This window comes from Lysobacter enzymogenes (genome assembly GCF_017355525.1).
Lineage (GTDB): Bacteria > Pseudomonadota > Gammaproteobacteria > Xanthomonadales > Xanthomonadaceae > Lysobacter > Lysobacter enzymogenes_C.
The window spans coordinates 2,917,586-3,141,107 of record NZ_CP067395.1; the positions used below are offsets into that span (position 1 = coordinate 2,917,586).

Here is a 223,522-nt window from a genome sequence, read left to right on the forward strand (position 1 = left end):
GCCCTCGCCCGTGTCGGGCAAGGTACTCAAGCTGGCCGGCGCCGCGGGCGACGTGATCGTCACCGGCACCATGCTGGCCGAGTTCGAGATCGATCCGAACCTGCCGCAACGCGCCGACGGCCAGGACACCGGCCACCACCACGGCGGCGGCCACGCCGCGCCGGCGGCGCCCGCGCCTGCGAAGGCGGAAGCAGCGCCGGCCAAGGCCGAAGGCGGCGAACGCGCCGACAGCGGCACCGTGGTCGGCGCGATGCAGTCCTCCGACGCCGTGCGCAGCGAACAGGCGGTCGCGGTCGGCGGGGTCAAGGCGATGCCGGCGGTGCGCGCGCTGGCGCGCAAGCTCGGCGTCGACCTGGGCCGCGTGCGCGCCACCGGCGCCGACGGCACGGTCAGCAGCGACGACGTCAAGCGCGCCGCCGCCGACGGTTCGGCCAAGGCGGGTTCGATCAGAGCCGGCGCCGCGCCGGCCGCCGCGGTCGCGCCGCGCGCGGCTGAGGTCGCACAAGCGCCCGCTCCCGCCGCCGCGCCCGCGCGCAGCACCTTGTCGCAGTCGGGCCGGCCGATGCGCACCCAGCCGCCGGGCGCCGCCGTCACCGGCCAGCCCGAGCAGCTCAAGGGCGTGCGCCGCAACATGGCGCGGGTGATGGCCGACGCGCACAGCAAGGTCGTGCCGACCACGCTCGCCGACGACGCCGACATCCACGCCTGGGCGCCCGGCAACGACATCACCGGCCGCCTCGTGCGCGCGATCGTCGCCGCATGCAAGGCCGTGCCGGCGCTCAACGCCTGGTTCGACGGCGACAAGCTGACCCGCACCCTGCACCCGCACGTCGACATCGGCATCGCCGTGGACACCGACGACGGCCTGTTCGTGCCGGCGCTGCGCAACGCCGACGTGCTCGACACGCGCGGCGTGCGCGAGGCGATCAACCGCCTGCGCGTGCAGGTCGAAGACCGCAGCATTCCGGCCTCGGAACTGACCGGCTACACCATCTCGCTGTCGAACTTCGGCATGTTCGCCGGCCGCTACGCGACCCCGGTGGTGGTGCCGCCGACGGTCGCGATCGTCGCCGCGGGCAAGGGCCGCCACCAGATGACCCCGGTCATGGGCGGGTTCGAATCGCACAAGGTCATTCCGCTGTCGCTGACCTTCGACCACCGCGCCTGCACCGGCGGCGAGGCGGCGCGGTTCCTGAAGGCGATGATCGACGATCTGGCGCGGGCGAACTGAGCCCCGCGTCCGGCCCGCACCGACGCGTGCGGGACGGACGCCGCCGCGGCGATCCGGCCGACCGGATCGCCGCGCGCATTCCCCGCGAAATCGAACGAGCTCGCCGCCCATGCCTGCTTCAACGCCGCCCACGATCGAAGGACAGCCCTCGGTTCTGCTGGCGCAATGGGCGCTTCGCGCGGAAGACGCAACGACGCTGGGCATAACGTCCGCGCGCGAATTTTTCGTCTACGGCGCCAAGGCGCCCGCTCCCGCGTACGGCCCCGACGCCTGGCGCAGCGAATACGCGGTGCGCGAACGCCGCGCCGACGGCGCGACGCTGCAACACCATCTGGCCCAGCGCGAGGGTCATCGCAGCGCGATGTGGATCGCCGCCGATGCCGACAACGCCGACGAGATGGCCGACATGATCGCGCCCTCGGCCATCGCCTGCCTGACCGCGAAGCCGCGCTGGAAACGCGACGCCGGCGCGATCCCGGTGCGCGCCGACGGCGGTCTGTACGTGTTCCTCAAACAGTTCTACGTGCCCGACCGCGCCGACTTCCGCGCGCGGTTCCACGGCGGTTTCTCGCTGTTCCTGTTCGCCACGCCGCGCGACGGCGACGGCCTGGAACTGGCCCTGTTCGAGCAGGACATGAGCGAGCAGACGGCGGAAGACCACTACCGGCTCGAGGAGCGCATCGGCCGCTTCCTCGCGGCGCCGCGCGATCTGGCCAGCGTGGAAGCGCTGATCCGCGCCGGCGACCCGCACTTCCACGCGTTCGTGCTCGAAAGCCCGCACAGCACCCGGCCGGTGCTGGAAGCGCTGCTCGGGCACGCCAAGACCCAGGCGCTGAAGAAGGCCATCCAGAAGCGCATCGCCGGGATGTCGGCCTGACCGCGGTCCGGACGGTTTCCAGTCGGCCCGCGGCGACGGCGAAGAACGACGAACGAGCCTGAGCGCCCGGCGCGGCCCGCCGGCACCGCGCAGCCCCCTTCCCCAAAACGAGCAACCGCGACTGCGATCACGGCGGTTCTTCCTTGCGCGTCTAGGAATAATAAATTCCGCCAGGAACGCGACAGGGAATATCGCTAGCGTGCGCTATGCGACTCCGGCGCGCGCCGGCCGGGCCTCCTGTCAGCCCGGCCGGCGCCGCCCCGGAGCGCTCCGCCCGGTGCGCCGGCGCGGACGCGCAAGCCCATCGACCGCTAGGGGATTCACCATGAACCACCGCTCACGCCGCGCGCTCGCGCTGGCGTCGCTCGCCGGCAGCCTGCTGGCCGCCGGCGCCGCCCAGGCCGCCGCGCCGAACTTCCAGATGCCGTTCGCCTGCAACGACGTCTGGGTCGCCAACACCTGGGACGGCCACAAGCCCGCCAATTCGGTCGACATGAACCGCCCGGCCGGCGGCGGCTCCACCGCCGGCTCCACCGTGGTCGCCTCGGCCGCCGGCACCGTGCAGACCTCGACCTATTCCACCAACACCGGCTACGGCCATTACGTGGTCATCGACCACGGCGGCGGCTGGAAGACCCTGCACGCGCACCTGCAATCGCGCGCGGTCGCGGCCGGCGACAAGGTCAAGCAAGGCCAGAAGATCGGCGCTGTCGGCAACTCCAGCGCGATCTACACCCTCGCCCCGCACCTGCACTACGAACAGATCTACAACGGCGCGGTGCAGAAGGCGAAGTGGAACGGCGTGGCGCTGAAGTACTTCGAGAAGAAGAACTACACCAGCAAGAACAGCTGCGGCAGCGCGCCCGGCGGCGCGCCGGGCACGGTCGGCACCAGCGGTTCGCCGCTCAACGTGCGCTCCGGCCCGGGTACGAGCTACAGCGTCGTCGGCACGCTCGCCAACGGCGCCGCGGTGACGATCCGCTGCCAGAAGACCGGCGAAACCATCAGCGGCACCTACGGCACCAGCAGCCTCTGGAACAACGTCGGCGCGGCCGGAACCAACAAGTACATCCCCGACGCCTACACCCAGACCGGTTCCGACGGCCGGGTCGCGCCGGACTGCTGACCGCCGCGCAGCGGCGCATCGAACAAGACGCGCAGCAACGCGCCGATGCGACCTGCGCAACTTCGCGCGACAGCGCATCACGCAACGCAGCACGCCGCACCCGCCTCGGCACCCACGTAACCGAGGCCTCTGCCCAGCACTCCATCCATGCCAGAGAGGTTTCGACCATGCCGACTTCCCGTATCCATACCCCGCCGCGCCGCCGCGCGCCGCGCACCGCCGCCCTGCTGGCCGTGCTCGGCCTCGGCCTGTGCGCCAGCGCCGCGCACGCCGCGCGCCCGAACTTCCAGATGCCGTTCGCCTGCAACCAGACCTGGTACGGCGACACCTATCCCGGCCACGGCCTGCGCTACGCCGTCGACCTCAACCACAAGCCGCGCCCGCTCAGCGACGCCGACCTCGGCTCGCCCGTGGTCGCTTCCGCCGCCGGCAAGGCGACCACCTACAACCCGCATCCGGGCACCGGCTACGGCAAGCTGGTGGTGATCGACCACGGCGGCGGCTGGACCACCTGGTACGCGCACCTGGACAGCATCGCCGTCGGCAACGGCGCCAACGTCAGCCAGGGCCAGAAGATCGGCACGCTCGGCAAGACCACGCGCCCGGGCAACAGCATCTCCGCGCACCTGCACTACGAACAGCGCCTCAACGGCGACGACCAGAAGATCGTCTGGAACGGTTCGACCATCGTCTACGACCAGTACGAAGTCGCCTACAAGAGCCGCAACAGCTGCGGCACCGCGCCGGGCGGCGTCGCCGGCACCGTGCGCACCGCCGGCAGCCCGCTCAACGTGCGCTCCGGCCCGGGCACGACTTACAGCGTGGTCGGTTCGCTCGCCAACGGCGCCGCGGTGACGATCCGCTGCCAGAAGACCGGCGAAACCATCACCGGCACCTACGGCACCAGCAATATCTGGAACAACGTCGGCGCGGCGGGAACCAACAAGTACATCCCCGACGCCTACACCTTCACCGGTTCCGACGGCCGGGTCGCGCCGGATTGCTGACCGCATCGCCGCAAGCAACGACCCTCGCGGCGGCGCGTCCCGCCGCCGCGAGTCCGCCGCGCGCCGCGCGCGCAGGAGCACACGCATGAACAACCCGCTGCAATTCGCCAGCGCCCTGCTCGCTGCCGCCGTGTTCGGCGGCATCGTCGGCAGCTCGCTGACCCGCGCCTCGGTCGCGCCGAACGCATCGCCGGCGCAAACGCGCGGCGGGGCGGCGAACGCCGCGCCCGCATCGGGCGCGCCGCGCGGCAACGATCTGGCCGCCTACACTTACCCCGCGCGCGGCGCCGACAGCTTCGACCGCAACATCCAGCGCGCGCGCCGCGACCCGGCCTACCTGCGCGAACTGATCGGCAACTACCGCTTCGAAACCGAACTCGACCGCCGCGGCGCTCTGCTCGCGGTGCTGCAAGGCGTGGCCAACCAGGACGTGCTGCGCGCCGGCCGCGAACTGGCCGACAGCGGCGACCCGCGCCAGCGCCAGCTCGGCCTGGACCTGCTCAAGTCGTTCCCGCTCGACGTGACCGAAGTGCGCGAACTGCTGCAACGCCAGCTGCAGGACGAACGCGACCCGGCGATGCTCAAGCAGCTCGTCGACATGCTCGCGCCGACCGTGATCGCCAGCGAAGACGCCGCGCCCGTGCTGAACCGTCTCGACGCCCTGCGCCGCCACCCCGACCCGGCGGTGCGCGCCAGCAGCGTGCTGCAATCGGTGCAGTGGAACAAATCCGGCGACAACGAAGACATCCTGCACCGCGCCATCCTCGACAGCGACGCCGGCGTGCGCCAGGCCGCGATCGCCGGCATCAACGCCAGCGGCGTGCGCTCGGACCGGCTCAAGGACGCCCTGCTCGCGCTCGCCGGCGACCCGCGCAGCGACGGCGAGACCCGCAACGCCGCGGTGTTCGCGCTGCAGAACTTCGCCATGAACCGCAGCGAATACGCGCTGTACCGCCAGGCCGCCGAACGCGCGGTCGACGGCGACGGTCACGAACGCGAGTATCCGATGCGCTGAATGCCGGTCCCGGCACTACCGCCCAGGGCGCGGACGCGGCAGTCTGGCCGCTCCCTGCACCGGAGACAGCCCATGGCGCACCGCAGCCGCTTGGCCGGTTTCATCATCGATTGCGAGACCGGCGACATCGACGCCGCCGCGCGTTTCTGGGGCGGCGCGCTGGGCCTGCCGCCGGGCAAGGCCGAGGACGACGAGGGCGCGCTCTACGTCAGCCTGGACCAGCATCCCGCGCACCTGTACGTCGCGGTGCAGAAGGTCGACCACCCCTCACGCGTGCACCTGGACATCGAGAGCGACGATATCGACGCCGAAGCCGCGCGGCTGGAGAAGCTCGGCGCGAAGAAGCTCAAGTTCGTGAAGCGTTGGTGGGTCATGGAAGCGCCGACCGGGCATCGCTTCTGCGTGGTGAAGATGCACCACCCCGAAAAGGGTCCGGCGCCGAACGTCTGGGAGTGAACCGTTGTGGGACGGCCTTCGGGCCCGGCGTTTTCGTTTCGGGTCGCCGCGAACCGGAACCAAAGCGTCGCGCCCGAAGGCCTTCGTGCAAGCAAGACCGCGCCCTGAACTCAGGCCTCGCCGCGCGTCTTCGCCGCCAACGGCAGCGACACCCGGAAACACGCGCCGCCGCCGTCCGCATCCATCGCCTCCACCGCGCCGCGGTGCAGGCTGACGATGTCGCGCACCAGGTTCAGCCCGACTCCGGCGCCGCGCTCGTGCGGCTGCAGACGGAAGAAGCGTTCGAACACGCGCTCGCGATGCGCCGGCGGAATGCCCGGCCCTTCGTCGCAGACCTCGACCACGCCGTCGCTGCCGCGGCAGCCGACCCGGATCGTCACCGTGCCGCGGTTGCCGCCGTACTCGATCGCGTTCTGGACCAGATTCACCAGCACCCGCTCCAGCGCCAGCGCATCGCCGTTGACCGGCACCGGCGCGGCCTGGGCATCGAACGCGAGTTCGTAGCCGGCGGCGATCGCCAGCGGCGCCAGATCGGCGGCCACGCGCTGGCCCAGCTCGCCCAGGTCCAACGGTTCCAGCTGCGGCTCGGTGCGGTCGAGCCGTTGCAGGTCCAGCAGGTGCTCGGCCAGCACCGACATCCGCGCCACGTCCTGCAGCAGCCGCTCGCGCTCGGGCGAGGCCGGCATCGCTTCCAGGCGCGCGCTGAGGATCGCGATCGGCGTGCGCAACTCGTGCGCGGCGTCGGCGAGAAAGCGCCGGCGCCGTTCGAACCCCTCGTCGTAGCGCGACAGCGCGCCGTTGACCGCGCTGACCAGCGGCCGCACCTCGTCGGGCACGCCGGCCTCGGGCAGGCGCGCGCCGCGCCGCTCCACGTCGAGCGCGCGCGCCTGTTCGATCACCGGCTCCAGGCTGCGCAGCGACCAACGCACCACCTTCGGCGTGGCGATCGCGGTCACCAGCGCCATCACCGCCAGCAGCGGCAGGATCAGGGTCGCGAACAGCGACAGCGTCATCCACATCAGGCGCGAGGCCGACATCACCCGGCCCTTCTCGGTGGTCAGGATCCGCACCGGGCCGAAGCCCGCGTCGACGCGCTTGAGCCGCGCGCCGGCGATGCGGTCGTCGCCGAACAAATAGCCCAGGCGCGCCTGGCTGACCTGATCGAGCGCGCCGCCGATGCCGGCGAACTCGGCCGGCACCGGGCCGTGGCGCAGCTCGCGGCCGCCCTCGTCGCGGATCACGTACCACAGCCGCGGGATCTCCTCGCGCAACTCGCGCAGGTCGGCGGTGTCGCGCAGGCTCAGGCGGCCGGCGGCGTCGCGTTGCAGCGCCGCCTGCAGCACTTCCACCGCATTGTCTTCGTCGACCGCGACGTTGGCCGCGTGCAGGCTCAGCGCCACCAGCACGCCGAACGCGGTCAGCAACAGGCATTGCAGCCCGAGCATGCGCCACAGCAAGCGGCTGCGCAGCGAGCCGGAGGATTTCATGCGCTCTCCCGCAACAGATAGCCGACCCCGCGGATGCCGTGGATCTCCACGCCCGCGCCGGCTTCGGCCAAGCGCCGGCGCAGGCGCGAGACGTGGGCGTCGAGCGTGTTCGACTGGATCTCGTCGTCGTAGCCGTACACCGCCTGTTCGATGGTTTCGCGCAGCACGGTGCGGCCGCACCGGCGCAGCAGCGCTTCCAGCAACAGCAGCTCGCGCCGCGGCAGCTCCAGCGCGCGGCCGTCGACTTCGCCGGTGCGCGCGTCCAGGTCGAACGCGAGCCGGCCGATCCGCACCGTGTCGGTCTCCGCGCGCGGCGGCCGCCGGCGCAGCGCGCGCAAGCGCGCCAGCAGTTCTTCGACCGCGAACGGCTTGACCAGATAATCGTCGGCGCCGGCGTCCAGGCCGACCACGCGGTCGGCCAGATCGCCGCGCGCGGTCAGCACGATCACCGGCGTGTCGAGCCCGCGCGCATGCAGGCGCGGGATCAGCGCCAGCCCGTCGCCGTCCGGCAGTCCGCGGTCGAGCACGATCACATCGTGCGCCTGGCTCGCCGCCGCGGCCTCGCCGTCGGCCAGGCTGGCGGCGTGGTCGGCGACCATGCCGTAGCGCTTGAGCGCGGCGGCCAGGGCCGCGGCCAGCTCGGGTTCGTCTTCGATCAACAGGATGCGCATGCGCCGATCATCGCCCGCCCGGGTCCGGCGCGCACTGCGCCGTCGCCGCGCTCATACCCCCATCGACCGCCAGTCGCGGCGACGGGTGACCCGGTACACCGAGGCCGGCGGCAGGTTCAAGCGCGCCCGGCCCAGACGCTGGACCTTGAAGCCGTAACGCTCCAGCCACGCGCGCGGCAGCGGGAAGCTCAGGCCGTAAGTGAACTGGTAATAGGCGCCGTCCTCGCCGAGCTGGGCGAACGCGCCGAGCAGCACCGCCAGGCGCTGGCGCGGCGGCAGGTTGCGCAGCGGTAGGCCGCTGACCACCGCGCCGGCGCCGGCCTCGCCGAACAGGCGCGCGCGGCGCAGGCGGCGCGCGTCGGCGCACAGCACCCGCGCTTGCGGGAAGCGTTCGCCGAGCAGCTGCGCGAACTCCGGGCCGAACTCGATCAGGGTCAGGTCGCGTTCGGCCACGCCGCGTTCGAGCAAGGCGCGGGTGAACACGCCGGTGCCCGGGCCCAGTTCCAGCACCGGCCCGGTGCCGGCGTCGATCTGCGCGGTGATCAGCCGCGCCAGCGCCGCGCCGGACGGGGCGATCGCGCCGACCCGCCCGGGCGCGCGCGACCACGAACGCAGGAACGACCACAAATCGCCGCGCGCGGGCGCTGGGCGCGGCGCGGCGGCGCGGACGGCGGGGGTCAGGGGCGGGCTGCTCATGCGGGCGTGGCTCCGAAGCGGGTCTGCCTCGATTGTCCGCATCGGCATTGCGTCAACATTGCGTCGCCGCGACCGCGCTCAGCCGTCGTCCGCCACCAGCCGGTCGCGGCCGCCGGCCTTGGCGCGGTACAGAGCCTGATCGGCGCGGTCGAACACGTGATCCGGCGCGTCGCGCCCGGGCTCGCCCGCGGCCACGCCGATCGACACGGTCAGCGCGAACGGCAGCGCCGAGCGCGCGACCCGCGCGCGGATGCGCTCGCCGACCTCGGCCGCGACCGCCAGCCGCGTGCCCGGCAACACCACCAGGAATTCCTCGCCGCCGTAGCGGATCGCCACGTCGCCTTCGCGGATCGAACCGGCCACCGCATCGGCGACCGCGCGCAGCGCGCGATCGCCGAGCAGATGGCCGTAGCGGTCGTTGACCTGCTTGAAGTGGTCCACGTCGATCAACATCATCGTGTACGCGACCCGGCCGAGCTGGCGCATGGTCTCGGGATTGCCCTGCAACTGCGCCAGCGCGGTGCGGTTGAGCAGCCCGGTCAGGGCATCGTGGCTGGCGCTGTGCAGCAGTTCTTCGTTGCGCAGCTGCAGGTCGGCCTGCGCGCGTTCGAGCTGCAGCGCGAACGCCTCGCGCTCGGACAGCAGCCGGCGCTGCTCCATCGCGTAACGGCGCAGTTCGAACAGGTGCTGGATCTGCCGCCCCAGCGCCGCCAGGCCTTCGGCCTGCGCCGCGCGCAGCGCGCGCGGCGCCGCGTCGAGCACGCACACCGTTCCCAGCGGATGGCCGTCGGGCGTCCACAGCGGCGCGCCGGCGTAGAAACGCAGCGGCCGGCCGTCCTCCAGGCTCAGGCCGAGCGCGGCGAAGCGCGGGTCGGCGGCGACGTCGTCGATCACCAGCAAGCGGTCGGGCTGCGAATGCCAGATCAGTTCCGAACAGATCGAATGCGAACGCGGCAGTTCGCTCGGCGCGACCCCGACCCGGGCCTTGAACCAGACCCGCTCGCGGTCGAGCAGGGCGATCGCCGCGGCCGGCGTGTCGCACAGGGTCGCGGCGAGGCGGACGATGTCGTCGTAGGCGCTCTCCGCCACGCTGTCGAGCAGGCCGTACGCGCCCAGCGCCAACAGCCGCGCGGATTCGTCGGCCGGCGGCGACGGCGCGGACGGAACGGGCACGGCGTGCAACGGGCGGGGGCGGGACACGGTCGGCGCGGCAGGCTTAGGCTCGGGGCCCCCGCAGGCTACTGCGGCGGCGATTCAGCATTCGTGACGGCGTCCGCGGCCTGTCCAGCGTGCGGCGCGACCGTCGGCGCACCGGGGGCGGCGGCTCAGCCGGCGCGCGCCAGCCAGACCTCCAGCCCCTGCGCGTTGAGCTCCACGTCGACCGCCAGCGCCTCGCGTACCTGCGCCTCGTCGAGCGGACTGCCGTGTTCGCGCGCGCGGGCCAGGAAGTAATCGGCCAACGCCGCGCTCAGGCGCGCATGCAGATCCTCGCCGCCGGCCTGCGCGGCCGCGCGCGCGATCCGCACCATCGCGTCGATCTGTTCGATCAACTCGGCGCCGAGGCGCTGCACGTCCTCGACCCGGCCGTAATGGGTCAGGTACATCGCCGCCGGGTCGCGCGCCAGCATCGTGCGGATCGATTGTTTCAGCGGTTCGGGTTCGAACTGCACCGGCGAACTGGTCGGCAGCGCGAACGCGCCGCGCGCCGAATCGAACTCGCGATACGACAGACCGAAGGTGTCGCCGGTGAACCAGGCGCGGCTGCGCTGGTCCCACACGCACAGGTGATGGCGGGCATGGCCCGGCGTATCCACGCACAGCAGCGGGCGGCCGGCCAGATCGACCGTGTAGCCGTCGCCGGCGACGACCACGCGCTCGGCCGGCACCGGCAGGATCTCGCCGTAGCTGCGCGCCATCTCCGCCTCGCCGTACACCGCGGTCGCGCCGGCGACCAGGCGCGAGGGATCGATCATGTGCGGCGCGCCGCGCGGATGCACCGCCAGGCGCGCGTTCGGCAAACGCCGCATCAGCGCGCCGGCGCCGCCGGCGTGGTCCAGGTGCACGTGGGTCAGGATCAGCCAATCGACCTGCGCCGGGGTCAGCCCGTGCGCGTCGAGCGCGCCGAGCAGGGCCGGAATCGAATGCTGGGTGCCGCAGTCGACGAAGGCGGCGCGGCCGTTCTCGATCAGCAGATACGCGGCATCGAAATTCGGCCGATGGAAGCCGGTGTCGACGGTGACGATGCCGAGATCGGCGGTGGCGTGGGCTGCGCTCATGACGAAGGCGGGGCGGGGGCCGGCCTTCAGTCTAGGCCGCGGCGCGCGCCGGCCGCGATGCGGCTTTGGTCGGAATGGCCTGCGCTGGGCGCGATAGCCGACGCGACTGCCGTGGCAGGGGCTTCAGCTCCGAGGCTTTCGGCTCGGTTCGCCGGGAACTCCGCAGCAGCGTATCGAAAAGCGTCGGGCCTGAAGGCTCTCCCACAGGCGGGTCCTTCAGTGCGCGTCCACAGCCGCCGGCTCAGTCGCGGTAATCCTTGACCCCGCGCAACCACCGCCAACGCAGCGCCACCGCCACCGCCAGCACCGCCAGGAACACGCCGTAGCCGAGCGAGGTGGCCAGGATCTGCGGCCACATCGTCCCGTACTCGCGCCCGGCGTGCACATGCGCCCAATGCACCGCCAGCACGAACGCGCACGCCGACACCACCAGCGACACCGCATCGAACAGCTTGCGCGCCGAGGTGCGCGGACGCCGCGGATACAGCCAGAACAGCGCGCCGAGGATCGCGAACCACGGCAGGAACAGGATCAAGGCCAGATTGAGCTCGACGAAGCGGCTCACGAGGCGGCGCGTTCCTGCGCGGCGGCGGCCTTGGCCTGGCGTGCGGCTTCGTCGGCCTGGCGGATCGCGGCCAGCGCCTGCGCGACGCGCTCGCGCGCCGCGGCGTCGACCGGTTCGCTCGCCGCCAGCAGCGCGTCGAGCAGTTCGGCCGACGCGTCGGACTTGGCCCGGCCGAGCAACTGCCCGATCTCCTTCGGCGCGGCGAAGCCGCGGCTCTGCAACAGCACTTCGTCCTCGAGCGCGAGCTTGAAGTAGAACTGCCCGTCGGCTTCGCGGTACTGCTTGAACGCCGGCAGCGCCGTCGCCGCGACGATCTCGCCCGCCACGGCATCGGCCGCCGAGCGATCGCCCGCGGTGGACAGATCGCGCAGCCCCACCGCCTCGCGCAGCTCGCGCATCTGCGCGATCACGTAGCGCTCGCGCACCCGGCGCGCGCCGTCGCGCAGCAGCGCCTCGATGTCCTGCGGCCGCGCCATCAGCGCCTCGTACTTCTCGCGCAGCGGCGCGATCTCGCTGTCGATGCGTTCGAACAGCGCCTGCTTGGCCTCGCCCCAGGCGATGCCGTCGGCGAAGGCCTGGCGCATGGCCTGGGTCTCCTCGGCGCTGGCGAAGGCCTGATAGATCTGGAACAGCGCCGAGCCTTCGGTGTCCTTCGCCTCGCCGGGCGCGCGCGAGTCGGTGACGATCGAATAGATCAGCTTCTTGAGCTGCTCGCGCGGCACGAACAGCGGAATCGTGTTGTCGTAGCTCTTGCTCATCTTGCGGCCGTCCAGGCCCGGCAAGGTCGCCACGCTTTCTTCGATCAGCGCTTCGGGCAGGACGAAATGTTCGCCGTACAGATGGTTGAAACGCTGGCCGAAATCGCGCGCCATCTCGATGTGCTGGATCTGGTCGCGGCCGACCGGCACCTTATGCGCGTTGAAGATCAGGATGTCGGCGGCCATCAGCACCGGGTACATGAACAATCCGGCGTTGATGCCGGCGTCTTCGTCCAGGCCTTCTTCGCGGTTCTTGTCCACCGCCGCCTTGTAGGCGTGCGCGCGGTTGAGGATGCCCTTGCCGGCGACGCAGGTCAGGAACCACGACAGCTCGGGGATCTCGACGATTTCGCTCTGCCGGTAGAACCACACCTTGTCCGGTTCCAGGCCGCAGGCCAGCCAGGTCGCGGCGATTTCCAGGGTCGAGCGCTGCACGCGCCCGGGCTGCTGCACCTTGATCAGCGCATGCAGGTCGGCCAGGAAGTAGAAGCTCTCCACGCCGGGGTCGCGGCTGGCGGCCACCGCCGGGCGGATCGCGCCGACGTAGTTGCCGAGGTGGGGAGTGCCGGAGGTGGTGATGCCGGTCAGAACGCGGGTCGTGGTCATGGGGAATCTGTGGTGGAGCCTGATCGGCCAGTGTAGCGGCTCGCGCCGCGCGCAGAGTGCGCACCGGCGCGGATTGGCTAAACCGCAGGCAACGACGCCGCCCCGCCCCGCAGCCGGCCAGCGACCGCGCTAACCCCGTCACCGGCCGGGGCGCGTTAGCAGCCTGCGTACCCGGCCCCGCCGCGCCGCGCGCGGCCCCACAGGAGATCGTCATGTTCCGCTCATTCGCCTTGCTCGCCGCCGCGCTGACCGCCGGCGCCTGCGTCCCGGTCCAGGCCCGCCCGCTGGTCGAACTGGCGGTGATCGACCGCGACAACGGCGACTGGCTGCCGGCCTGGTCCTGGCGCGGCCAGCAGTGGATCGCCGGCGCCCCCGGCCATCGCTATTCGGTGCGCCTGACCAACAACACCGGCCAGCGCGTGCTGGTGGTGCTGTCGGTCGACGGCGTCAACGCGGTCAGCGGCCAGACCGCGAGCCCGTCGCAATCGGGCTATGTGCTCGACGCCTGGCAATCCACCGAGATCAACGGCTGGCGCAAATCGCTCGACGATGTCGCCCAGTTCGTGTTCACCGACCTCGGCGACAGCTACGCCGCGCGCACCGGCCGCCCCGACAACATCGGCGTGATCGGCGCGGCGGTGTTCCAGGAGCGTCAGGTCTACCGACCGGCGCCGCGCCCGTATCCGTCGCCCTACCCGTATCCGCCGTACGCGCGCGCCGAGGACGGCGCGGCCAAGGCCGAAAGCCGCGCCGCCGGCAATGCCGCGCCCGCCGCGCCGGCGGCCGAGCGCGCGCGCGAATCGGTCGCCGCCGACTCCGTCGCCGCGCAAAGCATCGGCACCGGCCACGGCGCGCGCGAATGGTCGCCGGTCTCGCAGACCGAATTCGTGCGCGCCTCGCGTTCGCCGGCGCAGCTGGTCGAACTGCGCTACGACGACTACACCAGCCTGGTCGCGCGCGGCGTGGTTCCGCGCTACCGCGATCCGGTCTATCGCCCCGACACGCCGCGCGCGTTTCCCGACGGCTTCGTCGCCGATCCGCCGCCGCGCCGCTGGTAAGCCTCACTCGCATCAATTCGTGTACTGCCTGCAGGAGCGGCGCAAACCGCGACCGCGCCAACAGAACCACGACGCACGTTTCCTGACCCGGTTGCATCAACGACAACAACGAACGACCGCTGCATTCGCAACGGAACCAGCGGTCGTCGTTGTCGCATTGGCGCGGTCGCGGCTCGCGCCGCTGCTACAAGGGGCACAGGCCGCAACGCGAAAGGCCGGGCATTGCCCGGCCTTTCGCGTCGCTGATGCTCGCTCGCGATCAGTTCAAGGTCTTGCCGAACTCGCGCACTTCCTTCTCCGCGCGATCGCGTTCCCAGCCGTAGCGTTCCTGCAGCTTGCCGGCGAGGTATTCGGCATTGCCTTCGGCGACGTCGAACACATCGTCGGTCAGATCGCCCCACTTGGCCTGGGCCTTGCCTTTGATCTGGGTCCACTTGCCGGCAATGATGTCTTTGTTCATCGTTCCACTCCTTCGTTGGGGGAATGCGTTGCGGCGCTGGCATCGCGACGTCGCGAACGACGCTGCGCATCGCCGCTGTCCGGTCACGCAGGGCCAGCTTCGCATCGGCCGCATTCGCGATCGGTCACGAATGCGTTAGCTGGCGCTTGATCTCGATGAACGCTTTGAACGCTTCAGCTTCGAAGCGCGACCTGGAACGCAACAAAAAGCGAAGGCCGGGTTTCCCCGGCCTTCGCGGCGTATCGCGTGAATGCGGCTCAGGCGCCGACCGGCATCACTTGCCGTCGCGCACTTCCTCGGCCTTCTGCTCGACCTTCTCGCCGGCCTTCTTCACGTCCTTGCCTGCGCCGGCGACGGTGTTGCACGCGGTCAGGGTTCCCAGCGAAAACAGGGCCAGCAGCAACAGGGCGGTCAAACGCTTCATGGGAATCTCCTCGTTTCGTCGTTGCGGGTCGTGGTTGCGGCCGCGCCGTGGGTCGCGTCCTGGGTCGGGATAAAACGCGAGCGAATGTGAAGCCGGCGTGCAGCGGCATCGGCCCGCACTGCGAAACAAGGCCTTACGCGCGCCGCGGCGGCGGCCGGCGTCAGCCGCGATTCATTCGCGGCCGCGCCGCCGCCGCGCCTCAGTCGCGCATCAGGGTCGACTTGCCGAACAGGCTCTCGACCAGATTCACCGCGAGCTTGGCGGTGCGGTTGCGTTTGTCCAGGATCGGATTGAGTTCGACGATGTCGAGCGAGGCCAGCCGGCCGCTGTCGGCGATCATCTCCATCACCAACTGCGCTTCGCGATAGTTCGGGCCGCCCGGCACCGTGGTGCCGACGCCCGGCGCGATGCTCGGGTCGAGGAAATCGACGTCGAAGCTGACGTGCAGATGGGTGTTCTCGTCGAGGCCTTCGAGCGCTTCCTCCATGACCCGGCGCATGCCGATCTCATCGATGTAGCGCATGTCGTACACGTCGAGCCCGTGCTGCTTGATCAACTGCTTCTCGCCCGGATCGACCGAGCGGATGCCGATCTGGCGGATCTCGTCGGCGCGCATCGCCGGCGCGTCGCCGCCGAGCTGGGTCAGCTCGTCCGGGCCGATGCCGCACAGGCACGACACCGGCATGCCGTGGATGTTGCCCGACGGCGTCACCTGGCTGGTGTTGAAGTCGGCGTGCGCGTCGAGCCACAGCACGCGCAATTGCTTGCCCGTGTCGCGGCAATGGCGCGCGACCGCGGTGATCGAACCCAGGCCGAGGCAGTGATCGCCGCCGAGCAGGATCGGTAACCGGCCGACGCGCAGTTCCGCGCCGACCGCGTCCATCACCGCGCGGTTCCACGCCACCACTTCGGCCAGATGGCGATAACCGGCGACCGGCTTTTGCCAGGGATTGCGCGGGCCGTCGAGATTGCCGCGGTCGACCACGTCGACGCCGCGCGCGACCAGCGCCTCGCCGAGACCGGCGATGCGCAACGCTTCCGGCCCCAGCCGCGCGCCGCGATGGCCGGCACCGACGTCGGTGGGCGCGCCGATCAGCGAAACCGGGGGATAAGTGCGACTCATGCGAATGTCCTCATCGCCGCACCGGAAAGCTCCACGGCGCGGCATCGTTAGGTGAACGCGCCAATGCCGGCGGCACCGCGCGATCGCCGCAACAGGGCCGTTGCGGCCGCCGACGATGCGGGCATTTTAGGGCGCCACCGCTAAGGTGGCTATCGGCGCGACAACACGGACCCAGGGCACATCATCCGCCGAACCTCGCGCGGAATCCGACCAGCGGTCGGGCTCCGGCCCGGTTTCCGTTGCCCGCGATCGCCTGAGTTTGCTAATGATGGCGGCACAGCAGGATCCAAGGAGGGCCTTGTGCGGCTTGCCGAATCCCCATCCGCCGTACTGTTCGCCGCGCTGTGCGGCTGCGCCTTGAGCGCCTGCGCGAGCGCCCCATCCCCTTCGACACCGACGCCGGCCAAGGAGAGCGCCGCCATGTCCCAGTCGTCCGCACCGTCCGACCGCATTCCCGACGCCGAACAAATCGGCACGCGCTTCCTGCAACTGCTGGGCGGGCTCCACCGCCGCGACGACCTGAGCCTGGCCCGGCTCGAACAGGCGACCGGCGTCGCCCTCAAGCCGGGCGGCGGCGGCCCGTTCTACACCCGCGACCTGCAAGCGGGTTGGTACTACCTGTTGAACTACGTCGAGGGGTCCGGCGCGGTCAAGCGCGGCGTCGGCCTGGAATTCGGCCATCGCGGCGATGCGCCGGCCGATCCGCGGCCGATCTGTTCGCTGAGCTTCCAGGACTATCACCAGCGCTTGCGCGCGCTGGGCTTCAGCGACGAACCCAACTACGGCGAGATCGGCCAGTTGATCGACTGGCGTTACCGCAAGGGCGATCTGACGGTCGCGGTGGTGCCGTGGCCGCAGGATCCTGCGGACGCGAAGGCGCCGGTCTGCGTGAAATCGATCGCCACGCTCAATTGAGCAAGGAAGCCCGGCCATGCCCATCGAGCCCAACACCGAACTCAACGCGGCGCTGACCAGTTTCGAAAAGCAGCCCGGCGTCACCGCGCAGCAGGTCGCGCAATTGCGCCACGCGCTGGCGTCCGATCCCGGCATGCTGCGCGACCTGAACCAGGAAGCCACCGCGGGGCAGTTGCGCGGCTTCGCGGTGCAGCCGGCCGCGACGACACCGCCCAGCCTGGTCGGCAGCTACGACCTGAGCACCGGCGTCGTCACCTTGCCCGCGGCGAGTTTTCAGGCGACCGGCACCACCTCCAGCGCCGACCTGCGCGCGGTGGTCCAGGTGCAGGAAATGTCGGTGCGTTTCGGCAACAGCCGGTTCCAGGACCCCAATAACGCCGCGGCGACCCTGCCCGTCACCCAGGACATGATCGACAACCTGCAGGGCGCCATCAACGGCTCGCCGGTGCTGGCGCGCGAGGTGAAGAAAGCCGCGACCACGGCCGATCCCGGCGACACCCAAACGCCGCACCGCAACCATCTGGAGAACTTCGGCTTCGTCTCCGGAATGAGCGCCGGCGGCGCCTATTACGGCGGGGACAAGACCATGCGCCTGCCCGCGGCGCGCCTGCAGACGCCGAACTACGATCCGGTGGACATGACCTTCGTGCTCGGGCACGAAATCGAACACGGCTTCAACCATCCGACCACCCGCGCCGCCACCCAGACGCTGCGCACCGGCGCTGCGGCCATCGCCGCGCAACCCGGCGCGACGCACGACTACACCGGCACCATCGGCGCTTATCTGGAATCCAGCCGCAAGGACGAGGCCGAAGCCGAAATCGCGGGTTGGAACGCCGCGCTGAGCCGGCTGCAGCAGACCAATCCGGCCGCCAACCAGACCGACATGCTCAACACCAACAACTCGCGCATGCGCGATTTCGTCCAGCGCGATCCGACCAGCGGCGCGGTGGTTCCGCTGCCCGCGCCGGCCGGAAAGCAGCCGCTGAGTTTCAACGCCGACGGCTCGCTCAACCCCACGCCCGACAATGTCGCGGCAATGGGGCGGCAGTACTTCGACCGTCCGCCGAATCCGGCGCCCGCCGTCGACCGTCCGCTCGGCGTGGGCGAGCGCGGATCCTCGGATTACTCCAACTATTACGGCACGTTCGCCATCGAAACCGCGATCGGCGCCGAGCGCGCGCATGCCCAGACCCATTCGGGCAGCGTGCATCCGGGCGTGACCCATCGCATGACCATCAACATGGGCAGCCTGCGCTTGAACGAAAACCTGCTCGAACGCGAAGGCATCGACATCCGGATCAATCCGGGCACGCCGCAACCGTATTACGACAGCGGCCAAACGCCGCCGGCGCTGCATCATTTCGATCACACCCAAAGCGGCGCCAACGACCACACCCACGTCCCCATCGCCGGCACGCCGCCCGCACCGTCGGCGCTGGAGCGGCTGTCGCCGAACGACCGGGCGATGTTCGAGCGCTTACGCGAGCAGGCGCCGGCGCATCTGCCCGAGGACGTGCTCGGGCGCGCGCTGGCGGCGACCAAGGCGGCCGGCATCGAGCGGCCGGATCAGATCGCCTCGGCACGGCTCAGCGGAGAGCGCCTGTGGGTCGAGGGCACTACACCGGGCTTCCATGCCGCGGTGGAAGTCTCCGGCAATGGCCCGGGGCTGCGGGAGCTCGCGCAAACGCCGCAACCGGCGCAGGCGCAGCAGGAACAGCAGTCCCAGCAGGAACAGGTCAAAGCGACGGCGCCGCGCGCGCATTAGCGCGCTGCGCGTCGGCTGTCGCGGGGCGACAAGGCCGTATCCGGAAACGTGCGGTGCGTGGATCGATCGATACCGAGCGACGACCATGCGCAAGATTGCGGACGACGCCAGGCCGCGTTTCGATGCAGCGGTGGGTCGCAGCGATGCCGGCCTTCTGCGGGCGGGTGAGTTCGTCGATGCGGTGTGCGCGGGGATCGGCGCGGTTGCGGCGGGGGGCCGGAACGAGGGCGGCCTTCGGATGAGGCGGCCGGGCGGTTGCGTTGTCTCGGTTTCACGTGGTGCCGCTTGTCCGAATCGAACGGACGACCGCTCGCTTACAAGGCGAGTGCTCTACCAACTGAGCTAAAGCGGCAACGAAACGCGAGCCGGCACGGCCGGCCGGGGCATTCTATCGCGCCGGCGCGCCCGGCGGACAAGCGCGGCCGGCGCCCGCCTTCAGCGGACCTTGTCGCAGGAAATGCCGCGCCAGCGCTGCGCGCCGGCGGCCACGCGCAGGGCTTCGCCCTTGGCGCCGACGCTGGCGGCGTCCAGCCACACCTGGCCGCTGCTCTCGCCGAGCGCCTCGACCTTGACCGCGAACCCCTTGGCGGCCAGTTCGTCGCCGCGCCGGCGCGCGGACTCCTCGCTGCGGAAACGGCCCAGGGCGATGGCATTGGCTTCGGCGCCGCTCATCACGAACAGATCGCTGAAGCCGGCCGCACGGATGCGCTGCGCGGCGGCCTGCGCGGCCTCGGAGTTCGCGGCCGGCAAGTACACCCGCCAGCCGCGCGAGTTGCCGCCGCCGGCCAGGCTGCGGCTGGAGACTTTCTGCGTCAGCGGCGCCAGCTTCGCCCGCGCCGCGGAGGCGGCCGCGTCATCGGCGAACGGCCCGACGCTGAAACATTGCGGCGGCGTCGCCGGCGCGGGCGGCGGTGTGGCGGCCACGGCGGCGGCCGGTTCGGGCTTGGCTTCGCCGGGCTTGGTTTCGGCAAGCTTGGCGTCGTTGGGCTTGCTGTCGCTGGGCTTGCTGTCGCCGGCTTTGGTTTCGCCGGCCTTCGCTTCATCCGCCTTCGCTTCGAGCGGCTTCGCCTCGGCGGGCTTGAGCGCTTCGACCGGCCGGCTGGCGGCCGCAACCGGCGCGCCGCGCCGGCCTTCGTCGGCCAGTTGCAGCCGCGCCACGCCGAGCGGCAGTGTTTCTTCGGCCGGCGGCGGCGGCGCGGGACGCGCGATCCACCACGCGGCGACGCCGAGGTTCAGAGCGGTCAGCAGGACGATGAGGGCGCGAACGAGCATGCGGGGATTCTAGCCTGCGCGGTCAGGATGAAGTTTCGACCGCCGCCCAGATCGCCAGCCCTTCCAGCACCAGCGACGGCGCGGCCTGCGCCATCGGCAACGCGGCCGCGAGCGCATCGCTGCCGCCGCCGTGCAACAGCAGCCGCGGCGTCGCGCCCAGGCGCTGCGCGGCGCGGGCGAGGCTGCGCTCGATCAGCGCGATCGCCGCGCCGTCGGCGCCGGACGCGAGCGCGTCCTCGGTGTCGGCGGCGAAATCCAGGGCGCGTCCGCCGTGCTCGGGCAGTTGCGGCGCGCGCGCGTGCAGGGCTTCGCGCATCAGCGTCGGCGACGGCGCGATCAGGCCGCCGTGGTGCGATCCGTCGGCGTCGAGCAGGTCGATCGTCAGCGCGGTGCCGACGCCGCAGATCAGGCTCGCGCCGCGCGCCTGCGCATGAGCGCCGAGCAGGCCGAGGAAGCGGTCGACGCCGAACTTGCGCGGTTCGGCATAGGCGATGCGCACTTCGCCGAAACCGGGCGCGCGGAAACGGGTCTGGGTGCGGGCGATGGAAATGCGGCCGCAGCGCGCGCTCAGCGCCTGCAACACCGCCATGCGCTGGGCCGGATGGGCGACGCTGGCCAGATAGGCCACGTCGATGCGCTCGCGCGGCAGGTGTTCGCTCAGCGCGGCGGCGATGTCTTCCTCGCGGTGCGGCAACGCCAGCGCCGCGCCGGGACGGCCGTCGGCACGCAGCGGCGCGCACTTGAGCCGAGTGTTGCCCAGATCGAACAGCCAAGCGTTCATCGCGGCGCTCCGCCGCGGCGCACGCTGACTTCGCCGGCATGGAAGCGGCGCTCCTCGCCGTCGTCCAGGCGCACGCGCAGCGAGCCGTCGTCGGCCAGGCCGAGCGCGGTGCCGCGGTGCTCCGCGTCGTGGCCGAGCACGCCGACCGCTTGTCCGGCCAACGCGTCGAACGCGGCGTAACGATCGCGGAACGGCGCCAGGCCGTGCGCGTCGAATTCGTCCAGCGCCGGCAGCAGCGCGTCGAGCAGCGCGGCGACGACGTCGTTGCGCGCCAGCGGCCGCGCGCCGGCCAGCGCGGCCAGATCGCACCAGGGCTGATCGATCTGCGCCGCGGCCGCGGCCGGCATGCGCACGTTGAGGCCCAGGCCGATCACCGCGCGCGCCGGGCCCGCGTATTCGCCGCCGCCTTCGACCAACAGCCCGCCGAGCTTGCGCAGGCCGTCGCCGTCGAGCGCGACCAGATCGTTCGGCCACTTCAGCCGCACCGAATCGAACCCGAGCGCGTGCAGCGCTTCGGCCGCGGCGATGCCGGCGACCAGACTCAGGCCGCCCAGCCGCGCCAGCCCGCCGCCGAACGCGCGCGCCAGCGACAGATACAGGTGCGCGGCCAGCGGCGACGCCCAGACCCGGCCGCGACGGCCGCGGCCGCCGGTCTGGCGTTCGGCCAGCAGCACCGCGGCGCCGCGCGCCGGCGTGTGGCGGCGCAGCAGCTCGCTGTTGGTCGAATCGATGGTCCAGGCGATGTCGAGCGAATCCAGGCGCGCGCGCGCCGTCGGCGCCAAGGCGGCTTGGATCGTTGCGGCGTCGAGCAAATCGAGCGGTTGCGACAAGGCATAGCCGCGCCCGGGCTTGGCTTCGATCGCCACGCCGGCTTCGCGCAACGCCTCGATGCGTTTCCATACCGCGGCGCGGGTCTGCCCCGCCGCCGCGGCGAGCGCATCGCCGGTGGCCGGGCCCGCGATCAGGCGTTGCAACAGCGCGCGGTCGTCCATCAGCCCTTGCGCCAACGATGCAGCAGGCGCGCGCGGGCGAAGCGCGATTCGGTGCCGGCGCGCAGCCGCGCCAGATTGCCGCGATGGGTGAACGCCACCAGCGCCGCCGCGGCCACGCAGAACCACAGCCGCGGCGCGCCGGCGTCGCTCAGCCAGGCCAGCAACGGCAGGCACAGCGCGGCGACCACGCTGGCCAGGCCGACATAGCCGCTGACGACGAGGGTCGTACCCCACACCAGCAACAACACCGGAATCGCGAACGGCCACAACACCGCGAGCCCGCCGACCACGGTCGCCACGCCCTTGCCGCCGCGGAAGCCGTGCCACAGCGGCCAGACGTGCCCGAGCACCGCCGCGAACGCGGCCAGATAGCCGTGCGCGGTCACCGACAGCCCGTCGCCGAGCGGCGCGTACCGCAGCGCCAGCCATGCGGCCAGCGCGCCCTTGCCGATATCGATGGCGACCACGCCGAGGGCGAAGCGCAGGCCTTGCGTGCGCAGCGCATTGGTGCCGCCGGCGTTGCCGCTGCCTTGAGTGCGGATGTCGACGCCGCGCAGCTTGCCGAGCGTCAGGCTGCCGGACACCGAACCGATCGCGTACGCCGCGGCCAGCAGCGCCAGCGAGCGCGGCTCCGGGACGGCGAGGGACAGGGTCGGCGCGAGGGCGGAAAACGGCATGGCGCGGATTATGCGGGAGGCGGCGGGATTTTCGCTGCGGGCGCGACGCGACTGACTGTTGTGGGAGCGCGCTTTTGTGAGGGCGCCCTATTGTGAGGGCGCCCTATAGCGAGAGCCGGCTTTTGCGAGAGCCGCCTCTTTGTGGGCGGCCGCTTTTGTGGGAGGGTCTTCAGGCCCGACGCTTTCCGGTCGATTCGCCGCGATCCGGCACAACAGCGTCGGGCCTGAAGGCCCTCCCGCAAAAGCCCGGCCACAGCAATGCTCCCTCGAACGCCGCAGCCCGCGACCTCAAACCGCTCCCGGCACCGGCTGCAACGACGCCAGCAGCGCCCCGCGCCCCGCATGCGCGCCCAGCGCCGGCCCGGTTTCGACCAGGAAGGCCTGCTCCAGATCGAGCCGCCGCCGCAACGCCTCCAGCAGCCGCTCGCCGTCCTCGCGCGCGTCGCAGTGGCCGACGATGGCGCGCCAGCGCTGCCCGCGCGGCGTGCGCCGGGCGATGTAGCCGGCGAACGCCTCCGGCGCGCCGGCGCGGGCGAACACCCCGCCGACCACGCCGAGGCGGCCGTCGGCGCGGATCCGCGCGATCGGGGTCAGCCCGGTCCAGCGCACCAGCCGCCCGGCCCACGGCGGGATCCGGCCGCCGCGCACCGCGTGCGAGATGTCGCGCGCCATCGCCCAGGTCGCGGTCAGCGGCTTGAGCCGCTCCAGTTCGGCCAGCACCGCGTCCGCGGCGATCCCGTCGGCGGCCAGTTCGGCCGCGCGCCAGGCCAGCAGCGCCTGGCCGCCGGCGGCGTTGCCGGTGTCGAACACCCGCACCCGCCGCGCATCGCTGCGCGCGGCGGCCTGTTCGCCGGCCTGCAAGGTGCCGGAGACCGCGCGCGACAGGCCCACGTACAGCACCTGTTCGCGATGGCCGAGCAGGAAATCGAAGACCCGGCGGAAATCGCCCGGCGGCGGCTGACTGGTGCGCGGCAGCTCGCCGCCGGCGGCCATGCGCCGGTAGAACTCGGCGGTGCTGAGCCCGGCCTTGTCGAGATAGTCGCGGCCGTCCACCGACACCCGCACCGGCACCAGCGCGATGCGGTAGCGCTCGGCCAGTTCCTCGGGCAGATCGGCGGCGCTGTCGGTGGCCACCGCCAACGCCTGCGCACGCTCGATGCTGCGCTGCTGGGCGAGCATGTCGTCGGCCTTCATGCCTTCGACCGAACCGAACCTTGCGCAGACGTCGAACAGCGCCTGCGGCGCGCCGACGTGGCCGTGCACGCGCATGCGTGTGGCGCCGCCGGCGAGCACCAGCGAATCGGCGCCGATCGCCTCAAGCGCGTCGCGCAGCGCCTCGCGCGGCAAGCCCTCGCCGAGCAGCAGGCATTCGCTGCACCAGCGCTTGAGCGGGTCGACCGCGTCGTGCGCGGCCGGCACCGCCTCGCCGTGGCCGTGTTCGTGTCCGCAGGCCTCGTTGGCCGCGGCCGCCGCCGCGCGCATGCGCAGCGCGCGCGGGCCGCCGTCGACGAATTCGGCGATGCCTTCGAGCAGGTCGACGAAGCCCTGCGCGCCGGCGTCGACCACCCCGGCGCGCTGCAGCACCGCCATCTGCGACGGCGTGCGCGCCAGCGCGCTGCGCGCACGCGCCAGGGCCTGGACGAAGCCCGGGCGCGGGTCGCCGTCGGCGCTGGCGCGCGCGGCCTCGTCGAGGGCGTCGGCGAAGGCGTTGATGACGCTGAGGATGGTGCCCTCGACCGGATGCGCCAGCGCCGCGCGCGCGTTGCCGGCGCCGTGGCGCACCGCCGCGGCCAGGGTCGCCGCGTCCAGCACGGGTTGGGCGCGCGCGTACTCGGCCACGCCGAACAGGAACTGGGCCAGGATCGCCCCGGAATTGCCGCGTGCGCCGTCGATGGCGTCGTCGCCGACCTGCCTGAGCAACTCGCCGATGTGCCGGCTGCGCCGGCTCAGCGCCCCGTTCAGCAGGCTGCCCAGGGTGTAGGCCAGGTTGCTGCCGGTGTCGCCGTCGGCGACCGGGAAGACGTTGATGCGGTTGAGCGCGTCGCGCCCGGCGATGACCCGGCGCGCGCCGGCGATCAAGGCCCGGCGCAGGGCCGGGGCGGTCAACGGCGGGCGGGGCGTCGGCATGAACGGGAGTCTGGCGCAAATGCGTGCCACGGTTTGCTGCGGCGCACAATGGGCGCCGCCGCGAGCCGCCGGATTCGGTACGGTTTTCGCGTTATAGTCGGCAACTGCCACGACCCCCGGGCGGGGTCGCGCCGCTCCCAAGGATTCCGCCATGTTACGGATCTGCCTGTGCCTGCTGTTCCTGTCCGCGAGCCTGGCGGTGACGCATGCGAGCGCGCGCGAGGTCAGCAAGCTCAGCCCGAACGACGCCTGCTCCAGCAGCAACGCGGCGGCCAAGGACGTCCCGGCGCGGGCCCAGTCGCGCGGCGGCAATCCGCCGCAGACCGCGCGCGACACCAAGGCCAAGCCCAGCGTGCATAGCGACAGCGACAGCGGCAACCGGCTGCAGTCGCCGCGCTGGCATAATTTCCTGCCGGGCATGTTCCGCTGACGCGCGACGCTTAGCCCGCCTTTCGCCGGGTCCGCCTTGTTCGAGTTCCTGCGCCGCCTGCGGCGGCCCGCCGTCATCGACGATGCCCTGTGGCGCGACACCGTCGCCGCGGTGCCGTGGGCGCAAGCGCTCGACGCGCCGCGCCGCGAGCGCCTGCGCGAACTGGCCGCGCGCTTCCTGCACGAAAAAACCATCAGCGCGATCGGCGAGTTCGAACTCGCCGACCTGCAACGCGCGCAGTTGGCGACCTTGTGCTGCCTGCCGCTGCTGGAGTTCGGCAGCGAAGGCCTGCGCGGCTGGTCGCAGCTGATCGTCTATCCCGAGGCGTTCCGGGTCGGCCGCACCCACCTCGACGCGGCCGGCGTGCTGCACGAATGGGAAGACGAGTTGATCGGCGAATCCTGGGACGCCGGCCCTTTGATCCTGTCCTGGGCCGACGTCGCCGCCGACTGCGCCGACCCGCGCGCCGGCTTCTGCGTGGCCGCGCACGAGATGGCGCACAAGCTCGACGTGCTCGACGGCGCGCTCGACGGCACCCCGCCGCTGCCGCGGCCGTGGCAACGCGAATGGGCGCGCGATTTCCAGAGCGCGTACGACGCGTTCATCGAGGAGGTCGACAGCGGGCGCGAGACCTTGATCGATCCGTATGCGGGCGAAGCGCCGGAAGAATTCTTCGCCGTCGCCACCGAGTACCACTTCAGCGATCCGCAGTTGCTGCGCGAGGCGATGCCGGAGGTGGCCGAGCATTTGCGGCGGTTGTATGGGGCGTCGCCGTTCGCTTGAGGATGCGGCGGCTGGCGTCGATGCCGCAATAGGCTGGCGGCGTCGTTGACGACGATTCGCGGTCGCGGCTTGCGCCGCTCCTACAGGTAGATCGCGTTTTCCTGTAGGAGCGGCGCAAGCCGCGACCGCGACAACACACCTACATCGAAATCCTCGCGGCGCCCGCGCTCTCCCGCGCCGTGCCCACCCGCTCACAACCCCGGCGGCAACTTCACTTCGAACCGCGTACCGCCGAGTTCTTCGGACGCGATGACATCGAGCGTCCCGCGATACCCGCGCACCAGATCCTGCACGATCGCCAGACCGATGCCGTGGCCCTGCACGCGCTCGTCGCCGCGCACGCCGCGCTGCAGGATCGTGGCGACCTTCTCGGCCGGAATGCCCGGGCCGTCGTCGTCGACCGCGAGCAACAAACCGGGACGCCGGTTGGACGCGGTCTCGCCGGGCTTGACCGTCAGCAGCACCCGCGAATTGGCCCACTTGAACGCGTTTTCCAGCAGGTTGCCGAGCAGTTCCTGCAGATCGCCCGGCTCGCCGTGGAACTGCACGCCGTCGGCCAGATCGAACTCGCACAGGATGCCCTTGGACGCGTACACCTTCTCCAGCCCGCGCACGATTTCCTCGGCGTGCGGCTCGATCGCGATCGGCGCAGCGAACAAGGCGTGGCCGCCGGACGCGGCGCGCGCGAGCTGGTACGACACCAGCTCGTTCATGCGCCGCAGTTGCAGGTTCAAGTCCTCGCGCAGCTCCGGATCCAGCGGCGCGCCGTTGCGGTCGTCCAGGCGCGCGTGCAGCACCGCCAGCGGCGTTTTCAGGCTGTGCGCGAGGTCGGCCAGGGTGTTGCGCTGGCGGTCGAGGTTCTCGCGCTCGCTCTCGATGAAGGCGTTGATGCTCTCGGTCAGCGGCTCCAGCTCGCGCGGATGGCGCTCGCTCATGCGCGAGGCCGCGCCGCGCTGCACGCGCTTGAGCTCCTCGATCACGCGCTGCAACGGACGCAGGCTCCACTGCATGATCAATGCCTGCAACAGCAGCAGGATCACGCCGGCGCCGCCGAGATAGCGCCACAGCGCCTGGCGGAACACGCCGACCTGATGGCGCAGCTCGCTGGTGTCCTCGAGGATGTAAATCGTGTACTGGAACTCGCTCTTGGGATCGCCGTCGACGCTCCAGATCAGGCCGCGCCCGTAGCGGTACGCCTCGCCGGACTTGCCGTTGATCTCGGTCAGCGACAGCGGGCCTTCGAAGGACTCCTCGGCGGCCTTGAGCATGCCGCCGTCGGGCAGCACCGGCCCCTGCGCCGACATCGAATCCCAATGCCCGTTGGGCAGGATCACTTCCGCGTACAGGCCGCTGCCCGGACGGTCGAAACGCGGGTCCGGCGGGTCGTAGGGCGGGATGATTTCGCCGCCGCGGCCGAAGTCGGTGTCGGCGGCGTAGGCCAGCGCATAGCTGGTCAGGCGCTGGCGCAGGTTGTTCTCGGCGGTTTCCAGGAATGCCCGGTCCAGGGCGACGCCGGCCAGGGCCAGGAACGCGAGCAGGCCGAGGCTGGCGGCCAGCAACTGGCGCGCGCGCAGCGAGCGGGGTTGGCCCCAGCTCATGGCGATGCGTGGGCCGTCCGGCCCGCTGCGGTGGAAGACGCGGGCCGCATGGGTCCGAACTGCTCCTGGGACCGAACTGGGAGAAAGTGCTTGCCGCCGCGAATGCGGCGGCCTATTGGATCGCCGCCGTGCGAAACCTGTCAATCGGCGGACGATGGCGCCGCGAGGGGCGCGTCAGCGGACGGACAGCTCAGTCGCCGCTGCGGGGGATGGCGAAACGGTAGCCGCGGCCGCGCACGGTCTCGATCGGCTTGAGCGCGCCGTCCGGATCGAGCTTCTTGCGCAGACGGCCGATGAAGACTTCCAGCACGTTGGAGTCGCGGTCGAAATCCTGCTGGTAGATGTGCTCGGTCAGGTCGGCCTTCGAGACCAGCTCGCCGGCGTGCATCATCAGATATTCCAGCACCTTGTATTCGTAGCTGGTCAGATCGACGTTGCCGCCGTTGACGCTGACCGTCTGCGCGGCCAGGTCGAGCATCACCGGGCCGCATTCCAGGGTCGGCTTGCTCCAGCCGGCGGCGCGGCGGACCAGGGCGTTGAGGCGCGCCAGCAGTTCTTCGACGTGGAAGGGCTTGACCAGATAATCGTCGGCGCCCTGCTTGAGGCCTTCGACCTTGTCCTGCCAGCTCGAACGCGCGGTCAGGATCAGCACCGGGAATTTCTTGCCCTCGTCGCGCAGGGCCTTGATCAGTTCCATGCCCGACATCTTGGGCAGGCCCAGGTCGATGATGCCCAGGTCGAACGGCACTTCGCGGCCCATGTACAGGCCCTCCTCGCCGTCTTGCGCGGCATCGACCGCGAAGCCCTCGCGCTTGAGGCGCGCGGCCAGGGTCTCGCGCAGCGGCGCTTCGTCTTCGACCAGCAGAATTCGCATGGGCACTCCCTTGATAAATTGCGGCCCGACAGGATCGTTTTGCGGACCGTCGGAGCGAAGGTTAGTCGTTATTGTTGTCGTCGCGGCGTGTAGGGCGGTCGTCGTCGCGGCGCCCGCCCCGTTGCTGCGGGTCGTCCATGTATACCCGGACCCGGCCGCTGGAATCGACCACTTTCACCCGATTGACGTCGCGGCCGTCGAAGGGAACGCGCTCGGCGCTCAAGACCTGGCCGCCGCCGCTCTCGCGCTCGAACCGACGTACCGAGTCGGACAGGGAGCTGCGTTCCTCGCGGCGCTCGTGCCCGCGCCAGCGGCCGTCGTCGTGCTGCGCCCAGGCGTTGCCGGCCGCCAGAAAGGCGACGAGCAGCAGCGAAGGAGCACGGGCAGTGCGGAGGCGCATGGCGTTCGTGACGAGTCCCCGGCGGAACGATATGGTGGCGAATAAGCGACGTGCCGGCATTTTCGGAACGCAGCGGTGAATCCGATCTGAACTTTCCCGGGCCTTCCGGGCGGCATTCAGCCCGTGCGGAACCGGGTCACATCGTAGCCGTGCGGACGGTTGCCGGGCCCGCGCGGCGCTCAGAACACCTCGCCGACGCAGCAGCGCAGCGAGCCGCCGGCGGCCTCGATCGCGTCCAGCTCGACCGCGGCCACGGCGAATCCGGCCGCCGCCAGCGCCTGTTGGGTGGCCGGGCGGGCCGCGCGGGCGGCGCCGGCGCTCATCCAGACCGTATACGTCGACAGGGCGATCGCGTTGGCGACGAAACCGGCCTGCTCGGCCGCGTCGAGCACGATCCCGCGCGGGCCGTAGAACCCGGCGATGGCCGCGGCCACCGCCGGATCGGCGAAGCCGGCGGGGCTGACCAGCGCGGCGCGGCCGGCCAGCACCGCCAGCACCACATTGGTGTGGTATTCGCCGGGGGCCAGGTCGAACAACAGGGTCGCGCGCAGGCCGAAGGCCTCGTGCATCAGCGCCGCGCCGCGCTCGTCGCAGCGCTCCGACAGCCCGGCGTAGCCGAGGCCGCGGGCGCGGTCGATCACCAGCGCGCCGGTCAGTTCGCACGGGTGCGGCTGCTGCGACAGGTCGCGTTCTTCGTAGCCCAGCACCTGCTCGAAGAAGCGGCGGATGTCGGCGCGCCCGGCTTCGAGCTGGCGCACCGGATGGCGCATGCGCCCGACCAGGTAGCGCGGGCCGGCGCCGGCCGCGCGCGCGGTGGCGAAGACGTTGTTGGGGAACAACGCGTCGGGGGTGGCGGCGTCGCCGGCGAAGCAGATCGTCGGCAGGGTCTGCGACAAGGCCAGATGCAGATCGCGGTGCTGGGCGCCGGCGCGGACGGGGTCGAAGTCCTCGGCCGCGGCCATGTAGCGGTTGTCGCCGGCCGACTGCTCGGCGCGGGCGAAACCGTCCGGGGCGACCAGGAACGCCGCGCGCGCGGTGGCCGCGCCGAAGTCGGGCGCGAGGCCGCGGGCGTGGTCGAAGAAAGCGGTCGGGTCGCGGGTGATCATCGGTCGGCGCTCATGCGGACAATCGATACGCGGCGGCGCGGCCGCGCCGGCCACGGCAGGAACGGGACGCGCGCTCAGGCGGCATCGCGCCCGGCGAAGGATTCGGTGACCTCCAGGGCGCGCTCGATCAGCGCCCAGTCCGCGCCGGGGCGGTGCGCGCCCTCGCTGAGGATCTGGCGGAACGCGCGCCCGCCGCGCTCGCCGTGGAACAGGCCGAGCAGGTGGCGGGTGATGTGCTTGAGGAACACGCCGCGTTCGAGCTGGCCTTCCACGTAAGGCCGCAGCGCGCGCAGCAGCTCGGCGCGGCTGCGTTCGGCGCCGCCGAACCAGGCCGCGTCCAGCCGGTGCAGCAGGTAGGGGTCGTGATAGGCGGCGCGGCCGAGCATGGCGCCGTCGGCGTGCTCCAGGTGCGCGGTCGCCTCGGCCAGGTCGGCGATGCCGCCGTTGACCACCACTTGCAACTGCGGCCGCTCGCGCTTGAGCTGGTAGGCCCAGTCGTAGCGCAGCGGCGGCACCTCGCGGTTCTCCTTCGGCGACAGGCCCTTGAGCCAGGCGTTGCGGGCATGCACGACGAAACTGCGGCAGCCGGCCGCGGCGACCCGGTCGACGAAGTCGAGGAACACCTCGAAGCGGTGCTCATCGTCGACGCCGAGCCGGCACTTGACCGTCACCGGCACGTCGCAGGCGGCGATCATCGCCGCCACCGACTCGGCGACCAGATCCGGTTCGCGCATCAGGCAGGCGCCGAAGCGGCCGGCCTGGACCCGGTCGGACGGACAGCCGCAGTTGAGATTGATCTCGTCGAAGCCCCACTCGGCGCCGATCCGCGCCGCCTGCGCCAGCAGCGCCGGCTCGCTGCCGCCGAGCTGCAGCGCGACCGGGTGCTCGACCGGGTCCATCGCCAGCAGCCGCGGGCGGTCGCCGTGGATGACCGCGTTGGCGTGGACCATTTCGGTATACAGCCGGGCGTGCGGGGCGATGCTGCGGTGGAAGACGCGGCAGTGGGTGTCGGTCCAGTCCATCATCGGCGCCACCGACAGGCGCACCTGCGGCGCGGCGATGGCGGGAGAGACGGCGGCAGGGGTGGGAACGGCGTTCATCGCGGCCATTGTAAGGCCTCGGGCGCGGGCGCCCCGGACGCGGCCGGTCGGCCCGGTGCGGCCGTCGCGGCTCGGCGCGCCTGCGGGTGCCACACCGCTCCGCCCTGCCTGGAGCGGTGCTGCGGCGAGCCGGCTTGCGCACAACCCCGTCCAGACGGTTCGCCGGGTGTGCCTTGGATCGCCGAAAAACTGCGACTGTCTCTAGGCATTCGGCGCCGGATCTCGTCGGCGCGAGCGATCTTTACGTGTTTTTCATCTGCGAAGGCAGAGCTTCAAGCAGCGCCTGGACGCGCCCAAGGGGGACGTCGGCCTACCGCCGCCATCGCTATGCACCCACTCCATCGACGTTCGCGCAACGCCGCCGCGCGTCTGGCTGCCCCGCTGGCGGCGCTCGCGCTGCTGTGCGCGCCGGCTGCGCAGGCCCAGTTCAAGGTTTCCTCGACCTTCCGCAACAACACCGAGGCTGGCTGGACGATCACCGGCACCAACCCCGGCACCAACCGCAGCGGCATCCTCACCGGCGGCTACGGCGCCATTCCGAACAACGTCAACGATGCCAACGGCAGCGGCTGGCTGCGCCTGACCACCAACCTCAACAACCATCAGGGCCAGGCGCTGTATACCGGCGGCTCGTTTCCCTCGACCCAGGGCGTGACCATCGAGTTCGACTACGTCAACTGGGGCGGCAACGGCGCGGACGGCACGACCTTCTTCCTCTACGACTCCGGCGGCACGATGAACGGCGCGCCCGGCGGCAGCCTCGGCTATTGCGGCGGCAACGGCGCCTATCTCGGCCTTGGCCTGGACGAGTTCGGCAATTTTTCCGGCCAGTTGCCGGGCGTCTCCGGCGGCTGCCCGGCCAACAGCGGCAGCCCTGGCAGCCAGGCCGACCGTCTGGTGCTGCGCGGTCCGGCCAGCGACAACTATCGCTGGCTGGCCAATGCGGCGGTGAGCGGCGGCATCGACTCGCCGAGCGCCACCACCCGCCCGACCAGCAACCACCTGATGGTGGCGTTGATCCCGAACACGCCGCAACCCGGCTACACCGTCACTGTTTCGCAAGGCCCGACCGGCGGCACCCAGGCGACGCTGCTCAACAACGTCAACTTCAACTACACCGCGCCGGCTACGCTGCGCATGGGCTTCGCCGCGTCCACCGGTGGCGTCAACAACATCCACGAGGTGCGCAACGTGCTGGCCTCGGTGCCGGCCGACGTCGGCATCACCAAGACCGTTTCCGCCGCGCGCATCCGCCGAGGCCAGCCGGTGACCTACACTTTGGTCGTCAGCAACAACGACATCAATGCGGTGGTCGCCGGCAATCAGGCGCCGACCATTCCCGGCACCGACGCGGCCGACATCACCGACACCTTCCCCGCCCAGGTGACCGGCGCGAGCTGGACCTGCGCCGCCAGCGCCGGCTCGACCTGCCCGGCCGCCAGCGGCACCGGCAACATCGCCATCACCGGCGGCTATTCGATGCTGCCCGGCGGCACCTTGACCTTCACCGTGACCGGCACGGTCGCCAACAACGCCACCTGCAACGGCAACGTCGCCAACACCGCCACCGTCGCCTTCTCCGACACCGACCGCTTCGGCGACATCAACGCCGCCAACAACAGCGCCAGCGCGAACTTCGCGGTCGACTGCGTGAACCTGTCGGTCGACAAGACCGCGACGCCGGCCAGCTTCACCGCCGGCGGCACCGGCACCTACGCCATCGCCGTCGCCAACGCCGGCAACATCGCCACGGTCGGCCAGCTCACCGTCACCGACGCGCTGCCGGCCGGGCTCAGCGTGCCCGACGGCGCGGTCGCCCTCGGCGGCGCGAACGCGGCCAACTGGGCCTGCACCGCGGCCAGCAACGTCCTCACCTGCCAAAGCAATACCGCCATCGCGGCGGCCGGCAGTTCCAGTTTCTCGTTCGCCGTCAACGTCGCCTTCGCCGCGACCGGGCCGTTGGTCAACACCGCGCGCGTCGCCGGCGGCGGCGATCCCAACTGCACCCTGGCCACGCCTTGCCCCGACTCGACGCCGACCAGCACGCCGGTGGTGCGGCCGTCGGTCAACCTGCGCATCCGCAAGGATGACAGCAGCGCCACCTACACGCCCGGTGGCAGCACCAGCTACGTCCTTACCGCCTGCAACCAGAGCGGGCCGGACGCGGCCAACGGCGCCACCATCACCGACAACCTGCCGGCCGGCGCGACCCTCGCCGCGCCGGGCTGGACCTGCGCCGGCAGCGGCGCCACGCCGGGCACCTGCCCCGCCGGCGGCGGCGCCGCGGGCAACACGTCGATCAGCGTGACCGGCATCGTCCTGCCGGTCGGCGGCTGCGTCAGCGTGACCGTGCCGGTGAACTTCAGTTCCAATCCGGCCAACTACTGACGCGCGCCGCGGGCGCCATGAAAAAGGCCGCGCGGCCTGGCCGCGCGGCCTTTTGGTTTGCGCTGTCGGAGGGCGTCATCACGAGCTCACCGTCACCCGCCAGCAACGCTTGCCCTGCTGGACCCAGTCGATCTCCACCGGCAGGAACTTCTCGATCAGACGCGCATTGCTGGACAGATGATCGCTGACGAAGGCGGTGGTGAACTCGCCGCCACCGGCCAGCGCCATCGGCAACAGCAACTGGTCGGACAGGTATTCGCCGACCGCCGCATCCGAGCTCAGGTACTCGGACACGCGCCGCGCGAGGCCGACGGCGATCTGCTCGGCGCCGACGCCGCGCTCGCCGAGCGCGTCGAACAGCTCGGTGTGCTGGCCTTCGCCGTCGACCCGCAGCATCAGCACGTTGGCCGGGCTCTGCGCAGTCGGCGCGCGGCGCAGCTGCAGCGCGTCGGGGCCCAGCTTCAACTGCTCGGCCAACACCTGCAGCTCGCGCTGGCCGATCGAGTCGGCCAGCGAGGCCAGCAACGCGGTCGCCTGCAGGCGCGGCGCGGGGTCGCGCTCGACGAAACTCGCCTCGCGCAAGGCCGCGCCCGGCGCGATCCGCAACTGCACGCACCCGCCGCCGGCCGGGAAGAAACCGTGCCGCTGCAGCGCGAACGAAGCGTCCACGCCGAAACGGCGCAGCGCCGGCAGATAGCACTCGGCCAGGAAGTCGGCGCTGGGCGCGAGCGGGTTGTGGGTGCCGCCTTCCACGATCAGCTCCGACGCCGCAGCGCAGGACCACAGCGCCGGCAACACCGTCTGCAACACCAGCGTCGCCGAACCGGCGGTGCCGATCGAGAAGCGGTAGCGGCCGGGCTGGACCTGGCCGGGCACGAAGCGCAGCGTGGTAGCGCCGAGCTGGGCGCCGTCGACGTAGGCGCGGCCGATCTGCGCGGCCGCGCCGACCGCGGTGAGGTGCTGGCGCATCAGGCCGGGGCGCTTGCGCTTGGCGCGGATGTGCTGCATCTCGAACGCGGTGCCGGTGCACAGGCTCAGCGCCAGCGCCGTGCGCAGCAGCTGGCCGCCGCCGCTCGCGCCGCTGATTTCGATCATTTCCATTTTCTTGTCCATGGTCTTTCTCGCGCGCGCGGGCTCCGCCGCGCGCTGTCGTTTCCTTTCGTGGTTCGGTGCGGGCGGCTTGCGCAGCCCGCGGTACTGGTTGAATTCGCCGCTCGCATCCATTCGTCGCTCAACCCTTCACGCAGACGACTTGACGCAAGGTGTGCACGATCTCGACCAAATCGCTCTGCGCGGCCATGACCGCGTCAATCGACTTGTAAGCGGCCGGCGATTCGTCGACCACTTCGGCGTCCTTGCGGCATTCCACGTGCGCGGTGGCGCGGGCGTGCTCCTCCAGGCTGATGCGCTTCTTCGCCTCGGTGCGGCTCATCACGCGGCCGGCGCCGTGGCTGCAGCTGTGGAAGCTGTCGGCGTTGCCGAGGCCGCGCACGATGAAGCTCTTGGCGCCCATGCTGCCCGGGATGATGCCGAGCTCGCCCTTGCGCGCGCTGACCGCGCCCTTGCGCGTCACCAGCACGTCCTTGCCGAAGTGATGCTCGCGGTTGACGTAGTTGTGATGGCAGTTGACCGCCTCGGCCTGGGCCTCGAACGGCTTGGCGATGGCCTTGCGCGCCGCCTCGACGACGTGCCGCATCATGATCTCGCGGTTGCTGCGCGCGAACCGCTGCGCCCAATCGACCGCGAACACGTAGTCGTCGTAGTGCTCGCTGCCTTCCGGCAAGTACGCGAGGTCCTGGTCCGGCAGGTTGATCATCCAGCGGCGCATGTCCTGCTTGGCCAGCTCGATGAAGTGGCTGCCGATCGCGTTGCCGACGCCGCGCGAACCCGAGTGCAGCATGAACCACACGCGCTGTTCCTCGTCCAGGCAGACTTCGACGAAGTGGTTGCCGGTGCCCAAGGTGCCCAGGTGGTTCAAGTGGTTGCTGCGCTCGAGCTTGGGATGCTTGGCGACGATGCGGTCGAAACCCTCGTGCAGGTTTTCCCAGGCCTGCAGCGACGCCGCCGGCGGGTTCGCCCACGCGCCTTTGTCGCGCTGGCCTCGGCCGATGGTGCGGCCGTGCGGCACGGCTTTTTCGATCGCCGCGCGCAGCGGGCCGAGCTGATCCGGCAGATCGCTCGCGACCAGGGTGGTGCGCACCGCGATCATGCCGCAGCCGATGTCCACGCCGACCGCCGCCGGCACGATCGCGCCGAGGGTCGGCACCACCGAGCCCACGGTCGCGCCCTTGCCCAGGTGCACGTCGGGCATCACCGCGATCCAGCGGTGCACGAACGGCAGCTTGGCGATGTTGCGCAGCTGCTGGCGCGCTTCGTCTTCGAGCGGTACGCCGCGGGTCCAGTGCTTGATCGGCACCGAGCCCGGGTCGTGGATGACGTCGTAGTTGGCGTTTGCGTTCATGGGTGCAGTTCCTGCTGTTCGGGCTTCGTGCCCGTGGCTCGGTCGAGCCGGTGAGATCGGATTCGTAGACATTCAAGAGCGCGGCCAGCGCATGCGCCGGGCCGCGGATGCGGCTGATACAGAAAACGCTACGCACGGAGACGAGGATGCGGCGGACACGTTCAAACGGTCAGGTTTATGTAGTCCGCCGCGCATTCGCCGCGCGGGGCGTCAAAGGGTGCGGCCGTCCTGCGACCAGGTTTGGCGGAACGTTTTCCCTGTGCTCTCCCACTGAGCTACCGTCGTTACAGTCCGTGACGGGCGGGAGTCGAACCCGCGACCGCAGGGGTACGATGTAGTTCCACCGGCATTCGCCGGACGACCGCGTAAACAAGCAAATCAAAAACCGAAACATCGAGACCGAAGGTGCGGCCGTCCTGCGACCAAGGACGTGGAACGTCTTCCTCGGGCTCTGACGCTGAGCCGCCGTCTTGCGACGTGGTCGGGTTCGAAGCCGACCGCAAGGTTCATGTAGTTCCGACAGCATTCGCAGAACAACCGCATAAACCGAAAACAAAAAACCGACACATCGAGACCAGTGGCGACGGAACGTTTCCTGCTCTAACCAACTGAGCTACCGCCTTGCGGCGGGCGGGACTCGAACCCGCGACCCGGACATTAATGGTGTAGTTCCGCCAAGCATTCGCGATGCGTCGGCCGCCCAACCGGGCCGGCGGGCCCTATCGCCCGCCGGCGTCTTCCCTGCGCCGCCCCGCACCTCCGTGGCGCGTGCGGCCGGCGGGCCGTCCTGGCCCGCCGCGCGGATGCGATCCGTGCATCCACGTCGCGGCGCGTCCTTGCGCCGCTGCGGCGACTTCCGTGTCGCCGCTTGTCGCTGCTCGGCAGCCCAGCCTCACAACGGTATCGATCCGATCCGCTCGGCCCAGCGCGCGCTGTCGCCGCCCTGCGCGGCGAACACCGCGATCAGGTCGAACACCGCGTCGCTGAAACCGCCGACGTGCAACACGTCGGCCGACTCCACGGTCTGCGCGGTCGCCACCGGCTGCAAGTCGATGCAGACCAGCCGCGCCTGCGGGTTGCGCGCCTTGATCTGCGCCCACTCGCGCATGGTCGCGGTCGCGCCGCCGTGGCGGGTGTCGCGCCAGCTTTCGTTGTCGGACACCAGCACCATCAGGTCGACCTTGGCCTTGCTGCGGTTCAACTCCGCGAACGGCGCGCTGACCGAGGTGCCGCCGCCGCACAACGCGGCGAGCTGACCGGCCTGGGTCATGACGCTGTCGCGCGGGTTCAAGCGCAACGGCCGCACTTGGGTGTCGAACGGCAACACCCGCGCGCCCGGGTTGCTGCGCTGGATGCAGGCGGCGATCAACGCCGCCACGTCCACGCAACGCACCTTGCTGGTCGCGCCGGGGCGGTAACCGGTGACCGGCGAGCTCATCGAGCCCGACACGTCGACCGCCACCACCACCGCGCCGTCCAGCGTCGGCACCTGCCGGGTCGCGATCTCCATCGCGTCCTGCAAGGCTTCCAGGATCGGCGCCGGCAAGCCGGCACCGGCGCTGTACGCGCTCATCAGCTGGTACGGGAACACCCGCCCCCGGCCGATCGCTTCGGCGTCGGTCAACCGCGCCGCCACCTCGACCACCATCGCCGGGTCGTCGAACACGCCGTTGCGCTGCAAGGTGTTGAGGTTCATGCGCAGGCTCTGCCACGACATGCTCCGCGCCAACTGCGCCCACTGCGCCGCACTCAGCGGCAGCGAGCTGAAGTGCTGGAACGGCAGCTTCGGCAGCGGCCCGGACGGATCGCGCTTGAACGCCTCGTACGCGCGCACCGGCGCCGGCAACGCCGACTCGTCGCAGGGCTTGCCGATCAGCCAGGCGTACAGCGCGGCGCGCTGCGCGTCGGCCGGCTTCGGCCGGACCATCTTGATCACGTCGGCGAGCGAGGGATCGTTGCCGACCGCCGCGGCCAGCAACTGCTCGACCGAGGCGTTCTGGATCCACTGCCGCACCAGCCGCTTCGGCCGCGAGCCCAGCGAACGGCGGCCGACCCGGCCGCTGCGCAGGATCTGCACGAAGTTGCGCAGCATGCGGCCGTTGTCGATCACCTGGCCGAACGCGCGCTCCATCGACTCGCCGTCGCGCAGGCTCAGGCTGGCCAGCAACAGCGCCGGCATGTCCTTCATGTGGCCGCGCTGGCGGGCGTAGACCGCGGTCTTGGCGACGAACTCGGCATCGACCGCGGCGCTGAGCTGGAGCACGTAATCGAGCTGCTCGCCGGCGCTGGCGTAGAAGGTGCCGTTCAAGCAACCGGTGGCCGCGTACAGCGCCAGCGCCGACTCGGGACGACGGGCGTAGGCCACGCCGCCGGCCTCGTTGCGCACGCGCGCCGCCGGAGCCAGGCGGCTACGGAGGGAAGCGAAGAGCGAAGTGTTGGCCATCGGGGCATTCCTTGGTTCGGGACTTGCCAGGACTAGAGCAATGACCGTGCCAACTTTTCCGGAGCAACACCAACCGATTGATTTAAAAGAAATCAGATGAAATACGACCGTCGGCACTCGTCAGCAGACCCGATCCGTTTCTATACTTGAATATACGAATTTATCTGATCGGATATCCCCATGAAGCGCCAGGTCGTCATCGGCATGCTCGGCACCCAGCTCGACGCCGCCTCCGGCGCCGGGCGCTGGGAGAAGTGGCGTCCGACCGTGTCGCTGGGCATGCACGAGGACTTCCTGCTCGACCGCATGGAGCTGCTCGCCGACGAGCGCCGCTTCGCCAAGCTCGCCGGGCAGGTCGCCGCCGACCTCGTCCAGGTCTCGCCGGAAACGCAGCTGCGCCGCCACGACCTGTACCTCAACGATCCCTGGGACTTCGAGACGGTCTACGGCGCGCTCGACGACTTCGTCCGCGGCTACGAGTTCCGCCCGGACGAGGAGGACTACTACGTCCACATCACCACCGGCACCCACGTCTCGCAGATCTGCTGGTTCCTGCTGGCCGAGAGCCGGCTGTTCCCGGGCCGGCTGTTGCAGACCGTGCCGCCGCGCAAGCAGGACGGCCGCTCGCCGGGCGGTTTCGCGGTCATCGATCTGGACCTGTCGCGCTACGACCGCATCGCGCAGCGTTTCGCCGAACAGCGCCTGCACGATCGCGACCTGCTCAAGAGCGGCATCGCCACGCGCAACCCGGCCTTCAACCGCATGATCGAGCAGATCGAAACCGTGGCCACGCGTTCGAAGTCGCCGCTGCTGCTGATGGGCCCAACCGGCGCCGGCAAGAGCCAGCTGGCGCGGCGCGTGTTCGACCTGAAGAAGCAGAAGCATCAGCTGCCGGGCCGCTTCGTCGAGGTCAACTGCGCGACCCTGCGCGGCGACGGCGCGATGAGCACGCTGTTCGGCCATATCAAGGGCGCCTACACCGGCGCCTCGGCCGACCGCGCCGGCCTGCTGCGCTCGGCCCACCAGGGCCTGCTGTTCCTCGACGAGATCGGCGAACTGGGCCTGGACGAGCAGGCGATGCTGCTGCGCGCACTGGAAGAAAAGCGCTTCCTGCCGGTCGGCGGCGACAAGGAAGTGGAGAGCGATTTCCAGCTCATCGCCGGCACCAACCGCGACTTGCAGGTCAGCGTGCTGGAAGGCCGCTTCCGCGAAGACCTGCTGGCGCGCCTGAATTTGTGGACGTACCGGTTGCCCGGCTTGGCCGAGCGCGCCGAGGACATCGAACCGAACCTGGAGTTCGAACTGGAGCGGCACTCGCGCGAGAACCACCAGCGGGTGACCTTCAACCGCGAGGCGCGCGAGCGCTACCTCGCCTTCGCGCTCAGCGGCGAGGCCAGCTGGAGCGGCAATTTTCGCGATCTCGGCGCCTCGGTGATGCGGCTGGCGACGTTGGCCGAGGGCGGGCGCATCCGCGCCGATCTGGTCGACGAGGAGATCGGCCGGCTGCGCGCGCAATGGCACGGCGCGCGCCCGGCTTCGCTGCTGGACGAAGCGCTCGGCGCGCAGGCCGCGCAGCTCGACCGCTTCGATCGCGTGCAGCTCGACGACGTGCTGAGCGTCTGCCGGCGCAGCAAGAGCCTGTCGCAGGCCGGCCGCGAGCTGTTCGCGGTGTCGCGCGCGAGCAAGGCCAGCAGCAACGACGCCGACCGGCTGCGCAAATACCTCGCGCGCTTCGGCCTGGATTGGGAACGCGTGCGCGGGTCGGGCTGAGCGGCGGCGCCCGCGCGGACCTGGCGCGGCGCTTGCGCCGCCGCGAGACAGTTACAGCACGCCTGCGTTGCGCAGTTCGTTGTTCGCCACCACCGCCGCCGCGTCCTGCGGCAGCCCGGCCGGACCGGTCACGCAGCTGACGAACACGTAGCGGCGGCTGCCGCTGGTCAGCAGGCCGACTTGCCAGCGCACCGCTTCGGCGCCGGCATCGACCGCGCCGGTCTTGATCATCGGCGGCACGCCGCCGCGCATCGCCCCGGCGGCGGCGATCACCCGGCCGCGCGAGGTCATGATCCAGCCCGGCGGCTCCAGGCCTTCGCTCACGGCGGTCGTGGCCTGGCGCGAAACCGGCAGCTGATTGCCGAACAGCTTCTGCAGGAAGCTCATCTGCTCGCTCGGCGAGATCCGCAGCGAACCGCCGTTCCAGTACTCGCCGCCGCTGCGGGTGTCGGCGTTGCCGTAGCCGAAGCGGCTGAGGTATTCGCCCATGCGCACCGAACCCATCTGCTGGTCGATGTCGCGGAAATAGCCGGGGTTCGACGAGGCCAGCGCGGAATCCAGGGTCTGGCCGTTCGACACGCTGTTGGCGCGCACCACCGAGGCGTCGAGCCCCGCGACCGCCGCGGCCAGTTCGAAGGTCGCGGCCGGCGACACCTGGCGGTCGCAGCCGTCGGCCGGCCGCCGGCGCAGTTCGCCGCCGCCGAGTTCGCTGAGCAGGAAGCAGGCGCGCACCGGCGTCGGCTGCGGCGCCTGCGCGGCTTGCGCCTGCGCCCGGTAGCGGTAGTCCTGCGCCGCCAGCGGCGCCGCGGCCGCGGCGCACAACGCGGCGACGACGAGGGGAACGAGACGGCGACGGGTGGCGCGATCGATGGCGTACATGCCTGCGGCTCCTTGCAGCGGCGCGACCGGCCTCACGCCGGCCCGCCCGGGCAGACGCGCGCGAACGCGCGCGGGAGGCCCAGGATGCCATGCCCGGCGCGCGGTTTTCGAGCGCGCCGGCGCCGATCCGGCGAACGCCGCCGGATTGCGCACGATCGCCATTGCGCCAGCGGGATCGATCCCGCCCGACCGATTTCGCCGGTTCGATCCCTCCGTCCCGATCCCGCCCGCTCGACCAACGCCGCGTCCGCACGCAACTCCGCCAGCGCCCGGCTTGACCGCAAGCGCGCTTGAGGTCCTATCCTCGCGTCTTTCCCGCCGCGACCCGACCGCATGAGCGCTGCCCCGCCCCCGCCCGACCCCATCGCCGACGGCGACGCCCAGGAAGGCGCCGCGCCGGTCGCGCGCGCCGAAGGCCGTCGCGGCGAGTGGTCGGTGATCGCCTCGCTGCTGCCTTACCTGCGCCCGTACGCCGGCCGCATCGCCATCGCCCTGCTGATGGTGCTGGCGGCCAAGCTGTTGAACCTGTACGTGCCGATGGCGCTCAAGCAGCTGATCGACCGGCTCAACGTCCCGGTCACGCCGCTGTTGCTGCCGGTCGGGCTGTTGCTGGCCTACGGCGCCTCGCGCGTCGGCGTGACCTTGTTCACCGAACTGCGCCAGGTAGTGTTCGCGCGGGTCATGGCGCGCACCTCGCGCCAGGTCACCCTGCAGGTGTTCCGCCATCTGCACGGCCTGAGCCTGCGCTTCCACCTCGCCCGCCGCACCGGCGGCGTCGCCCGCGACGTCGAGCGCGGCGGCAGCGCGATCGCCGACCTGCTCGACTGGACGCTCTACACCATCGTCCCGGTGCTGATCGAAGTGGCGCTGGTGACCACGATCCTGGTGTGGATCTACGACTGGCGCTTCGCCGCGGTCGCGATCGGCACGCTGCTGCTCTACGGCCTGTGGACGGTCGCGGTGACCGAATGGCGCACCCGCTACTACCGCGCCTCGGTCGAAGCCGACACCCGCGCCAACGAGCGCGCGGTGGATTCGCTGCTGAACTACGAAACGGTCAAATACTTCAACAACGAGGAGCACGAAGCGCGCCGCTACGACGACAACCTGCGCCAGCTCGAAAACGCCCAGGTGATGTCGATCAAGACCCTGGCCGTGCTCAACCTCGGCCAGAGCCTGACCGTGGCCTTGGGCGTGACCGCGATGATGTGGCTGGCCGCGCAAGGCGTGGTCGAAGGCCGCATGACGGTCGGCGACCTGGTGCTGGTCAACGCGTATCTGCTGCAACTGTCCGCGCCGTTGTTCATGCTCGGCATGATGTACCGCGAGGTGAAGCAGGCGCTGACCAATATGGAACGCCTGTTCGGCCTGCTCGACGAGCGCCAGGACGTGCGCGACGGCGACGCCGCCGCGGCGCTGGCCTCGACCCGGCCGGCGGTGCGTTTCCGCGACGTGCGCTTCGGCTACGACCCGCGCCGCGAAATCCTGCGCGGCGTGGATTTCGAAATCCCCGCCGGCGCCACCGTCGCCGTGGTCGGCCACTCCGGCTCGGGCAAATCGACCCTGGCGCGCCTGCTGTACCGCTTCTACGACGTCGACGCCGGCGCGATCGAGATCGACGGCATCGACCTGCGCGCGCTGGCCCAGTCCTCGCTGCGCGGCGCGATCGGCATCGTTCCGCAGGACACGGTGCTGTTCAACGACACCATCGGCTACAACATCCGCTACGGCCGGCCCGAAGCCGATACCGCCGAAGTCGAAGCGGCCGCGCGCGCGGCGCACATCCACGACTTCATCGCCGGCCTGCCCGACGGCTACGACACGCCGGTCGGCGAGCGCGGCCTGAAGCTGTCGGGCGGCGAGAAGCAACGCGTGGCGATCGCCCGCGCGCTGCTCAAGAACCCGTCGATCCTGATCTTCGACGAAGCCACCTCGGCCCTGGATTCCAAGTCCGAACGCGCGATCCAGTCCGAACTGGACCGGCTGGCGGTGGGCCGCACCACCCTGGTGATCGCGCACCGCCTGTCGACGGTGATGGACGCCGACCAGATTCTGGTCATGGACGCCGGGCGCATCCTCGAACGCGGCACGCATGCGCAGTTGCTGGCGATGGACGGGGTGTATGCGCAGATGTGGGATCTGCAATTGCGGCAGGGCGAAGAAACCCCGGCTTGAGCCGTCGCCGCGATCGCTCCCTGCAGGAGCGGCGCGAGCCGCGACCGCGCAGCTTCGAGCCCGCGTCGCGAGCCAGGATTCGCGCATTCGCAGCTTCAGGCTTGCGCCGCAAGCCGGGATTCGCGGTCGCGGCTTGCGCCGCTCCTACAGGCAGGCCAGCGGGCAGCGCGGTTATTCGGCGCTTTCGGGTTGCCAGATCATGTAGACGTCGGCGCGCTGGTAGTGCGAGCCGGGCCGCGGCGCCGGGTGGTGGCGGAAGCCGACGCTCTCGTACAGCTTCAGCGCCGGGGCGAGCTTGGTGCTCGATTCCAGGAACAGTTCGCGCCCGCCCATCTGCTGGAACGCGGCGATCACCCCGCGCATCAGCTGGCGCCCGATGCCGGCGCCGCGCAGTTCCGGCGCCACCGCCATCTTGGTCAGCTCCACGCTGCCGTCCGGATGCGGCAGCAACGCCACCGTGCCCAGCGCGCGGTCGTCCGCGTCGACCGCGAACAGGATGCGGCCGCCGCCGGCGAGCAAGTGGGTTTCCGGATCGCCGAGCACTTCGCGGTCGATCGGTTCGACCGCGAACCAGCGCTCCAGCCATTCGATGTTGAGGCGGGCGAAATCGGCGCGCCAGCGCGGGTGGTAGTCGACGATGCGGACCGATGCGGCGGGTGAAGAATCGTTCATGCCGCGATCATAGCCGCGCCCGGGCGCAGCGCGCTGCGGCGAGGCGATGGGATGATCCGTATACGACGGCCAACCGCCGCCGCGACGCTCAGCCCTTGCCCTGCCCCTTGCCGGACTTGTCCTTGGTCGACGCCTTGCCCGCGGGCTGCGGCTTGCCGGACTTGCCCTTGTCGCCCGGCTTGCTCTTGCCGCCGCCGGCCTTGGCGTCGTTGGCCTTCGCCGGCGCCGGCGTTTCCACATCGCGGAACGGCCGGTTCGGAAAGTCGCGGCGCAGTTCGCTGTCGATCAGGATCGGCCGGCCCCAACGGTCGTACGTCGGCACGAAGCCGCGCTTGAGTTTGTGGAAATCGCCCGAACCCGGCTTGATCCCCAGACGCTGCGCGACCGCGCCCCAGCCTTCGGCGTGGTCGCGGTCCCACTCGTCGACCACGTAGCGGCACGGCCGGCCGAGCACCTGGGCGATGGCGCAGGCGTAATAGACATCGCCCGGGGTCCAATGGCGGCGGTCGAGCAATTCGCCGACCAGTTCGCGCGGCGCGCCGTAGTAGCGCACCATCTCGTCCACGAACGGCTCGCGATAGCGCGCGCCGTAGCGGTTGATGTCGCCGAGCCACACATCGACCCAACCGTCGCCGCTGCGCGGCTGCCAGCCCGCCGGCAAGTCCTGGGCGTGCAGCGGCGTGCCCAGCAACGCGGCCAGCGAGGCGGTCAGGGCGAAGAATTTTCGTTTCAGCGGATGCGGCATGGCGGGTTCCTCGCGTCGTCGTCGCGTCGGCAGCGTCGCTGGAGCCGCAGGGCGCAAACCTCTGCTCTGGACTCCCGGGTCGAACGTGCGGGCCGGGTCGCGCCCGAATCGCTCGTGCCCGGACTAGATCGGGCTGAGCGCGCGCGGATCAACGCGCGCCGTTTTCCCGATTCAGCCGGCAGCCACCGCACGTTAGCGATCCAGTCAGCGCGGTGGCGTCAGCGCGAAATCGTGAACTTGCCGAACGCCACGCCGAGATCCCAGCCGCGGCCGGTACCGGCCAGCGCCAGCGAGACCTCGCCCTTGGTCATCACCTGGGCCTTGCTCGAACGCGCCGCGCCGGCGTGGGCTTCGGCGGTGGCGTAGCTGCCGAGCACGTCGGAGATGCTGTGCACGCCGGCGAATTCGCCGGTGCCGTGATCGATCCGCGACTTGCCGACGGTCAGGCCGCCGCCCTTGGCGCTGATCTTGACCCCGAAACTCTGGCCGTTGCTGCAACTGACCGTGCCCGAGCCCGACGAGGTCTTGTAGAACACCGACCAGCCCGACATCGAGAAGCGCAGCTTGCAGGTCAGCGTGTCGCGCGCCGCGGCGGTGCCCGGCAGCGCCAGCGCGGCCAGCAGCGCGATGGCGAGCGCGACGCCGCGCAGGCGGCGGGGTCCGGAAGCGGAGACGGAAACGTGGGGCATGACGGGCCTCGTGCGGACGGAGCGCGGTCGCCGGCGGCGGCCGCGGGAGGGCAGGCTATCACTCCCGGCTTGCGCTCGCTGTCGCAACGGACGCGCACCGCGACGTTCTGGATCGGCGGCCAGCGCGCGCCGGCCGCAAACAGCGACGGCGCCCGAGGGGCGCCGTCGTGGCAGGACTGGCGTGGCGCCGGCCTACGAAGCCGATGCGCCGCGGCGAGCCCGGATCAATCGTCGTCGCGGCCGCGCCAGTGGCCGTTGTGGCGGCCGCGGTCGTAATAGCGGTTGTCCCAGCGATGGTCGTTGCGGCGGTCGTAGCGCGCATCGTAATAGCTGCTGCGGCACTTGCCGTGGTGGTTGCAATCGCGGTCGTAGTAGCGATTGTTGTAGTAGCGGTCGTTGGCGTAATAGCGCGGCGGCGGCGCCGGGCGATAGCGGTAATCGACGTAGCGCGGGGCGTTGCGGTAGTAGGTCGGGCGGCCCCAACGGTCGCGCACCACGATCAGGCGGTCGTTGTAGCCGTAGTTGCCGTAACGCCAGTACGGGGTGTTGTTGCGCACGATCACGTCGGCGATATCGACGATGACCCGGGTCAGATCGTCGGCACGGGCCGGCGCGGGCAGCGCGACGGCCGCCGCGCCGAGACCGGCGGCGAGGGCGACGGGGGCGAGCCAACGGGTAAAAGCGGTCATGGCGGTCTCCTGGGGGATGCCCGCATCGTCGGCGGGCAGTGCGACTGTGCGGCCGCCAGGGTGAACCGGTTTTTAACCGTTCGCGTCGCCTTCACGGCCGCTCAGTCGCGGTTGTCGCGCGCCGCCGCGCCGTTGCGGACCGATAACGTTTTCAGTCGGCGTCCGCCGCGCGCGCCAGTTCGCGCACCGCCTGCGGCAGCTCGGCGGCCGCGGCCACGCGGCGCAGGCGCGGCGCGTCGGCGGCGACCTCGGCCTCGTTCTCGTGCGCCCAGGTGGTGTGGTACGGGACGTGGATGCCCCAGCCGCCGAGTTCCAGCACCGGCGCGATGTCCGAGCGCAGCGAATTGCCGATCATCGCGAACTGCGCGGCCGGCAGGCCGAACTCGCGCAGCAGGCGGGCGTAGGTGCCGGCGTCCTTCTCGCTGACGATCTCGATGCGCCGGAACAGGTCGGCCAGGCCGCATTGCTTGACCTTGGCTTCCTGGTGGAACAGGTCGCCCTTGGTGATCAGCACGATCTCGAAATCGGCGGCGATCGCCGCGACCGCTTCGGGAATGCCCGGCAGCATTTCGACCGGATGCCGCAGCAGGTCCTTGCCGAGCTCGACGATGCGGTGCAGATCGGCGGCGCCGATGCGCTGATCGGTGATCGCCACCGCCGCCTCGATCATCGACAAGGTCATGCCTTTGACGCCGTAGCCGAACACGCCGATGTTGTTCTTTTCGATCTCGTACAGGCGCTCGTGCAGACGCGCGTCGCCGAGGTCGACGTACTGGCCGACGATGCGCTCGAAATCGAGCTGGGCCTGGTCGAAATAATCCTGGCTGCGCCAGAGAGTGTCGTCGGCGTCGAAGCCGACCATGCGGAGAGGTGCGCTCATGCGCGGATTATCGCCGATTTGTACGGCGCCGATTTGCCCGGCGCCGACGGCCGTTACCGGCGCGGCGGCGGTTCCGCCAGCGCGCGCACATTCGCGCCGACGACGGGCCGCGACCTAGGTCGCAAAACCGCGAGCTATCGGTGGCGGCCGCACCAGACCGCCGCAGGTCCGCACCCACCGCCCTGGCCCGGCACGAAAAAAAGGGCGACCCCAACGGGCCGCCCTCGCACAACGCAGGAAGTTCCTGCACCCCAAGGGAGCGGCCGGGCACGCCCGGCCGCCCTGACTTGCGCTTACTTGCCGCCGCTGTTGCCGCTGGCGGCGCCGCCGCCCGACTGGGCCTTGGCCACGTAATTCTTGTATTCGTCCGGCGTCAGCTGGCCGTTGGCGTCGCTGTCGGCCTGTTCGAACACCTGGCTCAGCGCCGGCACGGCCGCCGCTTCGCCCTTGCTGAGGTTGCCGCTCTTGTCGGTGTCGACGTCGGCCCAGCTCTTCTTCTGCGCGCTCGGCGCCGGCGCGGCGGTGGCGGCGGCCGGATCCTGGGCGGCGGTAGCGGCGGCGTCACCGCCCGGGGGCGCCTGTTCGGTCGCGGATTGAGCGAAGGCCATCGGCGTGGCGAGCGCGGCGGTCAGGGCCAGAGCGGCGATCAGCGGCTTGCGGGACTTGATGTTCATCCGTCGGTACTCCTCGATAGTGGGCCGTGGTGCGCGATCGCCGCCTCTGCCGGCGGATCGCGGGGTGTGTGGTGCTGCTAAGCACGGGGCCAACCTTGCCGATGCGGTTCTGAACCGATCGCTGCGCGAGAGAGTTAAAGCTACGTTCGTTTAACCACAGCGCGCAGCGCAGACGTTAGGCACGACGCGAATCGAGGCGACGCGGCACGGCAAAACGTGACTCTCGGCGGCAAATCGTTAGCGCTTCGTTCGACGCTTCTGGCTGAATGCAACACAACGTTTACGAACGCGCGTGGCGACGCGCGCGCCGTGTGTTGCGTTCGCGGAAGGTTGGCGACAAGCGACGCCCGTCGCCGCGACGAAACGCTGCGCGAACGAGAAAACGATTTCGATTGCGTGCGTTGGGCGCCGGATTGCAACGCACGCGCCCTGCCCGCCGGCTACGCCGGCTTGTGCACGCGCGCGAAGCGCACCTCGTGCTTTCCGCGATCCGCCGCGGCCACGCGCAGGCAATCGGCGGCCTGCGCTTCCAAGGCGGCGCGCTCGGCCGCGGCCAGGCGCCGGAACGGCGATATCGTCAGCGTCGCCGAACGCGCGTCGCGTTGCAGCGTCCACACGCCGGCGACGAAGCCGTCGAGCAACACCGTGGCGGCGACCAGGCCGTTGCGGGTGTACACCGCCGCGCGCACGGAATCGTCGAGGATGCGTTCGCGCCGCGCATGCGCGAGCACGACGTTGTCGAACTCCGGCAGCAGCCGCGGCGGCGCCGGCAGGTCCGCCGGCGGCAGCGGCGCGTCGGGCAGATCGAACAGCTCCGTGCCGTGTTCGTCGCGGAAGACGCGCAGTTGCGGCCGCAGCCGCTGCAAGCGCTCGGCCGGCGCGGACAGGCCCGACCACGCGCCGAGGTCGCGCGCGCTGGCCGGGCCGAACGCGCCGAGGTAGCGCAGCACCATCGCATCCACCGCCGCCTCGTCCGGCGCGTCGGCGACGGCGGCGCCGAGCCAGTCCAGCGCGGTGGCGAAGGCCGCCGGCTTGTGCCAGTCCCATTCGCCGGCCGGCGGCACGTGCACCAGCGGCTCGGCGCTGCGCACCAGCGCCGCGAGTTGCGCGCAATCGCGATCCGGCCAGTGCGCGCGCAACGCTTCGGCCAGCGCGGCGGCGTTCAGCGGCTGCGCGCGCAAGGCCTCGAAGCCGGCGCGCCGCAGCGGTTCCAGTTCCAGCCCGCGCAGCGCCTTGGCGTGGCCGCTGGCCAGGCTCAGGCGCCGCAGCGCCGGCTGCAACACCGGGCGCAGCGCGCGGTAATCGTCGGCGCTGACCAGATGCAAGGTGCCGCGCATCATCGTCGCGCGGACGATGCGGCGTTCGCGCAGGGCCGCGCTCAGATCGTCCAGCGCGAACCGCTGCAGGCGCGTCCACAAGCCCAGGTACGGCGGATTCGGCGCCTGCGCCTGCAAGCCGATCAGACGCTCGGCCATCGCCACGACCGATTCGTCGCTGCGCTCCAGCAGGCTCTGCCGCGCCAGCAAGGCGCGATTGAGCGCGCGCGCCGACAGGGTCGCCGGCGCGGCTCCGCGCGCGTTCGCCGCCATCGCGCCGGGCCTCAGCGCGGCCGCGGGCAGCGCGGCGGCCAGTTCGGATCGCCCTTGCCGTCGCGCCACAGGAACAGTTCGCCGGAACGCTCGCCCTTGAGATCGCGGGCGAACAGCATCGAATGCCCGTCCGGCGACAGCAGCGCGCCGATCTCGCTGCCGTTGGCGTCGATGCGCGGGCCGAGCTTGGTTCGCTTCGACCAGCCATGCGCGCCGCGCAGGCTTTGGTACAGGCCGTCGGCCGCCATCAGCACCATGCGTTTTCCGTCGGCCGACACCAAGGGTTCGTACTCGTCGTCGGGCGTGTTGAGGTTGGGGCCGAGGTTCTCTACCGTCCACGCGCCGTCGCCGCCCTGGCGCGCGCGCCACAGGTCGGTCTTGCCGAGGCCGCCGGGGCGGCCCGTCGAGCCGAAGTACAGCCAGCCGTCCGCGGCCAGACGCGGAAACCACTCGGCGCCGGGCGAATTGACCGGCTCGGGCAGGCGCTGCGGCCGGCCCCATTGCCCATGCGCGTCGCGCTCGACCCGCCACAGATCGAGGTCCTTGCGTTTGGCGCCGGCCGGCGGCGGCGCGCCGTCGGGGCTGCGCGAGGAAATGAAGTACAGCGTGCGGCCATCGGGCGTGAACCAGGGATCGGCTTCGACCCCGTCGCCGGCGAACGCGGGTTCGACCGGCTCGCTCCAGCCGTCGTTGCCGCAATGGCTGGTGAGGATGCGCCAACCGGTGAAGTCCGGCGCGCTGCGCACGAAATACAGATCGCCGGTCAGCGGATCGAACGCCGGGTGCGATTCGAAACGGTCGCTGGCGATGCGCGCCGGCGCCCACGGCTCCACGCTTTCGCCGCGCGCGCCGAAGCCCGGCACCGCTGCGGCCGCCGCGCCCGCGCTCAGCCACAGCGCCGCGATCGCCAGCGCGCGCCTCACGCGTCGTTCTCCGCGTACACGGACACTTCCGCCGCGCCGTCTTCGTCGATGTTGACCGCGACCACGATCGGGCGGCAGCAGACCTGGCAGTCCTCGATATAGCGCTGATCGCCGGCCGATTCGTCGACCAGCAATTCGATCGGCTCGCCGCAATAAGGGCAGTGCACTTCCACGCTGGGCAGCATGCGCGACTCCGGAAGGTTCGGGACGGAAGCAGACGAGGCGGCGGCAGGATGCGCGGCCCGGGCCGTGCGCGTCCAGTGACGTTCCTCACCCCCGGCGGCGAACCGTCGGCGGCGGGCTCACCGCGGCTTAACCCGGCCCGGCGGACGCTGGCGGCACACGGTCCGGCGGGCACGCCGCCGTGCCGGACCGGTGCCTGCGGCGACGCTCGCGCGAACGCCGCGACGGCGGCGCGCGGAGGGCGTCATGAAAACCCGCCATGTGTTCAGCACTCCGGACCTGATCGTCGCGCAGACCGCGATGGACGCCGCGCGCGAAGCCGGCGTGCGCGACGACGACATCCTGTTGATCGCGCGCTCGGACATCGAGCTCGAATCGATCCCCAACGAACGCAAGGAAGCCGACACCGACCTGATGCCGGCGGCCTTGCGCGGCGCCGGCTACGGCGGCGCGGCCGGTCTGCTGGCCGGCTTGCTCGCGGTGGTGGTCACGCCGATCGGCCTGACCGTGGCCGGCACCGCCGCCGCGCTGGCCGCCGGCGCGATGGTCGGTTGCTGGGCCTCGGCGCTGATGGGATCGGCCCTGCCCGATCCGATCCGGCGCAAGTTCGACGCGCATATCCGCGCCGGCCGCATCCTGGTGGTCATCGACGGCGACCGCGAGCTGCTCGGCCGCGCCGAAGCCTTCGTGCTGGCGCGCGCGCCCGGCGTGGAAATCCTGCCGTTCGATGCGCCGAAGGCCTTGGCCTGAAAGATCGGTGCGCGGCGCCGGCGTGCCGGCGCGAGCGAACGCGCGTTCGCAACATGCGCCGCATCCGCGCGCGGCGCGCGCACGCGCAGCAATCGCGTGACGCCGGTACGGCGCCGAGGCGCACGCACGCTTCGCGGCATCTCGCGCGCTTACGATTTCCTAGCGCGCAAGCCTCATTGCCCGCGTGATCGCGGTTGAAGATCGCTCGCGGTGGCCGCGCGCGCGCGGGGAACTGCCGAGGCGGTCGCAAGATCGCGCGCGCGGCGGGTGGCACTCTCGGCCGGCCTTCCCCACGCACCACGCCGGAGAACCGCCATGAAGCCCAACACCCTCAGCCTGCTGTGCGCCGCCGCGCTGGCGCTGCCCGCGAGCGCAGCGCTCGCCCATGACGCGCCTGCCGCGCTCGCTCACCAGGCGCGCAGCGAAGCCGCCGACACCGCGACCGCCGCCAAGGCCAATCCGTTCACCGCCACCGAAGTGGCGCGCTTCAACGAACCGTGGGCGATGACGTTCCTGCCGAACGGCCGCCTGCTCGTCACCGAAAAACGCGGCGTGCTCAAGGTGCTGACCATTGGCGGCACCGCGCAGACGATCACCGGCGTGCCGGCCGTGGCCTACGGCGGCCAGGGCGGATTCGGCGACGTGATCCTGCATCCGCAGTTCGCGACCAATAATCTGGTCTACATCAGCTACGCCGAAAAAGGCACGACCAGCGGCACCGCCGGCGCCACCGTCGCGCGCGCCAAGCTGACCCTGACCAGCAGCGGCGGTTCGTTGAGCAATCTGCAGGTGCTGTGGCGCCAGCCCAAGGTCACCGGCAGCAACCATTACGGCCACCGCCTCGCGTTCGGGCCGGACCGCAAGCTGTGGATCACTTCCAGCGAACGGCAGAAGTTCGATCCGGCGCAGGACCTCAATTCGCCGCTGGGCAAGGTGATCCGGCTCAACGACGACGGCAGCGTGCCGACCGACAATCCCTTCTACAGCCGCGGCGGCGTCGCCGCGACGGTGTGGTCGTACGGCCACCGCAACCTGCTCGGCATCGCTTTCGATGCGCAGAACAAGCTGTGGATCCACGAGATGGGGCCGATGGGCGGCGACGAGCTCAACCTGATCGAGCGCGGCTCCAACTACGGTTGGCCGCTGGTATCGCAGGGCGACCATTACGACGGCACGCCGATCCCGCGCCACAACACCCGCCCCGACCTCAACGCGCCGGAAGCGTGGTGGAACCCGGTGATCGCGCCGGCCGGTTTCGTGATCTATTCGGGCACGCGCTTCCCGAACTGGGCCGGCAGCGGGCTGATCGGCGGCCTGGCTTCGCAGGCGCTGGTGCGGGTCAAGTTCAACGGCAACACCGCGGCGGAAGCCGAGCGCTATCCGATGGGCAAGCGCATTCGCGAGGTCGAGCAAGGGCCCAACGGCGATGTGTGGTTGCTGGAGGATGGGACGAATGCGCGGTTGCTGCGTTTGACGCCGATCTGAGCCGTAGCGGTGTAATCCGATACGCGAGAGAGCGGGCTTCGGCCCGCTCTTTTCGTCAGGAGCGTCGGATGCGTTGCGTCGCGATCCTGCGATGCCGTGTTCGCACCGGGGCTGAAAGCTGTCGCGGCATCGCGCTGAAGTCTCTGGATCCCCGCGTTCGCGGGGATGACGGTCGGGGAGAGACGCCGCGAAAGCGATAACGGCGCGGAAGAAACGCAACGAAAGCGATAACGGCGTAGAAAAGGCCCACCAAGTACCGACCGACGCAACCTACCTGTCGTCATGCCCGCGAACGCGGGCATCCAGGGCTTCATCGCGACGCGACTACGCGATGCCTTACTGCGCCGCGCGCAGCGCCGGCTTGCGCGTCCCCAACGCCAATTGATAACGCTGCACCAAAGCCTCGACCTTGGCGATGTACTCCTGGGTCTCGCGGTACGGCGGCACGCCGCGGTAGCGCGTCACCGTGCCGATGCCGGCGTTGTACGCGGCCGTGGCCAAGGTCACGTCGTTGTTGTAGCGCCGCAGCAGCGACTTGAGGTGGCGCGCGCCGGCCTTGATCGATTCGTCCGAGGAGAACGGATCGCTGACCCCGTATTCCTTCGCGGTCTCCGGCATCAGCTGCATCACGCCTTGCGCGCCCTTGCTCGACACCGCCTTGGCGTCGAAGCCGCTTTCGGCGTGGGCGATCGCGCGCAGCCAGGCGTCGTCCAGGCCGTTGGCCTTGGCCGCGCTGCGGAACTGCACGGCGAACTTGTCCAGTTGCGGCTTGCCGACCTTGCCCAGGCCCGGATGCGCCGGTTCACCCGGCGGCGTTTCCACGCTGAAGCCCATCACCCGGACCGAGCCCGGCAGGTTGCGCGTGCTGTAGACGGTCTTGCCGTCCTGCTGGCGTTCGTAGAGGTTGCCGTTGATGACGCCGAGTTCGCCCCACAGGTTCGGCAGCTTCACTGCGTTGTCGTCGAACTGCTTGGGCTCGCAGCGCGAGCCGGGTTCGGGCGCGGTGGCGAGGCTGACGGTGCCGTCGCGCACGCAGCGGTACACGGTGCGCGCCTGCGCGGCGGTGCTGGCCAGCGCCAGCAGCGCCACGGCGGCGGCCAGGCGCAGGGCGGCGGTGCGGGCGGGCGCGGCGACGGTCATGGGGCGCGATTCTAGGCCCGCGCGGGCGGCGGCACAGCGCCGGAAGTCAGGGGTCGGGGGCGACGTTCATTCAGGTAAAGAGACTGTGCATTCGCCGGTGCCGCGCAGCGGCTGCGGGGTTTGCAGGCCGATGGGGCCATGGGTGCGACGATCCGGAGCGAAGGCGTCGGGGCTCAAGCCCCTGCCGCAACGGTGCCCGATGCCAGCGGCGCCTGGTAGTGGAAGCCTCTCTGGGACGGCCTTCAGGGCCGGCGCGTTCCTGTCCGCCGCAGCGGCGATCGCCGAGACGACGCCGACTGTCCGACAAAAAGCGGGCGCAACGCGATCGACTCGCCCAACCGCGCCGCGCCCGAGTAAACCCGTTCCGGGCTTGGCGATCCGACCGGTGCGTCCCGGCCGGTGTTGTCTGAGCGACGCCGCCGGATCCGCACGGCGGCGGCGTTCTCAGAGCGGATTCAGCGCCGGGTCCGCCGCATCGCGCGCGGACCCGGCAGCGGCGGCCGGATTCACCGGCCGCCGCGTCGATCAACCGCCGCCGTTGGCCGGCGGCGGCGCGGTGGCCGCGTCGGCCGGCGCGCTCGACGGTGTGGTCGACGCCGCCGGCGCGTCCGGCGTGGTTTCGCCCTTGCTCTTGCACGCGGCGAGCGACAACGCGCCGAGCACGATGGACGCATAGGCGGCAGTACGCAGATCGATCTTCATGGAAGCATGCACCTCGGGTTGGTTCGGCCGGCCTCGGGGTCGCGGCGCGGCCGATGTGTGGCCACGGCCGCGGCTGCGGCGCGGTGCGGGGGAACACCGGGGGACCGCCGCAGCCGCGGCCGGCTGCTCGTGCCGCAGGGGAAGTGGACGGCACGGGCTGCACACTGCCGTCATCGCGATGAACGAAAGCGGTGCCGCGCCGGCCATGGCTACGTTTGTTTAACCAACCCGCGTTGGCGCTGCGTTAGGCCGCGACCGGATCGTCGCGAAAAGCGTGATCGCTTAGTCGCTAATCGCGCGGCCGCGCGTCGCTGCGCGGCTGAACGCAACAAAACGTTTACGAACCGGGCTGATTCGGCGGTCATCGCCAAGGTCTGCGGCGGCCGCAGCGCGCTCATGCCCCTCGCAGCGGCGCACATGCCGCAGTGCGCATTGCAGTCGGCGCCGCGCTGGCACTAAGGTGGCCCGACTGCGGCCGCCCGCGCGCGCCGCCCGCCACGAGCGAGGGGAACCACGTTTTGAGCCAGCCGTCGAGCGAGCCGACCTCCGTCGGCGCATCCGCCGTACCCGTCGCTTCTTCCTCCGGCTCCGAGCCCGGCCCCGACCACACCGTCCGCGCGGTCAGCCGCTGGCAGATCGTCGGCCTGTCGATCAACGACGTCATCGGCAGCGGCATCTACCTGCTGCCGGCCACCGCCGCCGCCCTGCTCGGCCCGGCCAGCCTGTGGGCGGTGCTGCTGGCCGGCTTCGCCGTCGCCTTGCTGGTGCTGTGCTACGCGCAGGCGGCGAGCTACTTCGACCAGCCCGGCGGCGGTTACCTGTATGCGCGCGAAGCCTTCGGCCCGTTCGCCGGTTTCGAAGTCGGCTGGATGCTGCTGGTCACGCGCATCTCCACCGCCGCCTCGCTCAGCAACGGCCTGGCCGAGGCGGTGGCGCTGTTCTGGCCGGCGGCGAAGGCCGGGCCGGCGCGGGTGTTCATCGTCGCCGGTTCGCTCGGGCTGCTGGTGCTGATCAACGTGCTCGGCGTGCGTACCGCCGCGCGCGCCGGCGTCGCGCTGGCGATCGGCAAGCTGGTGCCGCTGGTGCTGTTCGTGGCGATCGGCGCGTTCTACTTCGATCCTTCGCTGCTGCGCAGCGGCGCGCCGCTGCCGATGGATCATCTCGGCGAAGCCGCGCTGTTGCTGCTGTTCGCCTACGCCGGTTTCGAAAACCTGCCGGCGGCGGCGGGCGAATACCGCAATCCGCGTCGCGACGTGCCGTTCGCGCTGCTGACGATGATCGTGATCGTCACGGTCGTGTACTTCACCGTGCAGCTCGTCGCGCTGGGGACGCTGCCTGGAATCGCCGCATCGTCCAGTCCGTTGGCCGAAGCCGCCGCGCATTTCAGCGGCACCGGCCTGGCGCTGGTGCTGACGGTCGGCGCGGCGATCTCGATCCTGGGCACCAACAGCAACACGGTGATGATGGGGCCGCGCTATCTGCTGGCGCTGTCGCGCGACGGTTACGGGCCGCGCGCGCTGGGCGCGATCCATCCGCGCTTCCACACCCCGGCGCGGGCGGTGCTGTTCCTCGGCGCGATCGCGCTGGTGCTGGCGCTGACCGGTTCTTTCCAGCAGTTGGCGCTGCTGTCGGTGGTCGCGCGCCTGTGCACCTACATCGGCACCGCGGTGTCGGTGCTGGTGCTGCAGAAGCGCCACCACGGCCGCGAAGGCGCGCTGCACCTGCCCGGCGGGCCGCTGATTCCGCTCGCCGCGATCGTGCTGTCGCTGGGGCTGCTGGCCAGCGCCAGCGCGCAGAACCTGATCGCCGCGGCGATCGCACTGGTGGTCGGCGCGGCGATCTACAAGCTGCGGCGCAAGCCTGAAGCCGAGGCGGCGGGTTGAGCGCGTCGATGCGGCGATAGCCCGCTGTAGGAGCGGCGCAAGCCGCGACCGCGAAACCGCGCTTGTGTCGTAGCCGCGATGCCGCGGTCGCGGCTTGCGCCGCTCCTACAGGGGGCTGCGGCCGGCTTGACCTCAACTTTAGTTAAGGTCTTAGCCTGCCGGCTTTCCCAGCAGGATTGCGCTCATGGCTTCCCCTCTACGCCTCGCGCTGATCTACGGCAGCGCGCGCGAAGGCCGCTTCTGCGATGTGGTCGGCGCCTGGGCGCAGCGCCGCGTCGCCCGCCACGGCGGCTTCGATACCGATCTGATCGATCCGCTCGACTGGCCGCTGTCGGGCCGCCCCAGCCGCGCCGACGAGGCGCAGCTGCAATCGCTGCGCCAGCGCCTGGATGCGGCCGATGCGTTCCTGATCGTCACGCCCGAGTACAACCACGGCTATCCGGCGCCGCTGAAGGCGCTGATCGATGCGTGCTACGAGCCGTGGCGGGCCAAGCCGGTGGCGTTCGTCAGTTACGGCGCCAGTTCCGGCGGGCTGCGCGCGATCGAGCAGTTGCGCCAGGTGTTCGGCGAACTGCATGCGGCGACCTTGCGCGACTGCGTGTGCCTGGCGCACGCCTGGCGCCAGTTCGGTCCGGACGGCGAACTGCGCGAGCCGCAGGCGGCGCATCAAGCGATGGAAGCGACGCTGGCGCGGTTGCGCTGGTGGGCGCTGGCCTTGCGCGATGCGCGCGAGGCGATGCCGTATGAGGCGGCGGCTTGAGGCGGCGCAGCGGAGCTTCGATGCGGCGGATCGAAAGGCCCTCCCACAGCGGCGCAACCGGGTTTCGTTACAGCGGAGCGGAAAGCGTCGGGCCTGAAGGGCCCTCCCACAGCGGCGCCGCGAGGTTTCGCTACGACAGAACGGAAAGCCTCGGGCTTGAAGCCCCTCCCACCATCGCAACCGCTCAGCGCAGCGGCGGCGCCGGCAGCGGTTTCGGCGCGCCTTCAGGCAGCGCCAGCATCTGCTGTTGCAGGTCGTACAGCGCTTCGGCGTCGCCCGGCTGCCACTCGCGCGCTTCGTTGCCGCGGAAGCGGCGGTGGAATGCGGCCAGCGCGGCGCCGGGATCGCGCAGGTCGTAGCCGATCAGGCGCAGCGCCACCCACGGATCGAATCCCGGCGGCGGCGGCGCGAGCGAGGCGCGCGGCCACAACCCGAAGCCGGCGTCGGCGAGGCGCTGCCACGGGAACTGCACGCTGGGGTCGGTCTTGCGGCCCGGCGCGAGGTCGCCGTGGGCGAGGATCGCCTGGCGCGGCAATCCCAGTCGTTTGGTCAGGTCTTCGAGCAAGCGCAGCAGGCTCTGGATCTGCGCCTCGGCGAACGGCTCGCTGCCGTCGTTGTCGAGCTCGATGCCGATCGACGCCGAATTCAGATCCGACACATCGCCCCAACTGCCGGCGCCGGCGTGCCAGGCGCGCCGCTCCTCGGCCACCAGCTGATAGATGCGGCCGTCCTCGCCGATCAGGTAATGCGCGCTGACCTTGCCCTGCGAATTCGCCGTCTGCAGCGTGCGCAGGGCTTCGCCGACGCTGTCCATCTGGGTGTGGTGCAGCACGATCAGCTGCGCGCGGCGTTCGTTGAAGTTCGGCGAGCCGCGCCATTGCGCGAGCGGATTGTGCGGCGGCGCGCTGGCGCAACCGGCGACGAGCAGCGCCAGCGCGATCGCGCACAGCGAAGGAAGGCGGCGAAGGTCCATGCGCTAGCCAACGGCGGAAAACCGCAGTGTAGGCCAAGCGCGCCGGCGCCGTTGCGCGCGGCCCGGCGCGCTTACAACTGTCACCCCGGCCGCGTTCGGTGACGCAGTCGGCGCCGGCGGCGCGGACGCGCGCCTACAGTGCCGGCGACGCGGGCGGTGCCCGCGTCGTCCGCCACTTCGGGAGGATCGCGCATGAAACGCAAATCGTATGGCTGGCTCGCCGCGTTCGCGCTGGCCGCGTTCGGCTTCGGCTTCGGCGTCCAGGCCGCTTCGTCGGCGCCGCCGGACAAAGCGCTGTGCAGCATCAAAGTCTGTCAGGACCGCTGCGGCGGCCTGCCGGGCTGGAGCCCCGGCAACGGCCAGCCGTGCCGTTGTTGCGACTGAGCCGGCCGGCTCAAGCGGCCAACGCCGCGCGGGCGAAACCGCGCGGCGCTGCCGCGAAGACCGACCGAACGTCCGCGCGTCGCGCGGATACCGCGTTCAGCGGATACCGGGACGATCGAGCTGCGGTTCGACCCGGTTCTTCTGATCTTCGCGCCGCTGCGAGACGCTCTTACACACCTTTTCGGTGCGGTTGGAACCGATCGTACGCACGCGCTGGCAGACGACTTTTTCTTCGGGCTCGGCCGCAGCGGCGACGGTGCCGCCGGCCTGCGCGATCCAGGCCAAGTCTTGATGCGCCTGCTCGCGTTCCGACGCGCTGAGCTGATCGTAGCTGCGGCCTTGCAGCAGCTGGCCCAGACGGTCCTGGCGCGAGCGAAGCTCGTCGCGCTTGGCCGGCTCGAGCTTGGCGTAGTCGCCGCGGCCGGCGTCGACGTCGCTGCGGATTTGCTTCTGCTGCTCCAGCACATGCGCGCTGTCGAACGGCTTGGGCTCGCCGGAGGCGGACGCCACCGCGCACACGCCGGCCAGAATCAGGCCGACCAAGGCCTTGTTGAACGCATTGCTGCCGTTGGACAACGGCTTCGATTCGATCTTGCGCATGGCTCCCTGTGCCTCGTCGATGGCGGCCGCGAACGCCGCAGGATGGGGCCGCAGCGGCCCGTTCGCCTTCCATTGGGTGGTGCCGGAACCGCGTGGGGACAGGCTTGCGGCGCGCTCCCCAACGCGACCGACACACCGATCCTAGAGAGACGGCGGGCACAACTCCATAGACTTTCGACCTAGGCGACCTGTCAAAACTTTGCCGACTCGGGTGCTTGACAGGCGCGGGAACGGCCGGCCCGCGCAGCGCGGGCCGGCCGTGCGTCCTGGCTCAGGGCTTGAGCCAGTTGTTCGACACCGCGATCATCGACAGCAGCTTGACGCTGTCGCCGTAGTAATCGCTGGTGCCGCCGTTGGCCATGTAGGTCCACAGCTTGTCGAGCCAGGCCTGGTCGGTATCGACCGTGGCGGCGACCGCGAACGGCGCGGTGAAGAAGGTGCTGTTGTAGTTCTCGGTCACCGTGCCGTCGAGCTTGTACCCGCTGCGGATGTTGTTGGCGTTGTTGCCGGCCTTGCCCTTGATCCACTGGCTGAGCTTGCGCGCGGCGTTGCGCGAACGGCTGTCGCCGCTGACCGCCGCGTCGATGCCGATGCGCCACGGCACCCGCCCGGCGTTCCACGAATACGCGCCGTCGTATTCGGATTCCAGGAAGTTCGCCGGCGCCGGCTTGGCGGTGGTGTTGGTGTTGACGATGAAGTCCGGCAGCAGGCCGGTATTGGGCGCGTAGCTGCTCTGCATCTTGCCGATCAGGGTCTGGTGGGCGTCGAGCACGCCGGTCCAGTAGCTGTCGCCGAGCTTGCTGGCGAAGCCGCGGAAATGGCCGAGCATCCAGTCCGAGCTGCGGGTGGAGTTGTAGTAGTTCGGCTCGCTGCTGCTGACCCAGTCGCCGAGGGTGACCAGCTTGGTGTTGGCATTGACGTTGCTGCTGCGGATCGCGGCGATGACCTTGCGCGCTTCGGACAGGTAATTGATCGAGCCGGCCGAGCCCCATTGCAGGTCGGCGAGCAGCAGCGCATAGGCGATGTCGAGGTCGCCGTCGGTGGCCGAATCGGGGCCGGCGACGTTCTTGCAGTTGGCGTCCTGCGCCCACGCCAGCAACGCCGGGTTGCCGCTGCTGGGATGGCCGCGGTTGTAGCGGTGCAGGCCGTCGAACAACGCCTGCGCGTCGGGATCGCTGCCGGCCATCATCACCGTGATCAGCATGCCGTAGCCCTGCCCTTCCGACACCACGTACGCGGTGTCGGTGCTGGCCTTGACCCGGTATTCGCCGGCCTTGCAGCCGGCGACCAGATAGCGCTGCTTCCAGGCGCGATAGAACGACGCGGTGGATTGGTCGGCGGCGGCGCGGCCGACGCTGGGGCTCAGGGTGCCGCTGACGTAGCTCTGGCGATGGCTGCCGAAGGGATAGTTCGGCGCGGCCTGCGCGGCGAGCGAAGCGCCGAGCGCGGCGGCGGTGGCCAATACCAGGGCCAGGGTGTGCAAGCCGCGGCGCGGCCGGGCTGAAGCGTTGTGCATGGGATATCTCCGCTAAAGAGGGTCGGTGGGCGACCGCGCAGGCGGCGGCGCGCACGGGCGCGCAGCGCCCGCGCCGCGGCAGCGGCGGGAGGAGGGGAACGCAGGCAGCGGATGCATCGCGGCGCGCGCGGTCGTGGTCGACCGCGACGACGCGCATGCTTCGGCGCCGCGGGCGCAAGCAGGCTAGCGCGCGCGGCCACGCCAAAGCGCGACCGCCGTCAACCCACGCGCGAACATGCCTGCGCGGGTTCGCAGATCGACTTTGGTCGTACCGCGGCGCTTGCGCGGCGTCGCGGTATACGGGTGTCGGCGGCGACGGTTCGCACGCGCCGCTGCGCGCGGGCGTCGCCTCGGGACGCGAATCGCGAGCGGCGAGCGCGTCGCCGCGCCTCGAATTCGCAGCCGCGCCTACAAATAGCTCAGCCAGCGATCGCGCCGGCGCCGCTTGACCCCGGCGAACCAGCGCGACAGCGGATACAGCAGCGCCAGCACCAGCAGCCAGACCGCATACACCGCGCCGAGGCTTACGCCCCAGCCGGCTTCGGTCAAACGCTGCGGGCGGTCGAGGAAGCCGATGAAGGCGGCCGCCGGCACGCCGCTGGCCACGCCCGCGATCAAGGCCAGACCGTGCACGACGTAGATGTGCAGCAGATAGGTGAACAACGGCGTGCGGCCGTACGCCAGCAACACCGCGCGCAACGGTCCGCGCAAACGTTCCAGCGCCAGTCCCAGCAGCAGCGCCGCGCCCAGCGTGACCAACGCGTACTGCAACGAAGGCGGGTACTTGGTCACGTTGAAGAACGACGCCGCATCGAGCCAGGGATCGGCCATGCGCCGCCACGCGCGCGGGTCGCCGAGGCCGGACAGGCGCAGGCCGACGTACGCCGCCAACGCGAACATCGCGAGCGCGGCGAGCGCGCGCCGGCGCCGCGCCGGCGGCCACGCGAACACCGGCCCGAGGCCGTAGCCGAGCAGCATCAGGCCGATCCACGGCACCGCCGGGTAAGCGACGAATCCGGGCACGCCGGCGATGACGCCGGGACGCAGCAAGACGGTCCACAGCGGCGCCCACAGCGACGTCGCCGGCGGCGCGAAACCCGCCAACGCGGCGTGCCCCACTACGATGGCCGCGCCCAGCAGCAACACCGCCGAACGCGGCAGCCACACCAGCGCCGCCAGCGCGACCATGCCCAGGCCGATCGCCCAGATCACTTGCAGGAACAGGAACGGCCACTGGAAGTTGAAGCCGAACACGATCACCGTCAGTTCCAGCGCGATCAGCCACAGGCCGCGGGTCAGCGCCAGCCGCGCGACGCGCGCGCGGGCGACGCCGGAGGCCAGTTGCAGATGGATCGAGACCCCGGCCAGGAACACGAAGGTCGGCGCGCACAGATGGGTGATCCAGCGCGTGGCGAACAGCAGCGGCGTGGTCCGGTCGAGGTCGAGCGGATTGAACGCGAACGCGTCGCTGTGGAAATAGTCGCGGACGTGATCGAGCACCATCAGCGCGATCACCCAGCCGCGCAACACGTCGATCAGCTCCAGGCGCATCGCGCCCGAGCGGGTCAGGCCGGCGTCGGCCGCCGCGGGCGCGAAGGCCGCGCCAACGGATGCGGCTTCGGCAGCATCTACTTCGGCAGGATCGGCTGCCGCGTTGCCCCCAGGCTGCGCCATGCTCGGTTCCCGAAACGGCGCCGGCAGCGGCGCGCGCCGAGTATAGCGCGCGCCGCCGCGGCCTCGCGGCCGCGGGTTTCCGCTCGAATAACGCCGCTTATTCCTTGCCGCTTATTCCTTGCGCACCGCGTGCCCGCCGAACTCGTTGCGCATCGCCGCGAGCAGCTTGTCGGCGAAGGAATCCTTCTCGCGCGAACGCAGGCGTTCCATCAGCGAGGCGGTGATCACCGGCGCCGATACGTCCAGATCGATGGCTTCGGCCACGGTCCAGCGGCCTTCGCCGGAATCCTCCACGTACGGCGCGATGCCCTGCAGCGTCGGATTCTTGGCCAGCGCGTCGGCGCTGAGGTCGAGCAGCCACGAACGCACCACGCTGCCGTGGCGCCAGATCTGCGCGATCTGCTCCAGGTCCAGGCCGAACTCGGCCTTGCGCCCGAGGATCGCGAAGCCCTCGGCGTAGGCCTGCATCATTCCGTACTCGATGCCGTTGTGGATCATCTTGGTGAAATGGCCCGCGCCGCTCGGCCCGACCCGGCCCCAGCCGCGGTCGGCCGCCGGCGCCAGGGTTTCGAAGATCGGCCGCAGGCGTTCGACCGCGGCCTCGTCGCCGCCGATCATCAGGCTGTAGCCCTCCTGCAAGCCCCACACGCCGCCGCTGGTGCCCGAATCGACGTAGTGCAGGCCGTGCGCGCGCAGTTCTTCGGCGCGCCGCACGGTGTCCTTGTAGTTGGAATTGCCGCCGTCGATCACCGTGTCGCCCGGCGCCAGCAGCGGCCGCAGTTCGACCAGGGTCGCGTCGACCGCGCCGGCCGGCACCATCAGCCACACCGCGCGCGGCGCGGGCAAGGCCGCGACCAACTCCGCCAGCGTCGCCGCCGCGCCGATGCCGCGCGCCGCGGCCTGCTCGCGCGCCGCGGCGCCGGGGTCGACGCCCGTGACCTTGTGGCCGCCGCGCACCAAGCGCTCGGCCATATTCGCGCCCATGCGGCCGAGGCCGACCATGCCCAGTTCCATACCGTCTCCCGATGTCGTGTTCGATGACCGCCGCGCCGGTGCCGGCGCGCGGGACAGGCGATCTTGGTGCCCGTCTCGGTAAGGAAGTGTGAGCGATCGCGGCGAAATAAAGGCGGCGGATCGACCGACTTTGGCCGCATGGATCGCGGCGCTTGGCCGAAAGCTTTCGTGGGATGGCTTTCAGGCCCCAGGCTTGCGTTTCCGCTACGACGCCGCCATCGCAGCGGGCAGCGTCGGGCCCGACGGTCCTGCCACAACAGGCCGTCGCCCACAGAACCTTCGCGCGACCGCCTCAGCGCCCGATCTGCTTGCGCATCTCCATCGCCTCGAACACCGCGATCGCCGCGGCCGCCGGCTGGTCGTTGGGGATGTCGTGCGAACTGTCGGCGATGGTCACCCGCTTGGCGTAGCGCGAGGTGCCGATCAAGGCCATGTGGGTCTGCTCGCGCGCGGCCAGCAAGGCCTTGAGGTCGTCGGCCGGCGCGCCGGCGTAGGGCTGCTCGGCGCTGAGCACGATCACCGGCTTGCCGTCGTGGCGCTCGCTCTTGGCCACCGCGCTGCCGTACATCGACAGGCGGTCCTGCGAGCCGGAAATCACCGTCTCCCAGAACGCCGGCTTGGAACGCCAGGCGCGGATCGAGGCGTTGAGTTTGTCGCTGTAGTTCGGGTTCGGCGGACGCAGGCAGTTCTTCAGGTCCGACGGCGGCCGCGCCGCCGCCAGGCGGCCGTCGCGCGCGCCCTGCTCGCAGCCGCGGTACATCGCCAGCATGCGCGGCGCCATCTCGGCTTCGGTCTTGGCGTAGGAGGCGGAGAATTCGCCGACGTTCTGCTCCGGCGGGTCGACCAGCACCAGCGCCGCGACCTGCTTGGGATAGAGCTCGTCGTAACGGCGCACCAGTTGGCTGCCGTAGGAATGGCCGACCAGGATCAGCGGGGTGTCAAGGTCGGCCGCGTCGATCAATGCGCGCAGGTCGGCGACGTCGGCCTTGAGGTCGCGCGGCAGCGGGCCGCCGTCGCTGAAGCCCAGGCCGGCGCGGTCGTAGGCGCAGACCCGGTTGCGCTGGGCGATCTGCGGCTGGGCCTTGGCCCAGGCCAGCGAGTCGGAGCCGAAGCCGGATTCCAGCAGCACCGTCGGCGAGCCTTCGCCGCTGCAGCGCAGGTTGAGCTTGCGCCCGCCGCCGATGTCGATGCGCTCGCCGGGTTCGGCGTAGACGTCCAGGCTGGTGTCCGCCGGCGGCCGCGGCTTGGCCCGCGCCGCGGGCTTGGCCGGCGCGCCGACGGCGCCGGCCGCGACCGCCATCAAGGCCGCCGCCATCGCCGCGCTGGTGGTATGCCTTAGTGTTCCGCGTGCCGCGTCCATCGCCGCCCCGCCCGATCAATGAAGCGGCGATGGTAAGCAAGACCGGAGCGGTTGCCGGCGCCCCCCGGCACGCGCAAGACAGACTCGATTCAGTTCCGCTGCACCGCGGCAAGGCCGTTCGCAAGCCGATGGCAAACGCCGTGTCGATTTCGGCCGCCGTGGTTCGTCGCCATGACAGAAGCGGCCGAAACGGGGTCGCTTCCCCTCAAACCGAACGACTTCTCAGGAGAACCGCCATGCGCTTCATGATGCTGATGATCCCCCAGGGCTACGAATCCGCCGCGCCGGGCACCCTGCCCAGCGCCGAGCAGGTGGTGGCGATGATGGCCTACAACCATTCCCTGCAGGCGGCCGGCGTGCTGCGCGCGCTCGACGGCCTGCACCCGCCGTCGATGGGCGCGCGGGTCAGCTTCCGCGGCGGCCGGCCGAGCGTGACCGACGGCCCGTTCCCGGAGGCCAAGGAAGTGCTCGGCGGCTACTGGGTCATCGAGGTCGCCTCGCGCGAGGAAGCGGTCGAATGGGCCAAGCGTTGCCCGGGCGCGGACAACGAGACCATCGAGGTGCGGCAGATGATGGACGTCGAGGATTTCCCGGAAGACGTGAAGAAGGCGGTCGAAGGGTTCGAGGCGCCGCAGCAGGCCTGAGGGCTTCCTGTAGGAGCGGCGCGAGCCGCGACTGCGACAACGCAACCATTGCGCGAGTTTCGCGGTAGTTGCGTTGTCGCAGTCGCGGCTCGCGCCGCTCCTACAGGGAGGATCGCGCAGTTACGCGATTTCGCGGCCGGCGCTGGCCTGCCACACCTCGTACCAGTCCTGCGCCGACAACCGGATCGCCAACGCGTCGACCGCGTCGCGCAGGCCTTGTTCGCGGCCGCTGCCGGTGATCGGCCACGGCTGCGACGGGTGCCGCAGCAGCCAGGCGTAGGCCATCGTCGCCACCGATGCGCCGCCGTGGCGGCGGCCGAGGTCTTCCAGCACCGCGCGCACGCGCTGCGCGCGTTCGTCGCCGCCGCCGAACAAACGGCCGCCGGCCAGCGGCGACCACAGCATCGGCCGCATCCGCAGCGCCTGGCATTGCTCCAGGGTGCCGTCGTCCAGCGGCGGCAGGTGCAGCGGCGAGAGTTCGACCTGATGGGTCGCCAGCGGATGCCGCGCCTGCAGCAGCGCCAGCTGCGCCGGGGTGTGGTTGGACACGCCCGCGTGCAGCAGCTTGCCGGCGGCCTTGAGCTCGGCGAAGGTCGCGGCGAGTTCGTCGGCGTCCATCAGCAAGTCGGGGCGGTGGATCAGCAGCACATCGAGATAATCGGTGCGCAGCGCGCGCAGGGAGTTGTCGACGCTGGCGAGCACGTGCGCGCGCGAGGTGTCGTAGGACTTGATCGCATGCGCGGGCCGTTGCGCCGAGGTCAGCTTGATCCCGCACTTGCTGATGAGGCGGATGCGCTGGCGCAGCGCCGGCTGCAAGGCCAGGGCTTCGCCGAACAGACCTTCGACCGAATAGTCGCCGTAGATGTCGGCGTGATCGAAGCTGTCGATGCCCAGGTCCAGCGCCTGGCCGATCCAGCGCAGGCGCTGGCCGGGATCGAGGTTCCATTCGGCCATGCGCCAGCAACCGGCGACGATGGGGGACAGGTTCAGCGGTTCGGCAGCGCTCATGCGGGGCGAGGACGGCGAGGAGGACCGCCAGTCTAGCCGCGCCGCGGCGGCGATGGGTTCGCCGCAGCCGCGACGGCGGCCGCAAACCACGACGGTCCTGCCGTGGGTCAAGCGCTGTCGGTCAACTCGTCGATGCGCGCGTACAAGGCGTCGAAATGCGCCTCCAGCAGCGGATGCGCGCCGCGCACGCCGGCGATCACCTGCGCGGTCCAGTCGAAATAATCGCGCTTGCGCTGGCGCGGCCACGCCGGCGGCGCGTCGAGCAGGTCGCTCAGATTGCAGATCTTGTCGGCCAGCTTGACCAGCTTGGCTTCGGCCGAGATGTGCGGCGCACGCTCGATCTGCAGGCGCTTGCGCTCGGCCTTGGGCAGGGCCTTGTCGTCGGTGACCTCGCGCACCACCGCGGCGATGCGCGCGCCGAACGCCAGTTCGATCTCCTCGAACGTGGTCGCGGTGTCCTCGACGGTGTCGTGCAGCAAGGCCGCGCACAGCACCACCGGGTCGGCGATGCCGCCGAGGTTGGCCAGGGTGTCGGCCAGCGCCAGCGGGTGGTTGATGTAGGGGCTGCGCTCGGCGTCGAGCCGGCGCTGGCGGCGGTGACGTTGCGCGGCGAAGGCCGCGGCGCGAAGGACGAGTCCGTGTTCGGTGTGCATGCGTGCTCCTGCGTGGTCGCCCAGCCGCCGGCGCCGCGCAGCTGGGGGCTGGGCGACGCGATGGACTTGGGGAGTGTGCGGCGATGCGCCGCGGGACGCGGCCGTTGCGGCCGCGTCGCCATTGTAGCGCGGGCTCAGGCCGACAGCGCGGCCATCGCCTCGATTTCGAACAGCATGCCGTCGAGCGCCAGCCGCGGCACCGGAATCAGGGTGCAGGTCGGCCGGTGACCGGCGCCGAACGCGGCGGCGAGTTCTTCGCCGAACACCGCCAGCCGCGCGTGGCTGTGGTCGACCACCAGCACGGTCAGCTTGACCACGTCGCGCGGCCCGGCGCCGGCCGCGGCCAACGCGGTGCCGAGGTTGGCGAAGGCCTGCCGCACCTGCGCGCGGAAGTCCGCGGCCAGCGCGCCGTCGGCGGTTTCGCCGCCCTGCCCGGCCACCAGCACCCAGCGCGCGCCGGCGGCGACGCGGGCGAGGTGCGAGTAGCCGTTGGGCGCGGGGTCGTAGAGGCCGACGGGGTTGTCCAGGGTGAAGACGGAAGCGTTCATCGCGAATCCTGTGCGGGGGAGTTATCGGGACGACGATGCACCCTCCGCGGTTGTGACGTCGATGGGCTCAGGCCGCGTCGGCCTGCCCGTGCGCGAGCGCGAAGCCCTCGTCGAGCCAGCCGGTCACGCCGCCGGCCATCAGCTTCACCGGCCGCTCCAGCTCGGCCAGCCGCACCGCCGCGCGCGCTGCGCCGTTGCAGTGCGGGCCGGCGCAATACACCACGAACAAGGTCTGCGGCGGATACGCCGCCAGCCGCGAGGCGATCAGCTTGCGGTGCGGGATATTGACCGCGCCGGGCACGTGGCCGGCGGCGAACTGCTCCGGGCCGCGCGCATCGACCAGGACGAAGCCGGGCTCGCCCGCGGCCAGCGCGGCGTGCACGTCCCAGCAATCGGTTTCGAAGCCGAACTGGGCGCTGAAGTGGGCCAACGCCTGGGCGGACGCGGCGGCGGGGATTTCGGTGACGGCGTTGCGCATGGTCGAGCTCCGGGTGGGGACGCGGCCATTGTCGGCCGCAGCCGCTTGCGCGAGGATTGGCGCAATCGCCAAGCATCGATCAGATCCCGCCAATGTCGCCCCGCCCTGCCCCGCTGCGCCGCGCCGGCCCGTCCAATCCACGGGTCGCGGTGTTGGTCTACGACGGCCTGTGCGCGTTCGAGTTCGGCTGCGCGGCCGAAGTGTTCGGCCTGCCGCGCCCGGAACTGCAGGCCGAGCTGCGCGGCCGCGCCTGGTACGGCTTCGAAACCTGCGCCGCGCAGCGCCGCCCGCTGCGCGGCCAGTACGGGCTGAGCCTGCGCGCCGACGCCGGTCTGGACCGCCTGGCCGAGGCCGGCACGGTGATCGTGCCGGGCTGGCGCGGCTGCGACGAACCGGTGCCGGCCGACATCGCCGCGGCCGTACGCGCAGCGCATGCGCGCGGCGCGCGGGTGCTGTCGATCTGCTCGGGCGCGTTCGTGCTGGCCGCCGCCGGATTGCTCGACGGCCGTCGCGCGACCACCCATTGGCGCTACGCCGAAACCTTGCGCGCGCGCTATCCGCGCATCGACGTCGACGCCGATGCGATCTACGTCGACGAAGGCCGCCTGCTGACCTCGGCCGGCAGCGCCGCCGGCCTGGACCTGTGCCTGCATCTGGTGCGGCGCGACTGGGGCGCGCGCATCGCCAACCACGTGGCGCGGCGGCTGGTGATCGCGCCGCATCGCGAAGGCGGCCAGGCGCAATACATCGAACGGCCGGTGCAGCGCAGCGAGCGCGGCGCGCTGGCGCCGTTGCTCGAACGCGTGCGCAAGCGCCTGGGCGAGCCGTGGAGCGTGACCGAACTGGCGCGGCTGGCGGCGATGAGCGAGCGCAGCTTCCTGCGCCGGTTCAAGCAGGCCACCGGCGCCAGCCCGGCCGACTGGCTGATCCAGGCGCGGGTCGAACGCGCGCGCGAACTGCTGGAAACCACCGACGCGCCGCTGGAACGCATCGCCGGCGACGCCGGTTTCGGCAGCGCGGTGACGATGCGCCACCACTTCCGCCGCAAGCTCGGGGTCGGGCCGCGCGATTATCGCGAGCGCTTCGCGCGCGGATCGCGCTGAAGCGGTTCGCGTCGCAAGCCGCGGCCGGCCGAACGCGACAGCGGCTGCGTTACCATCGCGCTGCGTACCGACGCGCTTCGTCGCAAGGATCGGGACCCGCATGGCCCAGCCGCCGCCCACCCTCTCGCTGACCGCACGCTGCATCGTCGAAATCGACGGCCAGGACGACGTGATCGCGTTCGCCATCGGCCCCGAGCGCGCGGTCTACGTCTTGCAGGCGTTAGGCCCGCACGGGCGCGGACAGCCGCCGCCGGCGTACCCCGTGCGCGCGTGGCTCGACGGCCAGTGCACGCTCGACCTGCGCTTCGAAAGCCCGACCTGCCTGCTCTACGCCTTGCAGCCGCTCGGCGCCGACCTGTTGTTCCTGGGCGTTCCGCTCGGCCCCGACCGCCGCAGCGCCGGCAACGGCCGGGTGTATTCGCGCGAAGGCCGGCCGCTGCGCGAGCTGCATCTGGGCGACGGCATCGAACATGTCCAGACCACGCTCAAGGGCGCGATCTGGACCGCGTATTTCGACGAGGGCGTGTTCGGCGACGACCCGGTCTCGCAACACGGGCTCGCCGCCTGGGACGCGGACGGCGAGTGCGTCTACCGCTTCCACCCCGATCTGGCCGGGCTCGACCACATCTGCGACTGCTACGCGCTCAACGTCGCCGACGACCGCGAAACCTGGCTGTACTACTACACCGCTTTTCCGCTGGTGTTGCTGCGCGGACGCCGGGTGGCGCGCTACTGGAACGTGCCGGTCGCAGGCGCGCATGCCTTCGCCGCGCGCGGCGAGCACGCGCTGTTCACCGGCGGCTACCGCGAGCACGACCGCTTGACGTTGCTGCGGCTCGACGACGCCGCGCAATGCGCGATCCTCGCCCGCTTCCAGGCCTGCGACGACGACGGCGCGCCGCTGCCCGCCGAGCGTTTCCACGGCCGCGCCGATACGCTGTATTTCCTGTCCGAACGCCGCATCTGGGCGATCGATCTGGATCAGGCGCTCGCCGCGCTGCGCTGAGCGCGCCGGCTCACTTCGCCGCGGCGGCCTTGCGCTGCTCGATCTGCCGCTGCAAGCCGCGTTCGAACGCGGCGCCCTGCGCGAGCTGGCGGTCGATCTCGCCGATCGACAGCCAGCGCCCCTGCGCGAACACGCCGGCGACCTTGCCGGTGTTGTGGATGTCGGCGAGCGGATCGGCGTCGAGCAACACCAGATTGGCGCGCTCGCCCTCGCGCGCCGCGCCGCTGCCGGCCTGCGGGTCGAACAGGCGGTGGGCGTTGAGCGAGGCCGCGCGCAGCACCTCCAGCGGCTTCAGGCCGATCTCGCGCAGCTCGATCATTTCCTGCTGCACCGACACCCCGAACGCCAGCCCCGGCAATGCCGCGTCGGTGCCGACGGTCAGCGGCACCTTGCGCTTCCACAGCGCGCGGGTCAGCACGCGGGCGAAGTCGTAGCCGGCGGAGAAGGTGTCGGCGCCTTCCTGGTCGCGGAAGGCCTGGCTCAGGTAACGGTTGCCCGGCGCCGCCCAGTCGCGCCGGGTCACCGGATCGACCGTATCGTCCCAGCCGTGCGGCACCGCCGGCACTTCGCGCTGCGCGTACATGGTCACGATGGTCTTCAGCGTGACCAGGGTCGGCGTCACCGACATGCCGCTGTCGGCGACCGCCTGCGCCAGCGCCTCGATGTCGGTCGGCGCCAGATCGCTGCCGATGCGGCCGTAGCGCGCCAGTTCCTCGCTGTGGGCGATGTTGTTCATCGGATGGGCGAAGGCGAACGCGCGGTCGGCGCAGCTGGCGCAGCCCAGTTCCGGCAGATGGCCGGTGGTGATGTAGCCCTGGCGCTTGGCTTCCTCGACGATGGCGAGGTAGGTCTCGCGGTTGAGGAACTGGTAGGGCTTGATGAAGTCGTAACCGCGCTGCCTGGCGCGCTGCACCGCGGCGATGCCGTCGGCGGCGGTGGTCGGCGCCTCGGGCTTCGACGCCGGCACCGGCTGGCCGTCGGGCTTTACCGCCACCGCGGCGAGCGGGCCGTTGATGAGCTTGCCGACATAGAGCTTGGGACCGACCTCGCGGCCGGCGTCGATCTCGTCGCGCTGGCGCAGCAGGTCGTCGTCGCTGCCGACGCTGCCGCCGAGGTTGGCCGCGCCGGTCACGCCGGCCTTGAGCAGGCTCAGCATCACGTGGCGGTCGAACCGATGCTCCGCGCCGAGGTCCAGGCCGCTGATCGTCGGGTCCTTGCTGGCGCGGATCCCGCCTTCGGTGGCCAGGTGCACGTGCGCGTCGACGAAGCCCGGCAGCAGGTACTTGCCGCGTCCGTCCACCACTGTCGCATCGCCGACCCGCAGCTTGCCGCTGGCGGCGGCGATGCGGCGGATCCGACCGCTTTCGATCAGCACGTCGCGATGGGTCAGCACCTCGTCGGTGTCGAGCGGAATCACCGCGACGTCGCGCACCCAGTAACGCGGCGGCGCCTGCGCGGCGGCCTGCGCGCAAGCCGGCGCGGCGATGCTCAGGGCCAGGCCCAGGACGAGGAAGCGGACGTTCATGCGGTTCTCCTGCCAGTGGTTGCGATCATAACGGCGCGCGGCCTTCGCCGGCCTCCGATCGCAGACCGACGGCATGGGCAGATGCGCCATGCCGCGCTATGGTTGAAACGCGCCCCGCACGGGCGCTTTTTTCGCTACATGGACGGCACAAGGATGAAACGCAAGATCGTGATTTTCACCGGCGCCGGAGTCAGCGCCGAAAGCGGGCTCAAGACCTTCCGCGACATGGGCGGGCTGTGGCACGAGCACCGGCTCGAAGACGTGGCCTCGCCCGACGGCTGGCGCCGCGACCCGGCCACCGTGCTGCGCTTCTACAACGAGCGCCGCATCGGCGTGCTCGCGGCCAGCCCCAACGCCGCGCACGAGGCCATCGCCCGGCTCGAAGACAAGTACGAGGTGACCATCGTCACCCAGAACATCGACGACCTGCACGAGCGCGCCGGTTCGACCCGGGTGCTGCACGTGCACGGCGAAATCCTCAAGGCGCGCAGCACCGCCGACGAGTCGCGCATCTACCCGATGCGCAGCCCGCTGATCGAATTGGGCGACCTGTGCGAGCTCGGCAGCCAGCTGCGCCCGGACGTGGTCTGGTTCGGCGAGAACGTGCGCCACCTGAGCGAATCGGCGCAGCACTTCGCCGAAGCCGACAAGGTGCTGGCGATCGGCACCTCGCTGACCGTGTGGCCGGCGGCGGGACTGGTCGACTACGCCCCGGCCGAGGCCGAGCGCGTGTTCGTCTCGCCGGACCTGCAGGACGTGCCGGACGATTACCGCTTCCTGCGCGGAACCGCGGTGGAGACGGTGCCGGGGTTGGTCGAGGAGTGGTTGGCGCAGGCTTGAAACCGGCCGGCCACGGGCGCGGCGGCGCGGTCGCCGCCGCGCTTTCCTGAGCGGCCGGATCGCGCCGCGCTGCGAACGCAGCGCCCGGGCTTGAGGCATCGCCCACGAAACATACGCAAGCGTGTGGACAGCCCTCCGGCCCGCTCCTAGACTCGCCCCATGCGCCTGTCCCTCACCGCCGAACGCCGCATCGACGCGCCGCCCGAGGCGGTGTTCGCCTTGGCCCTGGACAGCGAGCGCTTCCCGGCCCTGTTCCCCGGCTACGGCCCGATTCCCGCGCTCAAGCGCATCACCGCGCTGGCGCCGCCGGCGGTCGGCGCGCTGCGGTCGCTGGAGAACAGCGACGGCTCCAAGCTGATGGAGCGCATCACCGAACTGGACGCGCCGCGCCTGCACGCCTACACCCTCAGCGGCCTGCGCCCGCCGCTGGCGTGGCTGGCGCGCGAGGGCCACGCGCGCTGGGACTTCACGGCCGACCGCGACGACGGCGCCGACGCCACCCGGGTGCGCTGGCGCTACGAATTCGAACTGACCTCGCCGTTGGCGTGGCCGCTGGCCGCGCCGTTGCTGCGCGGCTGCATGCGCGCGGCGATGGCGCGTTGCCTGGAACGCATGGCGCAGGCGCTGGAAGGCGCCTGGCGCACGGAGCGGCGCTGATGGAAGAATGGATCCTGCTGGCGCTGGCGCCGGTGTTCCTGGCCCTGATCGGTTGGGAGGCGTGGTATTGGCGCAAGCGCCGGCCCGGCCAGTACAGCCTGCGCGACACCTTGTCGAACGCGGCGCTGGCGCTGATGCATCAGGCCAGCGACGCGATCGCGTGGCTGATCGTCATCGGCCTGTATTACGCGGTCTATGCCCACCGACTGTTCGACCTGCCGGCCTCGGTCTGGACCATCGCCGCCTTGTTCGTCGCGCAGGATTTCTTCTACTACTGGTTCCACCGCGCCAGCCACCGCATCCGCTGGCTGTGGGCCTCGCACGTCACCCACCATTCCTCCGAGCGCCTGAACCTATCGACCGCTTTCCGCCAGAGCCTGACGTACCCGATCTCGGGCATGTGGGTGTTCTGGCTGCCGCTGGCCTGGATCGGCTTCGAGCCCAAGCACATCGTCGCGGTGGTGGCGATCAATCTCGCGTTCCAGTTCTTCGTCCACACCGAGGCGGTCGGCAAGCTCGGCTGGCTGGAGAAGGTGTTCAACACGCCCTCGCACCACCGCGTGCACCACGCGCGCAATCCGCAGTACATCGACCGCAACTACGCCGGCGTGCTGATCGTCTGGGACAAGCTGTTCGGCACCTATGTCGAAGAAGACGCGGCCACGCCGTGCGAGTACGGCATCGTCGGCCAGATCCGCAGCCACAATCCGATCAAGCTGACCTTCCACGAATGGATCGCGATGTTCGCCGACGCCTGGCGCGCGCGCGGCCTGCGCGGCGCGTTCGGGCAGTTGTTCGGGCCGCCGGAGCGTTCGCTGGCGCATCTGCGCCGCGGCGGCGGCGAAGACGCGGCCGCGCGCTGAGCGCGGCGCACCGCTATTTGGGTTGCAGTCCGAAGTAAGCGTACGCCGCCGACACCGCCAGCCCCAGCCACGCCTGCCCGTGCGTGGTCAGCACCGGCAGCGCCGCCGGGTGGTACAGGCCGACCAGGAACGCGGTCAGGCCGGTGCCGATCCAGACCAGGACGAAGAACACCGACACGATCGTCAGCGTGCGCACCGCGCCGGTCGAGGCGTCGCTGTCGAGCACGCGCGCGCCCGGCGCTTCGCCGGGCTTGGACAGGGCCAGTTCGGCGATCACCAGCGCCGACACCAGCCCGCCGATCACCGACAAGGCCTGGGCCATGCCGTCGTTGAAGTGGCTGGCCGCGTACTCGGTGCAACCGGTCTTGCCCACGCACAGCGCCACCCGCACGGCGAGGCTGATCAGGTGCACGTAGATCCCGAGCAGGATCACCGAGATCACTCCGCCGAAAACCTTTTTCATCGTCCACCTCGCAGTCGTGGCGGCGGCCGGCGCGGCGCGCGGCTGCGCGCGCGGCGGAGCGTCCGCCCCCGCACGCGCTCCACCTGCCTATGCGAACGAAGCGCCGCGGCCGTGCAGGACACGCCCGCCGCAGCGGCTTGAAGAAGACGACTTCGAACGGCCCGCTCCGATCGGACGGCTCCGGCGCGCCGCTCAGTCCTGGGTTTCGCCCGACAGCGGCGTGGCCTGCATCGACGCGCGGCGCGCGAATCCGTCGAACCAGGCGCTCAGCCGCGGGCGGCCCGCGCGGAAGTCGGGCAACTCGCGGAACTCCAGCCAGCCCAGCGCGGTGGCGACCGCGATATGGCCCAGGTGCACGGGCGAATCGACGTCCAGTTCGCGTTCCAGCCAGTCGTAGCTTTCCAGCAGCTTCTGCGTATAGCCCTCGCGCAGCGCCTCGTAGCGCAGCGCCTCCGGGCGGCGCACGGTTTCCCAGCGCACCTTGATTCCGCTGTCGGCGAGACCCTGCGCCACCGCCTGCAGGCGCAGCACGTGCCAGCGCGCTTCGCCGTGCGCGGGGATCAGCGGGTCACGCTCGTGCAAGGTGTCGAGGTAGGCGCAGATGATGTCGGAGTCGAACAGCGGCGGCAGGCCCGGACGCAGCAGCACCGGCACCTTGCCGAGCGGGTTTTCGGCGTAGACGGCTTCGTTGCGCAGGGTCGGGCTGGTCTCGTGGTGGATCACTTCGATGCGTTCGCCCAGGCCCGCTTCCAGGGCGAACACCAGGGCTTTGCGGGCGAACGGCGAGTGGGTCTGGTACAGCAGGCGCATGGGGGGCGTCCTTCGGGGTCGGGGCGGCTTGAGTGCAGGCGCACAGGCTAACGGCGCGGCCGCGCGTTTTCGCCGCATCCGCGCCGGAGCCCACGCGGTTTTCCGGCGTGCGCGCGCCGCATCGCGCCCGCCGGCGGCCGCGCACGCGGCGGCTAAGATGGCGGCCATGAAACTCGATCGCTTCGACCGCCAATTGCTCAATCGGGTCCAGGACGACGCCGACCAGACCGCCGAACGCTTGGCCGAACAGGTCGCGCTGTCGCCGTCGGCGATCCAGCGCCGGCTGCGGCGGCTGCGCGAGGCCGGGGTGATCCAGCGCCACGCCGCGGTGCTCGATCCCAAGCGGGTCGGCAAACCGACGTTCTTCGTGGTCTCGCTGCAGGTCGAACGCGAGCGGCCGGAACTGCTGACCCAGCTGCGCCACTGGCTGGCCGCGTGCGCGCAGGTGCAGCAGGCGTTCTACGTCACCGGCGAGGCCGATTTCGTGCTGGTGGTGACTGCGCCGGACACCGAAGCCTTCGACGCGCTGATGCTGCGGCTGGTGGCGGAGAATCCGAACGTGCGCCGCTTCGGCACCAATGTCGCGTTGAGCCTGGTCAAGCGCGGGCTGGCGATTCCGGTGGACGAGGACGACGGCGCCGATTGAGGTTGCGCACAGGCGGGCTACTGCGCTGCGCGCTCGTGCGCCAAACACCCGACCAGAAACTCCACCGTCGCGCGCACGCCCGGCAACTGCCCGCGCCGATGCGGCATCACCAGCGTCGTGGTCACCGAGCCCGCATTCCACGACGGCAACACCCGCCGCAAGCGCCCGTCGCCGAGCTCGGCCGCGCACAACCGCTCGGGCAACACCGCGATCCCCAGCCCCGCGACCGCAGCCGCGGCCAGCACCCGGCTTTCGTTGGCGACCATGCGCGGCCGCGGCGTCGCCGCGACGCTGGCGGCGCCGTCCGCGCGCAGCGTCCACACGCCGTTGTTCGGCCCGGTCAGCAAGCCGTCGTGCGCGCTCAGTTCCAGCGGCGCCTGCGGCAGGCCGCGCTCGTCCAGGTACGCCGGCGCCGCCACCAGCACGATCGCCTCGACCGCGGCCTGCCGCTGGATCAGCCCCGAATCCGGCAACGGCGCGAAGTGGCTGCGCACGCCGATGTCGTAACCCTCCTGGACCAGATCGACGAAGCGGTCGCTGACGTCGACTTCGACCTGCAGGCGCGGATACGCGCGCGCCAGCGCCGGCAAGTGCGGCGCCAGATATTCCTGCGCGGTCGGCACGCCGCAGGTGATGCGGACCCGCCCACTGGGTTCGGCGACGCGGCTGCGCACCGCGTTCTCGGCCGCCTCGGTTTCGATCAGCGCCGCGCGCGCGTGCTCGTGGAAATCGCGGCCGGTGTCGGTCAGCACGAAGCTGCGCGAGGTGCGGTGGATCAGGCGCACGCCCAGTTCGTCCTCGAGCGCGGCCACGCGCTTGCTGATGGTCGACTTCGGCACGCCGAGCCGGCGCGAGGCCGCGGCGAAGCCGCCGCTGTCGACGGCGGTCGCGAACAGGACCAGATCGTTGAGGTTCAACATGCGCGAAAAGTACACATATGTGGACTTTGAGTCCACTTTTTGCCGACTACACGGCCAAAGTCCACGAACCTACAGTTCTCGCACCCGCCGCGAACGACGCGGCTCACACGAACCCAAGGAACCCACCATGTCCCCGATCCTCTACTACGGCGTCCCCTCCGGCTGCTCGTTCGGCTCCATCGTCGCCCTGGAATGGTCCGGCCAGCCGTACCGGCTGGCGCGGGTCAACATGCCCGAAGACATGCAGACCGAGCTGTTCGCCGCGATCAACCCGGTGCGCGAGACGCCGGCGCTGACCACCGCGCGCGGCGATTTCCTCGCCGAGAGCCTGGCCATCCTCAACCACATCGGCGCGCTGCCGGGCGCGCTGGACGCCGGCATCTCGTTCAAGCAAGGCACGCCGGAGTTCGACGAGCTCAACCGCATGCTGGCGTTCCTCAACACCACCTTCTTCGGCTCGTTCTCGTCGCTGTGGTGGCTGCTGGAACACGAATCCGACGACGAGACCAAGCGCGTGCTGACCGAGTACGGCCGCATGCGCGTGGTGCGCGCGCATCAGGAGCTGGAGCGTATGCTCGGCGACAAGCGCTGGCTGCTCGGCGAACAGCGCACCCTCGCCGACGCTTACTTCATCGGCATCGCGCGCTGGACCAAGTACCACAGCGTGGTCGACCGCCGCGATTACCCGAACCTGCAACGCCTGTTCGATCAGCTGGAGGCCGATCCGGCGGTGGCGTTCGCCCACGCCATCGAGCAGCAGCGCCCGGCCGTCAGCACCGGCCGCTTCGAGGGCGAAGTCGGCATCGCCGAGTCGGTCGCGTTCCGGCGCGCGGCCTGACATAGGCCCCGAAACGACGAATCCCCCGGAGCCGCGAGGCGCCGGGGGATTCGCGAAGGGTCTTGCCGATGGCGCTGCGCGCTTAGCCTTGCGCTTCCATCGCCACCTCGGCCCGCACCAGCGGCCGGCGCTTGCGCGGGCGGCTCGGGAAGGCGTGGCGGACGATCCGCCAGCTGACCTCGGCGAACTGCCGCGGCAGCGAGCCGGTGTCGTAATGCTGGCCGTAGCGCTCGCAGATCTCGCGCACTTCCACCGCCATCGCCGCATAACGCCACGCCGGGATGTCGGGATAGAAGTGGTGCTCGATCTGATGGCTGAGGTTGCCGGTCATCAGGTTCATCGGCTTGCCGCCGGTCAGGTTGGCCGAGCCGCGCAGCTGGCGCAGATACCAATGCCCGCGCGATTCGTTGCGCACCGACTCCTTCGGGAACACTTCCACGTCGTGGGTGAAGTGGCCGCAGAAGATCACCACGTAGGTCCACACGTTGCGGATGCCGTTGGCGACCAGGTTGCCGAGCAGCACCGGCAGGAAGAACGGGCCGGCCAAGGCCGGGAACAGCACGTAGTCCTTGAACAGCTGCTTGCCCATCTTGCGCCCGACCGGCGCGAACTTGCGCCACATCTGGCGGTGCGTGGTCTTGCCGGCCAGCCAGCGGCCGACGCGCAGTTCCTGGATCGCCACGCCCCACTGGAACAGCAGCGCGAACACCACCGCGATCGGCGGCTGCAGCAGATAGAACGGGCGCCAGCGCTGCTCCGGGAAGATCCGCAGCAGGCCGTAGCCGATGTCGTCGTCCATGCCGCGCACGTTGGTCCAGGTGTGGTGCTGGTAGTTGTGCGTCTTGCGCCAGTTGTCGCCGGTGGCGACGATGTCCCATTCGTAGCTGCGGCCGTCCAGGTGCGGATCGCGCATCCAGTCGTACTGGCCGTGCATGACGTTGTGGCCGACTTCCATGTTCTCCATGATCTTCGACGCCGCCAGCAGCAGCGCGCCGAGCACGCAGGCCGGCCACAGCAGCCACGACACGAACGCGCCGCCGATCGCGCCGACGTACAGCAGCAGGCGCCCGGCCAGTCCGGTCCAGCGCACCGCCGCGACCACCCGGCGGATGTAGACGGCGTCGACCTCGCCCACCTGCGCCAGCGTGCGCGCGCGCAGAGCGTCGAGTTCTTCGCCGAAGCGGTCGAGTTCCAGCGCGCTCAGCGCGCGGTTGCGTTGCTTGCTCATGCGAGGGGCTTCAAGGAGGAAAGAGGGAACGTCAAAGGTCGAGGACGAGATCGCCGGCCGGCGCGCTGACGCACAGCCGCAGCGCCGACGCCGGTTCGGCGTGCAGCTCGCCGGTATGCAGATGGCGAGTGGCGCCGGCGGACTTGCCGCAGGCGCAGGTGTTGCACAGGCCCATGCGGCAGCCCGACGGCAGCTTCAGGCCCTGCGCTTCCAGCGCGGTCAGCAGCGATTCGCCGCGCGGCAACTGGAAACTGCGGCCGCTGCGCGCGAGCACGACTTCGGCATGGCCCTCGTCGCCGGCCGCGCGCGGCGGCGGGGTGAAGGCTTCGCTGGCGAACGCGCGCGCGCCGGTTTCGGCCAGCGCGCGCGCGCTGTCGACGAAACCGCCGGGGCCGCAGGCGAACACGGCGCATTCGCGCAGATCGCCGGCATGGCGCGCGAGCAGATCGGCGTCGATGCGGCCGGCGTCTTCGTCGCCGGCGCGCGGCTCCTGCCGGGTCAGCAGGAAGCGCACGCGGAAATTCGGATGTTGCGCGGCCAGCTCGCGCAGTTCGTCGGCGAAGCACAGCTCCTCGCGGCGGCGCGCCCAGTACAGCAGGGTCAGCGGCGCCGGCATGGCCAGCGCGGCTTGCGCGCGCACCATCGCCATCAGCGGGGTGATGCCGCTGCCGGCGGCGAGGAACACGCGCGCCCCGTCGGCGCGTTCGGGCAAGGTCATCTCGCCGAACGCAGGGCCGAGCTCGAGCACGTCGCCGATGCGCGCGCGGCTGTGCAGATAGCCGCTGAGCTTGCCGCCTTCGATCGCCTTGACCGTGATCTCGATGCGGCCGTCGGCGCGCGGGGCGTCCGACAGGCTGTAGCTGCGCGTCACCAGGGCGCCGTCGATGCGCGCGCCGATGAGCAGATGCTGGCCGGCGACGGCACCGGCCCAGTGCCGGTTCGGCGCCAGCAGCAGCGTCACCGCGTCGGCCGAGGCCTCGCTGCAGCCGACGATGCGCGCCAGCGGGCGCTCCCACGACCAGGTCGGATGGAGCCGGGAAGCCCAAAAATCAAAGACTTGCGGCGAAACAAACGGCGAAACCAGGCGGCGCAGGCGACTGCGCGGACGGGCGGCGGCGGGGCGGACGGCAGCGTTCATGGGGGGCACTATACAGATATCCGCACAGTTGTGTGCACAACCGTATATTAATTCAGCAACGGGAGTATCATGTCCGCTGCCCGTCCACGCGCCGCCGCCCCGTGAGCCAACGCCTTATCACCGACATCGACGTCGACAGCCACCCGGGCCGCAAGGCGACGATTTCGCGCGAGGACATCATTTACGCCGCGCTGAAGCTGGTCGGCCCGCACCGCAGCGTGTCCTCGCTGAGCCTGCGCGAAGTCGCGCGCGAAGCCGGCATCGCGCCGAACAGCTTCTACCGCCAGTTCCGCGACACCGACGAACTGGCGGTGGCGCTGATCGACCTGGCCGGACAATCGCTGCGCAAGATCGTCGGCGAGGCCCGCCACCGGCTGACCACGCGGCGCAGCATCGTGCGCAGTTCCATCGAGGCTTTCATGGAACAGTTGCGCGCCGATGACCGCCTGCTGCACGTGCTGCTGCGCGAAGGCACGGTCGGCTCGGACGCGTTCAAGCGCGCGGTCGACCGCGAACTGTCGTTCTTCGAGGAAGAACTGCGCGTCGACCTGATCCGATTGGCCGCGTTCGACAACGTCGAACTGTACGAACCGGCGCTGGTGGCGCGTTCGATCACCCGCCTGGTGTTCGCGATGGGCGCCACCGCGATGGACATGCCGCGCGAGAAGGATCCGGAGCTGATCGAACAGATGAGCGCGATGGTGCGGATGATCCTGGCCGGGTCGCGGGCGATGGCGGAGCGGGGCAAGGCGGCGCGGGCGCGGGCGGCGAAGATGCGCTGAATTCCGGCTGCGGAGGCGGTTCGCGACACTGCCTGCCAGTTCGTCATCCCGAGTCGAAGCCCATCGGGCCGACGGCCACTTCGCCGATCAGTTATCCCATCCGCATACGCCCTCGGCACCGACCGGCCGCAGCGTCGGCAGGCCCAACCGCGCCGCTATCGCTTTATAGGCTTCCCGATGCATCGGCTCGCCCAGGGCCTGTGCAGGCGGCTCGCCCGGCGCGCGCGCCTGCTTCGCGTAGATCACATACATCGGCCGCAGGGTCGATTGCGGCGGCCGTTGCTCGATGGCGATGTAGGCGGCGTTTTCGGCAACCGCAGATACGCAGGGATCGGAAACTCCCATTGTGGTCGCGGGCCCTACCCGATAGGCCAGATGCGCATCGTCGGGGCCATCGATCCACAAGATCACATAGTTTCCCGACGACCATAGTTCCCTGGAATCCAGCACCCCGCACCCGGACAAAGCGACGGCCAACGCGAGCGCGATACACAGCGCCTTCATGGCCTATCGCCTTCAGGCGCGCTTTCGCGCTTCCTCTCGGCCGTCGCCGCAGCCAGTACCGCATCCCAGATCGCCCGCGGCGGCGCCGCCGCATAACCCGACTCCTGCGCGTCGTTGCATTCGATCACGATCCAGCGACCATCCGCAGTTTTGGCGATGTCGACCACCAGGAACGGCACCTGCAACCGCCGTGCCGCTTCACCGGCGATGGTCAGCCCCGCTTCGATGTCGTCGCAAGCGTAGGCGGCGGCTTGATACCAGTAGCGTCCCCAACCCACGCAGGTTCCGCGCCACCAGAAGCTGCGGAATTCCAACGATGCGGGCACCTTGCCGGCGATACCGCCCGCCACCGGCGCCAACGGCACGAATTCGCGAACCGCCGGCCGCTGCCAGTGCAATACCGGATCGCGCTGGTACTGCTCCACCGCCCATGCGTAATGCTCGCGGTCTCCGATCACCGACAGCTTGGCGTTGTGCTTGCTGGTCTGACGCGAGCCCTTGAGAAAGATCGGCCAGGCGAACTCGGCCTCGATGCGTTCGGCCGGCGGCAAGCGCTCGAATATCCGTGTTCGAGGGGTCAGGTCGTGCAGCAGTGGGTACCAATGATCCAGTTCGCTGGCGCGCTCGTGCTCGGATGGCGAGTTGACCGGCCGCAGCCCCAGTTCCGCCAATTCGGCATAGCGCGCGGGGTAATCCTCGACCGCGCCGACGCGCAGAACGCAGGGCGTATCGGGCGCGAAGAACGGCGGATGCCGGCAGTCGTAGTACAAAGCGAAGTCGAAATCATAGACGGACACGCCGACAGGCTGGGCGACTACCGCCAGCGTGTTTTCCAACAGGGCGATTTCCATTCGCGGCTCCTCGTGCATTTTTGGTCGGCCCGGTCCGGCCGAAACCGTGAGCTCGCCGAGGTTACGACACCCAAAGCTTTTCCAGTACTTCCACGCCGCCAGCGCTCACCCGCACCCGCCAGCCGTCGCCATCCAAAGGGCCGCGGAAATTGTCCACGAAATAGAACGGCGCCTGCGGAAATGGCGCGAAACTCGACCAGCCGATCGGATGCGGCTCCTGCGCGCGCCCCACCGTCAGATAGTCGCAAAACACCTTGAACGACTGCGGCGGACGCGGCTGAATCGAGTCCCAGTCGACCCACCACGCGCGCTGCAGCGGCTGCGCCATCGGGTCGGCCCGCTCCGAACCAAGCTCGCAGACGATGGCCTCGTGCGACGACACCCATACGCCCCGGCGCAGTTGCGCCGGCGAATAGCGGCGCCATTCGTCCTGCAGGAACGCCAGCAGTCGCGTTTCGTCTTCATGCGAATCTTGCATGTTCATCCCCTGCCCGGCTCGTACATCGCCGAATACTTGAGTATCAGCGCCAGCATCGCGTGCGGGTCCACCGCCAGGCCCGACAGATTCACGTTGATCGTAGCGAAGCCCGCATGCTCGTGAAGCCCGAACAGTGGCTGCAGATGCGGCGGCAACTCGCTGCGCCAGCGTTCGGGGTCGCGCAACCGCAAGCAGACGAAATGGCCGTTCCCCACCGAGAGCAACTGCGCATCGGCGATATCGCGCCACACGATGACACCGATGCCGAGAGTGCCGTCGTACAAACCGTCGTCGTCGATCGACAGCCGCGGCCTGCGATCGATCAGCTGGAACGCGCAGACCACCGCGCACGCGCCGAAGAACACGATCGCGGCGCCGCCGACCAGGAACGCGGCCAGGCCCGACTCGCACAGCACGATGAACGCGCCGGCGGCGACGAACGACAAGGCGCCGAGCAGCGCCAGCACCGACTTCCAACGCGGGTTCGCGACCACGAGCTTCATCGAATCCCAGCCTCCGCCGCGCCTGCGGGCGCGCGAGCCCTACACCGATCCGCTGTGCCCTCGTCCCTGCGCATCGCCGCTCCCTGGGCGCCGGAACCCCGCGGCGCTGTCTTGTGTCCGCCGACTCTAGCCGGTCCGCCGCGGCGCCGGCCAATACTTAGCCGGCCAGGAAACAGTCGTTGCAATCGTCCGGGAGCCGTGGCAATACTTAGCCACGAAGGAAACCTTACCCCGACCCGTGAGCCCGCCATGTCCTTGCACCTGTATTCGCACCCCTTGGCCTCGTTCTGCCACAAGGTGCTGATCGCGCTGTACGAGAACGACACCCCGTTCCAGGCGCATCTGGTCGATCTCGGCAATCCCGACAGCAAGGCCGATTTCCTCGACTTGTGGCCGGTCGGCAAGATGCCGGTGCTGCGCGACGAAGCGCGCGGGCGCACGGTGCCGGAGACCTCGATCATCGTCGAGTACCTGCAACAGCACTATCCCGGCCCGCGCGCGCTGCTGCCGGCGGATGCGGACGCGCGCCTGGAGGTGCGCCTGTGGGACCGCTTCTTCGATCTGTACGTGCAGACGCCGATGCAGCGCCTCGTCGCCGAGGAAATGCGCGGCGTCGACGAAAAAGACCCGCGCGGCGCCGCCGACGCGCGCGCGACGCTGGCGGTCGCCTACGCGATGATCGAGCGCCAGGCCGAGCGCGACTGGATCTGCGGCGACGCGTTCACCCTCGCCGACTGCGCGGCCGCGCCGGCCTTGTTCTACGCCGCCATCGTCGCGCCGTCCGCGCCGGAACAGACGCGCTTGCGCGATTACTACGACCGCTTGATGGACCGCGCCTCGGTGCGCCGCACGCTGGCCGAAGCGCGGCCGTACTTCCCGCTGTTCCCGTTGCGCGACCGCATTCCCGCGCGCTTCCTCGAAGACTGACGCCATGCCGAACCGCACCGCCCGCCGCGGCGAGGATCCCGAACGCCTGGACCGTTTGTTCCAGGCCCTGGCCGACGCCAGCCGCCGCAGCATGATCGACCGCCTCAGCGCCGGCCCGGCCTCGGTGTCGGAACTGGCGCAGCCGCTGGCGATGGCGCTGCCGTCGGTGGTCAAGCATCTGGCCGTGCTCGAATCCGGCGGAATCGTACTGTCGGAAAAACGCGGCCGCGTGCGCACCTACCGCATCGCGCCCGACGCGCTGGCCGCGGTGGAAACCTGGCTGGCGCAGCGCAAGGCCCGCTACCAGGTGCAGTTCGACGCGCTCGAACGCTATCTGGCCAGCCAACCCGACGACGAGGACGAGACATGAGCGAGCGCAGCGTGCAGCACGGCGAATTCACCATCGAACGCCGGTTCGCGGCCAGCCCGCGCAAGCTGTTCCGCGCCTGGGCCGACCCGCAGGCCAAGCGCGCCTGGAGCACCTGCGAGAACGGCATGGAGGTCGTCGAGCACCGCATGGAGTTCCGCCGCGGCGGCGAAGAAGTCATCGTCAATCGCGGGCCCGATGGCCTGATCCACCGCTTTCATGGGCATTACTTCGGCATCGTCGAAAACCAGCGCATCGTCTACGGCTTCTCGATGGACGTCGGCGACGACCGCCTGACCGCATCGCTGGCGACGGTGCAGTTCATCGCCGACGGCGACGGGGCGCGGATGGTGTTCACCGAGCAACTTGCGTTCTTCGACGGCTTGCAGACGCTCGAAGACAGGCGCGAGGGTACGCAGGTGTTGTTCGAGAACATCGCGCTGTACCTGCTCGAAGCGCCGCCGCACTGACCTGCGCCGCCTCGATTCCGACTGTAGGAGCTGCGCTAGCTGCGACCGCGGGGTAGCCGGTTGCGCCGTAAGCGCGCTATCGCGGTCGCAGCTTGCGCAGCTCCTACAGTCGGACTTCGAACAAAACCGCACCGCGAGCCGCCGCCGTTCACAGGGAGAACGGCGGCGGCCGCAGTGCGGCGGTGACTCGGGTCGATGCTCGGCGATCCAGCTATTGGCCTGTCTTTCCACACGCCGCGGCGTGGGGTGCCCGCCTCACCCACGCTAGGCAAATACCTGCGCGTTGGCGAGGAATATTGCGGGAACGAATCGGGCCGAAACAGGCACCGCCCGCTCACGCGCGCAAGCGAACTGCGAAGACCATCGCGAAGCGCGCCGCACGCCCGTGCGCCCGCGCATGGCGCGCGCAAGCACGATGCCGGTCGCGCTTTTGCGATGCGCTTCCCAGTCAGTCACGCGACTGCAACGAAGCCGCCGGACAGTGGCCGCTCCCCCGAACCACCGACGAGCCACGTCCCATGCGCACTCCGCATCGCACCGCCCTGCCCGCTTGCACCGTCCTGGGCGCCGCCCTGTGCACCGTCCTGATCGCCCTGCCCGCGCTGGCCGCGCCGAAGCAGGCCGCGTCCAAGGCGCCGCCGCGCGAAGAAAGCGCGCAGCGCTGGTTCGAGGAAGGCGCGGAAACCGCGCGCAAGGGCGCCAACCTGCGCCCGCTGCCGTTCAAGGCCAAGAACGTGATCCTGTTCGTCGGCGACGGCATGGGCATCTCCACCATCGCCGCCGCGCGCATCCGCGAAGGCCAGCTCAAGGGCGGCAGCGGCGAGGAGAATTCGCTGTCGTTCGAGAAGCTGCCGTACGTGAGCCTGTCCAAGACCTATTCGGTCGACGGCCAGACCCCGGACTCGGCGCCGACCATGACCGCGATGGTCACCGGCATCAAGACCAACCAGGGCGTGCTCAGCGTCACCCAGAAGGCCAAGTACGGCAACTGCGCGTCCGCGCGCGGCCAGGGCGTGGTCACCATGCTGGAACTGTCCGAGGCGCTGGGCCTGGCGACCGGCATCGTCAGCACCGCGCGCATCACCCACGCCACGCCGGCGGCGACGTATGCGCACACGCCCAACCGCGACTGGGAAAGCGACGCCGAACTCAGCGCCGAGGCCAAGGCCAACGGCTGCAAGGACATCGCCCGCCAGCTGATCGAATTCCCCTACGGCGACGGCCTGGAAGTCGCGCTCGGCGGCGGCCGCAGCTACTTCCTGCCGGCCACCGTCAGCGATCCGGAAGACGCCGGCGCGTCCGGCCGGCGCAAGGACGGACGCAACCTGCCGCAGGAATGGGCCGCGCGCCCGGGTTCGAACTACGTCTGGAACAAGGCCCAGTTCGACGCCATCGACCCGCGCCGCACCCGTCACCTGCTCGGCCTGTTCGAACGCTCGCACATGGAATACGAACAGGACCGCCCGAACGACACCGGCAAGGAGCCGAGCCTGGCCGAGATGACCAGCAAGGCCATCGACGTGCTCAGCAACAACAGCCGCAAGGGCTATTTCCTGATGGTCGAAGGCGGCCGCGTCGACCACGCCCACCACGCCGGCAACGCCAGCCGCGCGCTGACCGACGCGATCGCCCTGTCCGACGCGGTGCGCGCCGCGCTGAAGAAGACCGACGAGCGCGAGACGCTGATCATCGTCACCGCCGACCACAGCCACACCTTCACCGTCGCCGGCTATCCCGACCGCGGCAACGACATCCTCGGCAAGGTCGTCACCAACGGCCAGCTGGCGCTGGACAAGAACGGCAAGCCCTACACCACGCTCGGCTACGTCAACGGCCCCGGCTACCGCGGCCCGAACGCGCGTCCGGACCTGAGCAACGTCGACACCGCGCATCCGGATTACCTGCAGGAAGCGACCGTGCCGCTCGGCGACGAAACCCACGCCGCCGAAGACGTCGCCATCTACGCCCGCGGCCCCGGCGCGCACGCGTTCCAGGGCGTAGTCGAGCAGAACACGATCTTCCACGTGATGGCGCAGTCGCAGCGCAGCACCAGCACGTTCCTGTGCGCCCTGTTCGGCTACTGCGGCAACGGCGGCTGGAGCCACGGCCGCGGCGCGCTGTCGGTGCCGCTGATGGAAGAAGACCTGCGCGCCGGCATGGCGCGCAATCAGGCCAAGCTGTGATGCATCGGGCTTCGAAGCGACCCGCCGCCAGCGCGCGGCGGGTCGCGGCGGGACGCGTCGCCGCGCTCGCGCTCGCGTTCGTTCTCGCCGGCCCCGCGTGGGCCGGCGAGGCGGCGTCTGCGAACGCCGCGCCGTCCGCCGTCGAAACCGTCGCCGCGCCGGTCGCGGCGCCCGACGCGGAGGCCTTGCTCGCCCAGTACGTGCTGCGCGACGCGCGCGGCGAACGCAGCCTGGTCCTGGTGCGCAGCGCCGACCGCATCGAGTACCGTCAGCAAGGCGAACCGGTCGAACTGTGGCGGCAGACGCCGGACGGCATCAGCCGGCTGGAACTGTTCGCCGCGGAACAACGCAGCGTGGCCTGGGCGCCCGGCGACCTGCGCACCGCCGGCCGCATGCCGCAATGGGAACAGCTCGCCAGCCCGATCAACGCGCAGCTGCGCGACAAGCTCAAGCGCGACGGCAACGCCAAGGCGCTGGGACTGAGCGCGCAGCGCTATCGCGGCGAGAGCGCCGAAGGCCGGCCGATCGCGCTGGAATGGCTGGCCGATGCAGGCCTGCCGGCTTACTACCGCACCGGCCCGGCGAAGCCGAAAGCCGGCGATGCCGGATTCTACGAACTCAGGCTGGTCAAGCTCGAACGCGTCGACGCGGCGAGCGCGTTCACCGCCACCGCGGGGTATCGCGAGATCGACTACACCGACCTGGGCGACATGGAACTCGATCCGTTCGCGGTGGCTTACCTCAAGCGCAACGGGCACGGTCACGAGCACTGAGGCGGGAGGGACTTCGGTCCCGACGCTCCTGTATCAGCTCACCCAACACCCCATCGCGCCTCAAGCCGCGGCGGTTTCCTGCGCCGCCGCGCTGCGCGCCCGCGCCAGCAAAGCCATCCCGCGCCGCCCCGGCGCCATCACCATGCCGGTGGTCACCAGCAAGAAGCGCTCCAGCTCCAGCGCGACGCAGCTGACCACGCAGAACGCATCGCCTTCGCGGTGGTTGATCGCATGCCGCACCTGGATGCCGCGCTCGCCGAGCCGCGCCAGCAATTCGCGTAGCAACACCGCCGGCGCCTGCCGCTCGCGCGGCGCGTGGTCCCAGCGCCGGCGCGGCAGACGTTCGAAATCCACCTGGAAATACGCGCAGTCGCGCAGTTTCGGATACTCGGCCAACGCCTCCAGCGTCTGCCGGCTGTACGCGCTCACCGTCTCCAGCCGCCGGCCGATCAACACCGCCTGCACCAGCTCGGTCAGCGCGCGGATCGCGGCGTGCCCGGCGTACAGCGACGCGCCGTAGCCGCCGGGAAACACCGCCTCGCCCGCGGCGATGCGGTCGGTGGTGGCGATGAACACCGGAACGCCGAGGTCGCTGGTGGCCTCGATCAACCGCACCTCGCGGCCGAGCTGGCGCTGCGCCGCCGCGTGCACGCGCGCGACTTCCTCCGGCAACGACCCGGGCTCGATCCAGGCGCCGAACGAGGCCGGATCGCCGAGAAAATGCGCGGCCAGGAACAGCGACCACGAGTCGCGTTCGACCAGCTCGCCGATCGCGTGCACCGCCGCTTCCTCGACGCTGGCGCCGATCGCCACGCCGCTGTTGGAGCCGTAGCGGATCACGCTGGAATAATCGAAATCGTCGCCGGGCAGCAGCGCCTCGGTCGCCGACGGGCGCACCAGGAACAACGGCACCGCCAGCGCATCGCGCTCGTCGTCGGCGAAGAACGGCAGGTAGCGCCGGCAACTCAGCTGCCGTTCGCCCTGACGGCCGAGCTCGGCCGCGAACGGCAGCGCGGCGTAACGCGGGTCGTCGGCCAGCGCCTGCGCCGGCAGCAGCTCGATGCGCTCGTGCGGCGACTGCGCATTGGCGTAGACGTGCTCGACCGCCTCGTACAGCGCGCCGATGCGCGCGGCCTCGCGCTCGCCCTTGCCGTAACCGTTGGCGAAGGCCTCGCCGTCGCCGTCGTGCAGCCAGCAGATCGCCGCCTGCAGGCGTTCGCCGCAATCCTCGATGCGCGCGCGCCAGCCGGCGCGCGCCAGAAACGACTCGATGGCCCGCCCGGCCTGCGCCAGCGTGCGTTCGCGTTCCAACGGAATCATGCCGCGCTCCTTGCGCGTAGTCCCCATGCGAAGCGGCGCGGCCGAGGCCGCGCCGCCCGATGTCGCGCAACCGGCTTACTTCGCCAGTTGCTCCAAGATCGCCTTCTCTTCCGGCGTCGGCGCCGGGGCCTGGCTCTGGCCCACCTCCTGCTGCGCGGCCGGAATCAGATAGATGGGGTTCTTGAACACGCTGGTGCCAATCGGCTTCTTCATGACGTCCTCTTGTCGTGATGATGGAACGGCAGAACTTCTGCGCAGCGACGCCGGACGGAACCAGGGGTTCCGCGCAGTTCCGACGGCCTGCCCGCCAGCTATACGGCCGCGCCGGAACCGGTTCAATCCGGGCGCGGCGCTACGTCCGCTAAATACGCGAACGTCCTCGCAAATATGCGCCCTGTAATGTTGAACGCGGCCGCGCAAACGCAACGGGCCGCCGGCGCGATGCACCGGCGGCCCGTCGTTTGCGATGCGACGAAGCGCTTACGCCAGCATCGTGCGCGGCGCGCGCTCCTGCGCCTGCGAGTCCGGCGCCTGCTGCAGTTGCGGCTGCGGCACGTCCTGACGCATCTGCTGGCTGGTCTGCTCCACGCTCTGGCTCGTCGCCTGCTGGCGATCCACGTGCACGCGATGGTGGCTGGGATCGTTCAAGCCGCCCTGCACCGCGAACAGGCCGGTGCCGTTGGCGTTCGGCACGACATGGTCGATCTGCTTCAGGCCGCTGACGCCGGCTTCGTACGCCAGCGTCGCCGCGGCGCGTTCCATCTGGTCGCGATTGCCGAAGCCGCCGTTCGGGCCGAGCTTCTCCAACCCGGTCATCGCCTGCTGGTACAGCGGGTGATTGGGGTTGTGCGGATTCGACAGCGGCGCCGGGCCGAGCGGCTGGCGCTCGCCGTTGGCCGGCTGCTGCGGATCGGCCGCCGGCTGGCGCGCGTCGGGCGTCTGCGCGCCCGGCTGTTGCGGCGTCTGCCCCGGCTGCGCGGTGCGCAGCGCTTCGAGCGTGTTGCGCCCGGCCTTGCCGTCGTCGGTGAGGTTGTGCTCGCGCTGGAAGCGTTCGACCACTTCCTTGGTGCGCTCGCCGTAATGGCCGTCGGGCTTGAGCGGGTTGCCGTCGGCGTCCTTGTAGCCCAGCGCGCTCAGGCGCTCCTGCAAGGCGGTGACCGCCGGGCCGCGCTCGTTGAGCGTCAGCATGCCGTCGGCCATCGCATCGCGGCTGGCGCCGCCCTGGTTGCGGCCGGGCTGGGTGATCGAGGCCGGCAGGGTGCGGTTGGGATCGTCGCCGATGGTCGCGCGCCAGGCCTGCTCGGGCGTCTTGCCGGCGTCGATCGCCGCGCGGTATTCGGTGCGCATCTGATTGAGCGCATCGCCCGATTGCTGCAAGGTGATGCTGGCGTGGTTGGCGCCGCCGTAATGGCTCGCGCCGCCCTTGTTCGGATCGCCGAAGCTCGCCCATTCCAGCGACAGCGCGTGCTGCGCCTGGGCCAGGCTGGTGCCGGGCTGGCCGGTGATGTAGTTGCGGATGTCCGGACGCTTGTCGGCGATCAGGTACTCGGAGAACACCCGGTCCTGCAACTCCGGCGTGAACTGCTGGTTGCGGTCGATGCCCAGCTCCGCGACCGCGCCGCGCATGGTCTGCGGAATGATCTGGTACTTGCCGACCGCGAACACGCGGTTGGGATCGCCGTTGGGCAGCGCCTGCGCGTCGAGCAGCTGGCCGACCGTCATCTGCGAGAAGTCGATGCGGCGGTCGGCGCCGCGGATGTGCTCGCGGCCGTCGTCGCCGACGTAGGTGCCGCGGTTGTACGCGTTGTAGCCGGCCGCGCCGGACTCGCCGCGGTGCATCAGTTCCAGCAAAGGATTGTGGGTCATGCGGATCTCCTTATTTTCCCGATTCCTGCCTAGTCGTGTCGATCCGCCCCGCGGCGCACGCGCCGCTGTGGTCCCCTGCGGATCGGATGGGGGCCGCGTCTAGGGCCGCGGCCGGTGTCCGGTGTTCGGTCGTGCGGATCAAGCGGCGCGAAGGGCGCCGCTCAGTTGGCCTTGGCGGCGCCGAATTCCCAATCGGTCACCTGGAAGCCCGAATCCTTGCCGGTCGCGCTCCAGTACTGCGCTTCGCCGTAACCGGTGGCCTGCAAGGTCGCGCCCTGGGGATGCTTGAACCGCACCAGGCAATGCGCGTCGCCGCTGCACGCTTCCAGTTCCGGCAGATCGTCGCAGACCTTGCACAGGCCCGGATCGGCCTTGCAGACCTTCTCGTAGTTGGCGCCGACCACATTGGCCTTGCACTGCGGTTCCGGCACCGGCTCCCAGCCCTGCGCCAGCACGGCCTTGCGGAAGTCGCCGTAGGCCATGCCCTTCTTGAGCTGGGCTTCGGTGGTCTCGACCGCATCGCCGGTGCTGGCCGGCGCGGCGGACGCGGTGGTTTCGGGCGCGGCAGCGGGCGCGGTGGGCGTGGGGGCGGCTACGGGCGCCGGCGCGGCGGCGGCATCGGCCGGAGCCTTGGCCGCATCGGCGGCCGGAGCGGACGACGAAGCGCCGGAGTTGCAGGCCGCCAGGGCCGCGCACAGCGCCATCGCGCTCAGGGTCTGAACCAGTCTCACGCTACCTCCGATCTCATCCTAAGGGGGGCCGACATTGTGTCGCGGTGCGGTCTGCGGCGATACCTCGCCCGCCGCAGTCTAGGGCGGGTGGACGGAGTTTGCGCTCAAAACCGGTGCCTTGGGGATTCAAGCCGGATGAACAGGCGGCGGCCGGGTCGGATCGGTCCGCTCCTGGCGCCGTCGACGGCCAGTCCGGCCGTCGTGCCACCTCAAAGCAGGTGACGCCGCCCCGCCGAATCGAGATCAAGGAACGCCTCGCCCACCGCCCCGCGCTCCCAGCGCCACATGTCCGCCCGCGCCTTGATCGCCTTGCGCGCGCTATCGGCGGAAAACCCGGGCAAGTGCGCCGACATCGCCGCGAGCAGGCGCGAGCGCACCCAAAACTCCGTGTCCGCATCGACCGTGAACCCGCCCTGGTCGAGACCGAAACAGCATTCGTAATCGCCGCCCTCGCGCAGCAGCGCCACGTAACGCACGTCGGCCCACTTCAGCGAACCGGCGCAGTCTTCCAGCGTCGAGTCGATGCCGTGTTCGGAGACTTTGAAATACAGGCGCGACCGCAGCAGCCACCAGCAAATCAACAGCGGGACAAAGCTGTAGCTCGACAGCACCGCCAGCCAGCCGATCCATCTCCATGCCGTTTCCCAGGACATCGCGCCTCCGTCAACCGCGGGCCACGCCGCGCGGCAACACGAACTCTACCGGCACCCGCGCCACCGCTTCCACCGCCTCGCCGCCGCGCGTCTGCGGCTGGAAACGCCAATGCCGCAGCACTGTAGAAACAATCGAACTCAGCTAAAGCCACGCAGTTGGAAACGAGGCCCAGCTTTTCTGGGGCGCAGCTATGATTACTTAGTTGGCATGTTGAAATATTTCCATTGCCGCCTGCATGCGAGTCAGTCCCTCCACCTTTACAGTCTCCGCACCGTGCCTTAGAAAAACCATGTCTCCCACACTGGAAAGCTTCTTTTGAGAGGGGACCCAAATACACAACACGGACATCCCTCGATAAGTAATGCAATCCACATTCGAGAGAACTGAGGTCTTAAGGGGCTCACTCATATTTGAAGCTCTAACGTGCTGGACAAACCTCCTCTTGTACACATCGAGATCCTCTCCAAGGAGTCGAGCTTCCCTATCTACTCCTACCACGAAGCGCTCCCCTACTTTCAAAGACTCCAATCCATCTAACGCCGCGATGCGGTTAGCGTCCTTTAAATTATCGGCCACGCCCACGAAAATAGCCCCTTCGGAAGAAGGGCCTACATTTGCAATACCGCATATTGTCTCAAGCAATCGATCCAATAAAGATAAATTTATCTCACGAGAGCCATTCAGAGACAAAAAACCCTGCTTACATTCAAATGCAGCTGTTTCAACCTTTGACCGCCTCAAAGAATTTTCGAAGCGAATCATGAGGCCAGCCCCCTGCACAGATGCGGGCGGACTACGCTCATCAAAAAGTGACGAAATCACTCCTTTCGCAACATTTATGTTCTGCCGACGAGAATCACTGCCTATCTGACCTGCCGCGATCGAAAGCCTCGGTTGAATATTCGCCAAAGCCCTCATGACAAGCGCAGAATCACGAGGCGACTTCTCCTCACGAATGCACAACTCGTAAAAGGCCATTGCGATAGCGTAAAAGGCCGTTTTTATTGGGTTGCTACCTGCAGTCGGATGGACAATTCGACGCATTGCATTTGGAGATGAGTCCACATCCTCCACCACTCCACGGAGAATAGAAATGGTTGTCAGCAGGTCGTGCTTAAGTGCGTCAACCCCGTACTGCCTAAGAGCATCGCTCACCCGTTGCGACTCAATGGAGTCCTCGTCATAGACTTCGTCGAGAGCGGCGCCGCTAAAGGCGAATGGCTCTTCCAGCAATATCGATATTGCCAAATCAGCCAGAAGCTGCTCATCTTCCCCCTCGCGGAGTTGATTCTTTCGCAGAACTCCTTGCTTGCACCAGAACGTATCATCTGCGCGAATACCGAGGCCAGGATCATCAGCATTAACATCCACACTGATCTCTGGCATATCAGCGAGGTCAAGGGAAATTCGTGAAACATCACCTCTGATTTCAGCGGCAACCTCTCGAATGGCATTAGCGAAAGGCGTTAGCACACCCGCTTGACGACGCTCCTGGGGACTAAGCTGGCGTCCGTATGAATTAATTCTACTGAAGACCTCATTTACAGCATCGCCATCCACTGCGGGAAATTCGGTTACAGCAAGCGTGTAATCCAAGAAATCCGCGCACAAGTCCGGAGCTAATACGTCACTTTCTTGCGCTTTGAATACCCCCTCATCCGCAAGTTGTTTTGCCCGCGAAAGTTGTTGCACATCAAAGTAGTGCCCGTCTATTGAAAACTTATTCTCGATGAATGAAAAAACCGCGTTGAGCCGCTGCATTCCATCAAGAATTTCAAATTCTCGCGATCCATCTTGCAGCGGCCGGACGGCTAGAAGAATCAAAGGGATCGGGTAACCGCGAAGAAGACTATCTATTAGCTTTTGCTTTTCCTGAAGCGTCCAAACCAACTTTCTCTGATACTGCCTATTCACTCTAAAGGCGCCGTCCCGAAAGGATCGATATGCCTCCTGAACACTCATGCCGCGCGGCGTCACACTCATCGTATGAAATCCTTTTTCTACAACTCAGTCATCAATATTTAAAATTCGCGAGGAGCACCCGCTCGGCAACTTAGGGGCCGTAGTACGTATTTACTTACCGGTTCGCTCTGCGCTCGACTCATCCCGAGTCGCCCTAAACTCCGAATCCTCCGCCCAATTCGGCCACCGATTCGAATTCGCCAGATCGCTGCCCAAGGTGTAGATGATCTGCAAATCCCGCGCCATCCCAGCGAACGTCCAGGTCGGTTCCCACTGGTCCGCCGGCTGGTGGTAACGGTCCTTCACGTACGCTTCGGCCTCGGCCTTGCCCGCGGCTTCGCCGCCGTCGACCTTGTCTTCGCCCGAGCCGAACGACACCGCAGGGACGCCGCGCTTGGCGAACGGGAAGTGGTCGGAGCGGAAGAAGTGGCCGGCTTCGGGCTTGGGGTCGGGCGCGTAGGTCACGTTCCACTTCTGCGCGGTGGCGATCAGGTCGTCCAGCAGTTCCTGCTTGGCGCTGCCGGAGGTGGTGAAGTCGCGCGAGAGGCCGCCCGGGTCGAGGGCGTCGGTGTTGATGACGGCGACGGTCTTGGCCAGCGGGTACAGCGGCTTGGCGCTGTAGTACTCCGAGCCGAGCAGGCCCTTTTCTTCCGCGGTCACGGCCAGGAACACGACCGAGCGCTGCGGCTTCTTGGCCTTGGCGAAGCTGCGGCCCATTTCGATCAGCGCGGCGGTGCCGGTGGCGTTGTCGACGGCGCCGTTGTAGATGGTGTCGCCCTTGGCGTCCGGCTGGCCGACGCCGAGGTGGTCCCAGTGCGCGGAGTAGATGACGGTTTCGTCGGGACGCTTGCTGCCTTCGATGCGGCCGACGACGTTCTGCGAGGTGATCACTTCGCTGTCGACGTTGTAGTTGGCCGAGAAGGTGACGTTCTTCAGCAGCACCGGCTTGAACTCGCGCGTCTGCGCCTGCTTCTTGAGCTTGTCGAAGTCCAGGCCGGCGCTCTTGAACAGGCTCACCGCGGTGTCGCGCTGGATCCAGCCTTCCAGCGCGGGGTGGCTGGCGCGCGGGTTGTCGCGGACCACGTCGAACATGGTGTTGGTGTTGGAGTTCTTGACCGTGGCCCAGCCGTAGGACGCCGGGTCGGTCTCGTGCACGATCAGCAGGCCGGCGGCGCCGCGGCGCGCGGCTTCTTCGTACTTGTAGGTCCAGCGGCCGTAGTAGGTCATGGCCTTGCCGCCGAACGCGCCGTTGCCGGTTTCGAAATCGGGGTCGTTGATCAGCACGACCGCGATCTTGCCCTTGAGGTCGACGCCCTTGAAGTCGTCCCACTGGCGCTCGGGGGCGCTGACGCCGTAGCCGGCGAACACCAGCGGCGCGTTCTTGATGCTGACCGCCTTGGAGCCGTCGAGCGCGGCGCGCACGGCGATTTCGTTGCCCTGGGTCAGCGCGCGGGCCTTCTTCTTGACCGCGACCGACAGCGTCGGCGTGCCGCTGATCTGCGCGCGCAGCAGCGGCACCGGCTGGGTCCACGTGCGCTTGCCGTCCTTGAGTTCGCCGCCGGGCTGGACGCCGGCCGCCTTGAACTGGGCGATCAGGTAGTCGACGGTCTTGGTCTCGCCCTCGGTGGCCGGGCCGCGGCCCTGGAACTCGTCGGAGGACAGGGTTTTGACTTCGTCGGACAGGCGCTTGGTGTCGAAGGTCGGCGCCTTGGGCGCTTTCGGCGCCTTGGCCGGCTTGGCGGCGTAGGCGGGCATCGACAGGATCGCGGCGCAAAGCACCGCCAGCGGAGTGGCGCTCAGTTTCATAGGTGGGGCCCCAGGGGTGGTCGGGCGATACTAACCGAAGCGGTGTACGCAAGCGCTCAAGCCGAAGCCCGCGGAATCGGCGTGTTCGGGGCATCGGGCCGCAGCGGCCGAACGGCGCTTCGGACGGGGGTTTTGGGCGGCCGCGGCCGGCGCTGTCGGAGGCGTGGCGGGCGGAATGCGCCGGTCCGGGACCGTGACTTGGGCGTGATGTCGCGCACAGGCTGCTTGCGCTGGGCGGCGTGGGGGCGCGGTCGCGACTCGCGTCGCTCCTACAGGGGGATACGTGGCAGCGATCGGGCCCTGTAGGAGCGACGCGAGTCGCGACCGCGACAACACGAACACCGGCGCCGCTTTCCAGCAAGCGCCCCGTTTGGGCTCAGGCGCTGCGCAAGGTCCGCGCCGGCAGCGGCGCGGTCTCGGGCAATTCCTCGATCATCCGCCCGAACGCAGCCACCGCCGGCGTGCACGCGCCCGGCCGCCGCAACAGCACGAACTCGGCCGGCGGCAGCTTCGGCAGCCCGTAATGGCCGTCGACAATGCGCATGCCGGGCTCGACGTCGTCTTCGACCATCACCGTGATGCCCAGGCCCGCGGCGACCGCGGCCAGCAAACCTTGCTGGCTCGGCGAGGTGAACACCACATGCCAATCCACGCCGGTGCCGTCGAGCGCGGAGACACCGATGTGGCGGTTGACGCACGGCGACGGGAAGAACGCGAACGGCAGCGAGCGGCCGGCGGCGATGTCGAAATGCTCGGCGGCGACCCAGACGAAGCGTGTGCGCCGCAGCACCTGTTCGCCGCTGCGTTCGGGCAGGCCGATGACCACGGCGAGGTCGAGTTCGTCGTTGTCGACCATCTGCCGCAGATCCATGCTCATGCTGACGTTGACGTCCATGCGCACGTTCGGGAACGCGCAGGCGAACTGGCGCAGCAGGCCGGGCAGGCGGTCGCCGATGAAGTTCTCGGGCACGCCGAAGCGCACGCTGCCGGCGATCGGCGAAGGCTGGAAGCGGCGCGACAGCGCTTCCAGCGAATGCAGGATCTGTTGCGCGTGGCGCAGGAAGTCTTCGCCGTCTTCGGTCAGGGTCAGCCGGCGCGTGGTGCGGTGGAGCAAGGCGCGGCCGACCTGGTCTTCGAGGCGGCGGATCTGGTGGCTGATCGCCGATTGGGTCAGGTGCAGACGCTCGCCGGCGCGGGTGAAGCCGCCGGTTTCGACGACGGCGACGAAGGTGCGCAGCAGGGTCGGGTCGAAGTCCACGGACGCGCCTCGCGATTGATGATGACCGTTGATGGATTCTACAAAATCAAATCATTTCCCTCATGAGTAGCCGGGGAACACAATGGCTACGCCGCCGGGATGATGCGCCTCGCGCCCCGGCGGCCGGCGGTTCGCCGCAACGGCCGGTTCGCGCGAACCGGCTTGACCGCCGCCACCACGCTGGCAGCAGCCCTGCGCGAGGCTGTGCCGCCGGCGCGCCCGTGCCCCGCCCTGCCCCACACGCGAAGCCCGCGGGCCCGCGGCGCGTCCGTTCGCCCGCGCTTCGCCGACGATTCCTTGGAAACCGCCCCATGACCTTGTCCGTCGCGACACGAAACGCGCTCGCCCTCGGCGCGATCAGCCTGGCCGCCTTGATGTTCGGCCTGGAGATATCCAGCGTGCCGGTGATCCTGCCGACCCTGGAAAAGCAGCTGCACGGCAGCCTGCGCGACCTGCAGTGGGTGATGAACGCCTACACCCTGGCCTGCACCACGGTGCTGATGGCCGCCGGCACCTTCGCCGACCGCTACGGCCGCCGGCGCGTGTTCGTCATCAGCACGATCGCGTTCGGGCTGACCTCGCTGCTGTGCGGGCTGGCGCCGAACATGCCGGTGCTGATCGGCGGGCGTTTCCTGCAAGGACTGGCCGGCGGCGCGATGCTGACCAGCCAGTTCGCGATCCTCTCGCACCAGTTCCGCGAAGGGCGCGAGCGCAGCCGCGCGTTCGCGGTGTTCGGCATCGTGTTCGGCTTCGGCCTGGGCTTCGGGCCGATCATCGGCGGCGGCATCGTCGCGCTGTCGAGCTGGCCGTGGGTGTTCCTGGTGCACGCGCCGCTGGCGGCGCTGACCTGGGCGATGGTGAGCGCCGGCGCGCAGGAATCGCGCGAGGCGCAGAGCCATCCGCTCGATGTCGCCGGCCTGGCGACGCTGTCGCTGGCGGTGCTGGGGCTGACGTTCTACATCACCCAGGCGCCGGAAGCCGGCTATGGCGATGCGTGGTTGCTCGGCGTGTTGGCGGTCGCAGTGGCCGGGCTGATCGCGTTCGTGCGCGTCGAACGGCGCCACGCGCACCCGATGTTCGACTTCGGCGTGTTCCGCATCCGCGCGTTCTCCGGCGCGATCATGGGCTCGATCGGGATGAACTTCAGTTTCTGGCCGCTGATGATCTACCTGCCGATCTATTTCCAGAGCGCGCTCGGCTACGACGCGGTCCGCGCGGGCACGGCGCTGCTGGCCTACACCGTGCCGACCCTGGCGATGCCGCCGCTGGCCGAGCGCTGGGCGCAGCGTTACGGCGCCGGGCGGGTGATTCCGCTGGGGCTGGCGATGATCGGCGTCGGCTTCCTGGCGATGTATGCGGGCAGCCTGCCCGAAGCGGCGAGCTGGAAGACCCTGCTGCCGGGCGCGGTGTTGTCGGGCGTAGGCCTGGGCCTGACCAACACCTTGGTCAGCAACACCACCACCGGCTCGGTGCCGGCGTCGCGCGCGGGCATGGCGTCGGGCATCGATATGAGCGCGCGGCTGATTACGCTGGCGATCAACATCGCGCTGATGGGCCTGATCCTGATCGCGGGCATCGCCTCGCACCTGCGCGGCGCGGTCGGCGCGGCGCTCGACGGCGATGCGTTGCGCGCGTTGGCGGCGCGGATCGCGGTCGGCGACCTCGGCGCGGCGCAGTCGTTGGGTTTGGGATCCGGGGCGGGCGCCGTGGCGCACAGCGCGCTGGTGCATGGGTTCGCCTGGCTGTGGTGGTACGGCGGCTTCGGCGTGCTGGTGCTGGCGGCGCTGAGCTGGCGGCTGTTTGCGGCGCAGCGCCGGGCGCATGCGCGCGGCGACGCGCCGCAGGCGGCTTCCGAACTGCGCGCGTATCACTGACCGCGCAAGCCGCGTATCCCCCTGTAGGAGCGGCGCGAGCCGCGACCGCGGAGCTTCCGCTCGCGGCGAAAGTTTCGCCGTAAGCGCAGTGTCGCGGTCGCGGCTCGCGCCGCTCCTACAGGGGCTTCGGGTCAGAGCGCGAAATCCAGGCCGCGGCCCAACGCGCACTGGAAACTCAACGCGGGCGACACCGGTTGATAGGTCACGGGCGACAGGAAATTCGTCTTCACCGTCGCGCTGCCATCGGGCAACAACCGGTACTGCGCCAGTTCGAGCACCGCGGTCCCGTCGGGCCGCAAGGTGATGTGTTGGTTGGAGAACGACAGGTTGCTGCCGGCGACCTCGATGAAATCGCGAACCGCGAAGCCGCCTTTGACCGGCGGCGTGCCGGGCGGCGCGCTGGCGCAGTCGCCCGGAGTGAACACCGCGGTCAGCGGTACGCCGGCGAACAGCAGGGCGCGCACGCCCGGATAGCTGCGCAGGCTCCCGGCCTCGACGGCATCGCCCGCGAACGCAGGCGCTGCGCCGGCCGACAGCGTGGCGGCAAGGATGAGAACCGATGGATTCAGCTTGAACATGACGACACCTGCGGCGGGGGAAGAAGCCGCCACCGTAGCGATGCCGCTGCCGGCGAACCTGCGCGCGGTCACATCCGCACGCTCGGTTACCTGCATCTGACGACCGTCAGGCCAACCGACCGCTTGGGCAAACTGTGTCACCCATGACGGCCGCTGCAAGGATTTCTTTTGCCAGCCGCGAGAATTGCTTGTTTGCGGCGCCGCGCTGCGCTGCGAATAATCGGGATTCGCCCCGATGGAGTCCCCCATGCAACGACGCGCGTTCCTCCAATGCACCGGCACCTTGCTGCTCGCCGGCGGCGCCGCCGCCAGTTTCGGCGCCGCGGCGCTGAGCCCGAACAAGCCCGCGCCCGCCGACGCGGCGCTGCGCGCGCGTCTGGCCGAACTGGAGCAGCGCAGCGGCGGCCGTCTCGGCGTGTCGGCGCTGGACACCGGCGACGGCCGCCGCTTCGACGTGCGCGGCGACGAGCGTTTCGCCATGTGCAGCACGTTCAAGTTCCTGCTCGCCGCCGCGGTGCTGCGCAAGGCCGACCGCGGCGAGCTGGACCTGCAACACCGCATCGCCGTGCCGACCTCGGCGCTGATCGCGCATTCGCCGATCACCCAGCCGATCGCCGAAGCCGGCGGCGACGCCAGCCTCGCCCAGTTGTGCGAAGCGGCCATGATCATCAGCGACAACGCCGCCGCCAATCTGCTGCTGGCGCGGGTCGGCAATCCGGCCGGGCTGACGAAGTTCCTGCGCGGCGTCGGCGACAAGGTCACCCGCCTGGACCGCAACGAACCCGAACTCAACACCGCGATCCCGGGCGATCCGCGCGACACCACCTCGCCGAACGCGATGCTGGCGACGATGCGCACGCTGCTGCTCGGCGATGCGCTGAGCGCGGGCTCGCGGCGCCAGCTCACCGATTGGCTGATCGCCAACCAGACCGGCGACAAGCGCCTGCGCGCGGGCCTGCCGAAAGACTGGCGCATCGGCGACAAGACCGGCAGCGGCAACGGCACCACCAACGACATCGCGATTATCTGGCCGAGCGGGCGCAAGCCGGTGTTCGTTACGACCTACCTGACCCAGGCCAAAGGCGAAGACGAACAGCGCAGTGCGATTCTCGCCGACGCCGCGCGCGTGTTGGCCGCGCATTGGATCGCGCCGGCCTGAGCGCGCGTCCCGGCGCGAGAATTTCTTGTGCCCGGGACGAGAATTCTTCGTTTGTAGTCGCCTCGCCCGCTTCGAATACTGCAGGTCCCCAACCGACAAGGAGCACGACCATGCAACGACGCGATTTTCTGGGCAATGCGATGACGCTGATGTTGGTCGCCGGCGCGGGCGCCAGCTTCGGCGCCCACGCGCTGACGGCGGCCGCGCCTGCGGCCGACGACGACCTGCGCGAACGCCTGCGCAAGCTGGAACAACGCAGCGGCGGCCGCCTCGGCGTGGCGGTGCTGGACACCGGCGACGGACGCCGCTGGGCGATGCGCGGCGACGAGCGCTTTTCGATGTGCAGCACGTTCAAGCTGCCGCTGGCGGCCGCGGTGCTGCGCGAGGCCGAACTCGGCCGGGTCGACCTGAATGCGAAGCTCGCGGTGCCGTCGGCGGCGCTGGTGCCGTATTCGCCGGTCACCGAGCCGATCGCCCGCGCCGGCGGCGATGCCAGCGTGGCGCAGCTGTGCGAGGCGATCGTGGTCGCCAGCGACAACACCGCGGCCAATCTGCTGCTGCCGCTGGTCGGCGATCCGTCCGGCTTCAACCGCTACCTGCGCGGACTCGGCGACACGGTCACCGCGCTGCACCGCCCCGAAGGCGTGCCGCTGCGCGCCGGCGATCCCGACGATGTCACCTCGCCCAACGCCATGCTCGGCACGATGCGCAGCGTGCTGCTCGGCGACGCCTTGAACGACGCCTCGCGCCGCCGCCTGACCGGCTGGCTGATCGCCAGCACGACCGGCCCGACCCGCCTGCGCGCGGGCTTGCCGAAAGACTGGCGCATCGGCCACAAGACCGGCAGCGGCGACGGCACCGCCAACGATGTCGCCATCGTCTGGCCCGGGCGGCGCAAGCCGGTGTTGATCGCCAGCTATCTGACCCAAGCCTGGGGCGACGACGAGCTGCGCAACTCGGTGCTGGCCGATGTGGCGCGCACGTTGACGGCGCATTGGATCCAGGCCGCTTGAATGCCTCCGCGCGTGCGCGGTTGCGCGCGCACGGCCGGTCGCCAGCGATGCGCGGCAAGGCGGACCGGCGAGCCGGACAAACCCGCAGCAGGCGGGTTTAGAATCGGGATCCAAGCACGCCGCGCGCCGCCCGCGCGGCGCGCGCCACAAGGAACCGCATGTCCCGCAAGCCCTGGATTCTGCTCGTCGCCGCCGTCACCGGTGTCGCCCTCGCCGCGACCTTCCTGCTTCCGTCCAAGCCCGGCGCGCTGCTCGCGCTCAAGCCCGCACAGCCGCCGCCGACCCAGTACGACTGGAGCGCGCAGGTGGAATGGATCGCCGGCGACGGCGTGCGCGGTTTGCGCAACGGCACGGCGAAACAGGCGCGGCTCGACGATCCCTACGGCCTGGTGCGCACCAACGACGGCACGCTGTACTTCAGCGATGCCGGCGACAACAACCGCATCCGCCTGCTGACGCCCGACGGGCGCGTGGCGACGGTGGCCGGTTCGAAGGAAGGCTTCGCCGACGGCATCGGTCTGGCGGCGGCGTTCAATACGCCGTCGGGGCTGGCCCTGGACGGCGACGGCAACCTGTATGTCGCCGACACCGGCAACCACGCCATCCGCAAGATTTCCAGACAAGGCGCGGTGACCACGCTGGCCGGCGACGGCACGCCCGGCTATCGCGACGGCGCCGGCGCGCAGGCGCAGTTCGACGGGCCGATGGGCGTGGCGGTGAGCCGGCGCGGGCGCGTGTTCGTCGCCGATACGTACAACGACCGCATCCGCGTGATCGAACCCGACGGCACCGTCAGCACGCTGGCCGGCAACGGCCGGCCGGGTTTGGCCGACGGCGCCGCGGCGATCGCCCAATTCGATACGCCGACCGCGCTGGCTTTAGACGCGCAAGGGCTGCTGTGGGTCGCCGACACGCGCAACAAGGCGCTGCGCCGGGTCGAACCCGACGGCGACGTGTCGACGCTGAATTTAGTGCCGAGCACGAGCGGCGCAGGTCCGCTGGCGCGCCCGGCAGCGCTGGCGATCACCCACGACGGCCTGTTGTATGTCGCCGATCAGGCGATGGGCATGACCTTCCAGATCCGTCGCGACGGCAATTGGGTGGTGCTCAGCGGCGACACCCAGGACCAGCGTTTGTCGCGCCCGGCCGGCCTCGCGCTCAGCGACGACGGTTCGCTGTACGTCACCGATGCGACCAGCCATCGCCTGCACCGCATCGCGCCCGCCGCGCCGGCGGTGGCGCCGCTGGCCAACGGTCCGGTCGGGCCGGCCGACGACGATCCGCTGCCCGACACCGCCGGCCGTTGGCCGCTGAAACCGCAGGACGGCTGGCACGAAGTCGTCGGCACGCTCGGCGAAGTGCGCGGCGACGGCGGCGGCGAAGCGCGCCATCACTTGCACGGCGGGCTCGACATCCGCGGCGACATCGGCCAAGCGGTGCTGGCCATCGCCGACGCCAAGGTGTCCGCGCCGGTGGCCTCGTGGGGCTTCGGCAACCTCGGCGAAGGCGCCGAGCTCGGGCGCCTGTCCTACATCCACATGCGCGTGGGCCGCAGCGCGCGCGGCGAACTGTTCGACACCGAACGCTTCAAGCCGGTCTACGGCGACGACGGCGAACTCGCGCGCCTGCGCCTGCGCCGCGGCGCGCGCTTCGTCGTCGGCGACACCCTCGGCACGATCAACCCGATGGCGCACGTGCACCTGAGCCTGGGCCCGAGCGGCTACGAGCGCAACGCGATCGCGCTGAATTTCGTCGGTTACGCCGATCACGTGCCGCCGCGGCTGGAACGCATCGAACTGATCGACGCGCTCGGCCAGCCGCTGAAGGACAAGCGCGACGGCCGCCTGCTGGTGTCGCGCGCGCTGTCGGGCCTGCAGATCGTCGCCGAAGGCTGGGACCAAGTCGACGACAACCTTCCGCGTCGCCGCCTTGGCCTGTACACGCTGGGTTATCAATGGCTCGACGCCGCGGGCCAGCCGCTGCCGGGCTACGAAACCCCGCGCATGAACATCGAATTCGACAAGCTGCCGCCGGACGACGCCACCCAGACGATCTACGCGCCGGGCAGCGGCATCACCGTGCACGGCAGCGCGATCACCCGCTTCCGCTACGTGCTCAGCAACCGCGTGCGCGGCGGGCGGGTCGAGCAAGGCCTGTGGCTGCCGAGCGAGTTGGCGGCCGGCGACTACCTGCTGCGGGTCAGCGCGCGCGACTACAGCGGCAACGAAGCCGGCGGGCGGCGCGAGCTGGCGGTGCGGGTGCAGTGACGCCCGCGCCGCGCGCGCTCACTCGAACGGGTTGGGATCCTGCGGGCCGGTGCCGGCGAGTTCCGGCGCGGACGGCGACAGCTTGAACGAGGCGCTGTCGAAGCGTTGCGCATCGACCCGGTTCAGGCGCTGACGCTTGACCTTGTCGACCTTCGCGGTCACGCCTTCGACGTAGTAGGTCTGGCCGGGCTCGGCCAACAGGCGCAGCGGCTCGCCGTCGCCTTCGGCCAGCGCGAAGGCGTGTTCGCCCGGCGTCACGCTGATCGCCGCGTACTGGCCGAAGCGCAGGCTGGCTAGGCTGGCGTCGCCGTCGCGCACTTCGAAGATCTGGCGGTTGCCCCAGAACGGCACGTCCCGGTAGAACACCACCAGCGCCTGGCCTGGTTCCGGCGCGGCGAGCTTGAGCGGGCCGTGGCGCTGGCCGGCGACGGTCGCGGAAATCGCGTCGTTGATGACCATCTGCATCTGCGCCTGGGCGCCGCCGGCGACGAGCAGGGCCGCCGCGAGCGCGGCGGCGCGGAGTGGATTCTTCATGCGGTGTTCCCCCTGAATGCGCATCCGCGACGCGGACGCGCCGGCAGTCTAGCCCAGCGCGAGGCGCTTGCCGACACGCCGCGCGCGATCCCGCCGCGCGCAATGTTGCAAGGCGATGACACGGAATATCGGGAGTCGCCCTAGCTATCGGCGGCGCTGCGCGCTTGCTGTAATCGCGCTCTCCCCACAGCTCCCACGGCGACCATGGGCTTCCCGACTCTCGACGGCGTCCCGGCTTATCTGCGTTTCCCGCAACAGGCGCCCGCGCCGCCCCCGCCTCCGCCGCCGCAACCTCAGGAACAAGTGCACGAGGTGACGCACGGCGAAAGCCTGTCGTCGATCGCCAAGAAGTACAGCACGCCCGAGGCGCCGGTCAGCGCCGAGCAGATCGCGCAACGCAACGGCATCGAAGTCGGCGAGCTCAAGCCCGGCCAGCAGCTGATCGTGCCGACGATCAAGCAGCACGCCGAGCCCAGGCCCGCGGCCAACGCCACGCCGCAGCAAGACGCGACCAACGCGGCGATGGACCAGCATCTCACCGCCGGCGACAACCTGTCGGCGTTCACTTCGCATTACCAAGGCCCGCGCAACGACGAGGGTTACCAGAGCACGCGCGGCGGTTACCAGAATCTGGTGACCCGTAGCGGCGAGGACCTGAACACCGCCGTCGCAGCCGAAGTGCGCGCGGCGTACGACGCGCAGCCGCATCCGCCGGGCCAGAGCTTCGACGCCGCCGCGGCGAAGCAGTACGGCGCCGACGTGGTCAAGCGCTTCGACAACGATCCGGCGGCCAAGGCTGCGGCGCAGGGCGCGGTCGACAAGTTCGTCATCGCCACCGAAGTCGACGGCGCGCTGAGCGCGGCCAACCGCGCGCCCGACGCCAAGGGCGCGGTCGCCGCGCTCAACGATCAGCTGCCCAAGCTCAGCGCCGAAGCGCGCAGCGAGCTGTTGTCGAGCCCCGGCTTCGATACGTTGCTGAAGAACAAGATCGGCCCCGAATTCACCGGCCCGCTGCAGGGCGAGCCGTGGCGCGACGGCCGCATGGGGCCCAGCGCCAAGCCGATGGAGAGCCTGCAGAAGCTTGAGAAGCTGGTCGAGAACGCCGACCCGGCGCTGGCGCAGAAGCTCGCCGAACACGGCAGCGACGCGCTGACCGATTTCTTCGCCCGCGCCGAGAACGACGGCTACAGCATCCGCCTCGGCATCGAAGGCACGCGTTCGTTGGTGCACATCGCCGGCAAGCTCGGCGGCCCGGCGGAAGCCGGTTCCACCTTGAGCAAACTGGCGCAGCTGCCGATCGACGCGAGCCAGTTGCACATGGCCGTCGCCGAAGGCGCGCGCCCGGACCTGCTGCTCGCCATCGCCCAGGCCGGCGGCGGCAGCCGGGTCATGGATTCGGCGACCCAGGGCGTGCAGATGTACGCCGGCTCGGTCAAGGGCGATGTCGACGCGCTGGCCAAGGAAACCGACGAGCTGACCTGGCTCATCAGCAACCACGGCGGTTCGATGACGCCGGCCCAGCTCGACCAGGCGATCAAGGACTACACCAAAGCCAAGGGCCCGGACTGGGAAAAGAAGGTCGCCGACCTGGAAAACAAGGTCGCCGGCGAAGGCCGCACCCTGCTCGACCAGATCGATGCGCTGCGCAGCGCCGGTTCCGGCCAGTCGGGCGAGGCGCAGAAGGCCATCGACGCGATCATGGCCGACCCCAAGTCGTCGTACGCGATCAGCCTGGCGCTGAAGAAGCATCCCGACTACATCGACACCACCGCCGGCAAGCGCCTGATGCAGAGCCTGGCCTACGACGCCAAGCTCGGCGAGCAAGGCATCAAGCTCGGCAAGGAACTGGTCAACGCCTACATCCGCACCGACGTGCTCGACGCCGCGCACGGCTACGACCCGGCCAACGCCGCCAGCATCCGCCAGGCCGAGCAGGCGATCGACAAGCTCAAGAATCCGGCGCTGATCAAGCTGCTCGGCATGGACACCGAGGGCAGCAAGTATCAGAACTACATCAAGCTGGTCGACCAGCTGAAGACCACGCTGCCCGCGGCCGGCGACGGCACCGAGCAGATCGTGGCCAAGCTCAAGACCCACGCCGATGCGATGAACAACATCGACGACCGCCTCACCGCCGAGGGCTACAAGCCGACCTTCGAGAAGAACCAGCCTGCGGGGCAGTTGCTGCGCATGGTCGGCATCGGCTTCGCCACCGTCGGCTTCGTCAATTCGGCGAGCAAGGCGCAGGACGGGCAGATCAACAAGAACGATCTGAAAGCCATCGTCGATGCCGCTGGCCTCGGCCAGAAGGGCACCGAGCTCGCGGTCGGCCTGGGACTGGTGGTGGAAGATTCCACACTCGGCCGCTTCGGCGCGGGCAACAAGCTCAACGGCCAGAGCATCGACCCGGGTCGCCTCGGCCGCGCCGACCGCGTGTTCGGCTATCTCTCGGCCGGCTTCGATTACTACAACGCCGGCGAGCAGTTCCTGTCCAAGAACGGCGACCCGGTCAAGGGCGGGCTGTACCTCGCCAGCGGCGTCGGCGGCACGATGGCGGCGCTGTCGGGCACCAGCTTCGCCGCATCGCTCGGCGCGGGCAGCTGGGCCGGACCGGTCGGCATCGCCTTGGTCGCGATCGCGACGATCGGTTTAGGCATCAAGGACCGCGTCGACCAGTCGAACATCCATATGAACGACACCTCGGCCGCGTTCCTCAAGCATTCGGACTTCAACGAAGCCGCGTCGAAGGCACTGGTCGATCAAAGCGGCGAAGGCTGGAGCCCGGTGCCGCTGCTGGTGCGTTACGCCGAAGCCAAGGGCTACAAGCTCGACGACGCCGGCCAGCGGCAGAAGTTCGTCGACTGGGTCAACGGCATGCCGGCCGACAAGCTCGACAAGCTGCGCGATCAGCTGCACTACACGCTCGACGATTTCGACGGCGATGTGTCGAAGCTCGGTACCGATGCCACGGTGTATCGCCCGGAGACTTACATCAACTCGGGCGGGTTCCCGGCCAAGGTGTACGCGAACGCGAGCACGGTCGGGCATCTGGATGCGATCGTGCGCGATTTCGGCATCGCGGATTTGCCGCACGCTTGATCCGCAAGCGGCCTTGAGGCGACGCCGGACGGCGGCGCCTCAAGCCGTGGTCCACCATTTAAACCACAGATACTGGTGATCGAGCGCTGCGATGATTTCTACGTGGTTCCAGTCGCGATGAAGGCACAAGCCGTCCTTCCAGCCGTCGAGATCGCGGATATAGGCTGGCAGATCCCTTCTCAGCGAACCGCTGTACTCCGCCACGACACGCGCGAATTCTTCGCGCGAAATCCGTTCGCACACTGCGGACTCGATGCCGATGCCCTCTGCATCGGGCAGCTCCGTCGGCGATATGGGCTGGAGATAAATGGAGGTGGCGCAGTAGGCGGACATCCAAAAATGCAACGGGCTTAGAAAGTCCTCTCGCGAGCCGTATCCCAACTCGAGTTGCTGCTCGCTGCCACTGGGGAAGTCGCGGCAGTCGAATTCGTGAATATGCAGCGTTTCGGGCGCCGCCGGCGGCTGCGAGCGCCAGTTGGCCAGCAGATGAGCGTGGTCGAACATCGCTTCAGAATTCCTCGCGGCCGCGGCGGGCGGCATGATCGCACGCCTGCGAGTTCAACGCCCGGCCACGCCGATCGCTGCCGGCGCGCCGTTTTCGAACACCACCGGCGCGCCGGCCGGCTTCAGGGTGTCGCCTTCGATCCGCAGCACATGCAGCGCGCGGTCGTCGATGCTCTGCGCCAGCACGGTCGCGTTGTCGTCGCCGAACGCCACGCCTTCGGCCCAGGCGCCGATCGGCGCGGCGGCGACGCGGCGCAAGCGGCGGTCTTCGATCTTCAGCAGCACCACCAGACTGTGCGGCGAATGCCAGGGATGGCTGGCCGGGCGGTTGCTCATGTTCTGCACCGCGGCCGCAGCAAAGCGGCCGTCGGGCGAGCAGGCCACGTCCTCGGGCGCGGAGCCGACCGCGACGGTATCGATCACGCGCGGCCTGGCGCCGGCCAGATCGATCAGGCTGACCGTATCGATGTCGCCGTTGCCGTTGTCGGGAATGCCGAAGTTGCCGACCACGGCCAGATCGGCGCCGCAGTAGGCGACGGTGAACGGGGTGACGCCCGCGACCATGTCGCGCACCGCCGGCTGCACGATGCGGCCGTCGCGCCAGTCGTACAGCGACACGCGCTGGGCGTCGGGCTGGGCGACCAGCAGACGCTTGCCGTCGGGTGCGAACGCGCTCGACAGCGGGCCGGTGTTCGGCGCCAGGGTCAGTTTTCCGGCGATGGCGGCGCGGCGCTTGTCGATCGACAGATAGACGAAGCCGTTGTCGGGATTCGACGACACCAGCGCGGTCGTGCCGCTGCGGTCGAACTTGACCGACGAGGGCCGCACGCCGAGCGCGAGGGTTTGCACGAGCTTCGGCGTCTTGCCCGACAGGTCCACGACCGAGAGCCGGTCGTCGGCGGCGTAACGCTTGGGATCGGCCGGATCGAGCCTCGTCGACGCTGCCACCAGCGCCAGATCGCCGCGCGGCGACACCGCGATGGAGGTCGGCGGGCCGAGATAGCTGGTCGGCACGGCGACTTCGCCGAGCTTGCGCAACTGCCCGTGTTCGAGCCGGAAGAACGCGGCCGAGTCGGCGGCGGGCTGGTCCGGAATCGCGCCTTCGCCGTTGCGCAGGATCACTTTGGCGTCGACCGCCACGCCGATGGTTTGCGCGCCGGCGCACAGCGGCGACAAGGCCAGGGCGAGCGCGAACGCTAACGGTTTGCACGGCATGGGCGATTCTCCGGAGGGATCGCCCGATGATCGGCACGGCGGCGGGGCGGTTCCTACTGTCGAAGGTCATCTTTGTGCGGTGATGCACGGTCGGGAGGCCATCGTTGCCGGCGATGGGCAGTTCGCAAGCGGTCTTCGCGCGCGAAAAGCCCGCTCCGCCGCTCCATGACGAAGCAGCAGGAATCCGCGCCCTCGCCTACCGTCATCCCCGCGAAAGCGGGGATCCAGAGACTTCAGAGCCATGCCGCGATGAAGCCCTGGATCCCCGCTTTCGCGGGGATGACGGGGGTGTGGGTTTCGGCGACGGTCGGGCGTTCGCCGCATGGGACGCTGCATGCGGCCCCGCCCCCTGTCGCCGCGGCCGCATCGGCCTTACTGTCGACACCGCCCCGCCATCTGTTCCCTGGAGTCCGCATGAGCACCGCCACCGTTCCCACCGTGCACGCCCACAGCGAGCCCGCGCCTTACCTGGTCACCTTCGTCGACGACGGCCAGCACCGCTGGCACGCCGACGAACCGGCCGAACTCGGCGGCGGCGACAGCGGTCCCTCGCCCGAGCGCCTGCTGCTGTCGAGCCTGGGCGCCTGCACCGCGATCACCGTGCGCATGTACGCGCAACGCAAACAGTGGCCGCTGGCGCAGGTCGAAGTAGCGCTGCGCTTCAATCCCGACGGCAAGCCGGCGGCCGGCACCGACATCGAACGCCGCATCGTGTTGCGCGGCGAACTCAGCGACGAGCAGCGCGAGCGTCTGTTGCAGATCGCCAACGCCTGCCCGATCCACAAGGTGCTGACCGGCGAGGTGCGCATCGCCACGGCGCTGGCCGAAGCCGGCTGAAAGCCGGCGCGAACGCTCGGCCCGATGCGTTCGCTTGGTCAGCGGCAGCGGAACTCGTCGGCCCGATACTCGCTTTCGATCGCCTGCTCGCCCGCGCCGGCGTCCGCGTCCGGATTCGCGCGCCGGACGATGCTGTAGCCCACCGCGTAGGCGCCCGCGGCGCACGGCCGCGGCAGGTCGCGCGCGGGTTCGAAGTATTCGCCGGCCGCGACGCCGCGGCCGTCGATGGCGTAACCGGTGGCGCGGCAGGCGCCGGGATAGCCGGGCACGCAGGCGGCGGCGGCTTCGTCGGCGTCCGCGGCGGCCATCGAGGCGGTGAAGTTGACGGCCCAGCCGCTGGCCGGATCGGCGCGGCAGTCGCCCGAGGGCAAGGGCACGGCCTGATCCTGGCAACCGTTGGCGCCCTGCCCGCCCAGCGCGGTTTCGCTGAAGTATTGGTAGCGGCCGCTGAGCGTCCAATCGGCCGCCGCGGCCGGCAGCGCCGCGCTGGCGAACATCGCCGCATACACGGCCGCGAACATCGCGGCCCGACCCGACTTGCCCCTGTTCATCCTTGTCGCTCCTGGACCGCAATGCACTCGCCGGTGGCGGCGAGCGGCGCGAGGATAGCGCAGGCATGCGTAAGCGAGATTGCAGTTTCGGGCCGTGCGCTCATGTTCCGATCAGGTTCGCGCCGCGGCTCCGACGCGGCGCACACTCGGCGTGCGCGCGCCGGCAAAACCCGCGCGGCGGCCGTGCCGCGCTCAATTTTGCCGTTCGTGTCCTCGTCGTTCAGTCCTCGTCTTTGAGGCGCTCGCCCGGCAGCAACGGCAGGCGCGCGCCGTCGGGCGTGCCGCGGCTGAAGCGGCCGCGTTCGATCAGCAGGATTTCGCCGCTTTCGCCGTTCTTGATGCCGCTGTCCACGCCGATCACCCGGCCGTCGAAGTAGCTGGCGATGTGGTGGTGGGTGGTGTGGCCGACGACGATGCGGGCGACGCCGAGCTTGCCGGCGATGGCGTCGACCTGGGCCTGGTCCAGCGCCGGATCGGTGAAATAGCCGCGATACCAGATCGGGCTGGTCTTGCCGTTGTACAGCGGCAGCAAGCGCGCATCGTTCTGCCATACCGCCTTGGGCGTGCCCAGCGAATCGCGATAGCCGGCGTTGCTGCGCTGCGTGTCGAAGTCGCCGGCGACGTAGTCGGGCGCGATGCCGCCGTGCACGAACAGGCTGTCGCCGACCCGGGCGATGGTCTGGCGCGTGCGCAGCCATTGGCCGAGCACGGTCTGCGGGCCGTACAGCTGCGGATAGCTCTCGCCCAGCGCGGCGGCGCTGCGCGCGTAACCGGCGTTGACGTAGCGCAGGTCGCCGCCCAAGGCCATCGTCTCGTGGTTGCCGATCAGGTAATGCACCGCGCCGCCGGCCTCGCGCGCCTGCTGCTCCAGCGCGTACAGCAGCCACAGCGCCTGATTGACCTTGGGGCCGCGATCGAACACGTCGCCGACCACGACCAGATGGCCGCGGCCGTAACGCCAGCGCAGATCGCGGCCGACGACGCCGTTGTTCTGCAGCAGCCGAACCAGCAAGTCGTATTGGCCGTGCACGTCCGACAACACCGCGATGCGTTCGACCGCGCCGGCCGGCGCGTCGCTGCGCGCCTGCGCCGGCGCGCGCACCAGGATCGGGCGGTCCACGCCGCAACGCGGCGGCACCCGCACCGGCCAGCGCTTGGACGGATAGCGGCGTTCGAAGGTTTGCCCGGCGCAGACCCAGCGCACGACGATTTCGCCTTCGCCGTAGCGGATGTAGGGGCCGTCGTCGAACGCGGTTTCGGCCGCGGGCGACGCTGCGGCAGCGGCCGGCGTTTCGGCCGAGGCGCTGCCCAGGCAGGCGGCGTACAGGGCCAGGCCCAGGCTCCAGGGACGAAGGGCGGACGCGTTCAAGGCGGCTCTCGTAGGTTGGACGGATGGATTGCGAGCTTGGCGCCTGCGGCGGGGGGCGGCAAGCGGTGGGGTTTGCGGGGGCGGGCGGTATTCGAAAGCGGCTCCCCTGCAGTTCTTTCGAAATCCTGCATCTCGACATGGCCGGTGCGGCGAAAGCTGCAAGCCATTCTGCTGTTGCTTTCGCTCTTTGCTCCCCCGCCGCTACGAACTCGCCACAGACAAAAGCAGACCCGAAGGGCGCGCGCATGGATGCGCGCGTGCGGGACCGGGCCAGGATGGCCCTTGTCCCGCATCCCTGCGCAGGCAACGAACCTTAGTGGCTCTTGATTCGAAAAACAGGGAGGCGCCTTTCTTTGGTTACTTTCTTTGGCAAGACAAAGAAAGTGACCCGGCCGCTTGCGGACGGAAGCCTTTGATCCTGGCTTGTCGTCACGCGTTGCAACGAGATCCGCTAAAGGTTCGTACCCGACTGTAGGAGCGACGCAAGTCGCGACCGCGAAACCGCAGCCATTGCGCAGGTTTCGTCGTAGTTGTGTTTTCGCGGTCGCGACTTGCGTCGCTCCTACAGGGAGCGTTCCGCGGTTGGCTTCGTCGTTGTCTTCATGGCGGGTGAGGACAAGCGACAATCCAAAGCTTTCGTCCGCAAGCGGCCGAGTTACTTTCTTTGTCTTGCCAAAGAAAGTAACCAAAGAAAGGCGCTTTCCTTGTTTTCGAATCAAGAGCCACTATGGTTCGGAGCTTGCGCAGGGATGCGGGACAAGGGCCATCCTGGCCCGGTCCCGCACGCGCGCATCCATGCGCGCGCCCTTCGGGTCTCTGTTTGCCTGTATAGCAACGGCAAAAAAATGCAGCGCTCGCAGGAACGCACTCCAACTTCGACCTTGTTCCCAGTCTCCGTCGAACCATCCCCCCGCCCAACAAAAACGGGGCTCCAAAGAGCCCCGTCCGGGTCGCACTCAACGCCTCAGCCGGCGATCACGGCCAGTTGAGGTTCACCGAAACGCCGACCACGCGCGGCTCGTTGTACACCGCCGCCATGTAGTTCTCGATCACGCCCTTGAGGTTCTTCTCGTTGGTGATGTTGCGCGCGAACAGCGCGACCTCGTAAGCGCCGTAGCCGCCGGTGTAGCCCAGGCGCAGACCGCCTTCGAAGTTGCCGCTGGAGGTGAACTCCTTCGAGTCGTACAGCACGAAGCTGGTGTAGCCCTGCTTGTTCCAGTCGGTGGCGACGAAGAACGCGCCGGCGTCGCTGACCGGGATGTCGTAACGCGCGCCGAGGCTCAGGTTGTACTTGGGCGCGTTCGGCAGCGGGTTGCCGTCGATCTGGGCGAACACGTTCGAGCCGATCTTGATGGTCGGGTCGTTGACCGTGCACACCACCTGGCCGTTGAGGCCGCAGACCTGGGCGTAGACGCGCTTGTCCTGGATTTCGCTGTGCAGCCAGCTGGCGCCGGCGGTGATCGACAGGTTTGGGATCGGACGCCAGTCCAGGTCGGCTTCCAGGCCGTAGGCGCGGGCCTTGTCGGCGTTGAACAGCACGCCGTTGCCGTTGGAGTCGTTGCCGTTGAGCTGGATGTCGTCGACGGTGTAGGTGAACGCCGCGGCGTTCAGGCGCAGGCGGTTGTCGAACAGGCTCGACTTCACGCCCGCTTCCCACGACAGGATGGTTTCCGAATCGGCGGTGGTGAAGTCGGCGTTGAACACCGCCGAACGGCCCTGGATGGTCGGGCCGCGGAAACCGCGGGCGACGCGGCCGTACACGCTGACCTGCGGGCTGATCTCGTACATCGCGCTCAGGTCCCAGCTGGGCGTGGTGTCGGACATCTCGACGTCGCGGCGGCCCTTGTAGGTCGACACGCCGGCGACAGTGTCGGCGGTCTTGAGCAGGCGCGTGCGCTTGCTGTCGCGAGTTTCGCGCACACCGGCGGTGACGGTGAACTTATCGGTGAACTTGTAGCTCAGCTGGCCGAACGCCGCCCACGAGGTGTTGCTGTTGCGCAGGCGCACCCAGTTGTTCGGGTTGCGCGCGGCGCCCTTGAGGAACCAGGCGCGCTGATAGAAATCGGTGGTGTCGCTGCCGTCGAAGTAGAACGCGCCGACCTGCCATTGCAGCGGATTGTCGCTTTCGCTGGCGAGGCGGATTTCCTGGGTGTACTGGTCCAGGTCGCGGACCTGGCCCATCGACTGGCCGTAGCCGTTGGGCACGCCGCCCACCGGATAGTTCGCCGCCGCGCCGCCGTCGGTGTCGCCGCGGCTGTAGCCCGAGGTGGTTTCGTACGCGGTGATCGAGGTCAGCGACATCTCGTTGAAGCGCCAGGTGGCCTTCAGCGAACCGCCGTAGGTCTTGTACGCCTGCGGGTTGTCGCCGGCTTCGTCGTAGGCGACCTGGTCGCGCGGCACGCGCACTTCGTTGGAACCCTTGGTCAGCGCGTTGCGCAGGAACAGGGTCGAGGTGCCGTCGTAGTCGCGGGCGTGGGCCGAGGCCAGCAGCGAGAAGTTCTCGCTCGGCTGGAGCAGGAACTGCGCGCGCAGGTTGCGGTCGTTGTAGCCGCCCATCGCGTCCTTCTTCGGCGACACGGTGCCGTCGGCGCTGGGTCCGGCGTAGGTGTTGTCGACCCAGTCGTCGCGGTGCTGGTACAGCGCCGAGACGCGGAACGACAGCACGTCGTTGATCGGGCCGCCGATGCCGCCGTCGAGCGAGACGGTGTTGTAGCTGCCGTAGCTGGCGGCCAGGCGGCCGGACCAGTCCTGGCTCGGCTTGATGCTGTCGAACTTGACGATGCCGGCGGTGGTGTTGCGGCCGAACAGCGAGCCCTGCGGGCCGCGCAGCACTTCGACCTGATCGACGTCGAACACCGGGTTGGACTTGAGTACGACGTGCTCGAGCACGACGTCGTCCTGGATGATCGAGACCGGCTGCGAGGCGCCGAGGTAGAAGTCGATGTTGCCCAGGCCGCGGATGTAGAAGCGCGGGAAGATGCGGCCGGTGGTGGTTTCGGCGTAGAAGCTCGGAACCTTGCCCGACAGCGCCAGCAGGGTGTCGTCGCCGCCGGCGGTGAAGGCGCGCATCGCATCGCCCTGGACCACGCCGACCGAGACCGGCACGTCCTGCAGATTGCGCTCGCGGCGGTCGGCGGTGACGGTGATCGAATCGAGCGAAGTGGCCTTGGCTTCCGCGGCGCGCTCGGCTTGCGCCTGCGTCGCCGGCGCGTCCTGGGCCGCGGCCGGCAGCGCGGCGGCGAGCAGCAGCAGGCTGGCGCAGGCGCTGGCCAGCGCGGTTTTCGCCGGCGGACGGCGGTTCGCGCCGGTGGACGGGCGGTGGGCGACGCGGCTGCGCTGCGGCAGGCGTGCGGCGGAAACAACGGACATGGGGGTGGGATCCTTTCGTGGCGCCGAGGCTGCGAATGCGGCCGGCCGACGCTGGGCCGGCCGCGGGGGGCGGTATTGTCCGCGCCGCGGCAAGGTATGTCACCTGTGTTTCACATCCGTTGCAGGCGCTGTGCCGAGCCCGGCGGGCTCGCCTGGCCGGCAAGAAAAGCCGAAAACCGCGGCCTGCGCGGGTGCCGCCATCGGCGCGCGCGATACCGCGTGGCCGTCGGAACAGGCCGACGCCCGGTTCACGCCCACGAACACGCGGCGGCGCGCCGCGACTCCCGCACCGCGCCGCCGCGGCCCCTGCTCAGCTCTGATGGATCTCGATGCTGCCGTCGAACCCGTTGGCCTGCGCCGCAGGGAACCCCGGCGGCAACCCGCCCAGCACCGCGCCGCCGGCGACGTTGCCGGCGGCCGGCAGCACCTGGGTGCCGTTCATCACCGCCGGCAACTGCGGCACCACGAAGCCTTGCGGGAACGCCGGCACCGCGTTGAACGCGTAGTTGTTGATGTTGGCCGCGGCGTTGGCGGGCATGACGTTGACCGGCTTGACGATGCTCACCGCGCGCCAGGTCACCAGGATGAATTCCGGCGCGTACGAGTACAGGTTCTGCGCGTTGGTCATGTTCGGAGCCGAGAACGGACTCACCGAGGACTGCACGCTGTAGTACACGCCGTACCACGACTGGCGCTGGCCGCCGGTTTCGTACTGGTAGCACGCGTTGATGAAGGCGTCGATGTAACCCTCCACCGTGGCGTGGTTGGCGTTGCCCACGCCGGTCAGCGGCACCAGGTTCTGCCAGTTGTTGCCCGGCCCGCCCCAGCGGCCGTTGATCAGATGGCCGCGGATCCACGGGTAGTTCAGATCCTGGGTGAAGGCCAGCGGCGGGCCGCCGATCAGCAGCTGATTCCACGGCGCGCCGACCGCGGTGGGCACGTTGTTGCCCTGCTGTCCGGGCATCATCAGGTCGGGGCCGAGCAGCGCGGAGGCGGAACTGGCGCCGAAGTTGGCGATCTGGCGCACCGCGAGCGGGCCCAGTTGCTCGCGCGCGATCGTGAACATCGGCTGGTTGGTGCTCCAGTGCGGATTGTTGGGCGCACCGTTGTAAATGATTCGGCTCATAGGTCACCTGTCGGGATCGGGGATTCGGCGGTCGAAGCCGACAGGCGCGCAGGGCCACGCCCGCGGGCGCGACGGTCGGAAGCCGGCAGGCGCGCTGCGGACGATGCGTCGCCTAGGACGTTCGTCCGCAGCCGGCACAGGCGCGGCTCAGCGTTGAAGAACGCGATACGAACGCGGCCGTGAATACGGTCGCGGTTCTAAATGGCGCCGATCCCGATGGCGCGGCATTGTCGATGCGCGCGCGGCGGTGGCGCACGCAGAAGCGGTGCGCGCGTGAGTTCGACAGCCGATCAGGTTCGCGTCAGCCGCGAACTGCGTAACGAAACGGTTGCGCTGCCCGCGCGGCGCGGCCGCGCGCGGCGGCGCTCAGTCCCCCGGCTTCCAGCCGCTCTCGGCGAGGAACGCCTTGGGATCGGGCATCAGCAGAATCTCCGCCAGCGCCGCGCGCTTGTCGCCGGCGCGCCGGTAATACGCCTTGGCGACGCGGTAACCGATCCAGTAACCCTGGTCGTAAGGCCCGTCGGAGTCCTTGCGGTAGTTGTACATCCACTGGCTGTAGTCGGTGTTGTCCTGCTCGCGCAGGAACGCTTCGCCGATCTCCTTCTCGCGTCCGCGCACGCGCACGGCCAGCCCGGGATTGGCCACGCCGCCGGCGATCAGTTCGGCGACGAACTCGGCGGCGCCCTCGGTCAGCGACATCAGCCGCACGTTCGCGCGCGGATCGCCCTGCGGCAGTTCCTCGGCGGCCGCCGGCTGCTGGATGTGCGCGTACTCGTGCGCGATGACCCGCACGAAGCGGTCTTCCGGATCGGGATTCATGAAGTCCGCCGCGCACAGCGCCTCCAGGCCGACGGTGACGCCGGAAGGATTGGTGATGCCGACCGGCTTGCCGCGGCCGACCACGATCGCCACCGGCGGGAACTTCGCCTGCGGATACAGCTCGCCGAGCGTGCGCAGCGCGGCCGCGACGCGGCGCTTGACCTTCGGCAGCAACGCCAGGCATTTGCGCGCGTCGCGATACACCGCCGGATCGGCCGCCATCTGCGCGGCGATGCGCTCGCCGGTGACGCGGCGCAGTTGCGCGAACTCCTTGAGGCTGGGGCTGCCCTGGGCCAGATACCCGTCGAGTTGGGCCACGCTCGGCTTGCCGTCGGTGGCGTTGTACAGCGCGTAGAAACGCTCGACGTCGTCGATGCGGATTTCCGGTTCGGCGGCGCCGGCGGCGGATGCGATCGCGAACGAGGCGGCCAGCAGCGCCGCGCGCAGGCGACGGCCGGTGGCGGGCAGGACAAGCGACGGCTTCGGCATCTGCGGCGGATCCGGTCGTAGGCGGGAGTGGCCCGGGCGGCGCCGAGTCTGCGCCGCGGCGCCGGGTTTTCTCACTGCCACAAGTCATGAGAATTCATGACTCCAAACACTGCGCGGCCGGACGCTGCGCCGGCCGCGCCGCCTCACTGCGCGCGGAACGCCTGCATCGGATCGCTGCGCGCCGCGCGCAGCGCCGGCCACACCGTAGCCAAGGCGGCGGCCGCCGCCAGCGCGCCGATCACCAAGGCGATCGCCAGCGGATCGGCGGTGCTGATGCCGAACACGAAGCGCCGGATCAGGCGCGAGGCGGCCAGCGCCGCGCCGATGCCGAGCGCGAGCCCGAGCGCGACCTGCGCGCCGCTGTCGCGCAGCACCAGCCGCACCAGCCGCGCCGGCGACGCGCCCATCGCCGCGCGCACGCCGTACTCGTGGCGGCGGGACGCGACCGCGATCGACAGCACCGCGTACAGGCCGATGCCGGCCAACAGCAAGGTCATCGCCGAGAACAGGCCGACCAGCAGCAACTGCATGGCGCTGCGTTGCAGGCCCGCCTCGACCACGGCGCGCATCCGCCGCACCTCGCCGATCGGCTGCTGCGGCGCCGCCTCGGCGACCGCGCGGCGCACCCGCACCTCGAAATCGGCGCCCGCGCCGCGCGCGCCGATCGCGTAGTTCAGCGGCCCGTATCCGCGGATCTTGGTCCACAGCTTGGGCGGCAGTTGCCGGAACGGGAGGTACAGGATCGGCGGCGCCGGCTGGTCCGGTCCGAACTGGCGCACGTCGCCGACCACGCCGACGATGCGCATCGCCGGCAAGGTCTCGCTGTCGGCGCCGCGGCCCATGCGCAGGGTCTGCCCGATCGGATCGCCGCGCAGGTGCTTGTCGACGAACGAGCGGCTGACCACGCACACCGGCTCGGCGCCGGCGTCGTCGCGGGCGTCGAACACGCGGCCGCGCACGGACGCGATGGCGAAGGTCGCGAAGAACTCGCCGTCGACCGGCCGGAACTGCGGTTGCACGGCGCTGCCGTCGGCGAGCGTCGCGGGCATGTTCAACTGCGAGCCGATCGGCAGGTTGGTCGACATCGCGACCCGCTCGACGCCGGGCACCGCGCGCAGGCGCTGCATGATCGCCCGGCTTTGCGCCGCGACCGCCGCCGCGTCGGGGTACAGCGGCTCGACCGGCGACAACGCGAACACCTGCACCGAGGCGCCGTCGAAGCCGAGCGGCACCGCGTTGAGTTCGTACAGGCTGCGCATGAACAGACTGGACACGACCAGCAACAGCGCCGCCAGCGCGACCTGCGCCACTACCATCGCGCGCGCCAGCCGGCCGGCGCCGCGGCTCAAGCCCGAGCGGCCGCCGCCGACGAGTTCGCCGGTCAGCGACCCGACCCGCGCGCGCCACGCGCCGACCGCCGACGCCAGCAATGCCAACAGCAGCCCGACCGCGAGCGCGAACGCCCAGCTCGCATCGATCAAGGCGATGTCGCCGTTGGGCAGCCACTGCGCCGGCGCCATGCGCTTGAGCAGGCGCAGGCAGGCCCAGGCCAGCGCCAGACCCGCGGCCGCGCCGACCGCGCCGATCAACAAGCCTTCGCCCAACGCCGGCATCGCCAGCCGCAGCGCCGGCGCGCCGAGCGCGGCGCGCACCGCGCTGTCGTGCGAGCGCAGCGCCGAGCGCTGCATCACCAGATTGGCGAGGTTGATCGCTGCGACCGCCAGCACGCACAAGGCCGCGGCGAAGAACAGCCACAGCGCCGAACCGCTGCCGCCGGTGTAGAAGTCGCGCAGCGGCATCGCCTTGTAGCGGTTGCGCGCGAGGTAGTCGTAGTTGTCCGCCGGCAGGGTCGCGCGCCGCGCCTCGACCAGGGCGTGCATGCGCGCGTCGATGCGCGCGTCGCGGCCGGCGCCGGCGTCGTCGAAGCGCGCGATCACGTAATGGTTGGCGTCCATGTCCTGCGGCCCGCTCTGCAGGCGGATCGGGACGAGCAGGTCGAACGCCTGCGGCCAGGCGAAGCTTTCGGGCAGCACGCCGACCACGCTCGCGGGCCGTCCGTCCATGACGATGCTGGCGCCGAGCGCGTCGCTGCGGCCGCCGAAGCGGCGCATCCAGAAATCGTGGCTCAGCACCACCGCATCGGCGCCGCCGACCCGGTCTTCCTCGGCGCTGAAGTTGCGGCCCAGCGCCATCTTCACGCCCAGCGTGGCGAGAAAGCCGTGGTCGGCGGCCAGCACCGGGCCGACCAGCAAGGCGTCGCCGCGCACGATGTTGACGTTGCGCAGATAGGCGGACGCGATCCCCGCCGAGGCGGTCCCGGGCATCGCGCGCACGCTGTCGAGCATGGCCGGCGCGGACACCACGGTGTCGCCGTAATCCATGCCGACCGCGGCCAGCCGTCCGGCGTCCGGGAACGGCAACGGCCGCAGCAGTCCTTGGTAGAACAGCGAGAACACGGCCACGACCGCGGCGATGCCCAGGGCCAGGGTCAGGCTGGCGATGGCCAGATAGCCCGGCCGGCGCAACAGCGCGCGCCAGGCCTGGCGCCATTCGGCCAGGATCGCCGCCATGTTCACGGCGACCGCGCTCATCGCGGCTGCGCCGCGCCGGCGTCGATGCGGCCGTCGAGCATGCGCACGCTGCGATGCGCGCGCGCGGCGAAATCCGGATCGTGGCTGACCATGCACAGGCTCGAGCCGCTCTCGTGCAGGCTTTCGAGCAAGCGCATGACCAGCTCGCCGTTGTGCCGGTCGAGGTTGCCGGTCGGCTCGTCGGCGAGCAGGATCGCCGGCCGGGTGACCAGCGCGCGCGCGACCGACACGCGCTGCTGCTGGCCGCCGGACAGCTGCCCGGGGTAATGCCGGCGCCGGTGCGCCATGTCGACGCGTTCCAGCGCTTCCTCGACCCGGCGCTTGCGCTCGGCCTTGCCGATGTCGTCGCGGTAGGTCAGCGGCAGCTCGACGTTTTCGCCGACGCTGAGGTCGGCAATCAGATTGAACGCCTGGAAGATGAAGCCGACCGCGCGATTGCGCAGGCGGGTGCGCGCGGCCGCGCCGAGGCCGGCGACCGCGGTGCCGTCCAGCCAGTATTCGCCCGAGCTAGGCGTGTCCAACAAGCCCATGATCGACAGCAAGGTCGACTTGCCGCAGCCCGACGGGCCGGTGATGGCGACGAACTCGCCGGCGCGGATCTCCAGCGACACGTCCGCCAGCGCGTGGGTTTCCACCTCGTCGGCGTCGAACACCTTGCCCAGGCCGCGCAGGCGGATCAGCGGCCGGTCGAGCGCGGCGGGCGTCGCGGGCGCGGTGTCGTCGAGGGGCACAATGCCGGTTTGCAGATTCATCGCCGTTGCGTCCTTGGGTTGAAGATCGCCGCGCGCTCAGCGCACGCGCAGCGCCGGGTACTTGCTCCATTGCGCGGTGTCCGACAGGACCACGCGGTCGCCCGGGCGCAGGCCGGACTTCACCTCGATGCGGTCGCTGGAGGTCCGCCCGTAGACCACCGGCGTGCGTTGCGCGATCTCGCCGTCGCCGCGCAGCACGAACAGGCTCGAGGCGCCGCCCGGCGTCGCCGAGGAAGCGCGGCCGACGCTGACGACATCGCGCAGGCGCGCCACCACGATGTTGCCGTCGACCGACAGGTCCGGCCGCGCGCCGGCCGGCAGCGGCTGGGCGAAATCGATGTCGACGCTGACCCGGCCCTCGTGCACGGCCGGGTCGATCCGGGCGATGCGGCCCTCGGCCACGCCGTTGCGGGTGTCGACCCGCACCGGCAGATCCAGCACCAGATCCTTGGCCAGCGCCTCCGGCACCAGCAGGCGCGCGATCAGTTCGTCCTGCCGCGCCACCCGCGCCAGGCTCGCGCCGATCGCCACCTGCTGGCCGGGCTCGACCCCGACCTGCTGCAGGATGCCGTCGATGCCGGCGCGCACCTGCAACTCGTCGACGCTGCGTTCGGCCAGGCGCAGCGCGCTGGCCAGTTCGTCGCGGCGCGCGCGCTCGGCCTGCATCTGCGCGGCGAAATTGCTGCGCGCCGCGCCGACCCGCTGCTTCTCGATCGCGACCATGCTCTGGTCCTGGGCCATGCCGACTTCGCTCTGCATCAGCTCGAGCTTGGAGATCACCCCGGCGGCCAGGGCGCGGCGCAAGGCGTCGGTCTTGGCCGCGCTGATCTTGAGCTGCGACTCGGCTTTGGTCAGCACCGCTTCCTGGTCCAGGCGCTGCGAGTCGAGTTCGGTGCGCTTGGCCGCGATCGCCGCATCGGCGCCGGCCAGCGCGGCGCGCGCCTTCTCCAGCGTGGCCAGCGCCAGCGGGTTGCTGAGCCGCAGGATGACCGTGTCGGCGCCGACCCGCGCGCCGGGCTGGACCAGGATTTCCTGCACCGCGCCCTCGCCGCCGGCGGCGAGCCAGCGCACGTGCTTCGGCACCAGGGTGCCGGTGGCGCGGATTTCCTGGACCATGTCGCCGCGCTGGACCTCGTCGATCCACAGCTCCGAACGCGGCGCGCTCGGCATCGCCTCGTCCAGGCCCATGATCGCGAACGCCGCGGCGGCCAGCGCGGCCAGCGCCGCGGCCGAGACGAGCCGGCGTCGGGACAGCAGGCCGCGGGCCTTTTTCTGCTTGGGAATGTCCATCGGTATGGCAGTCATGCGCCGCGCTCCAATGCAACGCGCGCCAAGGCGGCGCGCTCCACCGCCACGCGTACGCCGGCCTCGTCCGCCGCCGGCGCCGCGCCCGGGCGCTGCGCCGGCGCCGCCTCGCCGGCGCTGCCGGCGATGAATTCCTCGTAGCCGGGGCGCTGCACGATGCGGCCGCCGGCCATGACCAGGATCTGGTGGGCGTTGCGCACCGTCGCCAGCCGGTGGGCGATGACGAAGGTCGTGCGTCGCGCCTTGAGCCGGTCGATCGCCGACTGGATCAGCGCTTCGGATTCGTTGTCGATCGCCGAGGTCGCCTCGTCGAGCAGCAGGATCGGCGCGTCCTTGAGCAAGGCGCGGGCGATCGACAGGCGCTGGCGCTGGCCGCCGCTGAGCTGCAGGCCGCGTTCGCCGACCTGGGTGTCGTAGCCCTCGCTCATGCGCACGATGAACTCGTGCGCGTTGGCCGCGCGCGCCGCGGCTTCCACTTCTTCGTCGCTGGCGTCGAGGCGGCCGTAGCGGATGTTGTCGCGCACGCTGGCGCCGAACAGGAACACGTCCTGCGACACCACCGAGATCGCCTGGCGCAGCGAGTCCACCGTGTATTCGCGGATGTCGCGCCCGTCGATCTCGATCGCGCCGGCGCCGACCTCGTACAGGCGCGGAATCAGTTTGACCAGGGTCGACTTGCCCGCGCCGCTGTGGCCGACCAGGGCCACGGTCTCGCCGGGGCGCGCTTCCAGGTCGATATCGGTCAACACCGGCGCGTCCGGCCGATAGCCGAAGCCGACGCCGGCGAAGCGCACCGTGGCGCGCTCGCAGGCCAGCGCGAGCGCGCCCGGCCGGTCGACGATGTCCGGCTGCACGTCCAGCAGCTCGAACACCCGCCGCGAAGCGCCGGCGGCCTGCTTGTACGCGGAGTAATGCTGCGACAGCGAGGCCACGCTCTGGGTGATGTTGAGCGAATACAGCAGGAACGCCACCAGGCTGCCGGCGCTGAGCGCGCCGGCGACGACCTGCAGGCCGCCGTACCAGAACACCACGATGGTCGCCAGGGTGGTCACGAACACCATCAGCGCGCTGTAGAGCGCGTCGGTGCGGCGCATCCCCAGCACCACCTCCAGATAGCGCTGCACGCCGCCGCGGTAGCGCTGCGCCTCGTACGGCGCGCGCGCGTAGGTCTTGACCACCTCGATGCCGCTCAGCGATTCCTGGGCGATGGTGGTCGAACGCGCGAGTTCGTCCTGGATCCGGGTCGACAGGCGCTCGAACTTCGGCCCGTAGAACCGGCTCAGCACCGTCGCCATTGGCGCCATCGTCAGCACCACCAGGCCCAGCCGCCAGTTCATCGACAGCATCACCGCGGTCGCGCCGATGCACTGGAAGCTGTTGATCGCCACGAACACCGGCAGGTTGGCGACGATGTGGCGCACCGAGCCGACGTCGTTGCTGAGCCGCGACAGCAGGTCGCCGATGCGCTGGCGGTGGTGGTAGTCGAGCCCGAGCGTGTGCAGGTGCTCGAACAGGCGCGTGCGCAGGTCGGCGATGATGATGTCGCCGATCGCCTGCAGGCGGAACTGGCCGAGGTAGCTGAGCACCGAGCGCACGATCAGGATCCCCAGCAGCCCCAGCGCCAGCAGGTGGATCGTGCCGATCTCGCGCCCGACCAGGGCGCGGTCGAACAACTGCTGGATGCCCATCGGCATCAGCAGCTGGATCGCGGTGGCGGCCATAACCAACGCCAGGCAGTACAGGATGCCGCCGAGGTGCGGCCGGCTCAGCGCGGCGATGCGGCGCAGTTGCACGCCGCCTTGCGCGTTGCCTCGGGCAGCCTCGCTCGCGCGCGCACTGTCGTTCATCGCGCGCCGCACCGCGCCGCTGCGCGCCGACGCCGCGAAAACCGGCGAAGCCCGCGCGTGCCGACGGCGGCGCTCATCCGAGCGCCGCCTGCAGCGATTCCGGCCGATCCTGCGCCGACCAGTCCGGCAGCAGTTCGTCGAGCATGAACGACGCGCCGCCGCGGGTGCGGTAGCGATGCATCATCAAGGCCACGCCGGCGCCGCCGGTGCCGTAGTCGCAGCTGATGCGGTTGAGCGACTCGCCCGGGAACGCCAGCGCATTGCCGCGCCGCACCGGGAACAGCATGCAGCCGGCCAGCAGCTTGCGCGAGCTGGCCATGGCCCGGTCTTCCCAGTCCGGGAAGCGCGCCAGATCCAGGTAGAAGTCGACGATGCCGGCCAGGCCGAGGAAATAGCCGGGGAAGATCGCGTACTTGCGGTCGCAGTCGACATGGATGTCGGCGACCGCCTCGGCGTAAAGCGGATCGCCGGTGACGTGCCAGTAGCGCAGGAAGGTCCGGCCGATGCCCGAGCTGCCCCAGCGCCAGTACGGCATCAGGCTCGGCGTGCGGTCGCGCGCGATCCAGCTCATGCCGCCTTCCTCGCGCCGGCGCACGGCCTTGTCCAGGATCCAGTTCAGTCCCTGCCGCCCGACCGCCAGATACGAATCGTCGCCGGTCGCCCGATGCAGGTACAGCAGGAACAAGGCGACGCCTGCGGTGCCGTGCCCGAGGCTCGCGGAAATGCCTTCGGGCGAGCTCCAGAAACAGCCGTCGTGCAGCTCCGGCTCGACCTCGCGGCTCTCGACCAGGAAGCGTCCGGCCTTTCTGGCTTCTTCCAGATAGGCGCCGTCGCCGGTGGCGAGGAAGAAACGCAGTTGCGCCATGCCCCAGCCGGCCGCGCCGTTGAACAGGTTCGGGGAACTCCACAGCAAGCGGTGATCCTTGGCGTGGCCGAGCATCGTCACCGCTTCGTCGCGCAAGCCCATCTCCAGCATCGACCAGGCGATGCCGGACAGGCCGATGTAGAGCCCCGGCGCATAGTTGACGCCGTCGACCGGATGCGAGCGGATCCACTCCAGCACGCGCGGATCGACATGCCCGCGGATGCGGTGCATGGCATAGGCGACGCCGCAGGCGCCGTGGCCCAGGCTCAGCGGATTGGTCTCGAACACGGTCGGATCGGCCGGGAACAGCCGGTCGCGGCGTTCGAAATCGGCGGCTTCGTCGCAATGCTCGAGCACCCGCGCGATGGTGTCTTCCAGGTCGGTGGCGTCGACCTCGTGGGTGCCCACATGCGGCGCGCGCGGCTCGTGCCCGACCGACAGGATGCGCAGGATCTCGTCGATGTCCGGCCGCTGCCCGGCATCGCGCGACAGCAGGCGGCGGATCAGGTCGGCCAGGTGCGGCGGGAAATCGAAGTCGCGCTGGAACGCTTCGAGATAGCGCTCGTGCGCGTCGCGGTCGAGCACCAGCAGCGGGTTCATCGGGAACAGGCCGACCATCATCAGGCTGCCCAGGGCGTAGTAGTCGTCCTGGCGCGTGGCCATGCCGCGGTCCATCGCTTCCTGCGGCGAAAAACCCGGCGTCATCAGATGGGTCGGCAGGTCGATGCCTTCCTCGTAGGCGCCCTCGAAGTCGATCAGCTTGAGTTCCGGGTCCTCGCCTTCGCGTTCGATCACCAGCACGTTGGTCATCGACAAGTCGCTGAACACGATGTTGCGTTCGTGCAGCGCCTTGAGCATGTTCGCCAGTTGGGTGAACAAGGTGCGGTAGAGGCGGTAGTACTCGCGGCTCTCGTCGGGACCGGCGCGCGTGCGCATGGTCAGGCTGATGTTGGCGAAGTAGTTGCGCAGGGTGTTGCCGCCTTCCAGGTAGCTTTCGACCAGGTAGGCGTGCTCCCAGTCGATGAAGAAATCCAGCGGCTTGGCCGAGATGTTCAAGTCCTCGACCAGGCGCAGCAGCCGGTGTTCCTTCTTGGTCAGCTGCACCGCGTCGAGCCCGCGCACCGACACGTTGGTGTAGGGCCGCCCTTCCTTGATGACGACCTTGCGCCCCTCGTGCCGGTCCAGCGCGAGGTACACGCCGCCGGAATTGCTGACCGCGAGCGCGGCCTCGATCTCGTAGCGGCCGTGCTTGAGCGTGCCCGGCTCGGCATCGTCGACGGCCGCGGTGCTGAGCTTGAGGAACGGGTCCTCGACCTCGGGCGGCAGATGGAAGAACGGCGTGCGCTTGTCGTCGACGTAGTTGCCGTCCTTGTCCTGGATCACGTGCACGGCGGTGCCGCTGACGTCCAGGCGCTTGACCGGCAACAGGCCGCCGTAGCGGTAATGCAGGATGCGGTTGTCGCGATAACGGCGGTCGGACAGGATGTACGGCCCCCAGTAGCCGATGGTCGCCTCGTACAGCGATTCCAGCAGTTGCGCGCAGTGCTCGGTGTCGGTCGGGTAGACGGTGATGAACTTGCCCGACGCGCCGCGGCTCCAGCCCTTGCCGTTCGACAACCACAGCATGGTGCGGTCGGTCAGGAACTTGAAGGTCACTTTCTGTTCCGCCAGCAGCCGCACCACCGTCATCAGGATCGCCGGCGCATGCGCGGGCGTGGCGGACAAGTGGATTTTCCAGCCTTGCGCGGGAATCTCGGCGCCCTTGTAGGTGCAGCCGTACCAGACGTTGTGCTGCTGGATGTCCCACTCCTCGGGCAACAGGCGCCGCACCGGGTCGTAGAAGTGTTCGCGCGCAGGGCGGTAGCGCGATACCGGCTCGTAGTAGTCGCCGCGGACCAACGAATACAGCACCTTGTCCCCAACCAGCATCTCCGCCATGTCCCTCTCCCTGCCGATGTCGCGGCTGCGTCCCGCATTGGATCGCGTGTGGTACTTCCCCATGAGTTGCCGTCGGCGTCGCTGCGCGATCCGCATCGCGGACGCGCGCAGGCCCGCAAGAGAGAGGGAGCGCGCGCTCCCTCTCGACCCGCCGAGGCAGGCGATAACCGAACGGCCGGCTTACACCGCGGTCGGAATCGTCTCGCAAACGCAGGCGTTGCAGCTCGACGTCGAACCCGACGTCGCGGTGCTGTCGCCCGGCTGCTGCTGGTCGTTGTAGGTCGGCAGTTCTTGCAGCTTGAGGATGCGGTCCATTGAAAACTCCTTGTCGATTGATGAAAGGAACATCATTCCTGGCACCTCGAAACCTCCTTCCTGAAGGCTCCTCGGACACGCCCGGACGCGGCTGGCGCCGGGATCCGGTCTCGCTTCGCATCAAGCCCTGCAGTGCTTGACCGCTCCGCCGGCCTCCGTTCCGGCGAAATCCCAAAGGCGATGAGGCACAGCCTCGGACGTGGAGGCGCGCACAGGGAGCGGTCGTTCGGGGGAGGGGCCGCGCACTTCCTAGTGGCGGCAACGCAAGCTCTTTCCTGAGTGCAGAGTCACGACATCCAGCAGCCGTCCTTTGCTCGTCGGGACGCATCGTGCTCATCGGAAAATCGATAAAACAGTGACCGTATCGGCGAATCGAAGTTTCTCGCCGGCGGTACGCGGCGAAGCTGCGGCTCGCGCAAGTCGAATCGACGCATTGGGAACGCGCTTGTTTTGCGAAACCGCAACTCGCCTGAGCGGTTTGGTCTGTCGCGAATTCCCGCAAAATCCAGGAAAAACAGCTTGTATCGCATCGCGATGGATCCCGCGCGTTCAGCGCGTTTCGGATTCGCCCGCGCGATCGCCGATCGCTACGGCGAGCGCGGTGCCGACGCAATCACATTTCGTCGCGATGCGGCGTTTCATGCTGCACTCGCAGCACCGCGGCGCGAACCGGCCCGCGTTGCGCGGACGAGCGCGGCGCTCGCGCCGCCGGCGATTACGGAACCGAGCGGCCGATGCGGCCGGTGTCGAATCCGTCGTCGAAGTTCAGCCAGATCAGGAACGCGCGTCCGACCAGATTGCTTTCCGGCAGATAGCCCCAGTAGCGGCTGTCGTCGCTGTTGTCGCGGTTGTCGCCCATAACGAAGTACTGCCCGGCCGGCACGGTCCACTCGCCCTCGGCCTGCTCCAGGCGGCGCATTTCCGCGCGCAGCAGGATGCGGTGGCGATGGCGGCCGAGCGTCTCCTCCAACTCCTGCGCGCCGGTCATCTCCGCGCCGCTGCGCACGCCGGCGTAGGCGCCGATGGGCCGCAAGGGCACCGCTTCGCCGTTGATCGTCAGCCGTCCGTCGCGGTACTCGACCCGGTCGCCCGGCAACCCGACCACGCGCTTGACCAGGTTGACGTCGGACTGCTGCACCGAATGGAACACCACCACATCGCCGCGCTCCGGCTCGCCCAGGGCCAGCAGCTTGTGGTTGCTGATCGGCAGGCGCAGTCCGTAGACGAACTTGTTGACCAGGATGAAATCGCCGGTCAGCAGCGTCGGCATCATCGAGTTCGACGGAATCCGGAACGGCTCGGCGAGGAAGGTGCGCAGCAACAGCACCAGCAGCAGCACCGGGAAGTACGATTTGGAGTAGTCGACGATCCACGGCTCCTGGCCGTCGTCGAGCAATCCCGCCCGCGCCAGCCGGCGCTTGGCGAGCACGTGCTTGTCGAGCAACCAGACCAGACCGCTGAAGGCGGTCAGCGAGACCAGCGCGATTTCGAACCAGCGCATCGTGCACTCCTTGTCGAAGCGTCCCTGATCCGGCCGATTTTGCCGATGCGCGGCGCAGCGGCGTCTGCCATAAGTCATGACGGCCGGCACGGCGGCGCAAGCGCGTGCGCAGCGCTCAGCGCGCCAGCGACTTCAACGTTTCCAGCGCGTCGGCCTCGGCCGCGGGCTTGTCGCGACGCCAGCGCAGGATGCGCGGGAAGCGCACGGCGATCCCCGATTTGTGCCGGCTCGACCGATTGACCGCCCCGAAGCCCAGTTCGAACACGTGCGTCGGCGTCACCGCGCGCACCGGCCCGAACCGTTCCAGCGTGTTGGCGCGGATCCAGCGATCGAGTTCGAGGATCTCGGCGTCGTCGAGCCCCGAATACGCCTTGGCGACCGGAACCAGTTCGCCTTCGTGCCACAGGCCGAAGGTGTAGTCGGTGTACAGCGAACTGCGGCGGCCGTGGCCGGCCTGGGCGTAGATCAGCACCGCGTCGATGTTCAGCGGGTCGATCTTCCACTTCCACCAATCGCCGCGCCGGCGCCCGACCCGGTACGGCGAATCGATGCGCTTGAGCATCAGGCCTTCCACGCCGCGCTCGCGCGAACCTTCGCGCTGCGCGGCGGCTTCGTCCCAATCGGCCGCCTGCAGCTGCGGCGACAGCGCGATGCGCGGATCGGAAAGTTCGCCGACTACAGCGGCGAGCGCGGCGCGGCGTTCGTGCAAGGGCCGCTCGCGCCAGTCCTCGCCGTCGAGTTCGAGCAGGTCGTAAGCGAGCATGCGCGCCGGCGCTTCGGCCAGCGTCTTGGGGCCGGGCTTGCGGCGCTGGATCCGGGTCTGCAGCGCGGCGAACGGCAGCGGCGCCGGCTCGCCGTCGCGCCAGGCGAGCAGTTCGCCGTCGAGCACGCAATCGCGCGCAAGCCGTTGCGCGGCGGCTTCGATCTCGGGAAAGCGGCCGTCCAGGCGCTCCTCGCCGCGCGACCACAGCGCGATGTCGCCGCGGCGCCGGATCAGTTGCAGGCGGATGCCGTCCCACTTCCACTCCAGCAGCCACTGCGCGGGCTCGCCGAGCGCTTCGGGCGGCTGCTCCAGCGGCGAAGCCAGGAAGAACGGATACGGTTGCTCGCGGTCGCCGCGTTGCGGCTGCGCCGACACCAGCCCGGCCACGAAACTCGGCGACGGCGCCCACGCGCCGAGCATGCGCTGCGCGATCAGGGCGATGTCCACGCCCGACCATTGCGCCAACGCCTGCTGCACCAGCCGTTGCGAAACGCCCACTCGCAGCGCGCCGGTCAGCAACTTGTTGAACACGAAGCGCTGCTCCGGCGGCAGCTCGCGCCAGCCGCTCAGCACCGCTTCGCGACGCCGTTCGGGCTCGCTGCCGGCGACCGGCGCCAGCGTCTGCTCGATCCATGCGTGCAGCGGCCGCTCCGGCGCGGGCGCGGCAGGGTCGTTCAACAACAGGTTCAGGGTTTCGGCGAGGTCGCCGACCTGTTCGTAGCATTCCTCGACCAGCCACGCCGGCACCGCGGACTCCTCGGCGATCCAGTCGCGCAACTCGCGTTGATTGGCGATGCGCGCCAGCTTGCCGCCGGACAACAGCCACAGCGCCCAGGCCAGATCGGCCGGCGCCGCGCGGCCGAAGTACTCGATCAGCGCCGCGCGCTTGTGCGAGGTCGCGGTGGTGCGGTCGAGATCGCGGTACAGGGCGGCGAACGCCTTCATGCGCCCTCGCCTTCGAAGCCTGTCGCCAGCGCCGCAGCGTCGATGCCGTCCTCGCGCAGCACCCGCACCAGCGCGTCGGCGCGGCCGTGCGTGGCGAGCACGCGCTGCGCGCCGGTGGCGCGGATGCTGTCGAGCAAGGCGGGCCAGTCGGCGTGGTCGGAAATCACGAAGCCGCGGTCGACGTTGCGCCGGCGCCGGTTGCCGCGTACGCGCATCCAGCCCGAGGCGAACCCGGTCTGGGCGTCGCGGAAGCGGCGCATCCACGCCGAGCCGAGCGCCGACGGCGGCGCCAGCACCAGTTCGCCGGCGAACGCGTCGCGCGCGGCCGCGGCGGACGATCGCCCCGGCGCAGGCAATTCGGCCACAGGCCGGGTTTCCACCATCGCCACGCCGGCCTCGCGGTAGACCTGCACGCCGGCCTCGATCGCGCCGTGGGTCCACACCGGCCGGTCGTCCAACCCGCGCAGTTCGGCCAGCACGCGCTGCGCCTTGCCCAGCGCGTAGCAGCACAGCACCGCGGCTTCGCCGCGCTCGGCGCAACGCTCGCGCCATTGCGCGATCTGCGCGATCTCGTCGCGGGTATCGGGCCAGCGGTAGATCGGCAGGGCGAACGTCGCCTCGGTCACGAAGGTGTCGCAGGCGACCGGCTCGAACGCCGCGCAGGTCGGATCGCTCTGGCGCTTGTAGTCGCCCGAGACCACCCACACCCGGCCGCGCGCTTCGATCCGGACCTGGGCCGAGCCGAGCACGTGCCCGGCCGGGTGCAACGACACCCAGGCTTCGCCTATCTGGAACGGCGCGCCGTACTGGTGGGCGCGATAACGCCGCTCGCCGAGCCGCCAGCGCAGGATCGGCAGGCCCGCCGCGCTGGTGTGGTACTCGCCCATGTCGGGCCGGGCGTGATCGCCGTGGCCGTGGGTCACCACCGCGCGCGCGACCGGCCGCCACGGGTCGATGTAGAAGTCGCCGGACGGGCAGTACAGGCCTTCGGGACGCACCACCACCAGATCGTCCGGGCGTTCGTTCGCGCTCATAGCCGCCACTATATGGCGCAGCGATCGTTCGTTCGGCGTGGCGACGGCCCTGCCCCGTCCTTCGCGGCTCGCTAACCTGCCGGGTTACACCGTAAGCGCTGAATCGGGCTGCCCTTGAGGCGTTTATGATCGAACGACGCGTCTATCGCGCTGAAAACATCCAGGCCGCACGCGAAGCGGTCGTCGTGCTGCGCGAACAAGGTCTCGGCGAGGAAGCCGTTTCCCTGGTCGCGCGTTCGGACGTCGAACTCGAAGCGATTTCCGACCGGCACCACGACGCCGACGTCGATTTCGTCGACGCGGCCTCGCGCGGGGCCGGCGTCGGCGCCGTCACCGGCCTGCTGGCCGGGCTGGCGGCCACGGCGTTCCCGCCGCTCGGCATCACCCTGGCCGGCGCGGCCGTGCTCGGCGCGGTCGGCGCGGCGGTCGGGTCGTGGGCGTCGGCGCTGAGCGGCGAAACCCTGCCCGAATCGGTGCGCCGGCAGTTCGAGGAGGAAATCCAAGCAGGAAGGATTCTGTTGCTGGTCGACGCGCCTGCGGAAGACCAGGCACGGCTGCGCGCATCGCTCGAATCGGCCGGCCTGCGCGCGCTGGATCGGGTTGCGCCGTCAGCGGCGATCTGAGGACGGCCTGCGGGGCCGCCGTCTTCTGCGGCGCGGCAGAATCCAGTCCGCACTCGTGCGCGCGAGCCTCGCGCACCGCGCGCGCCTAGGCCCCGGTCTGACGATGCGGCGCGCGCACCGGCTTGGATTCGGGCGACTTGTCCTCGCGCAGCACGATCGACAGCACCACGATCGACAGCACCGCCAGGAACTCGCTCTGCCAGTTCTGGAACGATTCGAACCAGAACGTCGAACCGCCGACGTGTTCGACCAAGGTTTCCGGCGCGCGCCCTTGCAGCCGGCGCTCGTCGTTCTCGTGGCGCCAACTGCCGTAGGCGTGCAGCGCGAACGATGCGAGGAACAGGCCCATGAACGCCGCGGTCAGCGAATGCGAATACAGCGTGCGACACCATCCGCCCTTGCGCACCGGCCACGGCGCCGGACCCGGCTCGATCTTCTCGGGCTCCTCGTCGAACCCACGCGACTCCGCCGAACCGCGTTGCCGCAGCCACACCGTCAGCAGCACATACATGCTCATCTGCAGGAATTCGCTTTCCCAGTTCTCGAAGGTCGCGGAAATGAAGTGCCCGCTGTCGAAGTAAGCCCACAGGCCCAGCGGCGCCTGGCCCTCGCGCAGCAATTCTTCGTTCCAGGCGGCGCGGCCGGTCAGGATCTGGCCGAGCAGGAAGACCATGAAGATCGCGGCCAGCACCAGGCTGAGGCCGTTGCGCCGAAAGAAAGACGGTTCGCGTCGCATCGCCGGTTGCGCTCCGAACGCAGTGGAGTCGCAATCACGATCCGCCGGTCGGCGTTAGCGCGATGTTCACGCGAACGTTCACCAGCGCTGAATTTGTCGGGCCTTACGTTGCCTACACGCCAGCAACCCACCCGGAGACACCGATGGCCAGCAAGCGACACGACCGCGCGCAATTGAACGAACTGCTTTACCAGGCGCTGGAAACCGAAAGCGGCGGCATCAAGATCTACGAGACGGCGATCGAATGCGCCGTCAATGCCGACCTGCGCGAGGAATGGCAGGGTTACCTCGACGAAACCCGTCGCCACCACGAAATCCTGACCGCGGTGCTGACCGAATTGGGGCTCGACCCGAAGGCGCGCACGCCGGGCCGCGAGATCGTCGCCCACATCGGCGCGTCGCTGGTCAAGGCGATGCGCATGGCGATGGCCGCCGGCGACCCGCAGGCCGCCGAACTGGTCGCGGCCGAGTGCGTGGTGCTGGCCGAAACCAAGGACCACCAGAACTGGGAACTGATCGGCCACGTCGCCAAGAACAGCAGCGGCAAGGAAGCGGCGACGCTGATGGACGCCTATGAGCAGGTCGAAAAAGAAGAAGACCACCACCTCTACCACACCAAGGGCTGGGGCCGGGAACTGTGGATCGGCAGCCTCGGCTTCAAGGCGGTGCTGCCGCCGCCGGAGGAGGTCAAGCACGTGGAGACCGCGATCGGCGCTTCGCGCGCGGAGCAGGCGCGCGAGCGGATGTTGAAGAAGAACTGAGAGCGATCTCGCGCGAACCCCGCCGGCATCGGCGGCGAGTCGGCGCCGACGCCGCGAAAAGAAAAGGGGCTCCGCAGAGCCCCTTTTCGCCGTCTGGTTTTTTGCGACGCGTCCCGGCGCAGGACCGGCGACTTATGCGCTCACCCGCACTTCGAATACCCGCAGTTCAAGCACGTCGCGCACCCGTCCATGATGACCACGGCCTTGGCGCTGCACTTGTGGCACATCGTCGCGCTGGGCGGGAAGCTGGCGCCTTCGCCGGTCACGGTCACGTCTTCGTTGCGCGGGGCGACTACGGTGATCGAGCCGCCGGCGTCAGCGTTTTTTTTTGAGCGTTCCTCGTAGGCGCGGCGCTTCTCGGCGATGAGCTCGCGCTGCGAATCGCTCATTTCCGGGTCGTGGATCATGCCGATCGACTTGAGGTGGTCTTCGACTATCGCGCCGAGTTCGGCCACCAGCGAGGGCATGTACACGCCGCCGGCCTTGAAGTAGCCGCCGCGCGGATCGAACACGGCCTTCATCTCGTCGACCAGGAAGGTCACGTCGCCGCCCTTGCGGAACACCGCCGACATGATGCGCGTCAGCGCCACGATCCACTGGAAGTGGTCCATGTTCTTGGAGTTGATGAAGATCTCGAACGGACGGCGCGATTCGTGTTCGGTGCCGGCGTTGAGCACGATGTCGTTGATGGTCACGTACAGCGCGTGCTCGAACAGCGGCGATTTGATCTTGTAGGTCGAGCCGATCAGGATCTCGGGGCGTTCGATGCGTTCGTGCATCTGGATCACGTCGGCGGTCGGCAGCTCGGCCGGCGCGGCGGGCGCGCTCGCGGCGGCGGCCTTGGCGGCGGCGTCCTTCGCCTTGTCTTCCGGCGTGACCACGCTGTAGCCCTTGATTTTCTTTTCGATCTTGACGGCCATGGGCCCGACTCCTGCGTTGCTGCGCTGCGATTGCTGATGGGGGAACTCGTTGCCGGGCGGGGACGCCGCCCTGCCCTCTCCCGTCGCGGGACGGGAGAGGGGCTTCAGGGAACTCAGCGCTTGGCGGCCTTCTTGGCGGCTTTCTTGGCCGGCGCCTTCTTGGCCGCGGCCTTCTTCACCGCCTTCTTCGCGGCTTTCTTGGCGGGCGCTTTCTTCGCCGCCTTCTTGGCGGTCTTCTTGGCCGCGGCCTTCTTCGCCGGAGCCTTCTTCGCCGCGGCCTTCTTGACCGCCTTGACCGCCTTCTTCACCGCTTTCTTGGCCGCGGCCTTCTTGGTCGCGGCCTTCTTGGCGACCTTCTTCGCAGCCTTCTTCGCCGCCTTCTTCTTGCCGGTGGCCTTGGCCTTGAGCGCGTTCACTTCCTTCTTGGCCTCGGCGCTGGCCTTGGCCAGTTTCTTCTTGGCGGTGCCGACCGCTTTCTTGGCGGCCTTGCGCGCCCGGGTCGCGGTCTTCTTGACCGAGGCCACGGCTTCTTCGGCGCGGCTGGCGATGGCGGTGCCGAGATTCGACGCGGTTTCCTTCACGTTCTCGGCCGCCTGGGTCAGGGTCGCCGTCACTCCATTACCGTTGCTCATTGTGCCCTCCTCGTGGGCGGTTTCCGTCTGGGCGCGCATTCTGGCGAACGCGCTGGGCGATACGCTTGCGGTTGCAGCAATCGGGGTGTTGCCGGAGTGATGCTATACCCGCGGCGCGCTGTAAAAACAGAGGGCGCGCCGCACTGCGACCAACGGCGGAAAATCCGCGCGGCGCGAGGGATCGGAAAACCGGTCGGGCGCCGCGCTCCGCCCGCCGCCTGAACGGGAACGCCCGCCTGGCGCAGTCCGGCCCGCAGGCCGGCCGCGCGCGGCGGGCGCGCCGTCAGAACTTGCCGTAATAGCCTTCTTTCAGCGCGTCGAACAGGTTCGCGGCGGTGTGCATCTCGCCGTCGTATTCGATCTGCTCGTTGCCCTTGACCTCGAGCACGCTGCCGTCTTCGAGCTCGAAGCGGTAGGTGGTGTTCTCCAGGTCCGCTTCCTTGACCAGCACGCCCTGGAACGCGGCCGGGTTGAAGCGGAAGGTGGTGCAGCCCTTGAGGCCCTGCTGGTGGGCGTAGCGGTAGATGTCCTTGAACTGCTCGTACGGGTAGTCCGTGGGCACGTTCGCGGTCTTGGAAATCGAGGAATCCACCCACTTCTGCGCGGCGGCCTGGACGTCGACGTGCTCCTTCGGCGAGATGTCGTCGGCGGCGATGAAGTAGTCCGGCAGCCGGGCCTCGGCCTCGTCGCTGAACGGCATCGCCTTGGCGTTGATGAGCTCGCGATAGGCCAGCAGCTCGAACGAGTAGACGTCGACCTTTTCCTTGGACTTCTTGCCTTCGCGGATCACGTTGCGGCTGTAGTGATGGGCGAACGAGGGCTCGATGCCGTTGGAGGCGTTGTTGGCCAGCGACAGCGAGATGGTCCCGGTCGGGGCGATCGAGCTGTGGTGGGTGAAGCGCGAGCCGACCTCGGCCAGCTCGTCGACCAGCTCCGGCGCCACCTCGGCGACCCGCTGCATGTAGCGCGAGTACTTGGCGTGCAGGACCTTGCCGGGGATCTCCTGGCCCACGCTCCAGCCGTCGCGCTGCATTTCCGGACGCTTGCGCAGCATCTCGGCGGTGACGGCGAAGATCTCCTCCATGATCGGCGCGGCGCCCTTCTCCTTGGCCAGCGCCAGGCCCATCTCCCAGCCGGCCACGGCCATTTCGCGGGCGATGCGCTCGGTGAACTCGCAGGATTCGGCCGAACCGTACTTCATCTTCAGCATCGTGACCGTGCTGCCGAGGCCGAGGAAGCCCATGCCGTGGCGGCGCTTGCGCATGATCTCGTTGCGCTGCTGCTCCAGCGGCAGGCCGTTGACCTCGACCACGTTGTCGAGCATGCGGGTGAACACGCGCACGACTTCCTTGTATTCCTCCCAGTCGAACTCGGCGCGCTCGGTGAAGGCGTTGCGCACGAACTTGGTCAGGTTGACCGAACCCAGCAGGCAGGCGCCGTACGGCGGCAGCGGCTGCTCGCCGCAGGGGTTGGTGGCGCGGATGCTCTCGCACCACCAGTTGTTGTTCATCTCGTTGACGCGGTCGATCAGGATGAAGCCCGGCTCGGCGTAGTCGTACGTCGAGACCATGATCATGTCCCACAGGTGGCGCGCGCGGATGTGGCCGTAGATCTTGCACGCCACCAGGCCGTCGTCGCGGACCACGTAGTTGCGGTGGCTCGGCCAGTCGCGCCAGACCACCTGGTCGGCGTCGTCGAGGTCCAGGTCGCCGCGCTCCTTGATGTTGACCGGGAACACCAGCGGCCAGTCGGCGTCCTGGTCGACCGCCTGCATGAAGCCGTCGGTGATCAGCAGCGACAGGTTGAACTGGCGCAGGCGGCCGTCTTCGCGCTTGGCGCGGATGAAGTCCTTCACGTCGGGATGGCTGACGTCGAAGGTGCCCATCTGCGCGCCGCGGCGGCCGCCGGCGGAGGACACGGTGAAACACATCTTGTCGTAGATGTCCATGAAGGACATCGGACCCGAGGTATAGGCGCCGGCGCCGGCGACGAACGCGCCGCGCGGCCGCAGGGTCGAGAATTCGTAGCCGATGCCGCAGCCGGCCTTGAGGGTCAGGCCCGCTTCGTGGACCTTTTCCAGGATCCCGTCCATCGAATCCTCGATGGTGCCCGAGACCGTGCAATTGATGGTCGAGGTGGCCGGCTTGTGTTCCAGCGCGCCGGCGTTGGAGGTGATGCGGCCGGCGGGGATGGCGCCGCGGCGCAGCGCCCAGACGAAACGCTCGTACCAGTACTGCTGCTTGTCGCTGTTGGGCTCGGCGTCGGCCAGGGCCCGCGCCACGCGCTGGTAGGTTCCGTCGATGTCGGCATCGACCGCTTCCCCCGACTTGGTCTTGAGCCGGTACTTCTTGTCCCAGATGTCCTGGGACGCGGGCTGCAGCGCGATGTCCTGCTCTGCCGCCGGGTGCTTGACCGCCTCGAGGCGCACGGTGCTCATGCCTGTTTCATCTCCTTCAATGGCGGCGGGCCGTTGGGTTGCGCCCGCCGCCGGTGGTTTCTTTGTACGAAGTGCGGGGTGTGCTGAGTCACAGCACGGGTGGTGCCACAGCTACATCGGCGCAGCAGGTCGAACGGTCATCGGGACTTTCTTCTTTGTGCCCCGAAACGGAATGCCTGACTCACGTGTTGTGTATCGATTCACGTGTGTAGGAACCGTCGCGGGTGTCGCATCCGGGCGGGCGATGGCACCCAAATCCGGATTGTTCGCGGCGCGCCGCCGGCCCCCCGCCGACGACGATGCGCGCGGCGCGTTGGGCTACGCGTCGCGTGCGGCCATTGGTGTCTTTGCGAGGTTCGTATCCGCTCTCGTCATGAGCATGTCCTGCCTCAAGGAGACGTGAAGACCTTCCCAAGCCGAACCCCTACGCTTAGGCTCCCTCCGCGGGGCCGACCACTAGATGTTGTGGCCTCGCAGGGGTTCAACGCTACGCCCGGCGTTCCCGGAAGTCAACGGCTTGTTGATGACTATCACGCTTCGGCTGTCATCGCCGCGACTTGCATCGCAACCGTCTGCGCGCGCCGCAGCGCTTGCATGCGCGCCTGCGCCGCGCGCCGCGACGGCGGCGACTTCATCGGGTATTTATTGCCGCTCTCCAACACTCGGGGCGCGGCGTTGGAACGAGTCGCGGCCGGCGCGGTCCAAGCCCGGGCGCGGCGGCGCTTGAAGCCGCGGGCCGCCGCCACGATTGCTTGTCATGGCGATCGCTTGTGGGGACCATCCGCGCCACGTTCCTATGCATTGCCCTGCCGCCCGCCTTCCTTTCCACGCACCTTCGGAACCGCGACACGATGCGCCCCTTGCCGACCCTGCTGACCCTTGCCTTGGCCGCCGCATTCGGCGGTTTCGCCGCCACCGCCATCCGCGAAGGCCTGGAAGCGCCGGCGCAGGCCGCGCCGCCGCCGGCCGTGCCGACCCTGGCGGTGCCCGCCACCGCCGCATTGCCGGCCTCGGTCGCCGGCCAGCAGCTGCCGTCGCTGGCGCCGATGCTGCAGAAGGTCACCCCGGCGGTCGTCAGCGTGCACACCAAGCAGACCGTGCGCATCCGCAACCCGTTCGCCAACGATCCGATCTTCCGCCGCATGTTCCCCAACATCCCGCAGGAACGGATCAACGAATCGCTCGGTTCGGGCGTCATCATCGACGCCAAGAACGGCTACGTGCTGACCAACCACCACGTCATCGAGGGCGCCGACGAGGTCTCGGTGACGCTGGCCGACGGGCGCACGGTCAAGGCCGACTTCATCGGCTCGGACCCCGACACCGACGTGGCGCTGATGCGCATTCCGGCGCAGAACCTCAGCGCGATTTCGCTGGCCGACTCCGACGCGCTGCGGGTCGGCGACTTCGTGGTCGCGGTCGGCAACCCGTTCGGCATCGGCCAGACCGTCACCTCCGGCATCGTCTCGGCGGTCGGCCGCAGCGGCCTGCGCGGGCTCGGCTACCAGAACTTCATCCAGACCGACGCCTCGATCAATCCGGGCAATTCCGGCGGCGCGCTGGTCAATCTCAACGGCGAACTGGTCGGCATCAACACCGCCAGCTTCAATCCGCAGGGCAGCATGGCCGGCAACATCGGCCTGGGCTTCGCGATTCCGGTGAACCTGGCGCGCAACATCAAGGACCAGTTGATCGCCAACAACGGCGTCGTGCGCCGCGGCACCCTGGGGCTGGAGTCGCAGGACGTGACGCCGCAGTTGGCCGCTGCGCTCAAGCTCGCCGAACCGCGCGGCGCGCTGGTGTCGCGGGTGTTCGCCGGCAGCGCCGCGGCCGCGGCGGGGCTGCGCGCCGGCGACGTGATCCTGGCCGCCAACGGCCAGCGCGTGGACGGGCGCGATGCGCTGCGCAATTTCGAAGGCCTGCAGTCGATCGGCAGCAAGATCGCGCTGGACGTGCGCCGCGAAGGCCAATCGCTGCAACTCAACGCCAGCCTGCGCGAGCAGCCGCGTTCGCTGACCGGCGCCGACCTGGATCCGCGCCTGACCGGCGCCACCTTCGGCGAACTGCCCGAGCGCCTGCGCCAGTCCGGCCTGTCCGGCGTGGTGGTCGAAAGCGTGACCCGCGGCAGCCGCGCCGAGGCCAACGATTTGCGCAAGGACGACATCGTTCTTGCAGCCAGCAGCGGCAATTTCGACGATCTGCCGGGCTTCCGCGCGAGCTTCACGCGCACGCCGGCACAGTTGCTGCTGCGCGTGCAGCGCGGCAACAGCGTCGGCAATCTGGCGATCCGCTGAGCGCGCCGGCATGCGCGCCCGCACGCAGCGATGCGTGCGGGACCGGTGCGCGCGGGGACGCGCGGAGCGATGCACGCGGCGCGTTAACATCGTCCCGCTAAGATCGGACCGCAACCCTGGGGCGGTTGAGTAAGATCGCCCACGCGCATTCATCCGGCCGCCGCGGCGGCCGCCACCCGCGACACCCGTTCATCGCCGTCGAGGGCCGCTTCATTGCCCGGCCCGACCACGGCCCGCGAACCCGGGACACGTTCCGCGGTTCATTCCCGCAGCAACACGGAGGAAACCACGATGTCCCCCACCTCGACCGACAACGTCAAGAGCAACCTCGGCCAGGCCGGCAGCCACCTCAAGCAGGCCGCCAGCGACGCCGGCGACGCGATCCGCAGCGCCACCAGCGTGGCGGGCGAAGAACTGAAGATCGGCAAGGCCAACGTCAAGTCCGACCTCGCCGACAGCGCGCTGGCCGGCATCGCCGCGGCCGAGCACGCCGGCGGCGCCGCGCGCGAGCAGGTCGACGCGCTGATGGACAAGGGCCGCGATCTGATCGAAAGCGCCGCCGAGCTGGTGCGCGAGCGTCCGCTGGCTTCGTTCGGCGTGGCCTTCGCCGCCGGCTTCATCATCGCCAAGCTCGCCCGCAGCGGCGACAAGTAAGTGAGCGCAGGCGACGCGCCCCATAGCGACGACGCGCGCGCGCCCGGCAGCAGCGGCGAGCCCCGCCAGGGGCCGCTGCCGCTGGAGGACGCGGTCCGCGAAATCGGCGACGCCGGCCGCGAAGGCCTGTCCGCCGCGCTCGACACCGGCCGCGCCCTGCGCGGCCTGTTGATCGCCGACCTCGCCCTGGCCCGCAGCGCGCTGGGCCGGGCGCTGATGTGGGTGGCGGTGGCGATCGTGTTCGGCGCGTCTTCGTGGCTGTTGCTGATGGCGGCGCTGATCGCGTTGCTGCAGGGCGTGCTGGGCTGGTCGTGGCTGGCGTCGATGTCGGCCGCGGCCGGGCTCAGCCTGGTGGTGACCGCGCTCGGCGTGTGGCAGGCGCTGCGTTATTTCGAACACACGCGGCTGTCGGCGACGCGGCGGCAGTTGCGGCGCATGGGCCTGGGCCACGACGACGACGACGATCGCGAGATCGAGAAGCAGGAGGCGCGATGAGCCGGTTCGACCGTCTGCAGCGGCGCGTGGACAAGCGCGAGCGTTTGCTCGAGGGCCGCTACGAGCAGGTGCAGGAACGCAAGCAGGTGCTGGTGAAGTCGTGGCGCGAGGCGTGGACGCCGGGGCGGATCGTCGTCGCCGGTCTGGCCGCGGGCTTTTTCATGGGCCGCGCCGAGCCGGTCAAGATCGCGGTCAAGAGCGGCAATCTGATGCAGATCATCAGCTTGGTGTCGGGCTTGTTCGCCGGTGCCGGCGCGCAGGAAGCGGCGGATCAGGCCGGGCAGGCGGCGGGTCAAGCCGGGCATGCGGCGCGCGCGGCCGATCAGGCGGCCGGCAGTGCGCGTGCTGCGGAACGCAGCGCGGCTTGATCGCGGGGGCGAGACTTCGCAACTCCGGGCCTTGGGCCGGGGGAAGTTCCCCGTTCGCTAGGGCCTGCGGCAAACGCTTACGGGGAACTTCCCCCGGCCCAAGGCCCTGCACCGCGGCGGGTGGTTCGTTTGCGTTCGATGCTCGTCGCGTACGCCTCTGAAGCCGGCCCCACGAAAATCCGGAGCATCGGGCCTGCCGAAGTTCCCCGCAGGCGTTTGCCGCAGGCCCTAGCCGGCGGAGGAACCTCGGCAGGCCCGATGCGCCCCGCGTCCCCGCACATCGTGCTGGCGCGTACACGCGCAAGAGCGCACAGTTTGCGCCGGTTCCACCGCACGATGCCGCCTTGATCCCGCCCACTGCGTCCGACTCCGATTCCATCCCGCCGCCTGCCGACCCGGCGCCCGCAGGCGACGACGCCACGACGCCCGCGTCCGCGCGCCCGCGCGCGCCGGTGTCGCTGCTGATCCTGGCCACGCTGGCCTTCGGCTACACCTTGTGGGCGGCGCAGGAACTGTTGCTGCCGATCCTGCTGGCCGCGTTCTTCGCCCTGGTCGGCAATCCGATCCTGCGCCTGCTCGGCAAGCTGCGCCTGCCGCGCCTGCTGGGCGCGCTGATCGTGATGGTCGGCGGCCTCGCCGTCGCCGGCGCGCTGACCCTGCAGCTGGCCGAGCCGGCCGGCGAATGGGTGCGGCAGGTGCCGAAGGAACTCAAACAGGTCGGGCCCAAGCTGCGGCAGATGACCAAACCGTTCCAGGACGCCAACCGCGCCGCGCAGAACTTCGCCCGCGCCGCCGGCGGCGAGAACACCGCCAAGCCGGTGCAGGTGGTCAAGACCGAACTCGACGATCCCTACCGCGCGCTGACCTCCACGCCCAAGCGCGTCGCCCAGGTGCTGGCGGTGGTGCTGCTGACCTTCTTCTTCATGGTGTTCGGCGAGTCCTTGCAGCGCAACGCCATCGCCCTGCTGCCGAGCCAGCAGCAGAAGAAGCTGACCATCGACATCCTGCATTCGATCGAACGCGAGATCTCGCGTTACGTGCTGACCATCAGCCTCATCAACACCGGCCTGGGCTTGGCCCTGGCCGGCGCGCTGTACGCGCTGGGCACGCCGCTGCAGGAAGCGCTGCTATGGGGAACGATGGCGGCGATCCTCAACTTCGCGCCCTTCGTCGGCCCGCTGATCGGCGTCGGCGTGATGCTGGTGATGGGGCTGGTGGCGTTCGACGAACTGTGGCCGTCGCTGCTGCCGGCCGGGCTGTACCTGGGCCTGCACACGATCGAATCGCAGCTGGTGACGCCGCTGGTGCTGGGCCGGCGCATGCGCCTGTCGCCGCTGGTGCTGATGCTGGCGCTGATGTTCTTCGGCTGGCTGTGGGGCATCGTCGGCCTGCTGCTGGCGGTGCCGATGCTGGTGTGCGTGAAGCTGGTGCTGGCGCGGATCCAGGGCATGGAAGGCTGGGCGCGGCTGCTGGAATGATCCTCGCCGCCGACGTGCATTACTTCGATGCCGGCGCGCGCGCGGCCGGCGTGCTGTTCGGCGACTGGGGCGACGAGGCCGCGGCCGCCGAACTGAGCTTGGACATCGATAACGTCGCCGCGTACGAACCCGGCGCGTTCTACCGCCGCGAGCTGCCGTGCCTGACCGCGTTGCTGGCGACGCTCGACGCGGCGCCGGCGTGCATCGTCGTCGACGGCCACGTCTGGCTCGACGGCGCCGGCCGGCCCGGGCTCGGCGCGCATCTGTGGGAGGCGCTGCAACGGCGCGTGGCGGTGGTCGGCGTGGCCAAGACCCGTTTCGTCGACACCCCGGCCGCGGCCGAAGTGCTGCGCGGCGGCGGCACCCAGCCGCTGTACGTGACCGCGGCCGGCCTCGACCCGGCGCTGGCGCGCGCCGCGGTGGCGCGCATGCACGGCGAGCATCGCCTGCCGGAGTTGCTGAAGCGGGCCGACCGGCTGGCGCGCGGCGGCTGAACGCGGCGCGGCGCGCGCACAGCGACGCGCGTCGTCCATCGGCCGCGGCGCGGCAGGCTAAACTGGCCGGCATGAGCTTTCCCGTCCGCGCCATCACCCTGGACCTCGACGACACCATCTGGCCGATCGCGCCGGTGATGGTGCGCGCCGAGGCGGTCCTCGACGCCTGGCTGCGCACCCATGCGCCGCGCACCGCCGCGCTGTACCCGATCGACGCGGTGCGCGCGCTGCGCGACCGCATCGCCGGCGAGCGCCCGGACCTGGCCCACGACTACACCACCCAGCGCCGCCTGACCCTGCAGCAGATGCTGCGCGAAGGCGGCGACGACCTCGCCCTGGCCGAGCCGGCGTTCGACGCCTTCTTCGCCGCGCGCTGCGAAGTCGAGCATTACGCCGACAGCGAGGCCGCGCTGGCGCGGCTGGCCGCGCGGGTGCCGCTGGCGGCGCTGAGCAACGGCAACGCCGACCTCAAGCGGATCGGCCTGATGCCGCTGTTCCGCTTCCAGCTCGGCGCGCGCGAGCACGGCCGGGCCAAGCCCGACGCCAGCATCTTCCACGCCGCCTGCGCGCGCCTGGAGATGGATCCGGCGCAGGTGCTGCACGTCGGCGACGACATCGAACTCGACGTCGTCGGCGGCCGTCTGGCCGGGCTGCGCACCTGCTGGATCAACCGCGAAGCGCGCCAATGGCCGGCGCACCACCCGCGCCCGGACCTGGAATTCGCCACCCTCACCGATCTGGCCGACTGGCTGGAACGCAGCCCTTACGACCGCACGCCCCGCACGGACACCGCCGCCGCATGACTCTGCCCCTGGGTTTCACTTCTTCCGACGCCGGCGCGCTGCCGCTGGACCTCGTCGGTCGCGCCGACTTCGCCGCCTGGCGCGACGCGCTGCCCGCGCCGACCGCCGCCTGGGTGCAGGCGCAAGGCTTCGACGGCTCCCCCGCCAGCGCGACTCTCTTGCCCGGCCCCGACGGCCAGCTGATGGGCGCGGCGATCGGCGTCGGCGACGCGCTCGATCCGTATTCCTACGGCCACGCGCCGTTCGCCCTGCCGGCGCGCGCGTGGCGCACCAGCGAACGGCTCGAACCCGGCGTGCGCGATGCGCTGCGCCTGGGCTGGGGCCTGGGCGCGTACCGCTTCGACCGCTACAAGGCGCCGCCGCGCGCGCCGGCGCAGCTGCTGGTCGACGGCGCCGACGACGAAGTCTTCGCCGTGCTCGCCGCCAGCGTGCGCGTGCGCGATCTGGTCAACACGCCGACCGAGCACATGGGCCCGGACGAACTCGAACGGATCGCGCGCGAGATCGCCCAGCGCCACGGCGCCAAGTTCGAAGCCATCGTCGGCGACGAACTGCTGGCGCAGAACTTCCCCGCCATCCACGCCGTCGGCCGCGCCTCGCACCGCGCGCCGCGGCTGATCGCGCTGGAATGGGGCGACGCCGCGCATCCGCACGTGGCCCTGGTCGGCAAGGGCGTGTGCTTCGACACCGGCGGCCTCGACCTCAAGCCGGCCGACGGCATGCGCTGGATGAAGAAGGACATGGGCGGCGCGGCGCACGCGATCGCGCTGGCCGAACTGATCATGGCGCGCAAGCTGCCGCTGCGGATCACCCTGCTGGTGCCGGCGGTGGAAAACGCGGTCGGCCCGGACGCGTTCCGCCCGGGCGAGGTCATCGCCACCCGCCAGGGCATCAGCGTGGAGATCGACAACACCGACGCCGAGGGCCGGGTGATCCTGTGCGACGCGCTGACCTACGCCGGCGAGCGCAAGCCGGCGCTGCTGCTCGACTTCGCCACCCTGACCGGCGCGGCGCGCATCGCGCTGGGCCCGGATCTGCCGGCGCTGTACTCGAATCAGGACACGCTGGCGCAGGACTGGCTCGACGCCGGCATCGTCCAGCGCGACCCGGTCTGGCGCATGCCGCTGTGGCGCCCGTACCTGCGCTACCTCACCAGCCACATCGCCGACCTCGCCAACGGCGGCCCGTCGAAGATGGCCGGCTCGGTCACCGCGGCGCTGTACCTGGAGCGCTTCGTTCCGGCCGATCAGGCCTGGGCGCACCTCGACGTCTACAGCTGGAACGACGCCGACCGCCCCGGCCGCCCGGCCGGCGGCGAGGCCCAGGGCTTGCGTGCGGTGTACGCGATGCTCAAGGCGCGCGCGGCCGGCTGAGGCCGGCGGCGCGGGAGAACGGCCGATGAGGTACCGATCGATAGGCATGGCGCTGGCGTTGGCCGCTGCGGCCGCGCTCGCGGCCGGTTGCGCGGGCGCCGGGACGAAACGGGAGACGGCGGGCATGGCGAACATGGACGAGACGGCGCGGAGCGATTCGGGACAGGCCGCTGCGGGCCCGGGCCGGGCCGGCGCGCAACGGATCGCCTCGAACCCGGCCGAGGCGGCGCGGCCGGCGGACTCGGAACTGGTGCGCTCGCCGCAGCCGGTGCCGGCCGACGACCGGCTCAAGGTGTTCCTGGCCGGCAGCATCGACATGGGCGGCAGCGCCGACTGGCAGGCGCAGTTCGCGCGCGAGCTGGCCGACGAGGGCGTGGTGCTGCTCAACCCGCGCCGCGAGGACTGGAACCCGGCGTGGAAGCCGGTCGCCGAGGAGCCCGAATTCCGCCGCCAGGTCGAGTGGGAACTCGCCGCCCTGCAACGCGCCGACGTGATCGCGATGTACCTGGCGCCGGGCTCGCAGGCGCCGGTCAGCCTGCTCGAACTGGGCCTGCACGCGGGCTCGGGCAAGGTCCTGCTGGCCTGCCCCGACGGCTTCTGGCGCAAGGGCAACGTCGACATCGTCGCCGAGCGCTACGGCATCCCGCACTACGACTCGCTGCCGGCGCTGGCGCAGGCGGTGCGCGCGCGGCTGGCGGAACTGCGGCAGGCGCGGGCGCGCTGAATCCTGCGTTCGACGGCGCTTTACCGGCGGGGACGCTTTGCGGCCCGCTGCGACTCCTTCAAGAACGTCATCCTCGCGAACGCGGGGATCCAGAGACTTCAGAGTCATGCCTGGATAGAGCCCTGGATGCCCGCCTTCGCGGGCATGACGGTCGGGGAAGTCGCGCAGCCACTGTTGTGGACGACAACGCTTTACCAGCGGCGATGCTTTGCGGCCCGCTGCGACTCCTTCAAGAACGTCATCCTCGCGAACGCGGGGATCCAGAGACTTCAGAGCCATGCCTGGATAAAGCCCTGGATGCCCGCCTTCGCGGGCATGACGGTCGGGGAAGTCGCGCAGCCACTGTTGTGGACGACAAGGCTTTACCAGCGGCGATGCTTTGCGGCCCGCTGCGACTCCTTCAAGAACGTCATCCCCGCGAACGCGGGGATCCAGAGACTTCAGCGCCCTGCCGCGATAAAGCCCTGGATGCCCGCCTTCGCGGGCATGACGGTCGGGGAGGTCGCGCAGCCACTGTTGCGGACGACGAGGCTTTACCAGCGGCGACGCTTTGCGGCGCGCTGCGACTCCTTCAAGAACGTCATCCCCGCGAACGCGGGGATCCAGAGACTTCAGCGCCCTGTCGCGATAAAGCCCTGGATGCCCGCCTTCGCGGGCACGACGAATGGGCGCGGCTCACAGCGACCCCCACAAAACCGGCAGGCCGGCCCCGCCCCGCGCGCACCGGCTGTCCTGTCCCCGCCCCGTATCGCGTTGATTCCTTTCGCTTCAGGGGCGTCCAGGGGACTGGCGCCGCGCTTCAGCTACAGGCAAAATGTGATTTGTGGCACATTAATTCAGTGCTATGCATCACCGTAGTCCGACCCGGGCCTGCGTCCGGGTCTCAGGGCCGCCAGGCAGCCTCAGCGCCCGAACCTTCGCAGTAAGGCTCGAAACAGGGGAATTCATGAATCGCTCGACCCAACTCGGCCGCAAGGCCGGCGCGCTGCTGTGCGCGTTCGCGCTGGCGTTCGCCGGCACCGTCCTGGCCAGCGGCGCCACCAGCCAGCGCGTGGCCAACGCCACCGGCGGCGTGCAGACCAACGGCTCCGACGGCCTGCGCGTCACCTGGGGCAGCAACAGCCAGTTCCAGGTGCGGCTGGGCAACGCCGATCAGGTCTACAACACCGGCGCCACGCCGACCAACGGCACGATGTTCAACAGCGTCTACCTGCGGGTCGAGCGCAGCAACGGCGTGCGCGTCTACAACAACGCCAACAACGCCGCGACCGCGCAGTTCCTGCAGTTCACCCAGGTCTCGCAAGACCCGCTCAGCGGCGACGGCAGCGTGGCCACGCCGTTCACCACCCGCACGGTGCTGCGCCCGAACAACACCAACGACAGCGGCATCACCCTGACCGTCATCGACAGCTACATCCGGCCGCAGGCGTGGTTCACCCGCCGGCTCGAGCTGAGCGGGATGCCGGCCACCGGCGCGACGATCAAGGTCTACCAGAACGTCGACACCTATCTGCAAGGCGACGACAACGGCCCCGGCTTCAGCCGCACCACCCCCGGCAACACCAGCGGCCGGCCGAACCTGGTCGGCGTGGCCAAGGGCGACGTGTTCGAAGCGCTGTGGTGGGAGCCCTCGTCGGGCACGCCGAACTGGGACCGTTACTTCAGCGGCGAGTACACCTTCCCGCAGTGGCAGATCTGCAACGGCACCAACACCCAGAACAACTGCAACGCCAGCGGCGGCAACCTCAGCAACACCATCAACGCCGCCAGCGTCGACAACGGCATGGCCGCGCAGTGGAACGTGCCGTCCGGCGCGGCCACCTTCGCCGCCGAATACCGCATCACCTTCGCGCTGAGCTCGGTCGACCTGATCAAGCGCTTCGCGCCGACGACGATCAACGCCGGCGGCGTGTCCACGCTGACCTTCGACCTCAGCAACAAGAGCGTCAACGGCGCCAACAGCGTCGCCTTCACCGACACCCTGCCGGCCAACGTGGTGGTCGCGCCGACCCCCAACGTGCGCACCAGCTGCCCCAACGGCGGCGCGCTCGGCACCGCGCTGAACGGCATGACCGTGACCGCGACCGCCGGCAGCGGGACGATCTCGGTCGCCGCCGCCAGCGTCAACGGCGCGACCGGCAACGGCACCGCGCGCACCTGCCAGATCGCGGTCGACGTCACCTCCAACGTGGTCGGCGTCTACCACAACACCAATGCCAGCATCAGCAACACCGCCAACCTGGTGAACCTGGTCGGCGACGAAGTGCTGACCGTGGTGCGGCCGCAGCTGACCGCGAGCAAGTCGGTGTCCGGCGCGCTCGCCGCCGGCCAGAACGGCATCGCCACCGACGGCTACTTCAACATCGGCATCCAGAACAGCGGCAGCGGCGCGACCAGCGGCGCGATCACCATCGCCGACACCCTGCCCGCCGGCTTCAGCCTGGTGTCGGCGTCGAGCGCGCAGGGTCCGGTCAGCTGCGGCACGCTGCCGGCGACCGGCACGGTCACTTGCACCTTCACCCCGACCGCCCCGATCGCCGCCGGCGACAGCGCCACGGTGCGCCTCAACGTCGCCATCCCGGCCACCGCGACCGGTTCGCCGATCAACCACGTCGCCCTCGCCGGCGGCGGCGATCCGGATCCGCTGCCGGCCTGCCCGGCCGCCGGCAACCCGCAGTGCGCGCAGACGCCGGCGCCGATCGCGGTCAACGTCGGCCTGAGCCTGGTCAAGAGCGAACTGACGCCGTCGACCACCTACACCCCGGGCCGCCCGACCACCTACACCCTGCAGGCCTGCAACCCGAACGGGCCGGCGGTGGCCAACGGCGCCACCATCAACGACCCGCTGCCGGCCGGCACCCGCCTGTCGGCGAGCTGGCAGTGCACCGGCACCGGCGGCGGCACCTGCCCGGCCAGCGGCGGCGCGATCAACGACGCCAGCGTCGCCATCGCCGGCGTGGTGCTGCCGGTCGGCGCCTGCATCAACGTGCAGGTGCCGGTGCTCTACAACCCGAGCCCGACGGCTTACTGAGCCCCGCCCGCTCGCCCCGCAACGGCCGCCGCCGGATGTCCGGCTGGCGGCCGTTTTTGCGTTCGCCCGGCCCGCACGGCCGTTTTTGCGTTCGCCCGCGGCGGGCGGCTTCGGCGTGCCGGTCCGGCGAAACGCGCAATCCGCGCATACCCCGGCGCGGCACAATGGCCCGGCGCGAACATCCTCGGAGCCTGACAACTGTCAGGCCGAACCGACGACAGCGGCGCTGACAAAAACTGACTTTAAGCAGGTTGGATCGGACCGGTGCCGCGGTCACACTACCCGACGTCACGCGTCCTGGCTGGGAACATGAGCGCATCCGCCGATCTGTTGAAGGAACTCCGCATCGACCGCAACCGCCCGCCGGCGCCCTCGGGCCCGGGCCGCGGCCTGATCGTGGGCGCGGCGGTGCTGCTGGCGGTGCTGGCGGCGGGCGGCTGGTACCTGTTCGGCCGCAGCGCCGGCGCCCAGGTGCGCACCGCCAGCGTCACTGCGATCGGCGCCGGCAACGGCGGCGCCGGCGCCTCGGTGCTCGACGCCACCGGCTACATCGTCGCCCGCCGCATCGCCACGGTGTCGGCCAAGATCACCGGCAAGGTGCGCGAGGTGATGATCGAAGAAGGCCAGCGCGTCGAGCAGGGCCAGATCATGGCCACGCTCGATCCGATCGACGCCAACGCCCAGCGCGAACTCAGCGCCGGCCAGCTCGCCGCCGCGCAGAGCGAAGTCGCGCGGGTGCAGGCTTCGCTGAAGGAAGCCGAGGCCAATGCGGCGCGCTTGTCGTCGCTGACGAAGCAACAGTTGGTGTCGCGCTCGCAGTTCGACCAGGCCGTCGCCCAGCGCGACTCGCTGCGCGCACAGCTGCTGACCGCGCAGCGCAACGTCAAGGTGTCCGGCGACAGCCTGCGCATCTCCGACATCGGCGTCGACAACACCATCGTGCGCGCGCCGTTCTCCGGCGTGGTCACCGCCAAGGCCGCTCAGCCCGGCGAGATCGTCTCGCCGCTGTCGGCCGGCGGCGGCTTCACCCGCACCGGCATCGGCACCATCGTCGACATGGATTCGCTGGAAATCGAAGTCGACGTCGGCGAGTCCTTCATCGGCCGGGTCAAGCCGAAGATGCCGGTGGAGGCGACCCTCAACGCGTATCCGGACTGGAAGATTCCGGCCGAGGTCATCGCCATCATCCCGACCGCCGACCGCGGCAAGGCCACGGTCAAGGTGCGCATCGCGATCAAGAGCCGCGACGCGCGCATCGTCCCCGACATGGGCGTGCGGGTCAGCTTCCTCGAACAGGCCGCGGCCAAGCCCGCCGGCGCCGCGCCGGCCAAGCCCAGCGCGATGCTGCCGAACGCGGCGCTGGCCCAGCGCGACGGCAAGGACGTGGCGTTCGTGGTCGAGGACGGCAAGGTCCGCCGCGCCGACCTGACCCTGGGCCGCAAGCTCGGCGACGACCGCGAAGTGACCGCCGGCCTCAGCGGCGGCGAGAACGTGGTGCTCGACCCGCCGGATTCGCTGCAAGACGGCGCCAAGGTGCGTGTCGAAAACGCCGGCGCCGATTCGTCGGACTAATATGGACGCGACGACGCGCATGCGTTGATGCGTCCGCCCCGGCGCGCGAGCGTCGGGCGCCGATCCGGCGGCCGCGGCCCCACGCCGCCCGGCCGCCGCCGCAATCCCGCGCGGCAGCGCCACGCCGCGCGCGCTCCACCGGTCCGCGACCGGCGCGCCCGCGCGCGCCTCGCTCCGGCTCCGCACAGGTTCCGCTCTGGTTCCGCCCCGCCTCTGCTCCCGCAGCCGCTCCGCACCCGCACACCGCCCGAGGACGTCGAAGATGGACACCCTGGTTTCGATCAACCACCTCACCAAAACCTATCAGCGCGGCCCGGAAAAGGTCGAAGTGCTGCACGGCATCAACCTGGACATCGCCAAGGGCGATTTCGTCGCGCTCATGGGCCCCTCGGGCTCGGGCAAGAGCACCCTGCTGAACCTGATCGGCGGCCTCGACAATCCCACCAGCGGCGAGATCACCATCGAAGGCGAGCGCATCGACCGCCTCAGCGCCGGCCAGCTGTCGCAGTGGCGCAGCCGCCACGTCGGCTTCGTGTTCCAGTTCTACAACCTGATGCCGGCGCTGACCGCGCAGCGCAACGTCGAACTGCCGCTGCTGCTGTCGCCGCTCGGCGGCGCCCAGCGCAAGCGAAACGCCGAAATCGCGCTGACCCTGGTCGGCCTGCAGGACCGCCTCAGCCACCGCCCGAACGAGCTCTCCGGCGGCCAGCAGCAGCGCGTGGCGATCGCGCGCGCGATCGTGTCCGACCCGACCCTGCTGATCTGCGACGAACCCACCGGCGACCTGGACCGCCAGGCGGCCGAGGAAATCCTCAACCTGCTGCGCCTGCTCAACCGCGAACACGGCAAGACCATCGTCATGGTCACCCACGACCCGAAGGCCGCCGAGTACGCCACCCACACCCTGCACCTCGACAAGGGCACCCTGGTCGAGCAGCAGCCCGGCGCGCACTGAGCGGGAGACCGGCCATGAAATATTTCCACCTCATCTGGGCGGAGCTGATGCGGCGCAAGACCCGCACCACCCTGACCCTGCTGTCGATCGTCGCCGCGTTCCTGCTGTTCGGCCTGCTCGACGGCGTGCGCGAAAGCTTCGACCAGGCCGGCAACAGCGCCAACGGGGTCAAGCGCCTGCAGACCGGTTCGCGCCTGTCCTTCATCCAGCCGCTGCCGATGTCGCTCAACGACCGCATCGGCCAGGTGCCCGGCGTGAAGCAGGTGTCGTACGCCAACTGGTTCGGCGGCGCCTACCAGGACCCGCACAACCAGATCTTCAGCTTCGCGGTCGCGCCGAACTACCTCGACCTGTATCCGGAAATCTCCGTCGACCCGGCCCAGCGCAAGGCCTTCGCCGCGACCCGCACCGGCGTGCTGGTCGGCGCGCAGCTGATGCAGCGCTTCGGCTGGAAGGTCGGGCAGAAGCTGCCGCTGCAATCGACGATCTTCCCCAACAGCGACGGCACCAAGAACTGGAGCTTCGACATCGTCGGCGTGCTCTCGGCCGCCGACAAGAAGACCGGCGGCTGGTACGACCAGATGATCCTGATGCACTGGAAGTACTTCGACGATTCCAATCCCTACAACCGCGGCCAGGTCGGCTGGTACGTCACCGAAGTCAGCGACGTGAACCAGGCCGACCGCGTGGCCAAGGCCATCGACGCGATCTCGGCCAACTCCGACCACGAGAGCAAGACCCAAACCGAAGCCGCCTCGGCCGCCAACTGGATGAAGCAGATGGCCGACATCGGCCTGATCGTCGGCTCGATCATGGGCGCGGTGTTCTTCACCCTGGTGCTGCTGACCGGCAACACCATGGCCCAGGCGGTGCGCGAACGCACCTCGGAACTGGCGGTGCTCAAGACGATCGGCTTCCCCGACCGCAGCGTGCTGATGCTGGTGCTGGCCGAATCGGTGTTGCTGCTGCTGATCGGCGGCGTCGTCGGCGTGGCCCTGGCCGGCGTGCTCGGCCCGATCGTCAGCGCCGGCAGCCGCGGCGCGATCAACGTGCCGCCGATCGGCGCCAGCAGCTGGCTGCTCGCGCTCGGGTTGATGGTCGCCATCGGCCTGGTGGTCGGCGCGCTGCCGGCGATCCGGGCGATGCGCCTCAACATCGTCGACGCCCTGTCCGGACGCTAACGGAGACCGCTCATGAACAAGCTCCTCAAACTGGGCCGCGGCCTCCTCATCGCGATCGGCCTGATCGCCGGCCTGGCGCTGTGGGCGATGGCGCCGTGGCCGGTGCTGCTGGCCCTGGCCGCGGCGATGGCGCTGTGGATGGCGCTGACCCGCAGCGGCCAGCAGGCCGCCTCGGTCGCCGGCGTCGGCATCAGCACGCTGCGGCAGCGGCTGGGTTCCTCGTCGGTGGTGGTGATCGGCATCGCCGGCGTGGTCGCGGTGCTGGTGGCGATGCTGTCGATGGCCGAAGGCTACCGCCAGACCCTCGCCCGCACCGGCAGCGACGACAGCGTGATCGTGCTGCGCGGCGCGTCGGCGGCGGAAGTGATGTCGACCCTCGACCTGGCCAGCATCAACGTGATCGAACAGGCGCCCGGCATCGCCCGCGCGCCCGACGGCCGGCCGCTGGCCTCGCCGGAAACGGTGGTCGCGGCGAACCTGCCGATCAAGGGCGGCGCGCCCGACCAGGACGGCAGCGTGCAGCTGCGCGGCGTCGGCGACCGCGCCTGGCTGGTGCGGCCGCAGGTCAAGATCGTGCAGGGCCGCAAGTTCGAGACCGGCAAGCGCGAAGTGGTGGTCGGCAGCGGCGCCCAGCGCCAGTTCGCCGGCCTCGACGTCGGCAAGCAGATCCGCCTGGGCAGCGAGCAGTGGACCGTGGTCGGCGTGTTCAAGTCCGGCGACGCGATGGACTCGGAAGTGTGGTCCGACGCCGAGATGGTCGCCGCGACCTACCGCCGCGGCGCCTCGCGCAACGCGGTGGTGGCCAAGCTGACCTCGGCCAAGCAGTTCAAGCCGTTCAAGGCCGCGCTGGCCGGCGACCCGCGCCTGCAGGTCGACGCGACCACCACCGCCGACTACTTCGCCAAGCAGTCCGAGACCATGACCACGGTGATCCGCGTGATCGGCATCGTGGTCGGCTCGATCATGGCGATCGGCGCGGTGTTCGGCGCGCTCAACACCATGTTCGCCACCGTCGCCACCCGCGCGCGCGAGATCGCGACCCTGCGCGCGATCGGCTTCCGCGGCCTGCCGGTGGTGGTCGCGGTGATGCTGGAAACCATGCTGCTGGCGCTGGTCGGCGGCCTGATCGGCGGCTTGCTGGCCTGGGTCATCTTCAACGGCTACACCGCATCGACCATCGCCGGCGGCGTCGGCCAGCTGACCTTCGACTTCCGCGTCACCGGCGCCTTGCTGTGGAGCGGCTTGAAGTGGGCGCTGGCGATCGGCTTCGTCGGCGGCCTGTTCCCGGCGCTGCGCGCGGCGACGCTGCCGGTGACTGCGGCGTTGCGGGCCTTGTAAGCCGCGCCGCTTCCACGCAGATCCGAAAGCCCCCTTCATCGAAGGGGGCTTTTTTGCATCCGCCGTGCACACGATTCACTACGAGACGCACGCCGCGTGCACGCGCCGCGCGGCTGCGCAAAAACGGCGCTGGCTGCCGATGCGCGATGCGCGCTAGGCTGCGGCAACGCCATCGCGTCCGGGGATCGAATGAGCGCCAGCGTCCGCAAGCGCCTCTACCGCATCGCTGCCGTCGTCCTGGGCATGCTCACCATGATGTTCGCGCTGGAAGGCGTGCGGCCCGGCGCTCATTCGCCCTGGCTCGGCCTGCTGCCCCTGCTGATCGGCCTGGCCGCCGCCAGCGCTTGCGCGATCGCGGCCTGGCGTATCGACCTCGACGCGCCGGCTCGGCGTCGCGCACAGGTGCGCAAGGCCTTGCGCGACGGCGGCGTGCGCGCGTTCGCCGCCGATCCCGCATGGAAACTCGGCGCGCTGACCGCGTTCGCGCTGCTATGCGGGTGGCTGGCCTGGTCCGAGGCGGCACGCGGCCGCATCGCCCTGGCGCTGGTGCCTGGCGCGCTCGCCGCGGTGTGCGCGATCGGCGCGCTGTGGCGCTGGCGCGCGCGCGCGGCGCGGCGCGAGTTGCGCATCGACGCGGCCGGCGTGCATTCGCCCGACTTCGGCCTGATCGCCTGGGCCGATGTGGTCGGTTTGCGCCGCTATCGCATGCGGGTGCTGGAAACCGACAGCGAAGGGCTGCAATTGCTGGTGCGCGATCCCGACCGCTACATCGCGCGCCTGCCGGCCTGGCGACGCCGCTATTGCGGCCTGCCCCTCGCCGGCGCACGCTTCGCGCCGCTGCTGTTGCCGCTGGATCTCTACGGTATCGCGGTCGAACCGGCCTACGTCGCCGCGGTGACCTTGCGCCGGCGCGTCGGCGCGCCGTTCGTGGACGGATGGCAGCCGCAGATGGAGGAAACCGAAGTCGACGAGTTGCTGGCCGCGTCCGCGCCACGCGCCGCGTTGCCGGCGAACGGCGACGCGAATGCGCGCTTCGACGCCGCGCACGCGCATCCTGCCGCGCTGCGGCGCCAGTTGCGCTACCGCGCCCGCCAGCGGCGCTGGCGCGAAACCGCGCCGGTGCGCGCAGCGATCCTGCTGACGGCGACGCTCGGCTACATCGCGTTGCGGGCCTGGAGCGAAGGTTTGTTCGGCTGACTCAGGCCGCGCTCGCCGCCGCCAACCTGCGCGACCGCAACACGCCCTCGCTGGCGAACACGACCAGCCCGACCCAGATCAGCGCGAAGCCGACCGCGCGCTTGGCGTCGAAGGCCTCGCGCAGCACCAGCCAGCCGATCAGGAACTGCAGCGTCGGCGCCACGTACTGCAGCAGCCCGATCGCGGTCAGCGACACCCGCCGCACCGCGTAGGCGAAGCCGATCAGCGGCAGCGCGGTCAGCGCGCCGGCGATCACCAGCAAGGCGTCGAGGCCCAGGCCCCATTGGCCGAAGAAGCCGCCCATGCCCTGGGTTTCGCCCCAGACCATCAGCCCCAGCGCGGCCGGGAACAGGTAGACGTTCTCCACCCCCAGGCCGGTCACCGCTTCCACCGCGACCAGCTTGCGCACCAGGCCGTACACCGCGAACGAGATCGCCAGCCCCAGCGCGATCAGCGGCGGCCGGCCGTACTGCAAGGTCAGCCACACCACGCCGGCGAAGGCCAGCGCCACCGACACCCACTGCACCGCGCGCAGGCGCTCGCCGAGGAACAGCACGCCGAGCATCACGCTGACCAGCGGGCCGATGAAATAGCCCAGGCTGGTCTCGATCACGTGGCCGGCGTTGACCGCCCAGATGTACAGGCCCCAGTTGAACGCGATCAGGCAGCCGCTGATCGCCAGCATGCCGGCCTTGCGCGGGTCGCGCATCGCGTCGCGGAACCAGTGCCGCCCGTTCTTCCAGCTCAGCCACGCGGTGACCAGCAAGGTGCTCCAGACGATGCGGTGGGCCACGATCATCAGCGACGGGACCGCGTTGAGCAGATGCCAGTACAGCGGCATCAGCCCCCACAGCACGAAGGACGCGACCGCGATCCACAAGCCGCGGCGGTCGGTGCCGGTATTCATGTCTGCTTCTCCAGTTCGCCCGCGGCGACGGCGACCGGCGCGGGCGCGGCCGCGGCGGCCGCGGTCTTGGCCGCGCGCGCTTTGGCCAGGGTGATGATGACCACGCCGACCAGGATCACCGCCATCGCGCCCAGGTCGTGGGAGGTGAAACGTTCGCCCGCCAGCAGCGCGCCGAACAGTACCGCGATTGGCGGATTGACGTAGGCGTAGCTGGTCGCCAGCGCCGGACGCACGTGATGCAGCAGCCAGATGTAGGCGGTGAAGCCGAAGATCGAGCCGGCCACCACCAGGTACAGCACCGCCGCGGTCGCGCCGAACGTCGGCCAATGGTCCATGCGTTCGCCGGTGGCCAGCGCCGCGCCGAGCATCCACGCGCTGCCGGTCAGCATCTGCGCGCTGGCGGCCATGAACGGCGCCGGCAGGTCGAGGTCGCGGCTCCAGATCGACCCCCAGGCCCAGGCGATCGGCGCGACGATCAGGCACACCAGCCCGAGCGTCGACGCCGACAGCTTGCCGCCGGCGTTGAGCCAGACCACGCCGGCGAAACCGATCGCCAGCCCGACCCATTCGATCTTCGACGGATGCCGCCCGCGCATCATCGCGAACACCCCGGCGAACAGCGGCATCGACGCCACCGCGATCGCCGCCAGGCCCGAATCGACCTGGGTCTCGGCCAGGTTCACCAGGCCGTTGGACAGCAGCACCATGAAGATCGACAGCACCCACAGCGTGCGCCACTGCTTGCGCGTCGGCGCCGGCACGCCGCGCCGGCGCAGCACCACGTACATGATCGCGCCGGCCAGGAACATGCGCACCGCGCCGAGCAGGAACGGCGGATAGCTTTCCAGGGCGAAGCGGATGCCGAGGTAGGTGGAACCCCACAACACATACACCGAGGCCAGGGCCAGGCCGACGGCCAGCGGGCCGGGAGCGCGAGAGTCGGAAGAAGCGGCGGCGCTCATGAAGGCGGTACTCGCGAAAAAAGCGATGGGAAAAAGCGGCGAAGAAAAACGCGATAGCTTGACGCGCCCGCGGGCCGCGCGGGAGCGAGAAAAACTTGAGTCAGCCTGCAACCCTGCTTGAGTCCGCGCGGTCCTCGCGCGCCTGCGTCCGTGCGCGGCGCTCCTGCGCAGCGCTCGCGAGCGCGCGGCGACGCGCACCGCCACGGCCCGATCGCGACGGATCGGCTCCAGCCGGTCCGCTGCCGCGATGCCGTTCCACCCCACCCGCCAGCCCGCACGCCGCGGCGGTCCCGTCGCGGCCGCCGCGGCGCAGCGCCGTGCGGCCGGCCCGGCTCACTCCCGGGCGAGGAAGCGCGACACGCTGGTGCGGCCGCTGCCGACCACGCGCCGGCGCGGGTCGTCGTACACGTCGATGACCTCGAAGCCGGCCTTGCGCATCATCCCCGCCGAGCCTTCGTTGTCCTCGTGGCGCTCGATGTAGATCTCGCGCAGCCCCATCGCGCGCATCCGTTCCACCGCCTCGCACAGCAGCCGCGAACCCAGGCCCTGGGCGCGGTGGTCGCGATGCACGACGGCCTCGCCGACGTGGCCCTGCCAGGCGATCTCGCGTCCGCTGGGCTGGTAGCGGTGGAAAGCGTCGCTCGGCTCGAACGTGACCACCGCCACGATTTCGCCGTCGGCCTGCGCGACCAGCGCCTGCGTGCGGCCGCGGCGGATCCCCGCCAGATGCGTCGCCAGCTCGCGCTCGGGCAGGTAGTTCCAGGGATTGGGCCCGTGTTCGCGGATCAGCGTCAGGATCTCGCCGATCTGCTCGGGTACAGCGGCTTGCGTCACGTACCGGGACATCCCGGGGGCGTCCGTTCTAGTAGGGTCGGGGGAGTGTGCCGGCAACATAAAAATTCTTCATGACCCCGGCGTTGGAATAGCGTATCGATGTCAGTCAAATTGCGGTTGAATATTTGTCCGCGCAGACGCAAAAATCTTGCATGAACGTTGCCCCCCTGGTCCTGGACGAGTTCGACCACAAGCTGCTCGAACTGCTGCAACACGACGCCTCCGCCACCTTGAGCGAACTCGGCGACGCGGTCGGCCTGTCGCCGAGCGCGGTGCAAAGGCGCATGACCCGCTACCGCCAGGACGGCCTGATGCGCCAGGTCGCGGTGCTCGACCCGCTGGCGCTCGGCAGCACCCTGGCCGCGGTCTGGGTGACGATGGAGCGCGAATCGGCCGAAGGCAACGCCGCCTTCCACGCGCGCGTGCGCGCCGCGCCGGAGGTCCAGCAGTGTTACACGCTGGCCGGCGAATGGGATTACCTGGTGATCCTGGCGACCACCGGCGTCGCCCACTGCCGGCAGGTGGTGGACCGCTTGTTCCTCGACGAGGGCAACGTGAAGCGCTACGACACCCATCTGGTGTTCGACGTGGTCAAGCACGGGCTGGAACTGCCGACCCGCGACGCGCCGCGCGCGGCGCGCAAGCGGCGCGGCGGATAAAGGGCGGATTCGACCTCGCCCCCTGTAGGAGCGGCGCAAGCCGCGACCGCGAAACGTCAATCTCGCGGCGCAAGCCGGAGGCCGCGGTCGCGGCTCGCGCCGCTCCTGCAGTCGCTGCGGCCGACTGCGCACTGCGCCGCTAGCCGTCCGCTCGCTCCGCAGCAGCCTCTTCTTCGGCGGCAAACCCCGGCGATACGAGACACTTCAATCTCGCGCCGCAAGCCGGAGGTCGCGGTCGCGGCTCGCGCCGCTCCTACAGTCGCTAGGTCCGACGACGCGGCGGGCTCAAGCCGCCCGCTCGCGCTGCAACAGCTTCTCCTTGAGCGGCAAGCCCCAGCGATACCCGCCCAGCGAGCCATCGCCGCGCACCACGCGATGGCACGGCACCACCACCGCCACCTTGTTGTTGGCGCAGGCCTGAGCCACCGCGCGCGCGCCGCGCGGCGAGCCGATCTGCCGCGCCACTTCTTCGTAGCTGCGGGTCTGTCCCGGCGGAATCTTCATCAGCGCGTCCCAGACTTTCTTCTGGAACACCGTGCCGATCAGGTCGATCGCGACCTCGCGCTCGCCGCCGCCGAGGGTGTCGGCTACGGCCTGCACGCGCGGGGCCAGGAACTCGTCGCGGCCGGCGTCGACGCGTTCCAGCGCCGCGCGCGGGAACTCCTCGCGCAGCCGCGCCTCCAGCGCCGCCGCGTCGTCGCCGAGCTCGACCATGCAGATGCCGCGCGCGGTGGTCGCCACCAGCGCCAGACCGAGCGCGGTGCGGGTCACGCTCCAGCGGATCTGCTCGCCGGCGCCGCCGGCGCGGTAGCGCGCCGGGGTCATGCCCAGGCGCGCCGCGCCCGCCTCGTACACGCGCGAGGGCGAGCCGTAGCCGGCGTCGTACAGCGCCGCGCTGACGTCGTTGCCCTCGCGCAGCGCGCTGCGCAGGCTGCCGAGCTTGCGCTGGGCCAGGTACTCGGCCGGGCTCAGCCCGAAGCGCGCGCTGAAGCGGCGCTGCAGGTGCGACGGGCTCAGGCCGACCGCGGCGGACAGCTCGGTCAGCGACAGTTCGCCGCCTTCGAGCAACTGGCGCGCGCGTTCGAGCTTGTCGGCCGCGGGCGCGGTGGACGAAACGCCGGCCACCGCCTGATCGGCGGCACCGGGACCGGACTTGCGGGTGGGGGATTTGGCGTTCATGGGGCAAGACTAGGCCGGTGCGCGCGGGGTCGCTATCCGCATCTTGCGTGGGTGGGGGGTTGTTGCGGGTGGCGTGGGTCGGCTGGGGCGTTCGGCGCGAAGCCGTTGCCGTGCGGTCGCGGCGCGGGCCCCTCCCACAGGGAATCACGCCTGCTGCGAAGCTACGGCTGCCCCCTGTAGGAGCGGCGCGAGCCGCGACCGCGATGCCTCAATCCCGCGCCGCAAACCGGATGTCGCGGTCGCGACTCGCGTCGCTCCTACAGGGGTGCTGCGCAGCCTTCGCCGGCGCCAAAAAGAAAGCGCGCCGTTCGGCGCGCTTTCGGTGCTGCATGAAACCCGGCAGGCTCAGTCGGCCCAATGCCCCGGCCGCGTCGCGGTCGGCAGCACCTGCGCCGACAGCTGACGGTCGTTGTTGAGCAGGCGCACCGCGTCGGCCAGGATCGAGGCCGATTCGCGCAGCAGCGGGTCCGGACGCTTGTCGGCCAGCTTCTCGCGCGCTGCGTCCTTGACGATGTCGCGTTCCGACGAGGCCAGGCCGTCGTCGTTGGCGTCGTCGGCCAGCGGGTCCAGGGCCAGGCCGAGGGTCTTGCGTTCTTCCTGGCGCTGCTTGCGCTTGCCGTCCTCGCGGTCGCGCTCGGCGCGGCGGTCGGCCTCGTTGAGCGAGATCCACTTCTTGGCGCGCTCCTCGCGGAACTGCGCCACGTCCTGCGACCACCACTGGAATTCCTTGTCGCCGGCGATGCGCGAGCTGTGCAGCGTCTCCAGCTTCGGCAGCAGCGGCGCGAAGTTGCCGTAGCTGGTGTGCTGCACGGCGGCGATCTTGGTCCACGGCAGCGCGTTGTCGTAGGTGCTCTCGCCGTACTCGGTCGCGTCGACCGACACCGGGAAGGCCAGATCCGGCACCACGCCCTTGTTCTGGGTCGAGCCGCCGCTGACGCGGAAGAACTGGGCGATGGTCAGCTTGACCTGGCCGAAGCGCGCGCTTTCGTTGGCCGGCCAGCGGTCCAGGTCGACCAGGTTCTGCACCGTGCCCTTGCCGAAGCTGGTCTCGCCGATGACCAGGCCGCGGCCGTAGTCCTGGATCGCGCCGGCGAAGATTTCCGAAGCCGAGGCCGAACCGCGGTTGATCAGCACCGCCAGCGGACCTTCCCAGGCGATGCCGTTGTCGCTGTCGCCTTCGACGCTGACCCGGCCGCCGGATTCGCGCACCTGCACCACCGGGCCGCGGTCGATGAACAGACCGGTCAGCTCGATCGCTTCGTTGAGCGAACCGCCGCCGTTGTTGCGCAGGTCCAACACCACGCCGTCGACCTTGTCGGCGCGCAGCTTGACCAGCAGCTTGGCCACGTCGCGGGTCGCCGAGGCGTAGTCGTTGGCGTTCTTGCGGCGGCCTTCGAAGTCCTGATAGAAGCCCGGCAGCTTGATCACGCCGATGCGCTTGGCCGGGCCGTCGCTGGCCGCGGGAATGTCGATGATTTCCGACTTGGCCGCCTGTTCTTCCAGGCGCACCTTGTCGCGCACCAGCACAATGCGGTTGGGCTTGCTGTCCTGGCCGGCTTCGGCCGGGATCACGTCCAGGCGCACCTTGGTGCCCTTGGGCCCGCGGATCTTGGCGACGACGTCGTCGATGCGCCAGCCGATCACGTCCTCCATCTGCCCGCTGTCGCCCTGGCCGACGCCGACGATGCGGTCGCCGGGCTTGACCAGATGGCTGCGCGCGGCCGGGCCGCCGGGGATGATCTCGCGGATCGCGACCACGTCGTCCTGCTTCTGCAGCTGCGCGCCGATGCCGTCGAGCGACAGCGACATGGTCATGTTGAAGTTGTCGGCCGACTTCGGGGTGAGGTAGTCGGTGTGCGGATCGATCGCGTTGGCGTAGCTGTTGACGAAGGTCTGGAACACGTCCTCGCCCTTGAGCTCGCCGATGCTCTTGGCCATGTTGGCGTAACGCTTGTCGAGCGTCTTGGCGATGTCGTCGGGCTTCTTGCCGGCCAGCTTCAGGCGCAGCCAGTCGTTGCGCACCGACTGCTTCCACAGCGCGTCGACCGCGGCGGTGTCGGCGGCCCAGGGCGCTTCCTTGCGGTCGTATTCGTAGCGCTCGCTGCCGGTGAACTCGAAGTTGCCGGTCTGCTTGAGCAGGCTGCGCGCGTAGGCGACGCGCTCGTCGACGCGCTGGCGATAGGTCGAGAAGATCGTGTACGCCGGAGTCAGGTCGCCGCTCTTGATCGCGTCGTCGAGCTTGGTCTTGAACGCGTCGAAGCGGCCGATGTCGGCGGCGCTGAAGAACTGCTTGTTCGGGTCCAGCGCTTCGAGATAACGCTTGTACATGTCGGCCGACAGCGCGTCGTCGAGCGCGCGCGGCCGGTAGGCGTAGCGGCTGTCGGAGAGCAGGCCGTAGACCAGCTTGGCCGCCGTGGTTTGATCCGCGGTCGGCGCGCTGGGCAGGGTCGAAACGGAATTCGAGGAGGCCGCGCCGTCGGGCCGCGCCAGCAACGCCAGCGGGGCGGTCAGCAGCAGGCCTGCGAACAGGGTCAGGGCACGCGTGTTCTTGGAGGTCATCGCGGAGTCTTCCCGGCCGGGGGTGCCGGACTTAGGCGGTTGCAGCAGGAGGATGGTGCGGTTTGGGACAAGGCCACAGTGCCGAAAGTTGCAGGCCCTGTCACCCGCGTCGGCGCAAATGCGTGTTGCGGGCACGAAACCGGTTCAGTTTGGCCCGCTGGCGCAAACCGCGCCGCCCTGCGGACCGTCGCGGCGCTGGCGGCCGGCGCGGCGATGGGGCCGGTTTGCGCGGGGATTTGCGCTGCGGCGGCCTGTGGACGGCGCGCAGCGCCGGTGAGCGGCGGTGAGCCGCGAGCGGTGCCGCAACGGCGACGGAAGGCGGCTGGCCGGACATCGCGGCCGGAACGACCCGGCGAACCGGCTGCGCAACGACCGCCGCAAAAACGCACGGCCCCGAACGCCGGGGCCGTGCGATGAAGCCTGCGCGCAATCGCGCCTGGATCGGATCGCGCCTGCCTTGAGTCGAACCTGCCTTGAGTCGCGCCTGCCTTGAATCAGGCCACCGCGAACCCGGCGTCGATCGCCTGGCGGTCGGCGTGGTACGACGAGCGCACCAGCGGGCCGGACGCGACGTGGGTGAAGCCCAGCGACATGCCGTAGACCTCGAGTTCCTTGAACTCGTCCGGCGTCCAGTAGCGCAGCACCGGATGGTGGTGCGGGGTCGGCTGCAGATACTGGCCGATCGTAATCATGTCGACGTCGTGCGCGCGCAGGTCGCGCAGGGTCGCCTGCACCTGCTCCATCGTCTCGCCGAGGCCGAGCATGATGCCGGACTTGGTCGCCACGTTCGGATGCTGGGCCTTGAACTTCTGCAGCAGGGTCAGCGACCACTGGTAGTCGGCGCCCGGACGCACGTTGGCGTACAGGTCCGGCACCGTCTCGACGTTGTGGTTGAACACGTCCGGCGGGTTGTTCGCCAGGATCTCCAGCGCGCGTTCCATGCGGCCCTTGCCGCGGAAATCGGGGGTCAGCACTTCGATCTTGGTGCGCGGGCTCTGCGCTCGGATCGCGGCGATGCAGTCGACGAAATGCTGGGCGCCGCCGTCGCGCAGGTCGTCGCGGTCGACGCTGGTGACCACCACGTACTTCAGGCCCATGTCGGCGACGGTGTTGGCCAGGTTGACCGGCTCCTGCGGATCCGGCGGCTTGGGCCGGCCGTGGGCGACGTCGCAGAACGAGCAGCGGCGGGTGCAGACCTCGCCGAGGATCATGAAGGTCGCGGTGCCGTGGCCGAAGCACTCGTGGATGTTCGGGCAACTGGCTTCCTCGCACACGGTCACCAGGCGGTTCTCGCGCAGCTTGGCCTTGAGCTGGGCGACCGAATTGCCCGAGGGGATGCGCACGCGGATCCACGAGGGCTTGCGCAGCACCGGCGCGTCGGCGAACTGCACCGGCGAGCGGTTGATCTTGTCGCCGCCGATCTGCTTGGCGCCCGGGGTCATGGTCGTGGACTGCAGCACCGCCGGGGCCACGACCGGATCGGCCGCGCCGACGACGGTGAGCGGGATGATCTTGGACGCGGTGTCGCTCATGTGTGCATCGACTCTGAAGATTGAGCTCCCTCTCCCGCTTACGGGAGAGGGCCGGGGTGAGGGCAGCGGCGCTGGGCGTCAGCGCGGCGCTTGGCGGAATGGCGTGCCCTCATCCGCCCTTCGGGCACCTTCTCCCGCAAGCGGGAGAAGGGAAATCGTCAGCGGAAATCCAGCGGCGCCGCATCCTCGACGCTCAAACCGAACTGGCGCGCGATCTGCGCCACCAGCACCGGCTTGACCGGGTCCATGCCCGAGGGGCCGCCCAAGTCTAGCACCGAGGTCACTTGCAGCCCCTGGTAACCGCAGGGATTGATGCGCTGGTACGGCGAGAGATCCATCGCGATATTGAACGCCAGCCCGTGGAACGTGCAGCCGCGGCGCACGCGGATCCCCAGCGCCATGACCTTGGCCCCCGCCACGTACACGCCGGGCGCGCCGTCGCGGCGCGCGCCTTCGATGTTCCATTCGGCCAGGGTGTCGATCACGGCCTGTTCGATCCGGTCCACGTACTCGCGCACGCCGACCTTGAGCCGGCGCAGGTCCAGCAGCGGGTACAGCACGATCTGGCCGGGCCCGTGATAGGTCACCTGGCCGCCGCGGTCGACGTGGATCACCGGGATGTCGCCCGGCATCAGCACGTGCTCGTCCTTGCCGGCCTGGCCGAGGGTGAACACCGGGTCGTGCTCGACCAGCCACAGCTCGTCGGGCGTGTCGGCGTCGCGCGCGTCGGTGAAGGCCTGCATCGCCCGCCATACCGGTTCGTAGGGCTGGCGGCCGAGATCGCGCAACTGCGCGCGCGGCGGCGCGGACGGGCCGCCGAAGATCCCGGCGACGGCGTCGATTACAGCGTCCACTTCACTTCCGGGTGATCGCGCAGCACCTGATGGGCGAGGTCGTACTGGGCGCGGTCGGCGGCGCGGAAGGTCAGCCGGATCGACACGTACTTGCCGGTCGAGGAGTGCTTCCACTGGATGGTTTCGGTTTCCACGTCGATCCCGGCCTCGAGCAGGCGCTTGGGCAGCTCGCGCTCCAGGCCGGCCTCGGCGGCGCCCATCGCGCTGAGCTCGAAGGTGCCGGGGAACTGGAAGCCGTGATCGGGGTTGTCGGAATGAATGTCCATGCCCGCCATTATGGGTCCGCGGCCAGGGCAACCCAAGCGCGGCGGCGGGACGCCGGCATTGCGCTCGTGGAACGCAGGCGCGCAGAACACGGACACGGCGAAAACGCCGTCAAACGCCAGATTCGGCATGAACGCGACAGCGCGGCCGCGCCCGGGGCGGCCTGCCGCAACGGCGCGACAAACGTTAACGTGGTCAACCCTTCCCGCACACAGGCCACGATGGGCCCGCGCGACCGCCAGTTTTCGATCCGCCTCAACGCTCCCGGCCTGCTGGTCCTGCTGCTGTTCGCGGCCGCGCTGGCGGTGGCGGTGCCGGCCCTGCGCCGGCCCGAGCGCGCCGGCTGGCTGGCGCTGCCGCCGCAGTCGATGGAAGCCACCGACCCGGACGTGCGCGAACTGCTGCACAAGTCGGCGCGGATCGCCCCGGCCGGCCAGCCCGCCCTGGCCGACCGCTGCGGCGCCGACGACGTCGAGCCCGAGCGCCTGCCGCCGGACTTCGCCCGTCCGCCGGCCGCGCCGGAGGACGACGCAGCGCCGCTGGAGGAGCACTACACCCTGCTGCTCGGCGGCCCCGACCGCGCCGCGTGGCGGCTCGACATCGACGTCAGCGGCGACCGCGCCCGCCTGCGCGCGGCCGCCCCCGGCGCGGCCGCGACCGAACGCGAAACGACCCTGACCGCGCTGGCGCCGCTGCGCGCGGCCCTGGCCGAGCCGGAGCTGTGGTCGGCGCCGCAGCGCAGCTCGGTGTTCTGCGCCGACCGCCACCGCCTGCGCCAGGCCTTCTTCGAAGCCTGCATCGACGGCCGCTACTTCGCCCGCGACCGCGCCTGCGACCGCCTCGCCGCACCGCTGCTGGACGCGCTGTGGCAGCAAGCGCGCGCGGCCGCACCGCCCGCCGCGGGCGCCGCCCCATGAGCCGCGACCGCCCCGCGCCGCCGAGCGGCGACCGCCTGACCCTGATGCTCGACCTCGACGAGACCCTGGTCTACGCCAGCGACGTCGAACTCGGCCGCCCGGCCGACTTCCACGCCCTGGGCTACCACGTCTACCGCCGCCCGCACCTGCAAACCTTCCTCGACCACGTGCTGGCGCGCTACGACGTCGGCGTGTGGACGTCCTCGGGCCGCAGTTACGCCGAAGCCGTCTGCGCCGCGTTGTTCCCGCCGCAGACATTGCGCTTCCTGTGGTCGAGCGAGCGCTGCTCGATCAGCCGCGACTGGACCACCGGCGACTACCTCAACCGCAAGCGCCTGCAGAAGCTCAAGACCCACGGCTACCGCCTGGAACGCCTGATCGCGGTCGACGACACGCCGAGCAAGCACGCGCAGAACTACGGCAACCTGGTGTGCGTCAGCGAATACCTCGGCGAGGATCCGCACGACGACGAGTTGCTGCACCTGATCGAATATCTCGATGCGCTGGCCGACGCGGCCAACGTGCGCAAGATCGAGAAGCGGCGCTGGCGCGAGCGCGTCGCCGGCGCGCAGGCCGCGGCGAGGACTCAGGCGTGAAGAAATTGCGCGAATACTCCTGTTTCATGTACTTCCAGGTTGCCTCGCCCGAGTTGGCCACTGAGGTGCTCGCGTTGGGCTCGCGCTACCATTTCAGCCATCTGCTGACCCCGCCGCGCGGATCCGCCCCGTCGCACGCAGGCACGTGGTGGCTGGAGTTCGACTTCTCCGGCAGCGACAGCGAACGCCACCGCGTCCGCTTCCTGCTCGAACTGGCCGCGCTGATCGGCGAGGCCGACGGCGAAATGCGCTGCGGCTGGTACGACGACGAAGCCGACGGCAACGGCGACGAACGCTTCGAGTTCTACCGCATCGCCGGCGGCCGGTTGATCTATCAGTCGGGCCGGATCGAACGCGGCGCCGAGCGGGCCGTAACGTTCGACCCCTACTGGTGTCCGGAAGCCGAATTCCCCGACTAGCCCCCTGTAGGAGCGGCGCAAGCCGCGACCGCGACATCGCGCCTGCGACCCAAGCGAGGTTTCGCGGTCGCGGCTCGCGCCGCTCCTACAGGGGGCTGCATCGCGACCGGGCCGTCTCAATTTGCGCGTATAACCCGGGATAGGTTGACCTCTGTCCACAGACCCGGAGCCCCGGCCATGCCCGCCAGCCAATCCGTCGCCCTGCCCTTGCGCGGCCAGTTCCGCGCGCTGTACCAGCAGCTCAAGCGCGCCGGCCTGCTGGCGCGCACGCCGGTGGTGTTCTGCGAAGGCGATTCGTGGTTCTCCACGCCCTTGGCGATGAACCTGCTCGATTGGATCGTCTCACCCGCGCCCGAGGACGAAGCGCGCGGCGTGCCGCTGCTCGGCCACGGCGGGCTGTTCTTCCGCGCCGAACACAGCGGCGACTGCGCCGCGCGCAACCCCGACGCGCCCAAGCGCTCGATGTTCGTGCGCGACAACATCGACGACCTGATGGGCTGGTACGCGAATTTCGAATTCGACCTGATCCTGCTCAGCGCCGGCGGCAACGACTTCGTCGACGGCTTCCTGCGCCGCGCGCTCGGCAACCGCACCGGGATGAGCGCGCAGCAAGCGTTCCAGCGCGTACTCGACAGCGGTCAGTACGAGACCGTGCGCAAGGCCTACGCGCTGTTCCTGCAGGCGGCGATCGCCGCGCGCCCGGGCGTGCCGGTACTGGCGCACTCCTACGACTACCCGCAACTGATCGGCCGTCCCGGCGCGCTGACGCCGGGCAACATCGGCGTGGCGGCGCTGCTGAAGAAAAGCGTCGGGCCGTGGATCGGGCCGAACATCCTCGGCATCGTCGAAGCCGAGCGGGTCGCGTTCGTGCGCCTGCTGATCGACGGCTTCGAAAGCAACGTGCTGCGCGCGCTCAAGAACGACGCGCGTTTCGCCGCGACGTTCGATTACGTCGACCTGCGCGGCACGCTGAGCCAGCCAGAACAGTGGTTCGACGAGATGCATCCCACCGAAGCCGGATTCCACGCGCTGGCGACGAAGTTCCGCGGCGCGATGCTCGCCAAGCTGCCGGCGCCCAAACGCTGAAAGCCGTCGCGCGAGCGCCTGCGTCGACAACGAAAAAGGCCGGCGAATGCCGGCCTTTTTCGTCTTGGCTGCGAGCGGAACTTACTCCGACTCCCACCACATCCAGAACTCGTCCCACAGGCGCTTGAAGAACCCGCCTTCCTCGACCGCGGCCAGCGCCACCAGCGGACGCTGCGACACCACCTTGCCGTCGAGCATGACCTTGACCGAACCGATCGCCTGGCCCTTCTTGATCGGCGCGACCAAGGTCTTGGGCACGTCCATGCTCGGCTTGAGCTGCGGGTACTTGCCGCGCTGCACGGTCACCAGCAGCGGTTCGGCGACGCCGAGCTGCACTTCGGCGGCCTGGCCCTTCCACACCTTCTGCTTGGCGATGGCCTTGCCGGCGTCGTAGAGCTTGTGGGTCTCGAAGAAGCGGAAGCCCCAGTTCAACAGCGCCTGGCTGTCGCTGGCGCGCTGCGCTTCGGAGGTCGACCCCATGACCACCGAGATCAGGCGCTGGTCGCCGCGCTGGGCCGAGGCCATCAGGCAGTAGCCGGCCTTGGAGTGGTGGCCGGTCTTGATGCCGTCGACCGACGAATCGCGCCACAGCAGCAGGTTGCGGTTGGGCTGGGTGATCGGCCCGACCTTCAGTTCCTTGATCTTGTTGTACGAGTACGCGGTCGGGAAATCGTGGATCAGCGCGCGGCCGAGCAGGGCCAGGTCGTGCGCGGTGGAGTAGTGGTTCTCCTGCGACAGCCCGTGCGGGTTCATGAAGTGGCTGTTCTTCAGGCCGATGCGCGCGGCGTACTGGTTCATCAGCGCGGCGAAGGCGTCTTCGCTGCCGGCGACGTGCTCGGCCAGGGCGATCGCGGCGTCGTTGCCGGACTGCACCACCATGCCCTTTTCCATCTCCACCAGCGGCGCGGTCTGGTTGACCGCGAAGCCGGAGTAGCTGCCGTCGGTGGCCGCGCCGCCCTTGCGCCAGGCGTTCTCGGTCATCATCACCTGATCGGTGTCCTTGACCTTGCCGCCGGCCATCTCGGCGGCGATCACGTAGCTGGTCATGACCTTGGTGATGCTGGCCGGCTCGACCCGCAGGTCGGGGTTGTTGCTGGCCAGGATGTTGCCGCTGGCGGCGTCCATCAGCACCCACGCGGTGCCGGCGATCTGCGGCGGCGGCGGAACCGGCAGCGAGTCGCTGGCCGGCGGCTGCGCGGCGGCCGGAGCGGTCGCGGCGGCGGCCGGCTTGGCGGCGGGGGCCTGGGCCGAAGCCAGGCCGGCGACGGCGGTGACGAGGAAGGCCGAGGTCAGCGCGGCGAAGGCGGCCGCGCGCGGGACCATGCTCTTAAAGCGGGAACTCATTGTTGAACTGTCTCCGGGACCGGTACCGTGCCGGCCGCAAGGCTTGGAGGTCGGCGCCGCCGTCCTGGCGGCCACCGTCGAAAGTGGCGGGACCGTGCCTTCCTGCTGCGGTCCGCGAGCCGTGCATCGTGCCTGAGATGGGCAGCGCTTGCAGCCGCCGGCCGATTCGGCCGGCGGCGGGGGTTCAGTCGCGCACGCGTTGCGGCTGGCCGAAACCCAGACCGACGATGCGGGCGGCAAGTTCCGGCGCGGCCTCGGCCTGCAAGGGGCCGACCCGCAGGCGCCAGATCTTCTGGCCGTTGGCGGCGTTGCCGTCGAGCAGCCGCGCCGCGCCGATGCCGGCGCCGCGCAGCATGCCCAGGGCGCGGTCGGCGTTGCTGCGGGCGGAGAAGCTGGCGACCTGCAAGGTCACATCGCCCACGGACGGCGTATTGGCGGCGACCACCGCGGCGGCCTTGGCCGGGCTCGGCGGCGGCGGCGCGGCCGGCGGCGCCGGCAGCGCGGTCGCGGCGGCGACCGTCGGCGCAGCGCTGCCGGCCTTCTTCGCGGCCTTTTCGGCCTCGGCCAGAGCGCGCTGCTGGTCCTTTTGCTGCTGCGCCAGCAGCTTCTGCTGCTCGCGCTGCTGCTTCTCCAGGGCGCGCTTCTCGGCCTTGGTCAGGGCCTTGGCCGGCGGCGGCGCGACCGGTTGGCCGGTCGCCACGCGCACCTGGCGCGACTTCATCCAGGCGTCGAACTCGTCGGCCGTCATCGACTTGCCGTTCTGCATCATGTCGAAGCGGTAATCGTGCGGACCGGGCTTGCCGGCCGCGACCGTCGGCGCGGCGCTGGCGACGGCGGCCTTGACCGGCGCCGGCTGCCCGGTCGCCACCGTGGTCTTGACCGGCTCGGCCACGACGGGCGCGGGCTTGCCGGTCGCGACGGTCGTCTTGACCGGCGCGGCGGCCGCCGGCATCGGCGTCGGCTTGCCGGTGGCGATGCGCACGCCCGGCGGCAGTTCGCCGGCGTTGGCGCTGGCGATCGGCATCGCCGCGACCAGGCGGTCCATCGCGCTCGGCGTCTTGACCGGCGCGGGCGCCGGCGGCGGATTGTTGGCGGCGCTGGCGTACACCGGCGGCGGCGCCTCGCCCGGATGCAGCGCGCGCACCTCGACCCGGCCGGTGCCGCGCTGGGTGATGCCGAGCTTGACCGCGGCCGCGTAGCTCAGATCGATGACCCGGTCGTCGTGGAACGGGCCGCGGTCGTTGACCCGCACCGTCACCGACTTGCCGTTGTCCAGGTTGGTGACCCGGGCGAAGCTCGGCAGCGGCAGCGACTTGTGCGCGGCGGTGAAGGCGTACATGTCGTACACCTCCAGGTTGGAGGTGCGGCGGCCGTGGAATTTCTGGCCGTAGTACGAAGCGGTGCCGGTCTCGACGTAATCGTCGTGCGAATCGAGCACCTTGTAGGTCTTGCCGAGCACCACGTACGGCGAGCGGTTGCCGAACTGCGAGCGCGCCTCGGCGACCACGTCCGGCTCGGGGATGGAATCGACGTCGGGAATGTAATCCGGCGTGCTGTCCTTGACCCCCGGCGCGTACAGCCCGCCGGCCTTGTAGTTGCCGCGCTTGCTGAGGTCTTCCTGGGCCGCCGCGTACGGCGACTTCTTGCGCCCGCCGTGGGCCAGGGCCGAGCTGTGGACGCGGTCGCGGTCGGGCAGCGCCAACGCTTCGGAACTGGATTTCTTCGGGGAACTGGCGCAGGCGGCGAGCGCCAGCGGCAGCGCGGCGACGGCGAGCCGCCCGATCAGCTCGATCGGCGGCCGCTTCGCGCCGGCGCTCATGGGCGCGGCGCCTGCGGTTTGGCGGCGGACGCCGGCGCGGCGGCGGGTGCAAGCGGTGCGGTCGCAGTGGCCAAGGGATTCTCCCGTCCGGCGATCGCTTCCGCCAACTGATACACCGCCATGCCGTAATGCTTGGAGATGTTGTAGCGGGTGATCGCGTAGAAGTTGCGGAAACCGAGCCAATATTCGGGACCGTTCACACCATCGAGATTCAGCAGCGTCGCGGTCTCGTTCGGCGCCACCGGGGTCAGCGGACGGTAGCCGCGCGCGGCCAGATCCGTCAGCGAGTACACCGGGTCCATGCTCTCCGGTGCGAAGTCCTGCGCATTGCCGTCGCGGTTGGCGCGCGCGACCACCGGGCCGCCGCGCACCCAGCCGCCCTTCTTGACGAAGTAGTTGGCGACCGAGGCGAACACGTCGTCGAGATCGGTGAACAGGTTGCGCTTGCCGTCGTTGTCGCCGTCCACCGCGAACTCGCGATAGCTCGACGGCATGAACTGGCCCCAGCCCATCGCGCCGGCGTAGCTGCCGGTGAGAGTGGTGATGTCGATGCCTTCTTCCTTGCCGAGCGCGAACAGCTGGCCGAGCTCGCCGCGGAAGAACGCCTCGCGGCGGTTCTCGCGATCGAGCTTGGCCGGGTCGCCGCTGCGCGGGTAGGCGAAGGCCAGCGTGTACAGCGCATCGACCACGTTGTACTTGCCGGTGTTCTTGCCGAAGCTGGTTTCGACGCCGACGATGGCGACGATGATCTCGGCCGGCACGCCGGTCTGCGCCTGCACCCGCTCCAACTGCGCGCGATGCTCGGCGAGGAAGGCCTTGCCGCCGTCGATGCGCGCCTGGGTGATGAAGATCGGACGGTAATCGCGCCACGGCTTGCCTTCGGCCGGCCGCGACATCGCCGCGACGATGGCGTCCTTGATCTGCGCCTTGGCCAGCACCGACTCGATGTAGGCCGGGTCGATCCCGTATTGCCGCGCGGTGTCGCGCACGAACTGGGCGCGGGCCTGCTCCAGCGGCATCTGCACCACCGGCGCGGGCAGCGCGGGCGTGCCGACCACCGGGGTCGCCGGCTTGACCGGCGCGGGCGCCGGAGCGGCCGGCGGGGCGGCCTGGGCGGAAGCGATGGGCGCGATCGGCGCCTGCGTAGCGCAGGCGGCCAACGCGATCGTGAGCGCGCCGTACAGGGCGCAACGGGCGGTGTGGCGTCGGGTCATCGGCGCGAGAGTAGCACGCGAATGCGAGGCAAAAAACCTTGGCATTGCGGGACTTAACCGATTTTATTCATGTAGGGTTTGCGGAGTGGAGGCGCGCCGCGAGCGCCAGAAAGATGAACAGCCGGCACCCGGCGCGGGCTGCGCTCGGCCGGTTCGGCGCCGGTCGCGCCCGGCAGCGACGGGACGGACTTCGGCCTCCGCGCGCTCGTACCTGCCGCAGCGATCCGGCCGCAAAGCCTCGCGACCCGAGCCCCTCCACCCTCGCCGGAACTCCGCGCCCTCAGGCGAAAAACGCAACGGCCCGGAAACGCTCGCCGCGCGTCCGGGCCGCCGTGTCGCTGCCGTCGCCCGGCCTCAGCCGAACATCCGGTCCAGGATCGCGAACCGCTCCGGCATCAGCGCGCGCATCTGCGCCTCGTCCGGCGTGCCTTTGACCAAGTGATAAGTCATGTACGCCTCGGCGAAATCCTCGCCCGGGTCGATCCCCAGATCGCGGTCGACCGCCGTGCCGCCGTCGGGCACGTAGCGATCGTCGGCGTAATGCGTCGAGAACAGCTGATCCTTCTGCACCGCCAGGTTCCACTCCAGCGGCAGGCCGAACGGCCCGCTCGGCTGCTCGACCAGGTGCGCGGTCTCGTGCATGAAGGTGAAATCGAAATCCTTCTGCGCACGCGGATTGTCGGCGCCGTGCGGATTGACGTAGAACGCGCCGCCGCTGGCGTACATGTCGGCGCCGCTGTCGACCACGTTGCCGTGTTCATCGGTTTCCTTCGGCGTGTGCGGGTTCACCACCACCTTGTCGGTGGCCGCGATCGACGGCGACGGCTGCGCCGCCAGGCCCTTGGCGATCTGGTCGACGCTCGGATACGACTTGCCGTCCTCGCGCGCGTCGCCGGCCGGCACGATCACCTCGATCTCGCGCCCGTCGACGTGCACGGTGTACTTCAGCGCCGGCTCCTTGACGCTCTTGTCCGGCTCGGTGCCCGACGGAAACTCGTAGTCGACGCTGTCCGGCCCGCTGATCTCGTACGGCTTGCGCCGGCTGTCGGCCACGCCCGAATCCGGCGCCGCGTCGCGCCACAGGTCGGTCGGCCGCGCCTCGGTCAACAGGAATTTGCGCAGCGCGCCGCTGTCGCCCAGGTCGATGCCGTCGAGCTTGCCGCGCGCGGCCTGCGACACCGCGGTGTCGTAGCCGAACAAGGCCAGGGCCTGCTTCTGCTGGTCTTCGTTCAAGCCGCGGAACGCCGGCGAATCGGTCAGCGTGCCGAGCTGGTCCAGCGCCTGCGCATCGCCGGCGTTGCGGTGCATCGCCAGCGCCGCCTGCACCTGGGTCTGCGCCGGCAGGTCGTCGGGCAAGCGGCCGAGCGCGTCCTTGAGCGTCTGCGGAATCGCGATGTCCTGGCGCGCGGCGGCGATGTCCTCGCGGCCGACCGCGCCGTCGGCGCCGCCGAGCCCGGCGGCCGTGTCGAGCAGGCGCTGGTCGAGTTCGCCCGACTGCACGCTGGTCCATGCGCCGTCCGCATCCTCGCGCGAAATCGTACCGTCGACGTCGCCGCGCCCCGCGCCGACATCGAGCAGGCTGCGCGCGGCCTTGCTGTCGAGCAGGAACTGCGCGGCCTGCGCTTCGTCCTGCGAGAACTTGCCTTCGGCGTTGGCCGCGACCACGCGCAGGTCGTCCAGGCCGACCCGGCCGTCGGGCAGCGGCAACCAGCCCGGCTGGGCGGTGTCGAAGTCGGCGAAGTGGTCGCGCACGATCTGGATGGCGCGGGCGGCGTCGATGCCGCGGGGATCGATGCTCATGGTCGGTCCTGAATGATGAATGCGCTGTCCGCGCGCGGGCCATACGCCGCACAGCTTGCCGCCGCGCAGCCTGCGGCGGCATTAGGACTGGCCCTAGGTCGCGCGGGCGATTCAGGCCTCGCCGCGACCGCACCGCTGTTCAGTCGCCGCGATTCGCGTTGCCGATGGTCAGATGCAGCGGCGGCTGCGGCTCGCGCGGCAGGCCGAGTTCCTCGCGCAGCGCCAGCAATCGCCCGCAGCGCACCGGGCACCACACGAAGCCCTCGGTCTCGCGCACCGCCGGGTCGTACTCGAACTCGACCGTTTCGCCGTCGCAGCGCTTCCACAACGCCTCGTGCGGCGGCCGCTCGCCGCGGATCGCCGAGATGTGCGCGCCCCACAACGGGGACTGCAACGCGCGCGTGCGGCGATGCCCGAGCAGGAACTGATGGCGCAGGTAACGGCCGAGTTCGGGATCGCAGTCCACGATCAGCCACCACTGCGTGCTGCCGCCGTCGCGGCGGGTGTGGCCGGTTTTGCCGAGAGCGGGGCTGTAGCGCAGGGTGCCGGTGGCGGTCAGGAAGGTGTCGCTCATCAGGATTTCATCGCCGCAGCGCACGCTCCATCGCATTTTCGCCGCCGCTCCGTGCGCCGTCTACGCATCGCCGAACCAGCGGCGGTGCATCGCCTTCAGGAATTCGGGTTCTATCGGTAAACCCGAAGCAGAGCCGATCACCGAATCGATGCCGCAGGCCGGGCACAGCGCCGTAGTTCCGATCTCGTCGGCAGCATCCGGCGCTACATCGATCCATTCGTGCACGGCCTGCGGCGGGAAGATCCGCAGGCAATAAAAACAGCCGCAGCGTTCGCTGGCCAGCAATTCATCGCGATGATTGACGCTGCGGGCGTGGGCCAGTTGCAAGTCTGGGCTAATGACGCGTCCATGCCAGGGCTTACGGAAACACCCGAATCATCGCCGCCGCCCTCGCCCTGTGCAATCGCTGCCGAGCGCTGTAAACCGATTCCGCCTTGCCCGTATCCAGGACTACCGTCGCCCGTCCTACGCCCGGAGCCCGCATGAACGCCCTAGCCCGCAGTCTGGTCCTCGCCGCCGCCCTGGCCGCCAACGTCGCCTACGCCGACGCGCCGGCGCCGAAACCGGTCAAACCGAGCAACCGCGCCGAAGCCGTCGCCATCGTCGCGCAAGCGCGGCAGATCGCGACCCCGAACGGGATCGACCGCAGCGAAAAAGTCCGCATCGGCGGCATCGAGCAATGGATCTCGATCCGCGGCAACGACCGCCGCAACCCGGTGCTGCTGGTCGTGCACGGCGGCCCCGGCTACGTGTCGATGCCGATGAGCTGGTGGAACGGCCGCGGCTGGGAGGAGTACTTCACCGTCGTCCACTGGGACCAGCGCGCGTCCGGCAAGACCCACCTGCTGACGCCGGAAGACCGGATACGTCCCACGCTCACGGCCGAGCGCATGATCGACGACGTCGGCGAGATGGTCGCCTGGGTACGCAAGGACCTGGGCAAGGACAAGATCTTCCTGCTCGGCCATTCCTTCGGCAGCTACGTCGGCCTGGAGACCGCGCGCCGGCACCCGCAGTGGCTGCACGCCTACATCGGTGTCGGCCAGGCGACCGACTCGCCGGAGAGCGAGCGTCGCGGCTGGCGCTTCGCGCTGGACGCCGCCCAGCGCGACGGCAACGCCCAGGCCGTGCGCGAACTCCAAGCGCTGGCGCCTTACTCCGCGCCGGGCCATCCGCCGACCATCGAGCAGATCTACGCCCAACGCAAATGGGTGGCGCACTACGGCGGCGTGATGGCGTATCGCCGCGACAACCGATCCGACAGCGATCTGGCCAAGCTGTCGCCGGACTACAGCGACGAGCAGTTGCGCGCGCTGTGGCAGGGCAACGAGTTCGCCACGCCGATCCTGCTGCCGCCGCTGCTCGCGCACGACATCGGCGCGAACAAGACCCTGGACTGCCCGCTGATCCTGCTGCTCGGCCGCCACGACACCAACGTCAGTTCCGAGGTCGCCGCCGAGTGGTTCGCCCAGGTGCGCGCGCCGGGCAAGGACCTGGTCTGGTTCGAGCATTCCGCGCACATGCCGATGACCGAGGAACCGGGCAAGTTCCTGCTGGCGCTGGTGGACAAGGCGCGGCCGTATGCGCAGAAGGCCGGCGACGCGGCGCCGTAAGCGCCGTGCGTGCTCAGCGCCGCGGCGGCTTGCCGCGCGCGCCCTTGGAACGACGCAAGGTCAGCGCCTTGCGCAGCGGCGTATCGCCCTGCTTGCGCCAACCGTGGCGGCGCGTCGCCGCCACCGTCGATTCGACCGCCTCGGCATCGGCGGGCTCGCTGCCCGACAAGGCCGACAGTTCCTGATGTACCGCCTTGCGATAGGACTGATTGACCCAGCGCTTGCGCCGCGCGATCGCGGCGCGCGCGCCCCACGGGCTCTCGGCGACCGTGTTGCGGCAGTCGCGGTCCAGGCTGAGTTCCTTTTTCTCGCGCGGCGTGCGGCGTCGCTTCTTCATCGGTCGGCTCCGGCGTCCAAGAGCAAGCGCATCTGCGCATTCGGCACTTCGACCCCGCGCACCACCGGCCGCCGCTGCGCCACCGTTTCGAAGCCGTAGCGGGCGAAGAACGGCTGCGCGGTGCGGCTGACGTGCGAATGCAGGCTGCGCAGCCCGCGCTCGCGCGCCTGCGCGAGCACGTGGCCCATCAAGGCGGCGCCGACGCCGCGGCGGGCGTAATCGGGCGAGACGTAGAAGTGGTCGATCAGGCCGTCGTCCTGCAGATCGGCGTAGCCGGCGATGGCGCCGTCGAGCTCGGCCACGAACGGATGCAGCGCGCGCACGCGTTCGATCCACTGCTCGGCCTGCGCCGGCGTCCAGTGCGCCGGCGACCACGCCTCGATCTGTTCGGCGCGGTAGTCGCCGGCCGCGGTGACGCGCACGGCGGCGCGGAAGATCGCCAGCAAGGCCGGCGCCTCGCCGGCGCGGCAGGCGCGCACGCGCATCAGCGCCGGCCGGCGCCGGCGCCGTGGGCCTGCGCCAGCGCCATCAGCGCGGCCTCCTGCGCCGCCGACAACGCGCGCAGCGGAATCGTGTGGGCCTGCCTCGGCCCGAAGAACAGCAACAAGAACCCGCCGACCCGCCTGATCCGCACGATCTGCGGCCACGCGTGGGAGTGCTGGAACGCGCTGGTCCACACATGCACGCCGGCGGGATCGAAGGCGTAGTTGAACGGCTCGCGCATCGGCCGCGCCACGGCCAGCGCGCCGAAGCCGCTGATCGCCATCAGCACCGGCATGAACGCGAAACAGAACGCCACCAGCCGCCACATCGGCGCGCCGGCCGGCAAACCGGAGACCAGCGCGAACAGCGCCAGCACCACCCCGATCACCGGCCACGCCAGCCCGAACACCAGGAACAAGGTGCGCTGGAACATCATCAGCGCGGCCAGGCGCATCTGGTCCCAAGTGCTGAGCGAAAACGAAAGACGAAGATCCTGGGGCTGTTCCATAGCGACGGGGGAATGAGTGGAAACGCGGCGGGACGCGGGGCGCGCGATCCTGCGCGCCTTCGCGGCAACGCCGGGGCGGCGCCGGGGCCGGGCGCGGGCCCGGCCTCCCGTGTGGGCGGCCAGTGTACGTGGCCGCGGGCCCGCGGTCGAAATCGCCGGCGGCCGCGGCCGGGCCGCCCGCTCCGGCGCGAGGCGGCCTTACTTCGAAGTGTTCAACGCCACCGCCGCGCGGATCAGCGCCTGCAAGGCCTTGCCGTCGAGCGTGTCGCCTTCGTGGATATCGATGGCGCGGCGGGTGTTGCCGTCGAGGCTGGCGTTGAACAAACCCTTCGGGTCCGGCAACGACGCGCCCTTGGCGAAAGTCAGCTTGACCGCGGCCTTGTAGGTCTCGCCGGTGCACAGGATGCCGGCGTGCGACCACGTCGGCACGCCGCGCCACTTCCACTCCTCCACCACCTGCGGGTCGGCCTCGTGGATCAGCTTGCGCACCTTTGCCAAGGTTTCGCCGCGCCAGTCGGCGAGTTCCTGGATGCGTTCGTCGATCAACTGCGAGGCGGCGACATCGGCTGCGGGCGCCTTCGCGCCGGTGGTCTTCTTCATGGACGGCTCCCCTATTCGTGATGGGACGGTTCGCGCGCGGCGCCCCCACGCCGCGCGCGGCTCACATGCGTTCGCCGGGCAAACGGCTGGCCTGCGCGATCCAGCCGGCGAGCAAGTCCTCGTCGAACGGATCGTGCTCGTGGATAGGGTGATAGCGCACGTGCTCGATCTTCGACGGCTGCGCCGGCACCGGGTCCAGCGCCGCGCCGCGGAAGAACGTGATCTTGAGGTAACGGTCGAAGCAATGCATGGCGAGGAACCAACTGCCTTCCTCCACCCCATACAGCGGCGTGTTCCACTTGACCGCCTTGCGCACGCCGGGAACCGTGCGCTCGACCAGCGCGTCCAGGCGGCGGCCGAGTTCGCGCTTCCAGCCGGGCATCGCGGCGATGTAGGCCTGCACCGGCGCGTCGCCGAAACCCTTGGGTATCTGCGGATTGCCGCCGGAGAGCAGCTTGGGTTTCGCCGCGCCGGCAGACGCGGGTTCCGCCGCGGCCTTCTTGGCCGCCGCTTTCTTGACCGCGGCTTTTGCAGCGACCTTTTTCGCTGGTTTTGCAGAGGGCTTGGAAGTCTTGCCGGTCATCGTGCGAGCTCCAACCAAGAGACTTGCAGGGACGGAAGATACTCCATTTCCCCAGGGCGCGAAGTCGCGTTACTCGTCCATCCGGCGCACGTCGGCTGCGGTCATGGCGACGCCCCAGGGAACTCGCCCACCCGCACTTCCGTACGCACAGTCAACACCAGCTTGCCCTCGTGATTCTCCGCCAGCTGATAACCGCGCATATCGTCGGCGCCGCCCGCCATCTTCGACAGCATGCTGCGCGCCATCGGGTACTGCGGCTCGCCGCCGTCGTTGGGCTCGGACCACTGCTGGGTCAGGCTGTGCACCGAGCGCAGATCCAGCCCGGCCGCCGCGGCGATCAGCTTCGCCTGCCGCATCGATTCGGCCACCGCCTCGCGCAGCAGCGCGTCGCGCTCGGCGCTCATCGCGCCGTACTCGCGCCGCAATCCCTTGAGCGTGATGCCCTTGAGCGCGGCCAGCCCGCCCAGCGCCTCGGGCAAGGACTGCGGCGGTACGTCGCGGATGTCCAGATCGATCTCGACGGACGAACCGGAAAACCAACGCTCGCCCGCAGCGAAGGTCAGCGAGTCTATGCGGATCTTGTCCTCGGCCACGCCGAGGCCGCGCATAAGCTCCTGGATCGCGATCAGTTCCTTGCTCTTGCGCACCGCGGCCATCGAGCCGACCGAGGCGGTGCCGATCACATGCACTTGCAACGCGATGCCGATGGGCTTGACCCAGGTTTCGCGGGTGACTTGGGTTTCGATGCGGTCGGGAAACTGCTGCATAAATCGTCCATTGATCGGCAAGGGAAACAGAGGCGTGGGCGGATCGCTGTCTGCACGCTACGGCAAACGGCGCGCAGACATCGCGCTCAGGCGGATGGCTCGTCCGCGTCCATCCAGATGTTGCGCAACGAACGCAGATACAGATCGGGCTCGTCCTCGAACAGCAGCGTGCGCTCGCCTTCGGCCAGAATCCCGTTGGCGATCAGCGCATCCACCACCGCGTCGGTGACTTCGGCATACGCGTCCAGATCCGCGAACGAACCCGACGCGAACGGCCAATCGGCCGAGTCGTCGCCGACGAAGGCGACCGCATCGCCGGGGTGCTCCATCAGATACCACGCCACCAGCGCCGCGGCCGCCGGGTGGCCGGCGATTTCGCGCTTGCTCGACACCGGCAAGCGGGCGAACAAAATCCGCTCCTTGCGGGTGACGTTGACCAGGGTGTAGCGGGCTGGCATGCGGCGGTGCTCAGGTTTCATTGGCGCGACGCCAACAGGGTTGTTCGGGCTTCACGGGAAACCCTGGTTTCGATGCGGCCGGCAATCGCAATCGCGAAGTCTGCGGCGGCAGAAGCAAAGCGGATGCTACCGCCGAAACCCGAAACGTCGCCAATGACGGATCACGGACCGGCCTTCAAACCCGGAAGCCGGCACCATTCCACCAACTGCTCATAGGTCAGGCCGCGATCGGCGAAGAACGCCGCCTCCTCCCGCAGCAATTTCTCGGCCTCGTCCCATCGCCCCATCGCATACGCGTAAATCGCCGGGAACCGCCAAGGCATCGCCGGGACCCAACCGGTGGCTTCGAAGTCGCTCAGCGTTTCGACACGGTCGAGCCGGGACAACACGCCGTCGACGACGAAGCCGCAGAGTTTCTCCGACATCTCGACGATATCGACGCGCTCATCGACCTGCCAGGTCGGCGGGGAACCCTCGACCAGCCCTCTCAAGTCGGAGAAGAATTCGCAATTGCCGGGACCCGGCAACCTCGGCGGCTCTTGCCCCCGGATCCGCTTGATGGCGTCGAACATGACCGCGACCGATACGCCGAACATCCCTCGGTCGTCCGAGTTCCACGAGGAAAGATCAAGGCGTATCACTTGCCCGGTTTCGCCATGACGGCGCGTGAAAACGAAACCCTTCTTGCGGAATCCGCGCGTCTTGAGCTCGCCCGCCAGACGATGATCGACTATGGCGGCGATGATGTCCCTGGCTTTCGGCGCTTTTCGCGGGACGCCGCCGGCGTTGGGCCTGGAGCGCTGATCGTCTTCGTTCACTATGCAATCCCTTGCCAAATCAGGCCGAACGGCCATTCATCAACCTACCGCAATCCCAAGTCAGTATTTCGACTTTTCCGCATCGGCGACCCGCATCCGCTCCGCGAACTGGCGCAGAAACGGCCGGTTGTCCTGCAAGGCCTGCGTCAACAGTTCCTCGAACCGCGCCGACCCCAACTCGCGCAAACACTCCAACGCCGACATCCGCGCCCATTCCTGATCGTCGTCGTCGCGATGCCACGCCGCCCAGGCCAGCTCCTCGGCCGCGCGCACGCCCAGGCCGGCCAGCGAGCGGATCGCGCGGCGGCGCACGTACTCGCTGCGGTCGCCGGCCAGCGCGAACAACAGCGCCTGCGCTTCTTCGTCGCCGCTCAGATGGCCCAGCTCCACCGCCAATTGCCAACGCGCGTCGCTCTCGCCGTGGGCGAGCGCGGCGCGCGCGAGAAAGCGCAGCGTGCCGGGACGGCGCTTGCGGATTTCGCGGACCAGATATTGCGCGTCGTTGTCGCGCGCGATGGCGTACAGCACATGGCCGGTCTCGGCCTCGGACCAGCCGCGCGGATGGCGGCCGACGACCCAGTCCAGCACCGCGCGGTGCCACGCCGGCCACTGGCTGTAGTCGCACTCCCACTGGCCCTCGCGCGGGCCGAGCCCGCCGCCGGCCCATTCGCGGAAACGGGTGGTTTCGATGGTCAGATCGGTCATGGCGGCGCGACGGCTCCGTGCTGGCGCTGGCCGCCAGCTTAGCGAAAACCCGGCGCCGTCGTTGCCGCCGTCCGCGTCCCGCCTCACCGCCCCTCACGCTGCCAAACCAATCACATCGGCCGCCCGCGCCGCGCCCCTACCATCGCCCACGGCGGCCCATCGCGCCGCCATGCACAGCCAGGCCAGTCCCTCGCGCGCAAGCGCCGTCGCCTACGGGCCGCACTCGCGGCGCGCGCCGTCCGTCGTCCCCCACCGGAGAAGACCATGAGCCGCAGCCTTCCGATGTTGTGCGTTGTCGTCCTGCTCGTCGCCGCGTTCGCCGGCGATGCCCTCGGCAAGAAGAACGTCGTGCGCCAGCTCGGCGGCGCCTGCGGCGAAGACTCCGACATCGTCGCCACCTGCGATGCCGGTTTGCATTGCAGCAACGGCAATTGCGCGATGAACAGCTTCCTCTCCGACGCCTCGCGCAGCTGCCGCGACATCATGATCAAGGCCGGCGTGATCGGCTCGCGCGACACCGTCGCCGTGCACGACGGCTTTTGCTACAAGAGCTGCGACGGCATGTACGAACTGGCGATGGACGCCACCCCGGTCACCGAGCGGCTGATGCGTCAGGCCCAGGTCGGCTCGCAGGCGTTCGCCGACGAATTCGCCAAGCTGTCGGCCGGCGACAAGGCCAAGTTCAAGGCGGCCGAAGACAAGTGCAACTCGTGCGGCAAGCAATGCACGATCGGCGCCAGCTTCCTCGGCCGCGGCGGCTACTGAGCGTCGCCGCACAACGCAACGACGGCTACGGCAGGCCGGCCAGCGCGCCGGCCACGAACGCGCCGTGCACGGCGGCCGCCGACGCGGGCAACGCGTCGGCGGCGCCGTGCGCGCACTGGCCGGTGTAGACCCGGAACCCCTCGCGCAACGGCGCCGCGTGGCGCGCGGCCAGCGCCACCGGATGCTCGACCCGCACGCCCGTCCACGAACGCTGCGCCCGCTCGACCCAGTGCAGCGCCGCCGGCATGCGCGCCTGCGCCTGCCGCGCATCCTCCGGCGCGAACCGCAGCGCCGCCCCCGTCGAGGCCATGGCCAACGCATAGACCATGAAAGCCGGCCGCACGGCCTGGATGAAATCGCTCGACGTCAGCATGGGGGTGGCCTCGATGGGGGTGCCATCGCACGCTATCGCCGGGCCCGGGCGGGCGCGGGGATTAAATGTCGAGTGGGGGAATCGGGGGGCGAACGGCCGTGAGGGCGGGCGAGCGGCGCGGCGGTTCGGGGGCTGGCGCGAGGCTATACGCCGGACCTTGAGCCCATCCGCTCAGAAGTTCAGCCACACCCACAGCGCCAGCGCACAGCAGGCCAAACCCGCCAGCGCCGCGATTCCGATATCGCGCAGCAACGGCCGCGACACCCCGTCCGCGCCCGCGCCGGGGCCGCGCGTCGCCGCCCGTGCGAGGTGGCGCGACCGCACCCAGCCTTCGGCGAAGCACGGCGCGGTCATCAGGATCAGCCCGGTCGCGATCGCCAGCGGCGGTTTGCCCTCGCTCAGCAGCAACGGGCCGACGAGCAGCCAGAACATAGCGACGGTTGCGATGTGACCGAGTCGGTTCATGGGACCGATCCTAACCCACCGCTCCCCGGCTCCGCCGCCAGCGAACGCAGGTAATGCGTAGGCGCCACACCGACGAACCGGGTGAACGCGGCACTCAACGCATTCGCCGACCCGTAGCCCACCCGTTCGGCGATAGCCGTCAGCCCGTCCTGCCCTTGGCGCAGAAAATTCTTCGCCAACGCCATCCGCCACGACAGCAGATACTCCATCGGCGCCACGCCCATCGCCCGGTTGAAGCGCTCGTAAAACGCCGACCGCGACAACGCGGCCTCCTGCGCCATCGAAGCCACCGTCCAACTGCGCGCCGGCTGCTCGTGCAAACGCCGCACCGCTGCCGCCAGCCGCGCATCGGCCAGACAGCGCAGCAAGCCCGGCGACGCGGCGGTGCCGGACGACGAACGCAGCGCTTCGATCAGCATCACTTCCAGCAGCCGCGCCAGCACGACCTCGCGCGCCGGGCGCTGATGGCGCGCTTCTTCGCTGACCAAACGCACGATGGCGCCCAGGCGCGGATCGCCGCGCACATGGATCAGCTGCGGCAACAGCGACCGCAGCAGCGCGGCGTCCGGCGAGCCGAAGCTCAGGTGGCCGACCAGCGCGCTCAGGTTCGGCGGCGCGTCGGGATCGCCGTGCCGGACTTCGCCGTCGCGCACGCTCGCCGCATCCGGATCGGGGCCGTCGTCGCCGGCCGGCCCGCCGCCGGACAGCACAAAGCCCGACAGCGCCGGGACCAGCACGAAATCGTCCGGCGCCAGCTCGACCGCGGCCCCGCCCTCCACCTGCAGCGAGGCCGCCCCCTCCAGCACCACGCAATAGAAAGGCCGCTCGCCCCCCGGCCGGCGCACGCGCCAGGCGCCGCCGCCGCTGACCACCTTGGACAGCGCCGCCTTGGGTTGCAGCAGCGAGACGACTTCGGCGAGGGGATCGGTCAAGACCGGACGATCCATGGTGTTTTACGGATATTCGACTATGTAGCGTCCGGCAGCGGCTGTCTACAGTGGCGACTCCCGCCCCGCCCTTCGCCTTCGGGGAAGCGGCGTGGCCCTCATCCCCAGGAGCCGCCCCATGAGCGAACCGACGATCAAACCCGACCGCGCCCCGGTCCCCGCCGCCACCCCGACCCTGTCGTTCAACCCGGTCCGCTTCGACGTGCCCGGCCGCCTCGCCCCGCTGGAACTGCGCGTCACCGCCCCGGCCAGCGGCGACGCGCTGCCGATCGTGCTGCTGTCGCACGGCCACGGCAGCTCCAACTACCTGTCCTCCACCCGCGGCTACGCCCCGCTGGTCGACTTCTACGCCGCGCACGGCTTCGTGGTGATCCAGCCGACCCACCAGGACTCCAAGACCCTCGCGCTCGACCCGACCGGCCCCGAAGGCCCGCTGTTCTGGCGCTCGCGCGTGCAGGACCTGCGCGACATCCTCGACCGCCTGGACGCCCTCGAAGCCGCCGTGCCGTTCCTGGCCGGGCGCCTCGACACCACCCGCATCGCCGCCGTCGGCCATTCGCTCGGCGGCCACACCGTCTGCATGCTCGCGGGCATGCGCATGACCGCAGCCAACGGCGAAACCGTCGACCTGATCGAACCGCGCCTCAAGGCCACCGTGGTGTTCGGCGGCCCCGGCGACGGCGCGGATCTGGCCGCGTGGGCGTCGGAAAACTACCCCGAACTCAAGGGCAACGACTTCGCCCCCATGACCCTGCCGATGCTGGTCGTCGCCGGCGACAGGGACTTCCACCCGTTCTTTTCCGAACGCCAGGACTGGCGCGCGGACCCGTATCGGCTGAGCCCGGCGCCGAAGACGCTGTTGACCGTGTTCGGCGCCGAGCATCTGTATGGCGGCATCAGCGGGTACGACGCGAAGGAGACCACCGACGAGGATCCGCAGCGGTTGGCGGATATGCAGCGGTTGAGCTGGGCGTACTTGCGGTCGGCGTTGTATCCGCAGGATTCGGCTTGGCCGGCGGTGGTGGAGGAGTTGGCGAAGGCCGACAAGCCGGTGGCTGCGGTGCAAAGCAAGTAAGGCGGGTTGCGGGTTGCGGCGGTGGCGAGTGCCGGCTACCCAGGCGCAAGCCGCGCCGCCTTGGCCGCAAGCCATCGCGGCTTGCGCGCGACGCGCCGATACCCGCCCGCAAGCCCGCGCAGGTTGCGCGCGACGTATTTGGCTTGCGCGCAACGTCCGAAGCGTTGCGCCCGCAAGCCAAAACGGCTTGCGCGCAAGCCGTTTCGCACCAAGCGCAAGCCGCCGCGCCTCAAGCGCAGGCCAAACGGCTTGCGCGCAACGCTCGACGCCTTGCGAACGCAACACGTGAACCGTCGCGCGCAAGCCTCCGCAGCTTGCGCGCGAAGCGAATCGCCTTGCGGCCGGGATGCGCGGGCTTGCGGCCGGGGCGGCGCGGCTTGCGGGCGAGCCAAAACCGTCCGACCGCGACCCAAAAAGCCTTGCGCGCGACGCCTTCCGGCTCGCGCGCAAGGCTTTTTGGCTTGCGATCGGCGCGGCCCGGGCCGACGCCCTGTCTCGCCGCAGCAACGGCGAGACAGGGCGAGCCGCAACCGCCCCGCCCGCTACCGGCGCAAGGCCCCCACGCGTCAGTGCAGACGCCGCGACGGCGCCGGCCCCGCCCCCTCGTCCCCGACGGGCGACCACACACAGGCATCCATCACCGGATCCAGCCGCCGCGCCAGCGCCTGGAACACCTCCCGCAGCAAGCGATGGTCCTGCCCGGCGGGATAACCGATTTCGACCAACACCTCCGGCTGCAAAGTCCGCACGATCCCGTGCAACTCCTGCTGGAAAGCGGAAAGCGCTTTGAACGCGTCAACGGGCATCACCACCCCTTCGTGCGGGGGCGTGGAGTCGGATTTACGGGGCATACGCGGCACTCCTGTCCTTGAGCGGAAAACCCGCGCGGCGCGGCGTGCGGCCGGCGGGGTGTCGGGAGGCTCTAACCGCTCGAAGCCGGCGGGCGTATTCCCCTTGCGGGTCTTGTATTAGCCGCCCTCCCGACGCAGGAAGCCGCATCGGCATGTCTAAACGTCAGACATGAAAAACCCACCGTTTACGTAAGGTGGGTACCGCTTCGAGCGGAGATTAGAGGCTCCGTGATCGGGACTTTGCGGAGCCATCCAACGACCGTCAATCAGACACGTCCGAATTTATCCGTCAAATACGTATCACTACAGAGGACATTCCGGAAGCTTTAGTCTGGTGACGACAATCTCCGCTCTCGACCCAAAGCGGACGCATTTGGCTCTGATGCTACCGGGAAAGCGGGGATAACCTCTCCGCAGAGGGCAAGCCCGCCAGGAGAGTGGATTTTGACGATCCTCAACATCTTCGTGCGACCCGATCGAGCGTTGATCGGAATGGACACCACCGTTGTCAACAGTCAAGGGGGCAAGAGCTTCGAAGCGAACAAGTTCGGAGTGTTGCCGGAGTCGGGGCTCTTCATGGGCTGGCGTGGAGATACCGCGGCGGGCGCCATTCTCTTCGCGGAGTGCCTTGCCGCTCAGTGTTACATCGATTTCGATGTGATAGAGCCCGAGATGCCCCGCCTCATCGTGGAAACTCTCAAGATTCGCCACCAGCAACGAATTGATCAAGGCGCCCCTCCGGAAGTGCTGTCGTCTCCCCACTGTCACAATATTCAAGTCGGCCTAGTCGGTTGGTCGAAAAGTGCAGGACGAATGCGAGGTATTCTGTTCACCAAGCAAGGCGAAGCCGGCGACGTCGGCGCTGAGCCAATCTCGGCTACCGGAATAATTGCACCTGGTGACATCATCGCCCCATCCCTGCGCAAGCCGGTTTCTAGCGTTGCTGCGATGGAGCGCGTAGCGCGTGCACAGTACAACGCCGCCAAGGCGAAGGGTGACTCGCTTGGTGGCGGATTTGGTGGGGCGCTTCTGCTGATTGAACTCGAGCGGGATCAGGTCCGGATCCGGCGTCGACGCATATTCGAGAAGCCGGTAGGTTGATGGCTAGTCGTCGATCTGCATTAGCGACCAAATCCCGCCCATAACTCTACTGACCTCGGCGTAATAGCTCACCAGCCAACCATATCGATGATCGCCATTTGTAGAGTGGCTGCGCTTGGCGGAGCAGTGGGGCAACCTCTTGGGTGAGCCAACCTGAAACCCGTAACGAAGGGCTGGAATTCGATGGAGGTTAGGGCAGGGCAGCTTTCGACCCAAAGCGGACATCCGCCGAAGCGCACGCTCCGCACCCTGCTGGGTCCGGCTATACGTCGGCTTGATGGCCGGACCCAGCGGACCTAAGATCGAGCGGTATCAAGGGGATAGCCCACCATACGGTGCGCTGTGATAAGTCGTATAACCGGACCCCGGGATCCGGCCACTAGGTAGTTAGGCCCCATGGCGACAACTAAACCGCTCACAGAAGAAGAGCTAGTCGCGCACAGGCGCGGCAAGTGGTCTGTAGCCGGAGTACCGCATCTCGGCTGGGCTTGCGTAGATATTGAGGATCTTGGAGAACCGCAGATCGATTGTGAGATGTGCGAGTCGCAGACTATTCGCTACGTCCATCACATGGAGCACCCAGATTACCCGGACGTTCTTGAGGTTGGGTGTGTATGTGCCGGTCACATGGAGGGCGACGTAGCGGCCTCACGAGCCCGTGAAGCATCTATGAAAAGCCGCGCAGCAAAGCGCAAGCGTTGGACTTCGCGTGCTTGGAAAGTTTCGGCAAAAGGCAATCCACATATCACTTCGGATGGATTCCGTATTACCGTTTACCCGCGCGGCGACGGTTGGGCCTACACCCTGGCGGCACTAGATAATTCAACTGTCTTACACGCTCGTCGCAACTACAAGTCTCCAGCCGAGGCCAAACTTGCTGCCTTCGACCACATCACCCGTCTGCAATCCAAAGATGGGGCATAACAATTCATTCAAGCCGAACCCGCTTCGCGGGTCGGCTTAATTCAGGCGTTAGAAGGCGCTCAAGATGGACCTATCTCGCGCTCAATTAGACGCATTTCGAGGGCTCCACTACTTCCATGAAAACTTGAATATTCACATCAAGTCCTCCACTGCCGGGATCATATTGCTTGCCGACGCCGCCAGCACAAACATCGATCCTCGCCACCTGGGTGAACTGATAAGAAGATCTCATCCGGCGTGGAATTCCCCACCTGTGCATCAACTCGATCTTGATATCTACAAAAGAATCTACTGCTCTGTAGGCGCGTATGCCATCGTGGCTATCTTCTCTGCACTTGATGACTTCCTGACCGGCTTGGAAGCAGATATTTCTCGATTTGAAGCAAAGGGAAATCCTGTAGCGAGACAACCGAAAGTCGCTGACAATGACCAAGCCGAGCCGATTGAGACCCTTTACAACCGCTACTCTTGGCCTACGACCGGAATCACATCCATACTCCCTGCACTAAAATACTTTCGACTGATTCGCAACTGCCTCGCCCATAGATCCTCACGTGCTTCTCTCGCACTTTCTGACCACTCGAAAGATCAAGCTTTTCAAGCTGGCATGAAGGGGCTACTTGAGCGCACCACCCCCTCAGCTCCAACTTACGAGCGAAACGAAGAAATATTCGTTGATCCTACTCTAGCGATTTGCTGCTCTGACGTAATCAGAACCATCGCTGCAGACTGCAATCAAAAGTGTTTGAAGCTTCTCGGGATAGATGGATTTCTACGTCTAGTGTGTCAGAACCTAGACAACCCACAAAAATGCTCCACTGCCGCCTACAAATCGCCAGAGGCGGTTCTTAATCTAGCCTTGATTGAGCGATACAGAGTCGGTGTCACAGACAAATACGAAGCACCTAAAGAAGTGCAGCGCCTAGGATTGTGGAAAGATTTCTACAAATCCTTTCAAACCAATTACAAGACATGAGTGCTCTCTGACAGTTCATGCGAGCCGATTCTGTTTGCGGCTCGGCTTAATTCAAGCATTAGACCACTCTAATGGAGATTGTGTGTACTCGTACGATCAGAAGCCGAACACCCAGTTTTCCGACGCCGCCCAGACGAGCATTCAGGCAATTCGCGAGTCGGAGTATTCGGTACTCGTTGGCCGCAACAATTGCGGCAAATCGTTTTTTCTCAAGACTCTGGCTCAGCAGTGGGGAGTCAAGGCATCGTATATAGGCCCGGCCCGCTACCAGAATTTCAATGTGCTCGGAAGCTATACGCCTAACCGAAATCGGTTAAGCGAGCGATACAGCCAGTTCTTGAGCATGTTCACGCAACAACAGCAAAACACGGACAACTCGCCGATAAACCTTCAGCAAGCGGTTGCCGAGCTGTCCGATGTGCAACGCGCCAAGCTCATAGAGATTATCGACCTGTTGCTTGGGGCAAAGTTAGAGATCTTGCATACCGTCGCTGGCAACTCGATGTCCCAGCTGTACATCTCGTGCAATGGCCACAATCTTTCTTACACAAGCTCTGGCTTTCGACTTATCGCTACTCTACTCACGAGTCTTCTTGACACAGAATACGACACGTTTCTCATTGACGAACCGGAACTTGGCATTAGCCCAGAAGCACAGGGAGTACTAGCCGACTTCCTGTTTGATCGCCAGCACCGCGAACGCTTCTTCTCGCACATCCGTACGATTGTCTTTGCCACCCATTCTACCGTCTTCCTAGACCGTCGAAACGTGAGCAATAACTACATGGTCTCAAAGCTTGGCGACATCATTAACGCTGAGCGAGTCGCGACACAAGCAGAACTAAACAAGATTCACTTCTTTTTGCTCGGCAACCGATTTGAGACCCTGTATCTGCCTTCGGCGATCGTTCTCGTCGAGGGAAAGACTGACCACAAGTTCATTGAAAGAACTGCGACCTTAAAGTTTCCTGCTGCACAAATCAGCGTAATTCAGGCGAATTCAGATTCGCGAATTAAGGAAGTGCTTAACATCGCGAAAGGAATTTTCGGAGACCTGCAGAAGAGCCCATACAAGGATCGCGTCTTCGTGGTTCTTGACGCAGTTCATGCGGCCGGACTCCCCGAGCAACTACAGCAAATGGGGATTGAGCGTGCCAACGTCGTTACGTGGCCCCTCAACGGCATTGAGTACTACTACCCGCCATCTATCATCGAGTCCGTGTACGGCATGGGTGGCGAACTACAGATTGCTGGCGATGTCATTTCCAAGAACGGCATCTCGTACACGAAGAACGAGTTGGCAGACAAGGTCTGTGCACTACTCACACCAGCCACGACGCATCATCCAGACTTCGAGAGTCTGCTCCTTGAGCCCCTCAACGCAAGAGTGGTCTAACAATTCGTCCAAACCGACTCCGCGCCGCGGCGCGACTTAGCTCAGGCGTTGCTTGATGTCCGCTTCTGGCCGAAAGCGGACATCTGGCCTCTGGCTCCGCTCCCATCGCTGATATCGGTTGGGCGTTCTCGCCGCTAGTTTGCTGACCCCCTTCACGAATCCTCGCGTCGCTCCCCTACGGCTACAATCCCCGCAGTGACAACCCAGGCGACACCCAGGTAAATGGAGCTCTTCAGCCTCGCCATCGCCGGCTTCTCAATCGTCGTCGCCGCGCTGCTCTGGCTGACGTACGTAGCCTTCCTCAAGATCCCAGGCAAGTCGGCGTACTCGATCCTGTCGTGCACCGTCCTGTTGGGCGCGCTGGTCGCACTGCAGCTCGGACACTTGCTCTATTTCACCGGCGGGCCGGCACCGCTGGACACCCTCGCCTACCGGATCGCGCTGTTCGTGGCGCCGCCGTCGTTCTTTTTCTTCGGGCGCTGGGCGCTGCTGCCGGACGAGCCGTTCCGGCCGGCGTTGCTGCTGGCCTTGTTGCCGATCGCGCTGCTGCTGATCCCGCGGCTGGACGTGTCGCTGCCGATGCTGTTCGCGGTCGGCGCGGGCTTCGCGCTGTGGCTGGGCCGCCTGGTCTATGGCCTGCGCGCCCAGCGCAAGCAGTTCCGCTTCGAGTTCTTCTGGTTCGGGGTCATGTCCGCCTTCGCGGTCGGCGTGCTCGCGCTCGGCTTCGCGCTGCCCTACATCGACCCCGTTTGGTTCTATCGCTTCTACTGCTACGCGATCGGCGCGGCGTTCGCGATCATGGTCGTCGCGCTGATCGCCCATCCCGACCTCATCGCCGACCTCACCGAGGCGGCGCAGTTGCGCTACGGCAAGTCCACGCTGCGGGACGCGGACGTCGACGGCCTGCTGGCCCGGCTGGCCGCGCTGATGGCCGATCCGAAGGTCTACCGGAACGAGGCGCTCACCCTGAGCACGCTGGCCGCGGATCTCGGCGTCACCGGGCACCAGCTGTCGGAACTGGTCAACACGCGGTTGGGCATGGGCTTCCCGCGCTATGTGCGCGAGCGCCGGGTGGCGGCGGCCAAGGCGATGCTGGTGGCGGAGCCGAACGCGTCGATCCTCGCCGTCGGCATGGACACGGGCTTCAAGTCGCAGTCGACGTTCTATGCCGCCTTCAAGGAAGTGACCGGGCAGTCGCCCGGCGACTACCGCAAGGCGAACGCGAAGGGCTCCTGACGGCGCCTGCCGCGGCGCGAGCGCGCGGGGAAAAACGGCTCCGGACTCCGGGATGATCTTCCAGGAGTCCCGCAAGTCGTTGACGGCAAAGGGCATGGGAACAATGCGATCCGGACTGATCAGTCCGGAAGCGCGGCCTCGCCGGGGTCCGTCAACCTCGCTCCATCGAACCCGCCGATGGAGCTTCTGGTGTCCTTTCCTGCCCCCTACGCCGCCAGCGACGGCATCAAGGCCTACACCCAACTGGGCCTGCGCCTGTACGACCCGCTGATCGTCGGCCTGTTGGCCCGCCATGTGTGGGAGTGTCCGGCCGAGACCTTCGTCGCCGCCTACCGCAGGCACCTGCGGGCCAATCACGCCGATGTGGGCGTCGGCACCGGCTACTGCCTGGACCGGTGCGGCTTCGACGTGCCGGCCCCGCGTCTGGCGCTGATCGACCTGCAGCCGAACTGCCTGGGGTTCACCGCCCGGCGGCTGTCCCGCTACCGCCCCGAGACCTATCTGCGCGATGCCCGCCAGCCCCTGCGCGGCATCCCCGCGTTCGACTCGGTGGCGCTCGGCGGCCTGCTGCATTGCCTGCCCGGCGACATGCGCGAGAAGGCGGCGGTGTTCGATGCCTTGCGGCCGATCTGCAACCCCGGCGCGACGGTCTTCGGCTTCACCCTGGTCAACGACGCGGTCGCCGCCACGCGCAGCCGCCGGCTCGCCTGGCGCGCCCTGAACGACCTGCGCGTCGTCAATTGCCGCGACGACACGGCCGATGGCCTGCGCCACGAACTCGCCGCGCGCTTCGACGACTGCACGGTCGAGACGATCGGCTGCTTCGCCTTCTTCAGCGCCCGCGTCCACTGATTCCCACCTGTCCCAGGAAACCCACCCATGACCGCATCGCCCGGCATTGCCGAAACCACCCAGCGCATCGCCTGCCGCGCCGAAGACGCGTGGAACGCGGTGTGCTTCTACGAGCACATCCAGCGCAAACCGTCGCTGTTCCTGCGCAGCGTGCTGCCGGTGCCGATGCGCACGACCGGCTGCGCCGGCAAGGTCGGCGATACGTCGCGGTGCATGTACAGCGATGGCGGCTATCTCGCCAAGCGGATCACCGAGGTGGTCCCGGGGGAACGCGTCGAGTTCGAGGTGATCGAGCACAGCATCCGTTACTGCCGCAGCATCGCGCTCAGGGGCGGCAGCATTAGCGTCGTCGCCGATGGCGACGGGGCTTGCTCGGTGCATATGCTTACCCGCTACGAACTGCAGTCGCGTTGGCTTCGGCTGTTGCGCCCCTTCATCGAGTTCACGATTTCGGCGATGCATCGGATCGTGATGCGCGACATGCAGGAGCGGCTTGAGGCGCAGGCTGCGAACTGGCTCTGCACGAGCGACCCATCGGCCTGAGACTGCGCATCCGGGGCGTGGAAGGTTCTCGATTCGATGGAAGGCGTTCTTCGATCTGAGCCGAAGGGCGGCTGATCCACCGCGAAGGGGCGACGACTTCACCGACCGGCGTTCCCCGCCGGATGTCCGGTCGGCGCGAATGCCCGCGTTTTATCCAGTGACATTCTGCGCATTCGCCCCGCGCCTCTGATCGCACTACGCGCCGCTCGGATCGGTCTTGCGCACGCCAGTGCGCGGGCGTCCGACGCTGCGTCGCGTTCGGCAAAAAGGACTTTGCCATGCCGCCCCGTGTCCTCGATCAACTAGCCACCGGCCTGCACCGCGCATGGCAGGAATCCTTCGTCGACCGCTATCGCCTGTGGTCGGCGCGGGTGAGCGGCATCGAAGTCACCCAAGCCATCCAGTACCACCGCGCGAACGAGCATCTGACCGATGCGGCCGACCGCGGCGCCGACAATTCGGTGCAGCTGATCGCGTTCAAAGCCGCATGGGTGCGCGTGTACGTGCGCGCGGGCCTGCTGGGCATCGTCGCCGACGTCACCGGGACGCTGGAAGTCTCGCGTCGGAATCGCTTGCGCGAGTACGAGCCGGTCGACACCTACGCGCCGCAAGGCGGCCCGGTCAGCGCCGTGCAGTTCCCCGACTATCGCGACGAGCGCGGCGACCTGGGCCGCAGCCTCAACTTCGTGATACCGGCCAGCGAGTTTTACGGCACGTTGCGCCTGACCGCGCGCCTGACCGGGCACGACGGCAGCGAGAAGTCGGTGGGCGTCAGCGCGCATCTGGTGCAGACGCTGCGCGTGCGCGGCATCCTGGTGGCCTACGACGGCGACAGCACGTCGGCGCGGGCGACGCCGGGCGCGCCGGTGACGCGATTGGTCTTGCCGGCGCCGACGCTGGCGGATCTGCAAACCACCGCGGCGACCGCGCTGGCGGCGATGCCGGTGCAGGCCACCGGCTCGTTCGCGGTGTGCTCGAACCTGGATTGGTCGACGCCGCTGGACGATGCGCGCGTCGCGCCGGGCAAGTGCTCGGACAACTGGAACGATCTGCTCGACGCGATGTCGCTGCTGCGCGACAACGACGGCAATCGCGACGACGTGGTGTACTACGGCCTGTTGCCGAGCGGCATTCCGCTGGGTGTGCCCGGCTGCGGCGACGACGGGCTGGGCGCGGCGGCGGTCGGCAACGACCAGACGTTCCTGCACGAGACCGGGCACGGCTACGGTTTCCAGCACACGCCGTGCGGCGCGGCCGGCACCACCGATCCCAACTATCCGACCTATGAGCCGTACATGTCGGCGTCGATCGGCGAGTTCGGCCTGGACATCCGCGACGGCACGATTCACGACCCGCAGCTCGTCGCCGACTACATGAGCTATTGCCGGCCGCGCTGGATGTCGCTGTACCAGCATCGGCGCTTGCTCGCGCATCCGCGACTGGCGCCGGAGTGGTTGGGGCCGGATTTCCCGATCCGGCCGCCGTTGGAGCGGCCGTTCTACCTCGAACACCTGTGGTGGCCCGATCCGCCGTGGCGCTATCAAGGCCCGGAGTGGCGGATGACGCCGGTGATTTCCTTGCAAGGGCGGGTGCTGGAGAACGGGCGCATCGAGGTCGAATCGGTTGCGCGTATTGAGGTGGCGGCGCCTGCGTTGGGAATCCCGACGCAGTGGAGCGCGCAGCTGCTGGATGAGCAAGGCGGAGTTCTGTCGCGAGCGGTGTTGATGCGGCGCGAACCGCAAGGCGGCGGTTGCTGCTGTGGCGGCGGCCATGCGCGTCGCGACGATGATGCGCCGCCGTTTGCGTTCCGCGCGTACCTGCGCAATGTCGCGCCGGGTGCGTCGCTGCGGATCGATGGGCCGGACAAGCAGAGCTGGAGTCGCAAGGCTGGCGCGCAGCCGCCGCGGTTTACGCACGTGGCGGCTGCAGTGAGCGGCGAGCGAGAACTCGCGCTGGAATGGAAGCTAGATGCTGCGGACGTCAAGGATGTCTGGGCGCAATGGCGTCGCGACGAGAAAGACGCTTGGCATGGCTTGGCCATCGGGTTGCGCGGCAACCAGGCGAGGTTGTCGCTGCAAGGGCTGCCGCCGCATCGCATACAAGTCCGGCTGATCGCGCACGACGGGTTCCATTCCAGCGAATCCGAACCGGTCGACGTTGAACTGCCGGAGCGCGAGCCGGTGCTGGCCCTCATCAGCCCGTCTGCCGGCAAGACCTTCCGTGTCGGCCGTCCGATGCAGTTGCAAGGCAACCTCACCGATAGTTCCGGTCAGCCGCTGCCCGAGGATCGGCTGACGTGGTGGCTCGATGGGGTGCAGATCGGTCACGGTCGCGAGCGCTGGCTTAGCGCGCCCGCTGCGGGGGATCACGAGTTGGTGGTGCAGACCGAGTGGAGCGGAGGGGTTGCGAAGCGGGCGGTGAAGTTCACGACGGAACGCGGGCCTGGGCGTAGCGGATAAAGCGCCGGCTTCGCACGGTGGTTGCGCAGGAGTTAGCGAATGCGCAGACGCTCGGCGTCAAAGTCGGGCGCACGGGCTACGGCAGCCCGAGGATGGACCCGACGGAGGCCTTGAGCAGATCGACCAGCTCCGGGTCCATGTACTGATACTCGTCCGGGATGTCGAGCACGTGCACCGGCTTGTTGGCGATGACGCGGCCGAACTCGGCCATCAGCCGGGACCGATGCTTGTTCTCCATGACGAAGATGGAGTGCGCCCAGCGGATGTCGTCTGCGGACACGTGCCGGCGCGCATTGGGGCTGGTGCCGGCGGACCTTGCCCGTAGGTCGGGGTGGTTGCGCCACACAGCCTCGGCCGTGGGGCTGCGCCATTGGTTTCGGCTACAGATGAAGAGGACGTTGAGGGGTTCGTTGTCCTCGATCTCGTGCTTGTTCGAGGGGTGCGGGTAGTCGATGCCGAGCTGCTTGGCGCGGGCGAGTTTTTCCGACCGGAGGTAGAGGAGCTTCCAGTTCTTCTCGCGCTTTTCTTTCGCTTTGATTTGATCTTTTTTCAAGTGACCTAGAGCTGCATCAGGCCGAACTGGAGAGCGGCCCACAAAAAAGGGAAAGCCGATGGTAGCCGGCCACCGGCAGGAAGAAGCAACCTTTTAGCGGGAGCCAGCGGTGCCTGCAACGAGGCGAGGCGAAATGCCGGCGCGCGTCAGAAACCTGAAAACGCCCACCAAGTCATGCGTGCACACCGGCCTCGCTTGCGGCTAACTCAGACTCGGCCTGCGCCAAGGCTTCAGCTCTAAATGGTGTTGCAGGAAGTAGTGGTACGGCAGTACCGCCAGTTGGCCCAGGATCAGCAGCGGACACAAAACGACCGCGAACTTGTAGGGAAAGTACGTAATTTTCCACAGAACCACCATCCAGCTGATCGGCAGCAAGAAGCTGGACAGCCAGACCTGCCAATGGCTCCAGACCTCCTTGTGCACCGAGTACTTGGCGGATTGTCGCTCCATGAAGGACAGGCCCTTCAGCGCGGGGATCGAGCGTTGGGTCCAATAGATCTTGGTCATGGTTCTGTAGCCCTGGGTGGACGTTCGGCAATTTAGCGCAGGGTGGCGGTGGCTGTCGCGCGCCAGGGCTTCCGCCAAACAGAGGCCCCTGTTTGACACCCCTGTTTGACGCTCGCAACGGCTCGCGCGAAAGCCTTTTTGCAACAAACGCAAGCGTAGGCATCGCGCTCGTCTTCTTCGTCCGCCACCATCACTTTCGAACGAGCGAGATGTAGCTGCCGCAGACATAGATCGTATCTCCGCTGGCAAGGGGGTAGAACTCTTCCTTCGGCCCGATCTGAGTCAGGCGTACGGTAGTCAGCCACGCATCTCTCGTCGCCGTCATCCTAACGACGCCATCTACAATCGCGGTTTCAACGTCCGGAGCGCCCGAAACCGTGAACTCCCTTCCGTAGAGGATCTTGCTGCCATGTCCAGCAGCTATGATCGGCCCATCGGAGCTCCCATCCGCGGAAACCAACGGATTGTCCGTAGGCGGCACCGTTTCCATGTTCGGAATCAGCGCGATCTCTCCTTGAAAGTACACCTTCAACCCTTCGGGAATCTCGCGCGCGTACTTCCTAATCTCGCCGAGCCCGGACAGTTGATCGTGCCAGAGCGCCGCGCCGGCGTTCGCCGTCATCGTCAACGGCGGCCCGGGCGTTATGGTCCATGCGCGATTGAAGTTCAGTCCGTGACTCGAAACGGCTAGGTGACCGATTTGCTGCATGGCGATCATGTCGTTCTCTCCTTTTCGCGCCTGGCAAAACTCGATCCAGCGGTGCCTGGCCATTTGCACGCCAGAACCTCAGCGCTTCATCGCCGCGCGGCCGATGACGCACGCGACTTGCTCGATGTCGCCCTGGGGGCGCTGGATCATCCCCTTCCTACAGAACAGCAACGTGGTTTGATCGAGCGAGCGGACGACGAACTGGCATCGGCCCAACGCTGGAGCGAACTGGCCGCGAATGCTCGGTTCTGTCGGGAGCATCCCGAATTGGCGTTGCAATTGGCGGGCGATCCGTCGTCAGAGGATGAGGCGTTCGACAGAGCCGCAATAACGACCAGTGAGCCAACGCCAAGGCGCGCAAAGCGAGGAGTAAGAAAACCCGACTGAAGTTCTGGCGTGCGAGCGGCGGCTATCGTCGGAATCAGATTTCGCGGGACGGCGTAGTTCGCGGTCGCGGCTTGCGCCGCTCCTACAGCCAGATGACGCCCTTCTCCGACTGCCGATTCAGCTCGCTACGAACTCGCCGCCTGAGTGCAGGCGCCGAATGACGAGCGCGGCCAGCATCCCGTAGACGGCTTCCGGCGGGCAGTCGTTGTCGATAAAGCGGGCTCGGTCGATGGCGTATGCGGTGCCCAACTCGGCGTTTGCGTGGGCGATGCCGGTCATGACGGCGTCGAGCACGGCTTGGTCGGACAAAGGGCCGTGTACGCAGGTGCCTATGGCGGGCATGCGCTCGACCCGCGGTTCTGCGCCCGGGTCTTGCGTGAGCCGCAGTTGCAGCAAGTTGTGCCTCGGGCCGGTGATGCGGCTGACGGTCAGGTATTCGCCCTGGCGGCTGTAGAACATGGGTGGCGGTCGCGGCGTTGTTGCGGGTTCGCGGTCGCGGCTTGCGCCGCTCCTACAGGTAGGCCATGCGGGTTAGCGCCCGCCGTGTACCGGCTTGTGGGCCCGCACTGCCATCACTACACCCAGGCCGGCGAGCAGCGAGACGGCCGAGGTGCCGCCATAGCTCAACAACGGCATCGGCACGCCGACCACCGGCAGCAAGCCGGAAATCATGCCGCCGTTGACGATGACGTAGACGAAGAACGCCAACCCCAACGCGCCGGCGATCAAGCGCGAGTAGCCATCGCGCGCGCCCGCGGCGATCCACAGACAGCGACCGACGACGAACAGGTACAACGCCAGCACCGTGATGACCCCGAACCAACCGAACTCCTCACTCAACACCGCGAAGATGAAGTCGGTGGTGTGTTCGGGCAGGTAGTTCAGATGCGACTGCGAACCTTGCAGCCAGCCCTTGCCGGTCATGCCGCCAGCACCGATGGCGATCTTCGACTGGATGATGTTCCAGCCGGTGCCCAGCGGATCGGTCTCAGGATTCAAGAACGTCAGGATCCGGTCTTTCTGGTACTGCCGCAGCAGGAAGAACCACGCCGCGGGCGCGATCGCGGACACCGCGCCGAACGCGGCGACGAACCACCACCACGACAAGCCGGCGAGATACAGCGCGAACGCGCCGCTGATGCCGACCAGCATCGCGGTGCCGAAGTCGGGTTGCAGCAGGATCAACACGGTCGGCGCGCCGATCAGCACGCCGGCGACCAACACGGTCAGGAACTTCGGCGGCAGCTGCTGGCGGTTGAGATACCACGCCACCATCATCGGCAGGCTCAGCTTCAACAGCTCGGCCGGCTGGAAGTAGAACACCTTCAGGTCGATCCAGTGGCGGCCGTGCTTGCCGGTGCCGATGACCAGCACCGCGAGCAGCGGAATCATCGACACGGCGTAGATCACCGGCGTCCAGTTGCGCAGCTGCGTGATCGACATGCGCGACAAGCCCCACATCGCGGCCAAGCCAACGGCGAAGCGCGAGCCCTGGGCGAACACCATGCGGGTGGAGTGTTCGCCGGCGCTGTAGAGCACGGCCAAGCCGATGACCATCAGCGCCAGCAAGGCCGCCAGCATCATCAGGTCCAACGTGCGGGTGAACCGCAGCCCCAGGTCCCACACGTAGCGCAGGATCACTCTCACCGTTGCGGCTCCACGGTCGGGCTCACGTCGTCGTCTTCGGGGTCCAGGTTGGGTTCGATCAGGGCGTCGTCGCTGCGCGCGGGCGCGGTGGCGCCGTCTGCGGGCGGCGCGACGTAACCCGGCAGGTTCGGGCGCAGGCCGGCGGCGTTGCCGCCTTCGGCCTGCGGCACGTGGCCGGGTTGGGCGGCGACGCGCGCGTTGGCTTGGGCGACGGCCTTGGCCCAGGCGCCGTTGACCGGCACGGCCACGACTTTGAGTTCGGCCGGCACGGCGGCGCCTTCGCCGATGCCCTGGCCCGGGGTCACGGTCGGCGCCGAGCCGGGCGCCATCGCCAGCGGGGCGACGGTGGGCGCGGTCTTGCCGTCCTTGTCGGGCGCCGGGTCGGGCATCTTGCCGAGCAGCCAGGCGTCGAAGATCTTGCGCGCGATCGGCGCGGCGGTGCTGCCGCCGTAGCCGCCGTGTTCGACCACCACCGCGACGGCGATGGTCGGGTTTTCGGCCGGCGCGTAGCCGACGAACAGCGCCTGGTGGCGCAGGTGGTACGGCAGCGAATGCGGGTTGAGGCTGACGTTGCCCTTGCGGCTGACCTTCTGCGCGGTGCCGGTCTTGCCGGCCATGCGGTACGGCGCGCCGCGCGCCATCACCCGCGCGGTGCCGCGGCTGCCGTGGATGGTCGATTCCATGCCTTCGTGCACGGCTTGCAGGTGCGCGGGGTTGTCGGTGATGCGGGTGGGTTCGTCGAGTTCCTTCGGCAGCCACGGCGATTCGTAGCCGGTGCGGATCTCGCGCACGAGGTGCAGTTGGCGCAAGGTGCCGTTGTTGGCGATGGCCGCGGTGCCGCGCGCGAGTTGCAGCGCGGTCACCACCCAATAGCCCTGGCCGATGCCGGCGATGACGGTTTCGCCCGGGTACCAGCCTTCCTTCTTGTTGCGCTTGGCCTTCCACTCCGGCGACGGCAGGATGCCGACGTTTTCGCCGAGCAGGTCGATGCCGGTCTTCTGGCCGAAGCCGTAGCGCAGCATGTACTGGTCGACCTTCTGGATGCCCATGTCGAGGGCGAGCTTGTAGTAGTAGGTGTTGACCGACTGGGCGATGGATTCGCGCAGGTCGATCCAGCCGTGGCCGCCGCCGTGCGAGTCGCGGTAGCCGCGCTTCTGGCCCGGAATGTGGAACTCGCCGGTCGACAGGATCTTGTCTTCGGGCCGGCGCGCGCCGCTGTCGAGGCCGGCCAGGGCCATGAACGGCTTCATCGTCGAACCCGGCGGGCCGCCGCCGAGCACGTTGCGGTTGAACTGCGGGCGCGAGGGGTCGTCGTTGAGCGCCTTGTAGTTGGCGCTGGAAATGCCGTTGACGAACAGGTTGCTGTCGTAGCTCGGCAGGCTGACCATCGCCAGCACTTCGCCGGTGCGCGGGTCGACGGCGACGGCCGAGCCGTCCATTTCGCCGAACGCGGTGACCATCGCGCGTTGCAGGTCGAGGTCGATGCTCAGGCGCAGGTCGGCGCCGGGTTTGGCGGGGACGTGGCCGACCTGACGGATCGGGCGGCCGTCGACGTTGGTTTCGATCTGTTCGTAGCCGACCTGGCCGCGCAGTTGTTGTTCGTAGGAACGCTCCAGCCCGGTCTTGCCGATGTGGGTCAGCACGCCGGCATTCACGCCGAGCGCTTCCTGGTCCTTGGTGTCGATGCGGCCGACGTAGCCGATGACGTGCGCGAACAGCTCGCCGTACGGGTAGCGGCGGTTGAGATACGAGACGAGTTCGACGCCGGGGAAGCGCCAGCGGTCGACCGCGAACGCCGACACTTCCTCGTCGCTGACCCGCATCTTCAGCACGATCGGCTTGAAGCCGCGGGTGGCCTTGCGTTCGGCTTCGAAGCGCGAGATGTCGTCGGGCGTCAGCGCGATCACGCGCGCGAGCTGCGGCAGCCACTTGTCGCTGTCGCCGGCTTCCGACGGGGTCACTTCGATGCGGAACGCGGGGACGTTGTCGGCGAGGATGCGGCCGCGGCGGTCGTAGATCAGGCCGCGGCCCGGAACGACCGGGCGCAGCTTGACCCGGTTCTGCTCCGAGCGCATCGCGTAGTCGTCGTGCTGCCAGACCTGCAGGCGGAAGTACCAGAAGCCCAGGCCGACCACGCCGATGAGGACGAAGAAGAACGCGACCGCGGCGCGCAGGCGGAACTGGTCGGCTTCGGCCGCGGTGTTCTTGAGCACGCGCGGACGGCGGTTCAGCAGGCGGCGGCGCGGGCCCATGTCAGCGCCGGCGCCAGGTGCCCAGACGCAGCGCGTCGAGCAGCAGGAAGATCATCGGCCACAGCGCCATGCCGATCAGCGGGCCGAGCCAGTAGGTGGTCGGCAGCGACGGCTCGCGCAGCACCATATGGACCACGGCGGTGACGATGCGGTCGTTGAGCATCAGGCCGCCGATCGCCAGCGCCTGTTGCGACAGCGGGAAGAACCGCAGGCGGGCGCGGAAGCGTTGCAGGATGAAGGCCATCACCACCAGCCGCAGCGCTTGTTCGCCGAGCAGGCCGTCGGAGACGAGGTCGCCGCACAGGCCGACGATGAAGGCGAAGCCGAGGCCGACGCGGTCTGGGTCTTCGATCACCCAGTACGCCAGCACCAGGCCGAGCCAGTACGGGCGCAGCGGCGCGATCAGTTGCGGCAGCGGCAGCAGGCTCAGCGCGAGCGCGGCGACGAGGCTGACCGGCAGCACCCAGTGGTGGCGGGCGCGGGTCATCGCTGCGGCTCCTGTGGGGCGTTGCTGGGTTGCGTGCGCGCGGGCGGTTGCGCGGCGGGCGCGGCCGATTGCGAACGCGGCGCCTGCGGGCGCGCGGCGGGCGTCTGCGCGGCGCTGCGTGCGGGCGACGCGGTCGCGTTCGCAGCCGCGTCGGCCGGCGGCGCGGGTTCGATCTCGGACTTCAATTCTTCCGGCGAAGTCGCGCTGCGCCCCTTGGGCTTGCGCTGCTTGAGCTCGCTGAGCCGCTGCGCGGCGGCCTGTTCGGCCGCGGCCTGCGCCTCGGGCGAGGACGCCGAGGCGGTCTCGGGCATCGCCGGCTGGGTGTCGAAGCCGCCGGCATCGACCGGCGGCGGTGGCAGCGACAGCAGCACCAGCACTTCGCGGCCGCGGTCGAGCTGGGCCGCCGGCTTCACTTCGCCGAGCAGGAAGGCGCGGCTGTCGTCGGGCTTGAGCGCGGTGATGGTGCCGACCGGGAAGCCCGGCGGGAAGCGCCCGCCGAGGCCCGAGGTGACCAGCACGTCGCCGACGCGCACGTCGCTCGACAGCGGCACGCTGCGCAAGGTGAGGTGGTCGCTGCGGCCTTCGCCGTACACGATCAGGCGCACGCCGTTGCGCGCGACCGCGACCGGCACCGCGTGCGAGGGGTCGGTGATCAGCAGCACGCTGGCGTGCATCGGGGTGATGCCGGTGATCTGGCCGAGCAGGCCGCCGGCGTCGATCACGGTCTGGCCGACGCGCACGCGCTCGCGGCTGCCGGCGTCGAGGATCAGGCGCTGGCGCGAGGGGTCCAGGTCGATGTCGAGGATCGGCGCCAGGACCACGTCGAGGTTACCGCGCTCGGCCGCTTCCAGCAGCCCGCGCAGGCGCAGGTTGTCGGCGGCGACCGATTGCAGGCGCGCCATGCGCGCCTGGTTCAACAGCGCCTCGTTGCGCAGGCGGCGGTTTTCTTCGGTGAGCTGGCTCAGCGTGCCCGCGTCGTCGCTGACGCGTTCGACCAAGCGGCCGGGCCAGCCGGCTACGGCCCACAGCGGCGCGACCGCGATCGCGACCTGCTTGCGCGCCTGGCTGAGCCAGCCGCCGCGGTGGTCGAGCACGATCAGCGCCAGGGCCAGCGCCAGATAAGCCATCAGCCGCAGGGTGTCGGCGACTTCGCCGCTGCGGGCTGCGGTAGGTGGGCCGGCGTAAGGGGGCATTAGTGCCGGGATTCGCGATTCGGGATTCGGGATTGGTAAAAACACGAACGCAGCGAATGGGTCGCTGCGCGCGTAACGAAACCACAGATTGAAAATCTATCGCACAACAGCGCGATCGAGAATTTGCGAGCGCGAGAGGCTTTTGCCAATCCCGAATCACGAATCCCCAATCCCGGCTTCACTCGGGCGCGAAGAACTCGTTGCCGTGCATGTCGACCAGTTCCAGCGCGCGGCCGCCGCCGCGGGCGACGCAGGTCAGCGGGTCGTCGGCCACCTGCACGTGCAGGCCGGTTTCCTCGCTGATCAGGCGGTCCAGGTCGCGCAGCAGGGCGCCGCCGCCGGTCAGCACGATGCCGCGCTCGGCGACGTCGGCGCACAGTTCCGGCGGGGTCTGCTCGAGCGCCAGCTTGATCGCCGAGACGATGCCCGACAGCGGCTCGCGCAGCGCTTCGAGCACTTCGTTGGAATTGATGGTGACCATCTTCGGCACGCCTTCGGCGAGGTTGCGGCCGGAGATCTCGACGGTGCTGGCGCGTTCCTGCGGGTAGGCGCAGCCGATTTCGAGCTTGATGCGCTCGGCGGTGGCTTCGCCGATCAGGGTGCCGTAGGTGCGGCGCACGTAGTTGATGATGGCTTCGTCGAAGCGGTCGCCGCCGATGCGGACCGAGGCTGAGTAGACGATGCCGTTCAGCGCGATCACCGCGACTTCGGTGGTGCCGCCGCCGACGTCGACGACCATCGAGCCGCGCGCTTCGGTCACCGGCATGCCGGCGCCGATCGCCGCGGCCATCGGTTCTTCGATCAGGTAGACCTCGCGCGCGCCGGCCTCCTCGGCCGATTCCTTGATCGCGCGGCGCTCGACCTGGGTCGAGCCGCACGGCACGCACACCAGCACGCGCGGGCTCGGGCGCAGGAAGCGCGACTTGTGCACCTTGCGGATGAAATGCTTGAGCATTTCCTCGGTGTAGGTGAAGTCGGCGATGACGCCGTCCTTCATCGGCCGGATGGTGGTGATGTGGCCCGGGGTGCGGCCGAGCATCTGCTTGGCCTCCCCGCCGACCGCCGCGACCGTGCGGTTGCCGCCGATCATGCGGTCCTGGCGCACCGCGACCACGGACGGCTCGTTCAGCACGATGCCCTGGCCGCGGACATAAATGAGGGTATTCGCCGTGCCCAGGTCGATGGACAGGTCGTTGGAGAACATGCCGCGAAACTTCTTGAACATCGGGGGATTGGGCCGTCAAAAATGGGGGCGGAGCGGGGGCGTTAGCCTAGCAATCGCCCCCCCTGCGAGCAAGGAAAATCAACGGTTTCGGGGTCGGCCGGCTATTCAGCCAAGGGCCGCCGGGGTGGGTCCGGGACCCTGGGGATAACCCTAGGTCCGGGGGCTGCCGGGGCGACCCGGCGGGCGGGTCCGGGGCGAAGGCGGTCGCGGCTCGGGTGGATCACGACGGGGTGAGAAACGCGGCGGTCAGGGCGACCGGTCGGGACCCTCGGGACGAGGGTTCGAGCAGGCCCGTTGCCGCCCCGCGCCGGCCCCGCGGCGCAAAAAACTGGCCGCGCCCGCGCGCAACGGCTACCCTACCGCCGCCGGGCGGCCACACACCGCCCGTTCTTGCATTCGCGGATTGGATTCCGCGACGACGACGCTTCCAAAAACCATCTCGGGGTGAACCTACATGTCTGCGCTGATCTGCGGCTCGCTGGCCTACGACACCATCATGGTGTTTCCGGACCAGTTCAAGAACCACATCCTGCCGGACAAGGTCCACATCTTGAACGTGTCGTTCCTGGTGCCGCGCATGCGCCGCGAGTTCGGCGGCTGCGCCGGCAACATCGCCTACAACCTCAAGCTGCTCGGCGGCGATCCGATTCCGATGGCCACCGTCGGCCAGGATTTCGGCCCGTACCGCACGCATCTTGAAGCCTGCGGCATCCGCCTGGATTGCGTGCGCGTGTTCGAAGAACAGTTCACTCCGCAGTGCTTCATCACCACCGACCTGGACAACAACCAGATCACCGCGTTCCATCCCGGCGCGATGTCGAACTCGCACAGCAACCATGTGCGCGACGTCGAAGGCGTGACCTTCGGCATCGTCGCGCCGGACGGCCGCGACGGCATGCTGCAGAACTCGAAGGAATTCGCCGAACTCGGCATTCCCTTCATCTTCGATCCGGGCCAGGCGATGCCGCTGTTCAACGGCGAGGAACTGCGCGCGTTCATCGAGCAGGCCGATTACGTGGTGGTCAACGACTACGAGTCGAACCTGCTGCAGACGCGCACCGGCTGGGACGAGAAGCAGATCGTGTCGCGGGTGAAGGCCTACATCACCACGCTCGGCCCGCGCGGCGCGATCATCCACACGCCGCAAGAGACCTACACCATTCCGCCGGCGTACGAGCGCCGCGTGACCGATCCGACCGGCTGCGGCGACGCGTTCCGCGCCGGCCTGATCTTCGGCATCGAGAAGGGCTACGACTGGCTGACCATCGGCCGCATGGGCAATCTGATGGGCGCGCTGAAGGTCGAACACCCGGGCACGCAGAACCAGCGTTTCGATTACGCCGAGTTCGCCGAACAGTTCCGTCAGCAGTTCGGTTACGCGCTGTAAGCGCGGCGGCGTTCGCGATGCCCGAAAAATCCCGGCTCCGGCCGGGATTTTTTTTGGCGATGCCCGCCTCCTGTAGGAGCGGCGCGAGCCGCGGCCGCGAATCCGCAGCCACGACGCAACCGTTTCGGCGCGGGGAACGTCCGGCGCGATCTGCCGCCCCGCGGTCGCGGCTCGCGCCGCTCCTACAGGGAGGCCATGCAGGCATAGAATCGGTGCGACCTCCCGCCAGGATCCGCCCCATGCCGCGCCGCATCACGCTCCGCCTGCTGCCGCTGCTCATCGCCCTCGCCGCCGGCGCGGCCCACGCCGACGGCGTCGGCCTGGGCACGCTGGAAACCCGCGAATCGGTCACCGGCACGAAAGTGCCCGTGGCGATCCTCTACCCCAGCGCCGAGGCCAAGCCGGACGCGGTCACCGAGGTCGGCCCCTACCCCGTCGAGGCCCAGCGCGACGCCGCGCCGAAAGCCGGCACGTTCCCGCTGATCGTGCTCTCGCACGGCCACCGCGGCAGCATGTACGGCCACTACGACCTCGCCGCGGAACTGGCCCGCCACGGCTACATCGTCGCCGCGCCGCAGCACACCGGCGACAGCTACGACGACGTCAGCGGCGCCGGCACCGACCGCGCGCTGCTCGGCCGCGCGTGGCAGGCCAGCGCGGCGATCGACGCGGTGCTGGCCGACAAGCGCATCGGCGCCCACGTCGACGCCGCGCGGATCGGCGCCGCCGGGTTCTCTGCGGGCGGCTACACCACGCTGCTGTTGCTCGGCGCGAAGCCCGATTTCGATTTGTTCCCGAAGTATTGCGCCGAGCATCCGGGCATGCCGGAGCTGTGCGACCGGCCGCTGCCCGAGAAGATGCGCACCATCGCGAATCCGCCGGCGACCGTCGACGCGCGCGTACGCGCCGGCTTCGCGATGGCGCCCTTCAGCATCCTGTTCGACGCCGACAGCTTCCGCGCGATGACGCGTCCGGTGTTCCTGTACATCGCGCAGAAGGATCAGGTGCTGGCGCCGGCCGACAACGGCCTGCGCATCCGTCCGCTGCTGCCGACCCTGGCCGGTTTCGCCGAGGTGCCCGGCGCCGGGCATTACGTGTTCCTGCCGCCGTGCAGCGCGGGGTTCGCCAAGGAGGTGCCGGCGATCTGCACCGACGCGCCGGGCGTGGATCGCGCGAAGGCGCATCGCGACATCAACGCTGCGGCGGTGAAGTTCTTCGACGCGCAGTTCAAGGGCGAGCTGGCTGCACGGGCGGCGCCCGCCGCAGGTCAGGCGAAGTCCGAGCTGTAACGCCAGGCTCCCTGTAGGAGCGGCGCGAGCCGCGACCGCGGATCCGCAACTACGGCGAAACTTTCGTCGCGACCGGCGAGTCCGCGGTCGCGGCTTGCGCCGCTCCTACAGGGGGATCGCGGCGTTGCGCGGCGTTGTTGCGCCAACGCGCGAACGCAGCGGCATTGCCTTCGAACACGTTGAGATCGACCGGCCCCTCGATGCCCTCGACCCGCGCGCGGTTGTGGTACTGCCACAGCGTCCAGGCCGCGCGCGAATCCGGTACGTGCAGGATCGAACGCCGCCACAGCGGCCGCGGCGGCAGCGCCTCGCGGTAGGCGTCGAAGAATTCCGGGGTCACGTACAGCAGCGCCGGCTTGGCGTAGGCGGCCTCCACCGGCGCCAGGAAGGCGTCGAGTTCGGCGCGCATCGCCGCCGCATCGGGCCGCCGGCCGCAGTTGCCGCCGAATTCCAGATCCACCGCGGGCGGCAAGGCCTCGGCGCTGGCGGGCGCGGCGGCAAGGAAGTTCGTCGCTTGTTCCGCGCCGGTGCGGCAGAAGGTGAAGAAGTGATACGCGCCGACCGCAACGCCGGCGGCGCGCGCTTCGAGTTCGTTGACCGCGTAGCGGCGATCGCGATGGTCGCCGCCTTCGCTGGCTTTGAGGTACGCGAAGGCGACGTCGTCGCGCGCGACCGCGTTCCAGTCGATCGCGCCCTGGTGATGCGACACGTCGATGCCGCGCAGCGGGTAGCGCGCGCGGTCGGGTTGCCAGTGCAGGAACCACCCGCGCGCGGCGAGGCTCAGCGCGAGCGCCGCCGCGGCGACGGCCAAGGTGCGCCACACGATGCGGCGCCAGCGGATACGGTCGAATCGGTCGGGCATGCGGATTTCCAGTCGCGGACGATGGCGCGGCCGCGGCGCTATTCTTCCGCGTAAACCGGGATCTTCGCCAGCGCGATGCCGGCCCGGCGCAGGATCGCGTTCAGCGCCTGCCTGTCGCCCATCGAAGCCGCTTGCCCGCTGGCTTGTTCGCCGTTTTCGACCACCAGTACCTGACCGCACTGGTAGCACAGCAGCACTTCGAAACGCCGGCCGCCGCTGACGAACGACACCGCGTGGCGATACTCGGGCGCGCACAGGCTGACGTAGTCGGGCACCCGGCCGAGCGCTTCGTTGAGCGCGGTCCGCACCACCGCTGCGTCGGCGCGGCCGATGCGGGTGCGGCCGAGCACGCGGTTGCGGTGGAAGCAGGCTTCGCGCTTGCACCATCGGCTCTCGCTGCGCGCGACCAGGGCTTCCTCGCGTTGCGAGCGCTGCGGCTCCGGAAGGTCGTCCCACGCGGCCGGGATCCTCGGGTATTCCCAGGGTTGCAGCGAATACAAGGTCAGCTCCTGCGCGCCGGCCAGCGCGTCCAGCGCCCGCGTGCGCAGGCTGCCGGGTTCGGGCGGCGCGATGTCCGGCTGCGGCTGTGGTCGCGGCTGCGCAGGCACGGGCGCTTGTGCGCGCGGCGCGGCCGTCAACGCGTTTTCGGCCTCGTCCGCATCGGCAGCCGCCGCAGCAGCAGCGGCTTCCGGCGGCGCGGCTACAGCCACGCACGACAACATCGACAAGAACAGCAGCGCCGCGGCGATCGACCTGCGAAACGAATCCATTCGTCCTCCAGCGGTGGCGCGCGCGAACGCCGGCGCGCTCGGCGTTCGGCTTACTTCCAGCCCGGCATCTTCTCCGGCTTCAACCCGCCGACCTCGAACGTCGCGGTGCGGGTGCCGCCGGCCTTGACCGGAAACTCGATGCTCAATTCCTTGACGCCGCCGATCAGCCGCCACAGCGCGCGCTCGTCCTCGACGAACATCGCGATGGCTTCGTCGGTCTTCGGCCGGCTGCCGGCCATCGTCTTGGTCTTGCCGTCCACGGTGACCTTGAGCTTGCAGCCGCCGTAGCAATTGAAGTCGCCGACCTGCAGCACGAGGTAGCTGCTGCGGCCCCAGTCGGGATGGTCGCGGAAGATCAGCTGGACCGGACGCGGGGTGCGGCCGTCGGTCTCGACGTTCGCCTTGGCGTAGATCGACGCCGACAGCTGGATGCCGCTCTTGCCCTTGGCCAGCTTGACCGGCGTGCTCATGTACGACCACAGCGATTCGACCCGGCGCTGTTCGCGCGCGGCCTTGGCCTTGGCCTGCGCTTCTTCGTACTGGGCGCGGATGCGTTCGGCGGTCGGCGTGCCGGCGTATTTGGACGTCACCATTTCGCCGTAGGCCGCGGCCATGTCCCATTTCTGTTCGGCGTAGGCGGCGTCGAAGTTCTTGGCTTCGGCGGCGGCGGCCTGTTCCTTCTGCGCGGCCTGCGCGGCTTCGGCGATCTTGGGGTCGGGCTTGTCGCAGCCGGCCAGGATCATCGCGGCGGCGAGCAGGGCGGTGGCGTGGCGGACGTTCATCGCGGGCGGGCCTCGGTTATCAGTCGGTTCACCGCGTCGGCGGCTTGTTGCGGGCGTTCGACGATCGACATGTGGCCGCAGCCGTCGAGCAGCACGCGCTGCGCCTGCGGCAGTTGCGCGGCGTACAAATCCAGCGCGCTGGGGTCGATCACCACGTCCTGCGCGCACCATAGCAGCAAGGACGGTTGGCGGATGCCGGCGGCTTCGGTGCCGGGCAGGAAGCGTTCGTCGCCGCGGCCGATCTTGTCGAGCACGGATTGCTCGAACGCGGCGTCGCGGCGGCGCTTGTCGATGTAGAAGCGGCTGGCCGGCCACGGAATCACCGGTTTGGCCGCATCGTCGTAGAACACGATGTCGATGTAGCGTTGCAGCGAGGCCGGGTCTGCGACCGCGAACGGATTCTTGCCGCGCAGCACCGCCAAGCCGAACGCGTTGTCGTTGAAGCGCACGCCGGCCGCGTCGAACAGGCCCATGCGGTCGACCTCGCGCGGATGCCGCGCGGTCGTCAGCGCGACGATGCCGCCGCCCATCGAATGGCCGAGCAGCACCACTTCGCTGCCGGGCTTGCGCGCCACCTGTTCGATGAAGCGGGCCACGCGCGCGCTTTGCGCGACGAAGCCGTAATCGCCGCCGGCCTTGCGTTCGCTTTCGCCCCAGCCCGGCAGGTCCGGCACGAACAGGCGGTAGCGGCCGCGCAGGCGCTGCGCCAGCGGATACCAGTTTTCCTTGCTGCCGGTGAAGCCGTGGATCATCACCACGGTCGGCGCGTTCGCCGGCGCTTCGTCGTTGTAGGCGTAGACCCAGCGGTGGTCGTCGATCTTGGCCGCGTTGCGGGTCAGCCCGGCCAGCCAGCGCTGGCGCGCGTAGTCGGCGAGCACCGCGCGATAGGGGTCGGGCCATAGCCACACGACCATTGCGCACAGCAAAACGGCCGCCACGAGGGCGGCCGCTTTGAGCAGGGGGCGACGCTTGCGCATGCGCCCGCCGGCCTTACTGCCCCGCCGCCGCGGCCGGTGCGGCCTTGGCCTTGGCGATGGTGGCTTCGACCGAGCCGGTGGTGATCGGGTGATAGCCCGGCTTGGCCTTGGCGAAGGTGTCTTCGGCCAGCTTCAGGCCTTCGGGGGTTTTCACCAGTTCCTCGTAGGTCGGCATGATCAGCTTGCGCCGGCCGATCTTCTGCAGGAACGCGGCGATCGCGCTGTCGGCGGCGTGGTAGCCGCTGCGCACCGCGAGCGGATACCAGCGCTGGGCGATTTCGCCGTTCGGCGTGCCGGTGAACTTGTACGCGGCGTCGAGCGCCTTGAGCTGGTCGACGCTGAGCTTCTCGGGCATGCCTTCGATGAAGTGCACCCACTCCTGCGTGCTCCACTTCGCGGTGGCCGCGGCGTCGGGCAGCTTGCCGCCTTCGACCCAGCCCTTGCGCGCGGCGTCGACGGCGTCGAAGCGCGGCGACACGGTCGCCGGCGCCGACTTCGGCACGCCCGGGCCGTAGATCCACTCGTCCAGCTCGGCCTCGCTGACCTTGCCCGGATGCTTGGCCAGCAGGTTGGCCTTGGCGTATTCGACGAACTTCTCGGTCGGGATCGACTGGAACGCGAAGTGGTCGAAGTAGCCGCGCAGGAACGGATCGAACACCTCGCGGCCGTAGCGCTGCTCGAGGAACTGCAGGAACCACGCGCCCTTGGTGTAGACGGTGGCGCTGGAGGCCTCGTCCGGATCCTTCAGCGTGCCCGGCTTCAGCGCCAGCGCCTGCAGCTTGGGATCGATGGTCTTGAACTCGGCGGCCAGCTCGTTGCGGCCGATCACGTTCTCCATGTCGGCGCGCTCCTTGCCGTACAGCGCTTCGACGATGCGGTTCTCGACGTAGCTGGTGAAGCCTTCGTTGAGCCAGGCGTCCTTGCTGCTGCTGAAGGTGACCAGGTTGCCCGACCAGCTGTGCGCCAACTCATGCGCGACCAGCGACACCAGCGACTTGTCGCCGACGATCACGGTCGGGGTGGCGAAGGTCAGGCGCGGGTTCTCCATGCCGCCGTACGGGAACGACGGCGGCAGCACCAGGATGTCGTAGCGCTCCCAGCGATAGGGACCGTAGAGCTGCTCGGTGGTCTCCATCATCTTTTCGGTGTCGGCGAACTCGCTCGCGGCCTTCTTGACCATCGCCGGCTCGGCCCACACGCCGCTGCGGTTGGAGATCGGCTGGAAGGTCAGGTCGCCGGCGGCGATGGCGAGCAGGTACGACGGAATCTTCTGCGGCATCTTGAAGCTGTAGTCGCCGTCGCGCGCCGCCTTCGGATCGTTGTCGGCGCTCATCAGCACCATCGCGTCGTGCGGCGCGGTGACGTGCGCGGTGTAGGTGAAGCGCACGCTCGGCGTATCCTGCAGCGGCACCCACGAACGCGCGTGGATCTGCTGCGACTGGCTGAACATGAAGGGCTGCTTCTTGCCCTCGGTCATCGACGGCTCCAGCCACTGCAGGCCGGACGCGCCCGGCGAGGTCGCATAGGCCACGCGGATGCGCTTGTTGCGCTGCGGCGCGTCGATGGTGAGCTTGCTGCCGAGGGTCTTGTCGGCGTCGGCCAGGGCGTACTTGAGTTCGCTCCACTTGCCGTCGGCGGATTCGCCGAACACTTGCTCGATCTTCAGGTCGCGGCTGTCGAGCACCAGCTGGTTGGCCTTGGGATCGGTCCAGTCCAGGGTGTAGGTGGCGCTGCCGGACAGGGTCTTGGCGGCGAAGTCGACCTTCAGTTCCAGCGCGAGGTCGTCGATGCGGACCAGATCGGGCTGGGCGTAGGAATGTTCGTCGCGGTCGGCCGCGGCAACGGCGGTGTCGCTCACTTTGGCCTCCGGGGTCGCGGCGGGCTTGGACGAGTCCGCGGCCGGCGCGGATTCGCGCGAGCAGCCGGCGGCGGCGGTGAGGGCTGCGACGAGGCAGACGGTGAGGATCGAGGTGCGCATCGATGGATCACTGAAGACGGACGAAGGGCCGAGTGTAGCGCCTCGCCCCGCGGCGGGGCTTGTGCATCTTGGCAGTCGACACGGACCGCGGCGGCGATGCTTGGATCGGCGGCGATCAGGGGCGGCGACGGCGCAGGCGGGGTTGCGGCGGCCGTCGCCGGCGCGCGCGGGCCGGCAGCCACTCCGGCGATACGCATCGTCCCGGCCGCGCGCACTGGCGCAACGTCCGCGGTGCGGCTAGCATTGTCCCATTCTTCCATTATTCGGAACTTTAGACATGAGCCTCCCCCTCGCAGGAAAAGTCGCCCTCGTCACCGGCGCCAGCCGCGGCATCGGCGCCGCCATCGCCCGCCGCCTCGCCGCCGACGGCGCGGATGTGGCGATCACCTATGTCAGCTCGGCGCAGCGCGCCGAAGACCTCGCCGCGCAGATCCGCCAAGGCGGCCGCCGCGCCGTCGCCATCGCCGCCGACAGCGCCGACGCGCAGGCGGTGACCGCGGCGGTGGAGCGCACCGTGGCCGAGCTCGGCCGCATCGACATCCTGGTCAACAACGCCGGGGTCTGGACTTACGGGCCGTTCGAAGACGAATCGCTGGAGAATTACGAGCGGATCATGGCGATCCACGTGCGCGCGCCGTTCGTGGCCGCGCAGGCGGCGTCCAAGCATCTGACCCGCGGCGGCCGCATCATCACCATCGGCAGTTGCCTGGGCGAGCGCGTGGGCGCGCCGGGCATGGCGCTGTATTCGTTGAGCAAGGCCGCAGTGGTGGGCCTGAGCAAGGGTCTGGCGCAGGACCTGGGCAAGCGCGGCATCACCGTCAACACGGTGCAACCGGGGCCGATCGATACCGACATGAATCCGGCCGACGGCGAAGGCGCCGATCATCAGCGCGGCGGTTTGCCGCTGGGCGAGTTCGGCACTGCGGACGACATCGCCGCGACGGTGGCGCATCTGGCCGGGCCGGGCGGCGCGTTCATCACCGGTACGCAGATTTCGGTGGATGGCGGGTTTTCGGCTTGAGTGCGGTGGGGCGGAGGTTTCGGTGCGGGTCCGCGGCGAGGTGAGCGGAAGGCGTCGGGGCTGAGGCCCCTCCCCCAGGTTTCGTCGCGATGAAGCCCTGGATGCCCGCGTTCGCGGGCATGACGGTAGGTGGGTTGCGCGGTGTGCGAAATGCGCGACGCTTCGAGAACTGCGCGATGCTTCGAGAAGTGCGCGACGCTCCGATACGCGACGACTCTACAAGCCGTCATCCCCGCGAACGCGGGGATCCAGAGACTTCAGCGCCATCCGTCGAAACGAAAAAACGCCGGGCGAACCCGGCGTTTTTTGTGCGCGAACCGCGACGCCTCAGGCCTTGTAACCGGTATGCACCGCGCAAATCCCCGCCGACAGATTCTTGTAATCCACCCGCGCGAACCCCGCCTCGACCATCATCCGCTTGAGTTCGTCCTGCGGCGGATGCTGGCGGATGCTCTCGGCCAGATAGCGGTAGCTGTCGCTGTCGCCGGCGAACAGACGGCCCAGCTTCGGCAGCACGTTGAACGAGTGGAAGTCGTAGATCGGCTTGAACCACTCGGCCTTCACTTCCGAGAACTCCAGCACCCGCGCCTGGCCGCCGACCTTGAGCACGCGCAGCATCTCGCGCAGCGCGGCGTCCTTGTCGGTGACGTTGCGCAGGCCGAACGCGATGGTGACCAGGTCGAAGCTGGCGTCGGGGAACGGCAGCGCTTCGGCGTTGCACTGCACGTACTCGAAGCCGGACACGCGGCCGCGGTCGGTCATGCGGTCGCGGCCGACTTTCAGCATGTCGTAGTTGATGTCGCCGAGCACGATGCTGCCGCTGTCGCCGACCCGGTCGCGCAAGAGCGCGGCGATGTCGCCGGTGCCGCCGGCCAGATCGAGCACGCGGTCGCCGCGGCGGACCTGGGCGGTCGCGGTGAAGTAACGCTTCCAGACCCGATGGATGCCCAGGCTCATCAGGTCGTTCATCAGGTCGTAGTTGCCGGCGACCGAGGAGAACACTTCGCCGACCAGCTTGCGCTTCTGCGCGCGCGGCACCTCGCGGTAGCCGAAGTGGGTGGTGTCGTCGGGCTGGGGCTTGGATTCGTTCATGGGCGCGATTATCGCATGCCCGTCCGGCCTGGGCCCTGCCTTGGAGGCCCCTCCCGCAAGCGTCCCCCAAAAGGATTAGCCCCGCCCCCGCACCGCCGGCCGCCCGCTTTGGCATGATGCGGCCATGACCGCCTCCGTGAGCTGGCAAGCCAAGCGTTACGCCGACCTGAGCCTGGACGAGCTCTACGAGCTGCTGCGCCTGCGCTCGCAGGTGTTCGTGATCGAGCAGAACTGCGTCTACCTCGACCCCGACGACAAGGACCGCCACCCCGAGGCGGTGCACCTGATGGGCCGTGCCGGCGACGGCCGGCTGGCCGCGTACCTGCGCATCCTGCCGGCCGGGCTCAGCTATCCCCAGGTCAGCTTCGGCCGGGTGCTGACCGCGGCCGAGTTCCGCGGCCAGCGGCTCGGCGGGCCGCTGCTGGAGGCCGCGCTGATCGAGATCGAGCGGCGCTGGCCCGGCGCCGACATCCAGATCGGCGCGCAATCGCATCTGCAGGCCTATTACGGCCGCTACGGCTTCGAGCCCGCGTCCGAGCCGTATGTCGAAGACGGCATCCCGCACATCGACCTGCTACGCCGCGGACGCGGCGCCGGCTGAGCCGGTGCGGCGTTCGGCCGCAGCGCCCGCGCACAGCAGCGCGACCGCGCCGAGCAGCAGCAACAGGTCCTTGAGCAGGAACTGCGCGGTGCCGCCGACGAACGGGAAGCCGTAACCCGGCTGCCAGCCCGGCAGGCTCAGCAGGAAGGTGTTGGTCAGCAGATACGTGAAGACGGCCGCGAGCAGCCCCCAGCGCGCCAGCCGCGGCCGCCACGGCCACGCCGCGATCAGCGCCGCCGTCGCCAGTTCGACCGCGCCGATCAGGTCGGACGCGCCCTGCACGTCCAGCGGCCCGTACAGCCAGGAAAACAGCGGGCTGCTGCGCATCAGCCCGGCCACGCCCTCGGCCTCGACGTGGGTGAACTTCATCAGCCCGATCCACACCAGCACCAGCAACTGGCCCGCCCACAGCGTCCACAGCGCGCGTTCGCGGCCGCGCGCGCAGCCGCGTTCGTGCGCGAACACGCCCAGGGCGAGGCCGGCGATGCCGAGGTGCTTGAGCAGGGTCTGGCCCGAGCCGATCACCGGGAAGCCGCCGTAGGGCGGCTCGTGGATCCACGCCGCCGGGCTCAGCAGGCCGAGCAGGCCGGCGCCCCAGAACGCCATCGCCGCCAGCGCCGCGCCGCGGCGCCAACGGCCCGAGGGCGCGAGCAGCAGCACCGCGCCGATCGCGCACTCCAGCGCGCCCAGCGCCGGGCTCAGCCAGGCCGCATCGACGGCGAACGCCGGCAGGCCGGCGCCGGCGATCGTCTTGGCCAGCGCTTCGACTTCGAACGCGAACCCGCGCATCGCGCCGAACCAGACCATCAGCAAGCCCAGGATCCGGGCCGAGAGTTCCCACACGCGCGCCAGCGGCGCGCGTTCCATCGCACCATGCATCGTTGCCACTCCAGTATCCGTCGCGCCATCCGCGCCGACCCCCATAAGAGGCCGCGCCGGCGCAAAAGGATTCGCCGCCCCTCGACCCGGGCGCGCGGGCACGCCAGACTGCAGGCGCAAACGCACAGGAGTTATGCATGATCGCCACCCCCGACTACCGCGCCCTGCTCGCCACCGCCGTCGCCGAGGCCCGCCAGGGCATCGCCGAGGGCGGCATTCCGATCGGCGCGGCGCTGTACCACAACGACGGCCGCCTGCTCGGCTGCGGCCACAACCGCCGCATCCAGGAAAACGACCCGTCGGTGCACGGCGAAACCGACGCCTTCCGCAAGGCCGGCCGCCAGCGCCGTTACCGCGACACCATCATGGTCACCACCCTGGCGCCGTGCTGGTACTGCAGCGGGCTGGTGCGCCAGTTCAACATCGGCACGGTGGTGGTCGGCGAATCGGTCAACTTCCGCGGCGGCATCGACTGGCTGCGCGAGAGCGGGGTCGAGGTGATCGATCTGGCCGACCAGGAATGCATCGAGATGCTCGGCGGCTACATCGCCGCCAATCCGGACGTGTGGAACGAAGACATCGGCGAAGACTGAGCCTGCGCCGCCGCCCCGGAAAAGGAGTTTCCATGCACGCCCCCGCCGTTCTCGCCGCGCTGTCGCTGGCGCTCGCCGCGCCCGCGGCGTTCGCGCAACCGCCGCCGGTGTGCGGCGCCACCGCCGAGGTCGCGCTGATCTGCCGCCAGGGCGAGAACGGCCGCAAGGCCAGCCTGGTGCGCACCGACCTGCCCGCGCGCGGCGGCTGCGGGCAACCGCTGCTGGAAACCTTCACCGCCAGCGATCGCGACCGCCCGCGCAGCCTGGCCCTGGCCGTGGGCCAGAGCGGCGAATGCCGCTTCGCCGACGGCGGCAGCTTGCGCGTGCAGGTGCAGGCCGGGCCGTCGCCGCCGGCCGGCCCGTGCAGCGGGCAGCCGACGGCGACGTTTTCGCTGTGGCTCGACGACCGCCGCGTGGCCGACGCGCGCGAAGTGCGCAGCCGCTGCGAAAACGCGCCGACGCCGTGGACGTATCGCGTCGACGGCGACGCGGTGTACGACTGCAGCAACGGCGATTGCGGCCCGCTGCTGGCGCCGGATCAGGCGCTGTCGACGCTGCCGGTGGATGCCGCCGAGTTCCCCGCGGCCGCGGCGGCCGCGTCCGACGGCTTGCAGCGCCTGCTCGACCGCGGCCCGGTCTGCGCCGAACTCGAGCGCCAGCTCGCGCTGAGCTGGGACGCGCTGGATCCGTTCCGCCGCGGCGACGACGCCGGCGCGCCGCTGCACCGCGTCGTCGCCAGCCAGGCGCCGCCCGGCGCCGCGATGCCGGACGCGCTCGAGTTCGTGCGCGGCGAGTCGCGCGCGTTCGATTTCGATTTCGACAACGACGGCCTGATCGACCGCGTGTACCTCGGCGACCTGCGCGACGAAGGCGAGTGGTACGCCTCGCCGCTGCTGGTGGTCGCCGGCGCGGCGGCGCAGGGATTCCAGGCGCATGCGGGCGCTGCGGCGGCGAACGCGGTGCCGTGCCAATGGGACGGCGCGCGGCCGCCGTTGTCGCATTGCGACGACCTGCGCAGCCCGGCCTGGAGCCGGCGCGAACCGCTGCGGCAGGCGGTGCCGGCGCCGTTGCCGGGGATCGCCGGCGGCGACGATTTCTTCCAGACCCGCACCACCACCGCGCTGCCGTTGCGTTTCGACGACACCACCTACGTCGCCTTGTGGAGCGCCAGCGGCCCGGCGCGCGACTACGTCGCCCTGTACCGGCCGCGGCCAGGCGGCCGGCGCGAAGCGGTGTGCCTGATCCAGCGCAAGCCGGGCGCGCGCTGAGGCCGCTCGCGAGCGCTTACGGTCGTCACTGGGCAAGCGCCGGCGGCCGGCGCAGAATCGCCCGCACATGCCCGCCGCCCCTGTCCCGCCGTCGATCCGCGCCTACCAGCTCAGCGACTGGCCGCGGCTGTGCGACATCCACGACCGCGCGCGCCTGGACGAGCTGCGGCGCAGCGCCGGCGTCGAGGCGTTCCGCTCGCTCGCGCGCACGGCGCACAGCGAAGGCCTGTTCGACGGGCGGTTGGATGTGGCCGAAGTCGACGGCGTGGTGCGCGGCTTCGTCGCGTTCCAGCGCGGCTCGCTCAATTGGCTGTATGTGGATCCGGACAGCTATCGCCAGGGCGTGGGGCGGGCGTTGTTGCGCCACGCCGTCGCGTTGTCTGGACCGGTGGTGTCGACGCAGGCGCTGGAGGGGAACGAACCGGCGATCGGCTTGTATCGGTCGGAGGGGTTCGTGGAGATCGAGCGGCGGCGCGGGCGGTTGGCGGGGTGCGATGAGTTCGCGGCGGTGGGGGTGATTCTGCAGTGGCGGCGGTGAGGTCGGGCCGCGGCGGCGGTTCGGCTCTCACGGCGTCGTTGCTGCGATAGCGGCTTGTGCAGCCGCATCGCGGTGAAGCCCTGGATGCCCGCGTTCGCGGGCATGACGGCTTGGGGGGATTTTCGGCTTGGAGTGTTTCGGCGGAGCTACGCGGCTCCGGTTGGCTTCAACACCATCAACCAGAAAATCCCGACAACGCTCAGAAACGCCGGCCAGCCCAACCAGAACCACCAGAACATCGTGCGGTGATAGCTCGCCGGCAACGCTGAACCTGTGGCCGCCGCCTGCGCGGCGAGCCGGCGCGCGCGCGCCTGCAGCCACAGCACCGGCAACCAGCACGCGCCGACCACGAAGAACAGGATCAGCGCGGTCTTGAGCCAGAACACCGACCACGGAATGCCGAGCTGCAACGCCAGCCACACGCCGGTGCCGAACTGGACCAGCACCGCCGGCGCGGTGAAGCAGGCATCGGCGATGACCACGGTGCGTGCGGTTTCGGCGATGACCTTGGCGTCGCCGCGCTTGTGCGCGATCCAGAAGAAGAACGCGATGCCCAGGCCCGTGCCGAACAGCAGGGTCGAGGACAGGATGTGAATCCACTTCACCCACAGATACAGCATCGTCTTATCTCCGGTCCGCCAGCACCCACGCCACCGCCAGCGCCGGCAGCACTACCAGGTTTTTCGCCAATCCGCCGAGCGGGTCGAGCCACTGCGCCGGCAACAACACGCCGAACGCGAGCGTGTAGGCGAGCACGCTGAGGCCCATCAAGCCCAGCATCAGCCGCGGCCGCCAATTGCACAGCAACGCGAGCGCCAGCACCGCGTCCAGACCGCCGGTGACGCGCGCCAGCGCGACCGGCTGCCACGCCGCCAGCGGCGATCCGGCGGCCAGCGCCTCGATCGTCGTCGCCGGGGTTAGCCAACCGGCTGCGGCCGAGATCAGCCACAGCGCGACGATCGCCACGCGCAAGCTCGGGGCGAGGAAATACAGCTGCGCCTGCCAGCGGTCCTGCACCTGGCTCGGCGTCGCCGCCAGCGCAGCGGCGAGGTCGGCCGGGGCGTGGCCGAAGTCGGCCTGCACGCGCGCATGCGCATCCGGCCGGGTCACGTTGCCGCGGCGGAGCATGCGCCACATGGTTTCGCCGACCGGGCCGCGGCCGAGGCGTTCGCCGATGGCGACTTGCAGGCTCACCAGCGATTCGGGAAAGAACACCGCGCGCTCGCCGTCGATGCGCAGCCAGCGCCGCCACGTGGTTTGGTACTCGCGCAGGCTCAGCGGACGCGGCCCGCCGATTTCGTACACGCCGCGCTGCGCGCCGGCGGCGGCGCGCGCGGCGATTTCGCCGAGGTCTTCGGCCGCGACCGGTTGCAACGGCCAGCGTCCGTCGCCGGGCAACAGCTGCCGCCCCGGAAACGCGGCCAGCGCGCGCAGCAGCGAGGTGCCGCCGTAGGAACCGGACGCGGCGTAGACCACCGACGGCCGCAGCGCCACCGCGCTGAGCGGCAACCTCAGCAACTCCTCGTCGAAGCGGTGCTTGGAGGCGATGAATCCGCCGTCGGCCGGTTCGCCGAGCGCGGACAGCTGGACGAAGCGCGGCACGCCGGCTTCGACGCAGGCGCGCGCCAGCGCGAGCGGGCCGTCGACGTGGATCGTCTGGAAGGTTTGCGCGCCGCTCTCGCGCAGGATGCCGGCGGCGTTGACCACCGCGTCGACGCCTTGCAGCGCGTCGCGCCAGTCGTGCGGCGAGGTCATGCGCGCGAGGTCCGCGCGGCGTTCGTCGTCGCGCAGCGCGCGGCCGGTGTCGCGGATGCCGCGCACGACGCGCCAGCCGTGGCGGCGCAGGGCGGCGATGAGGTAGCCGGCGAGGAAGCCGTTGGCGCCGACGACGAGTGCCGTCTTTGGCGCGGGTGCATCGGTCCGTGGCGCGGGTGCGGGGTCGTCCATGCGCGACACGGTAGCAGAGGGGTGCGGCGGTGGGGACTGTCAGTAACAGCGCCTATGGCGCTGCCCTCACCCTAGCCCTCTCCCGCAAGCGGGAGAGGGAACAGTTGCGTCGCTACTGCATGCCTCGCAGTCAAAGCCCCTCTCCCGCTCGCAGGAGAGGGGTTGGGGTGAGGGCCGCCTTCGGGCCGCCCTATCCGATCAAAGAATGTACCGACTCAAATCCGGATCCTGCACCAACTCGCCCAAGTGCTGATCCACATACGCCTTGTCGATCGTCACAGCCTGCCCGTCCCGATCCGGCGCCTCATAGCTCAACGTATCGAGCAAGCGCTCCAGCACCGTATGCAGACGCCGCGCGCCGATGTTCTCCTGGCGCTCGTTGACCTGCGCGGCGATCTCGGCGAGCCGGTCCACCGCATCGGTGGTGAAGTCGAGCTTCACCCCTTCGGTGCGCAACAGCTCGACGTACTGCGTGGTCAGCGCCGCCTTCGGTTCGGTCAGGATGCGGACGAAATCGTCCTTGCTCAGCGCGCCGAGCTCGACCCGGATCGGGAACCGGCCCTGCAACTCCGGAATCAGGTCGCTGGGCTTGGCCAGATGGAACGCGCCGGAGGCGATGAACAGGATGTGGTCGGTCTTGACCGCGCCGTACTTGGTGCTGACGGTCGAGCCTTCCACCAGCGGCAACAGATCGCGCTGCACGCCTTCGCGGCTGACGTCGCCGCCGCTGACGCCGGCTTCGCTGCGTTTGGCGACCTTGTCGATCTCGTCGATGAAGACGATGCCGTGCTGCTCGCAGGCCTCGATCGCGGCCTGGCGCACATCGTCCTCGTTGACCAGCTTGGCCGCTTCCTCCTCGATCAGCTGCGGACGCGCGGCCTTGATCGACAGGTGCTTCTTGTGGGTCTTGCCGCCGGACACCTGCGAGAACATCTGCCGCAGCTGCTGGCCCATCTCCTCCATGCCGGGCGGGGCCATGATGTCGACGCCGCCGAGATTGACCGCGGTTTCGATCTCGATCTCGCGCTCGTCGAGCTCGCCGCTGCGCAGTTGCTTGCGCAGCTTGGCGCGGGTGTCGCTGTCGGGCGCGCTGTGGTCGGCGGCCGGGGTTTCCGAGCCGAAGCCGAAACCGCCGGGCACGCGCTTGGGCAGCAGCGCGTCGAGGATGCGGTCTTCGGCGCGTTCCTCGGCCTGGGTGCGCACGCGGGTCTTGGCCTGCTCGCGATACAGCTTGACCGCGGTATCGGCCAGATCGCGCACGATCTGCTCGACGTCCTTGCCGACGTAACCGACTTCGGTGAAGCGGGTGGCTTCGACCTTCACGAACGGCGCGTTGGCCAGCGTGGCCAGGCGCCGCGCGATCTCGGTCTTGCCGACGCCGGTGGGGCCGATCATCAGGATGTTCTTGGGCATCACCTCGTTGCGCAGCTCGGCGGGCAACTGCATGCGGCGCCAGCGGTTGCGCAAGGCGATGGCGACCGCGCGCTTGGCCGAATGCTGGCCGACGATGTGGCGGTCCAGTTCCTGCACGATTTCGCGCGGGGTCATGGTGGCGTGGCTGTTGTCGGGTTTCATAGGGGGATAGAAAGAGCGGGAATGGGGGTTGGATGTTGGGGAACTGCAAGAACGCGGACGAAGGCCAAGTCGAGGACGCTCAACAGTTCCCCGACATCCAACCCCCATCCCCGCTTTTACAGCTCCTCCACCACCACGTTGCGATTCGTATAGATGCACACATCGCCGGCGATGTTGATCGCCTCGGTCGCGATGCCGCGCGCGTCGAGCGTGCTGTGCGCCATCAGCGCGCGCGCGGCGGACAGCGCGTACATGCCGCCGGAGCCGATCGCGACGATGCCGTCTTCCGGTTCGATCACGTCGCCCGTGCCGCTGATGACCAGCGAGGTTTCCTTGTCGGCGACGGCGAGCAGCGCTTCGAGCTTGCCCAGGCGGCGCTCGGTGCGCCAATCCTTGGCCAGCTCGACCGCGGCGCGGGTCAGTTGCCCGTGCTTTTCGAGCTTGGCTTCGAACAGTTCGAACAAGGTGAACGCGTCGGCGGCGGCGCCGGCGAAACCGGCCAGGACCTGGCCGTCGCGGCCCAGTCGCCGGACCTTGCGCGCGTTGGATTTCATCACCGTGTGGCCGAGCGTGACCTGGCCGTCGCCGGCGATGGCGACGCGGCCGTCGCGGCGGACCGAGACGATGGTGGTGGCGTGGAAAACGTTGGGATTCTGACTCGGGTCCATAGCGACCTCCGGGGGATAGCCCTTGGATGGGGGCTGGGCCGGGCGAGTCAAGGGGCGGCCATGCGGCGGCGGCGGGCGCGCCGGCATGGCCGGCGTTCATCCGCAACGCGACGGCCGGAAGCGCCGGCGATGCCGCCGCCCTGCCCGCGCGTCGTTCCGGCGAACGCGGAAGTCGGTTTCGATTCGGCTTCGCACGAGCGTGCGCGCCGCTCGCGACAACGATGGCCAACTCGATGGCGGCGCCCGCAGGAACGCCGGCCCGTTGCTACTCCTCGCGCTTGCGCTTCGCGCGCGGATGCGCCGCGTCGTAGACCTTGGCCAAATGCTGGAAATCCAGATGGGTGTAGATCTGCGTGGTCGAGATGTCGGCGTGGCCGAGCAGTTCCTGCACGC

At 69.5% G+C, this 223,522-nt stretch carries 213 protein-coding genes, 1 tRNA gene and 2 pseudogenes (2 of these 216 cut by a window edge); 81 read left to right on the forward strand and 135 right to left on the reverse strand.

Annotation, left to right across the window (positions count from 1 at the left end; all coding sequences use genetic code 11):
• From JHW38_RS12130 to JHW38_RS25980, 7 genes are all read left to right on the forward strand, one after another.
• Positions 1-1,231, forward strand: the 3' portion of a protein-coding gene (locus tag JHW38_RS12130; protein ID WP_207526152.1) for a dihydrolipoamide acetyltransferase family protein. The gene continues 149 nt to the left of window position 1, outside the view; the window shows 1,231 of its 1,380 coding nt (coding positions 150-1,380); its start codon lies beyond the left edge, outside the window; its stop codon occupies positions 1,229-1,231.
• Between the two features lie 109 nt (positions 1,232-1,340).
• Positions 1,341-2,108, forward strand: coding sequence for a hypothetical protein (locus JHW38_RS12135; protein WP_207526153.1), 768 nt, complete (start codon positions 1,341-1,343; stop codon positions 2,106-2,108).
• A 325-nt stretch (positions 2,109-2,433) separates the two neighbouring features.
• Positions 2,434-3,234, forward strand: coding sequence for a M23 family metallopeptidase (locus JHW38_RS12140; protein WP_207526154.1), 801 nt, complete (start codon positions 2,434-2,436; stop codon positions 3,232-3,234).
• Between the two features lie 167 nt (positions 3,235-3,401).
• The gene (locus tag JHW38_RS12145; protein ID WP_207526155.1) at positions 3,402-4,241 is read left to right on the forward strand and encodes a M23 family metallopeptidase; all 840 of its coding nucleotides are present in this window, start codon (positions 3,402-3,404) and stop codon (positions 4,239-4,241) included.
• 85 nt (positions 4,242-4,326) lie between these two features.
• Entirely contained in the window at positions 4,327-5,256 is a 930-nt protein-coding gene (locus JHW38_RS12150) for a HEAT repeat domain-containing protein (RefSeq protein ID WP_207526156.1), read from the forward strand.
• Between the two features lie 72 nt (positions 5,257-5,328).
• Entirely contained in the window at positions 5,329-5,712 is a 384-nt protein-coding gene (locus tag JHW38_RS12155) for a VOC family protein (protein WP_207526157.1), read from the forward strand.
• Between the two features lie 6 nt (positions 5,713-5,718).
• Complete coding sequence (locus JHW38_RS25980; protein ID WP_428995303.1) at positions 5,719-5,820, forward strand: DUF6053 domain-containing protein; 102 nt, start codon at positions 5,719-5,721, stop codon at positions 5,818-5,820.
• A gap of 2 nt (positions 5,821-5,822) precedes the next feature.
• Here the strand turns inward: JHW38_RS25980 and JHW38_RS12160 are convergent, their stop codons facing one another.
• The 7 genes from JHW38_RS12160 to JHW38_RS12190 form a co-directional block, all read right to left on the reverse strand.
• A complete protein-coding gene (locus JHW38_RS12160) occupies positions 5,823-7,199 on the reverse strand; it encodes a sensor histidine kinase (protein ID WP_207526158.1) in 1,377 nt (458 codons plus the stop codon).
• Positions 7,196-7,870 carry a response regulator gene (locus JHW38_RS12165; RefSeq protein WP_207526159.1) on the reverse strand — a complete coding sequence of 225 codons (675 nt, stop codon included), beginning with the start codon at positions 7,868-7,870 and terminating at the stop codon, positions 7,196-7,198. The genes JHW38_RS12160 and JHW38_RS12165 overlap by 4 nt, the downstream gene beginning before the upstream one ends.
• Positions 7,871-7,921: 51 nt before the next feature.
• The gene (locus JHW38_RS12170) at positions 7,922-8,566 is read right to left on the reverse strand and encodes a class I SAM-dependent methyltransferase (protein ID WP_207526160.1); all 645 of its coding nucleotides are present in this window, start codon (positions 8,564-8,566) and stop codon (positions 7,922-7,924) included.
• 78 nt (positions 8,567-8,644) lie between these two features.
• Positions 8,645-9,739: a GGDEF domain-containing protein gene (locus JHW38_RS12175; RefSeq protein WP_207526161.1), complete on the reverse strand. Its 1,095-nt coding sequence runs from the start codon at positions 9,737-9,739 to the stop codon at positions 8,645-8,647.
• Positions 9,740-9,891: 152 nt separating this feature from the next.
• The gene (locus JHW38_RS12180) at positions 9,892-10,842 is read right to left on the reverse strand and encodes an MBL fold metallo-hydrolase (RefSeq protein ID WP_207526162.1); all 951 of its coding nucleotides are present in this window, start codon (positions 10,840-10,842) and stop codon (positions 9,892-9,894) included.
• Between the two features lie 241 nt (positions 10,843-11,083).
• On the reverse strand, positions 11,084-11,407 hold the full coding sequence (locus JHW38_RS12185; RefSeq protein WP_242691337.1) for a hypothetical protein: 324 nt from the start codon (positions 11,405-11,407) through the stop codon (positions 11,084-11,086).
• The gene (locus JHW38_RS12190) at positions 11,404-12,771 is read right to left on the reverse strand and encodes a tryptophan--tRNA ligase (RefSeq protein ID WP_207526163.1); all 1,368 of its coding nucleotides are present in this window, start codon (positions 12,769-12,771) and stop codon (positions 11,404-11,406) included. The genes JHW38_RS12185 and JHW38_RS12190 overlap by 4 nt, the downstream gene beginning before the upstream one ends.
• Positions 12,772-12,983: 212 nt before the next feature.
• Here JHW38_RS12190 and JHW38_RS12195 point away from each other — a divergent pair, with 212 nt between their 5' ends.
• Positions 12,984-13,829 (forward strand): hypothetical protein, encoded by an 846-nt coding sequence (locus JHW38_RS12195; protein ID WP_242691338.1) that lies wholly within the window; start codon positions 12,984-12,986, stop codon positions 13,827-13,829.
• A 259-nt stretch (positions 13,830-14,088) separates the two neighbouring features.
• Here the strand turns inward: JHW38_RS12195 and JHW38_RS12200 are convergent, their stop codons facing one another.
• The 3 genes from JHW38_RS12200 to rocF form a co-directional block, all read right to left on the reverse strand.
• Positions 14,089-14,289: a CsbD family protein gene (locus JHW38_RS12200; protein WP_207526164.1), complete on the reverse strand. Its 201-nt coding sequence runs from the start codon at positions 14,287-14,289 to the stop codon at positions 14,089-14,091.
• 274 nt (positions 14,290-14,563) lie between these two features.
• The gene (locus JHW38_RS12205) at positions 14,564-14,713 is read right to left on the reverse strand and encodes an entericidin A/B family lipoprotein (protein ID WP_207526165.1); all 150 of its coding nucleotides are present in this window, start codon (positions 14,711-14,713) and stop codon (positions 14,564-14,566) included.
• Between the two features lie 199 nt (positions 14,714-14,912).
• Positions 14,913-15,836 carry an arginase gene (gene rocF, locus JHW38_RS12210; RefSeq protein WP_207526166.1) on the reverse strand — a complete coding sequence of 308 codons (924 nt, stop codon included), beginning with the start codon at positions 15,834-15,836 and terminating at the stop codon, positions 14,913-14,915.
• A 420-nt stretch (positions 15,837-16,256) separates the two neighbouring features.
• Here rocF and JHW38_RS12215 point away from each other — a divergent pair, with 420 nt between their 5' ends.
• Positions 16,257-16,751, forward strand: a complete 495-nt coding sequence (locus JHW38_RS12215; protein ID WP_207526167.1) for a hypothetical protein — start codon at positions 16,257-16,259, stop codon at positions 16,749-16,751.
• Positions 16,752-16,767: 16 nt separating this feature from the next.
• Complete coding sequence (locus tag JHW38_RS12220; protein ID WP_207526168.1) at positions 16,768-18,519, forward strand: hypothetical protein; 1,752 nt, start codon at positions 16,768-16,770, stop codon at positions 18,517-18,519.
• 276 nt (positions 18,520-18,795) lie between these two features.
• Here JHW38_RS12220 and JHW38_RS12225 read toward each other — a convergent pair.
• The 7 genes from JHW38_RS12225 to JHW38_RS12250 all read right to left on the reverse strand — a co-directional run bounded on the left by JHW38_RS12225 (position 18,796) and on the right by JHW38_RS12250 (position 24,368).
• A tRNA-Thr gene (locus JHW38_RS12225) sits at positions 18,796-18,871 on the reverse strand.
• Positions 18,872-18,954: 83 nt separating this feature from the next.
• Positions 18,955-19,791: an SPOR domain-containing protein gene (locus JHW38_RS12230; protein ID WP_207526169.1), complete on the reverse strand. Its 837-nt coding sequence runs from the start codon at positions 19,789-19,791 to the stop codon at positions 18,955-18,957.
• Between the two features lie 22 nt (positions 19,792-19,813).
• Positions 19,814-20,572 carry a type III pantothenate kinase gene (locus JHW38_RS12235; protein ID WP_207526170.1) on the reverse strand — a complete coding sequence of 253 codons (759 nt, stop codon included), beginning with the start codon at positions 20,570-20,572 and terminating at the stop codon, positions 19,814-19,816.
• On the reverse strand, positions 20,569-21,564 hold the full coding sequence (gene birA, locus JHW38_RS12240) for a bifunctional biotin--[acetyl-CoA-carboxylase] ligase/biotin operon repressor BirA (protein ID WP_207526171.1): 996 nt from the start codon (positions 21,562-21,564) through the stop codon (positions 20,569-20,571). Before birA ends, JHW38_RS12235 begins: the two co-directional genes overlap by 4 nt.
• Complete coding sequence (plsY, locus tag JHW38_RS12245) at positions 21,564-22,241, reverse strand: glycerol-3-phosphate 1-O-acyltransferase PlsY (protein ID WP_207526172.1); 678 nt, start codon at positions 22,239-22,241, stop codon at positions 21,564-21,566. The genes birA and plsY overlap by 1 nt, the downstream gene beginning before the upstream one ends.
• An 87-nt stretch (positions 22,242-22,328) precedes the next feature.
• Entirely contained in the window at positions 22,329-22,520 is a 192-nt protein-coding gene (locus JHW38_RS25985; protein WP_428995323.1) for a DUF6053 domain-containing protein, read from the reverse strand.
• A gap of 9 nt (positions 22,521-22,529) precedes the next feature.
• Complete coding sequence (locus JHW38_RS12250; RefSeq protein WP_207526173.1) at positions 22,530-24,368, reverse strand: DegV family protein; 1,839 nt, start codon at positions 24,366-24,368, stop codon at positions 22,530-22,532.
• Between the two features lie 151 nt (positions 24,369-24,519).
• Between JHW38_RS12250 and JHW38_RS12255 the strand changes: the two genes are divergently transcribed.
• Complete coding sequence (locus tag JHW38_RS12255) at positions 24,520-24,798, forward strand: hypothetical protein (RefSeq protein ID WP_207526174.1); 279 nt, start codon at positions 24,520-24,522, stop codon at positions 24,796-24,798.
• A gap of 36 nt (positions 24,799-24,834) precedes the next feature.
• Positions 24,835-25,581: a zinc-dependent peptidase gene (locus JHW38_RS12260; protein ID WP_207526175.1), complete on the forward strand. Its 747-nt coding sequence runs from the start codon at positions 24,835-24,837 to the stop codon at positions 25,579-25,581.
• A 191-nt stretch (positions 25,582-25,772) separates the two neighbouring features.
• Here the strand turns inward: JHW38_RS12260 and JHW38_RS12265 are convergent, their stop codons facing one another.
• From JHW38_RS12265 to dusA, 5 genes are all read right to left on the reverse strand, one after another.
• The gene (locus tag JHW38_RS12265; RefSeq protein WP_207526176.1) at positions 25,773-27,179 is read right to left on the reverse strand and encodes an ATP-binding protein; all 1,407 of its coding nucleotides are present in this window, start codon (positions 27,177-27,179) and stop codon (positions 25,773-25,775) included.
• 190 nt (positions 27,180-27,369) lie between these two features.
• Complete coding sequence (locus tag JHW38_RS12270) at positions 27,370-28,053, reverse strand: response regulator transcription factor (protein ID WP_031372686.1); 684 nt, start codon at positions 28,051-28,053, stop codon at positions 27,370-27,372.
• Between the two features lie 61 nt (positions 28,054-28,114).
• Complete coding sequence (locus JHW38_RS12275) at positions 28,115-28,453, reverse strand: hypothetical protein (protein WP_207526507.1); 339 nt, start codon at positions 28,451-28,453, stop codon at positions 28,115-28,117.
• Positions 28,454-28,632: 179 nt separating this feature from the next.
• A complete protein-coding gene (locus JHW38_RS12280; protein ID WP_207526177.1) occupies positions 28,633-29,559 on the reverse strand; it encodes an arginine deiminase-related protein in 927 nt (308 codons plus the stop codon).
• 74 nt (positions 29,560-29,633) lie between these two features.
• Positions 29,634-30,659 carry a tRNA dihydrouridine(20/20a) synthase DusA gene (dusA, locus tag JHW38_RS12285; RefSeq protein ID WP_207526178.1) on the reverse strand — a complete coding sequence of 342 codons (1,026 nt, stop codon included), beginning with the start codon at positions 30,657-30,659 and terminating at the stop codon, positions 29,634-29,636.
• Positions 30,660-30,986: 327 nt separating this feature from the next.
• Between dusA and JHW38_RS12290 the strand changes: the two genes are divergently transcribed.
• Entirely contained in the window at positions 30,987-33,047 is a 2,061-nt protein-coding gene (locus tag JHW38_RS12290) for a DUF11 domain-containing protein (RefSeq protein ID WP_207526179.1), read from the forward strand.
• Between the two features lie 78 nt (positions 33,048-33,125).
• Here the strand turns inward: JHW38_RS12290 and rtcA are convergent, their stop codons facing one another.
• The 3 genes from rtcA to JHW38_RS12305 all read right to left on the reverse strand — a co-directional run bounded on the left by rtcA (position 33,126) and on the right by JHW38_RS12305 (position 37,951).
• A complete protein-coding gene (gene rtcA, locus JHW38_RS12295; RefSeq protein WP_242691339.1) occupies positions 33,126-34,160 on the reverse strand; it encodes an RNA 3'-terminal phosphate cyclase in 1,035 nt (344 codons plus the stop codon).
• 118 nt (positions 34,161-34,278) lie between these two features.
• Positions 34,279-35,508: an RtcB family protein gene (locus tag JHW38_RS12300; protein WP_207526180.1), complete on the reverse strand. Its 1,230-nt coding sequence runs from the start codon at positions 35,506-35,508 to the stop codon at positions 34,279-34,281.
• Between the two features lie 892 nt (positions 35,509-36,400).
• Positions 36,401-37,951, reverse strand: a complete 1,551-nt coding sequence (locus JHW38_RS12305; protein ID WP_207526181.1) for a TROVE domain-containing protein — start codon at positions 37,949-37,951, stop codon at positions 36,401-36,403.
• A 180-nt stretch (positions 37,952-38,131) separates the two neighbouring features.
• Here JHW38_RS12305 and rtcR point away from each other — a divergent pair, with 180 nt between their 5' ends.
• Positions 38,132-39,721 (forward strand): RNA repair transcriptional activator RtcR, encoded by a 1,590-nt coding sequence (gene rtcR / locus JHW38_RS12310; RefSeq protein ID WP_207526182.1) that lies wholly within the window; start codon positions 38,132-38,134, stop codon positions 39,719-39,721.
• A gap of 51 nt (positions 39,722-39,772) precedes the next feature.
• On the opposite strand, the gene JHW38_RS12315 is transcribed toward rtcR, so the two are convergent.
• Positions 39,773-40,600 (reverse strand): penicillin-binding transpeptidase domain-containing protein, encoded by an 828-nt coding sequence (locus JHW38_RS12315; protein WP_207526183.1) that lies wholly within the window; start codon positions 40,598-40,600, stop codon positions 39,773-39,775.
• Positions 40,601-40,933: 333 nt separating this feature from the next.
• Between JHW38_RS12315 and JHW38_RS12320 the strand changes: the two genes are divergently transcribed.
• Positions 40,934-42,775, forward strand: coding sequence for an ABCB family ABC transporter ATP-binding protein/permease (locus JHW38_RS12320; protein ID WP_207526184.1), 1,842 nt, complete (start codon positions 40,934-40,936; stop codon positions 42,773-42,775).
• Between the two features lie 171 nt (positions 42,776-42,946).
• Here JHW38_RS12320 and JHW38_RS12325 read toward each other — a convergent pair whose 3' ends face one another.
• From JHW38_RS12325 to JHW38_RS12365, 9 genes are all read right to left on the reverse strand, one after another.
• Entirely contained in the window at positions 42,947-43,447 is a 501-nt protein-coding gene (locus tag JHW38_RS12325) for a GNAT family N-acetyltransferase (RefSeq protein WP_207526185.1), read from the reverse strand.
• A gap of 88 nt (positions 43,448-43,535) precedes the next feature.
• Complete coding sequence (locus tag JHW38_RS12330; protein WP_207526186.1) at positions 43,536-44,192, reverse strand: hypothetical protein; 657 nt, start codon at positions 44,190-44,192, stop codon at positions 43,536-43,538.
• A gap of 218 nt (positions 44,193-44,410) precedes the next feature.
• Positions 44,411-44,881 (reverse strand): hypothetical protein, encoded by a 471-nt coding sequence (locus JHW38_RS12335; RefSeq protein WP_207526187.1) that lies wholly within the window; start codon positions 44,879-44,881, stop codon positions 44,411-44,413.
• A 224-nt stretch (positions 44,882-45,105) separates the two neighbouring features.
• Positions 45,106-45,570 carry a hypothetical protein gene (locus JHW38_RS12340; RefSeq protein ID WP_207526188.1) on the reverse strand — a complete coding sequence of 155 codons (465 nt, stop codon included), beginning with the start codon at positions 45,568-45,570 and terminating at the stop codon, positions 45,106-45,108.
• Between the two features lie 151 nt (positions 45,571-45,721).
• A complete protein-coding gene (locus tag JHW38_RS12345) occupies positions 45,722-46,450 on the reverse strand; it encodes an HAD family hydrolase (protein ID WP_242691340.1) in 729 nt (242 codons plus the stop codon).
• 293 nt (positions 46,451-46,743) lie between these two features.
• The gene (locus JHW38_RS12350; protein WP_207526189.1) at positions 46,744-47,124 is read right to left on the reverse strand and encodes an EF-hand domain-containing protein; all 381 of its coding nucleotides are present in this window, start codon (positions 47,122-47,124) and stop codon (positions 46,744-46,746) included.
• A gap of 440 nt (positions 47,125-47,564) precedes the next feature.
• Entirely contained in the window at positions 47,565-48,713 is a 1,149-nt protein-coding gene (locus JHW38_RS12355) for a winged helix DNA-binding domain-containing protein (RefSeq protein WP_207526190.1), read from the reverse strand.
• Positions 48,714-48,724: 11 nt separating this feature from the next.
• Positions 48,725-49,636 carry a TolB family protein gene (locus JHW38_RS12360; RefSeq protein WP_242691341.1) on the reverse strand — a complete coding sequence of 304 codons (912 nt, stop codon included), beginning with the start codon at positions 49,634-49,636 and terminating at the stop codon, positions 48,725-48,727.
• Positions 49,633-49,821, reverse strand: a complete 189-nt coding sequence (locus JHW38_RS12365) for a CPXCG motif-containing cysteine-rich protein (RefSeq protein WP_207526191.1) — start codon at positions 49,819-49,821, stop codon at positions 49,633-49,635. Before JHW38_RS12365 ends, JHW38_RS12360 begins: the two co-directional genes overlap by 4 nt.
• Before the next feature lie 244 nt (positions 49,822-50,065).
• Between JHW38_RS12365 and JHW38_RS12370 the strand changes: the two genes are divergently transcribed.
• Both JHW38_RS12370 and JHW38_RS12375 read left to right on the forward strand, forming a co-directional pair.
• Complete coding sequence (locus tag JHW38_RS12370) at positions 50,066-50,569, forward strand: hypothetical protein (protein WP_207526192.1); 504 nt, start codon at positions 50,066-50,068, stop codon at positions 50,567-50,569.
• Between the two features lie 315 nt (positions 50,570-50,884).
• Complete coding sequence (locus JHW38_RS12375) at positions 50,885-52,054, forward strand: PQQ-dependent sugar dehydrogenase (protein WP_207526193.1); 1,170 nt, start codon at positions 50,885-50,887, stop codon at positions 52,052-52,054.
• 336 nt (positions 52,055-52,390) lie between these two features.
• Here the strand turns inward: JHW38_RS12375 and JHW38_RS12380 are convergent, their stop codons facing one another.
• Positions 52,391-53,194, reverse strand: a complete 804-nt coding sequence (locus JHW38_RS12380) for a lytic transglycosylase domain-containing protein (protein WP_207526194.1) — start codon at positions 53,192-53,194, stop codon at positions 52,391-52,393.
• Between the two features lie 525 nt (positions 53,195-53,719).
• On the reverse strand, positions 53,720-53,896 hold the full coding sequence (locus tag JHW38_RS12385; protein WP_207526195.1) for a hypothetical protein: 177 nt from the start codon (positions 53,894-53,896) through the stop codon (positions 53,720-53,722).
• A 635-nt stretch (positions 53,897-54,531) separates the two neighbouring features.
• Here JHW38_RS12385 and JHW38_RS12390 point away from each other — a divergent pair.
• On the forward strand, positions 54,532-55,779 hold the full coding sequence (locus tag JHW38_RS12390) for an APC family permease (RefSeq protein ID WP_242691392.1): 1,248 nt from the start codon (positions 54,532-54,534) through the stop codon (positions 55,777-55,779).
• A 184-nt stretch (positions 55,780-55,963) separates the two neighbouring features.
• The gene (locus JHW38_RS12395; protein WP_207521634.1) at positions 55,964-56,539 is read left to right on the forward strand and encodes an NADPH-dependent FMN reductase; all 576 of its coding nucleotides are present in this window, start codon (positions 55,964-55,966) and stop codon (positions 56,537-56,539) included.
• 184 nt (positions 56,540-56,723) lie between these two features.
• On the opposite strand, the gene JHW38_RS12400 is transcribed toward JHW38_RS12395, so the two are convergent.
• The gene (locus JHW38_RS12400; RefSeq protein ID WP_207521635.1) at positions 56,724-57,512 is read right to left on the reverse strand and encodes an N-acetylmuramoyl-L-alanine amidase; all 789 of its coding nucleotides are present in this window, start codon (positions 57,510-57,512) and stop codon (positions 56,724-56,726) included.
• A 192-nt stretch (positions 57,513-57,704) separates the two neighbouring features.
• Between JHW38_RS12400 and JHW38_RS12405 the strand changes: the two genes are divergently transcribed.
• A complete protein-coding gene (locus JHW38_RS12405) occupies positions 57,705-57,896 on the forward strand; it encodes a hypothetical protein (RefSeq protein ID WP_207521636.1) in 192 nt (63 codons plus the stop codon).
• A 96-nt stretch (positions 57,897-57,992) separates the two neighbouring features.
• Here the strand turns inward: JHW38_RS12405 and JHW38_RS12410 are convergent, their stop codons facing one another.
• The 5 genes from JHW38_RS12410 to JHW38_RS12430 form a co-directional block, all read right to left on the reverse strand.
• Positions 57,993-58,496, reverse strand: coding sequence for a hypothetical protein (locus tag JHW38_RS12410; protein ID WP_207521637.1), 504 nt, complete (start codon positions 58,494-58,496; stop codon positions 57,993-57,995).
• Positions 58,497-58,767: 271 nt separating this feature from the next.
• The gene (locus tag JHW38_RS12415; RefSeq protein WP_207521638.1) at positions 58,768-60,012 is read right to left on the reverse strand and encodes a glycosyl hydrolase family 8; all 1,245 of its coding nucleotides are present in this window, start codon (positions 60,010-60,012) and stop codon (positions 58,768-58,770) included.
• Between the two features lie 408 nt (positions 60,013-60,420).
• Positions 60,421-61,686, reverse strand: coding sequence for a DUF1624 domain-containing protein (locus tag JHW38_RS12420; RefSeq protein ID WP_207521639.1), 1,266 nt, complete (start codon positions 61,684-61,686; stop codon positions 60,421-60,423).
• A 111-nt stretch (positions 61,687-61,797) separates the two neighbouring features.
• Positions 61,798-62,700 (reverse strand): phosphogluconate dehydrogenase (NAD(+)-dependent, decarboxylating), encoded by a 903-nt coding sequence (gene gnd / locus JHW38_RS12425; RefSeq protein WP_207521640.1) that lies wholly within the window; start codon positions 62,698-62,700, stop codon positions 61,798-61,800.
• A gap of 292 nt (positions 62,701-62,992) precedes the next feature.
• Positions 62,993-64,060 (reverse strand): alpha/beta fold hydrolase, encoded by a 1,068-nt coding sequence (locus JHW38_RS12430; protein WP_207521641.1) that lies wholly within the window; start codon positions 64,058-64,060, stop codon positions 62,993-62,995.
• Positions 64,061-64,296: 236 nt separating this feature from the next.
• Here JHW38_RS12430 and JHW38_RS12435 point away from each other — a divergent pair, with 236 nt between their 5' ends.
• The gene (locus JHW38_RS12435) at positions 64,297-64,704 is read left to right on the forward strand and encodes a YciI family protein (RefSeq protein WP_207521642.1); all 408 of its coding nucleotides are present in this window, start codon (positions 64,297-64,299) and stop codon (positions 64,702-64,704) included.
• A gap of 120 nt (positions 64,705-64,824) precedes the next feature.
• Here the strand turns inward: JHW38_RS12435 and JHW38_RS12440 are convergent, their stop codons facing one another.
• The 4 genes from JHW38_RS12440 to JHW38_RS12455 form a co-directional block, all read right to left on the reverse strand.
• Positions 64,825-65,712: an aldo/keto reductase gene (locus JHW38_RS12440; protein WP_207521643.1), complete on the reverse strand. Its 888-nt coding sequence runs from the start codon at positions 65,710-65,712 to the stop codon at positions 64,825-64,827.
• Between the two features lie 107 nt (positions 65,713-65,819).
• Positions 65,820-66,365 carry an HD domain-containing protein gene (locus tag JHW38_RS12445; protein WP_207521644.1) on the reverse strand — a complete coding sequence of 182 codons (546 nt, stop codon included), beginning with the start codon at positions 66,363-66,365 and terminating at the stop codon, positions 65,820-65,822.
• A 134-nt stretch (positions 66,366-66,499) separates the two neighbouring features.
• Complete coding sequence (locus JHW38_RS12450) at positions 66,500-66,913, reverse strand: RidA family protein (RefSeq protein ID WP_207521645.1); 414 nt, start codon at positions 66,911-66,913, stop codon at positions 66,500-66,502.
• A 67-nt stretch (positions 66,914-66,980) separates the two neighbouring features.
• Entirely contained in the window at positions 66,981-67,391 is a 411-nt protein-coding gene (locus tag JHW38_RS12455; RefSeq protein WP_207521646.1) for a rhodanese-like domain-containing protein, read from the reverse strand.
• Between the two features lie 92 nt (positions 67,392-67,483).
• On the opposite strand from JHW38_RS12455, the gene ftrA reads away from it, so the two are divergent.
• Complete coding sequence (gene ftrA, locus JHW38_RS12460; RefSeq protein ID WP_207521647.1) at positions 67,484-68,494, forward strand: transcriptional regulator FtrA; 1,011 nt, start codon at positions 67,484-67,486, stop codon at positions 68,492-68,494.
• A gap of 100 nt (positions 68,495-68,594) precedes the next feature.
• Entirely contained in the window at positions 68,595-69,500 is a 906-nt protein-coding gene (locus JHW38_RS12465; protein WP_207521648.1) for a hypothetical protein, read from the forward strand.
• Positions 69,501-69,510: 10 nt separating this feature from the next.
• Here the strand turns inward: JHW38_RS12465 and JHW38_RS12470 are convergent, their stop codons facing one another.
• Positions 69,511-71,025: an amidohydrolase family protein gene (locus tag JHW38_RS12470; protein ID WP_207521649.1), complete on the reverse strand. Its 1,515-nt coding sequence runs from the start codon at positions 71,023-71,025 to the stop codon at positions 69,511-69,513.
• 153 nt (positions 71,026-71,178) lie between these two features.
• Between JHW38_RS12470 and JHW38_RS12475 the strand changes: the two genes are divergently transcribed.
• The 3 genes from JHW38_RS12475 (at position 71,179) to JHW38_RS12485 (ending at position 73,385) form a co-directional block, all read left to right on the forward strand.
• Positions 71,179-71,865, forward strand: a complete 687-nt coding sequence (locus JHW38_RS12475) for an SIR2 family NAD-dependent protein deacylase (protein WP_207521650.1) — start codon at positions 71,179-71,181, stop codon at positions 71,863-71,865.
• Between the two features lie 159 nt (positions 71,866-72,024).
• Positions 72,025-72,522 carry an SRPBCC family protein gene (locus tag JHW38_RS12480; RefSeq protein ID WP_207521651.1) on the forward strand — a complete coding sequence of 166 codons (498 nt, stop codon included), beginning with the start codon at positions 72,025-72,027 and terminating at the stop codon, positions 72,520-72,522.
• Positions 72,522-73,385 (forward strand): sterol desaturase family protein, encoded by an 864-nt coding sequence (locus JHW38_RS12485; protein WP_207521652.1) that lies wholly within the window; start codon positions 72,522-72,524, stop codon positions 73,383-73,385. The genes JHW38_RS12480 and JHW38_RS12485 overlap by 1 nt, the downstream gene beginning before the upstream one ends.
• Before the next feature lie 13 nt (positions 73,386-73,398).
• Here JHW38_RS12485 and JHW38_RS12490 read toward each other — a convergent pair whose 3' ends face one another.
• Together JHW38_RS12490 and JHW38_RS12495 are read right to left on the reverse strand one after the other, a co-directional pair.
• The gene (locus JHW38_RS12490) at positions 73,399-73,848 is read right to left on the reverse strand and encodes a hypothetical protein (RefSeq protein ID WP_207521653.1); all 450 of its coding nucleotides are present in this window, start codon (positions 73,846-73,848) and stop codon (positions 73,399-73,401) included.
• A gap of 192 nt (positions 73,849-74,040) precedes the next feature.
• Complete coding sequence (locus JHW38_RS12495) at positions 74,041-74,658, reverse strand: glutathione S-transferase (protein WP_207521654.1); 618 nt, start codon at positions 74,656-74,658, stop codon at positions 74,041-74,043.
• Between the two features lie 166 nt (positions 74,659-74,824).
• Between JHW38_RS12495 and JHW38_RS12500 the strand changes: the two genes are divergently transcribed.
• Entirely contained in the window at positions 74,825-75,304 is a 480-nt protein-coding gene (locus tag JHW38_RS12500; RefSeq protein ID WP_207521655.1) for an Lrp/AsnC family transcriptional regulator, read from the forward strand.
• Between the two features lie 17 nt (positions 75,305-75,321).
• On the opposite strand, the gene JHW38_RS12505 is transcribed toward JHW38_RS12500, so the two are convergent.
• Positions 75,322-76,224, reverse strand: coding sequence for a LysR substrate-binding domain-containing protein (locus JHW38_RS12505; protein ID WP_207521656.1), 903 nt, complete (start codon positions 76,222-76,224; stop codon positions 75,322-75,324).
• Positions 76,225-76,351: 127 nt separating this feature from the next.
• On the opposite strand from JHW38_RS12505, the gene JHW38_RS12510 reads away from it, so the two are divergent.
• Positions 76,352-77,062 carry a glutathione S-transferase family protein gene (locus JHW38_RS12510; protein WP_207521657.1) on the forward strand — a complete coding sequence of 237 codons (711 nt, stop codon included), beginning with the start codon at positions 76,352-76,354 and terminating at the stop codon, positions 77,060-77,062.
• Positions 77,063-77,144: 82 nt separating this feature from the next.
• Here JHW38_RS12510 and JHW38_RS12515 read toward each other — a convergent pair whose 3' ends face one another.
• The gene (locus tag JHW38_RS12515) at positions 77,145-78,290 is read right to left on the reverse strand and encodes a fatty acid desaturase family protein (protein ID WP_207521658.1); all 1,146 of its coding nucleotides are present in this window, start codon (positions 78,288-78,290) and stop codon (positions 77,145-77,147) included.
• Positions 78,291-78,321: 31 nt separating this feature from the next.
• Positions 78,322-79,428 carry a ferredoxin reductase gene (locus tag JHW38_RS12520; protein WP_207521659.1) on the reverse strand — a complete coding sequence of 369 codons (1,107 nt, stop codon included), beginning with the start codon at positions 79,426-79,428 and terminating at the stop codon, positions 78,322-78,324.
• A gap of 116 nt (positions 79,429-79,544) precedes the next feature.
• On the opposite strand from JHW38_RS12520, the gene fabR reads away from it, so the two are divergent.
• Positions 79,545-80,210: an HTH-type transcriptional repressor FabR gene (fabR, locus tag JHW38_RS12525; protein WP_207526353.1), complete on the forward strand. Its 666-nt coding sequence runs from the start codon at positions 79,545-79,547 to the stop codon at positions 80,208-80,210.
• Positions 80,211-80,297: 87 nt separating this feature from the next.
• Here the strand turns inward: fabR and JHW38_RS12530 are convergent, their stop codons facing one another.
• The 4 genes from JHW38_RS12530 to JHW38_RS12545 form a co-directional block, all read right to left on the reverse strand.
• Entirely contained in the window at positions 80,298-80,714 is a 417-nt protein-coding gene (locus JHW38_RS12530) for a hypothetical protein (protein WP_207521660.1), read from the reverse strand.
• Positions 80,711-81,565 carry an ATP-grasp domain-containing protein gene (locus JHW38_RS12535; RefSeq protein WP_207521661.1) on the reverse strand — a complete coding sequence of 285 codons (855 nt, stop codon included), beginning with the start codon at positions 81,563-81,565 and terminating at the stop codon, positions 80,711-80,713. Before JHW38_RS12535 ends, JHW38_RS12530 begins: the two co-directional genes overlap by 4 nt.
• Positions 81,566-81,626: 61 nt before the next feature.
• Entirely contained in the window at positions 81,627-82,049 is a 423-nt protein-coding gene (locus tag JHW38_RS12540) for a hypothetical protein (protein WP_207521662.1), read from the reverse strand.
• Entirely contained in the window at positions 82,046-82,546 is a 501-nt protein-coding gene (locus tag JHW38_RS12545; protein WP_207521663.1) for an STM3941 family protein, read from the reverse strand. The genes JHW38_RS12540 and JHW38_RS12545 overlap by 4 nt, the downstream gene beginning before the upstream one ends.
• Before the next feature lie 249 nt (positions 82,547-82,795).
• Here JHW38_RS12545 and JHW38_RS12550 point away from each other — a divergent pair, with 249 nt between their 5' ends.
• The 5 genes from JHW38_RS12550 to JHW38_RS12570 all read left to right on the forward strand — a co-directional run bounded on the left by JHW38_RS12550 (position 82,796) and on the right by JHW38_RS12570 (position 87,266).
• Positions 82,796-83,473 (forward strand): glutathione S-transferase family protein, encoded by a 678-nt coding sequence (locus tag JHW38_RS12550; RefSeq protein WP_207521664.1) that lies wholly within the window; start codon positions 82,796-82,798, stop codon positions 83,471-83,473.
• 4 nt (positions 83,474-83,477) lie between these two features.
• Positions 83,478-83,843, forward strand: a complete 366-nt coding sequence (locus tag JHW38_RS12555; protein WP_207521665.1) for an ArsR/SmtB family transcription factor — start codon at positions 83,478-83,480, stop codon at positions 83,841-83,843.
• Positions 83,840-84,310, forward strand: a complete 471-nt coding sequence (locus tag JHW38_RS12560; protein WP_207521666.1) for an SRPBCC family protein — start codon at positions 83,840-83,842, stop codon at positions 84,308-84,310. Before JHW38_RS12555 ends, JHW38_RS12560 begins: the two co-directional genes overlap by 4 nt.
• A 518-nt stretch (positions 84,311-84,828) precedes the next feature.
• Positions 84,829-86,493, forward strand: coding sequence for an alkaline phosphatase (locus JHW38_RS12565; RefSeq protein ID WP_207521667.1), 1,665 nt, complete (start codon positions 84,829-84,831; stop codon positions 86,491-86,493).
• Positions 86,493-87,266 (forward strand): hypothetical protein, encoded by a 774-nt coding sequence (locus tag JHW38_RS12570; RefSeq protein WP_207521668.1) that lies wholly within the window; start codon positions 86,493-86,495, stop codon positions 87,264-87,266. Before JHW38_RS12565 ends, JHW38_RS12570 begins: the two co-directional genes overlap by 1 nt.
• A 60-nt stretch (positions 87,267-87,326) precedes the next feature.
• Here the strand turns inward: JHW38_RS12570 and JHW38_RS12575 are convergent, their stop codons facing one another.
• The 8 genes from JHW38_RS12575 to JHW38_RS12610 all read right to left on the reverse strand — a co-directional run bounded on the left by JHW38_RS12575 (position 87,327) and on the right by JHW38_RS12610 (position 96,863).
• Positions 87,327-88,586 (reverse strand): YcaO-like family protein, encoded by a 1,260-nt coding sequence (locus tag JHW38_RS12575; RefSeq protein ID WP_207521669.1) that lies wholly within the window; start codon positions 88,584-88,586, stop codon positions 87,327-87,329.
• A 75-nt stretch (positions 88,587-88,661) separates the two neighbouring features.
• Complete coding sequence (locus tag JHW38_RS12580) at positions 88,662-88,799, reverse strand: hypothetical protein (protein WP_207521670.1); 138 nt, start codon at positions 88,797-88,799, stop codon at positions 88,662-88,664.
• 267 nt (positions 88,800-89,066) lie between these two features.
• A complete protein-coding gene (locus JHW38_RS12585; protein WP_207521671.1) occupies positions 89,067-90,452 on the reverse strand; it encodes a peptidoglycan-binding protein in 1,386 nt (461 codons plus the stop codon).
• 161 nt (positions 90,453-90,613) lie between these two features.
• Positions 90,614-91,183 carry a hypothetical protein gene (locus tag JHW38_RS12590; RefSeq protein ID WP_207521672.1) on the reverse strand — a complete coding sequence of 190 codons (570 nt, stop codon included), beginning with the start codon at positions 91,181-91,183 and terminating at the stop codon, positions 90,614-90,616.
• Positions 91,184-91,392: 209 nt separating this feature from the next.
• Complete coding sequence (locus JHW38_RS12595) at positions 91,393-91,836, reverse strand: hypothetical protein (RefSeq protein ID WP_207521673.1); 444 nt, start codon at positions 91,834-91,836, stop codon at positions 91,393-91,395.
• A gap of 199 nt (positions 91,837-92,035) precedes the next feature.
• Positions 92,036-93,820, reverse strand: a complete 1,785-nt coding sequence (locus tag JHW38_RS12600) for a GmrSD restriction endonuclease domain-containing protein (protein ID WP_207521674.1) — start codon at positions 93,818-93,820, stop codon at positions 92,036-92,038.
• Positions 93,821-93,910: 90 nt separating this feature from the next.
• A complete protein-coding gene (locus JHW38_RS12605) occupies positions 93,911-95,554 on the reverse strand; it encodes a M28 family metallopeptidase (protein WP_242691393.1) in 1,644 nt (547 codons plus the stop codon).
• A 427-nt stretch (positions 95,555-95,981) separates the two neighbouring features.
• Entirely contained in the window at positions 95,982-96,863 is an 882-nt protein-coding gene (locus tag JHW38_RS12610) for a LysR family transcriptional regulator (RefSeq protein ID WP_207521676.1), read from the reverse strand.
• Positions 96,864-97,174: 311 nt separating this feature from the next.
• On the opposite strand from JHW38_RS12610, the gene JHW38_RS12615 reads away from it, so the two are divergent.
• A complete protein-coding gene (locus JHW38_RS12615) occupies positions 97,175-98,737 on the forward strand; it encodes an MFS transporter (RefSeq protein WP_207521677.1) in 1,563 nt (520 codons plus the stop codon).
• A gap of 131 nt (positions 98,738-98,868) precedes the next feature.
• On the opposite strand, the gene JHW38_RS12620 is transcribed toward JHW38_RS12615, so the two are convergent.
• Positions 98,869-99,564 carry a VirK family protein gene (locus tag JHW38_RS12620; protein ID WP_207521678.1) on the reverse strand — a complete coding sequence of 232 codons (696 nt, stop codon included), beginning with the start codon at positions 99,562-99,564 and terminating at the stop codon, positions 98,869-98,871.
• Between JHW38_RS12620 and bla (JHW38_RS12625) the strand changes: the two genes are divergently transcribed.
• From bla (JHW38_RS12625) to JHW38_RS12635, 3 genes are all read left to right on the forward strand, one after another.
• On the forward strand, positions 99,563-100,474 hold the full coding sequence (gene bla, locus JHW38_RS12625; protein WP_207521679.1) for a class A beta-lactamase: 912 nt from the start codon (positions 99,563-99,565) through the stop codon (positions 100,472-100,474). The genes JHW38_RS12620 and bla (JHW38_RS12625) overlap by 2 nt on opposite strands.
• Before the next feature lie 110 nt (positions 100,475-100,584).
• The gene (gene bla / locus JHW38_RS12630; protein ID WP_207521680.1) at positions 100,585-101,487 is read left to right on the forward strand and encodes a class A beta-lactamase; all 903 of its coding nucleotides are present in this window, start codon (positions 100,585-100,587) and stop codon (positions 101,485-101,487) included.
• A gap of 158 nt (positions 101,488-101,645) precedes the next feature.
• On the forward strand, positions 101,646-103,754 hold the full coding sequence (locus tag JHW38_RS12635; RefSeq protein ID WP_207521681.1) for an NHL repeat-containing protein: 2,109 nt from the start codon (positions 101,646-101,648) through the stop codon (positions 103,752-103,754).
• A gap of 18 nt (positions 103,755-103,772) precedes the next feature.
• On the opposite strand, the gene JHW38_RS12640 is transcribed toward JHW38_RS12635, so the two are convergent.
• Positions 103,773-104,288, reverse strand: coding sequence for a hypothetical protein (locus tag JHW38_RS12640; protein WP_207521682.1), 516 nt, complete (start codon positions 104,286-104,288; stop codon positions 103,773-103,775).
• Between the two features lie 312 nt (positions 104,289-104,600).
• On the opposite strand from JHW38_RS12640, the gene JHW38_RS12645 reads away from it, so the two are divergent.
• Entirely contained in the window at positions 104,601-107,387 is a 2,787-nt protein-coding gene (locus JHW38_RS12645; protein ID WP_207521683.1) for a LysM peptidoglycan-binding domain-containing protein, read from the forward strand.
• A 39-nt stretch (positions 107,388-107,426) separates the two neighbouring features.
• Here JHW38_RS12645 and JHW38_RS12650 read toward each other — a convergent pair whose 3' ends face one another.
• Both JHW38_RS12650 and JHW38_RS12655 read right to left on the reverse strand, forming a co-directional pair.
• Positions 107,427-107,891 (reverse strand): hypothetical protein, encoded by a 465-nt coding sequence (locus tag JHW38_RS12650; protein ID WP_207521684.1) that lies wholly within the window; start codon positions 107,889-107,891, stop codon positions 107,427-107,429.
• Positions 107,892-107,945: 54 nt separating this feature from the next.
• On the reverse strand, positions 107,946-109,106 hold the full coding sequence (locus JHW38_RS12655; protein ID WP_207521685.1) for a YncE family protein: 1,161 nt from the start codon (positions 109,104-109,106) through the stop codon (positions 107,946-107,948).
• Positions 109,107-109,520: 414 nt separating this feature from the next.
• Here JHW38_RS12655 and JHW38_RS12660 point away from each other — a divergent pair, with 414 nt between their 5' ends.
• The gene (locus tag JHW38_RS12660) at positions 109,521-109,943 is read left to right on the forward strand and encodes an OsmC family protein (RefSeq protein WP_207521686.1); all 423 of its coding nucleotides are present in this window, start codon (positions 109,521-109,523) and stop codon (positions 109,941-109,943) included.
• Positions 109,944-109,981: 38 nt separating this feature from the next.
• On the opposite strand, the gene JHW38_RS12665 is transcribed toward JHW38_RS12660, so the two are convergent.
• From JHW38_RS12665 to JHW38_RS12730, 14 genes are all read right to left on the reverse strand, one after another.
• Positions 109,982-110,494, reverse strand: coding sequence for a hypothetical protein (locus JHW38_RS12665; RefSeq protein WP_207521687.1), 513 nt, complete (start codon positions 110,492-110,494; stop codon positions 109,982-109,984).
• Positions 110,495-110,714: 220 nt separating this feature from the next.
• The gene (locus tag JHW38_RS12670) at positions 110,715-111,863 is read right to left on the reverse strand and encodes a metallophosphoesterase (RefSeq protein ID WP_207521688.1); all 1,149 of its coding nucleotides are present in this window, start codon (positions 111,861-111,863) and stop codon (positions 110,715-110,717) included.
• 975 nt (positions 111,864-112,838) lie between these two features.
• The gene (locus JHW38_RS12675) at positions 112,839-115,232 is read right to left on the reverse strand and encodes a TonB-dependent receptor (RefSeq protein ID WP_207521689.1); all 2,394 of its coding nucleotides are present in this window, start codon (positions 115,230-115,232) and stop codon (positions 112,839-112,841) included.
• 310 nt (positions 115,233-115,542) lie between these two features.
• Entirely contained in the window at positions 115,543-116,358 is an 816-nt protein-coding gene (locus JHW38_RS12680; RefSeq protein WP_207521690.1) for a hypothetical protein, read from the reverse strand.
• A gap of 366 nt (positions 116,359-116,724) precedes the next feature.
• Positions 116,725-117,666: a lytic murein transglycosylase gene (locus JHW38_RS12685; protein WP_207521691.1), complete on the reverse strand. Its 942-nt coding sequence runs from the start codon at positions 117,664-117,666 to the stop codon at positions 116,725-116,727.
• Positions 117,667-117,809: 143 nt separating this feature from the next.
• Complete coding sequence (locus JHW38_RS12690) at positions 117,810-120,257, reverse strand: ABC transporter permease (protein ID WP_207521692.1); 2,448 nt, start codon at positions 120,255-120,257, stop codon at positions 117,810-117,812.
• Positions 120,254-121,009 (reverse strand): ABC transporter ATP-binding protein, encoded by a 756-nt coding sequence (locus JHW38_RS12695; RefSeq protein ID WP_207521693.1) that lies wholly within the window; start codon positions 121,007-121,009, stop codon positions 120,254-120,256. The genes JHW38_RS12690 and JHW38_RS12695 overlap by 4 nt, the downstream gene beginning before the upstream one ends.
• A gap of 36 nt (positions 121,010-121,045) precedes the next feature.
• A complete protein-coding gene (locus JHW38_RS12700) occupies positions 121,046-122,314 on the reverse strand; it encodes an efflux RND transporter periplasmic adaptor subunit (protein WP_207521694.1) in 1,269 nt (422 codons plus the stop codon).
• A complete protein-coding gene (locus JHW38_RS12705) occupies positions 122,311-124,161 on the reverse strand; it encodes an ABC transporter ATP-binding protein (RefSeq protein WP_207521695.1) in 1,851 nt (616 codons plus the stop codon). Before JHW38_RS12705 ends, JHW38_RS12700 begins: the two co-directional genes overlap by 4 nt.
• Before the next feature lie 73 nt (positions 124,162-124,234).
• Positions 124,235-126,964 (reverse strand): class III lanthionine synthetase LanKC, encoded by a 2,730-nt coding sequence (lanKC, locus tag JHW38_RS12710; protein WP_207521696.1) that lies wholly within the window; start codon positions 126,962-126,964, stop codon positions 124,235-124,237.
• Between the two features lie 180 nt (positions 126,965-127,144).
• Positions 127,145-127,279 carry a class III lanthipeptide gene (locus tag JHW38_RS12715; RefSeq protein ID WP_206412139.1) on the reverse strand — a complete coding sequence of 45 codons (135 nt, stop codon included), beginning with the start codon at positions 127,277-127,279 and terminating at the stop codon, positions 127,145-127,147.
• A gap of 715 nt (positions 127,280-127,994) precedes the next feature.
• Positions 127,995-128,780: a signal peptidase I gene (gene lepB / locus JHW38_RS12720; RefSeq protein ID WP_207521697.1), complete on the reverse strand. Its 786-nt coding sequence runs from the start codon at positions 128,778-128,780 to the stop codon at positions 127,995-127,997.
• A 115-nt stretch (positions 128,781-128,895) separates the two neighbouring features.
• The gene (locus JHW38_RS12725; RefSeq protein WP_207521698.1) at positions 128,896-130,488 is read right to left on the reverse strand and encodes an ATP-dependent DNA ligase; all 1,593 of its coding nucleotides are present in this window, start codon (positions 130,486-130,488) and stop codon (positions 128,896-128,898) included.
• Positions 130,485-131,522 (reverse strand): ligase-associated DNA damage response exonuclease, encoded by a 1,038-nt coding sequence (locus JHW38_RS12730; protein ID WP_207521699.1) that lies wholly within the window; start codon positions 131,520-131,522, stop codon positions 130,485-130,487. The genes JHW38_RS12725 and JHW38_RS12730 overlap by 4 nt, the downstream gene beginning before the upstream one ends.
• 125 nt (positions 131,523-131,647) lie before the next feature.
• Between JHW38_RS12730 and JHW38_RS12735 the strand changes: the two genes are divergently transcribed.
• The gene (locus tag JHW38_RS12735) at positions 131,648-132,145 is read left to right on the forward strand and encodes a hypothetical protein (RefSeq protein WP_207521700.1); all 498 of its coding nucleotides are present in this window, start codon (positions 131,648-131,650) and stop codon (positions 132,143-132,145) included.
• 85 nt (positions 132,146-132,230) lie between these two features.
• Here the strand turns inward: JHW38_RS12735 and JHW38_RS12740 are convergent, their stop codons facing one another.
• Positions 132,231-132,881, reverse strand: a complete 651-nt coding sequence (locus JHW38_RS12740; protein ID WP_207521701.1) for a DUF6766 family protein — start codon at positions 132,879-132,881, stop codon at positions 132,231-132,233.
• Positions 132,882-133,024: 143 nt separating this feature from the next.
• Between JHW38_RS12740 and JHW38_RS12745 the strand changes: the two genes are divergently transcribed.
• A complete protein-coding gene (locus tag JHW38_RS12745) occupies positions 133,025-133,642 on the forward strand; it encodes a ferritin-like domain-containing protein (RefSeq protein WP_207521702.1) in 618 nt (205 codons plus the stop codon).
• Positions 133,643-133,782: 140 nt separating this feature from the next.
• Here the strand turns inward: JHW38_RS12745 and JHW38_RS12750 are convergent, their stop codons facing one another.
• The 3 genes from JHW38_RS12750 to JHW38_RS12760 form a co-directional block, all read right to left on the reverse strand.
• Positions 133,783-134,562, reverse strand: a complete 780-nt coding sequence (locus JHW38_RS12750) for an NrdJb (RefSeq protein WP_207521703.1) — start codon at positions 134,560-134,562, stop codon at positions 133,783-133,785.
• A gap of 113 nt (positions 134,563-134,675) precedes the next feature.
• Positions 134,676-135,194, reverse strand: a complete 519-nt coding sequence (locus JHW38_RS12755; protein WP_207521704.1) for a hypothetical protein — start codon at positions 135,192-135,194, stop codon at positions 134,676-134,678.
• 283 nt (positions 135,195-135,477) lie between these two features.
• Positions 135,478-137,631: an adenosylcobalamin-dependent ribonucleoside-diphosphate reductase gene (locus tag JHW38_RS12760; protein ID WP_207521705.1), complete on the reverse strand. Its 2,154-nt coding sequence runs from the start codon at positions 137,629-137,631 to the stop codon at positions 135,478-135,480.
• Between the two features lie 851 nt (positions 137,632-138,482).
• On the opposite strand from JHW38_RS12760, the gene JHW38_RS12765 reads away from it, so the two are divergent.
• The 15 genes from JHW38_RS12765 (at position 138,483) to JHW38_RS12835 (ending at position 155,588) form a co-directional block, all read left to right on the forward strand.
• Entirely contained in the window at positions 138,483-139,925 is a 1,443-nt protein-coding gene (locus JHW38_RS12765) for a Do family serine endopeptidase (RefSeq protein ID WP_207521706.1), read from the forward strand.
• Between the two features lie 291 nt (positions 139,926-140,216).
• Entirely contained in the window at positions 140,217-140,579 is a 363-nt protein-coding gene (locus tag JHW38_RS12770) for a hypothetical protein (RefSeq protein ID WP_207521707.1), read from the forward strand.
• A complete protein-coding gene (locus tag JHW38_RS12775) occupies positions 140,580-141,074 on the forward strand; it encodes a phage holin family protein (protein WP_428995239.1) in 495 nt (164 codons plus the stop codon).
• Entirely contained in the window at positions 141,071-141,442 is a 372-nt protein-coding gene (locus JHW38_RS12780; protein WP_207521708.1) for a hypothetical protein, read from the forward strand. Before JHW38_RS12775 ends, JHW38_RS12780 begins: the two co-directional genes overlap by 4 nt.
• Before the next feature lie 344 nt (positions 141,443-141,786).
• Positions 141,787-142,920, forward strand: a complete 1,134-nt coding sequence (locus JHW38_RS12785) for an AI-2E family transporter (RefSeq protein ID WP_428995240.1) — start codon at positions 141,787-141,789, stop codon at positions 142,918-142,920.
• The gene (locus JHW38_RS12790) at positions 142,917-143,414 is read left to right on the forward strand and encodes an endonuclease V (RefSeq protein WP_207521709.1); all 498 of its coding nucleotides are present in this window, start codon (positions 142,917-142,919) and stop codon (positions 143,412-143,414) included. Before JHW38_RS12785 ends, JHW38_RS12790 begins: the two co-directional genes overlap by 4 nt.
• Before the next feature lie 71 nt (positions 143,415-143,485).
• Entirely contained in the window at positions 143,486-144,217 is a 732-nt protein-coding gene (locus JHW38_RS12795) for an HAD family hydrolase (RefSeq protein ID WP_207521710.1), read from the forward strand.
• Positions 144,214-145,590 (forward strand): leucyl aminopeptidase family protein, encoded by a 1,377-nt coding sequence (locus JHW38_RS12800; RefSeq protein WP_207521711.1) that lies wholly within the window; start codon positions 144,214-144,216, stop codon positions 145,588-145,590. The genes JHW38_RS12795 and JHW38_RS12800 overlap by 4 nt, the downstream gene beginning before the upstream one ends.
• A 124-nt stretch (positions 145,591-145,714) precedes the next feature.
• Entirely contained in the window at positions 145,715-146,314 is a 600-nt protein-coding gene (locus JHW38_RS12805; RefSeq protein ID WP_207521712.1) for a nucleoside 2-deoxyribosyltransferase domain-containing protein, read from the forward strand.
• Between the two features lie 946 nt (positions 146,315-147,260).
• Positions 147,261-149,345 carry a DUF11 domain-containing protein gene (locus JHW38_RS12810; protein ID WP_207521713.1) on the forward strand — a complete coding sequence of 695 codons (2,085 nt, stop codon included), beginning with the start codon at positions 147,261-147,263 and terminating at the stop codon, positions 149,343-149,345.
• Positions 149,346-149,654: 309 nt separating this feature from the next.
• Complete coding sequence (locus JHW38_RS12815) at positions 149,655-150,917, forward strand: efflux RND transporter periplasmic adaptor subunit (protein ID WP_207521714.1); 1,263 nt, start codon at positions 149,655-149,657, stop codon at positions 150,915-150,917.
• Between the two features lie 262 nt (positions 150,918-151,179).
• Positions 151,180-151,872 carry an ABC transporter ATP-binding protein gene (locus JHW38_RS12820; protein WP_207521715.1) on the forward strand — a complete coding sequence of 231 codons (693 nt, stop codon included), beginning with the start codon at positions 151,180-151,182 and terminating at the stop codon, positions 151,870-151,872.
• 14 nt (positions 151,873-151,886) lie between these two features.
• On the forward strand, positions 151,887-153,053 hold the full coding sequence (locus tag JHW38_RS12825; RefSeq protein WP_207521716.1) for an ABC transporter permease: 1,167 nt from the start codon (positions 151,887-151,889) through the stop codon (positions 153,051-153,053).
• Between the two features lie 12 nt (positions 153,054-153,065).
• Positions 153,066-154,391, forward strand: a complete 1,326-nt coding sequence (locus JHW38_RS12830) for an ABC transporter permease (RefSeq protein WP_207521717.1) — start codon at positions 153,066-153,068, stop codon at positions 154,389-154,391.
• 189 nt (positions 154,392-154,580) lie between these two features.
• The gene (locus tag JHW38_RS12835; protein ID WP_207521718.1) at positions 154,581-155,588 is read left to right on the forward strand and encodes a hypothetical protein; all 1,008 of its coding nucleotides are present in this window, start codon (positions 154,581-154,583) and stop codon (positions 155,586-155,588) included.
• A gap of 1 nt (position 155,589) precedes the next feature.
• On the opposite strand, the gene rarD is transcribed toward JHW38_RS12835, so the two are convergent.
• The 3 genes and pseudogenes from rarD to JHW38_RS12850 all read right to left on the reverse strand — a co-directional run bounded on the left by rarD (position 155,590) and on the right by JHW38_RS12850 (position 158,291).
• Positions 155,590-156,495, reverse strand: a complete 906-nt coding sequence (gene rarD / locus JHW38_RS12840; RefSeq protein WP_207521720.1) for an EamA family transporter RarD — start codon at positions 156,493-156,495, stop codon at positions 155,590-155,592.
• A 74-nt stretch (positions 156,496-156,569) separates the two neighbouring features.
• Positions 156,570-157,457 (reverse strand): annotated as a pseudogene (gene yedA, locus JHW38_RS12845) (drug/metabolite exporter YedA); the annotation flags it as partial.
• Positions 157,458-157,790: 333 nt separating this feature from the next.
• Positions 157,791-158,291, reverse strand: coding sequence for a GNAT family N-acetyltransferase (locus JHW38_RS12850; protein ID WP_207521722.1), 501 nt, complete (start codon positions 158,289-158,291; stop codon positions 157,791-157,793).
• Positions 158,292-158,443: 152 nt separating this feature from the next.
• Between JHW38_RS12850 and JHW38_RS12855 the strand changes: the two genes are divergently transcribed.
• Positions 158,444-158,950: an Lrp/AsnC family transcriptional regulator gene (locus JHW38_RS12855; protein WP_207521723.1), complete on the forward strand. Its 507-nt coding sequence runs from the start codon at positions 158,444-158,446 to the stop codon at positions 158,948-158,950.
• 285 nt (positions 158,951-159,235) lie between these two features.
• On the opposite strand, the gene JHW38_RS12860 is transcribed toward JHW38_RS12855, so the two are convergent.
• From JHW38_RS12860 to JHW38_RS12880, 5 genes are all read right to left on the reverse strand, one after another.
• Positions 159,236-160,129: a bifunctional transcriptional activator/DNA repair enzyme AdaA gene (locus tag JHW38_RS12860; protein ID WP_207521724.1), complete on the reverse strand. Its 894-nt coding sequence runs from the start codon at positions 160,127-160,129 to the stop codon at positions 159,236-159,238.
• Positions 160,130-160,474: 345 nt separating this feature from the next.
• Positions 160,475-162,688: a carboxy terminal-processing peptidase gene (locus tag JHW38_RS12865; RefSeq protein ID WP_207521725.1), complete on the reverse strand. Its 2,214-nt coding sequence runs from the start codon at positions 162,686-162,688 to the stop codon at positions 160,475-160,477.
• Between the two features lie 494 nt (positions 162,689-163,182).
• Entirely contained in the window at positions 163,183-164,220 is a 1,038-nt protein-coding gene (lipA, locus tag JHW38_RS12870) for a lipoyl synthase (RefSeq protein WP_207521726.1), read from the reverse strand.
• A gap of 158 nt (positions 164,221-164,378) precedes the next feature.
• Positions 164,379-165,074, reverse strand: coding sequence for a lipoyl(octanoyl) transferase LipB (lipB, locus tag JHW38_RS12875; RefSeq protein ID WP_428995241.1), 696 nt, complete (start codon positions 165,072-165,074; stop codon positions 164,379-164,381).
• Positions 165,062-165,340 (reverse strand): DUF493 family protein, encoded by a 279-nt coding sequence (locus tag JHW38_RS12880; RefSeq protein WP_207521727.1) that lies wholly within the window; start codon positions 165,338-165,340, stop codon positions 165,062-165,064. Before JHW38_RS12880 ends, lipB begins: the two co-directional genes overlap by 13 nt.
• Positions 165,341-165,529: 189 nt before the next feature.
• On the opposite strand from JHW38_RS12880, the gene JHW38_RS12885 reads away from it, so the two are divergent.
• The 4 genes from JHW38_RS12885 to JHW38_RS12900 all read left to right on the forward strand — a co-directional run bounded on the left by JHW38_RS12885 (position 165,530) and on the right by JHW38_RS12900 (position 168,356).
• Positions 165,530-166,255, forward strand: a complete 726-nt coding sequence (locus JHW38_RS12885) for a hypothetical protein (protein ID WP_207521728.1) — start codon at positions 165,530-165,532, stop codon at positions 166,253-166,255.
• A complete protein-coding gene (locus JHW38_RS12890; RefSeq protein ID WP_207521729.1) occupies positions 166,252-166,851 on the forward strand; it encodes an NIF family HAD-type phosphatase in 600 nt (199 codons plus the stop codon). The genes JHW38_RS12885 and JHW38_RS12890 overlap by 4 nt, the downstream gene beginning before the upstream one ends.
• Entirely contained in the window at positions 166,848-167,270 is a 423-nt protein-coding gene (locus tag JHW38_RS12895) for a hypothetical protein (protein ID WP_207521730.1), read from the forward strand. Before JHW38_RS12890 ends, JHW38_RS12895 begins: the two co-directional genes overlap by 4 nt.
• 177 nt (positions 167,271-167,447) lie before the next feature.
• Positions 167,448-168,356: a hypothetical protein gene (locus JHW38_RS12900; protein WP_207521731.1), complete on the forward strand. Its 909-nt coding sequence runs from the start codon at positions 167,448-167,450 to the stop codon at positions 168,354-168,356.
• A gap of 81 nt (positions 168,357-168,437) precedes the next feature.
• Here JHW38_RS12900 and JHW38_RS12905 read toward each other — a convergent pair whose 3' ends face one another.
• From JHW38_RS12905 to JHW38_RS12930, 6 genes and pseudogenes are all read right to left on the reverse strand, one after another.
• Complete coding sequence (locus JHW38_RS12905) at positions 168,438-169,679, reverse strand: D-alanyl-D-alanine carboxypeptidase family protein (RefSeq protein ID WP_207526357.1); 1,242 nt, start codon at positions 169,677-169,679, stop codon at positions 168,438-168,440.
• Positions 169,680-169,884: 205 nt separating this feature from the next.
• Positions 169,885-171,519, reverse strand: coding sequence for a septal ring lytic transglycosylase RlpA family protein (locus tag JHW38_RS12910; RefSeq protein WP_207521732.1), 1,635 nt, complete (start codon positions 171,517-171,519; stop codon positions 169,885-169,887).
• 68 nt (positions 171,520-171,587) lie between these two features.
• Positions 171,588-172,733, reverse strand: a pseudogene (gene mltB, locus JHW38_RS12915) (lytic murein transglycosylase B); the annotation flags it as partial.
• Between the two features lie 354 nt (positions 172,734-173,087).
• Complete coding sequence (locus JHW38_RS12920) at positions 173,088-174,533, reverse strand: hypothetical protein (RefSeq protein WP_207521734.1); 1,446 nt, start codon at positions 174,531-174,533, stop codon at positions 173,088-173,090.
• Between the two features lie 139 nt (positions 174,534-174,672).
• Positions 174,673-175,107, reverse strand: coding sequence for a hypothetical protein (locus tag JHW38_RS12925; protein ID WP_207521735.1), 435 nt, complete (start codon positions 175,105-175,107; stop codon positions 174,673-174,675).
• Between the two features lie 60 nt (positions 175,108-175,167).
• Positions 175,168-175,434, reverse strand: a complete 267-nt coding sequence (locus tag JHW38_RS12930) for a cytoplasmic protein (protein WP_207521736.1) — start codon at positions 175,432-175,434, stop codon at positions 175,168-175,170.
• A gap of 155 nt (positions 175,435-175,589) precedes the next feature.
• Here JHW38_RS12930 and JHW38_RS12935 point away from each other — a divergent pair, with 155 nt between their 5' ends.
• Positions 175,590-176,720 carry an alpha/beta fold hydrolase gene (locus JHW38_RS12935; RefSeq protein ID WP_207521737.1) on the forward strand — a complete coding sequence of 377 codons (1,131 nt, stop codon included), beginning with the start codon at positions 175,590-175,592 and terminating at the stop codon, positions 176,718-176,720.
• 13 nt (positions 176,721-176,733) lie between these two features.
• Here JHW38_RS12935 and JHW38_RS12940 read toward each other — a convergent pair whose 3' ends face one another.
• The 9 genes from JHW38_RS12940 to JHW38_RS12980 form a co-directional block, all read right to left on the reverse strand.
• On the reverse strand, positions 176,734-177,057 hold the full coding sequence (locus JHW38_RS12940; protein WP_207521738.1) for a hypothetical protein: 324 nt from the start codon (positions 177,055-177,057) through the stop codon (positions 176,734-176,736).
• Entirely contained in the window at positions 177,054-177,542 is a 489-nt protein-coding gene (locus JHW38_RS12945) for a GNAT family N-acetyltransferase (protein ID WP_207521739.1), read from the reverse strand. The genes JHW38_RS12940 and JHW38_RS12945 overlap by 4 nt, the downstream gene beginning before the upstream one ends.
• Entirely contained in the window at positions 177,542-178,048 is a 507-nt protein-coding gene (locus JHW38_RS12950; RefSeq protein WP_207521740.1) for a YcxB family protein, read from the reverse strand. The genes JHW38_RS12945 and JHW38_RS12950 overlap by 1 nt, the downstream gene beginning before the upstream one ends.
• A 198-nt stretch (positions 178,049-178,246) precedes the next feature.
• Positions 178,247-178,648 (reverse strand): DUF1801 domain-containing protein, encoded by a 402-nt coding sequence (locus JHW38_RS12955; protein ID WP_207521741.1) that lies wholly within the window; start codon positions 178,646-178,648, stop codon positions 178,247-178,249.
• Between the two features lie 61 nt (positions 178,649-178,709).
• Positions 178,710-179,231 carry a DUF1801 domain-containing protein gene (locus JHW38_RS12960; RefSeq protein ID WP_207521742.1) on the reverse strand — a complete coding sequence of 174 codons (522 nt, stop codon included), beginning with the start codon at positions 179,229-179,231 and terminating at the stop codon, positions 178,710-178,712.
• A 101-nt stretch (positions 179,232-179,332) separates the two neighbouring features.
• Complete coding sequence (locus JHW38_RS12965) at positions 179,333-179,998, reverse strand: SIMPL domain-containing protein (RefSeq protein WP_207521743.1); 666 nt, start codon at positions 179,996-179,998, stop codon at positions 179,333-179,335.
• Between the two features lie 86 nt (positions 179,999-180,084).
• Positions 180,085-180,456, reverse strand: coding sequence for a hypothetical protein (locus JHW38_RS12970; protein ID WP_207521744.1), 372 nt, complete (start codon positions 180,454-180,456; stop codon positions 180,085-180,087).
• A gap of 161 nt (positions 180,457-180,617) precedes the next feature.
• Complete coding sequence (locus tag JHW38_RS12975) at positions 180,618-181,274, reverse strand: DUF4304 domain-containing protein (protein ID WP_207521745.1); 657 nt, start codon at positions 181,272-181,274, stop codon at positions 180,618-180,620.
• 60 nt (positions 181,275-181,334) lie between these two features.
• On the reverse strand, positions 181,335-181,979 hold the full coding sequence (locus JHW38_RS12980; protein WP_207521746.1) for a HEAT repeat domain-containing protein: 645 nt from the start codon (positions 181,977-181,979) through the stop codon (positions 181,335-181,337).
• Positions 181,980-182,243: 264 nt separating this feature from the next.
• Here JHW38_RS12980 and JHW38_RS12985 point away from each other — a divergent pair, with 264 nt between their 5' ends.
• Positions 182,244-182,744, forward strand: coding sequence for a hypothetical protein (locus JHW38_RS12985; protein WP_207521747.1), 501 nt, complete (start codon positions 182,244-182,246; stop codon positions 182,742-182,744).
• A 25-nt stretch (positions 182,745-182,769) separates the two neighbouring features.
• Here the strand turns inward: JHW38_RS12985 and JHW38_RS12990 are convergent, their stop codons facing one another.
• From JHW38_RS12990 to JHW38_RS13000, 3 genes are all read right to left on the reverse strand, one after another.
• On the reverse strand, positions 182,770-183,117 hold the full coding sequence (locus JHW38_RS12990) for a hypothetical protein (RefSeq protein WP_207521748.1): 348 nt from the start codon (positions 183,115-183,117) through the stop codon (positions 182,770-182,772).
• A gap of 171 nt (positions 183,118-183,288) precedes the next feature.
• A complete protein-coding gene (locus tag JHW38_RS12995; RefSeq protein ID WP_207521749.1) occupies positions 183,289-183,582 on the reverse strand; it encodes a hypothetical protein in 294 nt (97 codons plus the stop codon).
• Positions 183,579-184,514 carry an AraC family transcriptional regulator gene (locus JHW38_RS13000; RefSeq protein WP_207521750.1) on the reverse strand — a complete coding sequence of 312 codons (936 nt, stop codon included), beginning with the start codon at positions 184,512-184,514 and terminating at the stop codon, positions 183,579-183,581. The genes JHW38_RS12995 and JHW38_RS13000 overlap by 4 nt, the downstream gene beginning before the upstream one ends.
• Before the next feature lie 133 nt (positions 184,515-184,647).
• On the opposite strand from JHW38_RS13000, the gene JHW38_RS13005 reads away from it, so the two are divergent.
• Entirely contained in the window at positions 184,648-185,604 is a 957-nt protein-coding gene (locus tag JHW38_RS13005) for an alpha/beta hydrolase family protein (protein ID WP_207521751.1), read from the forward strand.
• Positions 185,605-186,170: 566 nt separating this feature from the next.
• Here the strand turns inward: JHW38_RS13005 and JHW38_RS13010 are convergent.
• Complete coding sequence (locus JHW38_RS13010) at positions 186,171-186,455, reverse strand: hypothetical protein (RefSeq protein WP_207521752.1); 285 nt, start codon at positions 186,453-186,455, stop codon at positions 186,171-186,173.
• Between the two features lie 444 nt (positions 186,456-186,899).
• On the opposite strand from JHW38_RS13010, the gene JHW38_RS13015 reads away from it, so the two are divergent.
• The 8 genes from JHW38_RS13015 to JHW38_RS13050 all read left to right on the forward strand — a co-directional run bounded on the left by JHW38_RS13015 (position 186,900) and on the right by JHW38_RS13050 (position 195,942).
• Positions 186,900-187,556, forward strand: coding sequence for a hypothetical protein (locus JHW38_RS13015; RefSeq protein WP_207521753.1), 657 nt, complete (start codon positions 186,900-186,902; stop codon positions 187,554-187,556).
• A gap of 669 nt (positions 187,557-188,225) precedes the next feature.
• Positions 188,226-188,480 (forward strand): hypothetical protein, encoded by a 255-nt coding sequence (locus JHW38_RS13020; RefSeq protein WP_207521754.1) that lies wholly within the window; start codon positions 188,226-188,228, stop codon positions 188,478-188,480.
• Between the two features lie 64 nt (positions 188,481-188,544).
• Entirely contained in the window at positions 188,545-189,456 is a 912-nt protein-coding gene (locus JHW38_RS13025; protein ID WP_207521755.1) for a hypothetical protein, read from the forward strand.
• Positions 189,457-189,538: 82 nt separating this feature from the next.
• Complete coding sequence (locus JHW38_RS13030) at positions 189,539-190,852, forward strand: ATP-dependent nuclease (protein ID WP_207521756.1); 1,314 nt, start codon at positions 189,539-189,541, stop codon at positions 190,850-190,852.
• Between the two features lie 222 nt (positions 190,853-191,074).
• A complete protein-coding gene (locus JHW38_RS13035; protein WP_207521757.1) occupies positions 191,075-192,088 on the forward strand; it encodes a helix-turn-helix domain-containing protein in 1,014 nt (337 codons plus the stop codon).
• Positions 192,089-192,277: 189 nt separating this feature from the next.
• Positions 192,278-192,940: a class I SAM-dependent methyltransferase gene (locus JHW38_RS13040; RefSeq protein ID WP_207521758.1), complete on the forward strand. Its 663-nt coding sequence runs from the start codon at positions 192,278-192,280 to the stop codon at positions 192,938-192,940.
• Positions 192,941-192,967: 27 nt separating this feature from the next.
• Positions 192,968-193,483, forward strand: coding sequence for a hypothetical protein (locus JHW38_RS13045; protein WP_207521759.1), 516 nt, complete (start codon positions 192,968-192,970; stop codon positions 193,481-193,483).
• 371 nt (positions 193,484-193,854) lie between these two features.
• Positions 193,855-195,942: a hypothetical protein gene (locus JHW38_RS13050; RefSeq protein ID WP_207521760.1), complete on the forward strand. Its 2,088-nt coding sequence runs from the start codon at positions 193,855-193,857 to the stop codon at positions 195,940-195,942.
• Between the two features lie 76 nt (positions 195,943-196,018).
• On the opposite strand, the gene JHW38_RS13055 is transcribed toward JHW38_RS13050, so the two are convergent.
• From JHW38_RS13055 to JHW38_RS13065, 3 genes are all read right to left on the reverse strand, one after another.
• Entirely contained in the window at positions 196,019-196,495 is a 477-nt protein-coding gene (locus JHW38_RS13055; RefSeq protein ID WP_242690931.1) for a low molecular weight protein tyrosine phosphatase family protein, read from the reverse strand.
• A 201-nt stretch (positions 196,496-196,696) separates the two neighbouring features.
• Positions 196,697-197,002, reverse strand: coding sequence for a hypothetical protein (locus JHW38_RS13060; RefSeq protein WP_207521761.1), 306 nt, complete (start codon positions 197,000-197,002; stop codon positions 196,697-196,699).
• A 190-nt stretch (positions 197,003-197,192) separates the two neighbouring features.
• On the reverse strand, positions 197,193-197,720 hold the full coding sequence (locus JHW38_RS13065; protein ID WP_207521762.1) for a hypothetical protein: 528 nt from the start codon (positions 197,718-197,720) through the stop codon (positions 197,193-197,195).
• On the opposite strand from JHW38_RS13065, the gene JHW38_RS13070 reads away from it, so the two are divergent.
• A complete protein-coding gene (locus tag JHW38_RS13070; RefSeq protein ID WP_207521763.1) occupies positions 197,694-198,098 on the forward strand; it encodes a hypothetical protein in 405 nt (134 codons plus the stop codon). The two genes, JHW38_RS13065 and JHW38_RS13070, sit on opposite strands and share 27 nt — an antisense overlap.
• A 117-nt stretch (positions 198,099-198,215) precedes the next feature.
• Here JHW38_RS13070 and JHW38_RS13075 read toward each other — a convergent pair whose 3' ends face one another.
• The 6 genes from JHW38_RS13075 to JHW38_RS13100 form a co-directional block, all read right to left on the reverse strand.
• Complete coding sequence (locus JHW38_RS13075) at positions 198,216-198,557, reverse strand: hypothetical protein (protein ID WP_207521764.1); 342 nt, start codon at positions 198,555-198,557, stop codon at positions 198,216-198,218.
• Positions 198,558-198,629: 72 nt separating this feature from the next.
• Positions 198,630-199,745 (reverse strand): rod shape-determining protein RodA, encoded by a 1,116-nt coding sequence (rodA, locus tag JHW38_RS13080; protein ID WP_207521765.1) that lies wholly within the window; start codon positions 199,743-199,745, stop codon positions 198,630-198,632.
• On the reverse strand, positions 199,742-201,997 hold the full coding sequence (mrdA, locus tag JHW38_RS13085; protein ID WP_207521766.1) for a penicillin-binding protein 2: 2,256 nt from the start codon (positions 201,995-201,997) through the stop codon (positions 199,742-199,744). Before mrdA ends, rodA begins: the two co-directional genes overlap by 4 nt.
• 1 nt (position 201,998) lies before the next feature.
• Complete coding sequence (gene mreD, locus JHW38_RS13090) at positions 201,999-202,484, reverse strand: rod shape-determining protein MreD (RefSeq protein WP_207521767.1); 486 nt, start codon at positions 202,482-202,484, stop codon at positions 201,999-202,001.
• Positions 202,481-203,677 (reverse strand): rod shape-determining protein MreC, encoded by a 1,197-nt coding sequence (gene mreC, locus JHW38_RS13095; RefSeq protein ID WP_207521768.1) that lies wholly within the window; start codon positions 203,675-203,677, stop codon positions 202,481-202,483. Before mreC ends, mreD begins: the two co-directional genes overlap by 4 nt.
• Positions 203,678-203,855: 178 nt before the next feature.
• On the reverse strand, positions 203,856-204,902 hold the full coding sequence (locus JHW38_RS13100; RefSeq protein WP_207521769.1) for a rod shape-determining protein: 1,047 nt from the start codon (positions 204,900-204,902) through the stop codon (positions 203,856-203,858).
• A gap of 454 nt (positions 204,903-205,356) precedes the next feature.
• Between JHW38_RS13100 and JHW38_RS13105 the strand changes: the two genes are divergently transcribed.
• Positions 205,357-206,289, forward strand: coding sequence for a carbohydrate kinase family protein (locus tag JHW38_RS13105; RefSeq protein ID WP_207521770.1), 933 nt, complete (start codon positions 205,357-205,359; stop codon positions 206,287-206,289).
• 239 nt (positions 206,290-206,528) lie between these two features.
• A complete protein-coding gene (locus tag JHW38_RS13110; protein WP_207521771.1) occupies positions 206,529-207,578 on the forward strand; it encodes an alpha/beta hydrolase family protein in 1,050 nt (349 codons plus the stop codon).
• 49 nt (positions 207,579-207,627) lie between these two features.
• Here the strand turns inward: JHW38_RS13110 and JHW38_RS13115 are convergent, their stop codons facing one another.
• The 5 genes from JHW38_RS13115 to JHW38_RS13135 all read right to left on the reverse strand — a co-directional run bounded on the left by JHW38_RS13115 (position 207,628) and on the right by JHW38_RS13135 (position 212,947).
• Positions 207,628-208,440: a GH25 family lysozyme gene (locus tag JHW38_RS13115; RefSeq protein ID WP_207521772.1), complete on the reverse strand. Its 813-nt coding sequence runs from the start codon at positions 208,438-208,440 to the stop codon at positions 207,628-207,630.
• A 38-nt stretch (positions 208,441-208,478) separates the two neighbouring features.
• Positions 208,479-209,048, reverse strand: a complete 570-nt coding sequence (locus tag JHW38_RS13120) for a hypothetical protein (RefSeq protein WP_207521773.1) — start codon at positions 209,046-209,048, stop codon at positions 208,479-208,481.
• Positions 209,049-209,260: 212 nt separating this feature from the next.
• Positions 209,261-209,992: a hypothetical protein gene (locus JHW38_RS13125; RefSeq protein WP_207521774.1), complete on the reverse strand. Its 732-nt coding sequence runs from the start codon at positions 209,990-209,992 to the stop codon at positions 209,261-209,263.
• Complete coding sequence (locus tag JHW38_RS13130) at positions 209,989-210,906, reverse strand: alpha/beta fold hydrolase (protein ID WP_242690932.1); 918 nt, start codon at positions 210,904-210,906, stop codon at positions 209,989-209,991. Before JHW38_RS13130 ends, JHW38_RS13125 begins: the two co-directional genes overlap by 4 nt.
• Before the next feature lie 76 nt (positions 210,907-210,982).
• Positions 210,983-212,947, reverse strand: a complete 1,965-nt coding sequence (locus JHW38_RS13135; protein ID WP_207521776.1) for a M1 family metallopeptidase — start codon at positions 212,945-212,947, stop codon at positions 210,983-210,985.
• A 277-nt stretch (positions 212,948-213,224) separates the two neighbouring features.
• Here JHW38_RS13135 and JHW38_RS13140 point away from each other — a divergent pair, with 277 nt between their 5' ends.
• The gene (locus JHW38_RS13140) at positions 213,225-213,968 is read left to right on the forward strand and encodes a 3-oxoacyl-ACP reductase family protein (RefSeq protein ID WP_207521777.1); all 744 of its coding nucleotides are present in this window, start codon (positions 213,225-213,227) and stop codon (positions 213,966-213,968) included.
• Positions 213,969-214,295: 327 nt separating this feature from the next.
• On the opposite strand, the gene ubiE is transcribed toward JHW38_RS13140, so the two are convergent.
• Positions 214,296-215,060 carry a bifunctional demethylmenaquinone methyltransferase/2-methoxy-6-polyprenyl-1,4-benzoquinol methylase UbiE gene (gene ubiE / locus JHW38_RS13145; protein ID WP_207521778.1) on the reverse strand — a complete coding sequence of 255 codons (765 nt, stop codon included), beginning with the start codon at positions 215,058-215,060 and terminating at the stop codon, positions 214,296-214,298.
• A gap of 124 nt (positions 215,061-215,184) precedes the next feature.
• Here ubiE and JHW38_RS13150 point away from each other — a divergent pair, with 124 nt between their 5' ends.
• Positions 215,185-215,661, forward strand: a complete 477-nt coding sequence (locus JHW38_RS13150; protein WP_207521779.1) for a GNAT family N-acetyltransferase — start codon at positions 215,185-215,187, stop codon at positions 215,659-215,661.
• Here the strand turns inward: JHW38_RS13150 and JHW38_RS13155 are convergent.
• Positions 215,635-216,540 carry a DUF417 family protein gene (locus JHW38_RS13155; protein ID WP_242691394.1) on the reverse strand — a complete coding sequence of 302 codons (906 nt, stop codon included), beginning with the start codon at positions 216,538-216,540 and terminating at the stop codon, positions 215,635-215,637. The genes JHW38_RS13150 and JHW38_RS13155 overlap by 27 nt on opposite strands.
• A gap of 137 nt (positions 216,541-216,677) precedes the next feature.
• On the opposite strand from JHW38_RS13155, the gene JHW38_RS13160 reads away from it, so the two are divergent.
• The 3 genes from JHW38_RS13160 (at position 216,678) to JHW38_RS13170 (ending at position 218,939) form a co-directional block, all read left to right on the forward strand.
• A complete protein-coding gene (locus JHW38_RS13160) occupies positions 216,678-217,133 on the forward strand; it encodes a nucleoside deaminase (RefSeq protein WP_207521781.1) in 456 nt (151 codons plus the stop codon).
• 32 nt (positions 217,134-217,165) lie between these two features.
• Entirely contained in the window at positions 217,166-218,401 is a 1,236-nt protein-coding gene (locus JHW38_RS13165) for a hypothetical protein (RefSeq protein WP_207521782.1), read from the forward strand.
• 67 nt (positions 218,402-218,468) lie between these two features.
• Entirely contained in the window at positions 218,469-218,939 is a 471-nt protein-coding gene (locus tag JHW38_RS13170; protein ID WP_207521783.1) for a GNAT family N-acetyltransferase, read from the forward strand.
• Between the two features lie 146 nt (positions 218,940-219,085).
• Here JHW38_RS13170 and JHW38_RS13175 read toward each other — a convergent pair whose 3' ends face one another.
• The 5 genes from JHW38_RS13175 to xerC form a co-directional block, all read right to left on the reverse strand.
• Positions 219,086-219,559 carry a DUF2269 family protein gene (locus tag JHW38_RS13175; protein ID WP_207521784.1) on the reverse strand — a complete coding sequence of 158 codons (474 nt, stop codon included), beginning with the start codon at positions 219,557-219,559 and terminating at the stop codon, positions 219,086-219,088.
• A gap of 4 nt (positions 219,560-219,563) precedes the next feature.
• Positions 219,564-220,886, reverse strand: a complete 1,323-nt coding sequence (locus tag JHW38_RS13180; protein ID WP_207521785.1) for an NAD-dependent epimerase/dehydratase family protein — start codon at positions 220,884-220,886, stop codon at positions 219,564-219,566.
• A gap of 198 nt (positions 220,887-221,084) precedes the next feature.
• Positions 221,085-222,461, reverse strand: coding sequence for an ATP-dependent protease ATPase subunit HslU (gene hslU, locus JHW38_RS13185; protein WP_242690933.1), 1,377 nt, complete (start codon positions 222,459-222,461; stop codon positions 221,085-221,087).
• A 116-nt stretch (positions 222,462-222,577) separates the two neighbouring features.
• Positions 222,578-223,129, reverse strand: a complete 552-nt coding sequence (hslV, locus tag JHW38_RS13190) for an ATP-dependent protease subunit HslV (RefSeq protein ID WP_091803630.1) — start codon at positions 223,127-223,129, stop codon at positions 222,578-222,580.
• Positions 223,130-223,394: 265 nt separating this feature from the next.
• Positions 223,395-223,522 carry the final stretch of a tyrosine recombinase XerC gene (gene xerC / locus JHW38_RS13195; protein WP_207521786.1) on the reverse strand. 757 nt of this gene lie beyond the right edge of the window, so only the last 128 of its 885 coding nucleotides appear in the window; its start codon lies off the right edge, out of view; the stop codon is at positions 223,395-223,397.

Excerpts from the sequence above, each read along its gene's own strand:
- JHW38_RS12155 (WP_207526157.1), top strand. The coding sequence starts at position 5,329 with ATGGCGCACCGCAGCCGCTTGGCCGGTTTCATCATCGATTGCGAGACC.
- JHW38_RS12905 (WP_207526357.1), bottom strand. The coding sequence starts at position 169,679 with ATGGTCCCGCGCGCGGCCGCCTTCGCCGCGCTGACCTCGGCCTTCCTC.
- JHW38_RS12395 (WP_207521634.1), top strand. The coding sequence starts at position 55,964 with ATGGCTTCCCCTCTACGCCTCGCGCTGATCTACGGCAGCGCGCGCGAA.
- JHW38_RS12490 (WP_207521653.1), bottom strand. The coding sequence starts at position 73,848 with ATGAAAAAGGTTTTCGGCGGAGTGATCTCGGTGATCCTGCTCGGGATC.
- JHW38_RS12435 (WP_207521642.1), top strand. The coding sequence starts at position 64,297 with ATGCGCTTCATGATGCTGATGATCCCCCAGGGCTACGAATCCGCCGCG.
- lepB (WP_207521697.1), bottom strand. The coding sequence starts at position 128,780 with ATGCGCTGGTTCGAAATCGCGCTGGTCTCGCTGACCGCCTTCAGCGGT.
- JHW38_RS12865 (WP_207521725.1), bottom strand. The coding sequence starts at position 162,688 with ATGACCTCCAAGAACACGCGTGCCCTGACCCTGTTCGCAGGCCTGCTG.
- JHW38_RS12580 (WP_207521670.1), bottom strand. The coding sequence starts at position 88,799 with ATGAAGAAGCCGATTGGCACCAGCGTGTTCAAGAACCCCATCTATCTG.
- JHW38_RS12970 (WP_207521744.1), bottom strand. The coding sequence starts at position 180,456 with ATGCCAGCCCGCTACACCCTGGTCAACGTCACCCGCAAGGAGCGGATT.
- JHW38_RS12530 (WP_207521660.1), bottom strand. The coding sequence starts at position 80,714 with ATGAAGGCGCTGTGTATCGCGCTCGCGTTGGCCGTCGCTTTGTCCGGG.
- JHW38_RS12715 (WP_206412139.1), bottom strand. The coding sequence starts at position 127,279 with ATGGACCGCATCCTCAAGCTGCAAGAACTGCCGACCTACAACGACCAG.
- JHW38_RS12410 (WP_207521637.1), bottom strand. The coding sequence starts at position 58,496 with ATGCGCAAGATCGAATCGAAGCCGTTGTCCAACGGCAGCAATGCGTTC.
- JHW38_RS12190 (WP_207526163.1), bottom strand. The coding sequence starts at position 12,771 with ATGACCACGACCCGCGTTCTGACCGGCATCACCACCTCCGGCACTCCC.
- JHW38_RS12935 (WP_207521737.1), top strand. The coding sequence starts at position 175,590 with ATGAACGCCCTAGCCCGCAGTCTGGTCCTCGCCGCCGCCCTGGCCGCC.
- JHW38_RS12255 (WP_207526174.1), top strand. The coding sequence starts at position 24,520 with ATGTTACGGATCTGCCTGTGCCTGCTGTTCCTGTCCGCGAGCCTGGCG.
- JHW38_RS12275 (WP_207526507.1), bottom strand. The coding sequence starts at position 28,453 with ATGCGCCTCCGCACTGCCCGTGCTCCTTCGCTGCTGCTCGTCGCCTTT.
- JHW38_RS12860 (WP_207521724.1), bottom strand. The coding sequence starts at position 160,129 with ATGAACGCCAAATCCCCCACCCGCAAGTCCGGTCCCGGTGCCGCCGAT.
- JHW38_RS12730 (WP_207521699.1), bottom strand. The coding sequence starts at position 131,522 with ATGAGCGCGAACGAACGCCCGGACGATCTGGTGGTGGTGCGTCCCGAA.
- JHW38_RS13110 (WP_207521771.1), top strand. The coding sequence starts at position 206,529 with ATGCCGCGCCGCATCACGCTCCGCCTGCTGCCGCTGCTCATCGCCCTC.
- JHW38_RS12465 (WP_207521648.1), top strand. The coding sequence starts at position 68,595 with ATGGCCCAGCCGCCGCCCACCCTCTCGCTGACCGCACGCTGCATCGTC.
- JHW38_RS12355 (WP_207526190.1), bottom strand. The coding sequence starts at position 48,713 with ATGGCGGCGAACGCGCGCGGAGCCGCGCCGGCGACCCTGTCGGCGCGC.
- JHW38_RS12565 (WP_207521667.1), top strand. The coding sequence starts at position 84,829 with ATGCGCACTCCGCATCGCACCGCCCTGCCCGCTTGCACCGTCCTGGGC.
- mreD (WP_207521767.1), bottom strand. The coding sequence starts at position 202,484 with ATGACCCGCGCCCGCCACCACTGGGTGCTGCCGGTCAGCCTCGTCGCC.
- JHW38_RS13150 (WP_207521779.1), top strand. The coding sequence starts at position 215,185 with ATGACCGCCTCCGTGAGCTGGCAAGCCAAGCGTTACGCCGACCTGAGC.
- bla (WP_207521679.1), top strand. The coding sequence starts at position 99,563 with ATGCAACGACGCGCGTTCCTCCAATGCACCGGCACCTTGCTGCTCGCC.
- JHW38_RS13065 (WP_207521762.1), bottom strand. The coding sequence starts at position 197,720 with ATGATCGCCATGCAGCAAATCGGTCACCTAGCCGTTTCGAGTCACGGA.
- JHW38_RS12820 (WP_207521715.1), top strand. The coding sequence starts at position 151,180 with ATGGACACCCTGGTTTCGATCAACCACCTCACCAAAACCTATCAGCGC.
- JHW38_RS12135 (WP_207526153.1), top strand. The coding sequence starts at position 1,341 with ATGCCTGCTTCAACGCCGCCCACGATCGAAGGACAGCCCTCGGTTCTG.
- JHW38_RS12510 (WP_207521657.1), top strand. The coding sequence starts at position 76,352 with ATGTCCCCGATCCTCTACTACGGCGTCCCCTCCGGCTGCTCGTTCGGC.
- dusA (WP_207526178.1), bottom strand. The coding sequence starts at position 30,659 with ATGAACGCCGTTCCCACCCCTGCCGCCGTCTCTCCCGCCATCGCCGCG.
- JHW38_RS12900 (WP_207521731.1), top strand. The coding sequence starts at position 167,448 with ATGCCCGCCAGCCAATCCGTCGCCCTGCCCTTGCGCGGCCAGTTCCGC.
- JHW38_RS12350 (WP_207526189.1), bottom strand. The coding sequence starts at position 47,124 with ATGAACATCAAGTCCCGCAAGCCGCTGATCGCCGCTCTGGCCCTGACC.
- JHW38_RS12455 (WP_207521646.1), bottom strand. The coding sequence starts at position 67,391 with ATGCGCAACGCCGTCACCGAAATCCCCGCCGCCGCGTCCGCCCAGGCG.
- JHW38_RS12305 (WP_207526181.1), bottom strand. The coding sequence starts at position 37,951 with ATGGCCAACACTTCGCTCTTCGCTTCCCTCCGTAGCCGCCTGGCTCCG.
- JHW38_RS12600 (WP_207521674.1), bottom strand. The coding sequence starts at position 93,820 with ATGAGTGTGACGCCGCGCGGCATGAGTGTTCAGGAGGCATATCGATCC.
- JHW38_RS12985 (WP_207521747.1), top strand. The coding sequence starts at position 182,244 with ATGAGCCGCAGCCTTCCGATGTTGTGCGTTGTCGTCCTGCTCGTCGCC.
- JHW38_RS12960 (WP_207521742.1), bottom strand. The coding sequence starts at position 179,231 with ATGACCGGCAAGACTTCCAAGCCCTCTGCAAAACCAGCGAAAAAGGTC.
- plsY (WP_207526172.1), bottom strand. The coding sequence starts at position 22,241 with ATGCCGTTTTCCGCCCTCGCGCCGACCCTGTCCCTCGCCGTCCCGGAG.
- JHW38_RS13165 (WP_207521782.1), top strand. The coding sequence starts at position 217,166 with ATGCACGCCCCCGCCGTTCTCGCCGCGCTGTCGCTGGCGCTCGCCGCG.
- JHW38_RS12345 (WP_242691340.1), bottom strand. The coding sequence starts at position 46,450 with ATGAGCGCACCTCTCCGCATGGTCGGCTTCGACGCCGACGACACTCTC.
- JHW38_RS13140 (WP_207521777.1), top strand. The coding sequence starts at position 213,225 with ATGAGCCTCCCCCTCGCAGGAAAAGTCGCCCTCGTCACCGGCGCCAGC.
- JHW38_RS12340 (WP_207526188.1), bottom strand. The coding sequence starts at position 45,570 with ATGACCGCTTTTACCCGTTGGCTCGCCCCCGTCGCCCTCGCCGCCGGT.
- JHW38_RS12375 (WP_207526193.1), top strand. The coding sequence starts at position 50,885 with ATGAAGCCCAACACCCTCAGCCTGCTGTGCGCCGCCGCGCTGGCGCTG.
- JHW38_RS12880 (WP_207521727.1), bottom strand. The coding sequence starts at position 165,340 with ATGGACATTCATTCCGACAACCCCGATCACGGCTTCCAGTTCCCCGGC.
- JHW38_RS12230 (WP_207526169.1), bottom strand. The coding sequence starts at position 19,791 with ATGCTCGTTCGCGCCCTCATCGTCCTGCTGACCGCTCTGAACCTCGGC.
- JHW38_RS12665 (WP_207521687.1), bottom strand. The coding sequence starts at position 110,494 with ATGAACAGGGGCAAGTCGGGTCGGGCCGCGATGTTCGCGGCCGTGTAT.
- JHW38_RS12485 (WP_207521652.1), top strand. The coding sequence starts at position 72,522 with ATGGAAGAATGGATCCTGCTGGCGCTGGCGCCGGTGTTCCTGGCCCTG.
- JHW38_RS12470 (WP_207521649.1), bottom strand. The coding sequence starts at position 71,025 with ATGAACGTCCGCTTCCTCGTCCTGGGCCTGGCCCTGAGCATCGCCGCG.
- JHW38_RS12420 (WP_207521639.1), bottom strand. The coding sequence starts at position 61,686 with ATGGCGCAGCCTGGGGGCAACGCGGCAGCCGATCCTGCCGAAGTAGAT.
- JHW38_RS12825 (WP_207521716.1), top strand. The coding sequence starts at position 151,887 with ATGAAATATTTCCACCTCATCTGGGCGGAGCTGATGCGGCGCAAGACC.
- JHW38_RS13105 (WP_207521770.1), top strand. The coding sequence starts at position 205,357 with ATGTCTGCGCTGATCTGCGGCTCGCTGGCCTACGACACCATCATGGTG.
- JHW38_RS12660 (WP_207521686.1), top strand. The coding sequence starts at position 109,521 with ATGAGCACCGCCACCGTTCCCACCGTGCACGCCCACAGCGAGCCCGCG.
- ftrA (WP_207521647.1), top strand. The coding sequence starts at position 67,484 with ATGTCGCCCCGCCCTGCCCCGCTGCGCCGCGCCGGCCCGTCCAATCCA.
- JHW38_RS12550 (WP_207521664.1), top strand. The coding sequence starts at position 82,796 with ATGTCCTTGCACCTGTATTCGCACCCCTTGGCCTCGTTCTGCCACAAG.
- JHW38_RS12140 (WP_207526154.1), top strand. The coding sequence starts at position 2,434 with ATGAACCACCGCTCACGCCGCGCGCTCGCGCTGGCGTCGCTCGCCGGC.
- JHW38_RS12585 (WP_207521671.1), bottom strand. The coding sequence starts at position 90,452 with ATGACCCACAATCCTTTGCTGGAACTGATGCACCGCGGCGAGTCCGGC.
- JHW38_RS12675 (WP_207521689.1), bottom strand. The coding sequence starts at position 115,232 with ATGTCCGTTGTTTCCGCCGCACGCCTGCCGCAGCGCAGCCGCGTCGCC.
- JHW38_RS12365 (WP_207526191.1), bottom strand. The coding sequence starts at position 49,821 with ATGCTGCCCAGCGTGGAAGTGCACTGCCCTTATTGCGGCGAGCCGATC.
- JHW38_RS12195 (WP_242691338.1), top strand. The coding sequence starts at position 12,984 with ATGTTCCGCTCATTCGCCTTGCTCGCCGCCGCGCTGACCGCCGGCGCC.
- JHW38_RS12560 (WP_207521666.1), top strand. The coding sequence starts at position 83,840 with ATGAGCGAGCGCAGCGTGCAGCACGGCGAATTCACCATCGAACGCCGG.
- JHW38_RS12925 (WP_207521735.1), bottom strand. The coding sequence starts at position 175,107 with ATGAGCGACACCTTCCTGACCGCCACCGGCACCCTGCGCTACAGCCCC.
- JHW38_RS12380 (WP_207526194.1), bottom strand. The coding sequence starts at position 53,194 with ATGACCGTCGCCGCGCCCGCCCGCACCGCCGCCCTGCGCCTGGCCGCC.
- JHW38_RS12200 (WP_207526164.1), bottom strand. The coding sequence starts at position 14,289 with ATGAACAAAGACATCATTGCCGGCAAGTGGACCCAGATCAAAGGCAAG.
- mreC (WP_207521768.1), bottom strand. The coding sequence starts at position 203,677 with ATGCCCCCTTACGCCGGCCCACCTACCGCAGCCCGCAGCGGCGAAGTC.
- JHW38_RS12180 (WP_207526162.1), bottom strand. The coding sequence starts at position 10,842 with ATGAGCGCAGCCCACGCCACCGCCGATCTCGGCATCGTCACCGTCGAC.
- JHW38_RS12405 (WP_207521636.1), top strand. The coding sequence starts at position 57,705 with ATGAAACGCAAATCGTATGGCTGGCTCGCCGCGTTCGCGCTGGCCGCG.
- JHW38_RS12540 (WP_207521662.1), bottom strand. The coding sequence starts at position 82,049 with ATGAACATGCAAGATTCGCATGAAGACGAAACGCGACTGCTGGCGTTC.
- JHW38_RS12505 (WP_207521656.1), bottom strand. The coding sequence starts at position 76,224 with ATGTTGAACCTCAACGATCTGGTCCTGTTCGCGACCGCCGTCGACAGC.
- JHW38_RS12990 (WP_207521748.1), bottom strand. The coding sequence starts at position 183,117 with ATGCTGACGTCGAGCGATTTCATCCAGGCCGTGCGGCCGGCTTTCATG.
- JHW38_RS12745 (WP_207521702.1), top strand. The coding sequence starts at position 133,025 with ATGGCCAGCAAGCGACACGACCGCGCGCAATTGAACGAACTGCTTTAC.
- JHW38_RS13005 (WP_207521751.1), top strand. The coding sequence starts at position 184,648 with ATGAGCGAACCGACGATCAAACCCGACCGCGCCCCGGTCCCCGCCGCC.
- JHW38_RS12330 (WP_207526186.1), bottom strand. The coding sequence starts at position 44,192 with ATGCCGCATCCGCTGAAACGAAAATTCTTCGCCCTGACCGCCTCGCTG.
- JHW38_RS12770 (WP_207521707.1), top strand. The coding sequence starts at position 140,217 with ATGTCCCCCACCTCGACCGACAACGTCAAGAGCAACCTCGGCCAGGCC.
- JHW38_RS13025 (WP_207521755.1), top strand. The coding sequence starts at position 188,545 with ATGGACCTATCTCGCGCTCAATTAGACGCATTTCGAGGGCTCCACTAC.
- JHW38_RS12290 (WP_207526179.1), top strand. The coding sequence starts at position 30,987 with ATGCACCCACTCCATCGACGTTCGCGCAACGCCGCCGCGCGTCTGGCT.
- lipA (WP_207521726.1), bottom strand. The coding sequence starts at position 164,220 with ATGAGCGACACCGCGTCCAAGATCATCCCGCTCACCGTCGTCGGCGCG.
- JHW38_RS12890 (WP_207521729.1), top strand. The coding sequence starts at position 166,252 with ATGAGCCGCGACCGCCCCGCGCCGCCGAGCGGCGACCGCCTGACCCTG.
- rtcR (WP_207526182.1), top strand. The coding sequence starts at position 38,132 with ATGAAGCGCCAGGTCGTCATCGGCATGCTCGGCACCCAGCTCGACGCC.
- JHW38_RS12205 (WP_207526165.1), bottom strand. The coding sequence starts at position 14,713 with ATGAAGCGTTTGACCGCCCTGTTGCTGCTGGCCCTGTTTTCGCTGGGA.
- JHW38_RS12315 (WP_207526183.1), bottom strand. The coding sequence starts at position 40,600 with ATGTACGCCATCGATCGCGCCACCCGTCGCCGTCTCGTTCCCCTCGTC.
- JHW38_RS12450 (WP_207521645.1), bottom strand. The coding sequence starts at position 66,913 with ATGAACGCTTCCGTCTTCACCCTGGACAACCCCGTCGGCCTCTACGAC.
- JHW38_RS13170 (WP_207521783.1), top strand. The coding sequence starts at position 218,469 with ATGCCCGCCGCCCCTGTCCCGCCGTCGATCCGCGCCTACCAGCTCAGC.
- JHW38_RS13115 (WP_207521772.1), bottom strand. The coding sequence starts at position 208,440 with ATGCCCGACCGATTCGACCGTATCCGCTGGCGCCGCATCGTGTGGCGC.
- JHW38_RS13060 (WP_207521761.1), bottom strand. The coding sequence starts at position 197,002 with ATGACCAAGATCTATTGGACCCAACGCTCGATCCCCGCGCTGAAGGGC.
- JHW38_RS12655 (WP_207521685.1), bottom strand. The coding sequence starts at position 109,106 with ATGCCGTGCAAACCGTTAGCGTTCGCGCTCGCCCTGGCCTTGTCGCCG.
- JHW38_RS12280 (WP_207526177.1), bottom strand. The coding sequence starts at position 29,559 with ATGATCACCCGCGACCCGACCGCTTTCTTCGACCACGCCCGCGGCCTC.
- JHW38_RS12940 (WP_207521738.1), bottom strand. The coding sequence starts at position 177,057 with ATGAAGAAGCGACGCCGCACGCCGCGCGAGAAAAAGGAACTCAGCCTG.
- JHW38_RS12835 (WP_207521718.1), top strand. The coding sequence starts at position 154,581 with ATGAGCGCCAGCGTCCGCAAGCGCCTCTACCGCATCGCTGCCGTCGTC.
- JHW38_RS12515 (WP_207521658.1), bottom strand. The coding sequence starts at position 78,290 with ATGAGCAAGCAACGCAACCGCGCGCTGAGCGCGCTGGAACTCGACCGC.
- JHW38_RS12270 (WP_031372686.1), bottom strand. The coding sequence starts at position 28,053 with ATGCGAATTCTGCTGGTCGAAGACGAAGCGCCGCTGCGCGAGACCCTG.
- JHW38_RS12945 (WP_207521739.1), bottom strand. The coding sequence starts at position 177,542 with ATGCGCGTGCGCGCCTGCCGCGCCGGCGAGGCGCCGGCCTTGCTGGCG.
- JHW38_RS12980 (WP_207521746.1), bottom strand. The coding sequence starts at position 181,979 with ATGACCGATCTGACCATCGAAACCACCCGTTTCCGCGAATGGGCCGGC.
- JHW38_RS13155 (WP_242691394.1), bottom strand. The coding sequence starts at position 216,540 with ATGCATGGTGCGATGGAACGCGCGCCGCTGGCGCGCGTGTGGGAACTC.
- JHW38_RS13010 (WP_207521752.1), bottom strand. The coding sequence starts at position 186,455 with ATGCCCCGTAAATCCGACTCCACGCCCCCGCACGAAGGGGTGGTGATG.
- JHW38_RS12965 (WP_207521743.1), bottom strand. The coding sequence starts at position 179,998 with ATGCAGCAGTTTCCCGACCGCATCGAAACCCAAGTCACCCGCGAAACC.
- JHW38_RS12430 (WP_207521641.1), bottom strand. The coding sequence starts at position 64,060 with ATGGACGCGGCACGCGGAACACTAAGGCATACCACCAGCGCGGCGATG.
- JHW38_RS13100 (WP_207521769.1), bottom strand. The coding sequence starts at position 204,902 with ATGTTCAAGAAGTTTCGCGGCATGTTCTCCAACGACCTGTCCATCGAC.
- JHW38_RS12220 (WP_207526168.1), top strand. The coding sequence starts at position 16,768 with ATGCCCATCGAGCCCAACACCGAACTCAACGCGGCGCTGACCAGTTTC.
- JHW38_RS12605 (WP_242691393.1), bottom strand. The coding sequence starts at position 95,554 with ATGCCCGCCTACGCCGCCAAGCCGGCCAAGGCGCCGAAAGCGCCCAAG.
- birA (WP_207526171.1), bottom strand. The coding sequence starts at position 21,564 with ATGGACGACCGCGCGCTGTTGCAACGCCTGATCGCGGGCCCGGCCACC.
- JHW38_RS13075 (WP_207521764.1), bottom strand. The coding sequence starts at position 198,557 with ATGTTCTACAGCCGCCAGGGCGAATACCTGACCGTCAGCCGCATCACC.
- ubiE (WP_207521778.1), bottom strand. The coding sequence starts at position 215,060 with ATGAACGAATCCAAGCCCCAGCCCGACGACACCACCCACTTCGGCTAC.
- JHW38_RS12545 (WP_207521663.1), bottom strand. The coding sequence starts at position 82,546 with ATGAAGCTCGTGGTCGCGAACCCGCGTTGGAAGTCGGTGCTGGCGCTG.
- JHW38_RS12920 (WP_207521734.1), bottom strand. The coding sequence starts at position 174,533 with ATGAGCATCGATCCCCGCGGCATCGACGCCGCCCGCGCCATCCAGATC.
- JHW38_RS12955 (WP_207521741.1), bottom strand. The coding sequence starts at position 178,648 with ATGAAGAAGACCACCGGCGCGAAGGCGCCCGCAGCCGATGTCGCCGCC.
- JHW38_RS12615 (WP_207521677.1), top strand. The coding sequence starts at position 97,175 with ATGACCTTGTCCGTCGCGACACGAAACGCGCTCGCCCTCGGCGCGATC.
- JHW38_RS12535 (WP_207521661.1), bottom strand. The coding sequence starts at position 81,565 with ATGGAAATCGCCCTGTTGGAAAACACGCTGGCGGTAGTCGCCCAGCCT.
- JHW38_RS12235 (WP_207526170.1), bottom strand. The coding sequence starts at position 20,572 with ATGAACGCTTGGCTGTTCGATCTGGGCAACACTCGGCTCAAGTGCGCG.
- JHW38_RS12415 (WP_207521638.1), bottom strand. The coding sequence starts at position 60,012 with ATGCACAACGCTTCAGCCCGGCCGCGCCGCGGCTTGCACACCCTGGCC.
- lanKC (WP_207521696.1), bottom strand. The coding sequence starts at position 126,964 with ATGGCGGAGATGCTGGTTGGGGACAAGGTGCTGTATTCGTTGGTCCGC.
- JHW38_RS12910 (WP_207521732.1), bottom strand. The coding sequence starts at position 171,519 with ATGAGCGCCGGCGCGAAGCGGCCGCCGATCGAGCTGATCGGGCGGCTC.
- JHW38_RS12700 (WP_207521694.1), bottom strand. The coding sequence starts at position 122,314 with ATGACTGCCATACCGATGGACATTCCCAAGCAGAAAAAGGCCCGCGGC.
- JHW38_RS12995 (WP_207521749.1), bottom strand. The coding sequence starts at position 183,582 with ATGAACCGACTCGGTCACATCGCAACCGTCGCTATGTTCTGGCTGCTC.
- JHW38_RS13180 (WP_207521785.1), bottom strand. The coding sequence starts at position 220,886 with ATGGACGACCCCGCACCCGCGCCACGGACCGATGCACCCGCGCCAAAG.
- JHW38_RS13035 (WP_207521757.1), top strand. The coding sequence starts at position 191,075 with ATGGAGCTCTTCAGCCTCGCCATCGCCGGCTTCTCAATCGTCGTCGCC.
- JHW38_RS12495 (WP_207521654.1), bottom strand. The coding sequence starts at position 74,658 with ATGCGCCTGCTGTACCAGACCCACTCGCCGTTCGCCCGCAAAGCCCTG.
- JHW38_RS13125 (WP_207521774.1), bottom strand. The coding sequence starts at position 209,992 with ATGAACGTCCGCCACGCCACCGCCCTGCTCGCCGCCGCGATGATCCTG.
- JHW38_RS12300 (WP_207526180.1), bottom strand. The coding sequence starts at position 35,508 with ATGAACGCAAACGCCAACTACGACGTCATCCACGACCCGGGCTCGGTG.
- JHW38_RS12855 (WP_207521723.1), top strand. The coding sequence starts at position 158,444 with ATGAACGTTGCCCCCCTGGTCCTGGACGAGTTCGACCACAAGCTGCTC.
- JHW38_RS12555 (WP_207521665.1), top strand. The coding sequence starts at position 83,478 with ATGCCGAACCGCACCGCCCGCCGCGGCGAGGATCCCGAACGCCTGGAC.
- JHW38_RS12735 (WP_207521700.1), top strand. The coding sequence starts at position 131,648 with ATGATCGAACGACGCGTCTATCGCGCTGAAAACATCCAGGCCGCACGC.
- JHW38_RS13045 (WP_207521759.1), top strand. The coding sequence starts at position 192,968 with ATGACCGCATCGCCCGGCATTGCCGAAACCACCCAGCGCATCGCCTGC.
- JHW38_RS12595 (WP_207521673.1), bottom strand. The coding sequence starts at position 91,836 with ATGTCCTGGGAAACGGCATGGAGATGGATCGGCTGGCTGGCGGTGCTG.
- JHW38_RS13160 (WP_207521781.1), top strand. The coding sequence starts at position 216,678 with ATGATCGCCACCCCCGACTACCGCGCCCTGCTCGCCACCGCCGTCGCC.
- JHW38_RS12170 (WP_207526160.1), bottom strand. The coding sequence starts at position 8,566 with ATGAGCAGCCCGCCCCTGACCCCCGCCGTCCGCGCCGCCGCGCCGCGC.
- JHW38_RS12755 (WP_207521704.1), bottom strand. The coding sequence starts at position 135,194 with ATGAGCAACGGTAATGGAGTGACGGCGACCCTGACCCAGGCGGCCGAG.
- JHW38_RS12695 (WP_207521693.1), bottom strand. The coding sequence starts at position 121,009 with ATGAATCTGCAAACCGGCATTGTGCCCCTCGACGACACCGCGCCCGCG.
- JHW38_RS12445 (WP_207521644.1), bottom strand. The coding sequence starts at position 66,365 with ATGCACACCGAACACGGACTCGTCCTTCGCGCCGCGGCCTTCGCCGCG.
- JHW38_RS12150 (WP_207526156.1), top strand. The coding sequence starts at position 4,327 with ATGAACAACCCGCTGCAATTCGCCAGCGCCCTGCTCGCTGCCGCCGTG.
- JHW38_RS12570 (WP_207521668.1), top strand. The coding sequence starts at position 86,493 with ATGCATCGGGCTTCGAAGCGACCCGCCGCCAGCGCGCGGCGGGTCGCG.
- JHW38_RS12780 (WP_207521708.1), top strand. The coding sequence starts at position 141,071 with ATGAGCCGGTTCGACCGTCTGCAGCGGCGCGTGGACAAGCGCGAGCGT.
- JHW38_RS13130 (WP_242690932.1), bottom strand. The coding sequence starts at position 210,906 with ATGGTCGTGTGGCTATGGCCCGACCCCTATCGCGCGGTGCTCGCCGAC.
- JHW38_RS12705 (WP_207521695.1), bottom strand. The coding sequence starts at position 124,161 with ATGAACGACAGTGCGCGCGCGAGCGAGGCTGCCCGAGGCAACGCGCAA.
- JHW38_RS12815 (WP_207521714.1), top strand. The coding sequence starts at position 149,655 with ATGAGCGCATCCGCCGATCTGTTGAAGGAACTCCGCATCGACCGCAAC.
- JHW38_RS12620 (WP_207521678.1), bottom strand. The coding sequence starts at position 99,564 with ATGGGGGACTCCATCGGGGCGAATCCCGATTATTCGCAGCGCAGCGCG.
- JHW38_RS12800 (WP_207521711.1), top strand. The coding sequence starts at position 144,214 with ATGACTCTGCCCCTGGGTTTCACTTCTTCCGACGCCGGCGCGCTGCCG.
- JHW38_RS12950 (WP_207521740.1), bottom strand. The coding sequence starts at position 178,048 with ATGGAACAGCCCCAGGATCTTCGTCTTTCGTTTTCGCTCAGCACTTGG.
- gnd (WP_207521640.1), bottom strand. The coding sequence starts at position 62,700 with ATGGAACTGGGCATGGTCGGCCTCGGCCGCATGGGCGCGAATATGGCC.
- JHW38_RS12250 (WP_207526173.1), bottom strand. The coding sequence starts at position 24,368 with ATGCCGACGCCCCGCCCGCCGTTGACCGCCCCGGCCCTGCGCCGGGCC.
- JHW38_RS12635 (WP_207521681.1), top strand. The coding sequence starts at position 101,646 with ATGTCCCGCAAGCCCTGGATTCTGCTCGTCGCCGCCGTCACCGGTGTC.
- JHW38_RS12475 (WP_207521650.1), top strand. The coding sequence starts at position 71,179 with ATGAAACGCAAGATCGTGATTTTCACCGGCGCCGGAGTCAGCGCCGAA.
- JHW38_RS12575 (WP_207521669.1), bottom strand. The coding sequence starts at position 88,586 with ATGATTCCGTTGGAACGCGAACGCACGCTGGCGCAGGCCGGGCGGGCC.
- JHW38_RS12400 (WP_207521635.1), bottom strand. The coding sequence starts at position 57,512 with ATGGACCTTCGCCGCCTTCCTTCGCTGTGCGCGATCGCGCTGGCGCTG.
- JHW38_RS12680 (WP_207521690.1), bottom strand. The coding sequence starts at position 116,358 with ATGAGCCGAATCATTTACAACGGTGCGCCCAACAATCCGCACTGGAGC.
- JHW38_RS12795 (WP_207521710.1), top strand. The coding sequence starts at position 143,486 with ATGAGCTTTCCCGTCCGCGCCATCACCCTGGACCTCGACGACACCATC.
- JHW38_RS12750 (WP_207521703.1), bottom strand. The coding sequence starts at position 134,562 with ATGGCCGTCAAGATCGAAAAGAAAATCAAGGGCTACAGCGTGGTCACG.
- JHW38_RS12725 (WP_207521698.1), bottom strand. The coding sequence starts at position 130,488 with ATGAAGGCGTTCGCCGCCCTGTACCGCGATCTCGACCGCACCACCGCG.
- JHW38_RS12500 (WP_207521655.1), top strand. The coding sequence starts at position 74,825 with ATGAAACTCGATCGCTTCGACCGCCAATTGCTCAATCGGGTCCAGGAC.
- JHW38_RS12325 (WP_207526185.1), bottom strand. The coding sequence starts at position 43,447 with ATGAACGATTCTTCACCCGCCGCATCGGTCCGCATCGTCGACTACCAC.
- JHW38_RS12685 (WP_207521691.1), bottom strand. The coding sequence starts at position 117,666 with ATGCCGAAGCCGTCGCTTGTCCTGCCCGCCACCGGCCGTCGCCTGCGC.
- JHW38_RS12265 (WP_207526176.1), bottom strand. The coding sequence starts at position 27,179 with ATGAGCTGGGGCCAACCCCGCTCGCTGCGCGCGCGCCAGTTGCTGGCC.
- JHW38_RS12385 (WP_207526195.1), bottom strand. The coding sequence starts at position 53,896 with ATGAAGATCGATCTGCGTACTGCCGCCTATGCGTCCATCGTGCTCGGC.
- JHW38_RS12760 (WP_207521705.1), bottom strand. The coding sequence starts at position 137,631 with ATGAGCACCGTGCGCCTCGAGGCGGTCAAGCACCCGGCGGCAGAGCAG.
- JHW38_RS12335 (WP_207526187.1), bottom strand. The coding sequence starts at position 44,881 with ATGCCCCACGTTTCCGTCTCCGCTTCCGGACCCCGCCGCCTGCGCGGC.
- bla (WP_207521680.1), top strand. The coding sequence starts at position 100,585 with ATGCAACGACGCGATTTTCTGGGCAATGCGATGACGCTGATGTTGGTC.
- JHW38_RS13020 (WP_207521754.1), top strand. The coding sequence starts at position 188,226 with ATGAAAAGCCGCGCAGCAAAGCGCAAGCGTTGGACTTCGCGTGCTTGG.
- JHW38_RS12790 (WP_207521709.1), top strand. The coding sequence starts at position 142,917 with ATGATCCTCGCCGCCGACGTGCATTACTTCGATGCCGGCGCGCGCGCG.
- JHW38_RS12810 (WP_207521713.1), top strand. The coding sequence starts at position 147,261 with ATGAATCGCTCGACCCAACTCGGCCGCAAGGCCGGCGCGCTGCTGTGC.
- hslV (WP_091803630.1), bottom strand. The coding sequence starts at position 223,129 with ATGGACCCGAGTCAGAATCCCAACGTTTTCCACGCCACCACCATCGTC.
- JHW38_RS12740 (WP_207521701.1), bottom strand. The coding sequence starts at position 132,881 with ATGCGACGCGAACCGTCTTTCTTTCGGCGCAACGGCCTCAGCCTGGTG.
- JHW38_RS12370 (WP_207526192.1), top strand. The coding sequence starts at position 50,066 with ATGAAAACCCGCCATGTGTTCAGCACTCCGGACCTGATCGTCGCGCAG.
- JHW38_RS12765 (WP_207521706.1), top strand. The coding sequence starts at position 138,483 with ATGCGCCCCTTGCCGACCCTGCTGACCCTTGCCTTGGCCGCCGCATTC.
- JHW38_RS12690 (WP_207521692.1), bottom strand. The coding sequence starts at position 120,257 with ATGAGCGCGGTCGCCGTGAACATGGCGGCGATCCTGGCCGAATGGCGC.
- JHW38_RS12640 (WP_207521682.1), bottom strand. The coding sequence starts at position 104,288 with ATGAAGAATCCACTCCGCGCCGCCGCGCTCGCGGCGGCCCTGCTCGTC.
- JHW38_RS12320 (WP_207526184.1), top strand. The coding sequence starts at position 40,934 with ATGAGCGCTGCCCCGCCCCCGCCCGACCCCATCGCCGACGGCGACGCC.
- hslU (WP_242690933.1), bottom strand. The coding sequence starts at position 222,461 with ATGAAACCCGACAACAGCCACGCCACCATGACCCCGCGCGAAATCGTG.
- rocF (WP_207526166.1), bottom strand. The coding sequence starts at position 15,836 with ATGAGTCGCACTTATCCCCCGGTTTCGCTGATCGGCGCGCCCACCGAC.
- rarD (WP_207521720.1), bottom strand. The coding sequence starts at position 156,495 with ATGAATACCGGCACCGACCGCCGCGGCTTGTGGATCGCGGTCGCGTCC.
- JHW38_RS12830 (WP_207521717.1), top strand. The coding sequence starts at position 153,066 with ATGAACAAGCTCCTCAAACTGGGCCGCGGCCTCCTCATCGCGATCGGC.
- rtcA (WP_242691339.1), bottom strand. The coding sequence starts at position 34,160 with ATGGACAAGAAAATGGAAATGATCGAAATCAGCGGCGCGAGCGGCGGC.
- JHW38_RS12160 (WP_207526158.1), bottom strand. The coding sequence starts at position 7,199 with ATGAAATCCTCCGGCTCGCTGCGCAGCCGCTTGCTGTGGCGCATGCTC.
- JHW38_RS12440 (WP_207521643.1), bottom strand. The coding sequence starts at position 65,712 with ATGAGCGCTGCCGAACCGCTGAACCTGTCCCCCATCGTCGCCGGTTGC.
- JHW38_RS12215 (WP_207526167.1), top strand. The coding sequence starts at position 16,257 with ATGTCCCAGTCGTCCGCACCGTCCGACCGCATTCCCGACGCCGAACAA.
- JHW38_RS12480 (WP_207521651.1), top strand. The coding sequence starts at position 72,025 with ATGCGCCTGTCCCTCACCGCCGAACGCCGCATCGACGCGCCGCCCGAG.
- JHW38_RS12145 (WP_207526155.1), top strand. The coding sequence starts at position 3,402 with ATGCCGACTTCCCGTATCCATACCCCGCCGCGCCGCCGCGCGCCGCGC.
- mrdA (WP_207521766.1), bottom strand. The coding sequence starts at position 201,997 with ATGGGCCCGCGCCGCCGCCTGCTGAACCGCCGTCCGCGCGTGCTCAAG.
- JHW38_RS12650 (WP_207521684.1), bottom strand. The coding sequence starts at position 107,891 with ATGTTCGACCACGCTCATCTGCTGGCCAACTGGCGCTCGCAGCCGCCG.
- JHW38_RS13175 (WP_207521784.1), bottom strand. The coding sequence starts at position 219,559 with ATGCTGTATCTGTGGGTGAAGTGGATTCACATCCTGTCCTCGACCCTG.
- JHW38_RS12805 (WP_207521712.1), top strand. The coding sequence starts at position 145,715 with ATGGCGAACATGGACGAGACGGCGCGGAGCGATTCGGGACAGGCCGCT.
- JHW38_RS12520 (WP_207521659.1), bottom strand. The coding sequence starts at position 79,428 with ATGAACGCTGCCGTCCGCCCCGCCGCCGCCCGTCCGCGCAGTCGCCTG.
- JHW38_RS12165 (WP_207526159.1), bottom strand. The coding sequence starts at position 7,870 with ATGCGCATCCTGTTGATCGAAGACGAACCCGAGCTGGCCGCGGCCCTG.
- JHW38_RS13135 (WP_207521776.1), bottom strand. The coding sequence starts at position 212,947 with ATGCGCACCTCGATCCTCACCGTCTGCCTCGTCGCAGCCCTCACCGCC.